The following is a 230,686-nucleotide window of genomic DNA, read 5'->3' as shown; positions in this document are numbered from 1 at the left end:
TCAAAATAGAAAATTTCTGAGGTCTAATAAAGGTTAAATAATTCTTAAAGTGAAAATAAAAAGACTTAACTACCTGCTGTGATTTTTATAGTCAAATTTTTAATTATATTCGCAATCCAAAAAAATAATAACCATGCGAAAAAAAATTACTTTCCTGCTCTTTGGAGTGCCGGTCTTTGGTTTCGCCCAGTCTGTGATCGGAAATATTAATTCCGGGGCAGTCTCTGATACCGGTTTCATACATTCTGTAGGAGAAATTTATGTCATTCCTGCAGATCCTGACCAGGCAAATTCAGGAACACTGGGAATGTTCTACCAATCCGTATTACAGGTTTTAGGCGTTAAAGAAATTGAAAAAGACAACGTTAAGATCTATCCCAATCCTACTGCTGATTTTGTTCACATCACACTTACTTCCCATTCAAAAATTGAGGAAGCTGAAGTGTATGATACTGCAGGAAGACTTGTTTTGAAAGCAAAACTGGACAGTGGGAAACTTGATCTGCGCAGTCTTAATTCCGGGATGTATATGATCTCTTTTAAAAATCCTGATGTAAAACCTATTAAAATTATCAAAAAACCTTAAAAACTCATCAACATGAAAAAACTTTACGCTACTATAGGATTATTTCTTGCAACACTTGTAAGTGCACAGATTCCGCAAGCTTTCAGCTACCAGACGATTGCTTTCAATGCTTCGGGAACACCTATTGCCAACGGAAATATCTCTTTAAAAGTAAGTATTCTGGAAAATACGGCTACAGGAAATGTTTTATATACTGAAACGCATACCAAAACGACCAATGCAAAAGGATTGGTTAATCTTAATATCGGTCAGGGAACCCCTTCTACAGGAAATTTTTCAGGAATCAACTGGGGAACAAATACTAAATTTGTAAAAGTGGAAATGGATCCTCAGGGAGGTTCAAACTATACCAATGTGGGGGTTAATCAGCTGATGAGTGTTCCTTATGCACAGGTGAGCAAAACAGTTGTGACAGGTGCAGGACAAGGTATTACGCTTGTGTCTCCAAATGGAACTTCTTATACTTTGGGAGTGAATGATGCAGGAACATTAAATTTACCGACCAATTCTACTTCATCTAACAATTTACCATCAAATCTATATATGTACGGATCGTACAATTCTTTCAATAACTCTACAGCTGAATTATTGAGAGGAAATGGTCTTCCAAAAATTGGTTATAAATACTTACAGGCAAATACTCAGATAAAATTTTTAGCTTCACCAAGTAACGGTGCACAAACTTATGGTTCAGATTCTTCGGGAGCAGTCGTTGCTAACGGAAGCAATTACAATGTTTCTTCCAATGGATATTACCAGGTATTAGTGGATAATTATATGGCAGGAATAAGAGTTAATTTTGCCAATTTTACTCCAAAAATCAAATTCACTGCGATAGGTGGTACACCGCCTACGACTTCTGTAGCCTACAGTACTTCTACAGGGAAGTTTACGGTAACTATTAATGGAGTTACAACCAGCAACGGTGGATCTTTCTATATACAACTCGCAACAGAAGGTCCTATTCCTGAGGATTTAGGAGATAATTTAAATGACGGATCTTTCGATATCGAAGGTTCCGCCATCACTTTTCCAAATCTTACTTCTACTCCTAAAAACTATAAACTTGAATTCAGTCTCAATTTTAACGGGACAGGAACCTATACAATTGTTCAGATCTAAAAATTTAAAGAGGCTCCGGCCTCTTTTTTTATGCAAAATACCTTCATAAAACAATCATATTTAGTAAATTTGTGATTCTTAAAAAGTCAAATAATAAATAACAGTATAATGTCAGACAAATCAAAAATCTATTACACATTAACGGATGAGGCTCCGATGCTGGCTACACACTCATTTTTACCGATTGTGAAAGCTTTTACAAAATCAGCAAATATTGAGATCGCAGTTCCGGATATTTCTTTAGCCGGAAGAATCTTAGCGAACTTTCCTGAATTTTTGAAAGAAGAGCAGAGGATCGGTGATGCATTGGCTGAATTAGGTCAATTGGCTACCCAGCCTGATGCCAACATTATCAAGTTACCGAATATTTCAGCTTCTGCTCCACAGTTGGATGAAGCTATCGCTGAATTACAGTCTAAAGGTTTTGCAGTTCCAAATTATCCTGCTGAGCCTAAAAATGACGAAGAAAAAGCAATTAAAGCTAAATATGCCAAAGTTTTAGGAAGTGCTGTAAACCCTGTGTTAAGAGAAGGAAATTCTGACAGACGTGCTCCAAAAGCGGTTAAAAACTATGCAAAAGCCAACCCTCACAGAATGGGTAACTGGGCTTCTGACAGCAAAACAGACGTTGCTCACATGGAAGGTGGAGATTTCTACGGAACTGAAACTTCAACGACTGTAGAAAACGCTGCCAAATTCAAAATTGTATTCAAAGGAAATGACGGTGCTGAAACGCTGTTAAAAGATTTCGCAGGTCTTCAGGCCGGAGAAGTAATCGATTCTTCTGTCATGAATTTAAACTCACTGAAAGCATTTGTTCAACAGGCTATCGATGAGACTAAAAACAAAAACGTCCTTCTTTCCGCTCACCTTAAAGCTACGATGATGAAAATCTCTGACCCTATTATTTTCGGGGCTATCGTAGAAACTTTCTTTAAAGAGGTATTCACAAAATACGCTGAGACATTCAAGTCTTTAGATGTGAATCCAAATAACGGTCTTGCCGATCTTTTTGAAAAAATCAAAGGAAACGCTCAGGAAGCTGATATCAAAGCTGACATTGAAGCTGCTTTAGCTAACGGACCAAGAGTGGCTATGGTAAATTCTGACAAAGGAATTACCAACTTCCACGTCCCTTCCGACATCATCGTTGATGCATCTATGGCTGCATTGGTAAGAGGTGGCGGTAAAATGTGGAACAAAGACGGAAACGAGGAAGATACCGTTTGTATCATTCCGGACCGTTCTTATGCAGGTTTCTATCAGTCGGTAATTGATGATATGAAAGCTCATGGAAAACTGGATCCTACGACGATGGGTTCTGTTCCAAACGTAGGTTTAATGGCTCAAAAAGCTGAAGAATACGGTTCTCACGACAAAACATTCCAGGCTTCTGCTGAAGGAACTATTGAAGTTCAGGACGAAGCAGGAAACGTTCTTCTTTCTCAAAAAGTAGAAGCAGGTGATATCTTCAGAATGTGTCAGACTAAAGATGCTCCTATCCAGGACTGGGTGAAATTAGCAGTAAACAGATCAAGACTTTCTGATACGCCGGCTATCTTCTGGTTAGACAAAGGAAGAGCACACGACAGAGAAATCATTAAAAAGGTAGAAAAATATCTTAAGGATCACGATACAACAGGTCTTGACATCAGAATTCTTGATGTAAAAGATGCGATGACTGAAACGCTTAAAAGAGCAAGAGAAGGAAAAGATACCATCTCTGTTTCAGGAAATGTATTGAGAGATTACTTAACTGACCTTTTCCCTATCCTTGAACTGGGTACTTCTGCAAAAATGCTTTCTATCGTTCCATTGATGAACGGAGGTGGTTTATTCGAAACAGGTGCCGGAGGTTCTGCTCCAAAACACGTTGAGCAGTTCCTGGAAGAAGGGTATTTAAGATGGGATTCTCTGGGTGAATTCTTAGCGCTTCAGGCTTCTTTAGAGCATTTGGCTCAGACACAGGGAAATACTAAATCTCAGGTTTTAGCAGATACTTTGGATGAAGCTAACGCAAAATTCTTAGCTACTGATAAATCTCCTGCAAGAAAAGTAGGTCAGATTGACAACAGAGGTTCTCACTTCTATTTAGCAATGTACTGGGCAGAAGCTTTGGCTAACCAGACTGCAGATGCTGAATTAGCGGCTCATTTTGCCCCAATTGCTGAAGCAATGAAGGAAAGCGAAGAAGTAATCAACGCAGAATTAATAAGTGCTCAGGGTAAGCCGCAAAACATTGACGGTTACTACAAAACTGACACATACAAAACGTATGCAGCGATGAGACCAAGCACTGTTTTAAATGAAATCATTGACGGAATCTAATTTCCAGTTTTGATAAATATAAAAAGCCCCTTAAAAAAGGGGCTTTTTTATTTTAAGGTTAAGGTTAAGGAAAAAGTTAAGATTATGATTACGTTGAATTTTATGTTTTGGCTGAAGCCAATTGGCTCTTTTATTGATGAAGACGGGCTAAAGCCTGTCCCTATTGAATTTTTAGACAAATACCACTTAAGAAACCCTCTAGTTCCTCGCTCCTAATCCCTAATCTCTTAATTTTTAATTCATAAAACTCTCCGGAATCCATTCATAAGCTGTATCTTTTTTCCTGGTAAAGCCAAGTCCCGGCCATGGAAGGTGATAGGCAAATGCTTTGGTTCTGGTCTCAGCCAGTTGTTGAAGTAGTTTTTTACGGGATTCGGTAGCGATATCCAGATCGGTATCTCCTGAAAATCCCCATTCAGGGTGTGGGAAAAGAATGACGTCAGAGTGAATCAGATCTGCCATATAGATGAGTTTTTCATTTCCGGAAGAAATCGTCGTGATGGTAAGTCCGGGTGTATGTCCTGGTGCCAGCTGAAAACTGAAATGATCAAATAAAGGCTTTTTAAAATCATAAAACTTTAGCTTTGGACGAATTGTTTTCAGGATATTCTGAATAGGCGGAATGATCTGGTTAAGAAATTCCGGCTCTGTTTTTAAAAAGCTGTTTTTAAAATCTTTAAGAGAAGCCTGGAGCCAAAAATCATGCTCTATCTTTGAAATATACAGGTCTGCATTGGGGAAAACCAGATTATTCTGTTTATCCACCACTCCACCAATGTGATCCGGATGGGCGTGGGAAATAAAAACATCGGTAATATCTTTGGGTGAAAATCCTGCTTTCTGAAGACTTTTCAAAAGGAAACCGGTTCTTTCATCGGCAAAGATCCCCATTCCGGCATCCAGTAAAATCAGTCTGTTTTTTGTTTTAACAAGCATCAGATTCATCGCCATATCGATATAATCATCGGGACGGAAATGATCTCTGAGGAGTTTCTTTAATTCCGAAACGTCTGCCCGTGGTGAAAAGGTATCAACGTTTTTCTCGTGAATATATCCATCGGTAAGAATAAAAAGCTCCAATTCTCCAAGTTTAATTTTTTTAAATGCTGAAAGATCATCTTCCAAATTGGGTAAAACAGTCTGCGTTTCAGCAAAAACATCAGAAAAAGGAACAAAGCTTAATGCTCCAGCGAGGAATCCGTTTCTTAAAAGTTCTCTTCTGTTCATGATTGAATAGGTAATTATTAATATTCCGGATTGCTGACAGTCATCAACAATCCGAAAATATTATATTTTAGTTATTGACTAATTTCATAGAACCTTCGGTATATCTTTCACCGACGTTAGGATATTTTTTAAGAAGCGAATCGATCGTTTCCAGATCAGATTTTGAAAGGTCAATATTCACCGCAGCAATATTTTCTTCCAGATATTTGATTCTCTTAGTTCCCGGAATTGGAATAATATCTTCTCCCTGGTTCAGTACCCATGCTAAGGCAAGCTGAGTTCCTTTTACGCCTTTAGATTCGGCAAATTCATTGATTTCTCTGGCCAGATTCTTATTATTCTCAAGGTATTCTTCCTGGTAACGTGGCAGCGTTTTTCTGAAATCTTCGTCACCAAAATTCTGTACTTCATTGATATTCGCGAAAAGACCTCTTGCCAATGGAGAATAAGGCACCAATGTGATTCCAAGTTCTCTGATCGTCGGCAATATATCATTTTCTACATCTTTGGTCAGGATAGAATATTCTGATTGTAAAGCTGTAATCGGATGAATTTTATTAGCCTTTCTGATCGATTCCGCAGAAGCTTCTGATAATCCAAGGTATTTTACTTTCCCTTCTTTCACCAGTTCTGCCATGGCTCCAACAGTTTCCTCTACCGGAATATTCGGGTCTACTCTGTGGGCATAATACAGGTCAATGGTGTCTATTTTAAGTCTCTGAAGGCTTAAATCAACCGCCTGTCTGATCCATTCCGGTGAACCATCAAAATAAGTTCCCGGTGCCCCGCTGTGGCTTGGTTTTCCATCTTTAAATCTGAATCCGAATTTGGTCGCGATAAAGATTTTGTCGCGGTTGGGAACCAAAACTTTTGAGATCAGTTTTTCATTTTCTCCAGCAGCATACATATCTGCCGTATCCCAAAAATTTACGCCAAAGTCTAAAGCTTTGTGTAATGTACTGATGCTTTCCTGCTCATCTGCAGGGCCATAAGCAAAGCTCATTCCCATACATCCTAAACCTACTGCAGATAACTGCTCTCCTGTGTTTCCTAATTTTCTGAATTTCATAATGGGTTGTGATTTTAAATTGATAAGACAAAATTAGAACAAGAATAAGTCCGGCACTCTATAGAATTCAAACCAAGAATTATAAAATTCAAACAACTTCGGTTCTGATGGCATTGGGAGCCATTCCAGTCTGTTTTTTAAAGAAATTGGTAAAATAAGCAGGCTCTTCAAATCCCAATCCGTAAGCAATTTCGGAGATGTTCCAATCTGTGTGTTTCAGCAGTGCGGTAGCTTCCTGAACAATCCTTGAAGCAATCTGCTGGCTGGTGGTCTTACCAGTCATTTCTTTCACGGAACGGTTTAACGAATTCACGTGAATAGAAAGACTCTGTGCATAATCATTGGGAGTCTTCAATTTCAGAAATGCTTCAGGACTGTCGATGGGAAACTGTCTCTCCAGCAGTTCCATAAATAACGAAGCAACACGCTGGGATGCGTTCTGGTAGGGCTCAAAGTTCTCAGCAGGATGCATTTTCATGGTTTCATGAATCATCAGATGGAGGCATGCACGGAGCATATCATATTTGTGCATATATTCGGATTCGATCTCCGTCATCATCTTGATAAAAAGGTCTGAGATGGTCTTCTGCTGTTCTTCATCAACAAAGAACATAGGCGTTCCGCCAATTTTAAACAGCTGGGAATCCTGAAGATTTCCCAAACGCATTCCGTTCTGGAGAAACTGGTCGGTAAAGAGACAAAACCATCCTGTCTGGTCCTCATCATCCGCTTCCCATGAGTAGGGAACTACAGGGTTTGAAAACAAAAGTGCCGGACGGTCTACATAAATCCATTTATCTGCATAATGAAGCTTTCCTTTTCCGATAATAAGTGATATTTTGTAATAATCCCTCCTACTGTATGGTGTTAGCAGTGAGCAGCTTTCACGTGTAAATACGTTAAAATGCCCTATCCCGGGAGTTCTGACAGCTTCCAGCCTCTCCACGGATGCATTCCGCAAATAAAATCCCTGTATTGTTTCTTTAGATTCCATAGCACTAAGTTATAAAATTCAAACAAATAAAACATTCCTGATCCTAATGATTGATAAAATAAAAGATGGCCGACAAAAATTGCCGGCCACCTAAAATTGAATATATAGTTGATACCTGGTCTAGTGATGATGGTCGTGTTTCTTTTCCATTTTGTAGGCTTTGTTCTTTTTGGCCTTACTCTTTTTGTAATTATTTTTGTTACGGTTATAAACGGCTACAGGGTTCTGCCCTTTGTAATAATTCTTTTTGAATTTGGTGTATTTTTCCCTTCCAAGTATTCTTTCAATTTCATAATACCGATCTTCTCTCCAGCGGTCTGGCTGACTTACATAAGCCCTGTTCCAGGAATCATAATCGCGGTATCTGTCATTTAAGGCATTCAGCTGGTTGGTCTGTGCCACAGAAAGCAGAAGATCTGCTGCTACGGATTGCCAGTTTACATCTGTAATACTTCTTCTGTAATCGTTATAATAATCTGACTGCGCATAGCTGAGGCCAAAAGTCCCTGCAAGCATTAATGCTATCATTATTTTTTTCATCTTTAGTACCTTTTTTGGTTAACTGTTTTAGCATAGTCAATTAAAATGCCAAGTCTGTAATACATCTTCACAATCTTTGTTAAAAATTACAAAAACGACCTTGTTTTTTATCTAAAACACACATTTAAAACACTCGATAATAAGCAATAAACGATTCATAAACAGATAAAAATTCCATACATCATCACATTCAAAAACTCTATAACTCTCGAACCCTCCGACTCTTTCATTCTACTAAAATTTCGTTAAGTTTCCCAGAAACTCATGTTTTGTATTATTTTAATTTGTAATTTTAAGAGTGAGAAGTATACATCCGTAAGGTTTGTAATGTCGCGGGACCATTAGATTGCTTTATCAATTCAATGAAGCCAATCATTTATTAACACAATCAAATTTTAATGATTATGGAAAATATAAAGTTTGAAATATCTCCTTATCAGGATGAACTACAACTGTTACTGGACGGAGAAAAAGCAGGATATATGTCGATAAAAATTGACGGAAGACTGCTGATCGTTTATTACACAAAAATCATTGAAGAACGTGAAGGCCACGGATATGCCAAAATGCTTCTGGATGAATTGGTCCGGTATTCTGAAGAAAAAGACCTTCTGGTAGATCCGGAATGTGATTTTGTCCGCCAGCAGTTTGAAAATCATCCAGCCCGGTACAAAGATATCTGGCATGCCTGAATCATTCTTCCCACCAGTTGCTGAACTGATGGTGAGTACGTTTCATATCCACTATTTCCCCGATCATTGGGGTGAGGATACTGAGCCCTTTTTCTTTTCCTAGACCTGTTACTTTCTGCAGCGGCTCATTCCACGGGTGAAGAGCTAACGCAAATTTTGAAGAGTGAACGGGAATACTATGCTGAGCTTTAAGATCAACAGCTGCCTGGATCACATCTTCAGGCAGCGCGTGGATGTAGCGCCATGCTTCGTCATACTGCCCGTTTTCAAGGATGGCATAATCAAAAGGCCCGAATTGTTCACCTATCGTTTTAAAGTGGGAATCGTAGCCGCTGTCACCACCCAAAAATATTTTTTTAGTTGGAGTTTCCAGAACATAGGAAGTCCACAGCGTATTATTCTGTTTTATTTTCCGCCCGGAAAAATGTCTGGCCGGTGTAAAAGTAATTTTCAGATTATTTTTTAAAAGTACTTCTGCTCCCCATTCCTCTTCAATGAGGTTGTCTTCAGCATAGCCCCATCTTTCAAGGTGAGCACCGGCTCCCAGTGGTATAATTGCCTTACCGGTTCTATTTTTAATTGATTTCACTGTGGGATAATCCAAATGGTCAAAATGATCATGCGTGATGACCAGATAATCCAGATCAGGAATATCTTCCGGTTTAAAAAGATCCGAACCTTTAAATGCCTTGTTAAAATATTTGAACGGTGAACCGTAAAGGCTTAGCACAGGATCTACCAAAAAAGAAACGCCATCCGTTTGCAGATAATAAGATGAATGTCCCAGCCAGATAAAGACATCCTGATCTTTTCCGATACTTTTTAAATCTGTATGAATGGTAGGAATATTTTTCAAAGGCTTCAAAAGCGGATGTTTTTTTCCTAAAACAAAATCGTATGTAACCTTCATCGTACTGTAACCTTCGGTAATGGAAGGTGTATGACTGATGTTCCGGAACTGTTTGTTTTTATAGAGTTTTGACTGTTTTATCCGCTCCAGTCTTTTGCCTTTGGGTGCTGCTCCGAAAGCGGGCAGGTTCATCACGAAAAAATAAATTGTCACTAAAAGAACGGCTGTTAAAATCAGGTATAGCATCTGCATCGAAATAAGCCTCAAAGGTATTGACTTTTGATCTCACATGGAAAATTCGGCGATTTTTTAACTTAATTTATAAAGCTTTCTGAATAATTTATTACTTATTTGAATCGTAATAATCTTAAACTTTTTAACTTAGCGGATTGAAAAAAAATTCAAAACAGATTGAAAAATTATTCGATAATACTGCTGGCAGCGGCACTCTCTTCATGTACGTCTATCAGAAGACACAATGAGCAAAGAGCTACATGTATTGGTCCCGACGAGCTTAAGGAAGACGTAGATTACGCCTACCTAAAGCTTCAGCAGATGCATCCCCAACTTTACTGGTATATTTCTAAACCGGAACTTGACCGTAAATTTGACAGTCTTAAAGGAACCATTGACGAATCTTTAACTCCGCTTCAGTTTTATTTTAAACTGCAGCCTGTGATCGCTGACATCCGTGAAGGTCACCTTGCCCTGAGAATTCCCCGAAAAAAATTCACGAAAAGACAAATCAAATCCCTTGAGCATAAAAAAGGGATGTTCAGCCGTTTTGAATATTATGTGAAAGATGATCGTTTATTTATTATTCAGAATAAAGATTCGATTGAACATATAAAACCGGGAACTGAAATCCTTTCGATTAATAAAGTTCCTGTTTCCGATTATGTGAAAAAATACCGCGAACTGATCAGCAGTGATGGTTACAACACTACGTTTCAATCTTATTTCCTGAAGGATGTTTTTTTTAATTTTTATACTGCAGAACACGGATTTAAAGACACGGCTTCTATAGAAACGTTGTATAATGGTGAAAAACAAACGTATACCCTGCACCGTGAATCCAAATCTAAAAACGATCTGGACAAAGACAAGGAACTGGAAAAAAGAACGCCTGAAAAGAAAGTTAATGATTATGTAGCTTCCAGTAATTCTTATAACCGAAATTTTAAGTTCCTGGATAAGGACAGCACGACTGCCTATATTAAAGTAAAGAGTTTTTCAAGAGATTATTCCGAGAAATTTTACAAAGAAACATTTGCAAAAATAAAAAATGCAGGATCCAAGTATCTTATTATCGATGTCCGAAACAATTACGGAGGATCTTTGCATGAAATCAATAACCTGTATTCTTATCTGGCTCCGGAACCCTATGTTTTGATAAAGCCTTCACAGCTTACTTCCAGAATCACTCCGTTAAAAACAAATTATTTCAGAAAAAGCACCCCTTTCCAATATGCTTTTAAGAGTCTGGCTTATCCTACTTATGTTTTTGCACAGACCTTCAGTACTTATAAAAAAGATGGAAAGGTGTATTATAAAATGAAAGCCGACAAGCCTACGAAACCCAATAAGGATGCATTTCAGGGGAAGGTTTTTGTATTGATCAACGGCGGAAGTTTTTCAGCTTCTTCTATCATTACGGCAAAACTGAAATATGATAAGCGGGCAATTCTCGTGGGTGAAGAAACCGGTGGTGCCAATGACGGAACGGTAGCAGGATTCTATTCTTATCAGAAACTGCCGCATTCAAAGATCAATCTTCCTATCGGCTTACTGCTGGTGCAGCCAAACATTGATTTTCTGAATACAAAAAAAGGTGTTGTTCCTGATATTACCATCACTGAATGTATGCAGGATATTATCGATAAAAAAGATCCGCAGCTGGATTGGGTGGAAAATGAAATTGCCAAAGAAAAAGGACTTCAATAGTTTTATAAATAGTTTCGGCGGGCTTTCAGCCCGCCGAAACTATTCTCATTTCTTCAATTCCTTCAACAAATCTTCAATATGTACGATATATCTTCCATAATACCGGTTGAACCAGAACTGTCCCATCAAATAGAGTGCAAAGAGTCCTACCGTCACTGAGCTGATCAGAATCACAGCAGCTTTTACTTCACTGATCGGTTCGGGCCAAGGAATAAATTCTATAACGATGATCATTTCGCAAACAATAAAAGGAACAAAGCTCAGATAATACGAAAGATAATACTGTTTATTGAGATTAAACTGCGCTACGAGATCCTTTAAAGAATCATAAGTTTTGAGCATTGGATTGCTGATATCATTGTAAAGTCTGAAAAATTTACTGAAAAAGAATATCGTCACCAGCAGCATTGACGCGATAAGAACCGTAATGTAAAACTGTAGTTTAAAGGGCTGGCAAAAGGCACATACGATAAATGAAAAAACAAAGATCGCAATGATGGACCAGAATTCCATGCGCATATTCTTGCGTACTTTTTCCAGCGGAAGGCTGATCTTGTTTCTCTGCTCAATACTTATTTCAGGGGTTTCTTCTGAAACCTCTTCATTCCACACATTTTTTAATTCATCTATATTCATTGGTATTGATTTAAAGTTATGATTGATTTAAGTTTAAGATATCTTTCAGTTTATTTTTAGCGCGGTTCATTCTTACCCGGACATTACCTTCGGAGATTCCCATTTGTTCTGCGATTTCTTTTCCTGAAAAGTCTTCCAGATAATAAAAGATAAACGCTTTATCGATGGAGTTCAGCTGGCGGATCGCTTCATACATATGAACCAGTTTTTCGTCTTTTCCGTAGTCGTATTCATCTTGAATGACCTTGTATCCTGTAAAGTCTTCATTAGAAATAAAACTTCTTCTTTTCTCAGATTTCAGAAAAATAATAGACGTGTTGAGGGCGATTCTGTAAAGCCAGGTAGAAAATTCGCTCTGTCCCTTGAAGCTGGGATAAGCCTTCCATATCTGGTAAGTGATTTCCTGAAAAAGATCATCCCGGTCGTCTTTTTCGGACATGTACATTTTGGAAATCTTAAAAATGATTCCTTTATGCTTTTCTATTCTGTCTAAAAATTCCTGCTCTAATGAGTTCATATTTTCGGGCTCTATAGAGTTAGTTATCATTGTAAAAAAATGTTACATGTATTTCTTAAAAATAAAAAAATCCGGCAGAAAATTTTCTACCGGATGTCATTCTATTCAAAAAAAAATTATTCTACAATTATTTTTTTCGCGGGAACAGCATTCCCTTCAGAAACAATTTTCAACAGATAAATACCTTTCTGAACATCATTGATATATACTTTATTGCTTCCTTTGTTCAGTTTTTGTACTGTTTTAATCAGTCTTCCTGAGCTGTCATAAAGCTCTGCAGACGTATTATTTTTATTACTTTCTATGGTAAAGACGCCGTCTTTTACAGGATTTGGATACACTGTAAATCCATCCTGAGGTCTGCCCGTTTCATTGGTTGCCAGTAATGCGCCATTTCCAATTCCAACAGCATACCATGCTTTTACATTTTGCAGCTGCTCGTTACTGGAAGTGCCATAAAGATCTGTTACAGCCTGCTTGGTAAAATTATAAGCATCCATATAAGTTGTATTGGGTGTCATATAATTGGTTAAAGCTCTGTAAATGATTTTTTCGGCTTTCTCAATGGTGATTCCGGTTACATTAAACGCATTCCCGATATCATTGGTTCCTGAACCTCCCTGCGAAAGAAGATAGAACCAGTAATTTCCTACCCCACTATTGGTATGCACCCCTCCATGATCGTTATCAACCGTAGGATTGGCTGTACTTGCCCAATAGGTTCCGTTATAGGTATCCGGCTGAGGACCGGGATTTACATTATTCGGGTCAGACATACTTCTCATGTATGGACTCGGAGATGGATTTAAAAATGATGCTGTAGGAATTCCCTCTCCGATAGTCCAGTTGGCAGTGGTTCCGGAGTAAAATTCTATCGCTGTTCCAAACATATCAGCAATAGATTCATTGATAGCACCGGATTCAGCTTCATAATTCAAACCGCCAAGGCCATTTCTCCCTATAATTAAATGGGAATATTCATGTCCGGCAACATCTATTCCCACGACAGGATTCATCAGGGTGAGCAATCCACCCAGAATTTTTCCATTCCCATAAAGCATACATACAATTCCCCCATACAAAGGAGTATCAAGCGCTGCTGCATTCGCACCTCCTGTAAGCCCTCCGAAATCGAAGTTGTAATAGTTATCAATTTTAGCTCCATTTCCATCGTAGCTGTTTCTGTTGTGTCTCGCCATATAATAATCGTAGGCATTTTTCATTCCCCAATGAACTTCCACTGCTGGTTTTGTATCTACAGCTGTATACTCTGCAACAGGATTAATGTATTCCTGAACATTGATAATTCCACCGTTTATGGTATCTACATCCAGCGTTGTCCCATTCATCGTATGGATATTTCTCGCATTGTCTTTAAGGCGAAACTGTCCATTGTATGAATCAACAGTAATCGGCTGGTTTCCTTTGTAATAAGTAGTACTTGTAGATGGTGTGTCCGCATCATGAATTCTTGAATTTTTCTTTACAACTGCTCCTGAAGCATTGTCTATATAATACGTATAGGCCTGTAAAGGGTTCATAGATAATGCTTCTACTTTAGAAGAATGGTACATAACAGCTTTTCTTCCGTTATTCACTTTTGTGATGACTTCTTCAATAGCTGAAATTGTAATTTTACCGCTGGCTTTAAGATCAGATGCAATGATTGACCGTACTTTCTGTAAGGTAGGCTGCTGTTTTGGGGAAAGATTAATATCAGTAATGATCTCACCGTTTACATATACTAATTTTCCATTTTTTTCATGCAACAAGATCATATCATCCATTACTTTAACTCCTTTATAATAATGATCGTACACAGCATGCTTAATTCCCAATTCATCTTTACTCTCTTTGAGAAGCCTGTAGGTATGATCGCTTCCCGTTCCCAGCCATTCACCTAAATGGTTGACTAAAAAGTCTGATGAAACATTCACCCCGCTAAAATCGGCATTAAAATTCCCCATCACAGAAGTTCCGGAAATTCTTGGAAGTTCTTTCACTGAAATTTCAGTTCTTCCTTTGTTTTGTGCATTCATTAAAGCTGCCGGAGCAAAACCTACCACCATGGCAAAAGCCAGTGTATGGGCGAAAGTAGTTATTCTTTTCATTTTACGTTGTTTTTTTGGTATTTCACAGTTAGTAGAAAAAACAACAAATTGTTACATACTTTTCAAAACTAACTTTATTTCATTATACATTTCATTGAAAAAATCGCTTAAATTAATCAGTAAGTATAGGATTTTTCGGAAATATTAAAGACTTGATTTATTTTATAAAAATCAGCTTCATCTTTACAAAAAATCAAAGGGGCTGATATTGGAATGAAGGTTTAATTTTGAATATTTTTTTTAAATACAAAGCTTCCTAATACTTCACTATTCTGCACAATATATTAGTGTCATTCGTGCAAAATATTTGTGAAATTTGTGTTTTAAAAACGTAAGGTCTTATCAGAACATCAGATAGTTTCAGTAACGAAAATAATTTTATCTGAACTTTACACAAACAAAAAACCCAACAGAAAATTTCCTGCAGGGCCCCATTGTGTGTTTTTTTAAGTTTTACTCCAACTATGTTTTAGAAAAACAAAGTCTTTGTACGAATTAATTTTAATCTATAAACCTACTCATGAATGGCTTATATCTTAAATTGAACAGTCAGTTAAAAATTTGAACAGTCAAAGTCCGAATTGGACACTAACATTTTATGTTTCTAATAGTTAGTAGAAAAAAAGCAAAAATGTTACACCATTTAGGGAAAAATTTTAATTAAAACCCCACAATATATTTTTTCAATTTTCAGTAAGTTTTGTAAACCCTTTGGTACTGCCCGTTTTCAATAATTGTATTTTTTATTTACTATTAAAAAAAATAAGTCCCGGTAGAAAAAATTCACCGGGACTGTATTTGTATTTTTAAAGTATCAGAAAGTTTTAAGATGGAAGATGTACAGAGAAAATTAATTTAGCCTGTCCAGCGCTTTCATAAGAATATGAAGATCAATAAAATCAAGTTTCACGCCGATGATAATGAAAATCAGAAGAACCAGTGTCAGAAATATAATGATAAAAATATACACTGAAACAAACCATATCACCGTATTCAGAATGTTCCCCTGAAGTCCAAACTTATTTATGAAAAACCTTTGAGAACGTTCAAACCATGAGTTTTTACGCGTTTTCTTAGGTTCTATTTCAAGGCCGTTCAGTTCGTCCACCAAACGGACAACATCTTCTATATATCGTCCATACATATAATAAATCCAATATCTGATGATAAACCACACCAGCATCAGCGTAATAAGGAAACTGATCCCGAAAATGGCAAGATTATACTTCATTTCAAAGTGAAAGCTGATCTTGATGAGAGACAACAGGAAGGCCAGCGGAATGTAGGAAATGTAATAGGAAATGTAGATTTCTTTCGATATTAAAAGTTGTGTTTTAAGGTTAAATAAATCATAGTTTGTATTGATACTGCTGTTGCATAGCATTTTGTAAAGCTTGAGAAAACGCGAGTAAAAATAAATAATGAAGGCAAGTGTGAGTGCGACGACAAATGCCGATATAATTACAATATTGGTGTCTCCGGAAGCAAACGGAAAACCCATTAAAAGCATAGGCAGGGTGACGACCATCAGCCAGAATTCTGTCTGCATATTAATCTTCAGCATCCGCATAGGCGAATGAATTTCACGCTGTTTCTCAAGAGAAATCTCAGGCAGATCCTGCCTGTTGTCTTTATCCCAAAGTTCTTTAAAATTTTCTAACTCCATTTGTTTTGCTTTAAATCTTGTTGCCCTTCTGCTTTTCTATGATCTCCTTCAGTTTTGTTTTTGCCCGGTTCATTTTTACACGGGCATTCACCTCAGTGATCCCCAACTGGCGGGCGATTTCCCTGCCGGGAAAATCTTCCAAAAAGAAAAAGATAAGCGCCTTGTCTATAGGGCTGAGCTGGTGGATTGCTTCATACATCAGCTTCATATTTCTGTCATCTGCATCATTATAGGATTCTTGCGGAACAACAAGATTTTCTATTCCCTGATTTTGTATAAAACTACGTTTTTTTTCGCTACGCAAAAATACGATCGCAGTATTAAGTGCAGTCCGGTAGAGCCACGTAGAGAAGTCACTCCTCCTCTGGAAATCGCCGTATGATTTCCAGGCCTGATAAATGATCTCCTGATAAAGATCATTCTGATCATCCTGATCGTCCATATACATTTTAGAGATCTTGAAAATAACACCTTTGTGTTTTTCAATTTTCTCTAAAAATTCTTTTTCCATTAAAGACATGCTCGAAACTCTACTCGTACAGCAGTATTTAAAGTAAATACCACAATTTTAACACAAAAACTAAAAACTCCACGTGTCAAAGTACAAAATCCTCAAAAAATAAAGAAATTTAATGAGGATTATTATTTTATGTTAACTAGATCCGAAAAATCTGTCTAGAAAATATAGTCTGTACTTAAAAAATTAGAATCGTGTTCTCTGACGATGGTATTTAATAGTTTCTTGTTGGAATCTGTCAGTTTTGCAGCTACCAGAGACCTTATGGAGAATGAACGGAGTGCATCAAAAACAGAAAGCGTTCCTTCCGCACTGTCTTTTCTTCCGGTAAACGGAAAAACGTCCGGACCACGCTGAGCCTGGCAATTGATATTCACACGGCTCACCAGATTCACAAACGGGTCAATTAATCTGGAAACTTCCTGAGGATCTTCACTAAAAATGCTTACCTGCATTCCGTGGGATGCATTCACCTGATAATCGATAGGTTCTTCGATGTCTTCAAACGGAACCACCGGAATGACCGGACCGAACTGCTCTTCGTGATACAGCTTCATATCACTGTTTACCGGATACACCACAGCAGGAAACACAAAAGATTCTTCTGTAAATCCTCCGTTTTCATTTAAAACTTTCGCACCTTTAGCCAAAGCATCTTCAATACATTCTTTCAGATACATTGGTTTATTCACTTCAGGAAGCGGTGTTACCTTTACATCTTTTTCCCACGGAAGTCCGGGTTTCAATGCGGAAATAGCAGCACTTAATTTTTGGGTAAATTCTTCCGCAATTTCTTTCTGAACAAAGATCAGTTTCAATGCGGTACAACGCTGTCCGTTGAATGACAATGCTCCCAGTATACATTCGCTCACTGCTACATTTAAATCTGCATTTTTAGTTACAATGGCTGCATTTTTAGCATCAAGACTCAGAATAGCGCGTAAACGGTTTACTTTAGGATGCAGTTTCTTCAATCCGTTGGCCACTTTGCTGGATCCGATAAAGGCCAGAACATTAACTTTTCCACTTTCCATAATGGGAGTAATGATCTCTGAACCTTTTCCGTAAAGCGTGTTGACAGTTCCTTTCGGGAAGGCTTCTTTGAAAGCATTCAGTAATGGATAATGAGCCAGAACTCCATGTTTTGGAAGTTTAAACAAAATCGTATTTCCCATGATCAGTGCGGGAATCAGTGTGGTGAAGATCTCATTTAAAGGATAATTGAACGGTCCCATACTCAGCACAACGCCCAGCGGCGCTCTTCTGATCTGTGCAATGGTTCCTTCAGCTTCCTGAAAACGGGAGGATTCTCTGTCCAAATCTTTCAGGGCATCAATGGTCTGGTTGATATAATCTACAGTCCTGTCGAATTCTTTAGTAGAATCTGCCAAAGTTTTTCCGATCTCCCACATGAGCAGTTTAATTATAAGGTCACGCTGCTGGATCATCAGATAAACAAATTTCTGCATACACTGAATACGCCCTTCTACAGACATCGTAGGCCATTCTCCGAGACCATTATCGTAGGCTTTAACCGAAGCTTCAAGAACTTCCATCGCTTCTTTCGGGCTGATATTTGGGATACTTCCCAGCAATTTTCTTTGGAGACCGTTTTCCGTAGGAATGCAGACCGGCGAATAGATATTCTGAACCTCTCCTTTCCATTCCACCAGTTCTCCATTGAGAAGATAGACTTTCTGATGAATCTCCTGTACTTTAAATTCTTCCGGAATTTCGTTTTCACTTTTAAAAATATTCTGAAACAACGGCTTATTGACTGAATCCATAAATTTTTATTTTTTGATAATTGCGTGTCATTCTAAAATTAACAGAATAAAGGTAGCCGTTAAAATCGGTTTTAAAAACAGCCGGTTGATAGATTTGCTCTATTTGGCGGGTGTTTGAATTAAAATTAATGTCAGGTACTGAAAAAATGAATAATTTTACTAAAAATAAAATTTCATGTTTTCAAAATTAGCTTTCAGCACCTTATTGTTTTTCTCAGCATTTATTTTTGCTCAAAACACCAAAACAGCGAATACTGTTCTGATGGGAGGAAAACCGGTACATACTTATGCGAAACTTCCTGCAGTGAATAAAGCAGCCCCGAAGTTTACCCTTACAGACGTTACGATGAAGGATCAGACACTTGATTCCTACAAAGGAAAATACATGATCCTGAACATTTTTCCAAGTGTGGATACAGGTGTTTGTTCAGCTTCTGTCCATCATTTCAATGAAGACGCAGCGAGTATTCCCAATACGGTTGTTCTCTGTATTTCTAAAGATCTTCCTTTTGCCCAAAAAAGATTTTGTGGTGCAGAAGGAATCAAAAATGTCGTAATGCTTTCAGATTTCCGTTCAGATTTCGGAAAAACGTATGGCGTGGAAATCACGGATTCTGTAATGAAAGGACTTTTAAGCAGAGCTGTTGTTGTGATCGATCCTTCTGGAAAAATCATTTATGAAGAACAGGTTGCTGATATTTCGCAGGAACCGAATTATGAAGCGGCGATTGCAGCTGTGAAAAAATAAGCTTTTGCTTTTGTAATAATTTAAACTGGGCTTCGGCGATCTTCGATCGCCGAAGCCCATTATTTTTTCAGTTTCTCCTTCTTTTTTGTGGTGATAACAATAACGCCGTTTTTGGCTTTTACACCATAAATAGCAGTTGTATCTTTCATTATATTAATCGATTTTATCATTTTAGGATCAACCATATTAAGTTCTTCCAAACTGCTTAGCTTCCCATTGATTATATATAAAGGTTTTTCATTATTCCTAATGGTTAATGAAGCTCCCCCAATTATTTTTTTATGATGAAAAGGACTCTCTATCTGTTTAGTAGAAACTACCTTACCAATCACACCACTCAACTGTACCGGTATATCATTCTGTTGAGTATTTACCAAAAGATTTCCTGGAATTACGGAAACAGCTCCCAACAATTTCCGGTCTCTCTGTTTATTAAATCCAGAAAATACAATTTCTCTGATCTCTTCCGTCTTTAAAGTATCCTTGACCGTATTTTGCTGAGCATTTACGGAAACAAACCCTCCTGTTGTTAATATAAAACCAACCGCAAACTTCGTAAAGAGCGAATTAATAAAAGAATAATTCAGATTTCTGTTCAGCTGTGATGCATTGAAATTTCCGCAAATATCCATTGAAGGATCAGAAAAAGCTTCTATAATTTCCTGATCAGAAGCAACGGTGAAATCTCTCACGGTCTTGGAACAAACAGAACAGAACCTTCCTTTTTCTTCGGGGGTCATGGTTTCCCAGTTCTCGTGACACGGTTTTGGTATGGTGATTTTCATAGTCTCTTTTTATATAGAGATGCGGGAATCATGAGAAAGGTTGGAAAGGTTATGTTGAAATAAATGATATTGTTGGAATAACTCAAAGATTTCCAAACAGAAAAATCTTTTTCGATAATTAATACCACCAAACCTTATAGGTTTTAAAAACCTATAAGGTTTAGATCAACGGCCAATAAAAAATCAGCACGATCTGCAAAATCTGCGCGATAAAACAAAAAAACTTCTCTCTTTATTGTTGGAATATCGCAAAGACGCAAATGATATGACAAAAACATGTTGTAAGGCGCAAAGATTTTATCTCCGATAAAATTGAGTACCGCCGTTATTGCGAGGAGCGCAGCGACAAAGCAATCTCACTCACCATCCCACTTGCTGAAAATCTTTGATTTCCTTGCGACTTAAATATTCACACAGCTTATAATGCCTTGCGACTTTGCGATTACCCAACAGAAAAATTCCTTCAATAATTATCACCCTCAAACCTTATAGGTTTTAAAAACCTATAAGGTTTAGATCAACGGCCAATAAAAAATCAGCACGATCTGCAAAATCTGCGCGATAAAATAAAAAAACTTCTCTCTTTTATTGTTGGAACATCGCAAAGACACAAATGATATGACAAAAACACGTTGTAAGGCGCAAAGATTTTATCTCCGATAAAATTGAGTACCGCCGTTATTGCGAGGAGCAAAGCGACGAAGCAATCTCACCATCGTCTCTGCTCAAAATTGTCGATCTTCTTGTATTTCACCCACTGGATAATCCTGTATGATAGAAATTTAAACAGCTCAAAATAATTATACTATTATTAAAATCTTCATCAATTTCTACAGTATAGATAGTTTTCAAAAACTTTTGTTTGTGATGAAGGCTTACCAATAACTGATCTTCCCAGTTGTATAAATTCAGTTTCTTAGATAGCCACCCTTTATGTTGATAGGTATAGATTTCAGTAGTTTCTCCATAATAAAATACCCTGCTTTTTGAAGCATCAAATTTTAAAACCAATCTTCCGGATGCATCAAAAATATTCGTGCCCATCCACAAAAAACCTGTGCCTTTAATCATATACACTTCATTCCCAATTTTTATTCTGTCATTGAGACCACCAATAAATCCAAATAAAAGTTCTCCCATCTGCTCTTGCTTTTCGTTGAGCAGTTGAAGAGAGCTGCTGGATTCGTTTGCTTTAAAAACCTTCATACATTTATAAACTATTTATCAGGCCTCTATTTAATCTGAATTCGGAACAAGGCCCAGCATTTTTAATTTTACCAGAAAATATGCCACTGGCGAAGAGCGTCGTTCAGAACCCAAAACAGAACTACAGTTTTCCTTATCGTTGTCAAGGTTTAAAACCTTCACAAGGATAACCCGAACCCAAGCTATTTAAGCATTGGAAATATATTCTTTCTGAAAACAAAAACAATTATGGCTGAGAAAAGCAATGAAAATACAGACAACCCTATTTTGATCATCTCTTCCGTGGATTCATCAACTGTATTGTATCGGGCTTCTTTACTGTTTGTCATTGATGACAAAGAAATCATCCTTTGTTGTACAATGGGATCTTTAAAACCATAATCTTTTGCCTTTTCATAATCCATGTAAGCTTCATCCTTAAATTTCATTAAAAAAGCCACATTTCCCAGATCAAACAATAACCGAGCAACAATTTCGTCTTCAGGTTCTACAAAAGATATCCGCTCATTTAACTGATAAAAAAGAGATTTGCGAAGTCTGTATAATTCCTCTTTGGGTAAATCCATTTCAGGGCGTTTTCTGCTTCCGAAATCAGTATGAATTAAGGATTCTGAATTATAGGGTCCACTTCCTTTAATTTTTGCTTTCAAAATATTAGCATGAATCCACTCCGAACCGGAATGGGATCCGGGATTGATTTTAATAGACTTTTCGATCCATTTTAAAGCCTCAACATTATTCCCTATCAGTTCATATGCTGTCCCCATATTGGAAGCTGTAGAATATCTGCCGGGAGCAATAGATTCAATACGTTTGTACAATTCTATGGCTTCTTTATATTTTTTAAGAATAATCAGGATATAGCCTTTATCCGACAAATAATCCAGATCTTTTGTTCTTTCGTATTCTTTCTCTAGTCCGACTAAAGTTTTTTCCAAGCCTTCAGAATTGTTAAAACTGTGACCTCTGGGAACAAATCCCTTAAAATCCGTATAAATTTCAGTTCCATCTTTGAGTTTTCTGGTCTCTCCGTTTAAACAGGCCAACACCGGAATTGAAAACAAAGAGCAAAACATTAAACTTAAAAATAGCTTTCTCATAAACAGTTATCTGAAATTTTACAATAAAAAATTCGAGGTTCGAAATCATGCTAAAAATAAAAAAACTTTGCCATAAACGATCAGTTGACAAAGTTTTTTACAGATTTATTTTTAACCTTTACTACAACTCCAGATTATTTTCAGATTCATCCAGAATACATCCGTCTTTCAGAATTATATATTCCTGTCCTATTTCCTCATAAAGTCTCTGCAGATCCTGCTGATCAAACTTTTTGGGAAGATAAAATTTCTCATGTTCGAATAAACCATAATGTATAGGAACCAGTTTTCCGGCGTGCAAAAGATGGGCTGCCGTAAAAGCTTCTTCCAGATCCATTGAAGCAGGAACCGGACTGTATTCCAAACCAATCACTTCAAAATTCACGACCACTCCATTCACCGGTAAAAATGCATAATCTATGTTTTCATTTTCCTTTCCCAGTTTCCAGAACTGATTATGCCAGATTGTATCTCCGCCGTGAAAAATTTTGGTCTGTTGGTCTTCTACAATCCACGAACTTTGAATTTCGCCCACCCCATCCATCGCAAACACGGGTTTGAATGTAATCTTATTTTCAGTAAACGTTTCATTTAAATCCAGAACAACCATTTCAACGTCTCCTACATATTTCCTTACGATCTCCTCCAATCCCGAATACACAATCAACTTACCCTCTTTTTTAAGGCATTTTTCTATCATCTTCTTATCAAAATGATCCAGATGCATATGCGTAAAAAGAATATAATCCGCCCGCAGATCCTCAGAAAAAGTCAGCAGCTTTTCAACCGCATCGCCTAAAACAGGTTTATAGTAAGAGAAATCTTCTACCGCGTCTATCAGTACCGTTTTTCCACCGGAAACAAGCTTTATTCCGGCCCAATTGAGTTTTTGTATTTCCATATTTTTTTTCAACAAAGGAAAAAATTGATGGAACGGCAAACAATAAACAAAAGATAATTAATGAGCTAGATTTCAGATGTCAGATGTCAGATGTCAGATTTCAGACATGAGACCTTTTGCAGTATTAAAGTTTCGGGATACGAACCAGCAACTGTCAACCAGCAACAAACTCTCCAGTCAACCTCAACTCCTCTTACACAAAAACTCTCCTACTCTCCTACTCTCAAACCCTAAAACCCTCAAACCCCAATCAAGAAATTCTCTTCCTGATTCTGCTTAAAGAAATAGGCGTAATTCCAATGTAAGACGCAAGATATTTCAAAGGAATATGCTTGATATAATGAGGTTTGCTCTTAAGAAGGTATTCGTAGAGATCCTGAGGGGTATTTTTGAGGAGCAGCATTTCTCTCTTCATCGCGGCATTCAGCTTTTTACTGAGGTAGTAATTCTGTACAAACCGGCAGTCGGGATTGACGGTAAACATTTCCTTCACCTCATCCAGTTCTATTTCCCAGGCCAAACCTTTATCGATGGATTCAAAAACAGCTTCGGAAGATCTTTCTTTAGGACTATCACCCACTACGAAGACATCTCCCGGAAAATAGAAGTCGACTGAGATTTCCTGATCCAGATCTGCGATCTCCTTGATGTAAAACTTCCGGACAATACCCTGCTCAACGAGATACACCTTATCCTCCTGAAATATTTTCTTTCTTGAAAATTCAAGCTTGCCAAATTTTTCCCAGGCAGGATCTTCTCCATCCATATTCAGATGCGAAAAAAGGTTTTTATTGATGGTGGCCAATGGTGATGGTTTTAAACTGATGTTGGACAGAGTAAAAATAAGGTTTTATTTGTGATTTTTACCTCCTAATAAAAAGGCCAATTATATTTTTTTGAGTAATATTTTGCATATTTGTACAAAATACGGTTATGCAAAAAGAAAAACTACGTGATGTAAGAAAAAGAAAAGGTCTAACGCAGCAGCAGATCGCGGATGTCCTTGCCACAGATGTTTCCAACTACAGTAGAAAAGAATCCGGAGATGTGGCCATCCGAAAAGAAGAATGGGAAAAGATCGCCCATTTCCTGGAAGTTCCCTTGGAGGAAATCTATCAGGAAGAGGAAGCGAAACAAATCAATCATTTTGATAATATTACTTCAAGCACTAGTTTTGGAAATAATATAAGCGGTAACTATTACTGTAATGTTCCGGAATTCCTCCTGGAAAGCCAGAGAGAGCTTATAGAGCTTCTGAAAAAAGAAAACCTAAGACTGGAAGAAGAACTTAAAAAGTATAAAAAATAAAGATTTCCTATGCTTTATTTGTTTTGAACCATTAAGAGAATTTAAGTGGTTAAGGTTCGTTAAGAAACATCAAAGATGTTTTATAAAGCAGGATGCTTACTATTCTGAACAGCTTAAATACCCTTAATGGTTCCCCACCGTCATTGCGAGGAGCAAAGCGACGAAGCAATCTCAATCACCATCCCCTTTGCTGAAAATCATCGATTTTCTTGCGCCTTAAATATTCACACAGCTTATAAAGCCTTGCGTCTCTGCGATTATCCAACAGAAAAAACCCTTCAATAATTATCACCCTCAAACCTTATAGGTTTTAAAAACCTATAAGGTTTAGATCAACAGCCAATAAAACATAAACATCAGCACCATCTGCAAAATCTGCGCGATAATGCATAAAACAAGCAAAAAAACTTATCTTTTTTATTGTTGGAACATCGCAAAGACACAAATTTTATGACAAAAACACGTTGTAAGACGCAAAGATTTTATCTCCGATAAAATTGAATATCGCCGTCATTGCGAGGAGCAAAGCGACGAAGCAATCTCATCATTCCCTCCTATCCAAAAATTCCTTTTCAACAATTATTACCCTCAAACCTTATAGGTTTAGATCAACAGCCAATAAAACATAAGCATCAGCACGATCTGCAAAATCTGCGCGATATTTCTTTAATTATTTTCACATTACCATTCGGAGAGATACCACAAGAGGCTGGTTGCTAATTACAGAATATTTCAGAATTGAAAACTGCCAATAATTCTCTGGGCTAAAATCACAAGATCTTTAGTACCCAGCTTAGTGAGTGAAATTTTCATTTGTTTGTGTTTTTGGTTTCGGATTTAAATATATAAAAAACTTATAATGTGACAAATAACCTTGAAATAAATATCAGGAGTTGGGCGGAGGCTTTCTACAAGTTGTGGGAGAGTTGGGGAGATGTTCGGAGGTGGCAAACAGGGTTGTTTTAACCAATGGAGAATTCAAGTGGTTTGCTTTCCTTGTGTTTTAAAGCTTCTGATAATTTCGGATATAAAAAGTGAACTTACGGTTTCACGTAATTGTGATTAAATTCATTTTTTTATATTTGGAAATTACATTTTTGATTGAAACTATGTATATCTTATTATCTCAATATTAATAGCATTTTATAAATGGAGGATTTAAAAAAAAAGATTTTAGATGATATTGAACTAACAGGTTTTGTTTCAGAGCTCCAAGTTAATTCCTTACTGATAAAAAAGGGCTGGTCTACACGTCATAGTGAAACATATGAAGATAAAGACTATAACAAAAGTAGAGAAATTGATATTATTGCAACAAAAACATATTATGATGAGGAATCAAAGTTACATGTAGAATTCCAATTAGTTATTGATGTCAAACGCATGAAGAAAAGACCTTGGGTCGTTTTTTCAGTTGAAAAAAGGAATAATACATCTCAAGGGTGGAGAATCCTATCAACAGGTCATAATAATACAACCAATAATGGAGGAAAATTTAAATCCGGATTATTTACAAAAGGAGAAGTTGATACTAATAATTTCAAAAAAAATATAAAAAACTATGGTATCGCTTTTCATGAAAGTTTCAAACCACCAAATGAAATTTCCAAAGTATATGAATCTTTAATTGGAGTTTGTAAAGCAGCTTGGCATAAAAAAGAAAAATATTCTTATGATAAAAAATTTGAAGAGTTTGATCTAAAAGAAGAAACAGAAATATATATTTTTATTCCTGTTGTTGTTCTTGATGGAAACCTTTTTGAAGTCAAACTAGATGAAAAAGGAGAAATAGAATTAAACGAAAAAGAATTAATTCAAGTTCAATTAAGTTATTCTTCTCCAAATTATAGTACATCTGATTTAATTTTTTTTCCTGATATAGTTACAACCGATAAATTGGCTGATTACTTAGAAAAATCTGAAAAATGGTTTAAAGGAATGACAAAGGAGTTCAAAAATACAATATTGAAAAAATATAGAAATTAAAACTGCAACTAATATTCTATTGACTATTTCATTTAAAGTATAAGCAGGAAATCTTCTTCTATTTTTCCATTTATACTTTTTGTAATAATTAATAAAAAACCTGCTTCACAGCAGGTTTTTTTTTGATTTTCAAATGATTAATTCTTAGTTCAAATTTATTAGAAATCAGACTTTATTTGTTCAGTCGAAATTATTCTACTTGTAAGTCTTTTAACTTGTTCCATTGGATATTTTCCTTTAATATTTTCCAGAGTTCTTATAATATCATTTCTTTCAGATTCATTTTTTATTATTATATAGTTAATATCTTCTGGCTCAAAATTTAATCTTTCGTTTTCTATCTCGTCATTAACTAATTGCTTAAAAATGCTAACATCTTCATGAATAACCTTTTTTAAATTAGCAAACATCAAAGCTTCCGATTCTAAATTTAAAACATATCTCCATTCTCTTTCATCTGAGAATCTATAGTTTTCAATTATTTTTTTACCTGATCTTTCTAATTTTCCTTGATAATTTTTAATATATCTAAAAATATCAAATACATATTTTTCTTCTAAAGTTAATTTCGAAATTTTTTTATCATCATCTCCATTTTTAATTTTAATTAATAGGTGGTCAAAAAAATTTTTTGAAAGATTCGAATTAATATCCGTATATAATACTGGATTTAGTCCATTCTTTTCTGCCCAAGATTTCTTCAATCCAATACCATAATTTCCATAACTCTGTATATGCTTCTCAATTTGTGAAAATGGTATGTCACAAAATGAAACCATTGGAACTAAGAAGTCATATCGTTTTGTATCGGATCTTATTATTTCTCTGCAATATCTTAGTTTGAAGTTATCTTTAAGAATACCTTTTAAATTAGCCAATTTATTTGTAAAATGGATTAGAGAATTAGAACTTAGTGCCATAGCAAGATATTTATCAATTATAAGAACAAACTCTCATCCACAAAATTCGGCAGTGTCACCTTCAAATTCGGTTCTGCTTCCATCGCTCTTTTAATGGCGAAAACAGCGCCTTCATTTCTAGCCCAGCTTCTTCTGGAAATTCCGTTGTTCACATCCCAGAACAGCATGGATTTTAATCTTCTGTCGGCCTCTGCACTTCCGTCCAGCAGCATTCCGAAACCTCCGTTGATTACTTCCCCCCAGCCTACTCCGCCACCGTTGTGGATAGAAACCCAGGTAGCACCACGGAAACTGTCACCGATTACGTTGTGAATCGCCATATCTGCGGTAAATCTTGAACCGTCGTAGATATTGGAAGTCTCTCTGTAAGGGGAATCCGTACCGGAAACATCATGATGATCTCTTCCCAGCACAACAGGTCCGATTTCTCCGTTTTTAATGGCATTGTTGAAGGCTTCAGCAATCTTCATTCTTCCTTCTGCATCGGCATAAAGGATTCTCGCCTGAGAACCTACGACCAGTTTATTTTCCTGAGCGCCTTTGATCCACTGGATATTATCTTTCATCTGCTGCTGAATCTCTTCCGGAGAATTTTTTACCATTTCTTCCAAAACAGCACATGCAATATCATCGGTTTTCTGCAAATCTTCCGGTTTTCCGCTTGCACATACCCAACGGAACGGCCCGAAACCGTAATCAAAGCACATAGGTCCCATAATATCCTGAACATAGCTCGGATATTTAAATTCTCTTCCTAAGGTTGGATTTTCGGCCATTACATCTGCTCCGGCTCTTGAAGCTTCCAGTAAAAAGGCATTTCCGTAGTCGAAGAAATAGGTTCCTTTCTGCGTATGTTTATTGATGGCTGCTGCGTGTCTTCTTAACGTTTCCCGAACTTTTTCTTTGAATAATTCAGGCTCCTCAGCCATCATTCTGTTTGATTCCTCAAAACTCTGTCCGGCAGGATAATAGCCACCCGCCCACGGATTGTGAAGCGACGTCTGATCTGACCCGATATCTATTGTTAAGTTTTTTTCGTCAAATTTCTCCCAAACCTCAACAATATTTCCAAGGTAAGCCAGAGAAACGGTTTCTTTATTTTCCTGAGCTTTTCTTACTCTATCGATCAGCTCCTCTATGTTCTCATAAATCTCGTTCACCCATTTCTGATCGTGACGGATCTTGGTGATCTTAGGATTCACTTCAGCACATACCGTGATACAACCGGCAATATTTCCGGCTTTTGGCTGTGCGCCGCTCATTCCTCCCAATCCTGAAGTAACGAAAAGTCCGCCCTTTGAGTCTTTTTTAATTTTTCTGAATGCATTCAATACAGTGATGGTTGTACCGTGAACAATTCCCTGCGGACCAATATACATATAGCTTCCCGCCGTCATTTGCCCATATTGCGTAACGCCTAAGGCATTAAATTTCTCCCAGTCATCCGGCTTGGAATAATTAGGAATCATCATTCCGTTCGTTACCACCACTCTCGGCGCATCTTTATGAGAAGGAAACAATCCCATCGGATGCCCTGAATACATCGTTAAAGTCTGCTCATCCGTCATTTCAGACAGATATTTCATCGTTAACAGATACTGAGCCCAGTTTGAGAATACGGCTCCGTTCCCTCCGTACGTAATCAGTTCGTGAGGGTGCTGTGCCACGGCATAATCCAGATTGTTCTGAATCATCAGCATAATGGCTTTTGCCTGCTCAGACTTTCCGGGATAATCAGCAATGGATCTTGCCTTCATTTCATAATCCGGACGGAAACGGTACATATAAATTCTCCCGTATTTTTCCAGTTCTTCCCTAAATTCAGGTAAAAGCTCCGCATGAAACTGAGGCTCGAAATAACGCAAAGCATTCTTCAGAGCAAGCTTTTTCTCTTCCTCCCCTAAGATTTCTTTACGCTTCGGCGCATGGTTGATATTGGTTTCGTATGGTTTAGGCTGTGGCAGCTGATTCGGGATCCCCTGCTGTATCTGTTCTTGAAATGTCATATTGCTATTTAGTTCAATGTTTAGAATTCAACTTTTTTAAGTTTTAAAGATATTCAAATTAGAAAATATAGGCAAGGGAATTTGATGCGGTGATTCGATGATATGTTAATGTGCTGATTTGATGATGTGATGATTCGGGTGTAGTTGAGATGGCGGGTGAAGATTCCCCTCCTCCGGAGAGGTGGATTTAAAATTCATGGAATTTTGGAAGACGGGGTGGTCCAAAATGCTCAATAATAAAATATTCCAGATCCTTCATTATGACATATAGATTATTCCTCACATCAAAATCAGTGATTCTGAAAACGACAAGCCCTAAAGACTCAAAATACTCCTGTCTGATTCCATCATCAACCTCTTTTTCATCATGACTTGAACCATCAATTTCAACGATTAACCCCAGAGCTTTTACATAGAAATCAACAATATAATTTCCGATAACCTTTTGTCTGTCAAAATCAATATGGTGGAATGTTCTTGCCCTTACCTTTTTCCAGAAAAGAACTTCGCCTAATATTCCTGCTTTTCGTTTTTCTTTTAATAACAGGATTAAATGAGGATTAAAGGGTAAGTGTTCTACAAAATTTCTGTAGATGGGAATGTTGTGAATGTGTGTTAAGATTTCTTTCATTGTTTGTGTTTTTATTTGACCACCCCGTCTTCTCCTTTCAGTCGAATCCACCCCTCCGGAGGAGGGGAATGTCTCCACATCAGAATTCTTGTATCCCAAAAATAAAAAACCTCACTGAAAATCAGTAAGGCTGTTATATTGTATGCATTCGGAGTTTAAGTTAAAACATCGTCATTTTCTTCTTCATGATCATCCGCATTATCACTGCGGCTCCAGTAATTGTTTTCTTCGTCCTCGGATCCTATTTCTTCCATATCATCGTCATCTTCAGTGCCGGGAATATCCAAGCCTTTATCTAATTTATCATCGTCCTCTTCACTGAGAATGGGGTTTCCATCACCGTCAAGCGGAATATGTTTTTCTTTATTGAATATATCTTCACTCGGACTGTAGTCCATCTCTTCGAGTTTTCTGTTCTGTTCGTTGGTATTGTTTTCTGGTGTCATAATATCAGTATTTAATGTGAATGGTATAGAACAAAAACGGTTCCAACCTTCCCGTTTGTTATAAGAGATTTATGTAAACAGATCATTTACTACTGCTGTTTCAATTCCTCATCCATTTTTACCATAAAAAATTGGAAAGATGTTCTTCCCAATTTTTTTTATTACTCATTACTTATTGCCCATTACTCATTCTTCATCCCGTATACACCTCAGGATTGGCACAATAAGGTAATTTCTCACCTTTAGAGAAGGCTATAATATTTTCAGCCGCGATTTTGGCCATTCCGGTTCTCGCTTCAATGGTGGCTGAACCGATATGCGGCAGTACACAGACATTCGAAAGTTCTAAAAGCGGGCTTTCTTTAGACATCGGTTCAGGATTCGTGACATCTAAACCGGCTCCCCAGATTTGTTTTGAAATCAATGCTTCATACAGGTCCTTTTCGTTCTGAAAACCGCCTCTTGCTGTATTGATAAAAATCGCATTGTCTTTCATTTTTGCGAAAACGGATGCATTGAATAGATCCTTCTGTTCAGGAGTGAAATTAGCATGAATACTAAGAACATCAGATTGTGCAATCAGTTCTTCGAAAGAAACATAAGAAGCATTCAGTTCTTTTTCAGCTTCTTCATTTTGATTACGGTTATGATAAATAATATTCATATCAAAAGCCGCTTTTGATTTTTTAGCCATTTCAACACCGATTCTACCTAACCCTAATATTCCCAAAGTTTTCCCGTACAATTCCTGCCCTAAAGCATGTAACGGATCAAAGTCGCCCCAGTTGCCATCTTTTACCTTCTGAAAATTGTAACTTGCTCTCCTCGCCACCGACTGCATCAACAGGAAAGCAACATCTGAAGTGGCTTTACTGAGTACATCCGGCGTATTTCCCACGGGAATATTTCTACGGTTCGCTTCGTTAATATCTACGTGATCGAAACCAACGGAATATAATGCGATTGTTTTTATATTGGGACATTGACTAAAAAAATCTTTGTCATATTTAAATTCTCCGCCCACGCTTAAAACAGCATCGTGATTCTGACAATAGATCAGCCATTCTTCACGAGACAGATTGTCGTGTTCCGGAATGAAAACTTCCAGCCCGGCTTCTTTCAGCATATGAATTCCTGCTTCCGGAATTCTTCTGTTTACAAATACTTTCATTATTTATTTCGATTTAGATTTCGTGTATTTCAACAAAAAACCTCACTCCTGTTACAAGTGAGGTTCTTTAACTTTTGTATTAAAAATTACTGATGTTTATCTTTATTTTTGTCCCAGGCTTCTGAAGCCATCTCCTGAATTTCATCCCAAACATCTTTTGCAGATTTCTGTGCATGAGCCATAAAGCCCTGTTTGGTTACTTCCTGATTCTTCATTTTCATATCATTCATATAATCCTTCACCTGCTGCCCATAGCTTTCTACATGATATCCGGGATTATTATGCAGGTTTTTCTGAATATTACTAAAATCGTGTGAGGATTTAAATCTATTCGTATCCATAATAATATAATTTAAGTGATTAGGTTCTGTACTGAATCCAATTACTATTCCGAAACGGTCTTAATGTTTATTAAAATGTGATTTTTTTTAACCACAAAAGACACAAAAGTTTTATAACACTTTAGTTTATTTGAAGTTTAATTCATACTGCAAGAAAGTACACTTAAGTTCTACAAAAAAAATCAAAGATTTTCATCCAGAATAATATTTGTAAAAATCTGCGCCATCTGTGAAATCCGCGGGAGATCTAAAATTTGAACCACTAAGAATAAATAAGTTTTTAAGAATATTAAGATGAGCTCCACTTTAAGCAGACTAACTTAAAAAATCATCAGATTTTCTTAACTTTTCTTATCATCTTCATTGACCTTAATGGTTTAAAAATCAAACATAGAATCCGTTTCATCCGAAAAATTTGATGGAGAAAAACATCAATCACAAAAGACACAAAAGCTCTATAACACTTTAGTTTATTTGAAGTTCAAATTCGAACTGCTTACAAGTGCACTTAAGTTTTTATGAAAATCTTTGATTTTCTACTGATGTGATCTTATTGTTTTCAAGACCATTATCTTTTGAAACTTTAGTGACCTGAAGTGTTTAGAATTAAAAAACTTTTGTGACTTTTGTGGTGAAAAAACTTCGTTAATGATTGGTATCTCCCAACATAGGAACAAATTTATAAGCCCCAAATTCTTCTTTTTCGAACTGCGTAGGAGCTGTTTTTGTAAACCTGTACAGAATCTGTTCATCAGTAGGACCTAATGGAATCACCATTGTTCCACCGATATTCAGTTGTTTCAGTAATTCTGTAGGCAGCACCGAAGCTCCACAGGTAACGATGATCTTGTCAAAAGGGGCAAACGTCGGAAGTCCGGCAAAACCATCCCCGAAACTTTGAAATTTCGGATTTAAATGCAACTCGCGGAACTTCTTTTTTGAAAAATCAAAAAGATCTTTCTGCCTTTCCACCGTGTATACCAAAGCTTTCATAGCAATCAGAACGGCAGTCTGGTATCCACAACCTGTTCCAATTTCAAGAACCTTCTCTCCTGGCTTCACCTGCAACAGCTCAGACTGCTCTGCTACGGTTGAAGGATGGGAAATAGTCTGGTGTGACAAAATGGGAAATGCCCGGTCTTCATAGGCGAAATCCTCAAAAATGCTCTCGATAAAAAGGTGTCTCGGAACTTCACTCATTGCCGAAAGTACATTCTCATCCGATATCCCGATCTTATGTCTTAAATATTCGACTAAGATTTTTCTTTTTCCTTTATGTACAAACGAATCATGCATCATTAGTAAGATAGTAGTTATTAGGTTGCGTGTAGTAGTTTCTACAAAAGTAAAAAAACTATCAATACTTATCAACCTAAATGCAACAAGGTATTTCCTAATACCTAAAATTCTTATCTTTACCAAAATAAAAAATCTATGTTAAAAGCAGGTTTGGTAGGTGCCGGACATCTGGGAAAGATCCATTTAAGACTTCTTAACCAATCAGATAAGTACGAGCTGGTAGGTTTCCACGATAAAGACACTGAAAACGGAAAAAAAATAGAAGCTGAATTCGGGTATAAATATTTTGAAAATTTTGATGACCTTCTTGAGCAGATTGATATGCTGGATATTGTGACACCTACAGTCTATCATTACGATTATGCTTTAAAAGCGATTGAGAAAAAGCTTCATTTTTTCATTGAAAAACCGGTAACCCAAACGCTTGAGCAGGCAGAAGAAATTCTTCACAAATGCCAGGAAAACGGCATCAAGGCGCAGGTAGGACATGTTGAAAGATATAATCCTGCTTTTATCGCTACAAAGGAATATATCAATAATCCGATGTTTATTGAAATCCACAGGCTGGCAGAATTCAACCCGAGAGGAACGGATGTTTCTGTGGTTTTGGATTTAATGATCCACGATCTGGATATTTTATTAAGCATGGCGAAATCAAAGGTTAAAAATATTCATGCAAGCGGTGTTTGTGTAGTAAGCAAAACTCCTGATATTGCCAATGCAAGAATAGAATTTGAAAACGGTTGTGTAGCAAACCTTACCACTTCCAGAATTTCAATGAAAGCAATGAGAAAAAGCCGTTTCTTCCAGAAAGACGCCTACATTTCTGTAGATTTCCTTGAGAAAAAAGCGGAAGTGATCAGAATGAAAGATGCACCTGAGAACCCTACTCCGTTTGATATGATCATTGAGAATGCTGACGGAGAAAAGAATCAGATTCTATTTGAATATCCTGATATTCAGCCAAATAATGCTATCCTTGATGAATTAAATTCTTTTGCAGACGCGATCACGGATGGTAAAAATGTAGAAGTTTCTCTTGAAGACGGAACTGAAGCTTTAAAAGTTGCCCTTGAAATTGTAAAACTGATTTCTTAAAAAGATCTCACGATCATATTTTAACAGGCTGTCGTGGTATCCATGACAGCCTGTTTTATTTAATTTCGATTTTACATGGATTAATTCTTACTTTCCCGATTCATTGAAAATAATCTGTTTTCGTTACACAATTTTAATCTTTATTCTGGATTTTTTAAATATATTTGTTTTTCTGAAAACAATTATTCTATAATTCTCTCCAATAATTTAAATACATAAATCCATATGAAAAGAGTCATCCTATTATCCGCCTTATTATTGTCTCAATTTGGGACATCACAATTATTAAAAACCGACGGACAGAAAATAATTAATGACAAAGGTGAAAACATTCAGCTGCGGGGTCTGGGTCTCGGCGGATGGATGCTTCAGGAAGGATATATGCTGAAAACCGCTGACTTTGCAGGGCCTCAGTACAAGATCAAAGAAAAGATTTCTGAGCTGATAGGTGAAAACGGAATGAAAGATTTCTATAAAGCATATCTTAAAAACGGCATTACCAAACAGGATATTAATTTTCTCGCTAAAGCAGGATTCAATTCTATAAGGCTGCCTATGCATTATGATCTGTATACCCTTCCCATTGAAAAAGAACCTGTAAAAGGGCAAAATACCTGGCTGGAAGAGGGTTTTAAAATGACAGATGATCTGCTGAAATGGTGTGCTTCAAATAAGATATATTTAATTCTCGATCTTCATGCAGCTCCGGGAGGACAGGGAAATGATGTCAATATTTCAGACAACGATAAAACAAAACCCTCACTTTGGGAAAGCACTGAAAATCAACAAAAAACAATTGCTCTCTGGAAAAAGCTTGCGGAACGGTATAAAGATGAACCGTGGATCGGTGGTTACGATCTGATCAATGAACCGAATATTAATTTTACAGGAAAAAATCCGAACGGTACCGATGAAATGTCCAATGCCCCACTCTGGAAACTTCAGAAAGAAATTACAGCAGCCATTCGCGAGACGGATAAAAAACATATGATATTTATTGAAGGAAACGGCTGGGGAAATAACTACAACGGCCTGATCCCACTGTGGGACAACAATATAGCATTCAGCTTTCATAAATACTGGAATTATAACAATGACGAAACCATACAGTCTATTCTTGAACTCAGAAAAAAACACAATATTCCGATCTGGCTTGGAGAAACCGGCGAGAATTCCAATGTGTGGTTTACGGAGCTGATTCAGCTTCTGGACAAACACAATATCGGCTATGCGTTCTGGCCTATGAAAAAGATCGATAATATTGCGGGAATTACCAATGTAAAAACCACTCCTGAATATGAAAAGCTGCTCAACTACTGGAAAAACGGTGGTGAAAAACCATCTAAAGATTTTGCAACGAAAGCATTGATGCAGATAGCAGAAAATTATAAATTCAGCAATGTGGAGATCAAAAATGATGTTATTGATGCCATGTTCAGACAGGTAACGGAGGATACGACCAAACCGTTTAAAAACCATCAGGTTCCGGGAAGAATATTTGCATCAGAATACGATCTGGGAAGAATCGGTTCAGCTTATGTTGATCATGATTTTGTCAATCTTTGGGTAAGTGATCCCAAGAAAAGGTCTGAGTGGAACTCGGGGCAGCAGATGAGAAATGACGGTGTAGACATTTATCGCTGCCATGACGGTATTACCAATCAATATTATGTAGGAAAAACAGAAAAGGGAGAATGGCTTCAGTATACTGTTACTGTAAAATCCGAGAAAAATTACACGTTCAATATCCGATATTCAGGCAGTAATGATACTGAGATTAAGCTTGAAGATGCTTCCGGAAAACAGCTGTCCAATATTTCGCTGCCATCCACCGGTGGAGAGCAGAACTGGAAAACAGTAGCCGTTAAAAATGTCCCGCTGAAGAAAGGAACAAATAAAATCAGGTTCCGCTTTGAAGGCAACGGTTCGAATCTGAATTATTTTGAAATACAATAATAAATATCTTAAATTGCAGATCCCTTTTACACGCTAAAAGGGATCTTTTTTAATCCGTAGTTTATGAAAAAAATAGGACTTTTCTTTCTTCTGATTTCATCTCTGGCAGTGGCTCAGAAATCTGTTTTGGAACAAAAAATAAATTCAATTACAGAAGGTAAAAAAGCAACGGTTGGAGTTTCGGTTCTTGGTTTTGAAAATAATTTTAAATACAGTAAAAACGGAGATCAACCTCTTCCGACTTTAAGTGTATTTAAATTTCATATTGCCTGTGTAGTACTGGATCTTGTGGATAAGGGAAAGCTGTCTCTGGATCAGAAACTTTTCTTCAAAAAAGAAGATATGCTGGAAAACACCTGGTCGCCGATCCGTGAAAAGTATCCTGATGCTAATGTTTCATTGCCATTAAGTGAAGTTCTAGACTACACCGTTGCATTAAGTGACAATAATGGCTGCGACGTTTTGTTAAGGCTTATCGGAGGAACACAGACTGTTCAAAAGTTTATGGATTCAAAAGGAGTAAAAGGCTTCCAGATCAAACACAACGAAGCTGAGATGCATAAAAGCTGGAAGGCTCTGTATGAAAATTACAGCACCCCCAATTCTGCGGTTCAGGTTCTGAAAAAATTCTATGATGGAAAACTGCTTTCCAAAAAATCTACCGATTATCTGATGCAGATCATGCTCAGAACCAAAACCGGTACGAATAAAATTGTTGAACAGCTTCCAAAAAATACACCCGTAGCCCACAAAACCGGTTCTTCCGGAAAAAATGACAACGGCCTTACTGTTGCTGAAAATGATATGGGGATCATCACCCTTCCGAACGGAAAACATTACGCAATTGCCGTATTTGTAAACGATTCCATGGAAACGGATGCTGTGAACTGTAAAATGGTTTCGGATATTTCAAAGGCGGTCTGGGACGATTTTAATAAGTAAAATATTAAGCTTATTTTTAAAGTTGAAAAACCGGTAGAATTTCATTTCTCCAACCCGGAAAACTATTGATATGAAAAAAATAGTATTAACAACATTCCTTTTCTGTTCTGCATTTCTTTTTTCGCAAAAGAGCATGAGCTATGTCCGTATAAGCTATGGCAGTATCTGTTGTGGAACACCTTCCACCAAGCCTGTGACAGATTATCTGAAAAAGTTTGAGAAAAGCAATCAATTGAGGGCTTTTGAAGTTTTAAAACAGGGCGGATTGGGAAGAGAAGGTGAATTTAATTTATACATCGGAATAGACGGATTGGGTAAAAAGCAGAAAACAACTTTCGAAAAAGGCCTTCAGTCCGTTATTACTTCACAAAACAAAACCAGAAAACAGGACAGTGACGGTACTGTGAATTTCGATCCGGCGGTGACTGTTTATGAATCCGATCTGGCGGACCTTAAAAATTTAACTATCTATAAAAAATAAAAGAAAAAATGATCAAAAACATTGTAGTTATTGGAGCTGGAACCATGGGGAATGGTATTGCGCACACTTTTGCACAAAGCGGATTCAAAGTAAATCTGGTAGATGTATCTCAGGATGCCCTGGACAGAGGACTGAAGACAATTACAACGAACCTTGACAGAATCATTGCAAAGGGAAACCTTACTGAAGAGCAAAAAGCTGAAACATTAGGAAACATTACCACTTTTACAGCCCTTCAAGATGCTGCCGGAAATGCAGACCTTATTGTAGAAGCAGCTACTGAAAATCAGGATCTGAAACTGAAGATCTTCGGACAAATGGATGAACTGGCACCTGCCAACTGTATTCTGGCGACCAATACCTCTTCTATTTCCATCACGAAAATCGCAGCGGCTACCAAAAGAGCTGACAAAGTGATCGGAATGCATTTTATGAACCCTGTTCCTATCATGAAACTGGTAGAAATCATCAAAGGATATTCTACGTCTAAAGAGACTTTCGATGCGATTTATAACATGAGTAAGACCTTAGGAAAAGTTCCTGTAGAAGTGAACGATTATCCTGGTTTCGTAGCGAACAGAATTCTTATGCCAATGATTAATGAATCTATTGAGACGCTTTACAACGGAGTGGCTGGTGTAGAAGAAATTGACACGGTAATGAAGCTTGGAATGGCGCATCCGATGGGACCTCTTCAGCTGGCAGATTTTATCGGTCTTGATATCTGTCTTGCGATTCTTAACGTGATGTATGACGGTTTCAAGAATCCTAAATATGCCCCGAACCCACTTCTTGTGAACATGGTGATGGCAGGAAAACTGGGGGTAAAGTCCGGTGAAGGTTTCTATGATTATTCAGAAAGTAAAAAAGCTGAAAAAGTTTCAAAAATGTTTTTGAAATAATTTTAAGTCAATAATTTTATTTATCTTTGATTAAAGTTAAAATATTTAAAAAATGAAATTACCAAAGTTTTTATTAGCAGACAATTCGGAATTTCCTGAAGATTTATTCGTAGTTCACACAGAATATCCAAGATTCATCTTAAACGTTGAGGAAGAAGAAGTTGAGTGGCTAGATGATTTGGAAGGTGACGATGAAGAAACTATGGCAGACGAGGCTACAAAAGTAGTAGAAGCTGCATTCAAATGGTGTGATGAAGAGTTGGCTAAGTACGACGAAGAAGAGGAAGAATAATAACGACCTAAACATAAAAAAAGGAACTCAAATTGAGTTCCTTTTTTATTTTATTCCGACTTGTTGAATTTTAACAGCAGAAGATTATCTTTATACAGTTCCAGTGTAGTTCCGGAAATCACATATTTATTAGCCTTCCCTACCATATCCATAAAGTTTTGCTCAACGCTCATATTGTTACACATCATTTTGGTAGATCCCATCTGTCCTGCAGAGAAATCACCGGTAGAAGGGTCTATTTTAGCAGTTCCGAAATAGTTGTTGCACCCTCCGTTTCCATTGATCTTTTCCCCTTCAATATTCAGGGTCGGAACCTTACCTTTCACGTTATCTGCCAATGTCCATTTTGTATTCGCCAATGAAGGCTGTGCCTTTCCTACTTTAGATGCAGAAGCGCTGGACATGGTACCGCACGACGCCAGAATAGCAGCCGCACCTATACTTAAAAAAAGATTTTTCATTTTTTTCTTTTTGAATTACTCAAATTTAAGGAAATTATATTATTTAAACGGGACGCGGGGGATTTTATTACTTTTTAAGAGTTCTATTTTCTAATTAATTTTACTGATATTTTTCTAATAGAATAGGTTGTATTTTATGTTTTGGCTAAAGCCGATTGATTGGGGTGGCTATTTTAAAACGGGCTAAAGCCCGTTTCTATTGAATATCTATCATCGGATTTTTAGTTTCGCGCGGATTTGGCTGATGAAAGCAGATTTTTTTCGTATAGAAGCTATGGAATTATTAACCGGAACTATGATCTGCGAAATCTGTGTGATCTGCGAGAAACAAAAAAACAGTTCTTTAATTTGGGCTAAAGCCCGCTCCTATTGAATGATTATGGGAATATTATTTTCTCGCGCGGATCTTGCTGATGAAGCAGATTCTCTTACGTAGAAAATTATATAATGAAATTAATATTCTCAATCTGCCTGATCTGATTAATCTGCGCGAAAAAGAAACAAAAAAACGGGCTAAAGCCCGTTTTAATGATATATTTTCTATCTGAATTAAGATCTTAATTCTGCGTTGTATTCTTTCTGGAAAGCTTTGATCAGAGAATCCATCACTTCGGAAATTTCTTTCTCTTCCAATGTTTTCTCTTCATTCAGAAGCTCAAAACTCATGGCATAAGACTTTTTCCCTTCTGGAAGGTTTTTCCCTTCATATACGTCGAATAGGTTGATCCCTTTAATGAAAGGAGACTTATTCTTTTTCGCCGTTTCATAAAGATCCTGATAGTTTACGTTTTTATCGATCAACAAGGCAAGGTCTCTTCTGATTTTGTTGAATTTAGGAATATCTTTAAACTTAAGTTCGTTTTTAGAACGTAATTCCTGTGCTAATTCAAGTTCGATTTCTGCGTAGAAACATTCCTGATCGATGTCAAAATCTTTCAGCATTGCAGGAGATACTTTCCCTATTCTTACTAGCGTTTTTCCGTCTGCTTCATAAGCTAATGAATCAGAGAATCTATCGTCAGTTAAAGCCACTTCTTTATAACTAACAGCCAGTCTTTCCAATAAAACTTTTACATAAGCTTTAAGGTTATAGAAACTTACTGCAGATTTAGGTTGTAACCAGTTTTCCGCAACATCTCTTCCTGTCACAAGGATTGCTAGTTGTTTTCTTTCCTCGTATTTATCTTTTTTGTGGTAAATTTTCCCGAATTCGAAGAACTTGATATCCTGATTCTTTCTGTTGATGTTGTACACCGCATTTTGAAGAAGACCTTCCAATAAAGATTTTCTCATGAATGCAAGATCACCACTTAACGGATTCAGTAATTTTACAGCATCGGTTTCATCTTTTACAGAAGTCAGTGAGTTGTTCATCACTTCATTGAATCCAATGCTCTGTAAAGTTCTTGCCCAGTTGTTTTCCAGCTCGTCCTGATCATTGGCGCTCAGCTTAACCGGTGTAAACGAAATTTTCTGTGGAGCATCGATCTTGTTGTATCCGTAGATTCTTAAGATTTCTTCAATTACATCAATTTCTCTGGTTACATCAGCTCTGTAAGCCGGCACTGAAATTTCAAGTCCGTTCTGGATCTCGTTTAAAACCTGGATTTCCAAAGCTTTTAAGATCTCCTTTACTTTTTCTCTGTGGATCTTTGTTCCTAAAATCTGTTCAATTTTTGAGAATCTGATGATCACATAATTGTCCTCGATTTTCTTTGGATATTCCTCCAACAGATCTCCCACTAATTTTCCATCAGCAATTTCCTGGATCATTTTGATCGCGTGAGTGATTGCTGTTCTGGTAATATTCGGGTCTACTCCTCTTTCGAATCTGAAAGAAGCGTCTGTATTTAAACCATGAAATTTAGCTCCTTTTCTTACGGCAACCGGGTTGAAGTAAGCACTTTCAAGGAAGATGGTTTTCGTTTCATCAGAAACCCCTGAATTGGCACCACCGAAAACTCCGGCAATACACATCGGATTATCTTTTCCGTCTTTGATCATCACCTCAGAACCATTTAAAGTTCTTTCAACGCCGTCTAAAGTCGTGAATTTTGTTCCTTCTTTTACCGTTCCCACTTTCACTTTACTTCCTGTGATCTTGTCTGCATCAAATGCATGAAGGGGCTGTCCGTATCCGTGAAGGATATAATTGGTAATATCTACAATATTGTTGATCGGGTTTAAACCAATCGCTTTTAATCTGTCTTTTAACCAGGCCGGAGATTCTGCTACTTTTACGTCTTCAATCACTGCTCCGATGTATCTTGGACACAGTTCAGCGTTTTCAACTTCCAGCGTGAAATTATGAGAACCTTCGTTATTCAGAGCTTCAGAAGAAACTTTTTCAAACGTTGATTTCTGCTGGTTGGTAGAAAGAAATGCGTGAAGATCTCTCGCCACACCATAATGTGACATCGCATCTGTTCTGTTCGGCGTCAAACCGATTTCGATCACTTCATCATTAGCCAGTTCAAAATAATCTGCAAAGTTTTTCCCTACTTCATATTTGGTTTCATCCAGCACCATGATTCCTCCGTGATCTTCGCTAAGGCCAAGTTCGTCTTCCGCACAAATCATTCCCTGAGAAACCTCGCTTCTGATCTTTGCTTCTTTGATCTCAAAAAAGTTTCCGGTTTTGTCATAGATTTTAGTTCCCACTACAGCTACAGGTACAGTCTGTCCTGCTTCTACGTTCGGAGCACCGCAAACAATATTCAATATTTTTCCGTTTCCTACGTCAACTGTTGTTTTCTTTAACTTGTCTGCATTCGGATGTTTTTCGCAGGTCAATACTTTTCCTACAACAATACCTTCCAGGCTGCCTCTTACACTTTCAAATTTTTCTATCCCCTCTACTTCAAGACCTATATCTGTAAGGAATTCTCCGATTCTTTCAGTTTTCAGTTCCGTTTTGATAAAGTCTTTCAGCCAGTTGTTTGATATTTTCATTTGCTCAATCTATTTTTAATTGATCACACCTCGGTTTTTAGCCTTTAATCTGATCATTTTTATACGTTTCCAAGGTTAAAAAACCTTTTCTTTTTTTGAAAATCCATTAAAATTTTCCGAGCTACAAATGTCGTGTTTTTTTGAGAAACGGCGAAATTTAGAGCTCACTTTAAGAGAATAAGTTTTAATTTTTTTCCACTCTATGGTTTAGTGAATTTAGCGTAGTTTTTTTACAGAAATTAAAACTATTTGTTACGATTATGTCATGATTGGTCTTTACAATCATGGACGAAACTTGTAAAGTATGTCATTTAATATTCTTTTCATTAAATTCAGGCCCATTAAAAAAGAGACTGGATTCCCCAGTCTCTTTTAATTGTATGTATAATTGATATTACAATCCGATTACCGGCATTGATAACATCAGGATGTTTTCGCTTTCTTCAAGACCATCAAGAGGTTCGATGATCCCCGGTCTATTCGGTTGAGACATTTTCATGGTGATATCATCAGAACCTAAAATCGTAAGCATTTCCGTTAAGAACTTAGAGCTGAAACCGATATTGATATCTTCTCCGTTATAGTCGCAAGGGATCTGCATATCTGCTTTGTTTGCATATTCCGTATCTTCTGCGTGAAGGTGAAGAATATTGGCAGACAGTTTAAATCTTACCTGGTTGGTAGATTTATTAGACATGATGGATGCTCTTTTGATCGCTCCTAAAAGAAGGTTTCTGTTGATCGTCAGTACGTTTGGATTTTCTTTCGGGATTACAGCTGTATAGTTAGGATATTTCCCGTCTATCAGTCTGCAGATCCAGATGTGTTTTCCAAAAGTAAATTTAGCCATATTCTCATTGAAGTCGATCTTAACGTCTTCGTTTGAGCTTGCCAGTATATTTTTGAAAATGTTCAAAGGTTTTTTAGGCATGATGAACTCCATGGGTTCGGCATTCATCAGGTCTGTTCTTTTATATACAACCAATCTGTGAGAATCGGTAGAAACAAAATTGGTTTCGTTCTCACCAAACTGGAACAATACGCCTGTCATTACAGGACGAAGAGAGTCATTACTGGTTGCAAAAAGCGTGTTCGTCAATGCTTCAGATAAAACTCCGGCAGGCATCGCTACACTCTGAGAAGCATCAAATTCCGGAAGTTCAGGATAATCATCTGCATTATCCAATGCTACTGCGAAATTGTCTTTTTCATCTAAAATCTCAAGCTGGCTCCCGGTTCCTTCTGCATTGTCTTTCACAACAAACGTCAAAGGCTGTTCACCATAAGTCTTGATAAAATCCTGAAAAATTTTAGCAGGAACGGCAAATTTACCCGAATCGTCAGACTTTACCTCCAAAGAAGTAACAAGAGTAGTCTCGCCATCAGAAGCTGTAATGGTAACGTTATTTCCGTCTAATTCAAAAAGATAGTTTTCTAAAATCGGTCTCGATTGAGAGCTTGATATTACGCCACTTACAGTTTGCAATGCTTTCTGCAGTTCACCACTTGAAATAATAAATTTCATAGATTTAAAAATAAGTTTCTACAAATATAATAAATAGAAACTATAATGAAAAAAATAATCACAGGGAGTTTTTCACAAATATCATTAATTGGTTTTCAGACTTGACATTAAGCCCGGATTTAATTTTTAAACGGAAGATTCCAGAAACTGCCTCTTTTTTGTGATAAGGGTCTGATAATTTTGAAAACAGAGATTCGACCTTCCCCTTTCATCAAAATACAAATACTATATTTGTGAAAAAGAATCCATGAAAAAACCGCCTGTTCACAGAAGTTTCGTCAACGCTTTCCGCGGTATTTTTCTAATGATAAAAACGGAAAGGAATTTCCAGATCGAACTCGCCGCCTTTTTCATTAATCTTTTTTTGATTTTTTATTTTAAACTTTCGGCCACAGATACGGTACTCATTCTGATAGCTTCCTTAGCTGTTTTAAGTGCCGAAATTTTCAATACCGCCATAGAAAGGATATGTGACATCATCCAGCCTGATTTTGACAAAAGGATTGGCTTTATCAAAGATATTGCTGCCGGAGCTGTTGTATTGATGGCTATTGCAGCGGTTATTGTCGGGATCTTTGTGTACTGGAAATATATTTAGGGATTAGGGATTAGGGATTAGGGATTAGGGATTAGGGATTAGGGATTAGGGATTAGGGATTAAAATTAAACATTGTCATTTGATTAATAATTAAATGTTGAATGGGCTGAAGCTCATCTCTATTGAATATTTTTGTATTCTAAAAATCTGTATCATCTGACAAATCTGCGGGAGAAAAAAATATTACTGCGGGAATTAATTTGATACATTGAAATAAAAAGCATGCTAAAGCCCGTTGATATTGATAAAAATCGTTTTAAAAATCCGTGGGAGAGTAATTATTTTGCTACATAAATAAACCCTTTCTTCCCCGATTTGAAAACCGTTTCAATCCTCTTGTAATCGTCCACTTCATATTCATCTGCCCGAAGAATCTCTTCTTCCGTTACTTCGAAAAGCATTCCTTCCACTTCATCACTGCTGTCTCCGGAAAGTTCCAGGATCGGATGGTATTTCTGATTGCTTTTGCGTAACACTTCGGGGTCGGTAATTTCTACCATTTTCATTGTATAACCTGTCAGAATATCTTTTTCTCCTTCCAAAAGTCTTCCAAATGTTTCAAGTTGCACCTGCTCTTTCTGCAGGGTTCCGTAAGAAAATAAATGCACCATTATAAATATTTTTCAATGATTGGTATTGCCGTTTCAGCCATTATGCCGTAACCTTTTTCATTAGGATGAACTCCGTCTGCAGAAAGCAGAATTTCTATATCTTCTGCCAACGCAGCATAGAAATCAATATAATGTAAAGCATTTTTAGCAACTGTATCTTTAAGAATCTGATTGTATATTAAAACGTCTCCGTTGATGCGTAATTTCCCGGTTGCAGACTCTACTCCATCTACTTTTTCGGAAAACGGAAGAATGCTGACAAGATAAATATCACTTGAATACTGTTTCGCATGCTGAACTGCTGTTTCGATATTATCCCTGAACTGTTCAGGAGATACCATCTGACTCCCATCCTTTACAGCAAGATCATTGGCTCCATAACCGATAAAAATAATATTTCCTTCTGCGGAATTTCTGGCAGCCAGTTCGTGAGGTATTCTTTTCAGTAAGCCTTCTGTGGTTTCACCGCCTATTCCAAGATTAAAAAGAATCAGTTCATTTTTACCTTCATGAAACTGCTGGAGGGCGTATCTTTTCAGAATATCTACCCATCCGCCAAATACTCCGTCGTATTCTCCATAAGTAATGCTGTCGCCGAAGAACAGCCCGTAAATCATTTTTTTCATTCTCTAATAGGACTTCATCCTATCTTTTGCTAAATCGTCACTTCGTGACTCTTTGGGTTATTATTCCTTTAATCACTCAAAAATTAATCCAAAATTAGGGTAATATTTTTGTGTGATTCTATAATTTCTATTAAAATTTCAAATAATGTCTGGCCTTTTCCAGAGAGTAATTCATCCAGTTTTTGCTGAATGAGTTCTATGTTATAAGGTTTTCCCTGTCTAATTTTGTTTTCGTAAAACATTCGGGTTGCTTCCAGACCGAGATCTTCTCTTGATTTCTGGGATGCTTTCCATTTGATCTCTACTTGATCTTTGTTTTCAAATACTCCGAAACCGCCGTACAGGATATCATCGAAGCCATCGAGTGTACCTACTTTCCAGTCTGCATCTTTCATGAATACTAAAGAAGCTTCATCATAAAATCTGGCTAGGTCCGAGAAGTGCCCGCCATCGATGATAATTTTTTTATTTTGGTCTGCGTTCAACATCGTTCTTGTAAGATTTTATTCCGTAAATATAAAAAAAGACTTTTTTTCGACTTAGTTATCCAATAAAAATTGATCTTAATTTTCTTAATTTCAATGAACTTTAGTTTATTTCTAAATCTTAAACATTAAGAATTTAAGCAATATGCTTATTGTTATGAATGAAGAAATCAATAAATTGATTTTTTTAAGTTATTTAAGCACCCCCCATCTTTTAAGATCTTAATGTCTTAATGTTTTAAAAAAGCATGTTTTCATGTTTTGAAATTGATCCAATAAAAATTCACATTTTTATCAATCATACATTAAGGATTTAACGCAAAGTTTTCATTCCAATACTGCAGAATCAATTGACATTGATTCGATTATGCAGCGTAACATCCACTCGTTCACCAGAATTCTGATATAAAAAATGACCGCCATTCAGTGGCGGTCATTGCTATTTTATTTGAAGTATTCTACTCCGTTTTTGAATATGTTGTGGTAATTCGCGGTCGGTATGTTTTTCATGAGGCCTTCTGCAAAACGCTCCGGGTGTCCCATTCTTCCGTAAATCTTTCCGCAAGGGCTGGTAACCCCTTCAATTCCGAATAATGAATTATTTGGGTTGAATGGCATTCCGTGGGCAATGTTTCCATCAAGATCGATGTACTGAGTGGCAATCTGTCCGTTTTCGTATAGTTTCTTGATTTCTTCTTCTGAAGCCATGAAACGTCCTTCACCGTGAGAGATTGGAATGGTGAATACCTGATCCTTCATTCCTTTTAACCAAGGGCTTTCGTCATTGATCACTTTTACATTCACCATCTGTGAGATATGTCTTCTGATGGCATTGTGAGCCAATGTCGGAGAGTTTTCATCCAGATCTTTAATTCTTCCGTAAGGTAACAGACCGGATTTAACCAAAGCCTGGAAACCATTACAGATTCCGATGATCATTCCATCTCTGTCCAATAGTTCATGAACAGCATTTCTCATCTTTTCGTTTTTAAGAACGTTAACGATGAATTTCGCTGAACCATCCGGCTCATCACCAGCTGAGAAACCTCCTGAGAAGGCAAGAATCTGAGAGGTTCTGATCTCTTCTACCCAAGCATCAATACTTTCATCCAATAACTGGTGACTGATGTTTTTCAATGGAAGACTGCTGATGACAGCTCCTTCTTTATGGAATGCATTCAGGGTTTCGTACTCGCAGTTTGTGCCCGGGAATACAGGAGCAAATACTTTCGGCTGAGCAATTCCGTGTTTTTTAATGATGATATTTCTTGGGTTGATAGAGTTTGATTTCTCATCGATTTCAACCGTTAATTTTTCTTTTTCCTGTGTTGGGAAAAGGTTTTCAAATGTTCCCGTGTAGGCAGATTCAAGCTCTGAGATTTGAGATTCAAGATTATTGATTTTTAAAATACCTGAATCTTTTACTTCACCAATATGTTGAAGAGAAGTATTGCTCAACTCTTCTTTTGATTCAATGATTAAGCTACCGATATTTTTAGCCAATAAAGCATTCTCCTCAATGGTGATCTCTGCTCCCAATCTGTTTCCAAAGCTCATTTTCGCTAAAGCTACTGCAGCACCGCCTTCTTTAACGGTTTTCACAGAAACAATTTTCCCAGCCTTTATATTGTCAAAAATAAATCCGAAGATTTCTTTTAAGCTTTCATAGTTAGGAAGTCCATTTTCCTGAGGAACATGATTAAAGAAATATAACTTATTTCCGGCGTTCTTTAATTCCGGTGAAATAACGTTTTTCTTCTCACCATTAGCACAGGCAAATGAAATCAATGTCGGTGGAACATTCAGATCCTGATACGTACCGCTCATTGAGTCTTTTCCTCCGATCGCTGCAAGACCAAGGTTGATCTGAGCATCGTAAGCTCCCAGAAGGGAAGCTAAAGGTTTCCCCCATTTCTCAGGATTCTGCCCAAGTTTTTCGAAATATTCCTGGAACGTTAATCTGATATTTTTGTAGTCACCTCCCATGGCAGCGATCTTAGCAACGCTTTCCACGACTGCATAAGAAGCTCCCAAGAGTGAATTTTGCTTTGAAATCGCGGTATCAAATCCCCAGCTTGCAAAAGAAACGGTTTCGATATCTTTTGCTCCTAAAACCGGCAGTGTCTGAGCACTTCCTTCCATTAGTGTCTGCTGGTATTTTCCTCCAAGCGGCATCGCAACCGTAGTTCCGCCTACAGAAGAGTCGAACATTTCCAACAGTCCTTTTTGGGAAGCTACATTTTTGTCGCTTAATATGGTCATGAAGTTCTCTTTTGTAAAAGCAGGTGTTTCTTCTTTTACTTCCCCAAGGTGGGTAATTTTCACCTCCTGAGTTTTGGAACATCCGTTGGTATCTAAGAATTCTCTTGAAAGGTCAACGATTTTATCGCCTTTCCAGAACATCTGCATTCTACCTGAATCAGTCACTTTTGCCACTTCTACGGCAACAATATTTTCGTCTTCACAGAATTTGATGAACTTTTCTTTATCCTGAGGATCCACGACAACGGCCATTCTTTCCTGAGATTCAGAAATAGCAAGCTCGGTTCCGTTCAATCCTTCATATTTCAAAGGTAAAACATCAAGATTCACTTCTAAGGAATCAGCAATCTCGCCGATAGCTACAGAAACACCTCCTGCTCCGAAGTCGTTTGATTTTTTGATCAGCTTCGTGACTTCAGGATTTCTGAACAGTCTCTGGATTTTACGCTCTTCAACGGCGTTTCCTTTCTGAACTTCAGTAGACATGGTGTGGATACTGTTTTCATCCTGCACCTTTGAACTTCCGCTCGCTCCACCTACTCCGTCACGGCCTGTTGCCCCTCCTAAAATAATGATAGAATCACCATTTTCAGGTTTATCGCGTCTTACCCAATCTACAGGAACAGCTCCGGTAACGAATCCTACTTCCATTCTTTTGGCTTTGTAGCCTTCGTCATAGATTTCAGAAACCATAGTAGTGGCTAAACCGATCTGGTTTCCGTAAGATGAATATCCGTTGGCAGCCTGTTTCGTAATGGTTTTCTGAGGTAGTTTTCCCGGTAACGTTTTATCAACCGGTTCTAAAACATCGGCAGCACCCGTTAATCTCATTGCCTGGAATACAAATGATCTTCCGGACAAAGGATCTCTGATGGCTCCTCCCAAACAGGTTGAAGCCCCTCCGAAAGGTTCAATTTCTGTAGGGTGATTATGGGTTTCATTTTTGAATAATAAATACCACGGCTCTTTTTTACCGTCGTATTCAGCTTCGATCTGGATGGTACACGCATTGATCTCGTCTGAGATGACAAGGTTCTCCAGATTCCCTGTTTTATGGAAATATTTACCACAAACTGTCGCAAGATCCATTAAAGAGATCGGCTTCAGCTCGCGGCCTAAGAATTTTCTTTTTTCGATATAGTCACTGAAAATAGTATCCAGTGTCTGTTTGAATGTTCCTTCAAACTGGATGTCTGACAATTCTGTTTCAAAAGTGGTATGACGGCAGTGGTCACTCCAGTAGGTATCTAAAACTTTCAGTTCCGTTTCAGTAGGATTTCTCTTTTCTGTTTTAAAGTATTCCTGAATAAATTTCAGGTCGTCCAATCCTAATGCAAAACCGTGATTGTTGTAAAAATTCTCAAGTTCAGCATCATCGAAACTGATGAAATTTTCGTGGATCAAAACTTTTGACGGCACTTCATCTGCAGGAATGTTCAGGATCGAAAGATCTTTTTCCTGAGATTCTACCTTATTGATCAGAAGGTCTTTGATTTTTACTAAATCTGCTTCAGAAACGCCTTCAAACTGGATCAGTTTTCCGCTTCTTACTTTAGATTGTTCATTCTCCGTGAGTAGAGCGATACACTGCTGCGCAGAATCTGCACGCTGATCGTACTGGCCGGGAAGAAACTCCATGGCAAACCCAATCTTTGCGGCAGGGTTTTCTGTATGTAAAATATCGGTCACCGGATCTACGAAAGTGCTGTTGACCACCTTTTCGAATTCTCCGTCATTCAGTCCGAAAATATCATACACATTAAACACTTTCACATTTTTGACCGCCGGAATGACTGCTTTTACTTCATCAAAAATTTTTGGACTTTCAACATCGAAAATTCCTCTTTTTTCTACGAAAATTCTTTTGTTATTAGACATTAGATGTCAGATTTTAAATATTAGATTTATTACTTTCTTTTTACTTTTTTCAGAACCATAATGGTCCTTTATATTTTACAGCTTCAACGTCAGATTATTGTCATCTGTTCCGTCTGTATTGGAAGCGTTTTTTGATGCATTGACCCAGTCGTCTCCGTTCAGAACCAGCTTAAAAGTATAGGTTTTCCCTTTTTCAAAACCGGATTTCGGAACTTCCAACTCGAAGCGGTTATCTTCTTTCTTCGTTAACTGATAGTTCTTGTTGTCTGTCTTCCAATCATTGAAAGATCCCGCGACAGAAGCGCTATTGATCAGTTTTGAATTTAAATTCTTTGGATGGGTATACGTAAATACAACGTTATCTCCTTTCAGATAATATCCTTCTGTTTCTTTCTTGCCCGGTTTTGCCGTCAGATCATTCATTAATCTGGCTGCTGAATTATAGAGCGCCGGGAATGTATCCGGACCGCTGACATTTACAATAAAGCAGATCCCTGTATTCAGTTCGGGATAAATTGCAAACCAAACTTGGTCTCCGAATGCACCTCCGTGCTTGTACCCCATTTTCCCATGTTCGCTAAGGCCATAACCATCCCAAAAATACCCATACCAGTCTCCTTTACTGTTACTCATGTTTCGTTGAGACTCTTGAACAATTGAGTTTTTTGAATCCAGTTCATATTGTAAGAACTTCACCAGATCTCCCATCGTCGATTTGGTTTTTGATCCGCCAGAACCCCATAAATGACTTATGGATTTTGGCATCAGGCGTCCGCTTGCATGATATCCATTTGCTAAGACTTCACCTTTACCCAATTCCAGTTTGGTGTGATCCATTCCTGCTTTTGACAAAATGTTTTCTTTCAGCAGCGTTTCATAGCTTTTCCCGTAGATATTTTCCAGCATCAGACCTGTCATTTCAAGACTTAGATTACTGTAATTGTATTTGACTCCGGGTATGGTATCCAGTTTTACTTTTTGAAGGTCCTGCTTAAAATGATCTTTTGTATAATTCTCTCCTAATGTATTGTATTGAAAAGGCGTTTCGTCTGACATTGTTTTCCGGATTTCGGCATCATCAGGCAGGTTACGCGGCAATGCGGTTCTGTAGGAAATCAGATCTTTAATTTTAATGGGAGTTCCGTTGTATTCTAAATTGGGATAAGATCCCTTCAGATACTTACGGACATCGTCTTCAAGATTAATTTTATTTTCCAAAACGGCCTGAGCCAATAATTGTCCGGTAAGAAGCTTGGTCACAGAAGCTATTTCAAAATAAGTATTGTCATCTGCTTTATTTCCTTTTCCTTTATCTATTTCCCCGAAGTGTTTTGTATACACTTTCCCGTCTTTCACGATTCCAACTGATACTGAATAAGCCCCTGATTTTTCTTTTAATTTCTGTGCATTGGTTTCCATGATGGAATACACGTCTTTCTGACTTTGTGAAAAGCTTTTCGCAGATACCAGAATTAATAAAAAAATCGACAGGTTTTTCATGGGCAATTGTTATTTTACGAATTTATTGGTATTATCAGGATGTTCTTTCTGGAATTGTTCCGCTTCTTTTATTTCATTGGTTAACCATTTTTCATAAGGAATCTTTTCATTATAATCCATGGTATATTTTTCTTTGCCATCATCCGAAACAAGGAATGTAAACCTTTCAGAAAGCATACCGTCCTTACTCAAAGCATAGGTATTGATCTGGTAATAAGGAAAATTATCTTTGGGCCTTTCTACTATTTCAAAAAGTAATTTCTTCTCTGCATCAGACATTTCGGGATATACACTGATATAATACAATCCTGAAAGTGTTGCATTCTGCTTATCAAAAAACTGAAGAATGTTCTTCTCTTTTTCGTTGTAGTGAAACGGATTCGGATAGTATTTCCCCAGGATTTCCTTGTCCTTATCAGATGATTTTGCAATGGGTTTAACGGTTTCTCCTTTGTTATTCAAAACACCCCAGGTACCACCAACAATTGACTTGTGCCCTTCCCCTGTTTTCTGCCATTCACAGCCGTCACAAAATACAGCATATCCATAGTCAAAGTAGGAAACAAAGTCATGTTGGGCTTCTATGACCAACTTTCCGTTCCGGTCAGCAAAACCGACTTTTCCATTCTTAACGAATCTTCTGACTCCTTCTTTGAAATAATCTGCTCCATTGTCATAAAAGAAAGGTCTGTACAGAAAGTTACCTTTTTTATCATATACATATCCCCAGGCATTTTTCTCTATGGCTTCTCCTTTTTTGGAACCGTCGAAATAAATGGTTTCCTCTTTTACAAGATCTCCATCTTCAAGATCCGAATATATTTTAAACTGCGCAGGAACGATGATTTTTCCGTCCTGATCTTTCACTCCCGCCAAGGTATCTTTTGAGAAAAAATACTTTAAAACCTCTTTCTTCTGGGAAAAAGAAAGAATGGGGATCATGGCAATGAGTAAAAGCGTTTTTTTCATGTTAGCCGAGTACTAAAAAAACCATAACTAATCATTTCTAAATGATTAGTTATTTAAATTGATTGTCTGCAAAAGATTACAGTTAAGATCATTTTTTAATTATTTTTTTGAAAGTTTTAATATTATTTGAATCAATAATTTCAATAAAATAATTACCAATCATTAAACTGCTAGCATCTATAAGCTTTATATTATCTTCATGATGCTGTGACACTAATTTCCCATCAGCGGCATAAATATTCACGGTAGAAATTCTCTTATCGCTCTTAATATTAATAATATTTTTAACAGGATTTGGATAAATCTTAAATCCTCCACTTTTAGATATTTCCTTTGTATCTAATGTTAATACATCAGATAGTTTAAATAAAACCATGTCTGTATTTCCTTTATTAGACAAAGTCATTAAAACCTGAATTTGGGGTGGAAAAAAACTGATAATATTCCTTAAAGAGCCAGACGCTGAAGACCCAAGTACAGTAAATTGGTTATTACCTTCTTCAATAATTTCATTGGCATAATCATAATTACTATTCCCTCTTATTACTTGTTGGCTAATTACATTTCCATTAATATCAAATTTACCAAACCAGAAATCGCTAATGTCATTTGGATAATGGTCTGCTTTTGTTCCACTAAGTATATATTCGTTATTCTGACTTATAATAGAAGATGTAATGGTGAAGTGCGAATCTTCAGAACCAGGAAATTCTTTTTGCCAAACCGTATTCCCCAGTGCGTCAAGCTTTAATAGTAATCCTTTATACACGCTGCTGTACGTCATTCCAATAACTGCTGTAATAAGAAGCGTTCCATCAGGATTAACCATTACAGTCTTGGGCGAATTTTTCGTGTAATTTTGATACACATAATTTTTTTCCCAAATAACACCACCATTCATATCTACGTTGATCACCCTTAGTTCACAATCGGGTGTTCCAGATGAAGATTGAGCAGTATCTTTAGTGCCAATTAAAATAAATCCGGAATTATATAACTGTACATCAGAAACCTCTGTATAATAAGGAACAGAATAGCTTTTTTGCCAAAGTATATTTCCTGTCAGATCTAATTTTGCCAATCTAAAGTTATTTGGTGAAAAACCAGATCCTGCAATTATATAACCTTCGTTAGGAATTACTTTGACTGCTGATGCTCCTGAAGTTACAGGAAGTGAATTCTGCCACTGAATATTCCCCTGAGAGTCAACTTTCACAATCCAAATGCTTGCTTCAGCACTTGACTGTCTTACAACATCCCCGTCATTTGAATTAGTAGTGGAAGCAAAAATAAAACCACCATCTTCTGTAATTTGCAAAGTTTTTGACGTCTGCAACCATTCTCTTTTGCTACCCCCGTAAGATTTTTGCCAAACTATATTTTTATTTTGATCCAGCTTTATTAATACAATATCATCCTGACCGTGGTTATTTGTTATATCATTATTATTCGAATTCGATGCCCCTAATATAATGTAACCATTATCTGGTGTCTTTTTTATTGAGTAACCATAATCTTCCCCTGTCCCTCCATAATTTTTGAACCATGCCAAATTATTAATACTCTGTGCAGAGAATGAACACATTATTAAATTTGCAAGTAGTAAAAATATTTTTTTCATATTAAATAAATATTTACAGATGTATCATATAATGCCAGTCAAAAATTAAATGAAGTAATATGTGGAACTATTTTATTTCTTGGTGCTTTTATTTAATCACACCAAGAAACAAAATATGTAAATTATACTTTAAGATCAGCCTCCAATCCTATCAGGTCTTTATTCTCATCCAGAATCGGCTGAACTTCATTCGCGATGAATTCTTCCGTTTGGATAGGTGCAAATCCGATAAAGTTTTTAGGATCTAAAACTTCTTTTAATTTTGATTTATCTAATTTTAATGAATCGTCATTTAAGATTCTTTCAATAAGGTCATTTTCTTTTCCTTCTTCTTTCACTTTCTTGGAAGCTTCCATAGAATGCACTCTGATCACTTCGTGAATTTCCTGACGGTCACCACCAGCTTTCACTTCTTCCATGATGATATATTCCGTTGCCATGAAAGGAAGTTCTTCCATGATGTGCTTGTTGATTCTGTTCGGATATACAACGATACCGTTCATGATGTTGTTCCAGATCAATAGAATCGCATCAACAGCAAGGAAAGCCTGAGGAATTGTTAATCTCTTGTTTGCAGAATCATCTAACGTTCTTTCAAACCATTGAGTTGAAGCTACCATAGCTGAACTTGTTGTCAGAGACATTACATATTTTGCCAAAGCCCCGATTCTTTCACTTCTCATTGGATTACGTTTGTAAGCCATTGCTGATGAACCGATCTGGTTTTTCTCGAAAGGCTCCTCAATTTCTTTAAGATTTTGAAGAAGACGTAAATCGTTGGTGAATTTATGAGCAGACTGAGCAATATTTCCTAATAAAGCCACTACTTTAGCATCAATTTTTCTGTCATAAGTCTGACCGGAAACTCCGAATACTTTCTCAAAACCAAATCTTTTTGAAAGTTCTTTATCTAAGTGTTTTACTTTGGAATAATCACCGTTGAACAGTTCTAAGAAACTTGCAGCAGTACCGGTAGTTCCTTTTACACCTCTGAAACGAAGTGTTTCTAAGAAGAAATCAAGCTCTTCAATGTCAAGAACCAAACTCTGTAACCAAAGGGTTGCTCTTTTTCCAACGGTCGTTAGCTGAGCCGGCTGGAAATGGGTGAATCCTAAAGTAGGAAGATCTTTATACTGAATAGAGAAATCAGCTAAGTTTTTCATTACGTTAACCAGCTTTTTCTTTAAGATTAAAAGCCCGTCACGGATCTGAATAAGGTCTGTATTATCTCCTACAAAAGCTGAAGTAGCTCCCAAATGGATGATTCCTTTTGCTGAAGGCGCCACATCACCATACGTGTGAACGTGAGCCATTACATCATGACGGAATTTTTTTTCATACTCAGCCGCTTTATCGTAATCGATGTTTTCGGCGTTCGCTTTAAGCTCGGCAATCTGTCCGTCTGTAATATCAAGACCTAAGTCTTTTTCTATTTCAGCCAAAGCTATCCAAAGCTTTCTCCAGGTACGGAATTTGTTATTATGTGAGAAATTAAACAACATTTCTTCACTGGAATAGCGCTCTTCCAATGGATTTTTGTAGGAATTCATTCTTTCTTTTACTTTTAGATGCACAAAAATAAGGATTTTCGGTGAGAGATGAAAATTAGAATGGTGCTTTTGAATGGATTAAATTAAATAAATACCGTTCCCACTTTAAGCCATCATTGTGTTAGCGTAGCTATTTGGCTGGAAGCTGGAAGAGGGAGGCTGGAAGTTACTGTTGAAGACTCATTTTAACACGGTCAGGCTTCTGAACTCAGCCTATAAAGTATTTTTTAATTCTTTCCTCTTTTTCCAGTCAAACTTACTTTTATTGTCATCATTTTTTTTGGCTAAATCCGAAAGCATTTTATCCATTTTCTTTTTGGAAACCCATTGACCATTGAAGAAAACATCGGAAATTTTTCTCGTATTCCGGATATCGTCTAAAGGGTTCGCATCCAGTAGAACAAGATCAGCTAATTTTCCAACTTCTACCGTTCCTATTTTATCATCAATTCCAAGCCACGTGGCAGAAAGCTTTGTGGAAGAATTGAGCGCTTCCTCGGGAGTGAGTCCGGCTTTTACTAAAAGTTCAATTTCATCATGAAGAGAATATCCCCAGACAACTCCGGAACATCCCGAATCCGTCCCGGCAACAATAGGGATTCCTGCTTCTTTAAAAGCTTTTACCAGGCGGTTATTGAATGCTATCATTTTATCCAGATAAGCGATAAACTCAGGACTTGATTTGTCGTGATACTGGTTTGAAGTCATCCATTTATTTTGCATCAGCGGATGGATATACCGGAATCCCTCAAGTTTAGGAATAATATCCAATGAACGGGCCTGTTCTTCAATCCGTTTAATAACAATCAAAGTAGGTGAAAGCCAGGTTCCGTTGTCTTTTACAAGCCTGACAAATTTCTGTATATCTTCATCACTGTAATTCTCCGACTGCTTGGCAAGTTCCTCTGCGTGCGCTACCATATCAAAACCTGGAACAAATGCCTCTTCAGTTCTGCCTTTAAATGCATCCGGAATGTGTCCTACTACCTTCATTCCCTGTTTTTTTGCTTCATCAACGATTGCTTTAAAGGTCTCAACATTCAGTTCTGAATATACTTTGATGAATTCATATCCTTCTGCTTTCGCTATACGGACGGTTTGCCGCCCATCAGAAGGTGTGTTGGCTATTCTGCCCGAGCCGTTTCCCCCATTAATCAATGCGGCCAAAGCCATCCGGGGTCCAATAATTTTTCCTTTGATAATTTCATTTCTCTGGGCAAAATTTTCCACTCTTGAATTGAGATCAAATATAGTGGTAACACCATTAACTACGTATGGCATCATCATATCCTGATTATCGACCAGAAATGTATCTCCTTCAGTAGGATATGATGCTCCAAAGTTTATGTCTGCCACTCCGTGAACATGTATATCAATCAGTCCCGGAATAAGCCACTTCCCTTTTCCATCAATCATTTTCGCTGATTGAGGAATGACTCCGTTGATGGAAAATATTTTATTGTCTTTGATAACCAATGTCGCATTTTTAATGATCTTTTTGTCTGAAGACATTGTAATGATGTTGACATTCTTTATGGCCATAACAGCCTGCTTATTATTTTTCTGTGCCTTCAATATGATTGTAAACAGCAATAAAGCTGTAAGCAGGTATTTAAAATATTTCCTATTCATATTCTGTCTGTATTAAAATTATAGGTAGAATTCTGATTCTGAATGATAAACAACCTCTCTGTTAAGAACGTTATTTAGGATCAAATATTTAACCATTCCAAAGAAAAATAGTTAATTTAATACAGAAAACCACCCAATTTAACTCCTATTTTCTTAATTTTTCAACGTATGGTGATTTTATTTCAATTTATTTTTTAATTTAGTCATTATAAAAGCTCGAAAAATTTTACAGAGCAACTTAACTAAAACCAAACTTATTATGAAAAATCTAAAAAAACTATCAAAGAGTACTTTAAAAATGATTTCAGGAGGATGGGTTCCTCAACCGGGACAAAGCTGTCCGTCCGGAACATGCCAATACAGAGAAAATGGCCCTTGCAGAAGATATGATGAAGCATTGTGCATCTAAAAAAATAAAGCCTGGTTCATCCGGGCTTCTTCTTACCAATTATTTACAGCTAAGAAACAAAAAAGCCATTCATACGAATGGCTTTTATATTTTTTAATTCTGATTTACTGATAAATCACAACATCATCTTTTTTAATCTGGTAACCTGCTTTTTTGTAAGGAACTAAAACATATGTTTCTTTTATATAGCTTCCACTTTTCCACATTTTGCTTTTTCCTTCTCTGTCAAGAATAATGCTTTTTGCATTTCCTTCCGGAATGAAAACTTCAGCCCTCTTCATATCTTTACTGAAAATAACAGCAGTCATTGAAGTGGAGCTATTATCTGATCCTACTTCCTTTAGTTTGATTTTTTGTGCAAAAACCTTTATACATACATTTTTGATTTGTGAATATGTATAACCTGCCGAGCCTATACAGCCGTGAACATCTCTATCACCTCCTAAAACAGGAGTTTTTTGTTGGGCAAAGGCTAAAGAACTGAGGAACATAGCACCCAATAAAATAGTTTTTCTCATATTGAAATATTAATAGTTTGAGTTTTAAAAAAATAACAACAGTAACAAGGTATTAGTCAACCCAAGATACAAAAAATCTCTCATTCGGGAGACTTATAGTATATTTTTTTTAGTTCTGGTGATTTTTAAGGATACTATATCCCCGAAGTTGGGACAATTTCAAAACTTGGGGTCTAGCTCTCGCAGATTTAGCTGATGGAACAGATTCTCATTTCATGCTTTTCAAAACATTAAGATCAATGAAGGAAGTAAGGTTAGTTAAGAAAAAATCATTTGATTTTTTAAGCCATACGTCTTAAAGCAAAGCTAAAACTTAATACTCTTAAAAGCTTAACAGAAATCTTAACGGTTTGAATTTTTCTCTCGCAGATAATACGAATAAAGTAAATTAGCAAAGGTAAAAATCTGCATCATCTGATTAATTTGCGTGAAATTTTATTTACCTGCTCAAGTTTTGAGGCTGAGCCCGAAATTGACTCTGCTTAACCCGTTAAAAAAAGAGACCGCCTTAACAGACAGTCTCTTACTATATTTTATACATCCGGATTTACTGGTAAATCACAACATTGTCTTTTTTAAGCTGGTATCCGTTTTTCTTAAAAGGAACAAGTATATACCCGTCTTTCTTCCAAGCTTTCCCTTTTCCCAATCTTGTCAGGATAAGGCTTTCGCCATCTGTATCCGGAACGAAAACTTCCGCTTTTTTCATGTCTTTGCTGAAAATTACAGCGGCCATTGAAGTAGAGCTTCCTTTTGGAGCAACTTCCGTTAATTTAATCTTCTGCTCAAAAACTCTTACACAGTCTTTTTTAATCTGAGAATACGTATACCCTGCAGAACCGATGCATCCGTGAGCATCTCTGTCAGCACCTGCTGTTTGTGCAAATGTAAAAGCTCCCAGAAACATAGCGCCAAGTAAAATCGTTTTTTTCATAATATTATTTTAAGATTACAAATGTGCGATTAAAAATCATGCCAAAACAGGAAAAAGCCGCTTTTTTAAGCGGCTTTGATTATTATTATTATTTAGTCCAGTTGATTTTTGAATGTTTTACCTCATCAGAATTGGTTCCGATCATGATATCAAATTCTCCCGGTTCCCAGTCAAATTTCAATTCTCCATTGTAGAATTTAAGGGTTTCCGGCGTAATATCGAAGGTTACTTTCTTAGATTCTCCTTTTTTCAGGAATATTTTCTGGAATCCTTTCAGCTCTTTTACCGGTCTGGTAATACTTCCTACCATATCTCTGATGTAAAGCTGCACCACTTCAGCACCGTCATAGTTTCCGGAGTTCGTTACCGTTACCGTAGCCTGAACCGTTTGATTTCCTTTCGGGTTTGAATTGGAAACTGACAGATCAGAATAACTGAATTTAGAATAGCTCAAGCCATATCCAAATGGGTACAATGGTGTATTACACTCATCCATATAGTTGGAACGGAATCTTTCGTAGACACACTTATCCACTTTATCCTGACTTAATGGGCGGCCTGTATTTTTTGCGTTATAATAGATAGGCACTTGTCCTAAGCTTCTCGGGAATGTCATCGGAAGTTTCCCTGAAGGATTTACTTTTCCGAATAAAACATCTGAAATAGCATTTCCGGCTTCTGAACCTGCAAACCATGCATTAACGATTGCATCAGGCGTATCTTTTACATTAGTCAAAGCTAACGGGCGACCTGTGTAAAGAACCATTGCGATTGGTTTTCCTGTCTTTTTCAATTCGTTTAACAAATCAACCTGAGACTGAGGAATGGTAATTTCTGTTCTTGAAGAAGATTCTCCGCTCATTTCTGCAGATTCTCCGATGGCAAGAACGATCACGTCTGCTTTGTTGGCTACGTCGACAGCTTCTTTTAATAATTCTTCTTTAGAGCGGTTGTCGCGGTCTGTCTTTTTACCGTGAGCTGCGTAAATATCTTCTAATTTAGCATCATAATCAATGTTGGCCCCTTTTGCAGAAAGGAATTTCACTTCTTTCCCATAATTCGCCTGAAGACCCTGCATCAATGAAACTGAAGCTGCATGTTTTGTAGCCACACTCCAAGTTCCTGCCATGTTCAGTGAGTTGTTCACCAATGGTCCGATTACCGCTACTGTACCGGATTTCTTCAATGGAAGAACCTGGTTTTCGTTTTTCAACAGAACCATAGACTGAGCTGCTGCGCTTCTTGCGATGTTACGGTTTTCCATATTGTAAACCTCTTTTGCGGCCAGTTTTGCATCGCCGTAACGGTAAGGATCATCGAATAATCCAAGATCATACTTCGCTTCCAGAATTCTTCTGGCTGCCATATCGATTTCTGCCTGTGTTACTTTTCCTTCATCAAGCGATTTTTTAAGGGTGGTTAGGAATCCTTCTCCCACCATATCCATATCTACTCCGGCTTTCAGGGCTAAAGCAGATACCTGCTGAAGATCTCCCATTCCGTGTTCGATCATTTCATTGATTCCGGTATAATCGGTGACAACGAAACCTTTGAAGTTCCACATTTTTCTAAGAACATCGGTCTGAAGCCACTTGCTTCCAGTTGCCGGAACTCCGTCCACTTCATTGAAAGAAGCCATTACAGAAGCGACTCCAGCATCTACAGCGGCTTTATAAGGTGGGAAATATTCATTAAACATTCTCACGTGGCTCATGTCTACCGTGTTATAATCACGTCCGGCTTCTCCTGCTCCGTACAATGCAAAGTGCTTTACACAGGCCAAGATTGTGTTGCCAACGGAAAGATCTTTCCCCTGATACCCATACACCATATTTTTAGAAATTTCGCTTCCTAAGTACGGATCTTCTCCTGAACCTTCAGATACTCTTCCCCATCGAGGTTCGCGGGAAATATCTACCATTGGAGAGAACGTCCAGTTGATTCCATCTGAAGAAGCTTCTTTAGCTGCTACTCTCGCAGACTGCTGTACCAGATTCATGTCCCAGGAAGCCGCTAATCCCAATGGAATAGGAAAAGTGGTTTCGTAACCATGGATCACGTCCATTCCGAAGATCAAAGGGATTTTCAGACGGCTTTTTTCCATCGCCACTTTCTGAACGGCTTTGATTTTTTCAGCTCCTTTTATATTGAATAATCCTCCTACTAGTCCCTGCTCTACTTTTTTTCCGATATCTGAACTTTGAGCCTGTCCAGTGGTAAAATCTCCGGAGGTCGGCAGATTGAGCTGGCCAATCTTTTCATCTAAAGTCATTTTAGACAAAAGATTTTCTACGAAAGCTTTTCTTTTCGCCTGATACTGGGCTGTCTGGTAAGACTGCACGGGCTTGGTTACCATTTCCTGTGCGGAAAACACGGGCGAAAGTGCTAAAGCTGCGAGTACAATTAACTTTTTCATAAATCTATCTTCTTAAATTATAGTTCTGATTTTATTGTTTATCTTGGGTGTTTTTGGTTGAAAAACGCAATGGCGCTATTTTTTTTTCAAGCTTTATGTTTTAAGGCGCAAAGTTTTTATCAGAGATAAAATTGATGGTGTTATAGCTCGCGTCTTTATTCTTTATTCTTTATTCTTACTCAATTATAGTTCCGGTTTTATTGTTTACTCTTTGAGTTATTTTTGTTGGAAAACGCAAGGGCGCAAGTTTTTTTTCCAATTTTATGTTTTTAAGGCGCAAAGATTTTATCAGAGATAAAATTGATGGTGTTATAGCTCGCGTCTTTATTCTTTATTCTTACTCAATTATAGTTCCGGTTTTATTGTTTACTCTTTGAGTTATTTTTGTTGGAAAACGCAAGGGCGCAAGTTTTTTTTCCAATTTTATGTTTTTAAGGCGCAAAGATTTTATCAGAGATAAAATTGATGGTGTTATAGCTCGCGTCTTTATTCTTTATTCTCATTAAACTTATTCTCCTTTCTTCTTAGAGAACATCCATTCATACAGTTTTGGGTCTGAATAGGTGGAGTCCCATGAGTTGTGGTTGTCATTGGGGAAGATGACCAATTCTGCGGAAGGATTTACCGGATGTAATCTCTGGTAAAAATTTAAAGCATTTTCCGGCAAGACAATATCATCCATTCCTCCGTGAAAAATTTTCATATTCAGGTCTTTGTATTGATTGATATTGGAGTACATAATTAAATCTGTAGGTGCACAAACCGGCACTACTGCTGCAAACATTTCAGGATGCTCCATAGCCAGCTTTAAAGTTCCCCACCCTCCCAGTGAAAGCCCCGTAAGATAAATTCTGGAGGCATCAATTTTATATTTTTTCTGAATTTCTTTAATCAGATTATAAACCGTTACGGTATCCCACCATGAATCTGCAGGACATTGCGGTGCTAAAATCGCTACAGGCTCCTTCATCAGGCTTTTATATGTAAACGGACTGTGAGCCTTAACTGCCTCAAGATTATTTCCTCTTTCTCCTGAACCGTGCAGAAACACGATCAAAGGAACATTTCCTTTTGCCTTCTGAGGGTAATCCAGAATGTAGGATATTTTCTCTATTCTTTTAATTTCTTTATTTAATTCTCCTTTTATTTCCTGGGCATTGATCTGTAGTGACAATGGCAGGAGTAAAAGGGAAAGGTGTTTCAGTTTTAATTTCATATTAATATATAAGTTTTGGCTAAAGCCGTTTGGTGTGTAGTTTTTATTTAAACGGGCGAAAGCCCGTTTCTATTGAATGAAAATCCTGTTGAAAATTATATAAATTCATATTATTTTATCCCGTATTTCTCAGATTGGAAGCTTAATTTTTTAAGTCCCTGCTGAATTTCGGGGGCATTCATAAATAATTTCCACAGGAATCCTGTTCTGTAGTTTTCGATCATCGGAGCGATGGTTCCCTGGTCGATGGCTAAATATCTTGGTGTAAACCAGTTGTTGTAATTCACGGAAGTGGCATCATAAGGCCCAGCTGATCCTATGAATTCCAGTTTTTGTGTGTACAGGAATCTCAGGAAATCCATAGATTCTTTTGGCGTGTACGGAAAGCTGCTCAATGCTGCTGTCGGTGTGATTACACCATTGTCATTGGTTGGCATATGAGCGGTGTAGCCTGTGCTTCCGTCTTCATTTCTTGTATATCCGGCTGTCAGTCCCCAGTAGTTCGGGCCGTAGCCTTTCCACTGTTTTGGATTTTCAACGCAGTATTTATAGTCGATCAGGACTTGATTTTTGTTTAAGTCAAAATAGTTTTTCACCAGTTTATCAGAAAGTCCGGTAGGATCCAGACCGATATAGGAATATTGCGACCAGAAAAGCGGTCCGCCGTATTCTTCGGCATAGTTGTGTTTTACGTACAGAGGAAGTCCGTATTTTGTTTTATCTGAAAGGTAATTTCCGTTTCTCGCCCAGCCTTTGTAATAGGTTTTCGTATCGATAGGATGTGTAGGTGATGAAGCGGCTAAAATGTAAGTGATCAAACATTCATTGTAACCTTCCAAAGGAAAATTCATTTCCCATTGGTATTCTGGTGACCAGTGCCAGTAGAGTACTTTCTCGCCTCCTTTTGTATACCAGTTCCATTGAATTCCTTTCCAAAGCTCGTCGCATTTCGAAGCGAGGGCTTTTTCTTCGGCATTTCCGTTTTTAAAGTATTCGCGTACCATCAGGATTCCTGAAGTAAGGAATGCAGTCTCCACAAGGTCGCCCCCGTTATCTTTTTTCCCGAAAGGAACTGTTTTTCCTGTTTCTCCATTGATCCAGTGAGACCAGGCGCCTTTATGGCGGTCTGCTTTTGCGAGAAAATTCATCATGTGAGTCAGTCTTTTTACGGCTTCTTTTCTTGGAACAAATCCTCTTTCCACACCTACCAGAAGGGTCGCCAATCCGAATCCTGATCCGCCTGTTGTGATGACGTGTTTGTCGTTGTCAGGATAGATATCGTCTTCGTGATAACGCTCTCTTCCCAACATCGATTTGGGTTCGGCATAATCCCAGAAATACTTCAGGGCATCTTTCTGCACTCTGTCCATGAGCTGCTCATCGGTAATGTTGCTTTTTACAGCTTCATTTTGAGCAGTTTCAGTATTTTTGATCTGAGCATTTTTGCAGGAAAACAGTAAGGATACTGTAAGAATAGAAATAAGACCTAACTTCATAAGATATACATTTTCATATGGATAATAAAAAAACAGCCAAAGTAAACTTTGGCCATTTTATAATATGTTAGATTAATAACCAGGATTTTGCGTGAAAGCTCCGTGGCTTTGATCCATTGCATCTAAAGGAATAGGGAATACTTCATTCTTCCCTGCTTTAAATCCGTAAGGAGCAAGTACTGTCGCTGCCTGACCTGTTCTTACTAAATCAACAAATCTGTCACCTTCAAGGGCCAACTCTACTCTTCTTTCGTGCCATATTGCGTTACGCATTGCAATCTGGGTAGTAGCGGTTGTTGGTAAAAGATTAGCTCTGTTTCTCACTTTATCCAGATTTAATTTTGCTGTAGAGGTATTACCCAATTCATTAGCTGCTTCTGCATTGATCAAAAGGATTTCTGCAAAACGCAGTATTCTGATGTTCTGGATAGATCCATAACCACAAGCACTGTTATTCAAAGCTTTCGGAACATATACTTTCTGGTTGTAGGTCGTTACAGAGTTGGCATCTCCCATAGCAATCAGGTCTCCTTCCGGTGTAGTTTCTCCGTTTCTAAGGATCGTCAGTTCTTTTCTGATATCCCCTGTCTCAAATGCATTTTCAAGTGCATTGGAAGGTGTGAAAAAGCCCCATCCGAACTGATCTCTTACTCCCTGAACTTCCGCATACTGACTTCCTTTATATGGTGGTTCGCATCCACAGTTCACTTCAAAAACAGATTCTCTGCCGAACTCACCTGCCGGTCTGAATAAATGGTTAAAATCAGGATCTAAATCATATCCCATTCCAATTAACTGGTTAGAAGTATCATATGCCTTCTGCCAGTCTTTTTTATAAAGGTATACTTTAGAAAGCAGTCCCAATGCAGCTCCTTTTGTTACTCTCCCAAGATCTGAGGCCGGATATGTCTGAGGTAAAACTTCTGCTGCTGCCGTAAGGTCAGCAATGATGAAATTGTATACTTCTTCCACTGAGTTTCTCGGTTTATCATAAACAGCCTCCACTTTATCATAAATGGGAACACCTCCATAAATTCTTACTAAATTGAAATAGAAGTACGCTCTTAACATTCTGGATTCAGCGATCAGTCTGTTCTTTAAAGTAGTATCCATATCTATTGCCGGAACATTGGTGATCACCTGATTCGTTCTGTTCACAGCCTGCCACTGCCCGATCCAATATCCTCTTACTCCTTCGTCACTCACTGTATAAGTGAAATTATCATATACATTAATGAAAGACGAATCTCCCGGGTTAGAGCCTTTTACCACATCATCTGCCGGAACCCCGAAAACGAACTGGTAAGGAAAAGCCGAGTTCTCCCAGCTTCTCAGAAAGCTATAGATAGCACTGGTAGCCTGTAAAGCATCTTCCTGGGTCTTGAAAAATGATGCAGCCTCTGTCTGACCTTCCTGCTTTATGTCTAAATAATCGTCTTTACAGCTTAGTACAAGCGAAAATAAAGCGACTGATAAAAATATCTTTTTCATAACTCTTTCTTAATTAAAATGTTAAGTTCATACCGATAGTGTAGATCGCTGAAATCGGATAAATGTTATTATCAACACCCATCTGCACTCTGTCTGTATTCAAAATTTCGGGTGAGAATCCATTGTATTTGAAGCTTGTCCAAGGATTCTGAGCACTTACATACAATCTTAATTTAGTGATAGACATCGCATTGGCAAATGATTTAGGTAAATTATAACCTACCTGGATATTTCTGATTCTGATGTAACTTCCATCTTCTACGTAGAAACTGTTAGGTAAGATAATTGACTGGTCATTGGTAGCCATCGGATAAGCATTTGAGGTACCTGCACCATGCCATCTGTTATTATAGAAATCCAAATCCCAGCTTTCATTTCCGTAGCGTTGCTCTCTGTTGAAATTGTAGATCTTATTTCCAAATACACCCTGGAAGTCGATTGCAAAATCAAAATCATATACATTCAGATTAATACCAAATCCGTAAGTCCCTTTAGGAATAGGACTTCCTAAGAAAGTTTTATCTCTCGCATCAATGACTCCGTTTCCGTCGATATCTGCAAATCTAAATCCTCCCGGTGTCGCTCCATTCTGTGTAGGTGCCCCTGCTACTTCCGAAGCATTCTGGAAAACACCTTCCACCTGATATCCGTAGTAAGAACCTACAGCCTGTCCTTCCTGTAATCTTATGATTGAATTACCATATAAGCTCGCTCCGGTCTGCAAATAAGATCCATTAAATACGGAGGTAATTTTATTTTTCAGGGTGGTCATGTTTCCATAAACACCAAGCTTTACATTCTCGCTAATATTAGTGTCATAGTTGATAGAAAATTCAAATCCTTTGTTGTTAAAAGAATAGGCATTAGTAATGTAATTGTTCCAGTTACCCGCACCAGAAACAGTTCCCTGTACAATACCATAAACAACATCCTTCGTATCTTTATCAAAATACGTAGCGTCAACTTTCAGCTTATTATTAAATAAAGCCATTTCCAACCCAAAATCTCTACCGGTTGTCGTTTCCCAGCCAATATTAGGATCTATAATTTTATCAATGGTTTGTGCCGGTGCACCATTTCCCCCATAGTATGCCCCTTCAATAATTTTTGTTGTATTAAGCGTATACGCTCTCTGTACATCCGGGTTTCCTAATTTACCCCAGCTTGCTCTCAGTTTTAAAAGGCTGAAAACATTCTGCTCGCTCATGAAATTTTCTTTTGAAATCACCCATCCCGCGCTTACAGCTGGAAATACACGGTATCTGTCATTCGATGAATACTTTGAGGTTCCATCTCTACGAATGGATGCATTTACTAAATATTTCCCTCCATAATCATAATTCAGCCTTCCGAAAAATGATTCAATTCTGTCCTGATATGGAATAACATTTCTTTCTCCTTCTTCAAAACTGGTTATATAAATATCAGTTCCGTTAGATATGCCCAATGAAGAATTACTTCCATCATACTTTACATTTAATGCTTCTGCATAAGTCTGAGCGTAAGAATTTCTTGTTCTGGAGAAACCGGCTAACAATTCGATGTTATGTTTCCCTAAACTTTTCTTCCAGCTCAATGTATTGTCCCAAATGTAATTTCTGGTTCTGGAGTCTCTTGTGATTAATTTAGTCGGCTTTTGGTCTGCTGAAGGAAAATAACCAAACGTCGGAGTAAATTCATACTTGCTCGAATTGATATTATCAGAGCTATAGCTTACTCTTAAAGTAAAATCTTTCAGGAATTTATATTCTCCCCAGATATTATTCAACAGTCTTTCTTCTCTGGTCTGAGATCTGAATAAATCTAATTTCGCTCTTGAATTGGGCACTTTAGCCAATGTGAAATACTGGTAATCTCCCGTAGCCGGATTCATCGTAGAATAAAGCGGTGGTGATGAATAGGCATCCAGTAAAGTATTCTGCGCATGATCTGTACGCATTTTTGAAAACGTGAAATTGTTTCCGATGGTAATATTATCAGTCACTTTATAACTAAGATTCACCTTAGTCGCAAATCTGTTAAAACCACTTCCAGAATTGATTCCTCTCCCTGCAGCTAAGTTTCCTTCATCCTGAAGATTTCCCACACTTAAGTAATAGTTCAGCTTTCCAAGATTTCCGGATGCAGAAATATCATTGGAATTAATGATACTCGTTCTGAAAATCTCTTTGAACCAGTCTGTATCTGCCGGATAAGCAGACCTGTTTAAGAAGGTAGGATTGTTTACTTTATCATTGATCAGTTTCTCATTATACAATTCTACATATTGATCTGCATTAACCATTTTAGGAATATTGGTCACTGTTTTTATCCCTAAGTACGAGTTAAAATTAAAAACAGGTTTCTTTCCTTTCCCGGTTTTCGTTTTAATGATCACAGCTCCGTTAGAGGCTCTTGCTCCGTAGATCGCTAAACTTGAAGGATCTTTCAGAACACTCATAGATTCTATATCCTGAGGGCTTAAGAAAGAAATATCATCAGTGATCATTCCGTCTACGATAAAAACCGTCTTACCTGTCAGTGAGCTTACCCCTCTGATATCTACTCTTGGCGAACCTCCCGGTGCACCTGAATTTAAAACCTGTACCCCGGATAACCTTCCCTGAATAGAACTGATTGGGTTAGCGTTAGGTCTGTTGGCCAGGTCTTTGGCAGAAACTACCCCGATACTTCCGGTCACATTTTCTTTTTTCTGAGATCCATATCCTATCAGAACTACCTCCTCGATCTTCTGCTCTTTGGCAGTAGTATCTTTGGGAGCAGTCTGCGCATTGACGTTCATACCGAAGTATAAAACAGCAATGAGACATGAATACTTTAAATCACGTTGTTTCATATAGTTCAATTTTATTCGTACAATCAAATTTTAATTAATGTCCTTCCTGGTGGAGTTATTTAAATTCTCAAAAAAAGACATTAGTCAAAAATAGAAAAAAAAACGAACATTGTTAACATATCTTAAAAATTTAAAAAAACCATACAAATATTAAACACAAACTCTAATAATAACTATTTAACTGAATTAAATCCCATTATAACTTTGAATTTATGATAAAATACCCAATTAAAACTATTGCATTTTCAGCAGAAAATTCACCAAATACGCAACAGGAATTTAATATTTTGTTAATACGGGAATAGTATTTACCTTTGGCGCAATATTTGAGAAAATAAGAAAAAGATCAATGAAAAAATACATTATAACGGCAGCTTTGTTAATCGGAACCGGAACACTGGTTTTAACAACGGTACAATCCTGCCAAACCATGGCTACCACAGACCTGGGTCTATCGATCATTAAAAAACTTTTACTGAACGGTATTGATAAAGGTATGGGGATCTACAGCAATAAAGAAGCCTTCCTTCAAAACAATATGGTGGATAAGGCACTTCCAAAAGAGCTTAGAGATATCAATTCCACTCTTGAAAAGATCGCTCCGTCCTTAGTTGCTAAAGAGAGAGATTTTATCGCTCAGGCAGCTGCATATACAGTTAATCTTTCAAAACCGATTCTACAGGATGCAGTCAACAGCCTGAATGCACAGGATGTCACAAGAATCATTCAGGGAACTACGGCAACGCAAATCTTAAAGGAAAAAACCTCTCAGCAACTTATAGCAGCTATCGCTCCTAAAGTAGATGAGAAACTGAACGAATACGGCATTGCAAAAACCATCAATACGGCTCTTTCCGGGAACAATCTTCTGGGAAGCCTTCTTGGAGGAAGCAGCAGCAATGTAAACACCGGAGGATTGAGCAAACTGGCCTCAGAACAATTGGTCAACGGGCTGTTCAACATCATTGAAGATTACGAACATCAGAATTCAAAAGCCCTGCTCGGGCCTCTTGGAAAATAGAAAAAATTTCGCTATATTTATATATAATTTAACAAGGCAGATGGACATATTACAAGGAAACCAACACGCAAACCAGGAGGATTTTTACAGTTCTCTAAAGGAAAAACTGGAAGGTCACCATGACTTTCCGGAAGATTATTTATTTAAATTTATCATTCCTACAGACCAGGCGAAACTTACAGAAATTTACAGAGTTTTCGATGGGATTAAATTCACATTAGGAAACCGCGAAAGCAAAAATGGAAAGTACACAGCCTGCAATATCAACGCGTTCGTTCTGGATGCAGATCAGGTAGTGAATATTTATAAAGACGTTGCTAAAATAGAAGGCGTTATTCTATTGTAGAAAATAAAAAAGTCAGCTTCCGCTGACTTTTTTTATGCTTATTATTTTTCAATAAAGAATTTCACATTTTCAATAGGTCTTCCCAGCATGGCCACAGATCCTTTGATCAGGATAGGCCTTTGGATCAGGGAAGGATTTTCAGACAGGATTTTAATCCATTCTTCTTCAGAATAATTTTTGTCGGCATATTGTTCCGTATACAGCTTATCTGTTTTGCGGATCATATGAAACACGCTCTGATTTAGCTTTTTCAGTACTGTTTTAATCTCCAGGACGCTTAATGGATCTTCTACGATGTTGATGATCTCAAAAGGCACCCCATTCTCGTCCAGATACTCCAGAACAGCATTGGATTTCGAGCAACTTCCGTTATGTAAAACCTTAACCATCATATTATAATCATTTAAAAAATTAAACTTTCTTCTCAAATTTAGGAAGAAATGACTGGAAAGCCGTCTTAAATTCTGATAAAAATTTGTTAAAACAGACCGTTCAGCTCTGCTTCGATCTTTTCAAGGATAAATCCGAAATCCTCAGGTTTTTCTACGAAATCAAGGTCATCTACTTCAATCACAAGAAGCTTGCCTTCTGTATAATCGGAGATCCATTTTTCGTATTTCTGGTTCAGTTTGGAAAGGTATTCGATACTGATGGATGCTTCGTATTCTCTTCCTCTTTTGTAAATCTTTTTCACAAGGTTCGGAACATCAGATTTTAAATAAATTAAAAGATCCGGTGCAGAAACAAATGATTTCATCAGGCCAAAAACAGAGATATAGTTCTTGAAATCCCTGTCGGAAAGAAGTTTCATATCGTTCAGGTTTTCTGCGAAAATATGGGCATCTTCATAGATGGTACGGTCCTGAATAATATTTTTTCCACTTTCTCTGATCTCCTTTACCTGGCGGAATCTGCTTCCTAAAAAGTAGATCTGCAGCGCAAAGCTCCATTTGCTCATGTCCGCATAAAAATCTTCCAGATAAGGGTTATGGTCTACATCTTCAAACTGTGCATCCCATCCGTAATGCTTGGCAAGCATCGTGGTCAAAGTGGTTTTTCCTGCTCCAATATTTCCTGTAACTGCAATATGCATTCTTCTAAGTATTTTTTAATTTAATTTGACTAAACTCCAACGGCCTGAACTTCGGAAGTATCTTCTATCAGCTTCTGCAAATTATGGTCTGTAGCTTTCTCTTCAGATTCCTTCTTTTCATCGTCAGCTTTCTGCCCTTCTTCCCCAGCCTGTTTTTCAGTGACTGGCGACGTTACCGGCTTGGTTTCTGGCTCTGTCTGCAGTTTAGTTTCCTTTATTTTTTCTAAGTTGTAAAGATAGAGTTTGTTCGCTTTGATTTCAAAATAAGAAAGGATGTTTTTATCCACAATTTGTGCGTCCTTGTCTTCAAAAATCTTCACCATTCCTTTTTCGGGATCGTATTTCAAAATCGAGTTGTCTGCAACGACCAAAATAACATCATTCTCCCTTCTGAAACGTTTTCCGTTTTCCAGTGGCGCTTCAAAGAGTTTTTCAAACTTCAGCGAGAAGACTCTGATATGTTTCCTGGTTAAAATATAAACTTTCGTTTCAAAGACCAGCAGATCCATCATGTCATCAAAACTGACGTCAAAAGGATAGGAATTGATGGTGGTGTCGTTCCTGAAATTGTACTGGATAAGACGTTTAGTGCTGTCATCCAGAAGCCAGAGCTGCTGAAGATCTTCCGCATACGCCATTCTGATAAATCCGAATTTCTGTTTGAAATCAATCTTTTGAATCTCATTCATATTCTGATCCACAAATTTCATTTCCTGGGCATTTTCTGAAAATAAGGCCAGGCTCAGAGGATTCTGTACCGACTGTACTTTGTAAGGAACCGTAAGCATCATTTTCCCGAGCTGTTTTCCCAGAGAATCATATTTCGTAAAGCTGAAATCTTTGTTTTTGTAGATGTACAGGTTTCCGTAATCGTCTGCCAGCATATCTTTGGCTTCCTTCAGTTTCAGGGTGTCTAAAGGAAGGGCCTTCTGCGCATTTACTGTACAGAAAAAGAAGATGAATATGATATAAAGTAGTCTCAAAATCTATTTTGGCAAAGATAACTTTCCTGTGCGGAACGTCAGCAATTTACATCCTTTTATTTGAATTTTAAACAATAAACTTTTTTGTTGGAAAAGCGCAAAGACCGCAAAGAAATTTGAAAAAATGGTGCTTTAAGGCGGAAGGATTTTATCTGCGATAAAATTGTCGACCGTTCAGTAACGCCAATCAATTATTTAACGGAAATTTCATAAATTTTTGCCCAGTTTTTTCCTGTTATCAGCATATTATTTCCTTTAAAAGCAATTCCGTTTAAAACATGTTCGCTGTTCCCCTGATCATTCTCAGCCGTCAGTTTTGTAAAATCAAACTTACCCACCGCTTCTCCAGTCGCAGGATTGATCTTTAAAATAATAGGGTTATGCCACACATTAGAATATATAAAACCGTCATGGTATTCCAGCTCATTCAATTTGTCGTATGTTTCGGTATGTCCGGCAACGGCAAGTGTTCTGACTACTTTTGACGGATCGTTGACATCCAGAAAGTAAATATTTTTCGAGCCATCGGTAGCGACAAGATTTTTACCGTCATAAGTTAATCCCCAGCCTTCACCAATGACATTGGGTAATGGGAACTGTGAGATTTTTTTCAATGAGTTTTTATCGTAAATAAACCCTATTTTATTTTTATATGTCAGCTGATATATTTTATCCCCTACAATCGCACAGCCTTCGGAAAAAACGTCTGCCGGCTGTTTTTCAGTAATCGAGGGAGTCGCTGAACCTAGAGTATATTTTATTAGTTGGGAAGAACCGTCCAGCCCGTCGCTTTCGTAAACGGTATTGCCTTCCATAAGAAATCCTTCCACAAAATTATTCGGATCGTGAGGATAGTCTGCAATGATATTATAGGAAATATTCTGCTCAGGGTTTTTCGCGAAAACATTGATGGTTGCATCCTGGTTTAAAGTTTCTCCACTTTTGGTCTTAATGATCAGCGTCACTTCATTATCTCCTAATGTGAAAAATTTAGGATCTACCGTCAGATTGGAAGTTTCATTATCGCCAAAACTGATGGTAATGGTTTCTGCATTGTCCGTTACTTCTTTCGGAAAATTAAGCTGATCTCCGAAATGATAGCCTTTTGTTTCTTTTGAATTATTGTAATCAGCCAGAGTATTCAGCATTTTCTTATTGTTATCGCATGATGACAGCAGGAAAATGACCGCTAAACCGGCTATGATATTTCTTTTCAGTGGATTCTTAATCATCCGTCAAAAATAGTAAATTTTTAGTCCAAACATGAAAATAGCGCTCCTGAGGAACGCTATATTTATAGAAAAATCTTTATTTAGATTATTTGATTTGAACTTCGTAGATCTTCGGCCAGTTTTTACCTGTTACGAGCATATTGTCGCCTTTGAAAGTAATTCCGTTCAGTACATCATCACTTCCTTTGGTATTCTGTTTTGCGATATCTGTAAAGTCAAATGTACCTACTACTTCTCCCGTTGCCGGATTGATTTTTAACACCACAGGTTTCTGCCATACATTGGCATAGATAAACCCATTGTGGTATTCCAGTTCATTCAGCTGGTCGTAGATCTGAGAACTTCCTGCTACAGCTACGTATTTGATCAGTTTTGAAGGATTATTAGCATCCAGGAAATATAAAAGCTTGCTTCCGTCTGATGCGATCAGGTTTTTCCCGTCATAAGTCAGTCCCCAACCTTCACCTAAAACATTCGGATAAGCGAATTCTGAAAGCAGCTTCAAAGAGCTTTTGTCATAGATATACCCTTTTTTGCTCTGCCATGTCAGCTGATACACTTTATCACCAACGATAGTGCTTCCTTCAGAGAAATCTTCCTGAGCCTGTTTGGTAGAAGCAAGAGGAGTCGTAGTTCCCAATGTATATTTCAGGATCTGGGAAGAACCGTTCTGCCCGTCACTTTCATAGATGGTATTGCCTTCGATCTGGAAACCCTGTACGAAATTCTTTGGATCGTGAGGATATTCTGCAATAATCTGGTAGGCGATATTTTTTTCAGGATTTTTTGCAAATACGTTGATGGTTGCATCCTGATTAAGCACTTTCCCGCCTTTTGTTTTGATGTTAAAAGTAACGGCATTATCACCTAATGTAAAGAATTTAGGATCCACTGTCAAACTTGAAGTTTCTTTGTCTCCAAAGCTGATGCTGATGCTTTCTGCATTCTCCGTTACCTCTTTCGGAAGTTCAAGTTTATCACCGAAGTGATACCCTTTTTCTACCATTGTATTATTATATTCATTCAGGGTGTTCAGGATCTTCTCATCTTTGTTACAAGACGCCAACATCAAAACCACCGCTAAACCTACTATTATATTCTTTTTCATTGAATTTCTAAATATTTCCCCAAAAATAGCAAAATTTATTCCGTATTGCCAATATTATCCACAGGCTGGCCAAATTGTAACAGATAGCCGTTGTTATCATAGATGGCAAACTCCCTCATTTCCCACTCAAAAGTCTCGATTTCATAGCAGACTTTCGCCTTTGTTTTAAGATCTTCCCAAAGATCATCTACATCATCTACGTTAAAATAAAATGAGCCTGTAAAGCCTATTCCATTGGGTTTTTCATAATCATTCTGAGAAAGCATGATCTGTACATCATCTTTTTTAAGTGAAGCCCACTGCCATTCATCATTTCTTCCCATCAAAGTAAAACCAAGGATCTGGGTATAAAATCCTATTGTTTCATCTATATTATCGGTCCAGAGTATAGGACGGAGTGCTGAGTAGGTCATATGTTGCCGGATTTAAAAGTGTTTTTACTGATTTTCATATTAATGGAAAGCCACAGCTCGTTATCGATACTGACTTCGCTCATCACGTCCGGATCAATTTCAAAGCCTACTTTTTTATAGCATTCAATGGCTCCGATGTTCCAGTCGTATACATTAAGTTCAGCCGTTTCCCGATCAAAGTGACGAAAACCATATTGCAGAAGTTCCTGTACAATTTTCTTTCCGTATCCCTTTCCTCTGTTGTTCTCGTCCCATAACAGGATTCTTCCGAGAAGAAAAGTTTCATCTTTTAAAAAGATCTGGGCGTGGCCAATTGCTTTCTGTTCTGCTGTATCAACAACTCTAAATATAAACCGCTTTTCATTCTCCAAGTCACTTTCCAGCTGTTCTTTCGTCAACGGAAAATGATAGGCAGGGCCGGCAAACTGTAGAAGCTCTCTTTTGTCTTTTATGGTAGAGATCAATTCAGAAGCATCTTCTGCTTTAAAAATCTGCAGCTCGATCATATCTTTTATTTTTCTAAATATTCTTTCAAACCCTGCCCGATAATAGACTTCCACCCTTCTGTAAAACTTGCTCTGGAAAAAGTTTCTCCCAGACCATCGAAACCTTCAATATTATCGTGAATCAGTGTGACCAGCGTTCCATCTTCTTCCGGCTGAAGTTCCCAGGTCACTGTGGTCACAGCATCAGAAAGTTCAGGATAGGCCCAACTGTGTTTTAGCTTTCTGTTGGGAATGATTTCTAAAATACGGCCGCGGTGAAGGTATTTTCCTCCATCACAGGATTCATAGAAGTCAAACTCTTTTCCCAATTCCAAGTCGAAATCCCGGATCGTAAAGTACCAGGATTTCATTTCGCTTTTATCCGTCAATGCTTTCCATATTTTGTCTGTCGGTGCATTGAATTTGTACTGAACAGTGATCGGTGTATTCATAGTTTCAGGTTTAATTAAGACTTAACTGTGCGAAAATCCTGTGATCTTTGCTTCATCAAAATCCAGCTGCATTTCTATAGATCTCATCACATGATCATCAAATATTTTCTCCCTTTTCATCCGGTGCAGTTCATTCCTCTGAGCCTGGATGATCTGGCGGAGCACATCTTTATTTTCGTTGATTGCATTCACATAATCTCCTGTGGAAGCCATACACTGGGCCTTATCTGCCATAAGCATCATTTCGGTTTCCAGTTTGTGTTTCTGATGGCGTACCAGCGTATTCGTAACGGCAAGCTCGGAAAAATCATTTTCCATTTTGTGCAGTGCTGTTTCTTTAAGTTTACGCATCAGGATCACTTCCTGTTTTTCTTCAGGCAATTCGCTTCCCGCATCATCTATTTTCAACCATTTTAAGATCGGAGTCAAAAGAAGTCCCTGCCCTACCAGCGTGATTAAAATGATAACGAAAGTTACGAATAAAATGATATTTCGGTGCGGAAAAGCGTCTCCATTCGGTAAAAATGCAGGAATGGAAAGTGCAGCAGCCAGTGAAACCACTCCTCTCATCGCGGCAAAACTGATGATAAAAGGTTCCCGCCAGTCCGGTTTCGGAATTTTTAATCTTAATTCTTTCGAGCAGAGTCTCGGGAAATACATCACGGCATAACTGTACAGTAATCTGGTGAGAATAATCGCACCCCCGATCACTACACTGTAAAAAATCCCTTCTGAAATGGTATAATCTTTCATCGCAGCAACCACTACCGGAAGTTCAAGACCAATAAGAATAAAGATGATAGTATTCATCAGGAATATGAGCACGCTCCACACATTTCCGGACTGTATCCTCGAGGTATGACTCAAATAGCAATGCGAATTGTAAGACATCAAAAGTCCTCCCGCAACGACCGCCAGTACTCCCGAAAAATGGAAATGCTCAGCACCCACATACATGATGTAAGGAACAATTAATGTAATCACGGTGTCAATATTCGAGTTGGAAGGAATAATTCTTAGCAAAGCTCCAAATAAAAGTCCTGTAGCAACACCGATCACTACTCCACCTACAGCCATCATAAAGAAATCCTGAATAGCATCTCTCCAGATAAACTGACCTGAAATAACAGCCGCTAAAGCAAATTTAAATACAATTAAACTGGAAGCATCATTAATCAAACTTTCACCTTCAAGGATGCTGGTGATCTTTTTAGGGATCTTCATATGTTTCAACACTGAAGTAGCTGCCACTGCATCCGGTGGTGAATTGACGCCACCCAGCAGGAATCCCATTGCTACCGTAAGTCCCGGAATAATGGAAGATGAAAGGTAGGCTACGACAATCGAAGTCAGAAAGACCAGCCCGAAAGCCATGGAAAAGATCTGCTTTCTCCATTTATGAAAATCCTGCCACGACGTAAACCATGCGGCTTCGAACAAAATCGGAGGAAGGAAAATTAGAAATACGAGATCAGGCTCTATTTCAATATGCGGCATTCCCGGAATAAGGCTGATCGCGAGACCGGCAATCACCAGGAAGATGGGATAAGCTACTTTCAGCTTTTGCCCTATCATCACCAATATCATCACAGACAACAGGACTGCAATGGATATTATAACATAACTGTGAATCATTTTGAGTTGTTTTTTTAAGTTGTTTTTTGAGTTTGAAATTGGCTAAACGCAGAGTTCTAAAGTGCTACTACGTTCCAGTTGTTTTCTTTTGTTGGATTATCGCAATGGCGCAAAGGTTTTTAAACTTTATGAATATTTAAGGCGCAAGAAAATCGAAGATTTTCAGCTATGATTTTTTGTTTTTTTATTCTTTTATCTTTTTTAAACCTTATAGGTTTTTGGAAACCTATAAGGTTTGGATTTCCGCACAAAAATGCGGCCTTTACCTTTACCTTTACCTTTACCTTTACCTTTACCTTTACCTTTACCTTTACCTTTACCTTTACCTTTACCTTAAAGCACAATATTATTCTTTGGAGTTATGGCCGGCGGAAGATCGGATTCATCCAGCATATCTCTCATATCAATCTCTATGGTACGGCTGATCTGGGTGATCGGTACGTCATTCGGGCTGCCTTCAAAAGGGTTTACAGATGCTTCACCTACACTGTCGAGGGTATGGAAACACCAGGTAACCATTAGTGAAAACGGAATATTGAACCATAATGTCCAACCTTCAAGAACGGTTCCTTCTCCTAGTTTATCCAGCTCTTTCAATAATCCGAAAGGGACAAAAAGAATGAACAGCAACAATAAATACGTGGTGATCGATGAAAAGTTTCTCGGGTATGGAAAGTTCTTGATTCTTTCCGCTTTCCCCTGATCATCTGTAAATTTGACCAGCTGCTGATTGATCTGTGTCCATTGAAAATCATTAATATCTCCTCTGGCATAGGCTTCAGACAATTCTTTGCTCTGGCTTGCCATCAGCTGAGTTGCTCTGTTTTTTTTGCTTAAAATGTATTGAAGTTCTGTTTCGGAAAGATATTTTTTCAGTTCATCATCCAGTTTGGTCAGTCTTTCCGGAATATCGTATTTCTTAGAATATTCGTCATATTGCGCTGTTCCCATATTCTCCCAGGTTCTCGGCTCACGAAGCTGAAAACGAAGGGCGGTAAGCCATGCATAATGACGGTGAAACATTTCTTTTACCTTTTTCGGATCCTTGTTGGAAAGGGCATCTCTTAAAACGTATCCAAAACTACGGCTGTCATTGATAATGGCTCCGTAAATCTGTCTGGCTTCCCAAAGTCTGCTGTAACTCGCATTGTTTTTAAAACCTACGATAAAAGCGACTGCTGTCCCCAGAATAGCGATCGGCTGCCACGGAACGGAAACAAATTTCCATCCTAAAAAATATAAAACCGTAGGTATGGCCGATAATACCGTGAGTACATAAATACTGCGTCTCGTCCAAACGGCGAACTCTACCGCTCCAAATCTCTTCCCTGAATGCATATGTGTTTATTTATTTTGTGATCTGTTGATTATCTTGTCTAAACTAACAGTTTTTTTTTATCATCATCGCATCGGCAAAGGCTGTCAGTATTAATTTTTATTAAAAGGAATATTATTATAGAACCCGATCTGGATCTGCCCGCGGTTCTTGTTTTCCTGAATCTGATTCATATAACCCGCTTCTATTCTCATGTTTTTATTGATAACATATCCTAAAGCTCCGTAGACTCTGTTCCTGTCAAAAACAGGACTGTCAAAACTTAAGAACATTTCGTTATACACCGAAGCATAGAGTGATTTCGGGAGCATTTCTTTTTGGGTGATCGGAATATTCAGCCCGATCATATACCGGAATCTCATCCTGAAATCATCCTGCAGAAAACGTTCTTCCAGACGATATCTATGCTGCAGATTAAAACGTCCGAATTTCTGTTTGGTGATAAACTGCTGGAAGATCCTGTGCTCTATATTCTCCTTTTTTTCGCCGTTTACATAAGGCTGGCTTAAAATAAAACCATACCCCAACAAAACATTGTTGTTATTTTCAGTCAGGTCATACCCGATTCCTGTACGGATCAATAATTGTTCAAGGTCTCCTACTGCATCAAAGTTACGGTACTGGATTTCATTGTGGAGATTCAGCTTTTTGCTGATCTTATTATTTCCGAAATACATATACCACGCTCCCAAATCATTTTTCTGCGCATAGGCTGCTATTGACCCCAGACTCAATACTGTAAACGCCAGCTTCGTAAAGACCTTTCTCATAATTACCAATTACTATTATCTATCGTGCAAAACAAAATTAATAATTTAAATCAATAATTGCAAACTTTAAGTGAGCTGCTGGCTAATGGCTACTGGCTGTTGGCTGTTGGCGGTAAGCAGTAGGCTGAAAGCGTAGGCTTTGTGTATTAGCCGGGGATTTGTTCTACCAGGATTTCATTGCCGTCTGTATCAAAATAGGTACAGGTCATTTCATTAAGATCCATTTTCCAGCCTTCTACACCGTTTTCTGCGCAGTCGTTGCAGAATGTGAGATAATCTGTTCCGCCTTGTTGGTGAAGTTTTAGTCTTGTTTTAAACTGATCCAGATTTACATTTTTTGAAACGGTAAGATGATCGTACTTTCTTCCTGTTTGCGCCGTTTCATTTTCCGTATCAAAATACTGGGTATTCCCATCCGCCACAGAAACCGTATAATCTGAAACGCCAAGATTCTTTATGGTCTGGATGTATGCGGGAAAATCTGCTCCGCTTTTTACTTTCTGATGTTCTGCTTTAATTTGTTCAATAGTAAATTTCATGTTTTTTCTTTAAGTTATATGTTGTAGGCAGTAAGCTATAGGCAGTAAGCTCTATAACTACGCCCTAATCCCTAATCCCTAATTCCTCTCACCTGCTACCTCTCCCCAAATTTAAAAATTTTCGGAATGCAAATGTATCATAAAATAAAAACCGACAGATCTATCCGCCGGTTTGTTTTAACTATATTTCGTATACAAAATATACCTCTTAAGGATGCTGCTGCATTTTGGCAGGATCATCGTAATTAACCATCCAGTTGATTCCGAATTTATCCGTAAACATTCCGAAATAAGCGCCCCAGAAAGTATCTGCCAATGCCATGGTTACCTGTCCTCCCGCAGAAAGCCCATTGAATAACTGATTGGCTTCTTCTTTAGATTCTGCATTGATGGAAATAGCAAAATTATTCCCTTCTTTCAACTGAGATGACCATTCTCCGGCAGTATCGCTACCCATTAAGATGGTTTCTTTTGAAATAGGAAGAGAAACGTGCATGATTTTGTTTTTGTCTTCTTCCGAAGTTTCTTTGCCTTCCATTGGAGGCATTTCCCCGAAAGTTCCGATGTAAGGATATTCTCCTCCGAAAACTGATTTGTAGAAATCGAATGCTTCTCTGCAGTTTCCATTAAATGTTAAATAAACGTTTACTGATGCCATGATTGTTTTTTTATAAGTTAAGTTTTAATGAGTTTCTTTTAAGATTTCTCAGATAATTCTTTTAATCCGGAAAGTCCTTTCTGGTAATCTTTTCCAATAGCATCTTCCATATTCATAAACAATTTCATTACCGTGAACGGATAAGGTATTTTTGATGTAAATCCCCAAGTGGCCTTGCTTCCGTTTCCTTCCGGAACAATTTTCACAAAGGCATTCGCTTCACTTTTATAAGGAGTTAAAAACAGGAGTTCCGTATCAATTCTTTTGCCTGCGGCATCTATTTTTTTTACTTCCTGACAGCCTTTTCCGGCCGCATCTTTCTGACTGTCCCAACATACTTTTTCACCAGGCTGTCCGGTGGTTCCAGTCCAGTCTTTTTTCATGGCAGGATCCAGATCGTTCCATGGGCTCCACTGATCCATTGCTTTTAATGTATTGGTCTGCTGCCACACTTTTTCAACCGGAGCATTGATGGTGATTGATTTCTCATACACACAGTCTCCAGAGATAAAAGCAGCAACAACCATCCATAAAATCAGGATAGAAGCCAAAACGAGAATAATTTTCTTTAATATTTTCATGAGTTAGGATTATCTGTGTTGGTCTATTAAAATCATGTTTCCGTCCGGATCTTTCAGGAAGATATGTTCCGGTCCAGAAGTGCTTTCGTCTGCCGCTTTTTCAAGCTCCACTCCGTTTTCCTTTAAATGTTTCTGAATATCGCGTACATCATCAAAAGATTCCAGATTCTGGGCATTTTCGTCCCATCCCGGATTGAATGTCAGCATATTTCCGTCGAACATCGCCTGAAATAAACCTACCAGCGTACTTCCGTTTTTCATGACCAGATAATTCTGCTCCATTTTACCGGCCATCACTGAGAAACCTAGTTTTTCATAGAAATCTTTAGACTTCTGAAGATCTTTGACACTTAGACTGATTGAAAATGCTCCTAATTTCATATGTATTTTTGATTTTTTTTAATGGTCATATGGAATCGCATACTATCATGACTATTTAATGTACCCAATGACAGCGATTTCATATGTAGTTTTTATTTTTTTAAAGCCAGTTTACTTCCCACAAACACCAATCCCCATACAACGATTCCCAATACCCAGAACCAGATCGGCGTAGGCAAAGAAAACATCATATAAATGGTTATGAACAGAAAGATAACTCCACAAACTGCTGCAGAGGTATGTTTTCCATTGTTGACCACTTTGGAAGCTGTAAATCCTGAAACGAACGCAGCCAGTGCATAACCAATGATCACGAAAAACAACGCCATAAAAGGAGCCGTCGCGACATATTCTTTCATCGCAGTCATATCACCACTCCCCGCTGCTGCCGGAGGCGGATACACCTGATGCCCTATTTTCTCAACGATGGTAATGCAGATAATCCCTGCAATAAGTCCCGCCGGGACAGCCAATATTCTTCTTAACATGGTTATTGATTTTTTAAACGGGTTTTAAAGTCCAGTGTTCCGTCATAACTTTTCCAATCTCCAATAAATTCTATATACTGTCCTTCTATTTTTTCAGTTTTTTTATTCCACTTGAAGGTATAAATAAATTTACCTTTAAAAATACCGGAATGTTTTCCTTTTGCTTCTTCCGCCAGTTCATAATCCCCGAAAACTACTCCTTTTCGTTTCGCATCTCTATATTTAGAAATGGTAATCTTCCCTTCATATTTCGCGTAGCTGTCATCCACAAGAGAATATCCGGAAATAAAGTATTCCTGGTCATTTTTCTTATTTTGTTCGGAAATATTGACTTTCAGTTTCAGTTGTTGCCCTTTGTTGCCAATGGTTCCGATATAAGGCTTGCTGTTGTTCAGCCAGACATTTGAAATATCAGGCATTTGCCCCCATGCAAAATTGCAGGCAAGAATGAGGATCCATAAAAGTTTTTTCATATCGTGGTTTTATACTCCAAACTGAGAAAGGTGGTGGTTCAGATGTTTTGCAAACATATTATTCCACTCTGCAGAATTTAATTTTCCAAAAGAAAATGACTCTTTACCATCAAAAGCTTCAGGACCCAGCTGCTGTGTTTTCTGGATAAAACCGATCAGTCTTTTCTTCTCTTCATCAAAATTTTTTCTTCCGGTAATCAAAAACTGGGGTGCTGTAGGGGAATCTCTCGAATACGCTTTTTCTCCAACCACTTTCGGTTTTACAAACGTCTTCAAAATAAACTTGGCAATAGATCCCGGTTTTTTATGCTTTTCAGGCTCGTAAACCATTTCATAAGATACGCTGCAGTGCGCAAGCATCTGGTCAACCGTCATTTTTCCCCATAAACCGTGAGTATCCTCTACCAGATTATTTATCCTATCAATATAGTTTTGAGCGTCTTTTGCGTCAAATACATTTTCCATATACTTTCTAATTATCTGAAAGCAAATATATCAGTTTTTTCTTTTGATTTTTACAAGGGAATGAAAAAAACGGTGACGTGTTTGGGGTTGCGAGTTCCGGGTTGTGGGTTATTAGTTGCTAGTTGTCAGTTGCTAGTTGCGGGTTTTCGGGATGTGAAGTTAATTATGGGTAAGTTTGCCGGTTTTGAACACTCGAAACTAGTATCACGTATCACGTATCTCGTATCCCTAAAACTCATAACTACTCTACAACATCCTCTACTTCTTTAGAATCGGTATTTCTAAAAATAAACCACAGTTTGATCTTTAAAGCAATCCAGCCCAGGATGGCATAGATGACCAATAGGATGCTCAAATGTTTTAAGAAGGGAAATGTAAGTTCGACGGAACCTTTCTGGATCAGTAAAATTTTAAAAGCCTGCAGGAAAGGAGTCAGAGGAATGATATTGGCAATAAACTGAACAAATGCAGGCATTGCGCTCAACGGCCATGTGAACCCACTGATAATAAATGCAGGGGATGCAATGACCATCAGAATCTGAGTGGCTTTCAAAGCATCCGGAATCAATATGCTGATGAGTACTCCCAAAAATGAAGCGGAACCGACAAAGACTGCCGTTAGAAGAATAAAATTGAGTATTCCTTCCGGCATCGGTACCCGGAAAATCATATGCATAAAGTAGTAGACTCCGACAATGAGAATGGAAAATACCCAGATCGGAATTACTTTGATCAGCATGGTCGGGAAAGCCCATTTTTTCATCTTTACATACTCTTTGACAAAAGATCCCCTTTCAAATTCGGCAGCAAAACTTACGGCCATAGCCAGAAGAATAACCTGCTGAAGAACGACAGCCAGCATCGCCGGCCACATGAAGATCAGATAGTTTCCTGTGGTATTGAAAAGTGTGATATAATTGGCTTTGAAAGGCTCGTATTGGGTAGCTGCTTTCGTAGCGGGCATTCCTGCCTTTTGCAAAGCTTTGATCGAGGCGCCAGCAGAGAAAGTTCCTATTGTAAGCTGGAGTGCTTTGGAAGCAAAATTGGCGGTAAGGACGTTTCCGGTATTGACGTAGACATTCAGTTCGGGATATTTTTTCTGGAGCATATCGGCTTCAAACCTTGACGGAATAATCACGACAGCGGCCGCTTCATGCCTGATCACTTCATCCTTTATACTGAGCGGTTCCTGAGCATATTTAATGATGCTGATGCTTTTATTGTCATCCAGCATATCGGTCAGCTGACTTGACAACGGCGTATTATCCCGGTCAACAACAAGTACTGGTGTATGTTCCACTTTTCCGCTTTTATACACGAAACCTAAGAGCGTGGCATAGAATACCGGGGCCAGAAAAAACACGGTCCTTAGGGTAGAATTGCCTATAAAAAGCCTGAACTCTCGTTTTAAAAGACGGAAAAATTCTTTCATAATTATTTCAGGATAACGTTAGCATTCACCAATATACCTTTAGCCTTATTCATGTCTGTGGGTTTCACTTTGATCTCATAAACCGCGTCCTGCAGCTGATAGTCTGGATAAGCAGTGGTAATATCCGCATATCTTGTCAGCTGTTTGATGTAAACAATTGTCCCTTTCAAAGTTTCTTTATTGTAAACCACCTGCATATTAACCTCCTGCCCTTTTTTGTATTTTGAAATGGCACTTTCAGGAACTGTGAATCTGAAATAGGTACTTTCAGGAATATATCCGTTGAATAAAGCAAAACCAGCCGTAGCCAATTCTCCAGCATTCAAGCTGATGGTTTCTATTTCCATATCATTGGTTGCGATAATGTATCTCTCGGAATAGGCTACATTGGCCTCCTGAAGCGCACCTTTAGCCTGGGAAGCCTGTCCGGCTGCCATTTCTACTTTTTCAACACGTGTTCCTCTCTGTACATCGTCCAGTTCAGCTACTACGGCATCATACTGGGCTTTTGCGCCCTGAAGTTTTGCATACACCTCATCATGAGCCTGTGGTGACATCAAGCTGTCGCGGAACATATTATTGGCTCTTTTATATGATTTCTGGGCAAATTCATACTGTTCTTTCAAGCCTTTATATTTAGCCTGAAGCTGTCTTAACTGATCTCCCGTTGCTCCGTTTTTTGCCATCTGCTCCTGAGCTGTTGCCGCGCTAACTGCACCCTGAGCCTGAGCAATTTTTGCAGAAACTTCCGGAACATCCAATAAGGCAAGTGTGTCACCTTTTTTCACGGTTTGGCCTTCCGTTACGTATATTTTCAGAATTCTTCCGGTGACTTTAGGGGCAAAAGAGACAACATCTTTTTTGGTCTTCCCCGCGGAATCGTTCAGGTTTTCTTTTTTTTCACTGCAGCTCCCCAATAGAAAAAGAGCAGCAAAGAGGGTGAGTATATTTTTATGCATCATTTTAATAGTAAGGGATTAATAAAGTTTGGTGATATCAAGCTCCTGAGTCGATCTCATGAGCTCTATTCCGGCTCTTCTCTGGTTGAAAAGGGCATTCTGATATTCAAGCTCTACGACTTCAAGATCATTTTCCGCATCGATGAGTTGTGAAGATTTACTCATCCCATATCGGAATTCTTTTTCAGCCTGAACCAAAGCATTTTTAGCGAGTTCTTTTTCTTTGGCTTTTAAAGTGATCTGAGCGGTTGCTATATCGTAATTGGTTTGATTATTCGCCTGATTCAGCGTTAATTTTTTTAAAGCATCTTCTTTTTTATTCTGAAGGACTTCTTTTCCGACTTTTGCGGTTTCTTCTGCGTGTTTTCCTTCTTTTCCGTCAAAGATTTCCCATTTAAAGCCGACACCAGCCGTTAATAAAGGAAGTATATTAACATTCGTAGGTCTCCAATCCAGTTTTGCACCTTCATAGCCCAGGGCCGGAACTGCAGGAATTACATTTTCCGAGGTTTTGATACGGCTTCCGTAAAGTCCAATATAATAGGCAGATGCCATCAGCTGTACTTTAGGAATCATCCAGGTTCTTTCGGCTTTTATTTTATAGTCTGCCGCTGTTATACCATGTTCCAGAGCGCGGACCTCAGCTCTTTCCTCAATACCTTTCTGTGCGGAAAGCAATTCCAACGGAGCAAGTACAGGATCAATCATTCTGAGGCGTTCTTTACTGATGCCGCTCAGGATATAAAGCTGGGTAAGCAGAAGTTCTTTTTTGCCTTCGTACTCTACCATTTTGGCATCCAGTGTCGCCTGCGCGAGTTCTATTTTTTTGTGATCGTATGGAGTGATCAGTCCATAACCTAAAGCTTTGTCTGCAGTTTTTCGATTGATGTCGAGTCTTTTTTTACTTTCATCCAGCACTTTTTTAGACTGATGGATAAGAGCAAGCTGATCGTACGCCTTGGAAATAGCGGCGACTACATCATCTTTTGTTTTTTCAAGGAGAATATCTTCGGAGATTTTCTTTTCTTCGATGGCCTTTTTTAGGTACTTTACCTTTCCTCCTGAATAGAGAAGCATTTTGGCGTCTGCTTTTGCAATCCCTGAGAATCCGGAAACATTGAGGTTATTATTGAAACTTCCTTCCGGAATATTGATAAATGGCGCCAGATTAATTTCCGGCGATGTAAGTCTTGCGGTTGCATTTAGATATCCGACCTGTCCGCTCACTTCAAGTGTGGGAAGAAAGATGTCTTTCAGTTTGTGTCCGTCAAGGTCTGTGAGTTTGTTCTGGGTAATCTGCATTTTGAGATCAGAATCACGGACCATAGCACTGTCTAAAAGTTCTTTAAAATCCGGCGCAGACTGTGCCCGGCAGAAAGCAGGGAAAGCCAAAAAACTAAACGTAAAAATCAATAAATTGTTTTTCATGGTTTATGTTTATAACAAATATAATGCAAAAAAATGTTAAATCCCCGAAGATAATTCGTCAATATGGTGAATTTAAACTAAGTTTAAAATGTGTTTAGTTTTAATCTTCTATTTGTGATGATTATAGAAGATCCGTTTAACTTTAATTTGAGGGATGTTTTAATTGGAAAAAAGTTGAATTTTCTTTTATTCATGGGGATATTTCTAGTTTTAATTTTATGTAATCCTATTTTTTGAAACATTAAGATGAGTGAAGGATGTAAGAATCGTTAAGAGAAAATCTAAAGATTTTTTTAAGTGTTGTTCTTAAAGCAGAGCTATTCTTAATATTCTTAAAAACTTAATGTCGCCTTAATGGTTCAATTTTTAGTTCCCGCAGATTTCTCAGATCACACAGATCAAAAAGTGTATGAAATTTATCATTCAAAACTTTGAAATTTTATAATTGTGCTATCTGTAGTACTTCAAGATTTATCTGAGAAATTTGTGTAATCTGTGGGAGAAATATTAACCACGGATTTCACGGATAGACACAGATGATTGTGTATATATTTTCGCGCAGATTTCTCAGATTGGGCAGATTTTTTATTATAACAAATAAAAATTTTAATTTTTATAAAACTTAGGTGCTCTTCTTTGTTTTATTAATTAAACTTCAAATAAACTAAAATGCTAAGAAAAACTTTTGTGACTTTTGTGGTTAATCATTTTTTCAAGGCATAATAAAGGTTAAATCTGCCTAATCAAAATGATCTGCGAGAGAAAATATAACGTATACTCAAAAAGGCCGATTTAGGGCAAATAAAAACTCCCCACAAAATGTGAGGAGTTTATATGTAAAGATATGGGTTTATCTCTGTACTGCGGATTTCATTTTCGCATCAGGACGTAAAACTCTGTAACGAACTTCAAGGTCTTTCGGTACATAGAATACCAAAGGAAGCTTGCTGTTGTATCTTACAATCTCCGGCTGAAGGGTCACAAATTTCTTTGTCTTTTTCTGATCCGGGCAAGCCATTAAGGTTCCTCCCGTTTCACCGTTGGATTCTACTTCATAATAGTTGTAGCCCCATCCCTGAAGATCCTGAGTCTTCACATTTCCCATTAAAAAATGTTTGTTGCAATCCAGCAATTTTTCAGCACCTACAAAAAATTCTACTTTTAAATCGCTTTCATTTTTTGCAACAGGCAACTGAATATATACCTGCTTGAATCCGTCTTTCGCTTTCGGGAACATTTCAATTTCCAGCTTCTCAAACTTTTCTGCTTTCTTTTGTGCGAAAGCATTTACACCTGCAAACATAATCAGTCCCGTCATTAAAGTTTTTGAAAATCTCATCTTATTTTTGTTTTAAAATTTTTACTCCTTCCCTATAGCCAAAAATCATTCCAAAATCTGAACGTTGGTTCCTTTTGTATGGGCATTCATCTGCGGTGCATAGTAATTCTGCATCGTGGTGATTCCATTGGAGAACTTACCTGCGGCATTGGAGATAAGATCATATTCGAAGACATATTTTCCTTTCGGCATATACTGAATGTAGAAGTTTGTGGAAGCATCTTTTGTAGACTGGTAATAGCCTAAGCTGTTTTTCCACTGATAACCGGACAGTACATCCGTAGGTTCAAATCCTGCGGCACGCATATCTTTAATGTGAATGAATTCCATTGCTCTGTCTGTATTCAGGATCATTCTTACGGTTACTTTATCCCCTACTTTTAAAGGTGTATCCGCCGAAATTTTCTGAAGTTCTTCACCATTTACCGTTTTCACTTTTTTGTAAAGTTCTTTGGTGATCGAGATATAGTTTTCAGAAGATTTTATTTTATCAAGATCTTCATAATACTGCCAGAACAAGCCTCCCTGTACAATTCCAGGACCTGGTTTTGTAACGGTAACGGTTCCTAAGTTTTTGTCTACTACATCCGTTTTCACGGTTGATTTCACATAGCCTGTCGCCTGCGTTTGCGGAGCTAATTCTTTTCCGCCCCAAACGATTGTAGCCTTATCACTTTCAGCGCTGGTCCATGATTTACCTGAGTTTAGGATCGTAAAGATTACTTCTGAGGTTCCTCTTGAGCTTCCCCATGAATTCACTTCTTTCTGTGTGATCAGCCAGATCTTCATATCTTCAATGAATTTCTGATCATTAGATTTCAACTTATTGAATGCTTCCAAAGCACCTGCATGATTCACTACTTTAGATCCGAACCAGCCCCAGTCGTTAAGGTTCTGTTTCCAGTAAACGCCCTGAGTTTTTGTATCGGTAGAAGTTTCCTTCAGGTAATTCATTAATTTATCTGAAACGTCTTTTAAGCCGTAATCATTCATCAGTAAGGCAGCACGGTGAAGTCCGAAGAACGTGAAATCTGTGATCTTCGCTGTTTTTGCTTTCTGTTTTACCAACGATTTCAATGAAGCTCCTTTTCCTTTTAACGGATACTGTTTTTCCCAATAGTTTCGGGTATCAAGATAATCCATGGTCCAGTTGTTCCAGATATTATCTTTTTTCGCATCCCAGTATTTATCGATCTCGTTGTCTACGTACTGAACCAGTTTCGCTTCCAGTTCTTTCTGATCAGCTCCCTGATAGTCTTTCGCATTATCTTTTAACCAGGTATTGATCTTACCTAAGTTTTTAAGGATGTACAACGATGTTCCGTAAGAACTCGGATATCCCGGATACCAAGAGAAACCTCCATCCGGATTCTGCAGTTTCTTAAGATCACTCCAATCCTGATTGATTGAATTTCTCATGGTGTTGGCATCAAATAATAGAGCCAGTTTCTGCATCTGCTCGCCTTCATTTTTACTTTCCAACACCCAAGGTGTTTCTTCCAATAGAAGCTGCTTCAGTTCCTGATTTTTTTCAAGATTTGAATTCAGCAATCCTTTACTTTGGTACTCTTCAAAAACGGTCTTCATTTTCGGATTTGCTTTGAACACTTCAGAAGCCAGTACATCCGCGAACCATTTGTTGAAGATCACATCGGCAGAATTGTTCTGATCATTTTTCAAACTTGGTAAGGCAAACATGATTTCCCAGATCGGATTCGTCGTCAGTTCTAATGTATTTGAAACATTAGTGATCGTTGTAGAACTTGAATTTTTAAGGTTATCCAAAACAAATGTTTTCGTTTCGCCTTCTTTCACAAATACCGGTACGGCATCTGTTACAAGCATTCTGTTCGGAAGTACAGCGATCGCCTGCTGTTCTCCGTCTGAGTAAGCCCCTGCTTTGGCTACTACTTTCAATATAATGGAAGATACATTATTCGGAACTTTCAGTTTCCAAGTCAATGCGCTGTTTCCTTTTTCGTTTAAGCTAAAATTCTGCGTTCCTGCGTTGATCCCGAACTGAGAAGAAATATTTTCATTCGTAAAGGCATCCAGGATCTGAAGCTCTGCTGAACCGCTTAATTTTTTATCGGTAAGATTGGACAGTTTCGACTGAAGATTCAGTTCGTCTCCTTCTCTCAGGAATCTTGGATAATTTGGAGTCACTGAGAATTCTTTCTGCGTCACCACCTGTTTTTCCAATACTGCTGCTCTGGCATCTTTCGTGTGAGCCAGGAACATCAGCTTCCATTTTGTCAATGCTTCCGGAGAAGTGAATTCGAAGCTTACATTTCCTTCTGCATCTGTTTTCAGATCAGGATAGAAGAATGCCGTTTCGTTCAGGTTTTGACGTACTGGAACTTTTTCCAGATCTTCTTTTTCAACTGCCATTTCATTTAAAGACACTGCTGCATCAGCCTGAGCTTCCGCTGCTCCTAAAGCCACGTTCATTTTTCTGGCCATCTTAGCCTGTCCTGCAATAGGTGAATTGGGAGGAGCTGGAGCATAAGCCGGACTCTTCACACCCTCTACCATTGCATCAGTGGTATATATTGCGTTACTCATCTCATATATTCCACCATCAAACCAGTTAAAATTTGGAATATCTACATATTTTCCATTGTAATATTTCAATCTTTTCTGATAGTATTGCTGAAGCAAATACTGTCTGATGTCGTAAGAAGTCACAATAGAATAAGGCGAATATAAATTCTGCCAGCTAAAAGTATTCGCGGCAAACTGATCCAATGACATATCATACATATTGGCCAGCACTTCAGCATTTACTTTTTCTTTATCGCTTCCTGAAACTTTTACCGTCCATTTTTCTTTTGAATTCGGTTCCAGTTTATCTCTGAAAGTAACGGTTTCAATTTTTACAGGCTGTTCGGTATTTTTTATTTTTAAAGTCACAGACTGGGTCTGCACATCGTTGAATGCTGCAATCTGGAACTGAATGTTCAATGCTGCTACACTTTTGTCTTTAGGAATATCTGTGGTGTATTCCAGAACTCCTTTTTTCATCTGATGTACATCAGAAACTGTTTTCCCGGAACCGTCCTGAATAAATACATTCACGAGGGCATCCGGAACCGCAGAATACACATACACCTTAGCCTTCTCCCCTCTTGAAAATTCATTCTTAGGTTCAATAACGGTCAGGAATGTTTTTTGCGAAGGTTTTAAAGATCCTTTATCCCAGATACTGAAATTCTGAGAAGATTTTATGGTGTCTTTTCCTTCCATATTATACAGCTCAAGCTGATAATCGCCGGCTTCCAGTTTTCCTAAATCCAGTTCTGCAGATGGTTGCTGAAGTTTTTCTGCAATCAGTTTTTCTGCTTTCCAGTTTTTTGTTTCATCGTCTTTATCGAAAAGATCATGCGGGAATTTGCTGATGAATTCATCTCTGGAATATTTAGGCTGATTCTGAACTTCCTGTGCGAAATTATCTCTGAAAATTCTGTTCGGAGTATTCAGTTTTGATAATTTTACGTGGTATGATTTTTTAAGATCCTGTTCGTTGTAGTTCAGCGTTTCTACCTTCAGTTTTACATTTTCGTCACTGAATGTATTCTTGATTCCGTCCGCTTTAATATAGTGAGAAACCGAAGCTACTTTCAATTGCGTATTCGCAGACTGTGTTTCTCCGTTGATATCCGTTACCGAAGCATTGATCTCATAGTTATCGATCTGGATTCCTTCCAGCTTTTCATCTTTTTTAAGATCAAGACGGATGACAAATTCTCCTTTCTCATTGGTTTTAGCCTCGCCAAGGATTGAATTTTCGTTGTCATTACCACGCGGATACCACCAGAAATATCTCCATCTGATGTTGTGCTTTTTGATCTCGTAATTGACAGTTGTATTGCTCAACGCGACTCCGGAGAACATCATTGCTTTTCCTTTCAGCTCGATGGTCTGTCCGTATTTGTATTCCTCTTTTACAGGATCAAAAGTCACTTCAAATTTAGGTCTCTTGTATTCCTCAACCCGGATGTCTTTGTAACCCTGAGTCCCTTCATCTGTTCTTAAGTAGAAAACGCCGTTCAGCTGACCTTTAGGAAGGATAAAACTTCCATGGTAAGATCCAAACTCATTGGTTGTAAAATTCTGTGAAGACACTTCCTGGCTGTTGGCATCCAGAAGGGTAATTTTTTGTTTTAAACCTGAAGTTACCGCTTCTACTTCCTTATCAATTTTTGTATTGATCACTTTGAAATAAACGGTCTGTCCCGGTCTGTAGATCGCTCTGTCTGTAAAAATCTGAGCAAGACTGCGGTTTTGTTTATTAGGATTGTAGTTTTCTACATTTCCGCTATTACCATATACTTGCATGATTTGGAAATCATTGGTTTTTGGCTGGCGGATCAGGAAAGTCCTGTAATATTCGTTGCTGGCTGTGGATGGGAATTTAAAAACACCGTTCGCATCCGTTTTTCCATCAATTTTATTTAATGTTTTATTGGCCACAAATTCATAAAACGTAAGGCTTTCATTCGCTGCCGGTTTTCCGTTTTCACTGTTGACCAATTTCAGTGTATTAGAAAGTTGATTCCTGTCAGTTTTGGTCTGATAGATCACTCTGTTTCCTGAAACCAGGAAGTAGAAATTCTGTCTGGAATCTGAGTCTTTTGCTTCAGATCCTGCCACAGCATATTCAATAACATACACTCCGGAAGGAAGCGGTTTAATTTCCAGTGAGGTCTTATGGATCTGGTAGTCTTTGGAATCACCAAGCTGGAATATTTCTTTTCTTACCAGATTTTTTTTAACCTTACTAAAAGTATTATTGTATGAATTCTGTACATACTGCATCAATGTTGTAAAATCTTCTTTTACTTCATAAATGTTCAGTGAAAAATCCGTCACGTTCTTATGTTCCGCTACGAAATGGATAGGCAGATTGTTTTGGGTCTGCTGTTCGTATTTAATCGTAAGAAACGGATTGGTGATCTGATTTTCTTTGTTTTTTATATTTTCAATGAATGGAGATTTCGGATACTGTTTTTTCGCCTGGTCAGCAATAGCCAGAGCTTCTTTCTCCTTCTTTTTCGCGATCAGCTCATTCATGATATCTTCCATGATGATCACTTTGTAATCTCCTTCCGTATCGGATTTCAAAAGAGTTTGGAGTTGTTCCAGTTTATCTTTACACTGACTGTAATTACAGTTTTCCGTCAGTTTTTCCTTTGAGAAATACAGTTTAGGATTTCCAGTGTTCTGCGCAATCAGTTCATCAAAAGTTGCATTGATCTGTGTTCTGTTCTCCGTTAATTCATTTTTTGTGAAAAGACTGCCTTCAGAAAGAAAACTGATCTTCTTCATAGAATACCATTCAAAGAGGGTTGGGAAAAAAGCAACATCCTTGATTTCTGTAAAAATATCTTTGTATTTCTCCAATGGTATTTTTTTCATCTCCTGCTTCTGCTGATCGAATTCCTGATAGCTTTTTTTCAGGTAGTTTTTAAAATCAAGCTTACTCCAGGTTTCGATCTGAGCCAGATCCTGTGAATTGATATTGGTTCTGCTTTCTATTTCCCACGAATTCTGGTTGTAATAATCCATAAAAAATCCGTTCAGAAGAACTGTATACACCAGTTTCTCTTCGCCTTTCAATTTGCTGTCCGCCTCTTTCAGCTTGACAAAAAATTTCGAGGCTGCATCATTCTTATCGTCGTCTACGGTAAGATTCACAACACTGAATTCCGCTTTCAGGGAACGGATGAGCTGGATGGCATTATTTTCTTTCATTGCGTGGTTTTGTATGTCTAAAATGATGGGAAGATTAGATTTATAGGCACCTTTCGCACTGTTTTCAGTCACTTTCTTCCACTGGTCGTCGTAGTATTTCTGCGCATGCATTTGGCTAAAAAAGCCGAAACACAGAAATATCAGTATGAGTTTTACATTTTTCATATATTGTTATTTTCTTATTTCTATTTTGTCTCCTTTGGTTCTGGCATTCATCTGAGGGGCATAATAATTCTGAAGAACCGCAAAACCACTGGAGAAGTTTCCTGAAGCATTACATACCAGGTCATACTCAAATACATATTTCCCTTTTGGCATATAATAGATAAAGAAGTTGGTAGAGGCATCTTTTGTCACCTGGTAATAGCCCAGATTATTTTCATACTGATACCCGGACAGTACATCTACAGGCTCCAGGCCGGCTGCTCTCATATCTTTCAGGTGTACGTACTGCATAGGGCGGTCTGTATTCAGAATCATTCTTACAGTGAGCCTGTCTCCTACCTTCAGCGGGCTGTTTTCAGTAATCTTCAGCAGCTGCTCTCCGTTTTCTGTTTTTATCTTTTTATAGTATTCTCTGTTCATTGAAAGATAGGTTTCTGTAGATTTTACATTCTCCAGATCTTCATAATACTGCCAGAATAATCCACCTTGTGCAATTCCCGGACCAGATTTAGCAATGGTAACTTCCCCGAGGCTCGGATTGATCTTATCTGATTTAATGATCTGTTTCAGATAACCTGTCGTTTTAGTCTGTGGTGAAACGTTCTTTCCGCCCCAGGTCACAGTGGCTTTGTCCGCTTCAGGTGTTGTCCATGATTTTCCTGAATTCATCATAATATAAATAATCTCCGCTGTGGTTCTGGAATTCCCCCATGAATTTACTTCTTTTTGGGTAGCCAGCCATACTTTAGATTCTTCAATGAAATTAATATCGTTTGGAGCTACTTTATTTAAAGCTTCTATGGCTCCTGCATGATTCACCGCTTTGCTTTCATACCAGCCCCAGTCGTTCAGGTTTTTTTTCCAGTAAGCGCCCTGAGTTTCTGATGACACAGACGTTTCTTTCAGATAGTTGACCAGCTTTTTAGAGGTATTATGAAGTCCGTAGCTGTCATAAATAAGTGCCGCCCTGTGAACTCCGAAGAACGTAAGATCCGTTACTTTGAATTTATCCGCACGGCTGATGATCATACTTTTCAATGCCGCTCCCTTTCCTTCAATAGGATATTCTTTTTCCCAATATCGTCTGGCATCGAGATAATCCAAAGCGAAATTACTCCACGGATTGTCTTCTTCCCCGTTCCAGTATCTTTCCAGCTGCCCGTCTACAAAACTGATCAGTGAGGAAACCATGGCTTTCTGGCCGGACTGGTATTCAGAGATTCCTTCTTTAAGCCATTCATTCATTTTGCCCAGATTTTTCAGGATGTACAATGAGCAGGTATAGGAACTGTCATAACCCGGAAGCCAAGGAAATCCACCATTCCGGTTCTGATATTCTTTAAGAAGATTCCAATCTGTACTGATGGAATTTTTCATCGCATTTACTTCGAAAAGCCTTGAGATATTGTTCATGGTTTCCGTTTCGGATTTGGCCTGCAGGACCCATGGGGTTTCTTCCAGCAGAACCTGTTTCAGTTCCTGATTTTTTTCAAGATTGCTTTTCAGGAGACCGGCAGTTTTGTATTCATCAAAAACCGCTTTCATTCTTGGGTTCGCTTTGAAAATTTCAGTTCCCACCACATCTGAAAACCATGTATTGAATATTTCATCAGAGGTTATATTTAAATTCTGGCTCAGATCAGGAAGCGCGAAAATAATTTCCCAGATCGGATTGGTTTTCAGCTCCAACGTATTACTGAAATTAGAAGCTGTTCTGGATGTATTGTTTTTTAAATTATCCAATGTAAATGTTTTGGTCTGTCCTTCCTTTACAAAAAGGGGCACAGCATCGGTAACCAGCATCCTGTTTGAAAGTACGGCAACGGGAATCTGTTCACCATCGGAATAGTTCCCTGCTTTTGCCACCACTTTAATGATGATTGAATATACCCTGTTGAAAGGTGTTTTAATGTTCCAGCTTACTGTAGCATTTCCCGTTCCTCCCACATTAAAGTTCTGCACAGATGTAACCCCAAATAATGATGAAATATCTTCATTGGTCTCTGCATTCAGGATCTGTAAGGATGCAGCACCGGCCATAGCTTCGTCGGTAAGATTGGATATTCTGGTCTGGAAATTAAGCTCATCACCTTCTCTTAAAAATCTTGGATAGTTTGGATTGACGGAAAGTTTTTTCTGCGTAACAATATCTTTTTCCAAAACGGCAGATCTCGCATCTTTGGTGTGTGCCAGGAACATCAGTTTCCATTTGGTGAGGGCTTCAGGGGTTGTGAATTCAAAGCTCACGCGGCCTTCCTGATCTGTTCTCAGCTGAGGATAGAAAAAAGCTGTTTCATTGAGGTTTTTACGAACCTGTACATCACTCAGATCTTCTTTTTTATCTTCAGACTGCTTATCTTTTTTGTTATCTGTAAGTCTAAGGTCTTCCTCATTTTCAAAGCGGCCTTTTTTTCTGCTTATACTACTTACTTCCATGGCTACTGACTGTTTGGGACTCGGGCAGCCATTGTAGGACTCCAATCCCGGAACTGTAGGGCATGCATCATGTGCATCATCAACTCCATCACCATCGGTATCTGTGGTAAGACCATATTTAACCAGCAGGTTATAAAAGACATTATCATCAAACCATTTGAACTGCGGGAAGTATACGTTTTTAGTTTCAACATAGTTGATTTTTCTGTACCAGTATAAAGATTCAAAGAAGTTACGTACATTATAATCTTCAATAACACTGTATGGAATGTAGTATTTGTTGAATGTATAGGAATTCGCTATAAATTTATCAAGAGATTTGTCATACATGGCAGCCAGTACTTCTGCCACTACTTTTTCTTTGTTTTTCCCCAATACTTTAATGCTCCATTTTTCTTTTGAATTGGGTTCTACTTTATCCCTGAAAGTCGTCAGTTCAATTTTTAAAGGCTCTTCTTCTTTTTTAACATAAATATTGGCAAATTCATTCTGAACATCATTGTAATGAGCCAGTACAAACTGTATATTATATTTAACGATTTTTTTATCCTGAGAAACCGGGAAAGTATAAGCTAGTACACCGTTGGTCAGCTTCTTTTCTTCACGTTTTCTCTGTCCCTGTCCGTCCTGCCAGTATACATTCACCACAGCATCCGGAATGGCAGAATAGGCATATAAAGTCACCTGTGAACCTCTTTTCACTTCCTCTTTGGGAGCGGTGATTTTCAGGAACGGGAACTGATCCGGTCCCAATCCGTTTTTATCCCAGATACTGAAATCCTGCTGGGTTTTTATGGTATCTTTTCCTTCGATATTGTACACCAGTAATCTGTAATCTCCGGCTTCCAGCGTTCCAAGATTCAGTTCCTTACTATTCTGAGAAAGCTCTGTAACCGTTTTCAGAATTTCCCCGTTTTTACGGTCTTCCGACTTATCGTATCTGTCATGCGGGAATTTTGACAGGAACTCTTCTCTCGACATGTTCGGAAGATCCTGAATATTATTCTTAAAATTGTTTCTGAGAATCCGTTTCGGCTGTCTGAGCTGAACAAGTTTTACCTTATAATTTTTCTCTAAAGGAATATCATTGTAATTGAAAGATTTTACTTTGATCTTAAGTTCTTCATTCGCAGAAGCTTCGTTTATTTCATCCGCAGTGAGATAATGTGAAACTGAAGCTACCTTTATATTGGTTTCTGCAAATTGAGTTTCTCCGTTAATGTCTGTGGCAGACGTTTTTACTTTATAGTTGTGAACCTGTATTCCTTCCGTATTCTCATCTTTTTTCAAATCGATTTTAATGATAAATTCTCCTTTTTCATTGGTTTCTGCTTTTCCTAAAATTGAATTTTCATTGCTGTACTGTTCCACTGGATACCACCAGAAATACCGCTGGCGTATGTTTTCTTTTTTAAGTTCAAAACTGATATTGGTATTACTTAAAGGAATTCCTGAAAATGTACGCACTTTACCCTTCAGCTCTATGGTCTCCCCATATTTGTAGTCTTTTTTGATGGTATCAAAGGTGATTTCAAATTTCGGACGTTTATATTCCTCCACAGAAAAATATTTTGAGTCATTGATGTGATGACTGTTATACCTGGCAGAAACCTCCATTCTGAATCTCCCGTTCAGTTTATCTTTCGGCAGTACAAAATTTCCATTGTACGACCCGAAGGCATTGGTTTTAAATTTTTGAGTACTTATCACTTGGTTATTGGCATCATACAGCGTCACTTCCTGCTCGTTATTGATAATGATATTGTCCCTTCTTTTTTCAAAATCCGGAGTGGTGGACACAGCTTTAAAATAAACCGTCTGCCCTGGCCTGAATATTTCCCTGTCCAGAAAAAACTGGGTGTGAGGATACGGATAAGCTCTGGAACGGGCTTCATTGGCACCTTCCATCATATTGAAATCATTATGTACAGGATCATAAATCAGATAAGGAGGTATCGAATGATATTCTACTTTTTCAGACGGAAATCTGGCAAAATTATCAGTCTGAATAAGCAACTGGGTTTCATTCACCGTTGAATAATCTCCAAAACCGTATCTCAGCAGTCTTGTATTGGGCATAGGCGTTCCATTTTCCCTTGAAACCAGGATATGGTCTTTATGTTCGTTGTAAATAACTCTTGAAGAAGTCACAATAAACAGAAATTTGGATACATCTTCCCCATTGATATATTCACCGATATATAAACCTTTGGGAAGTGCCTTCATTTCCAGTGCTGTGGTATGGTTATTAAAATCTTTTTTAGTGGGAAGTGTGAAAACATCCGTTCTGAAAAGAGTTTTATCTATTTTTTTGTAGTATTCAGCGTAATCAAGATGTTGCAGATACTGGAGCTGCTTTTTGAAATCATTGAGCGTGTAGATCTTGATGGTAAACTGATCTGTATTTTTGTGCTGTGCTACAATCTGTATAGGTTTTTCAGGCTCATTGTGTACCTCATAAAAAAGCTGTACAACGGGAGTTTTGATCTGGTTTTCCAGGTAAGTGATGTTGCTCAGAAATTTCGACCCGGGATATTCTGTTTTTACTTTATCAATTAGGGCAATTGCTTTTTCAGGCTTTGATCTGAAAAGATTGTCTGCAAAGTTATTGACAATTAATATTTTATAATCCCCTTCTATTGGAGAATTGACCAGAGCAATCTGTTTTTCGGTAAACTGATCGTCTTTCTTTATTTTATTCTCGTAAATCAGCTTCTGATGCTGAAAATAAAGTTTGGGATTTTTGAGATTAAAATCAATCAGATTCTGGTACAATGACAGAACAGCAGGTTGATTTTCTGTCAGTTCATTTTTTGTAAATATATCGCTGTTGTTAAGGAAATCTATGTTTTTTTTAACTTTCCAGTCGTAGAGTGTAGGAAAGAAATCAAAGTCACTTTTTTTATCAAAAGCATCTTTATATTTTTCAAGATGTATTTTTTTAAGCTTTTTATCCAGGGCTGAAAGCTCTCCAAACTTCTTCAGGTAGTAGTTCTTGAAATCAAGTTTCGTCCAGGATTCAATCTCGGCAACATCTCCTTTTTCAACATCGGTCCGTTTCTGGATCTCCCATTTCTTCATTTCATAATAGCCTTCGAAAAACTCGATCTCCAAAACTTTAAATAAAAGCAGGTCATTTTTTTTCAGCTCCTTTTCCATACTGCTGATCTTTGAAAAGAAGACCGATGCATAATCATTTTTAGAATCATCATGGGTTTCTTTATAGATCACGAATTCAGCTTTTAAAGATTTGATAATCTCGGCAGCGTTCTTATCTTGAATGGCTTTTTTCTGAATATCCATGATAATGGGAAGATTTGATTTGAATTCGCCATTGCGATAGCCTTCTGCCACTTTGTGCCACTGCTCCTCATAGAAGTTCTGAGCTGAGAAAAATATGCTGAAAAAAGTAAAAAATAACAGAACATATTTGGAGATGTTTTTCATAGGTATTATTTTTGATCAATGAATTTCTTAAAAATACTGAAAAAAACTGTTATCGACAGTCAAATTTATGTCTCCATTATGGGAACTTTGTTTGCTGTATTTTTTATGGAAGAACAAAACACTTTCCGGTACCCTACTGTACTGCTTATTTTCATTACTTATTTCAGCGGTTATCTTTACACTAAATACCAGTATACCAGACACTTTTTCAAAATACTTGCTCTGAACGCAGCAGCCGGCGTTATCTGTGCATTTCTGATCATTCACAACCATAATGAAGTACGACTTTTGAAATGGGTTGTGATTGTGGTTCTGGGACTTCTGTACAACAGTTTTTTCCTCGATGTGTATATCCGGAAGATTCCGTTGCTTAAAGTTTTTTATGTTGGATTGGTATGGGCACTGGTCAACTGCTGGCTTACCCTTCCGGAGTTCAGTCTTCCTATTTTTCTAATCAGCTTCTTTTTTATAACCGCTTTGGTTCTTCCTTTTGATATCAGGGATATGAAAAGTGATACGGTAGAGACTTTTCCCAAGATGATAGGTGTTCAGAACACCAAATACATTGCTTATGTGCTGGTCTTTATCAGTTTGATTCTGGCGATTTTTAACCTTAAGCTGATTTATGCTGTCGCTTTTTTTCTAACAGGAATCATCACCTTTATTCTGATCTATTTCTCTGAAAATAAAAGAGATGATACTTATTTTTCTTTCTGGATCGAAACCTGTTCTGCACTTCCTTTTTTATTTTTACTAATAATGGAGTATTTTTGACGAATGATTATCAAAAAGCTTTCCCTTTACAATTTCAAAAACCATTCGGAGCAGAAATTCGAATTCTCTCCTCAAATCAACTGTTTTGTGGGAAACAACGGTGCCGGAAAGACCAATATTCTTGATGCGCTGCACTATTTATCCGTAGGAAAAAGTTTTTTAGGAAACACGGACACTAACAATATCAAAAGGGAGGAAGATTTTTTCACCATCGATGCTGAAATCCAGAATGAAGACAGTGAGGATATCATTAAGATTTCCCAGCCCAAAGAAGCTAAAAAGATCATTAAAAAGAACGATAAGAGCTATGACCGCCTTGCAGACCACATCGGGTATCTGCCAAGCGTAATGATCTCTCCTTATGATTCGAACTTAATTTCAGATTCCGGGGAAAGCCGCAGAAGGTTTCTGGATTCTATGATTTCTCAGACCGATTCTGAATATCTTTTTGATCTGATTCAATATCAAAAAACAGTACAGCAAAGAAATGCCCTGTTAAAATATTTCGCTAAAAACAGAACCTGGGATAGAGATTCACTGGAGATTTATGATGATCCGATCAGTAAATTTGGAACCAGTATTTTCGTCAAAAGAAGAAATTTTGTAGAGAAACTTGATCCTATCGTTCAGAATTTTTACAGCATTATTTCCGGAGGAAAAGAAACGGTTTCCGTTCAGTACCAGTCTGATTTAAGTGAAGGCTTCAACTCCGCTCAGCCTGACAAAGTTTTCAGGACCCTTTTAACGGAAAGTCTTGAAAGAGACCGGATGCTGACGTACACTTCAAAAGGAATCCACAAAGATGACCTTCTTTTTGAAATGGATCATGTTCTGATCAAAAAAATAGGTTCACAGGGACAACAGAAATCTTTCCTGATTTCGTTAAAGCTCGCACAGATGAGCCTTGTGAAGGAATTGACCAAAAAGACCCCGATTCTTCTTTTGGATGATATTTTTGATAAGCTTGATGACACCCGGGTTTCGCAACTTATTGAACTTGTAAATCAGGAGAATTTCGGCCAGATATTTATCACGGACACGCATAGAGAACGTACGGAAAGCGTGGTGAAGAAGATTAACGAGGAAAGCATCATTTTTGAGGTATGATTTATAAGGTCCACCTATTATTATGCTCTCTTTTTTTAAGTTTTTCTTTCGCCCAGAACAAGCAAAAACTCACGAAATCGCCTATGACTGAGCATATTGAAATTAACAAAAATTTTAAACCCATTTCACTCAATAATAGAATTTCTAAATTTCCATTCAGCAAGGCGGCCCAGATTAAAATTATTTCTTACAATCTTAGCTTTAGAGGATATCATATTCCTGATCCTCCCAAATTAGATTCTGCAAATCTAAAAAAATATAATGAAAATATTAAAAAGCCAATTGTATTATCTAATCTAATGGAAAACAATGATAATAAAGGAGTACAGCAATCAAAAGTATTGACTCTAACCGAAATTTCGGAACTTTCCCATATTTTATATAATACATGTGGAAAGTATTATTTTAAGAATCGAATGGGAAACAAATGTTTTTTCCCAAGAAATGCAATTCTGTTTTACGATGAAAATAATCAAATTTTTGCTTATCTTGATATTTGCTTTGAATGTTCTGGAATAAAATTCTTTCCAGAGAATATTTCTCAATCAATTGACGCATGTGAATTCATCTATCCGGAATTAAAGAATTTCTTTAAAAACAAAGACTTAATGACTGAATATATACTGGAGAAATGATATGAAGAAAAATAAAAAACGTGAATTTCAATCGTCAGAACTTGTGAAATCTTTTGCAAGGATTCATGGTTTTGAACATAAACTGATTGCTTTTGAAATTAAAGATTTTCTAGAGGATTATCTCGATGAAAGTCTGTTCAATGAGATCAGAAGTGTGAATATTGAGGATCAATGCATTATGATCAAGATTGATTCTCCTCTGCTTAAACACGATTTTCAGATGCGAAAAAGCTTTTATCTTAAAAAGTTTCAGGACAAATTTGGAGAGGACAAATTCAATGATATCCGCATTTTATAAAGATATTTTTCATAAAATTTATAGGCAATATTAAATTTAGTATTATATTTGAGAACAATATTAAATCACCTAACCATGAAAAAATCAATTAAAAAATTAAGCAGAGAAAATTTAAGCCAAATTATGGGTGCCGGAGTAAGAATATGCTGTGAAGCTAATTGCGACACTGGGGAGTGTTTATCCTATGTTACCCTTCCCAACAGATGTCCATCACCGGATATTTGTTGGTAATTTACATTTGACCTATCTGTAAAAAATAAAAATGCTCCTCTAAGGGAGCATTTTCTGTATATAGCTGATATTATATTTAATGTCAGTTAGTGTTCTTCCTGTTTATTGGTAAGCGTACTGCTCATCAGGTCATCTGCTTTTTTATCCAGTCCTGAACTTAATGGAAAGAAAAACTTGAACGGATTTTTTACAAAATATTTGAAAATCTCCCTGTAAATTTCGCTCACCTGTCCAAAGTTCATTTTCCTTGATCTAAACGCAAGAAACATCGATAGACTGAAACTTACCAGAAAGTTGAAGAATCCAATAAGGAAAACCGTAACAAAAGATATCCAGAAGGTATAGGAATCTACGGAGAAATCCTTTCCATAAAGGCCTAATGCGAAGTTTCCGGCGGCAAAAGTAATGTGTCTGATATCAAGGTCTAATCCGAAGAAGAGACCAATCGGAGCGGTGGCACCCAGAAATACCCCAAACCAGAAATTGGAAACAATTCCCGGCCAGTTTTTAGCATAATATTTAGATAATCTTTTTGCAACTTTTTTACCCAAAAAACTTCTGATAGAAAGGTTTTTTGCGATCCTCTCCGGAATCTGATAAAATACTGAGTTGTTTCCTATATTTCCAGAAATAATCCCGGAAATAAAAAGATAGAACCCTGCAATACTGGCATGCAGTATTGCTTTTGACTTAAACGGATCGAGGTCTTTTAATAATTTATCTGATCTTTCTACCGCTAAATTCTGGGAGAAAAAGATGTCCAGACCATAGATGATCGCTAATGCTATCGGAAAGGAAAGAAGCACATTTCCTACGAATGCAATGAACTGGCTTCTGAAAAGCTTTGACACAAGATGGGCAAATTCGGTGTTGTTCCGTTTGCTGTTTCCTTCTTCTGAAAGGACTTTGGTCATGGTAGCTGCGGTCATGGCAGGCTGTTTTGTGGCCAGCGTAAAGCCCATCAGATATATCATGATGAACCCCATCGCATAATTCATCGAATATAAAAATGCATGTGAAAAATCACTTCCGGGAATGTATCCGTAGAGCATTTTCAGAACGCAGAGTGCTCCTACAATAATTCCACCACCGCTGGCTTTATAGAACATCGTCATATACTCTTTCCGGGTAGATGTGATGTAATGGGTGCCGGTTTCTGCCGTGTGGTTGGTAATAAGGTGCGAGATCAGACGTGTACTGTCGTTGATCAGATCTGCAATATTATTTTTATGAGATTTATAGTTTAAGATATTAAAAATCAGCTGTTTTGATTTTATCGTAATATCTTCTTCATTATCAATAACCAGAAGCTGTACAATTTCATAGATCCTTTCGGTCTGCTGACGGATCTTCAGCAGTGACTGGTTGATTTTTCCGGAGATCCCATATTTCGCAGAATTTTTAAACGCAATATTCACGAATTCATGGCAGTGTTCCGTATAGATCTTGATCTGTTTGTAGCGGCTGTCTTTGGAATGCAGCTGAAGTTCAGGATCATTTTTAAGATCTTCGGTAAGCGCTTCAAGCTCGTTCTGCAGGGCCAGGAACGGGTTGTCCAGATTTCTGTACTGCGGAGCCATTCTTACCACTTCTACTTCCATCGCCATTCCCGTTACACGCCAGGAAAGAATACTCATCGAGAAGATCAGTTCTTTTTTGACATTGGGTTGGGTAATAAAATTGGAAGCGTCGAGAAGGTCTAAAAACTCATCAATTTCATTTTCGGGAAGATTATGTAAGTACTGCAGATCTTTTTTAGGTCTGAGACTGACATTATCAATCATGTACCACACCGTTTTCTCATTCTCTACGGGCGGCAGTATTTTATTCAGTATTCTCTTTTTAAGCTCCGGAAAGAAGGCATTTTCTGAGAGAATATTGGCTTCGGTCAGGGAAAGGTTGAATGGTCTTCCTTTAAAAACATTATGGATGTAATGTTTAAAATTTTCAGCAAAATCCGGATTACTTTTAAGGAAATTGAGAACGTCCGTGAAATCTGCCCTTTTAATGCTCTCTAAAAACTCTGCAAAAGGCTCTAAAGAAAGGGTTTCATTCTTAAAAGAGAAGTATTTTTTAAGAACTGATTCAAAACTTGTGCTGGAATTAAAAAATTTCATTAGGACAAAGATACTATTTCAAACTCACATTCCTCATCTGTCTCATGATCCAATTGTGTTTCTTTCTTAAATACGGTGATGGATTTTTAGGGTCATATTTCTTCGGATTAGGCAATACAGCCGCAATCCATGCAGCATCTGAAGCGCTCAGATCTTTGGATGATTTCCCGAAATAATACTGAGCTGCAGCCTCCACCCCGAATACACCCTGCCCCATTTCGATGGAATTCAGGTATCTTTCCAGAATAATATCCTTGCTCCAAACCTTCTCAATGATAAAGGTATACATGGCTTCCAGTCCTTTTCTGAACCAGCTTCTGCCCTGCCACAGAAAGACATTTTTTGCGGTCTGCTGCGAAATGGTACTTCCACCACGGATCTTTTTTCCTTTCTCGTTATTCTTCATTGCCTTCTCAATCGCCGTATAATCGAAACCGTTGTGGACAAAGAATTTCTGGTCCTCAGAAGCGATCACTGCTTTTTTAACGTTGTTTCCCATTTCGTCATAGGAAATATAATCCCTGTGCAGCTTTCCGAATTCGAAAATACCTCCGATCTGAGTAATGGTAATAGGCGGATTAAAAAATCTGCCCCAGATAATGAACACCACATTCAGAACAAGAACGATGAAAATAAGCTGTTTAATTTTTTTCCACATAATTTTTTGTAAAAAGGAACTGCAAAAATAAACAATTCGTCCGAGTTATTGAAGCTCTTTCATGTAGGTAAGCTGATATTCCGGAAGAAGTTCAGGGTGGAAGATCTTGATATAATCTTTCAGGATCAGATCAGCTCTTACGGCTCCGCTTTCGAAAAAGTCGTTGGCTTTGTTTTTTTCTTTCCCGGCAATGGTGTAGATCTTTCCTTTATTGAATACTTCCAGTTTTCCGTAAAAAGGATTGGTTCCCAGCATTTCTTTTTTAGAGGTATGACTTCCTGCGTTTACCCAATACTGTACCCCCGGTGATTTAGCATATACTTCTTCGAAGCTCATCGTCAGGGACTTTTCTTCTTTATTGTCTTTCATAATGTAAGAAGCGTTGGCATCACCAATATAATTCGCTACCGATGTTTTTCCGCCCGGCAGATACCAAACATCACCGTACATTTCATTGGCAAGCACCACAGGTTTATCCTTTGCTTTTAATGCCAGCTGCTTCAGCTCACTGTAATTTTTTTCAATTTCCTTATATTTTGCTTCAGCTTCTTTCTCTTTTCCGAAAAACTCTCCGAAAAGTTTGATGTAAGCGGTTTTCTGCAACGGAAGCTGTTCCATATACTCATCCAGAAAAACAACCTGAATTCCATTATTTTTCAACAGCTGATAGGCATTATCAAAGCTTGCAATATAGTTCGTGAAAATAGCATCCGGCTTCATGGAAATGATCTTTTCTACATCATACTTCTGCTCACTTCCCACATTCTGGATCTTCCCTTGCTTTAAAAGATTCTGAATTTTATCCGAATAGATGTACTCCGGACTTGAAACCCCGATGATCAGATCTTCAGCTCCTAATTCAGAAATATACCCGGCCATACTCGCATTCAAAAGGATGATTTTCTTAAATGGAGTTTGATTTTGCTTAAAATTATAGGTGAAATTTCCCGACTTCAGCTCCAAAAGACCGTCATGCTCCTTAAATTGGGTACGGTTTGAGATTTGAGTCCAGTCTGAGGACGAAATTTTTTGTTCTCTTTTACAGGAGATTAGCGCTATAACTGTAAATAAAAGTAAAATTCTCTGTTTCATCTTTCAAAGAAAAGAAAAAAGTGCTATATTTGCAAACCCTTAAACAACAAGGTAACAACGGCCTCGTGGCGCAACTGAATAGCGCATCTGATTACGGCTCAGAAGGTTACAGGTTTGAATCCTGTCGAGGTCACTAAATTTTAAAAGAGAATTTTGTAAAATATTGAAATCCAATTTATTACAAATTCTCTTTTTTCTTTTTGTATCCTTTTTTCTAAAGTCATTATATTATTATTTTAAGCTAATTCTTCAACTCTTTCTGCACTAGAAAATACCTAAGATGCTGCCTCAGTACATAATCATACATCCCACTCTTCTACAAGTCTTTACCGTTGTACTTATATTTATATGCACGATTTCCATATAAAACATCATACCCTTCATGCTTCAATCCAAACGGATAATAATTACTTTCCTCAATGATCTCTGCTCCTGAGCCGTTTTTAAATTAGCTCAAACGAGTATTCCCAAGATGATCGGCATAATTATACACATATTTACCAGTTTCAAAATAAAAATAACCTTCTGCGGTAGGGAAGAATTTCAATATGTCGTTTTCATACTGGAAAATTTGTTGTCTCTGTACCAAAGATCCTTGTATTTAATTTAGGCTAAAATAATAAAACCACTGTAGAAAACAGTGGTTTATTTTTATTGCTGGCAGGGAGGTATGCTCACACCAGCGGGGCTTACTTAAATTTAACAATACACTGTTCAATAAATTGTGTTGATGTGAAGATTACTTTTTTTTCATTTGTAAACATAAATAACGAATCGTTTTTAACTGTATCGGATTTTCTATCATGAACCTTTAAAAGAAAGATTGCTTGATAGTTGCCTGTTTTAATATTTTTTGGTTTCAAATACTCCACACTTTTTATAATTTTTATTTCGTGTTTCATACTGTCCTCTACTTTTGTATATTTTGATTTGATTCGTTCCAAATCCTTTATTGTTTTAACATTTTCAAGTTCTTTTGTTAACTGTTGCTGTTGTTTATTTAATATTATCAATCTCTGAGTAGAATAGTTAGATACAAAATCAGCTTCCTGCCATTCTTTTAAAGTATCAAATTTTACAAGCTGAATGGATTCTAAAGAAGAACCATCTTGCTTAAGCTCTTGTGTAATTTTTTTCTGAATAGATTGAGTTAATTCTTTTTTAAAACTTTTAGTTTCATCTTTTTTACAAGAAAAAATAATGAATAAAATTAGTGTGCAAATTATTTTAGTTCTCATATTATCTTGGTGTTATTCTTTTTAATATAGAATCAGCTTGTCTACCAAACTTCACCCCATCAGTATTAAATCTATTAATCATTGAATCCTTTTTGACTTCTTGACATATTAGTCTTATAAACATCCTGAGTTTTAACACCAACACCGGTTATTCCGCCTCCGTCTCCTCTATATATATTAATACCAACCGCTTGAGGACCAGAATGACTAAATGTATCCGGTTCTTTCGTTAAAGAAGACTTATTCATATCTACAAGAGACATTACATCTACCATAGTATTCATCAAAATACTCTTTACATTTGTTGCACTTTTATCTCCTCTGCTCAAACCATTGTGTATCCCTCCAAAATAACCTTCAACATCAACTACTTTGTCTATATCTGGTCTAAAGAAAGGATTTGTACCACCGCCTATACCTAAACCTCCCGGATTTGAATAAAAATCTCCTCCTTAATTTCCTAAATGGGAAAGGCTTTTTTCCAACTGAAGACCGCTGGTTACTGTTCCTCCAAGAGTTTCATTTGAAAAATTCACCATTGCTGTTGATAGATTATCCGGCATATACTCTGCTGTTCCGCCTGCATTAAGCCTTACATAACCAGCTTCTCCGTCACTTCCAATCTTAGCATCTGAAACTACCGAACCATTTTTAGCAAATGTATCTGCTCCGGCAGCTTTTGCCTGAGCTGCTGTCGTAATATTCGCATCATATGTCCATTGATTATCTTTCTTGATCCAATCAGTCCCTTGTCTTCCATCAGGGTCTATGAAACTAATTGGGTTGTTGTAAGCGTAGTTGTAAGCATTCCAACGTCTAGAATTTTCCGCCAGCGGGTCCACAACACCCCATCTTCCAATCTCCGGCATATAAAATCTCGCACCATAATCATACATCCCACTCTCCTGAAGTTCCTTTCCATTGTACTTATATTTATACGCAGGATTCCCAGACAAGACATTATATCCTTCATGCTTCAATCCAAACGGGTAATAATTACTCTCTTCAATGATCTCTGCTCCTGAGCCATTTTTAAAGTAGCTCAAACGTGTATTTCCAAGATGATCGGTATAATTATACACATATTTTCCGGTTTCAAAATTAAAATAACCTTCTGCGGTAGGGAAGAATTTCAACGTGCCATTTTCATACTGGAAACCATCTACCCAATCTGTCGTATCTGTACCGTCTATTTTGTATTTAGTTTAGGCTAAAATAATAAAACCACTGTAAAAAACAGTGGTTTATTTTTATTGATGGACATGAGTAGTACGCTTGTAATTTCTGTAATATTACGAAAATACTTCATTCGTAAACGTATAAATTCGCATCTTAAATTTCAATGCTTTTAATTACTTTTTATCATAGATTGTACCAGCAAGGATATTTATTAATTTTACTAAAATAATACTATTTTTCATTTTTATCAGGTCTAATTAATTTTAAAGAAATAGAAAAACTTACAAGAATACTTATTAAAAATATGATGGTAACATAATTAGCATCTAAACCAAAAGTAAATAACTCTAGTATTATATTCTTATGTGTAAGTATGTATACGGTTATTAAGAATACAGTTATAGAAATCAAAATAAATAAAATCCATTTTAATCTAATTATTTCAAAATAATTTAAAATAGCTATTATTAGACCATCTAAAACAAATCCAATACAAAAATACATGATGCAAAAATAAAAAGTATAAGCAAACATTTCAGTACCATATCCTTCAAAAATAAAAACTATTATTAGTGGTAATAGAAATAATAGAATATGATATAATAAATTAAATAATATTATTCTTTTCATTATTGATTATTGTGTAAAAGTTACAAAAGTTCTATCTTCTGTTGTTTTTTCCCATTCTCCCTTTTTATTCCGCTTATACATGTCAACATCAGTATTTACAACATTTCCTTTAGCCTGTCCATTAAAATGTCCATTTCTTGCTCTTAAATAATTATTAATTGTACCAACTTGGTTACCTGCGACAGAAAACATCTGAGCACCTTCTCTTATTCTTACTTCTGTCTCAAAAACAGCACTATTTTGTTCTGTAGTGCCTCCACTATTCGCAACGTAATTAAATGTAAACATATCAATTTTTCCTGCTCCTAATTTCGAACCCAAATTATCTGCCAAACTATTTGCATATTCTAAATACAGGTCTGGTCGATTGGCAATTTTATCCGGTTCATGACCAGAAAATAAATGTCCTTGGCCGTTGGGATACATTGTATCTCCATCAGACATCATTGTATGTGCATAACTATCTCCAAAATAATGCAAAGCCCTTCCTACTTCTGCCATAGATCCTGCACTATGTAGCATATTTCTTGCAATATTTCTTGCAGTTCCTGAACGTCCTCCATTTAGAGCATGTATACTTCTTTGTAATCCTGGATCCATCCAAGTACTTGGTGACGACATAACTTCACCATTTCTCGCCATTATATTGTCCGGAGCTTCTGTATAATAAGCTAACGAATATGCATCTTTTCTTCCCATCATCGTAGCCATTAAATAGACAGTCCAAAAATGGCCATCCGTTTCATATGCACCATTGGGATCTAAAAACCTTACTGGATTATTGTAAGCATACCTAAAGGGTGATAGATTTGGAGCTTTCTCCGCCAGCGGGTCCACAACACCCCATCTTCCAATCTCCGGCATATAGAATCTCGCTCCATAATCATACATCCCACTCTCCTGAAGCTCCTTTCCATTGTACTTGTATTTATACGCAGGATTTCCTGATAAAACATTATATCCTTCATGCTTCAATCCAAACGGATAATAATTACTCTCCTCAATGATTTCTGCTCCTGAGCCGTTTTTAAAATAGCTCAAACGGGTATTTCCAAGATGATCGGTATAATTATACACATATTTTCCGGTTTCAAAATTAAAATAACCTTCTGCGGTTGGGAAGAATTTCAATGTGCCATTTTCATACTGGAAATCTATGGTTTTTCTACCGAAGATTTTTCCTACTTTATTTTAAGCTAAAATAATAAAACCACTGTAGAAAACAGTGGTTTATTTTTATTGATGGACGCGAGCAAAATGCTCGCGTCAGCTGTTGGCAGTACTTATAAAAGATCCAATTTATAGAACATATATGCTATTACAATTAATAATAAACAAAATACAATCAGGCCTATAAAAGAATTATAAAATCCTTGTTCTAAACTTTTCGAGCTGGTTACAATATCTTGTTTTTTTAAATTCTTGTCAAAAATTTTCAAAAAATAATATCTAACATTTAATCCTAAATATTGAGTAATTATTCTTCCAAATATTATTTCAAATAAAGCTTCCATAATTTATTTTCTAAAATTATTTAATATTAATCAAATTGTGGTCTATAACCAACATTTTTTCTAAACCAATTTTGAAAGCCACCGTTCGGATTAGCTAAATTTCCGACAGCTTTAGCAGCTGGCAATGCTTTCGTTCCACTTCCCAAACTGCTATTTACATAATCCACTCCTTTGTTCAAAATATTATATACAGCTCCTTTTGTTCCTGATCCTGTTGCAAATCTACTTAACAGCGAGATACCTTCAGGCATTAAAGATTTTATAGCAGTTACCCCTCTTCCAATGGGCACTAATGTAGCTGTAGTATTAAAAGCAGCATCAGCTTGTTGGTAATTAGAAGTTCCATCCAAATTTCCATAATTTCCTCCTAAAGGATTTTTCCATTCTGGGCGCTCTAATAATCCACCGTCAAAAATTTGAGCAGTAACATAAGCATTGTTTACTACACCATAAGAAAATTTTGCAGCAAAATTATCAGAACTTGACCATGTGCCAAAAAAACCTTTATTACTATTGCCATCCCATTGGCTCAGATATGAACCAGTTGAGATATTTGTTCCTGCTCCAGTTGTAAAACTCCCACCTATGGTACTTCCATCTTGGGATGTAACAGAACCATTTGTATTTAAAGAGTATGAATAACTTCCATCTGTAGCAGAAATTGTGGCAGATGAATAAACACCTTCTACATTTTCATAATTTGCTGCCGTAGCTTCTGATGTTGTTTTTATGTTGGGATCATAGGTCCACGTTGACGCCCCATTAGAAGTTTGTTTAATCCAATCTGATTCTGACCTTCCGTCTGGGTCAATAAAACGGATAGGATTATTAATAGCATAATTATAAGGTGTAAACCTTCTTGACTTCTCCGCAAGCGGATCCACCACTCCCCATCTTCCAATCTCCGGCATATAAAATCTCGCCCCATAATCATACATCCCACTTTCCTGAAGCTCCTTCCCATTGTACATATATTTATACGCAGGATTCCCAGATAAAACATTATATCCTTCATGCTTCAATCCAAAAGGATAATAATTACTCTCTTCAATGATCTCTGCTCCTGAGCCATTTTTAAAGTAGCTCAAACGTGTATTTCCAAGATGATCAGTGTAATTATAGACATATTTCCCTGTTTCAAAATTAAAATAACCCCCTGCGGTAGGGAAGAATTTCAATGTGCCGTTTTCATACTGGAAACCGTCTACATAATCTTTGGTGTCTGTACCAAAGATCTTTCTTACTTTATTTTAAGCTAAAATAATAAAACCACTGTAAAAACAGTGGTTTATTTTTATTGATGAATACGATCGAGTGAGAATTATTTCATTTAAGCGCTTTTTCCTTTCTTGCTATCTCAAATAAATTATTCTGAATAATACTATCTCCTCTAAAAATATACTCTATGGAATCTCCCTTATTTTTTGAAATAGAATCACCTATTTGATAAGAAGTTTCCATAATCTTCTCAGACCCGTTTGAGAATTTTACATATAAAAAATTATGCTCATTTTTATTAACGTATACATCAATAACTTTTGTATGTCTATTAATTTTTAAAAGCTGTTCTTTGGTTAAATTATCTGAATTATAATTCAAATAAAAAACAATGAGAAATACAATTGACCCGAACATTAACAAAAAAATAATCAGTGATTTTTTATTAGACTTATCTATTTCGGGATTAAAATAATTATTGTCCATATACATGTGTGTTAGATTTTGTCCACATTACGGGTAAGGATTGTGCTGATGCTTTAAAAACACCCACACCGGCAGTACTGTAGCCAGTATTAGCAGCTTCAGAGTTTTGTCCGAAATGAGAAGGTATAAAGTTATCAATATTTCTATATCCATCATATTTATCATTAAATGTTCCTCCATATGAAAAGTTAAGAGGACCATCTCCACCAGAATAAGAAACGCCCGTTCCTGCAAAATCTGATGTAACAAATTTATGATTTGGATCTGTAGGCATTATAATTCCTTTTTCAAATCCTGCTGATGCACCAAAACCAATATTTGCATTAAATGAAGAAAACCAATTTGTTTCTCCCTTACTACCAGTTACCTGACCAACACTAAATCCAAAACCACCTCCTATTGCATAATTTGCACTAAAACTCCAATAACTTCCTGTATTAGAAGCTCCGGCTTCAAAATTTGTACCATCTGGAGTTGTTAAGATTTGTCCTCTATTTGCTGTGATACCTGGATTATTATAGTCTGAAACTGTTCCGTCTGGATGCAAAACAGCTCCCAAAACTTCGCTTTCAGAGCCTCCTTGCGTTAAAATACTAACATCACTAGTTCCACTATTATCAACATAGGCATATCCTTCGTGTTGATCTTTTCCGTCAAACCATTTATAATCTCCGGTCACATTATTTATATACCAATCCGTTCCTTCTCTTCCATCCGGATCAATAAACCTAATAGGATTATTAAACGCATAATTGTAAGGACTATGACGAGTCATTTTCTCCGCCAGCGGATCCACAACGCCCCATCTAACCAAATCCGGCATATAAAATCTTGCCCCATAATCATACATCCCACTCTCCTGAAGTTCCTTTCCATTGTACTTATATTTATACACAGGATTTCCAGATAAAACATTATACCCTTCATGCTTCAATCCAAAAGGATAATAATTACTCTCATCAATGATTTCTGCTCCTGAGCCGTTTTTAAAATAGCTCAAACGGGTATTACCAAGATGATCGGTATAGTTGTACACATATTTCCCGTTTTCAAAATTAAAATAACCTTCTGCGGTAGGGAAAAATTTCAATGTCCCATTTTCATACTGGAAACCGTCTAAATAATCTGTGGTGTCTGTTCCAAAGAGCTTTCTTACTTTTACTCCATCTGCTCTATACGTATAATCTGTTACTTTGGCATTCTGGATAACCTTTCCCGGTAAATTTAAATAATTATATTGAATAGAGATCCCTTTATCCTGCTGAACTGTCATATTTCCGTTCAGGTCATAGCTGATTGTACTTCCGGTACTTCCTGATGAAAGCGGATAACCGCTTAAAGCATTACCCGTTCCCACTTCTTTAAGATAGGCTAACTTATTACTCTGTTCACCATTTTCATAGTGGTATTCCAGGTCATCCATCACTTCAGGAGCGGTATAGCCGGGAAGCTGTCTTCCTCTTCTGAGCAGGGATTTAATATTTCCGTTCAGGTCATAGGTAAGCTGCTCATGGTATTCTCCTCTGTCTAAATTCATGGCATCCCAGAAACGTCCTTCCTTAAGACGGTTGAGACCATCATATTCATAGGAGTAATTTCTGAGTACAGCATCGCTTTGAGTAATCCATGACATCTGTGAGATATTTCCGTTGTACCTTGCAGAACCTGAAAACTGGCTGTCCGGTTTGCTGTACCTCAGCTCGTAAGCAAAGAGTTTATTCTGCAGATTGGAAGGTTCATTAAGTTTTGTAAGCCATCCTCTGATATTGTATGCATATTTGACACTCTGCAAAGGGCTGCCTGTTGTATTTCCAACATTTTTGGTCTGAACCTGTCCGAGATCATTGTATAGATTTTCAGCAAGAAGTTCCTTCACTCCACCATTTACTTCATTCCAATGTCTTACCAGCCTTTCCTGATGATCGTACTCAAAAGTTTCTTTGATGTTGACTTTAGTGGCATCTGCAGATCTTTTATGCTCAGTAAGCGTATATTCCGGCACCCCTGAAAATTTCAGGAAGCTTTCTGTTTTGGTGTATCCTCCGAGATGATTCACAGAATAAGTGGATATTGCCCGCCCTTTCTTATCGTAATAAGTATATGCCTTCGTCCAATTGTCATTGTCAATGTTTTTCACATAAGAAGCTGTAGGCAGACTTTTGGTACTCACATTCGAATACTGGGTAGACTGAGGCAGTACTTCCTGACCTAAAATGGTTGCAGAAATAGCAGGTGCCCCCTGAGGATAGGTATCATAATAACTGACTGTAAGGATTTTATCAATACTCGTAGGATAGGAAACATTTCCGTATTCTATATTCATTCCACTCAAGGCAAAACTGCCTCCACGGGCTTCGTAAGAAACATTTGCAGCCTGATTATCGACATAATTCTGGATGTTCTGTCTCGGAGTACCATCCCTTGAAATCCCGGTGTAGGTAACTCTTCCAAACTGATCATATTTGGTAAAAGTCCATGACTGGTCAGCGGTAAAATTGGTGATTCCATTTTTCAGAACGGTATCCCGATACAGAATCACCTGATCCTTCTTATTGTATACCATCTGTTCCCAGCCTTTTCCGGGAAGTTTCTTTTCTACCAATCTGCTTCTGCCATCATATTTATACTGATAACACAGTTGTTCCAGAGCCGAAGCAGATACTGACGCGGAAGCAGAAGCCAACGGCGGAACCACAACCGCCAACTGGTCATACTCATTGTACACATAATAGGTATCTGCATTTTCTGAAGCACTGATGACTTTTCTGACCAATAGAGTCTGTCCCTTACCATTCTTGAATTCTATGGTTTTATTGTTATCTTCATCCGTAACGGTATTTTTATACAGTTGCGCTTCCCCGTAGGTCCCGGATAGAAGTAATTCGGAAGAAGTCACTCCATCCGCCCAATTCGTGGCTGTTGTGGTATATTTTTTCACCTCGCCTGCTGTATTGGTATCATAGCCGAAAACAACAGGTTTGTTCTGCCAGTCGGCACCCGGATTTTTCTGACTCAGAATCCTGTCAAGCGGAGAGTTCTCTAAATTTTTATGGCTGAAAGGAAAAGAATCATTAATCCCGTTGGACTGATAATACGCATTGACTGCCCCTTCCACTCCGGTCTGGATATTTCCACTCTGGGATGCCATCGGAACCGGAAGCCAGCTGTCTACCTGCCGTCCAAATCCATCATAAGGAATATGCGTTACCATATCTTTCCCGGTAGGAGTAGATTTAATGCTCACCGACTGCTTAGGTCTTCCAAGGCCGTCAAAAAACTGAACACTCTGTATCTGTTGCAAAGATCCGTTTGAAACTTCGGTAGGCACTAAATACTGTCTGGTATACACATAATTTTCAGTATTTGGGATATTCGCCGAATAATCAACAGTGATGGGTGTATAGGTATTTCCCGGATTATTGGGTGAAGTTCCTCCGATATAGGCCCGAAATGTTCCATTGACAGAATTAAATTTGAATCCCGGGAGCATGCGTATACTTTGGGGATCTGCTACTTCCGTATTGGGAGCAGGAGGAGAAGTTAACACCACCTGTCCGTAATGATGCATCCCCCATAGCAATCCGATGCTTATATATAATTTTTTATACATAGCTTTTTAATTAATGGGTGATACTGGATTTCATCTTAATAAGCTCTTCTTTCAGTTGCTTAATCTCTAAAACGGCTTTTCCTAAATCCGTATTTTCTGTTTCTAATTTCTGAATTTTTTTCTGCTGATCTTTTAACTGTTTGTTTTGTTCAATCACATACAAAGTAAGCTCTTCGATCTTTTGCAAAAGTTTAATCTGAAATTCACCAACATTGACCCCTTCTTTTTCCATGACTTTAGCTGAAGCTATTTCCGGTAAATGTTTTTTCTCTTTAATATGCTTGGCCACTTCCTCCAGCTTTGGAAGGTCATAGCTTTCTTCAAATACGAAATCGGCTGTCGGAGTCAGGGTCACTTTGAGTTCTTTAGCTTCCAGTTTTCCTTGCAGTAAAGCGTTTCCATTGGGAGTAATTTTCATAACTTCGCTCATTGTCACAGGTGTGTTCAAAGCAATCTGTTGAGGAGTCTTCATTAAGAAAATTATCCCCTCATTATCCAGTGTGATCGCTGTTTTTGCTAAACTAAGTGAACCATTACTGGATAGCCATCCCAAGCCAGTACCATTAGCCTTAACCCCAAAACTCATGTAGGTTGAAGCAGAACTTCTTAAAGCTCCCCAGTTACTGAGGGAACCATCCTCATATCTTATTGCAAAAGCATTAATTCCTTCTGATGAACTACTGGATCCAGCTAAGATATTACCCAAAACGTCTAATTTTTCTTTGGGCTGTGTTTTACTTATTCCAATATTTCCATTCTCGAGGATTGAAAATCTTTCAACTAAGTTTACACTATTTGTGTTATCCTGAAGTAAAATAGAAAATTTTGACCCAACTGTATTTCCTGATTCTTCAGTAGCTCTTATTCTTGCTTTAGGATTACCTAAGTATCCCGCGAATTCCAAAGTAGGATATTTTGGATTGGCAGAAGAGGCACTCCAACCACCGGTCGAAATCGTTATTTTCCCTCCGTTTTGATCACCAACTTCTAAATTGGAGTGAGGGTCATGAACCCCGATTCCCACATTGGTTGATGTTGGAGTTGATGTTGGATTAACACCACTTCCAGAGGTATATAATTGTGCTGAAGCAAATTGAGCGGCAAAAAGGCCTGCAATGAATATTGTTTTTTTCATAATTTGAGTTTTTATTGTTTGTAATTGTATTTGAATTCTTTAAGGATTTTGTACACAGGATTTCCGGAGGCATCTTTATCAAGCTGTTTCACTTCTTTCAGTCTATTGGCTGTGTCATAAATATAGATCTCTCGGATTCCTGAAGGAGGAGTAATACTGGTCACACCAATTAATGGATTGTAAGTATACGTACTGATCTGACAACTAGATAAAGCAGAATTATTTCTGAACAGATCTAAAGCTATCATTAAATCTTGTTCGGAAGCCTGTGTACCCAACTGGGCATCGTTGTTTGAAGCGTTTACAATATTGTCAATCAATGACTGACTGATATCTGAAAGTTTTGCCCCTTCTATTTTAGCGATAGGCTGGGTTTTGTTATAGCCCCAAATGATTGAGATTGGAATACCATCTTTTGAAGTATACTGTTGAAGATTCCCTTTAGAATCATACCTATCATAATTTATTTCTGTTGACAAAACATTACTCCGAATATCATAACTTTGTGTTAAATAAGGCTGTGGAAATCCTGATGTCTTAACATCTGCATCAGATTGATTTACCGGATATTTGGATTCAGTTTTAGATATAATCTTATTATTCCGTTTTACTTCTGTTTCCATTGGAACTCCGACCATATTTTTATCAACTAAAAATTGATTTGCCTTATTATGAGCATATTGATAAGATACTTCGGAAATTGTCATGTCAGTTGAAGTTGAAATTTCGTTGATCAATAAATTTCGATTTTTATCATAATTATAAATTTTATTGATAATTAAATTTCCATTAGAAAGGAATTCGGAAATAGAGGTTCTTTTAAGAAAAATTTGATGAATTGGAATATTATTTTTAGAATTTAATGAATAAACTAGGTTACTATAAGGATCCGGATTTAAAATATTATCGTATTTAGAAAATACCTTTGATACTTTGAGAGAATCTTTTAAAAAATAATCATAGGTATTCATAGTCTCTTTTAATTTATTCCCATTACCGTCAAAATACGCTTCTCTGGTTAAATTCCCTCTCCTTATACTTAAATTTAATGTATTTTGATAAGGAAATTTAAAATGTTTAATGAATCTTTTATCATATGCTGATACTGTAGGAGGCTGAATAACATTTCCATTGAGAACTGTAAAATCTGTTTTACTAACTATATTAGGGCATTCAGAGAAATTTGAATATTCTCTTACAATGCTGCCTCTACCAAGTTTTTCCTCTTTCACCCTTGAATAAAGAACAATTGTAGATGTATTAAATTCCAGCCCTACGTTATTTGAGCTGAAGTTTAAATTTGAGGGTGGAGTAAAGAATGAAACCTGCCCAGAGGATGTTCCATCTATGTTAGTGTAAAAATAATTGGATTCATTCAATATACTATTTTCATCAACATACTTTAATTTTTTTATTCTGGCTGTCCCGAGTATATATTCAGCACCTAAATATTGAAATCTATCATTTTCATACTCAATATTTAAACTTGCACCAGTGGGATATTGAAGTTTAGATAATAAACCTATCAGAGATAATGAGTTAGGTGTTCTATTAACAACTCCATCATCGTAATTAGTTGAGAAATTAGTTAATTGAAATGGTAAAAAATTATCTCTTTCCAAATTTGGATAATAAAAAATTCGATCATCAGGATAAGCATTAGCATTATTTGCCTGAGCATAATCTGGCAATTGAAAATCACTATTGTTATCATTGAAATAGCCAAGAAAATCAACTTTTGAAGAGGATCTTTTAGGAAAAATGTTATTAGAATTGTTGTTGCCGTAATTAAAAGAATATTCTCCTGTAGTTGAATCTTTTACTTTATCAAGTCTTAACCTTAGACAGTCATATTGATCAGTACAGTTTGGGGTGCTCGATAAAAAATAACTATAATTTAGATTAACAGTTTTTATAATCTTATTTGCTATATTATCCTTGATTATTATTGATGTTAGAGCATTATTAGGATAATCCTGTCTTGCTTGGTCATAATTAAAAATAATTTCTATCTGATCTGATTTTATGTTTTTGAGTCTTTTAGGCTCCATAAAATAAGAGTATAATATTTTGTTATAAGCAGGGTTCTGTGGATAGGAAAAAGAGGGTGCCGTAGATTCAGAAAAAACATTTCTTACAGTATAAAATGGGCTGTCAAAATTAAGCTCCAGTCTCCTATTTCGTGACAAAGTCTTATGGTTATATGAATTTTCATATTTCTCATAGCTAAATACAACCTTCTTACTGGAAGATGGAGATTTAACTGATTCTAAATACCAAGTATTAGGACTTTCTTTTTCTATTGGAAATTGCTCAAAAAAAGAACTCGCTGGCCAAAAATCATTAAAAACTCCTTGGAGTTGGCCAAAGTTATACTCATAACCTTTTTCATTTTTAAAAGTAAATTTTTCAAAACTAGTAATCGAAGTATTATATGGAATATTATTTGGCGAAAAAGTGAATGTGATACTTTTGTATTGAAGAGGAGCAACTGATTTATAATTACTATTCTTCATAAAACGCGGGATATATAAATAATTAATATCACAATTATTTAATGGACAATTTGTGAAATCTTTTTCTAGAAAGAATACATCACTTAGTCCTGGAGCATTAATATGATAGAAATCAGGTGATGAATCAATTTCATAATCTAAAAAACCTCCAAATGGATATGATCCTTCATCTATATCTGTACTGTGATAACCTTTTTTTGTTCTCCACCATTTTTGGCTGTGTATAGGTTCAAAATCATGGCTGTATGGATCAAAATAATTTTGTATACTAGTAATATCTTTAAAATCCTTTACTTCATAAGTAATAGTTCCACCAGCATTCAAAGTCCAACCCAAACCTGTATTTGAAGCTGTTTCTGAAACTTTTATACCTTTAGTAGTATAATTTAATGATATTGGGATCTCCATATCATCAACCTGTAATGTATAAATTGGAATAGTAATATTTGTTCCCCCAATTGCTTCTATATTAGGAAAGTCTTCATACTTTAACAGTTTGTTCGTTTCTGGAGTAGAGATATTGGGTATCCCGTCTTTCCTTTGTGCATAAAAGGACTGGGACAATATTAATTTTATAAAAATTAAATAAGTAAGAATCTTTTTCATTTTAGGTTATTATTTCTTAATTAATTTCGCACTCGCTGTCTTATTCGTATCTGTCTTTATCGTGACCAGATAAGCCCCCTGAATCAGATTCTGCGTATTAATCTTGGTTACTTTATTCTTGGTTTTCAAATTTTGAAGCTGTCTTCCACCCATATCATACAGGATAATATCCGCTTCTTTGAAATCAAACCCTATTTCAACATAAGCATAATCTGAAACTGGATTTGGATAGATTTTGATGTCTTGTTTTTCTACCAAGTGATCAAGTTGCTTATCTCCAAGTTTCACAATCTTCCAGTTCTCTTTTCCAAGTTCTTCCGCACTGGTTCCTGCAATGATAATACTGCCATCTCTGTTTAGTTTTATATCTGAAAGCCGTTCTTCACGTTTTCTGGACTCACCTTTTACATGTTTTCTCCACTGCTCATTTCCGTCTCCATCCAAATACAGCATCCAGAAGGTTTCATCATCTGTTTGTATTTTTCCTTCTGCCTGAGTGTAACCACCCAATAGAAATTCCTTTAGAAGATTTATCATCTGCTGAATGAAGTACACTTGTTCCCATCAGAATATCTCGATTCCCAAAATTGTAAGATTTTTGCCAGATCTCTTCACCTCTTTCATTAAGTGAGATGAGCCACAAATCTGTTCCCTCTTCAATCCCTACAGTTTTATTTCCTGATCTTTCGGATCTGGATTCTCCACCGATAATATATCCATTTGAAGTCAGTGCCAACGTTCTTAAATGATCATCAGCTTTTCCTCCAAAATTCTTTTCCCATTCTACTTTTCCAGATTTATCGAGTTTAATTACCCAATAATCTCCTTCTCCAAAGTTTTCCGTTTTCTTTGAACCGCCCAAGTTGCTTCTGGAATACATCCCTACCAAAACACCTCCATCTCTAGTTGGAATCATTTTTTCAACCTCGTCAAGACCTTTCCCACCAAATATAGATTGTGACAATTCTTTCCCGTTTTTGTCAAGTTTTACAACTAAAACATCTTTTGAACCGTAACCTTTTGAAGAGTTCTGTACATTTCCAGCTGCAAAAAATCCTAGATCTGTAGTTTGAATGACTGATCTTGCTTCTTCATCAGATGATGATCCCAATGTTTTTTGCCAAATTTCATCTCCGAATTCGTTAAGCCTGATCAACCAAATATCTGAGCCTCCTTTGGATTCTTCTTTTTTATCCAATCCTTTACCTGAATAAGAAGTTCCTGCTGCTAAAAATCCACCGTCTTGTGTAGATACTGAAGCTGACAGGTAATCATGATTGTTTCCAGAAAAGTATTTTTCCCAGACCTCTTGCCCCTGTTGATTCAGTTTGACCAAGTGAAAATCGTAACCATTATTCTGTTTATTATTTTGCTGTAATTTGTTGCTCTGAATTGAGCTACCTGTAATCAAATACTGCTGATCAATAGTAGTAGTCACTTGGCTTAAAAAATCTTGGGTACTGGACTTAATGTCTTTTTGCCAAACAACTTCCTGAGCATAGCTCAAGATTGTGCACATTGTAAATGCACTCATGTAGAGTTTTTTCATATTTGTGTTGTACTTAATTTTTTGCGAATATAATATAATTTTCAATGCACGTTGAATTATTTCACTTTTTTCTTATCATATCTGATTGGTTTATTGTTATGTATCAAAGGTATCTCTACAAAGCGGCAAAACATGTCGTATTATATGGCTGTATATTTATTTTATAGCTTTGTTTAAACGAATTGGACAAGCAAATAGTTTTGATTTTCTCTATCCTTTATTTCTAGTATTCGATCTGTAGTAGTAATTGGTATGTGCTTTTTATAATTTTTTCGACTTCAGTCTCTGGGATATTAACTGATCTGGAATATTCTCCTGCTTGATCAAATAAAATTAAACCATTCATTATCAGACATCATAACAGCTTCTAATTCCGAAAGCTGTTTAGGACTCATAAAAACAATATCAATAAAAAAACATTCATTATGCTAAAAAAAATGATTTACAAAACAAGGTTGTATTAATTGCCGGACATGCAAAAAATTTAGGAGGACTTCTAAGCAGAAACTTTGCTGCAAAGGGCGCAAAATTGGCTATCCATTACAATAGCAATGTAGCTTATTTCTTTATTCAGGAAGCAGGTAAAAAACTGAATGATAAAGGAAAAATCTGTACCGTCGTGATATCTTTGCTTGCAGAATCATAAAAGTGATTGAAAACACGCTCGTCTTGGTCACTTTAAGATATAGCTATCAAATAGTTATATCTTTTTTTCATAAATATCTCTTTATCAAATTTAATTTACAAGAGTTATCTTTGATGTAATATCAAACTTTTAAACAAAAAAAATCCCGCATTAACGGGATTTTAATTTCTTATATTCAAATTTATTTGATCTCTACAGGAACTGAGATTTTATCCCAATCCATTGTGAATCCATTACTGTTTATTTTATATACTAAAGTTTCCTGTGTTGCTGGTAAAGCTTTTGTTTTTACATCTACACGCAAAGCATCTTTAGATTCTTCGTATTTGTAAGCGCCCCACTGTTTTGGCTCTTTGTTAAAAATCGCAGTCCAGGTTCCGGTTTTTTTAGGGATTAAGAAAAAGCTGTATTTACCTGCAGGCAGCGGTTTACCCTGAACGGTAATATTTTTATCCGTTTCGAAAGTAGTGGCCTCATTGGCACCCGCACGCCAAACTTTATCATAAGCTTCTAAACCACCCCAGATTTCACGTCCTTTTACAGAAGGACTGCTATAGGCTATGGTAATGGTTGCATCTTTAATTTTTCCTGTAGCGGTAGCCGGAGGGCTGGCAGGTTTTTTAGTATCCTGTGCAAAGGCATTCATGGAGATTGTCATTGTCGCAACAAGGACGACAGCAGATTTAATGATAGTTTTCATAATATTTTTGTTTGTATGTTTACTTTGTTCGTTTACGAATTTACTGCTTTCTGCTTATAAAACAATAACCCGATTGCCGAAAATATAATGACTGCCGCCGCCCCAATGACATTAAGCCAAAGGAATGAAATGATATCGAATTTATAAACGGCAATCACCGTAATTTCTGATAAAATAGCAGCAATAAATACAATCGGACCGGTGATTTTTTTATAGTAAAAGGCGACCAGAAAAATCCCCAATATCGGACCGTAGAAAAGAGAACCCAATACATTCACCGCTTCAATCAGAGAACCCATTTGAGTCGCAAACATAGCTACGCCGATTGAGAAGATACCCCAGGCTAAAGTGTGCAGTCGGCTGTACTTCAATTCGGTGGCATCATCAGGAATTTCTTTTTTAAATATCAAATGAACGTCTTTTAATGAGCAGGCGGCAAGGGAATTCAGTGCTGCGGAAATTGAACCCCAGCTCGCCAGAAAAATGACGGCAAACAGTAAACCGATCATTCCTACAGGCAAGGTGTTTTTTACGAAATACAGGAAAATATAATTGGTATCCGTTTTCTCGGCATTATAGTTTGATTGATTGATCGCTTCTTCTACCCTTCCGTGTAGCGCTTTTACCTGGGTTTGTGTATTTTTAAAATCCTGAACCGTTTTATTAAGTTGGGGAGAATGAGCTTCTTTCAACTTTAGAATTTCTTTCGATTCTGCATTAAATTTTATCTGTAAATCCTGATGTTCTTTTTCAAAAACCGCAGCCTGTTCAGGTTGTGTTTCCTTTAAATGTTGATAAGAGCGTTCGTTAAAATAAATCGGAGCCGGTTTTAAAGAAAAGAAAGCAAAAAGCAAGGCACCGATGAGGAGAATAGCAAACTGCATCGGAATTTTAACCAATCCGTTCAACAGCAAGCCCATTTTTGCATTGGTATTGTCCTTCGCAGTAATATACCTCCCAACCTGACTCTGGTCCGTACCGAAGTAAGAAAGGGCCAGAAAAAAACCTCCAATCAGTCCGCTCCAAATATTGTATTTATCCTTCCAGTCGAATTCTGTGGTGATGACATTGAGCTTTCCGGATTTCCCCGCCAGATAAAGTGCATCCTTGAAACCAATTCCATTCGGCATATTCTGAATAAGCAAATAACCTGCAAAAGCCATTGTTCCCAGAATAATGAGAAACTGTAATTTTTGAGTGTGAGCGATCGCTTTTGCACCGCCAACATAGGTATAAATCAAAAGAATACCACCCGTTAATACATTGGTTAAATAAATATTCCAGTTTAAAACGCTTGATAAGATGATACTCGGAGCGTAGATACTGATTCCCGTTGATAAGCCTCTGGAAAAAAGAAAAAGCAGTGAAGTAAGCACCCTTGTTTTTTTATCAAAACGGTTTTCCAAATATTCATAAGCCGTGTACACATTTAAGCGCTGAAAAATCGGGATGAACGTGATACAGATAACAATCATCGCCAAAGGCAAACCAAAGTAATACTGCACGAAACGCATACCGTCTGTATAAGCCTGTCCCGGTGCTGAAAGAAAAGTAATGGCACTTGCCTGCGTCGCCATAATCCCGATCAACACAATGTACCAGGGCATTTTATTATCTGCTTTCAGGTAGGATTCGTTGCTTTTTTGGCCACGACCGATGAATACGCCGTAAACCACCACTGCAACCAGTGTAACAATAAGAACTGTCCAATCTATAGTACTCATGCCCAGAATTTAGTAAACAAATAATAAAATGCGATCTGCAATACCAATGCAACCGCCAAAAGTATGTACCAGGTATTCCAATTTTTAAGTTGATTGTTCATCAGTTTTTCTGTGCAGATAAAAAGTTAAAAAATAAACGTGCCGCCCCAACATTTCCCGCAGGCAGCTGTCTGAAAAATGCCAACGGTGTATAGATAAAATTACCCTTCCCGTATTGGGCAGATAAAGTTGATCCCTGTAGAGGCTCTTCATCTGTATCGTGCATTTCAAAAAGTGGTTCATACGCTGCATCCCATTGAGCAGGGAAATAGGCGCCACGCTCCTGTACCCAACCTTTAAAATCATCCGCAGTAATTTTGTTCGGAAAGTTCAGTAATTTATGATTGGGATTTAAAAATGTAACTACAGCATTTTCTTCGGTAACCCGCTTATTGGCAATACTGAAATTGTACATTCCCAATTGGTCAACGGTTGTATCCTGGTTGGTGTTATACTGCATCACCAAATTACCTCCGCCTTTTACATAAGACCATAAAAAAGGCATCCAGCGGCCCAGCTTTTTCTCTGTGTTGTTGGCACGAACACCCAATACGATGGCATCATATTGCGACAGCTTGTTTTGACTACCGTTTCCGCCGGTTTCATCTATTTTACCATAAAAATCTTCGTCTTTCAAAACATCTACCTGAATACCTGCAATACGCAGGAACTCAGGAATGAAATCGCCTGCACCTTCTATGTAACCCACTTTTTTAACCTTCGCCTGAATATCGCCTTTCATTACGGTAACAGTGGCAGGCGTAAAATATTGTAAGGAGGGTAAATGAGGATACTGAATTAATACCTGTTTTTTATTATAAGTGACTCCATCTGCAACAAAATTGGCATCCAATTGTAAGCGGGATGAATGTATTGTGGCAAGCTTTGTTTTTGGAATAATATAATCGATGGTCGTATCTTTTCCATTGAGCGAACTTACATCAGCGCCGCCTAACCGTTCTCCGTTATACATCAGGTTTACTTTACCATTACTGAACTTTTTGCTGGAGTTAGCCTTAACATTTAAACTCAAATGTAGATCTTCATTTTCTTTGACCACATAAAGCGGTTGTGTAAATTTCAGTTCCAATGCAGGAACAATACGCAAGGCTTCGACCACATCACCACGCACCGGATCTAATTTCTTGAACGATAAAGGAAGTTTAACCTGAAAATTTTCCGAACCTATTTTTAAACCAACCCAAACATTCAGTGGTGATTCTGCCTCAGGTAAACCGACTAAAGTATCATTCGGAACAGAGAAAGTGGCTGCGTTCGTGGGAGGTTTTGCCAACCAGTAAGGTTCTGTAAGTGCTGCATCCGCAGGAATCTGAATATCATGCTGAATGGTAATTAAAGAATCTTTTGACAGTGTTCTGTTGAAGCTTTCTGATTGACCTAACCATTTTACATTGTCTAAAACAACAGGATTTGCAGCTCTTGAAATCAAATTTAACCTGAAATTATAATGATCCCCGGCAACAGCTTCAGCTTGGTTGGTAACCACTTCACCCATAAACCCGGCACAGCTTAAAATAATATGATCAAGGGATTTAAGTTTATCATTTTTTAGCTCTACATTTTTTAGCGCCATGACCTTCTTTCGCAAAGCAAGCAAAGCTGGTAAGCTGAGGTCAGGATTATTGAAATTGAAAGTGGAAATAATTTGATCTAATGATTGGTCTATATCGGTGTTTCCTTTTGCGGTCCAGATTTTAGCTACTCCGTCAAAAAGTGTTGCTTTTGCAGGCTCGCCAGTAACGTGGGCAAAATATTCAGTTCTGATGCCGGCTACAGACTGTGTTCCCGCACCCTGGCTCTTATGTAAACTTCTGCTTAATCCTGCCAATTCGCCATAGCCCATTCCCAGTTGCGCATCATATTGCCCAACGGTAACTTTGAGTTGATTTTCAGCTGTTGTATTGACCCCACCAAAGCGGAACGTATTCCACAATACACGTTTTGGTTGCCATACATTCACATATTTTAGTTGTTCTGGGAAAGCCGTTTTATCACCTGCCAGCTTAAAAGCTTTTTCCGCCACCACAGCCGAAGCCGCATGTTGTCCGTGCCCTGCCGCAGCAGTAGGAGGAAAACGACAAATGATCACATCAGGACGGAATTGACGGATGACCCAAACGACATCCGCAGTAATGCTGTCTGCATCCCATTGTTTAAAGGTATCGGTCGTATTTTTAGAGAACCCGAAATCAATCGCACGGGTAAAAAACTGTTGGGCACCGTCTAACTTTCTGGCCTCTAAAAGCTCATGCGTTCTGATTAAACCCAATGCAGCACCCTGTTCTGTGCCTAATAAATTCTGACCACCATCACCTCTGGTTAAAGACAAGTAGCCCGTTTCAACATTTTGATCGTTGATTAACCAGGAAAGTAATCCTGTATTTTCATCATCGGGATGAGCCGCAAGGTATAAAACTTTAGGCAGCTGTTTAAGGGTTTTGAGTTCACGGTAAATTTCAGATGATTTTGAAGGCCGAACCTGCTGGGCCGAACAAAAAACCGTATAAAATCCTAGGATACATACAGTGCTTACTTTTTTAAACATTTAATTTTACTTTGCTGGGCAAATATAAGTAAATCATCTTTCTTTCAGACGTAAAAGAATCAGACTGTGAATTTCACAAAAAACTGGTTGTTTTTTTTATTAAACCACAAAAGTCACAAAAGTTTTTATTTTTTAAACACTTTAGTACATTTTAGAAAGTTTAAAGGAATACCGCACAATTAAGTTCACATAAGATGAAAATCTTTGATTTTCAAAAAACTTTAGTGTACTTCTTATTCACAAAGTATATAACTTAAATAGCTTAAGTGTTTAAAAATCTTTTGTGACTTTTGTGGTTAAGTTTAAACAGACTTTATCTATGAATTAGAGTTTCAAAGAGAACAAAAACTACTTATGTTTTTCTAATGGCATTCCGCGTAAGATAGATATAATTAAACATGCAAAATGTGGCTACCGCCCCAAACGTATGCCATAAAAAGTGTGTTCCGAAACTCAACCATTCCCGTTTATCAATGATCCGGAAAGTGAGCGCAAGCGCAAACGACAATAAAGCAAAGCCTACCCATTGGCCGGCTTTCCATTGGGTATAGATCAAATAACGTAATACCGAGAAAAGCACAAATGAAGCCATGATTGCATAATTTAGGTTGATAAAAAGAGAAGTGTTATCTGTCAAAATCCAATTTCTTAAAGCCAACATCAATATCAGATATACAAGAACCATTACAACAGCATAGTACCATCTGGTGCTCTGAGCTACAAAATAAAATCCGGCAGATAAACAGAGCAGCATAATGGGCATCCAATCCATCATGATAAATACCGGCCATTGTCTGAATGCATGGTAAACAGTTCCCCCTATGGCACCAATATATAATAACATTAAGCAGTAGGTTAAAAAAGGATATTCTTTAAAATTACCCTTTATTTTAAGGGTCCAAAAGATAGCTATGGCTAAAAATAACAGAGCAGTTATTGCATTGAATGGCTCAGGGAAAAACCGGGCCATATCTGTTTCTTTATATAACATGCCTCCGTCCGGAGGTATTTGGTTTATTGGCATTATCTTTTTTTATATTATATTTATATACCTGTTCTAAATATAGAAAAATTATGCTATTAAATAGACTGGCAAACTCTATACCATGGACGCTCAAAAAACTGGCACGAAAATCCCTTACCAGACTTTTGGATTATAATATAAACTGAAATATGAGAATTGCAATAATCGGTGCTCACAAAGTCGGCAAAACCACATTGGCAGAAGAACTTCTGGAGAACCTTCCCGGGTACACCCTTGAAATAGAACCCTATTACCAGATGGAGTCTTCAGGGTATGAATTTTCAGAAGAACCTCATCCTGACGATTTTCTTGAACAATTTAATTATTCAGCCAACCTGGTCTTAAAAAGCGGAGATGATGTCATATTTGACAGATGTGTCATTGATATCTTAGCTTATCTTCATGTTCTTGATTCAGGTCGAAATATCCAGTTTCTCTTTGAAAAAGTTCAAACCATCATTGCTGAAATTGATCTTTTTGTTTTTGTCCCTATTGAAGAACCTGATCTGATATCCAATCATCAGATAGAGCTCCCAAAACTCAGGTATAAGGTTAATGATTTACTTTATGACTGGATTGAAGATCTTGGAATAAAAGTCATTAAAGTAAGCGGAACTTTATCGAACCGAAAAGATCAGGTGCTGGCCGGAATTTTATCCTAGGATCTGTGACGGTAGCTTCTGTAAGGCTTTAAAAAGGTTGCAGGTTTGAATCCTGTAGAGGTTACTTTAAGAGAATCATTGACAGCTGTCAACCCTTAAAAAAATCAGAGCAGAAATAATCTACTCTGATTGATATTTGAATAACAATAATAAAAAGCGGGAAAACTTATAGACTCTGTTGAAACATTTTTCAAAATGTGTGAAGCGAAAAGAATTAGTTTATCTGATTTTTTTTTAACTTATAAATGAATAAATCCTGACGAGAGTTGGGATTTTTTTAGTGACGAAATTTTCGAAATCTTTAAGAAATTCCGTGAAAATACGGATTCAAAATTTTAACCTCATCTTTATTTTTTTGTTTACGGAAAACAGTAAAACTTTATTTTACGAGTTTTATATATTTACAAACTACAATATTTATAAAAAAACAACTAAGTTAAATATTTAGAAAAGTCCCAAAACATTCAAAAAACCACCATGAAAATTGATTTTGTAAAAATTAAAAACTTTAGAAAACTTCAGAATTGCAAAATAGAGTTTTCAGATGAGGAAACAATACTAGTTGGAGCTAATAATAGTGGCAAAACAACAGCTATAGAAGCTCTGATGGCTTTCTTGAAAGAAAAGAAATTTGAAATACAAGATTTTACCATAACGAACTGGAATGTATTAAATAAGCTTGCAGAAGTTTGGATAACTAAATCTAACTTAGCTGAAGAAGATAAAAGCCTTAACTTATTAGACCCATATTTACCAGCGCTAGATTTGTGGATAAATGTAAATATTTCAGAATTAAGATATATAAGTCATTTAATCCCTACTCTAGATTGGACTGGAGGCCTTTTGGGAATCAGGCTCATACTACAACCTAAAAATATGGAAACTCTAGTTGAAGAATACACTATTGCTAGGCAAAGAATTATTAAATTGAAGGCTGATTCTGGAAAATCTATAGATCTTTGGCCCAAAAATTTTTGGCAATTTTGTGAAAGGAGGTTAGACTCTTACTTTGAAATTAAGACTTATATACTCGATCCAGAAAGACCCAATGACGAACAAATAATTACAGAAAACAATTTTGAGCTAGATGGAAATCCTCTTAAAGGCTTAATTAAGGTGGATGTAATAAATGCTCAAAGAGGATTTGGTGATCCTAAATCACCCGAATATCAAAACACCCCAACTCTATCCTCTCAATTACGTTCTTATTATGAAAAGCATCTTAATCCTAACATAAATCCTACAGAGAATGATTTAAATGCATTAGAGTCTTTAAATGATGCTCAAAAAATTTTTGATAGTAATTTACAAACCAATTTCAAAAAAGCTATTGATGAACTTCATGATTTAAATTATCCCGGGTTTGGAAATCCTGAAATTACATTATCTTCTCTCATTAAAGCAACTGATGGATTAAATCATGAGTCTGCTGTTATATATAATATTGATAAAGCATTATCTCTCCCAGAAAAGTACAATGGATTAGGTTATCAAAACTTAATTTCGATGGCTTTTAAGTTAATTAGCTACCGTGATGAATGGATGAAGAAAGGGAAGAAGGCTGATGAAAATAATGATATAATTGAACCATTACATTTAGTTTTGATAGAAGAACCAGAGGCTCATTTACATGCTCAGGTACAACAAGTTTTTATTAAAGAGGCTTATAAAATCTTAAGAAAACATGATGAATTGGGTAAAAAGAATGAATTTACTACTCAAGTAGTAATCAGTACCCACTCTAGTTACATTGCTCATCAGAAATTTGAAAGTTTAAGATACTTTAAAAGAAATATAGCATCAATTCCTATTTCTGAAGTTCTTAGTATAAAATCAGTTTTTGACTCAGCAAAACCCAAAGAGAAAGAAACAGAAAAGTTTGTAATTAGATATCTAAATACAACTCATAATGATCTGTTTTTCGCTGATGCTGCAATATTAGTAGAAGGGCCAGCAGAAAGAATTCTTCTCCCTCACTTCATAAAAAATAATCATGTAACACTTGACAAATGTTATATAACTATTTTAGAAATTGGAGGAAGCCACGCTCATAGACTAAAACCTCTAATAGAAAAATTAGGTTTAACTACATTAATTATTACTGATTTAGATTCTAAAGAAAAATATTCTGATATTTCAAAAATTCCTCCAAAAAATAGTTATAAAAAATGCATGCCTCAAAAAGGAGCAGATCAAATTACAGATAATGAAACTTTAAAAAGCTGGAATCCAAAAATAAAAGAAATTGACAATTTATTAGAATTAACTTTTGAAAATAAACTTTTAGCTGATTATCCGATAAGAATAGCTTATCAAACGGAGATTGACATATCTGGTACAAAAGTTTATCCTTATACCTTTGAAGATGCACTAGTTTTGGAAAATATTGAAACATTCAAGACAATAACAGAAACAACAGGATTATTGAAAAAAATGGTGAAAGCGGCTAATGAAGGTGATCCAAATGCCTCTGCACAACAAGCATATTTAGCAATTAATGGTGAAGGAGTAAAAAAAGCGGAATTTGCACTTGATGTGTTATATTTTGAGGATCCTACATCTCTTAAAACACCAACTTATATCAGGGAAGGGTTGAACTGGCTACAAAGTATATTAGAAATTGAAAAAAAGATTGAAACTGAAACAAGCACATTATGATAACTGAGAATAATGATATTGACAAACACATCGATGATGAAATTTTCGAATGCATCAATCCTTCAAATCTTAAAAGTTTTTTTCTCTTTGCAGGTGCGGGATCTGGAAAAACAGGTACGTTAGTAAATGTTTTGAAAAAGTTCAAAAAAGAATATGGCAATGATTTTAAATTAAAAAATAAAAAAATTGCAATCATTACTTATACAAATGCAGCAGCAGATGAAATTAATCATAGACTAAAATTTGATTCAATTTTCACGGTTAGTACAATACACAGCTTTTGTTGGGAATTAATTAAAAACTTCACTACTGACATAAAAAAATGGTTAACCATAGATTTAAATGATTCTATAGTAGATTTGGAAGAAAAAATTTCGAGAGCTAGAGACCCTAATAATAAAACAGCTATTTCGAACCAAAGAAGAAAAGAATCTAAAACAAAAAGACTAGATTCATTAACTACTATTTCAAAATTTGTTTATAATCCTAATGGGGATAATATAACAAAATCTTCCTTAAATCATTCCGAAGTAATAGCTATAGTATCCAATTTTATAACATCAAAAGATTTGTTTAAGCAATTAATTATAAATAAGTTTCCAATAGTCTTAATTGATGAAAGTCAGGATACTAAAAAAGAATTAATTCAAGCCTTATTTTCACTTCAATCACAAAATAAAACAAAATTCTCATTAGGTTTATTTGGAGATACAATGCAACGAATTTACAGCGATGGTAAGGAAAAACTAGGAGCAGATTTGCCTGAAGATTGGTTAAAACTCACAAAAGTAATGAATCATCGTTCCCTTCTAAGAATTGTTGAGCTTAACAATAAAATTAGGCAAGAAATTGATGGTCAAATACAATTCGCAAGAATTGAAAATACAGGTGGTGTGGTTAGATTTTTTATCATACCAAGAGATGCAGATAAAGAAAAGGAAGAAAAATTTATTAAAGAAAAAATGTCACTATTAACCAGTGATAGAAAATGGATAGATAAAAATTCAGCTAAAAGTAAATTGGATATTTCTGTAAAAACGTTGACTTTAGAACATCATATGGCAGCTACAAGGATGGGATTTGGATCTTTTTTTAACCCTCTTTATAATGTAGATAAATTGAAGACAACTATGCTTGATGGCAGCTCTTCTTCAATTAATTTTTTCACAAATATAATTCTGCCTTTATATCTTGCTCATATATCAAATAACAAATTTGAAATTGCAAATATTGTCAAAGGACAATCACCATTATTTGATAAAAAAAATATTATTAATGAAAGCGATAAGCTCACAATAATACAATACTCAAAAACAAGTATTGATAAACTTTTAAAGCTATGGGAAAACAATAATATCCCAAGCTTAATAGATATTCTTAAAGAGGTTGATGAGACAAAAATTTTCAATATTCCATCAGAATTAAAATTAGCTATAGAACGTTCATCCTTTACTGATTCAGAAGAAGAAGAAGATGATGATGATGCACTATTATTAGCTTGGGACTTAGCATTGAGAGCCAAATTTGATCAAATTGTGAAATATCAGTCGTATATTTCTGAAAACTCTCCATTTGGTACACATCAAGGTGTTAAAGGGTTAGAATTCGAAAGGGTTATGGCTATAATTGATGACGTTGAAGCTAGAGGCAATATATTTAGTTACGATAAGCTATTTGGTACAAAAGCTTTAACAAAAAATGATAATGATAGTATATCGGAAGGTAAAGAAACTGGCATAGACAGGACATCAAGACTTTTTTATGTTGCATGTAGTAGGGCAAAAAAAAGTCTAGCACTTGCCGCTTACACTGATGAACCAGAAACATTAAAGGCAAAACTAATAGAATTAGATTGGTTTACAGACGAAGAAATTGAAATTCTAAAATAAAAAGATATTGTTTTATCTTTCTTTTAATAAACTAATACCATAAGAGAACCTTAACAATTATTACAAATAATTATCAAAAAAAACAAAAAAATCCCAACTCTCGTTGGGATTTTTTAAGCAAACAACCTACAATTATCTATTCTCGTAGGGTTTACATTATTTTTTCACCACCTCTACTCTACGGTTTTGCGCCTTACCTTCTTCAGATTTTTACTACGAAGCCTTCTGCTGAAAGTCTTAATTTATCGATACCCTAGCTCTACGAAGTCTCTGACTTTGGAGCAAGCTACCTCATTTTCAAGTAAACGAAAGTTAATAAGCAAACCCAAGTCTATTTTTAACATACTTACTTTCTTCATCTCTTAATTTTTGATTGGTCATGATCTCATGTTCTTTATCTTTTTGAACAACCTTAAACCAACTTATGGCAGGAATCATCCCGTTGGAATGTAACTCAAGTCTAATGATGAACTCATCGGTCGGCTTTCGGTGATTATTGATATATTGGCTAAGTACAGCTGGCTTTACATCTACCTCAGCAGCAAAGTCCTTATCTTTTTTATCCTGTCTGCTAACATACTCATTTAAAAAAAATCCAAAACTAAGAGCTTCCACATATTGGCTGCTATCTATATAATCTTCCAATTGAAACTTTAGCTGTAACAATCCTGAATACATTTTTTGTCTGTGGGTACGATTTTCAAATTGGTTTCGGCGTGCTTTCCAAAAGTCATCCTCCTCTTTTTTCTCCTTCTCGCTCAAAACCTTATCAGCAGGGAAGACAAAAGCATTCGCAAGTTCTTCACCTGTAAACTCTGAAAAATTGGTTTCCTTAATTTCTTTCCTGTTCGTTTTCATAATATTCCTGAATTAATTTTAATGAATTTTCGCCTTCAGTAATCAAATATATTCCAGTTGACTGTAGTCCATATTGTTGTATATAATGTAGCTCAAGCTTTGTTTTTGGCTTTAAGCATACATATCCTTCAAAACCTCTTTTAAATGATTCTTTACAGACAAATGCAATAAGGCAACCCGCAATTCGGCCAAACTTCTGCGATTGGCCAATATTTTCTTTGGACACCGCCAAAAGCCTGATTTCCAAAGCATAGTCTTTTGTCCGTTCCTCCATTGATAACAGACCTATTGGTTCTTCTTTATCCTCTACCGTTAATTTATAAACATGAAAAGCTTTTTCTCTGTTCCAATTAAAATCAAACCGTTTGGTTTTATTAATTTGCGAAATTTCAGCAGCATCAATTTTGGTTATCGTTGCTGCCTGTTTCTCATCCGTAATTTTATTTAATACGTACATCGCCTAACAAATATACAAAAAAAAGTTTACATTATACGTAAACTTTTATCACAAATCACTTCTTTTCAGTGGCTTGCCCGGTTTCCGTGACGTTGCATTACTGGTTTCTTTTTGTTGTTTCTCTGGCGTTTGCCCAGATACCTTTAAGTTTGTCAGATAATTCCTGTTTATGACAAGCTTATAATTTCTTACACAGCAGACTTTCCATACCAGAGCACAATATTTTGTCTTATTTTTGTAAAAAAACTAATGGACAAATTAAGTTTTCTGGAAGTTATTGCTGCGATGGCTGTTTTTGTATCGCTGCTGCTTGCCGTATTTTTATTAACGGTAAAAACAGAAAGAAAACTGGAAAACAGATTATTTGCAGCTTTTCTTATCATTAATGCCATTGATATCAGCGGGCTTTTTATGCACCTTTTTGTGGATAGTTATAATCTGAAAGCTTTCAAAATATCTGCTTACTTATTGGTCATGCCGCTTTTCTATCTGTATGTGAATGCCGTCTGTTATTCTGATTTTACCTTAAAAAGAAAGCATTTACTGCATCTTATTCCTTTTATTGTTGTCAACTTAATTTTAGTTCCAAGGCTTTATCTGGCAGAAGGTTTAGCAAAAGAACAGTTCTTTACAACGATGTGGAACTCTCCTGAAATGTTGGTTTATCAACTCATTGGGGAATTGCAGTTTTTCTTTTATATCGTTGGTGTATTCCTGGTCCTTAAAAAATACAGGGAGATTTATCTTGAAAACTATACCAATCCCAATACATTGCTATACAAATGGCTATCTCAGCTTACCGTGATTTTCTTAGTGATCCATGTATGTATTATTTTTAAAAACATCGTAAGATACACCCAGCATAGAGATCTGTTTATCTGGTTGAATATTGTGGCGGGAACGGTGTTTTTACTGGCTGCCTGCTGGTTTATCTTAAAGGCATTAAATTATCCTGAGCTTTTCCGAAGAATTGATTCTACCTTACAGCCGGCAAAAGATTTTGCTGAAACGCTGGAAACTGAAAATAGAACCGTCGAAACCAAAAGCTTTCAGATTGAACAGCTTAAAAAATTTATGGTTGAAAAAGAACCTTTCTTAGAGCCTTCATTAACTATTCAGGAACTGGCAGATCAGGTGAATATTCCGGTTCGTGAACTGTCTGTATTAATTAACCATCACCTCAATCAGCATTTTTTTGATTTTGTGAATGAATACCGCGTTAAAAAAGCAATGACCCTTCTGAAAGATCCCACAAAAAAAGAATATACGGTGCTGGAAATTTTATATGAAGTGGGTTTCAATTCAAAATCGTCTTTTCACACTTCATTTAAGAAATATACAAACCAAACGCCAACAGCATTTAGAAACAGTTGATAATTAATTCATTGTAAATAATCGGACTCAGGATTGCAGATAATCGGACTCATTATATTCATTAAAATGAGTCCTACTTTTTTATGCGGACTTTTTTCAGGATTCTCTACAGCATATTTGTATCAGATTATGAATATCAAATTAAAATTCTGACTATGAAATATGTGACCCTTATTTTATTTTTTGCCTTACTTGGGTGTAAAAGTGTTCAGCCCATCAATCAACAAAATGTTGAACATGCGATTACAAAAAATGCGCTTCAGTTATTAGAAGACAAAAGATTTCATTCTGTTTCCATTGCCGTGCTTAAAGATGGACAATCCACCATAAAACATTTTGGAGAATTAACGATTGGAAAAGGAAATAAACCTGATGATTCTACCCTTTATGAATTGGCTTCCGTCACTAAAACTTTTACAGGTTATATAGCCGCTAAAGCCGTACTTGATCAAAAACTCAATTTAGAGGATGATATCAGAATCTATCTTGACGAACCTTATCCCAATTTAGCATTTAAAGGTGAACCTATCAAAATAAAACACCTCATCACCCATACCAGTGGATTTCCTAATTTCCCGATAAAGAGTGAAAATAAAAAGGCCTTTTTTGAAGGATTAAAACTCATCAATATTGAAACAAAACCCGGAGAAGTCTATTCCTATTCAAACACGGCTCCGGAGCTGACCGCCTATATCCTCGAAAAAGTGTATCAGAAATCTTTTGAAGAACTGGTCATTGAATTGGTTTTGAAACCCAATAATATGAATCAAACTAAGTTTACACTCAATGAAAATGACAGAACAAGACTGGTAAAAGGGTATAACGATAAAAACGAGTTAATGCCTAACTTCAACAGAACTTTATGGGGTGGAATTTCAGGATTGCATTCTACCACTACGGATTTGGTGAAGTATATGAAACTCCAACTTGACCAGTCAAATCCTATTGTCAACGAATCTCATAAAAAACTATACAAGGAAGGTTCTGATTTTTGGGAAGGGTATCACTGGTACATCATAGAAAATGATAATGGATTAATGTACAGACATCACGGAGGTATCTACGGAATGCAGAACTGGTTTGTGATTTATCCTAAAGAAAATATAGGGATATCCATATTGACCAACACCAGCTTTAATGAAACGGGTGAAATTTTAGAAAAAGTAGTGGATAATCTGTATAAAGACATCAATATAAACTAAAAAAATGCTCTTTTTCTTAAATAAGAAACCAAATATCAATTCTCCAAATCATTAAATGACTACATTAGCACTGAATTAAAATGCGCTAAGATTTCTATGAAAAATATATTCTTTGTATTGCTTATTTCAACGGTACAACCAGTACTGGCACAGACTAAATTAGAAAAAGCAATTACCAGTCTTGAGAATAATTACGACCAGGAAAAAGTATACTTACTTACCGATAAATCACAATATGCAGCGGGTGACAAAATTTGGTTTAAAAGCTTTGTCTTTGATGGATATAACCGTTCTGCATTATCCACTACCCTATTTGTAGAGCTGTACAGTGCTGATAAAAAATTAATAGACTGGAAAACGATACTTCTGACCAATGGTGAAGGCAGCGGAGATTTCCAGCTGAAAGAAAGCCTTCCTGAACAAGTGTATTTTGTAAGAGCCTATACGCCTTACATGACGAATTTTAACGAAGATTTTCAAATTGTTAAAACGATTCCTGTTTACAACCCTGACTCCCCTGAATCATTAGTAATAGCTAAGAATTCTGACTGGACTGCAAAAGCCTTTCCGGAAAGCGGAAATTTCATAAACGGTATGCCTACGAAATTTGCCGTAAGATTATCAAGCGCGACTTCCCTGCCGGAAAACTGGACCGGAAAAGTAATCGATACACAAAATCCCAACGTCCCTATCACTACATTTAAATCTTTTGATAAAAATGTCGCCTCTTTTAAAATAACTCCCGCTTCAGGAAAAAAATACCAGGCTGTCATTCAGGACAATACCGGAAAAAGTCAGACGATAGATTTGCCACAGGTCGCAGAAAGCGGTCTCAGTTTGGAAGTTTACAGTTCTAAAGAGGGCGTAAAATATACCTTAAAAGGTGTCAATTTAAAACAACAGCTTCAAAATTATAAAGTTGTAGGAACAATCAATAACCATCTTGCCTACAAAGCCAATATCAACAATTTAACCAATGAAGCTACGAGTCTTATCCCTACAAAAATCAGCAATGGAGCTAACTGTATTCTACAATTAGCTATTTTTGACGAGCAGGACAACCTGGTGGCCCAAAGACTTTGCTTTATAAAACCGGGCCAATTAAAGATTGAAAAAGCAGAAATTGTAGCCCAGAGTATAAAACAAACCCCAAGATCTTTCAACAGCATTGATCTTTCTCCTGAGTCCTATTTTAAAAATTATACCGTTTTGGTCAGTGAGGATAATGGTACTCAGAATCCGGAAGAAGAAAATTTACTGAGCGGACTTTGGCTAACGGGAGATTTTACCGCAAAAATAGACAGTCCGGCACAGTATTTTTCTAAAAATGCCAATACGGAAGCTTTGGACGCGCTCCTTATTTCTGAAAAGTGGCAAAGATTTGACTGGAATTCTGTGCTTAGCGGATCTGTACCCAATATTAAAAACAAATCTCAGCAATATCTTTCTTATAAGGTAAAACCTATTCAAAATGGTTCAATGCTGATCAACTCTACGATAAGCTTAATGCTGAAATTAGGCAACCAGGAAGCAGCCCTTAATCAGTTTCAGACGGATCAAAACGGATATGCTTACCTCAATAATCTTAACTATGATGAACCTTTGAATGTTTCATTATTTGTGAATTCAGAAAATAATAAAGAATCAAATACCGATAATTTATTCGTTACCATAGAACCGTTAGTAAATCCCACATCATTTACAGGCAATTTCCCGGGTACCAAATATAAACTGGTAAAATCCTCTGGAAATAAAACCATTTCTGCTACGATTTCCAGAGCCATCAATACGCAGAAAAACAGTAAAAAAACAGCAAATGTTGATGTACAAATTGAAGAAGTAAAACTGGTAGGAAAAAAGACAGATCCAAAAGAAGACTTAGACAAAGAACTATCTACCGGAATGTTTAGTTCAATGAATTCTACTATATTCGACTTCGTGAATGAAGACCAACATGTTGCCGGATCAAATAACATATTAGACTGGCTACAGGGAAGAGCTGCCGGTTTGACATTTCAAAGAAATAATTCAGGGGTTAATGTACCCTACATCCGGGGCCAGCAAGCTAAGCTATATTTAAATGAAACCCTTAGTGATGCTTCAATGATCGCCAACATCCCTCCAAGCAATATTGCTATGGTAAAAATTATTAAAGGATCAGGATTAGTAGGTGATGCAGTAGCCGTCTATACGATGAGAGGCAATATGAAACCTAAAAGTAATGAAAAAGAAACGCCGAAGAACAATTCATCTGTCATAAAAGGATATGACAAACCTTCGGAATTTCCTATTGAAATGCTGGATAATGATGATCCTGCAAAGAAAATTGAAAATGATACCCGCGAAACGCTTTACTGGAATCCTAATTTATTTGACAGCGATTATGTTCCTCCAAGAATTAAATTCTTTAATAACGACAGCGCCAAACAATATAAAGTATTGATCATCAGTTTTGATGAAGATGACAATCTTTTGTATGATCAACAGATCTTTAAATAATATTTTTATATATTAAACAGCCTTTCAGTTTTCTTGGAAGGCTTTTTAATTTATCCAATCTTTTAAATCCATATCCAGTTACCGCACGAATCCTTTCGTGTGGTTCTAATATTTAAGTAATATCAATCAAACATTCCAAAAACAACAATATCATCTAAAAGTCCTTTTCCATCAGAATAATCTATTGCACTGCTATATCTATAATCTTCCGCGCGAAAAACTAAACCCGCTTTTACAGGATTTTGATGTACATAATTAATCTTCTGGCTAATTACCTTGTTGCTCCATAACTCAATTGGGTGATTATCATGTCTCCAAAACTGATATTGAGTTACATTTGAAGTTTTTGAACCTTCTTTAAGGAAGAAATCTAATAAAAACTCTTTTCTGCTTTCTGTAGAATTTTCCTTGATTGCTGCCACAATTGCTTTACTTGTAAATCTTTTTAAATCACCAATCAGACTTTCAGGTTTTTGCCCATTTATACTTCTGAAAACTAAGTGTACATGGTTTGACATGATGCACCACGCATATATTTCCATTCCTTTATTTTTTTGGCAAAATCTTAAACTTTCTAAAAAAATTTCTTTGTATTCATCTCTGGTAAAAACATACAGCCAGCCTACAACAGCAAAGCTTATGAAATACAAACCTTCAGGATTGTGGAATTTGTAATTACGACTCATCAATTATGTTTTTTTAAAGATAAAATGTTTTATAAAACCACAAAATGTAATTGTAAGAAATAAAACCACACGAAAAGATTCGTGCGGTAACGGTGTACTTGCTAAACTAAAATTCCCTCAAAATCTTAAACTTTCTAAAAAAATATTTTTTTTAAATCATCACTCTAAAGCAATTTAAGCCTGATTTTCAGTCAGTCGTAGTTTTACTACAATTTAAAAGATTTAATGAGAATTTAAATTGTATAGTCTATTTTTTATCTAACTTAGGTGACATAATACCAAATAAAACGCACCAAATATTATGAAAAACACCTCAAATTCTGAGAAAGTTTCAGAAAACCATATTTCGGGGATCAACCGTGTGGTAAAACTGGAAATTGTGGTTGAGGGCAAGACTGTCAATCACTTTAAACACTTTCGTTTACAGCAGAGTGCAAGAAAGCACCATGATTTCGAACTGGTATTGGCTCATGATTCTTTAGGTGAAGCACAAAATCACAACCTTGAACAGGCCCAAAAGTTTTTAGGAAAAAGAATCACCGTTGTTTTTAAATATAAAGATTACGAAAATGAAAGCCCCGAAAGAACATTTGTGGGCCTCATTACCAAAGTGGCATTCAGTCAGGAAAAAATGAGTCTGGGAAATATTGTCTTAAAAGGAAAAAGTCCCACTATTCTGATGGATTCTGCTCCGCATACCCAAAGTTTCGGAGGAGGTCAGGAGGTGAATACCAATATCATTGCCACCCGGATTATCAATGAAACATTAGGCTCAAACAAATTTGATTTCAGGATAGATACCCAAAACAAAAGTTATATCAGTTACACTTCACAATACAACGAAACCCATTACAATTACCTTACGCGAATTGCGGAAGCCTACGGAGAACAGTTTTATTATGATGGTGAAATTCTTCATTTCGGAAAACTCCCCACTTCTGAAAAACCTATCCTGCTGGTGTATGGAAGTAATGTCAATGATGTAAATGTGGAGCTAAAGGCCGTTCACACCAAGCCGGAATACTTTGGCTATAACAGCAGCAGCCATACTAAAATGGTGGGCGTGGATGATTCTGTAAAACATTTAGGAGAATTATCTTCCAAAGCTTATGAACTGAATGACAGTATTTTCACCACCCGGTCATTAACCCCCACTCCTATCAACGCCAATATGTTCCGTGATGTGGATGATTCCCAAAAAAGCGCAAGAGGAAGTAAAGCGGTAGAAGTTTTTACCGTTTCAGGACATACAACGGTTCCGTTCCTGTACATTGGCTGTGTGGCAGATTTGGCCATGAGAAAGACGGACAGCAATGATACCTCCCATTTTACAACGCTTATGATCACAGAGGTGAGCCACGAGGTGGATGCAAGAGGATATTATACCGGAAGCTTTGAAGCTATCGCTGAAGGGACCGGTTTTATGCCAAAACCTGATTTTGAAATGCCCAAAGCAGAACCGCAGGTAGCCACCGTGATATCCAATGTAGATCCATTGAATCAGGGAAGAATACAGGTCCGGTTTGACTGGCAGTTAAATGACACCACCCACTTTATCAGAATGATGAGCCCCGATGCAGGTGGAACCGATGCCATAACACAAAACAGAGGTTTTGTAGCGGTTCCCGAAATTGGCGACCAGGTTATGGTGGGATTTGAATACCACAACCCTGATTTTCCATTTGCCATGGGTGGAATGTTTCATGGGCAGGTAGGTCTGGGCGGAGGTATAAACAATCATTTGAAATCTATACAGACGAGAAGCGGCATTAAAGTTTTAATGAATGATGCAGATAAAAGTGTAACGATTAAAGATCCAAGCGGAAATACTTATTTTATGGACGGCCAGGGAAATATTAATGTTACTGCGCCAAAAAATATGACTTTTACGGCAGGAGAAGACATGCACATTGCAGTGGGAAGGAATATGACCACCAAGATTGGACAGGACAGCACCATGCAGGTTGGAAATGATCATACAGAGGCCATTACAAAGAGGTACACCCAGACCTCTGAAAACAAAAGTGTTATCGTCAAAAAAGATCAAACTCAAAGTACAGGTAATGCATTTAAAAGTACTTCCGGGGAAGCAGATATACAAACCTCTAAGGGAGATTTAAAACTAAGAGGATCATCATTGGCCGTATTCCAGGGAGGAAAGGACGTGAAAGTAAGTAAAGGCTAAATGTATCCGGGATGATGAACGAAAATTTCATTTGTTGTCAAAGAATATAATTCCGGGCCCAACTATTGAACCCAATCCTAAACATTAACACATGGAAGATCAAAAGACTTCAGCGCATGATCGTAAGCTTTCTGAAAAAAGAGCAGAAAAGCAAAAAAAAGCTAGCGGAGATTCTCCTACAGAAAAAAGAGAAGTGGTCATGCATGGAGCAAAGTTAAAATGTCCTCATGCTAAGGTACTTGGAGACCTGAAAGTTACGTCTAACGAAATCAATCTTCAGGATCAGTTATGGGCCACAGAGGGTGATGGAAACAACATGGTCAACCTTCAGTTTAAAGGAACTTGCGGGCATCCGAAATGGCCTGCCCAAAATATGTCTCCTCCTCCCTGTATGAGCGTTATAAAATTAAGTCCATGGGAAAATCTGGGCAGTACTAAAGTTCAGAAACAAACGGTACTGGTGAAAGAATCCTTTATTTTTTGTGACCCTACTCCCAATACTGCTTTTGCAAAACCTATTCCACTGGAGGATAGGATTTTAGCAGCACTTGATGATACCTATACCGTTTCTGTTTTTTATAATGATGTGAAAATAGAACCGGAATCTTTTACTTTTATTTCACCGGAACCTGCGATGCCTAAAATCAGAATTGAAGTCTATATAGGAAAGGACTGTATCCATAAAAGTTTGCGGTTCAGATTAAAGACAGAATTTAAGTTTAAGGCGAGTGCAACGCTCTACGACAGAAACGATGTTGATTATTTTCCTGCAAAGTCTGATGGCGGAAATGCTTTCATGATTGCCAATACAGGGAAAACGAAATGGGATGTTGATTTTCGTGGTTTATTCAGAGGAGGCACTGCAACTGTAGAAGTATGGAATGAAGCCAAAACTTCTATTCTGAGTAGCTTTCAGTTTTATATAAGAGGAAAGAATCCTACAAAAGAAGTCGTAAAAAAATATATGAATGATAAAGGATATTTAAAATATTGGCCAGTCTATAGAATGATTCTTCACGAATCAGGTAGCGAATTTCATCCAGTCGTAAGACAGTTTTGGGATCCCGAGTTTGTAGGAAAAGGAAAAAATCGAAAAGAGGCAATATATGGGCCTTCCGGTAGAGTATTTGAAAGTAAAGGAATCCCAAACTATGGAGAACCGGATGGATGGGGAATATGCCAAATAGATTTTACGTATGAAAAAAGAGAAAAAACGGATCAAGATTACATTACAAGAATAAATAAAAATCCTAATTACATATGGAACTGGAAGGAAAATCTATCTATAAAGATGGATAAAAAGATTTCAGATAAATTAGATGCAGCTAAAAAGTATTTGGAAAAATTACTAAAAAAATGCAATTATTCCGTAAAGCCGACGGATCAAAAAGAAGGAAATCTCACCTATAAATGGTGTCCGACAACCATTCCAGAACTTTCCCATTTAAATAAATATATGCCACAGAAAGCTGATAATTCTTCTGTTAAATCTTTGTTGGATGCTGAATTTATAAAACTATATAATGGAGGACATTATCTATCGAATATTGATAGTAATGGAAATGCAACTTTCAAAAACCATGAAGAATATAAAGGGATAAAAATTTATTATGTTGAAAAGATTAGCAATATAACTGAATGAAAAATTATTTTGTAATACTACTACTGGTGATTTCCTGTGCGAGAAATCAACCTAAAAAAATATCAAACGATGAGAGTATCAATATAGCGAAAATTGATTCTACGGAGATTGATGGTAAAATACCTACACCTTCCAAGAAGCCAAGTGCGCCAAAACATATAGATACATTGAATATTCCTTCGCAATATATAGTAACAGTTCCGTTAGAGGTTAATAAAAAAAAGATAGACATTCGATTGAAACTCTCTAAGTCTGAAGATTTGTCAGGAAGAAAAAATTATACAATTGCTGAAATACAAGAAGACACAAATAACCTTTTACCTAAGTCTGCATACGAATGTATAGAAGGAACTATTGAGCTTCAGCATTGGCAAGCTATAAATAAGAATTCATATGATGATACGTATGATTATTATAAAAATAAAGATTTTAAAGAAAATGATTTTGCCAACAGGAAAAAAATGATTTTTCGTAATTCAGATTATAACTTTATAACGATAACAGATATGGATAATGATGGGTATGAAGATCTTCTTATTCTGGATCTTGCAAGCTCTATGAGGGACAATGATATGTATCAATTTTACAAATGGTCTGAAAAAGAAAGCAAATTTATATTTGTACCAGATTTTTTTGATAAAGCAGCATTCTATGGATGGGACAAAACAGGAAAATACGTAATAACCGGAGTGAGTGATACCAAAGAAAGAAAACTCTATAAAAATAAAATTGTCGGGGGCAAACTGAAGACTGTTGATCAATGTACAGAATATGCAGTATCAGATCAACTTTGTTGGTAGATAAATATCCTTGAGTGTTCAGGAAAAACAGAAAACAGCACGGGTAAAAATGGTGAATTACTTATTGAGTATACAAAAAATGAAAAGCTTAGTTACAAGTCTCATATTATTTTTCTTTGTTCCTGCTTGCGGGCAAAAGGCTGTTCATGACAGCCTGAAAGTGTATTATCAGGATTCATTGACTGTACATAAAAATTTTAAAGACGGAACCGTACCCAATACACTTAACGTAAAAGTCATTAATCCCTGTAATGCTGAAAAAGAAAGATTTGACGGAGTGGTAACCATTATCAGTGCCACCGTTAAAAATAAAAATTACAGCGACACTGTAGTTTACAGTTATCCTGATGCACAATCAGGTTTAATCAATTTAAAAACAAATAATATATCAGATCATAATATCAATAAGCATCAGGCGGTCTTAATACCTTTTACCTATTGCGGAAATTGGGATAATGATACAAAAGTCTCCTGCATTATATTTTACAACCATAAAAAATACCTGTATCATATAAAATACCATTGCGGAGAAGATGGGAAATGTAAAATTAATGATAACCTGGATACTACATTAAAAAATTTACCCGAAAAGTTAAAATTAAAAGTGATTAAAGACCTGAAAACAAAATATAATAAGTCAAATGATTTCCAATAATCAGCTCAAAATAAAACGTCATGAGTGAAGAACAAGAACAGGGAAAAGATAATTACTCCGCAAATCCCAATCAAAAGGTTTATGATACGCCGCACCAGGTGGATCATGAAGTGAATGTGGTGAAAATATATTTTGCAAAACAAGTTCCTAAAATGACCTGGGAAACTAAAGAAGACACGTACACGGTAAAAAATGGAGGGTCCGTATCTGATGTAAAAAAGAAATATGAGAAAAAAGGAAGAAGGAGCATTCAGGCAGATAAAGAAGATTCTGTAAAATTAAAAGCAAAGGAGTCGGTAAAAATTACCTGGGAAGAAGAAGTACAAGCGAAAAAAGCGGATGGCAGTCCCGATTTTGATTTTGAGAAAATAAACAGCACCACTATTAAAAAGAAAGTATGGGTTGTGGCCCATTGTGAAGGAGCAAGCGGAAAGCTCTCTGTGGAAATTCATGAAAATAAACAGACCAATGCGGAAAATGTCTATGAAAATCCTGTCAAATTTTTGGATAGTGAGGAGGAGAAAAGCAAGATTGAATTCACCATCAATGGAACACTGGTGTATTCGAAAGAAATAACGATGCGCCCGAAAAGCGATGAAGATTTAAAAAAACTGATCGATAAACTGAATAAAAGGGATGATACAAATGCGTTCTTATATTTCAAAGCTGAAGTAACAGGAACAGAAGATGAGGTGAAGTTTCCGGATGAAACGCATGAATTTTTAAATAAAGACAATGAAAGGTTTGAGATCAGATACTGCAATTGTGGAAACAAATATGATATTACCTGTACCCGGTACAGCAAAAGATATGGACCCGCCTACTGGGGATCGAAAAAACTTGAAAACTATTCCGATTGGGATACATTAATTGAAGACAAGAAAATTACGGCTGAAGAAAAGGCTATTCTGGTGGGAATGTCTGAAAATGAAGGGAAACTGGATTCTGTTCAGTCTTATGACTGGGACCTTTCGGGTGAACAGATGATACTAACCGCAGGTGCCATGCAGAAAACAGTAGATCATACCGGAAAAGGTGAGTTTACGACGCAGGTTGAAGAATTTAAAGCCCAGCATCCTGAAAAGTATGACGAATTATTTGTATCATGCGGATGGACGGTGGATGCAGGGATTCTGTATTATAAAGATCCGGCAGATCCTAAAGCAGAGAAAATCACAGGAAATACTTTGTCCAATAAAATCAGAGAAAACTGTAAAGAATCTTTATTTGGAAAAACAGTGGAATGTAAGCCTCTGCAACCGATTGTGAATGCCGTTATTGATAAGGTATTTCAGGAAAAGCAAGTGGTGGATTTTATCAAAAGGTTAAAAGAGGTAGTGCTTCCTTTGACACCTACAGGTTATTCATATAAACTGTCAGATTATCTACTGTCAAAATTAGGAAAAGCAACTGCATTGGATCATCACATTAACAGGCCTGGGTATGTAGAAGACGATTTCGGTGCTGCATTAGGCCGGTTTTTTGCCAAAAAAGATGCCAACACAGCCAAAGAAAACAAAACCAAAAAAGAAGGTGAAAAATTAGAAAAACTATCAAGAAACCCTGCCGATTGGGGAGATATGCACGGGAAATATGAAAAGGAAATCCTTGATGATTACGGGAATGCAAGAAGAGGTACCGATATGGACAAACGTTATGAAAAAATGGAAAAAAACTCAAACTTATCATCATGAAAAAAATAACATCCATCTTAATGATTTTAATCATTTTTATTACCTGTGGAAACACGATGTCCCAGCGAAATCATGATGTACAACAGAATAAAACGATAAAGAAAGACACGATCATTAAGCTGAACGATAATATATCCCTTTATTATGCGTCCTATAACAGCCCTATGAAACTATGGTATAATCTTCATATCATTCATCATAAAAAGAAGATAAAAGTAGGTAAAGGCAGTGATTTTAAAGGTACCGGAAGTGAACTCTTTTCTTCCCTGTCCCCTAATGCAAAATATGTAGTAGTAGACGGTATTATCAAAGAATATGTGCATGAAAGTGTGAAGGACAGTACCCTGCACGAAAACTATACATGTGCCATTATCGACATCAATAAAGCTAAAATAATTAAACAGCTGCAACAGGACTGTGATGGATCATGGAACAAAAAAAGCCAGTGGATTTCCTCCGGAGGGAAAGTGGTTTTTACATCAAAATAATGGTTGAATCAGCAGTAATAAGTTATAAAAGGAGTTAATTATGGAGCCCGTATTTCCGATAAATGTCAGATTAAACCTTGTAAAAGGAAAGAAGTTTTATCGCTATACCTATAATGAATATACTACCATCAATGGGGAAACGCATAGAAGTGAGCTCAACAAAAATTTTCATGTCACGCTGAAGCTTTTAGAAGAAGACAAATTTGAATATCATATCGAAATTTTTGACCGGGTTCACAGGGATAAGGAACTGTCACTGTCCGAAAAAGATTTTTTAAACAGAATTGCAGAGATCAATGATGATGTCGTGCTCATAACGGACGGATATGGCCGTTTAAAAAACGTACAGGCACTGCCCATTCTCCAAGACAGAGTGGAAAAAACAGTAGAAAAGCTCTCCCGATCTTATGTAGGCAAAAAGGCGGAGGATTTTTATATGTTTTTAAAAGACTTTTACCAAAAGGAACATTTAGTGGGTACGGATTTTTTAAAATATAATCATTTTGGAATGATCCTGCATCCGTTTTATGGAAGATATGAAAAGGAAAATCAGGTAAAGCATAGGGTGCGCTACCGTAATTTTATGGCCAATACCATAATAGATATAGACGAGCGTGTAGAGCCCGAGGCCATGCGTTGTGATGATGAATTATTACTGGTACAGTATACCGGAAGCATCCCTTCGGATAAAAATTGGGAAATGTTTTATGGGGAAATGAAGAGAAAGGAAATCACTTATAACAGTGAAACCGATTTTCCAAAACTGGAAAAATATAAAGGGCAGATTTTATTAGATTTTAAAACTAAAGAAGTGTTGGAACATAAACTGACCATAGAATTTTCCCTGGGAGACAACTACCAAAAGAAAATCATCTATCATGTAAAGGAAATAAGCCATGAAGAATTATAAAAAATAAGATGGATTGAAGAAAAGCAAGACTAGCTGAATGAAAAATTTGGTGGCTTAAGCCTTCTCATGTAATAAAAATAAAATCACAGATCATCCTCATCAGGAAATATTAAAAAAGAAAAATCTTAAAATGGCGACACGTATTACCATAACAGACACAGGGCAGACGCAAACCTTAAATGGTCCATTGGCTCCGGATACTCCCGATGATTCATTGCAGCGTATCAGTGCCGTTTATTTTGCCAGAAAAGTAACAACCGACAATGGAACAAGAGTCAGTTTTACAAAAATTGATTCTGCTCACGTGCAACAGGATCATCAAAATCAAAATATTCCATACGATTCCATATTGGGAAAAACGGTGTATCTGATCATGGAGACCAGCAATATGCAGACCTTGAGTATAGATGCAGTGATAAGACCTTCAGCCAATACTATGACAGAAAATACAGATACATTGCAGCTTATGCGTTTTGTATCTCCTGACCGGTATGAAGTACAGAGGCTGTTCACGGTACAGGTAGGAAATTTTGATGCTCTTAACAACAGAGACGGCAGCCATGCTCATTACACCAATTTACAGGCTGACCATATTAACAAAGCTATTATTAAGCTGCAGCTCAGACCGGATGGAAGAGCTACTTTTGATGACTGGACCAGAAGGCTCGCAAATGGAAGTATTAATCTGGAAGTGGCCGTAGAAAGAACGGATAATAATGCCTGTGCTTATAAAGACGGACAGGAAGAAGTAAACGGAGCCGGTATTTTCTTAAATGATGATACAGGAAGATTCAGAGTCGTTAATAAAAATATATACAACATTCATCATGGCAGCAATACGTACAATACGCTGCCGGAGATCAGTACAAATCCATCGAGAAGAAGACGGATACAGAAAGTTGTGAATGCCCACTCTACTGAAGTGATCTTCTTTTACTACGACCAAAACGATAATGAACACAGGATCTGTGCCCGAACGAAAGAAAGTGTAACCCGAAAAAGAAGAGTCAATACCATTCCGCCGCTGGCCCAAAGAGGAGCTCTTTCACAAACCATAGATTTTACCGCGAACAGAGCCGCCGGAGAACAGATTGACGCTCATCAGTTACTGGTGTATGCTAACGGAACCCTGGGCGATGGAGCCACCGATAAATGGTACGCCAATCAGCCGGGAAATGTAGACTTAGTCGATATGGATATTTTAGCGAATGCAGGTGTGGGACCCCAGATATTTGAAGCGTTCAATTATAATCAGAATGGAGTTATCATCCGGTATGGATTTCAGCATACGAGAAGAAGAAGTATTCAGCCGGATCTATTTGCAGGTTTCTTAGGGTCATTGGCGCAATTCAGACAGGAAGGGCACAATCATTATATTGTATCTCAGGGGTTTTCTTATTCTGATGCGTCGTGCTATCCCAGCGCAGAACACGTGAACGGAGAAGCGGGAGATCTGAATTTATTAACGACTCAGGAAAATGGGACCAATACCATCCTTTCTGCAGCCAATTTTGATTATGATAATGCGGTGATTCTCCGGAATATTCTCTATGATTTTGGATTTATATTAGGCCGGTCAGAAAACTTCTCTAACACCGCAAATGCCAGTACGGCAGACAATGCTAATACACGGTTGCCTCACACGATCCACACCGCTACACCAAGACATAATAATCATTTACATATTCATGGTTTTGCTCAAATATCAGATATCTATGTTTAAAATTAATATCGCTTTTTTTCAGCAGTTTGTTTTTCCTTTTCTCCTGTTATAGCAAAGCACAGACAGAAAATAAGGTGATAGAAACAGAAGTACATTCAACGGATAAAGGATCGTTTTCTTTTAACACCAATAAGGCTGACTGTATCACGTTGCCATTTGGATATTCGGATATTTCAAAACGATTAACCGTGGACTCCATTCTGTCTGCCATAGAAGATAAAAATAAGCTGAAAGAATTCAATGCATTACAATTTGAAAAAGTAATAAAAAAAGATCTTGTATCACTTCCTGAAGAATATGATGTCTTCCTGCCATTCAGCAGTACTGTCAATGAAAAGTATGACCACATTAAAATATCCTCTCATTTTCTGTGTTACAAAGATTTCTCAGTGTACTTTATGGCCGTCTATAATACCGTGCGTTACACCGATCCGTTCATTGAAAAAATGTATTTAGTTTCAACCAAAGACGGTAAGCTGATTGATATGAAGAGAATCTATCTGAATCATCAGGGTGAAATGGGATTTGCCAACTATACCCTATTTAATATCGATAAAAATTACATCATTTCTCTACAGGATTATGAGTTGACCGAAAATCCTTTTCAATTAAAACCTTTACATCAATACCAGATTCTTCCCTCCGGAAAATTTGCCAGATACTTTGATAAAGATGGTCCTTTTAAAAATGATGAAGAACAGGGTCTGGTGAAAAATCATCAAAAAGAAGGAAAATGGATAGAATCGAAATCAAACGGGTCTATGGATTTACAAAAACATCCGGAATTTACAGATCCATACACTTATCTGGAAGCCGAATATAAAAATGGTTTACCCGCCGGAACATGGAAATTTTACAAATTACTGCAAAAATACAGTGAAGAAACCGGAGAACCTCTGTTCAATACAAGGAAGAAAGGATCATTGATCTATACTGAAATGTATAAAGAAGGGATGTTAGAAAAACGGGAAGTTCATTAACGAATGTCTGGTTTTTTTACTGCTTTCGGTTTCTTATCCTTTCTACGTTCCTATTCATGATATGTCTAACAATATTCCGGAAAATAAAGCGTTTGAAAGCGTTGAGCTTTTGCTGATGTTTTGAATACAATTCATCGGGCGTATCAAATACCCCAAAATCCTGATTGATCCCTTTATCCTGAATAAACGTATTGTTGTTATTCCATTCGATGGGGGGATTTTCAAAATTGTCTGTATAAACTCCGAAACCGCAAAAAGTAGTTTTACAATCATTATTCTGTTCCTGTAATTTTGTGAGATAAGGTTTGTCTAAAATCACACCCTCTAAGAAATACCATTGTTCATTGATCCATACTTCAACCCAGCTGTGTAAGATATTTTTTGGTGAAAATCTATACCAAATACCCGTAATTGCTCCTTTCTGTAATGCCTTATCAATGGTAAAACCGTGAATACGGTTGGGCACTCCTGCTGCTCTTAATAAAGTCATGAGTAAAGTTGCTTTTGTATTGCATTGTCCGTAACCGTCTTTCAGTATTTGCGATGCGGGAATATCATCAGAAATGTTATAGCCAAATTTTATTTCATCCCTTACAAAATTATAAATGGCTTTCACTTTGGAAACAGGGTCTAAATTTCCCCACCTTCTTTGCTCCAACAGCTTTTGTATGGAAGGATTTGAGTAGTCAAGGATATCTGTTTCTTTAAGATAATTTTTCATAGCGCTTTTGTTTCAGAACAAAGCTAGATAAAGAGCGTATGCAATGCTATTGCAAACCCTCTCCGTTGGCACGAGCGTCAAGCTTGCTGCCCACTATTACATTAAACCATTGCGTTATTGAAACTTCTATTCATGAGTTGTACTTCTTCCCTCTCCTTTCCACAATTAGATGTGCAGCATCCAGCATTTTAGTCAGATGAATGTATGGACTAATGATATTCCTTTCCGGCAGATTATCGTAGACTCCCAGTGAAAAGTACACCATTCCGGACATAAAATAATCAAATTCCTGTACGCTGTATTCTCTGAATGCTTTTTTAAAGACCAACAGAGGATTTTGGTATTCCTTCTCTGAAAGCAATCCAAGAGCCAATGGAGAGACATCTTCTAACTGATTATTGGCTGTCCATTTCTTTTCCTTCAGTGTGATGAGATACCCTGCCCGGATAAACGACTGGATAGCCTGCCGAAACTGAAAGATCACTGACGGATCTTCTTTGATCCGGCTATCCCTTTTTACCGCGTAATGCATAATACTGATTAATCTCTTTTTAGAGGCAGCCAGATCATTGAACTGAAAAAAGGTCTCCATGAGCTGTACTCCGGAATGCTTTCTGCGAACTGCCCAAAACCGGGTATCAAAGTATGTTCTGTTCTTATTCATGAGTTTGTATTTTATGTAAGTGATAAAAATAAATGTGATTTTTTTACCATTAAGGCTTTTTAAGTGGTTAAGAATCATTAAGATCATAGCTGAAGCTATTTATTTAGCGAGCTGCTTCATCCATCTTGATGGAACTTGACGTATCTTAAAACCTTCATGCTTCTTAATGGTTTATATTTTAATGGGTTGTATAGATAAAACACAGCTCCAACTTTCAATATACGGCTGTACGCTGAGATGTATGTTAATTCTTCTATAGCTAAATACTAAATGTCCCTCTTATACTGTTTTTTGTTGGCTGTAAAGGAGGAAGTCCCGATCATTTGCCGGAACTTCCTGCCCAAACAAACCAAAAATGAATATGATAGAATTTGTGTTTTTCTGAAAGCCCTAAAGCCGCAATGGATTGTACACCCCATTGTAACGTATCATGATACTTTGTAAAGCGGGCTTAGAAAAAGTGATTGTAGACAAGCAGAACAGCATGAAAATAAAAACGGCATGGGACTCTACAATATCCGCTTTTGAGGTACTGGTATACCCTGCACACAGATAAGAGAGCCCACGCCTAGGTCGTGAGCCAACTTACTTATCCTCTTGCGTGCATAAAAATTACCAGTTTTCAAAAGCAAGGTTCTAAGCAATAGCTTCTATATTTCTTTGAAGTATCGCAAAATTACTTTAATAAGTAATGTTTTCCAAATATATACAAAAATCACAATGTAAACCAAATGGATTACAAATGTTTTTATCAAATATTTTAAAATTGTTACATGAGTAGCCTTAGCAAAGACGATATTGAACTTAGAAATAAAATAACTCAAAGATTAGTTGATCTGAGAGCATCTACCGGATTGAATCAAAGTGATTTTGCCAAACTCCATGATATTGACAGACAACAAGTAAACCGATGGGAAAGTTTTGAAAGTGAAAGAGGGGTGACCATTTACACCATCAAAAGATTTTGTACACTTTTAAAAATTACATTACAAGAATTTTTTAATGATCCTTTATTTAAATAGCTAGTAAAATTGGAAGACTACGATGATTAGAAAAAAAATACATCCACGGATTACAAAATCTTTTCTTCGCACTTAAAGAAAAGAATTAACTATTTTCAAATAGCTACGGATTCCCCTAATTATTGTATGTAAGAATTTGCTTCCTTTGAGTAGAATTAAATACATGAAAAAACTAATATTAACATTTGTTCTTGCTTTGACTTACTCATGTGAAGATAAATATGAAGGAGAAATCGTTTATAAGACAACAATTCCTCCAAATATGATTGGAAGTATTTCAAAAACAAATGTAGACATTAATGCAGACTCCGATCGGCAGGCCAAAATACAGTTTGTTACAAGCGCAATCATTTACAATAATGTTTCTCCCCATATTCTTACCGAATTTATTTCGGGTAATTTAATGAAAAATGGAAAATCTATAAGTTATGAATTGGAACAAACAACAATTGATAGCATAAACAATTCAATTAAGAAATTAACATCTTATAGAAATGGATATTTCAATCCTTACGTACAAAAGAATAGTCCCAATTAAGGGTTATTTATGGTAAGTAAAATGCTGTCTTATCGTATTCTGATTGTAATATTGTATTTGGCATTAAGGTGAAGTCTAAGCCTTTTAAAAGTCCATATTGATTTATTAGTGGTCGGAATTTTCTCAATCCCCTTGGAGAAACACCATTGTAAAAGAATAATACTAATTCAATGCTAGAAAGTTGTGATCTTGCAATTGAAATATAAAATTTTTTATCAATATCTTCTGTTACATGAATAAATTTGACGATATGATAAAAACTTCTAAAATAATGAGCAATGAACTCTTTGTGAAGATTGTAAAAATCAATATAAGCAGTCATTATTGCATTTTTATCAAGATTCTTCACAGCTTCTTTTAAAATCTTTTCAGACATAATTTTATCACCATAAGCCATTTTTTCAATGATTAAATTTAGAGTATTATTCATTTCAATAATCGCTCTTCTACCTTTGTAAACTTCATCCCCATAATTGACCTCCATCGTGTTAGTTATAGAATTAAACATTGAAAGAAGTTGGAAAAATGTACTTTCAAAATTTTGCTTATGAATTGAATCAGTTTGTTTTTGGAGCTCCATTCGTTGAATATTCAAGTCTTTTCGTTGTAAGAGAATTGTAACGATAAGGCCCACGAAAGACAATCCTGTAAATAAAGCGTTAGCTCCTCCAAACATATCTCCGAAAGTTCCACGATCCTTACTGTCATTTGCAAAGTAAAAAGTTGATCCCATTACAGATACAATCAAAACAACAGCTAGTGTTGCAAATAACCATATATAATCCCTTTGCTGTTTAATTTTTTTCATGTAACATTAGTTTCACAGCAAATATAACAAAAAGCCTTTTCCAAAAGCAAATCTACAATGCTACCAAATATTTTCTAAAACTTACATTATGCACTAAAGCAGGATCTTGTAATATCTGGTTTCCCTCGCTGGCGCGAGCGTCACGCTCGTTGCCCATTCCTACATTATAAATTTAAATGAAAATTTTGAGCGCTTTTCTTCTCAACTTGTATATTCGGGAAAAACATTCAAAGATTAACAAACCCCCAATACAAAGCCTGTAGACCCCTTTCAAAGGGTCCGGGGTACTTCCCCAACCCTCCGGAGACTCTTCTCAACGACCGAGAGCCCCTTACCCAACCGGTTCTACCCCCTTGGGTAAGGGGGTAGAACCAGTTATAGAACAGGGGCCCGGATGCTTATAAAACGGGCTTTAGACCGTTATTTACAGGGTTATTGTCCCTTATCATACTCCCCTAAGGAGGTTATGAAACGGGGTGCAGGAATATTTCGCGCTCTACGGTTTCGTTCTTCCAACGACAACAAAGTCTGCCGTACCAGTCAACCGTACATCTAACAGCCCAAACAATACGATAAAAAGATTCATATATTTTTTTTACAATCATAATTTTCTCTAACATTGCAAAAAAAACCATGAAAAACTCAAAACTAGTTTTAGCAGCAGCTTTAATGCTGTTCTCCGCAGTGAATGTAATGGCACAAAAAAAGAAATCAGCAACTCCGTCAAAACGCGGGCCGATGGAAATGCCTAAAGATGCTGAAGTTCAGGTGATGGCCGGAGGCGAGAAAGCCATAAGCTATTATTATAAGACCAACGATCGGGTTACCTTTACCTATGATGCCAGCTATAAAAATGCAGATGTATACATTACGGAAGACGGTACCAAAAAATTAATGTACAAAGCCAAACTGGATGGTACAGGTGTTGATACCCAGCTAAAAGCACGAATCTATCATTATAAAATATACAGTTTAGACCGTAAAACCCTTTTATTCACCTACGAAACTGAAACAGCAGTTACCAGCTTAGTAAAAATGATTGCTGTATCTCCGGCAAAAACCTCTACCATTCTGGATTTCTCCCAGGCATTCGGCCCTGATGAATATACGATAGGTAAAACAGAAACGTTTGAGAAGTTTCCCATCTTTTTATATTATTCAATATTTAATGCGCCTAAAAAGTAGCTGAATTATTTAAAAAACATACATACAATCTCTGAATTCTCCTGACTTTGGAGATTGTCTTTTTTATCCTTGGCAAGAATAACAGTACAGAAGCAAGGGCCCACACGGGGATGGAATACATAATCATTCAATTCTTATTACCTCCAGGAATTCATTTCATAGTTTGAAAAGTTCACCTTCATATCTTCTATCCTGTCTTCAAGGGCTTTGATGCCAGTATGCCTGTATTTTTCCTTCTCAGATTCGTTCAGGGTATATACGATATCGAATCCTGGGGCTGGTTTGGCAATAGGGACAGACAGTACAATACGGCTGTCCTCTTCATAAATATAATATTGCCATTCTTTTTGTTCGAGTAATTTCTTTTCGTTCATACTTTTAGTTGATTTTGAATACATCATTTGGTATTGGTTCAGGATAACTACTCTTTTGACACAGCATAATAACAGATCCCTTCTAAAAACAGCAGATATCTTCCCGGCTGATACTCTCCGTAGGAAAACAGATAGATGTTCTCATTTTTCTTTACATAATGGATTTCCAGTCCGTCTTCAGAGAGATACTTTTCAATAAAGCTGTTAACCACACTGAACGTGTTTTCTTTCATGATGATATTAAAACTTCTCTCCCCTATTTCTTTTTTTAATTCCCGTAATGGATGGTTGTAAAAATCCATCAGTTTGAACGTTTGATTTTCAATTGCAAAAACATGTTTGAGCGCTTTTTCTTCCTCTCCGTCAAATAATTTCCGCCTGATCATTTCAATGTTTTCCATCATAACAGGATATAATGCTATACCCCAAACGATATCCTGCAGCATTTTCGCATAGTCTGTATTGGCTTCTTCACCAAGAAAATTCCTTACAACCATAATGGCCATTGGATATTTCTGATACGCTTCATCTTCCGTATAAATTGTATGTTCATCAATCACTGTTTTTTTTATATCCATCAATTGACGGTAAAAAGAAATATTCATGGAATTATCGGGAAATTGTTCGTATTCTTCTTTGGCCTGCGCTAAAGCTTTTTCAACGATTTCACGGTAGTATTTTTTCGTTAACCGATCTTCCAAATCTATATAAATTGAGGTGTTCTTATCCATTGAAGCTTTGTTTTAGATAGATACATTGGGATTATTTTTCTCTGCTTCATCCATATTATAGGCAATTCTGTTATCCTTGCTTATTAATGGCCTAAAAATATCCCTATATACATTGAATCTGCTTTTGTCATAATGAACCAGCACCGGAAACAACTGACTGGCCTGGTAATACCTTTTGTTTTCTAAAGCAGTTCGCATGGCCTGTTCTATTTCTGTTAAAAGGGGCCCGCAATCTTTCTTTAATAGAAAATCCTTCAGGTTAGATTCAAAAAACTGCTCACCATACAGAAGTAAAAACTGTTTGATATAAGGAAATAATTCCTGTTCATTTTTTCCATTGAACGTTGAAACATACAATGCGTTGGTAATGATATCATAAACATTATCCTGATTATGGAGTCTGTGGGGTTCAAAACTTTCTTTGTCGTCCCATTTTTCAACAATGAAACGGTCAAGGAGTTCAAATCCTTCCGGAATGGACCACGCCAGTAGAATAAGCATAGCCTGATAAGCCATATACCGGTCTTCATGGTGAAGAAGATGCTTTAATTTTTTAATCCTGTCAAAATCTTTTTTTTCAAGGAGTTGTACTTCGCTTAAATCGTATCTTTCGTATCCTTCCTCATTATAGTAATAAAGGATTTCATGGAGTTCATTATTCATTTAATCATTTTTTATGAGTGGATTGAACAGTACAGGGAATGTTCAATTCAATATTTTAAAAATACAAACTTTCTTTTTGATATGGAATTTGTTTACAGATTTCTAAATTTTTCAAACACAATAAAATTGATAATAGAAAAGACAAAATGACGATACCGGTATGTCTACGATTTGCTTTTGTCAATTATTTTCACTATCTTGTAGTATGAAAAAAAGTGAAAATCAAGGGAGTATAACCCATGCAGGTAGAATGAATGAACGAACAAAAGCATTGGAAGTTCTTGAAAAAGCCAAGCAAACACAAGGGAAAATTACCTTTCTAAGAAAAGGTGCCGGGAAAAATTTCAAGCCAAAAACTGAGGAGTCGTAAATCGAAACTGATTGAATTGATATCTTCAAAGAGTAGTATATTGTCGAAGAATTCGAAATTAAGATACTGGAGCTCGTAAAATAAAAACAGATCCGCACCGGCGGGCATAACGCAAATAAGCGGGATGGATGTTGATAGGATCCTGAATAGGTCAATTGACACTCGTAACGTATTTCTTCAGCGTATGATTATGCTGCCAAAATAAAACCCCTGCGTTAACAGGGGTTATTTTTATCTATAGGTGGCGCAATAATAAACTTCATCTGAACTGTCGTAATTATGCATCTTTCGTATTAAGACTGTTTCTGCCTCTGAGTCGCAATCATATTCTCTATGCCATTCTTTACCTTAGTATTTATAATCTCAATAGAGGTTTTAAAGCGGTGCTTTAATCTAATTTAAAAAAGAAATACACGACCGCTGCCCACTCTTTTTTAATTCCTCTGGCATAGCCAATCGTGCTTCGGCTGCTGTTTTCTACCGTCCCATCGTCTTTGATATACCCAATGGTTGAACGGCTGCTGTTCTCTATAGTCCCGTCTTTTTTAACGTAACCTACGGTAGAACGGCTTTTGTTTTCAATCGTCCCATCGCTTTTGATATAACCGATGGTTGAGCGGCTTTTATTCTCGATGGTTCCGTCCGACTTGATGTATCCTACTGTGGAACGGCTGCTGTTTTCAATGGTTCCGTCCGATTTGATGTAGCCCGTTGTACTGCGGCTCCCCGATTCGATGGTTTGTGCACTTGCCATAAAAAGGCTGAAGAGAAGAAAACCAATGACTCCTGTTTTTTTCATGATTTTAAAATGTAATGGGTTATTATTTTGTTTTTTTGATATCTTAAAAATAACGATTCGTTTTAAAAAAACAGCGTCACTTAAAAGATAAGTGACGCTATTTTTTATAGATCATTCTTCCGCACTTTCATTGATCATGCTTATCGCTTGATCACTTTCACCGTTTTTACGAAGTTATTCACTGCATTTACTTTCATCTGATACACTCCTGATGGGAAAGCAGAAACATCAATGGTTCCTTTAGTGTCATTGATCGCTTTAGTAAGCACCTGCTGACCCGCCATATTGTAAACCGTAACGGAAAGTATCTTCTGATCAAAAGAAACCGTCAGAATATCACTTACCGGATTCGGGAATACTTTCAGCTGATCTTTCTGCGTTATAACTTCATCAGTTCTTAAAACAGCACCTGATGTGCAACCGATAGGAGAAAAAATTCTTTTTCGAATAAGGGTACCATCTCCGAGCTGGTTCTTTCTATTATCGCCGCTACCTGACAAAAATCCGCTGTTACTGATAACGAATAAATTATTACTTCCTGCTGCTACCGTTTTTCTGTCGGTAGCTGTCCCAATAAGCACGGGGGATAGTCTCGAGATGCCTGTACCGTCTCCTATTTCTCCCACCTCATTACTTCCCCAAGACCATAGCGTTCCGTCTGTTTTGATAGCTACCCCATTAAAGCGCCCAATATCAAAACTTTTCCAATCGGTGGCTGTTCCTACCTGACCCGGTGATGTTCTGGAACTTTTGGATCCGTTCCCCAGTTGCCCGGATAAATTATCTCCCCAGGTCCAAATAGTTCCATCTGTTTTCATAGCCATAGAGTGATCTCCGGCAGCATCAATACTTTTCCAGTTTGTCGCCGTTGTTATTCTTACCGGCGTTGTTTTACTGGTTGTATTTTCGTTTCCTAACTGTCCGTCATAATTCTTACCCCAGGCCCACAGGGTTCCGTCTGTTTTTATTCCCAAAGCATGATCGCTTCCGGCAGCAATACTTCGCCAGTCTGCGGCAGTTCCTACCTGTGTGGGTATAGTTCTGCTGTAGGTAGTTCCGTCTCCGTAATTACCATAGGTATTATGTCCCCATGCCCATAATGTTCCATTGGCTTTTATGGCTAATGTATAATTATTTCCAATGGTAACACCTACCCAGTCGTTTGCCGATCCTATTTTCAACGGAGTTGTTCTGTTGTTGGTAGTTCCGTCTCCCAACTGTCCAAATTGGTTACTACCCCACGCCCATAGCGTTCCGTCTGTTTTAATAACCACTGTATGATTATATGCGGTAGCTATTTTCCAGACCCCTGAAATGGCTATAGGTGTTGGAGTTGCTCTATTGGTCGTAGTCCCATCTCCCAATTGTCCGTCTTCATTAATTCCCCATGCCCATAATGTTCCGTCTGTTTTCGTTGCTAAAGTATAGTCATTTCCTGAACTTACAATGTTCCAGCAGCCTGTACCGCCGGAAAGTGTGGTAAAGGTACCACCCGGAATCCAACTGGTCTGGCTGGTTGCACAATGAGCTGCGACCCAGTAATAGTAAGTAGTCCCTGGCAACAGATTATTCAAATTGACGGTTGTAGAAGTCGTGGTTTCATCGATACCTCCAACAATTGGGTTGGTGCTGTATGCATACAGATATCCATTAGCTGGCGCCGGTGTTGGTGCAGTCCAGTTAAGGGTAGCCGACCCCGAAGTAATATTAGTGGCAGAAAGCTGCGTTGGAACAGCACAGTTTGAAGGACAAGCTATAGATGTAAGTGTGTTTTTTTCAACAAAGGTACCATCACCCAGCTGGCCATTGGTGTTAGATCCGGCAACTCTTAAAGATCCGGAAAAAGTGAGGTTAAGAAAATGCGAGGATCCGCTGGAAATCATCATATTGTCTGTAGTGGAGCCCAATTGTGTTGGTGATATAATGTCCGTTGGCCCGCTTCCAAACATTCCAGAGGAATTGCTCCCCCATCCCCAGAGTGTTCCCCCTGCTCTTATTCCCTCAGAATGTCCCCATCCTGCAGAGATACGGATCCAATTGCTTCCTGTTCCGATTTGGGTTGGAACTCTTTTAGCAACTGTGGTTCCGTCTCCCACCTGGCCTGATTCGTTGGATCCCCAGCCCCAAAGAGTTCCGGTAGATTTTAGAGCTAATGTATGGGTACCTGCTGCAACTACCTTCAGCCAGTTCGTAGCAGTTCCTACCTGTTTTGGAGAAACATCATAGATCGTAGTTGTGGTAGTTCCGTTCCCTAATTCTCCGTTGGCATTTCTCCCCCAGCTCCATAGGGTTCCGTCTGTTTTGATACCTACGGAATAATAGTCTCCGGCAGATATTTTATCCCAATTGATACCGTTTCCTACTTTGAACGGAATATGCCGATCTATTTTGGATCCATCTCCTAACTGCCCGTATAAATTCCTCCCCCAAGACCAGAGGGTTCCGTCTGTTTTAAGGGCTAATGTATGGGAATCTCCGGCACTAAGAGTTTTCCAATTGGTTGCTGTTCCTATTTTGACCGGAGTAGTCCTGATGATCGTCGTATTATCTCCCAACTGTCCATATCGGTTCGCTCCCCAGGCCCATAAAGTTCCATCGGTTTTAATGGCCACTGTATGGTCATATCCGGTACTTACTGTTTTCCAGTCGCTTGCTGTTCCCACCTGCATCGGAGCATTTCTTCGAATAACTCCTGCGTCTCCAAGCTGGCTGGAAGAATTACTCCCCCATACCCATAGGGTACCGTCTGTTTTGATACCTGTGGAATAATTTTGTCCGGCACTGATCATTTGCCAGCAGCCTGTTGCGTTTTGAGGAACCGCTTTCACGAGTCCCTGCTGTGTATATCCTATCCAGATCGTATTGTTGTTCTGGGTTTTCACAACGTTGAGTGTATTATTGGGAAGGCCGGCACCGTTCGCGGTGTAGGTAACGCAATCACTGAAGTTTTGCAATCCGCTTCCTCCATAGCCAATCCATACTTCATTGTTGCTATCTACATCAAGGGTATTTATTGAAGTATTGGCCACGCAAGAACTTCCTATAGAATACGTGTTGAGTAAAGTTCCCGCAGTAGAGTATGTAAGCATACCGCTGTTGGTATCAACATACACGATATTATTATCAATTTTCACTACTTTTTCGGCATCCTGTACGATGAAATTAAAATTGGTTCCATTATATTTATACAAAGCTCCATTATTGGTCACCCAAACTCCATTGTTGCTGTCCATCTTTAGTGAGTTGATATTGGGGAATGAAGAATCCGTAGTCCATGTGGTTCCATTAAATTTAGTAAGCCCGTCTGTTGTGATCACCCACAAATTATTGGCTGTGTCTACAGCAATATTTTTAATTGCATTGCTGGGAAGTCCGGAATTGGCGGTGGTGTAGTTCGTCCATGTCGTTCCGTTAAATAAGATAATCCCATTGTTCTGGGTGGCCATCCATTTTCTCCCTAAACCATCAATTTCTATTTCTTTGACAGCATTGGATGCAATGCCGGAATTACCTGTGTTGTAATTGGTAAAAGCAGTTCCGTTGAATGTTGAAATTCCATTGTTGGTGGCTATCCACAGCAAGCCGGTATTATCAATCTTAATATCACTGATGTTGTTGCTGCTTATTCCCGAATTTGAAGTATTGTACACTGTATACGTAAATTGTGCAGAGACTATACCGGAAAGGAAAATGAGCCATAAAAAGTACATTCTTCTCATCTTAATTTTTTCTTTTAGTAGTTTTTTTGAATTGTAGTGTTTATTTTTTAAGATCAATGACAAGCCCACTAAGGTTTAACCGATTTCTTTCTAATTTTTCAGTGAATAAAACCATCACCAAACCTTAGCGGTTGTCATCAAATTTTAAGGTTTATCTTTTAATTATTTTTACTGTTTTCGTAAAGTCATTAGCTGCACTTACTTTCAACAGGTAAACTCCTGAAGGGAAAGCAGATACATCAATGGTTCCTTTAGTATCGTTGATCGCTTTAGTAAGTACCTGTTGTCCCGCCGCACTGTAAACCGTAACGGAAAGAATCTTTTGATCAAAAGAAACCGTCAGGATATCACGTACAGGATTCGGGTAAACTTTCAGCTGATCCGTCTGTGTTGAAACCTCATCAGTCCTTAAAACAATACCTGTAGGACAGCTAATAGGAACCAATATTTTCCTTTGAATATTGGTACCGTCTCCAACCTGACCATAGTTATTAATTCCACAGCTTGATAAGAACCCACTGCTATTGATAACAAGCGTATTAGCTGATCCTGCTGCAATAGTTTGCCTATCAGCAGATGATCCTATAAGTGTAGGTGCATATTTATTGGTTAATGTTCCGTCTCCTAACTGTCCATAATTATTATTCCCCCATGTCCAAAGCGTTCCATCAGTTTTGATGGCAGTAGAAGAACTATTACGGCCAGCATCTATACTGCGCCAATTTGTTGCTGTCCCGATTTGTGTCGGAATGTTGGTTGAACCTGTAGATGTAGCTCCATTTCCAAGCTCCCCAATGAAATTGCTTCCCCAGGTCCACAGTGTTCCATCAGTTTTTATCCCTACCGAATGACTATGTCCTCCATCAACATTTCTCCAATTCGTAGCCATTCCAATTTTAACAGGCACAGTTTTATTGGTCCCGGTTCCATCACCTAGCTGGCCATATCCGTTATATCCCCAACCCCAGAGTGTTCCGTTTGTTTGTATGGCGAAACTATATTCTGCTCCTGCTGCGACACTTTGCCAGTCCGTTAATGTTCCAATCTGTATAGGCACAGTTTTATTGGTAGTTGTACCATCACCTAATTGTCCCCAAATATTACGTCCCCAAGCCCAAAGTGTTCCATTTGATTTTAGAGCTATCGTATGATTGGAACCAGAGGCAATACTAACCCAATCCGTTGATGTTCCTATTTGCGTTGGGGTAAGTCGTCGTACTGTTGTTCCATCGCCTATTTGTCCATAATCATTATTACCCCATGCCCATAATGTACCGTCTGTTTTTATTCCTACTGAATGGTGAAATCCGACAGCAGTTTTACTCCAATTATTTGCGGTTCCAACTTGTGTTGGGGTATTTTTGCCAAAAATAGTCCCGTTTCCTAATTCTCCACCGAAATTATCTCCCCACGCCCATAATGTTCCGTCTGTCTTTATTCCTAACGAATGATTATCACCAGCAACAACATTTTTCCAACAGCCAGCTACAGCTGTAGGAAGTGTATTGAAGGAACCTCCTGCCGTCCAGCTACTCTGGCTGGATACGCAATTAGATGCCACCCACCAATAGTAAGTGGTATTAGGTAATAAATTGGTAAGATTGGCCGTAGTGGAAGTACTTGTTTCGTCTATCCCTCCAATAATCGAATTGGTACTGTAAAGATACTGGTAGCCTCCATTGGGAGCTGATACTGATGCTGTCCAGTTAAGGGTGGCTGTTGCAGATGTGATATTGGAAGTATACAACTGAGACGGAGGGGCACAGTTTGTAATACATGCAATAGAAACAAATGCATTCTTTTTAACAAGAGTTCCATCTCCTAACTGGCCTACTTCATTGGCGCCTGCTGCTTTCAGGAAGCCATCCGTATTTAAAGCTAATGTATAATATCCTCCTGCAGAGATTACGCTAAAATCGTTATCATTTGAAATAGAAAACGTGTTTGAATTATTGTTGGTAGTGCTATTAGCCAGCTGACCAAAATAATTATACCCACAGGCAAACATATTTCCGGTTGTCATTATTCCTACGGTATGATGTCCTCCTGCATCAACGCTTTGAACTCCATCAGAGACAAGTGTAGGTACTAATCTGTTGACATAGGTATTGTCACCAAGCTGTCCCTGGCTATTATCTCCCCATGTATACAGTATTCCATTCGCTGTTTTCGCCGCAGCATGCATAAATCCGGCAGAAACATCAGCCCAGTCAGTATTGGTTCCGATTTGCTTAGGTAAGGTTCTTTGTGTTGTTGTCCCGTCGCCCAGCTGACCATTGTTATTATATCCCCATGCCCAAAGTGTACCTCCGGTTTTTACTGCCAGAGAGAAATCAGTCCCTGCTGCAATACTTCTCCAGTCGGTTGCAGTACCTATTTGTGTAGGTACATTCTTATCTGCAGAGGTTCCATCACCTAACTGACCATACTGGTTATTTCCCCAGGCCCAAAGTGTTCCATCTGTTTTTACAGCTAGTGTTTGTCTTTTTCCAGCCGCAGCATCTGCCCAGTCGGCAGCTGTTCCGATTTGTGTTGGTGTCGTTTTATTCACAGTGGTTCCGTTTCCTAGTTGTCCCACAGAGTTATACCCCCAAGACCAAAGCGTTCCATCTGTTTTAAGTGCCACTGAATACTGAGAACCTGCAACAATTTTCTTCCAGTTGTTTGCTGTCCCTATCTGCATAGGAACATTTCTATCAGCGGTTGTTCCATCACCTAACTGGCCATACTGGTTGCTTCCCCATGCCCAAAGTGTTCCATCTGATTTGATTCCTAATGAATGCGTTTCACCGGCCATGATTTTTTGCCAGCAACCTGCCGGAGGGAGCGTAGTGAAAGATCCTCCCTGTACCCAGCTGCTTTGGCTGGATCCGCAATTGGATGCCATCCACCAATAATAGGTCGTATTAGGCATTAGATTGGTAATATCAGCTGTTGTAGCAATCGTATTTCCGTTAGGACTTCCCATTGTTGAAGAAGTTCCATAAGCATAGATATATCCTCCGGTAGGCGCTGTTGCCAGTGGTGACCAGTTAAGCGTAGCCGTTGTAGAAGTGATATTGGACGTAGATAACTGGCTTGGAGGATTACATGGAATACAAGTAATAGAAACGAATGTGTTTCTCTGAATTGTAGTACCATCACCTAATCGTCCTCCCTCGTTATTTCCAACTGCTTTTAAGTATCGATCTGTATTTAAAGCTAAAGTATGGAATGCTCCTGCAGAAACCACACTATAATCGCTGTCGTTTCCAATGGCAAGCCAGTTCGGGTTATTAGTCGTTGTGTTATTCCCCAACTGACCATAATTATTGGCTCCGCAGGCATATAGTTTTCCGTATGTAGTTACGGCTACTGTATGATATGCTCCTGCAGCAATACTTTTGATTTCACCAACTATACCTATCGGTGTCAAACTGTTTGTATAGGTACTATTACCAAGCTGCCCTTTGTCATTTCGTCCCCAGGTATAAATTGCTCCACCTGTGCTGAGTGCTGCAGAATGGGTATATCCTGCTACAACAGTTGTCCAGTTAGTTGTTGTTGCTATTTGTGTAGGCAGAATTCTATCGGTGGTTGTACCATCACCCAGCTGTCCGTAATTGTTCAAGCCCCATGCCCAAAGTGTATTGTTGGTTCTTATTCCCAGAGAAAAGTTATCTCCTCCTGCAATACTTTTCCAGTTCGTTGCTGTTCCTATTTGCGTAGGTAATGTTTTATTTAAAATAGTCCCGTCACCTAATTGTCCGTTTCCATTATTTCCCCAGCCCCAAAGGGTACCATTATTTTTTACGGCTAAAGTATGGTTCACCCCGCTGCCAATATCTGCCCAGTCGGTAGCTGTTCCTATCTGCGTAGGTACATTGGTATTAGCGGTAGTTCCGTTTCCTAACTGACCTACTGAGTTGTAACCCCATGCCCATAGCGTTCCATTAGTTCTCAATCCAATTGAATACTGAGCACCTATCACAATTTTTTTCCAGTTCGTTGCTGTTCCTATTTGCGTTGGAGCGTGTCTGTCGGTATTTGTTCCATCACCTAACTGTCCATCGCTATTAGTTCCCCAGGCCCAAAGTGTTCCATCTGACTTTATCCCGGCAGAATGCGTACTGCCTGAAGCAATACTTTGCCAGCAGCCCGTAGGAGGAAGTGTCGTAAACGTTCCTCCCGGTACCCAATCACTTTGAGTGGATCCGCAATGAGACGCTACCCACCAATAATACGTGGTACTTGGCAATAAATTTATTGCATTGGCTGTTGTAGAAATAGTTGTATTATTAGTATGACTGGCACTTCCAACATATGATGAAGTACCATATTTGTACATATATCCTCCGGCAGGTACTGTTGCTGGTGCAGACCAGTTAAGCGTAGCCGTTATAGAAGTAATATTGGAAGTAGACAACTGGCTTGGAACAGGACAGTTTACAGGGCAAGCAATGCTTATCGGTGTGGAAGAACCAGCCTGAAATCCATTTGTACCATTACCCAACTGACCATGACTATTGTAGCCCCATGCATACACAGACCCGTCCGTTTTTAAAGCCAGTGAATGGTAACTTCCTGCTGAGATACTATACCAGTTACTATCTGCTCCGATACGTTTTGGTGCAGTCCTATTCGTGGTAGTTCCGTCCCCTAATTGTTCGTAATCATTTTTACCCCAAGCCCAAAGTGAACCATCGGTTTTAATAGCCAATGAGTGTTCTGTATAGCCATCGATACTTTTCCAATTGGTATCTGTACCAATTTGTGTAGGTACATTTTTATTAGTGGTAGTTCCATCACCTAACTGTCCGTAAACATTACTTCCCCAGGTCCACAAAGTTCCATCCGTCTTTATTGCTATAGAATACTGTAAACCTGCAACAGCTGCTTTCCAGTTGGTATCTGTCCCTATTTGTGTAGGTACGAGCCCATTGGTCGTATTCCCGTTACCTAACTGCCCACTATCATTATTACCCCAGGTCCATAGCGTGCCATCTGTTTTCAAAGCTATGATATGCTGACCTGTTGCTGATATCGTGGCCCAGTCTGTTGCTGTACCAATTTGTACAGGAGCCGATTTACTGATTACAGTTCCGTCTCCTAAAGACCCTTTGCTGTTACCACCCCATGCCCATAGTGTACCATCGGTTTTCAGAGCTAGTGTCGTTTCAAATCCTGCTGCTATAGTCTTCCAGTCTGTAGCTGTACCCACTTGTTTAGGGATAAAGATAGCCGTAGTATTGCCATACCCCAATTGACCGGAATTATTGAATCCCCATGTCCAGATCGTACCATCTTTTCTTAAAGCAGCCGCATGCTGTCCCGCTGAGATGATATTTTTCCAGTTGCTGACGCTTCCGATTCTTTTTGGCATATTATAATCCACATTTACATCTTCGCCAAGAGTTCCTCCTGCTCCCCAGGCCCAAAGGGTGCCATCGGGTTTAATGGAAAAACTACGGAAACCTCCGGCCTGTATTTCATCAAAACAGCCTGAGAAAGGAAGTGTCGTAAATGATCCTCCCGGTACCCAACTGCTTTGGCTGGATCCGCACTTAGATGCAACCCACCAATAATATGTAGTGGAAGGCGATAAGTTGGTTAAACTTGCTATGTTAGAAACTACAGTACCATTGGAACTACCCACAGTTGAAGCAGTACCATAGGCATATACATACCCTCCACCAGGTGCCGGTGTTGCCGGGAACCAATTAAGAGTAGCTGCCGTGGAAGTGATATTGGAAGTATACAACTGGCTGGGAGGCGTACAGTTTGAAGTACACGCAATAGAAGTGATGGTAAATTTTGAAGAGGTAGTCCCATCACCTAATTGACCATTATAATTACTTCCGGATGCTTTCAGGAAACCATCATTATCCAAAGCAAAAGTATAGTACCCTGACATAGATGTACTCACCTGTTTATAATTGGTAGCAGATCCTACCGTAATCCAGTTCTTTTTATCAATACCGGTACCATCACCAAGCTGACCATACTCATTGGCACCGGAAGCAATTAAAGTTCCGGTTGTTGTTACCGCTAAGGTTTGATAATATCCTGCAGAAACACTTTGAATGCCACTTCGTACAAGGGTTAATGTTGATCGGTCTGTAATGGTATTATCCCCAAGTTGTCCTTTGTGATTTCTTCCCCAGGTATAAAGTTGCCCATTAGTATTTACTACTGCAGCGTGGGTGTATCCGGCTGAAATACTTGCCCAGTTTGTAGCTGTTCCTATTTGTGTAGGTACCATTATGAATGATGCAGTACCGCTACTCAGCATTCCATAAACATTTACACCCCAGCCCCAAAGCGTACCGTCAGTTTTTAATCCAAGAGAAAAATCCTCTCCTAATGATATACTTTTCCAATTGGTTGCTGTTCCGATTTGTGTGGGTGTATTCCTGTTGGTATAGGTTCCATCACCTAGATGAGCGCCCGTATTACGGCCCCAGCCCCAAAGTGTTCCGTTTGCTTTTATAGCCATTGTATGACTAATTCCGGCAGCAATATCTGCCCAGTCGCTATCTGTTCCTATTTTTGTAGGTGTGTTTCTAGAGATTGTGGTTCCATCTCCCAGCTGGCCTACCGGGTTCTCCCCCCAGGTCCATAGCGTTCCGTCGGTCTTTATAGCCACTGTATAGCTTAATCCGGTAACCACTTTTTTCCAATTATTGGCTGTACCTATCTGGACTGAAACATTTCGTTGAATATTAGTTCCATCACCCAGTTGTCCATAACCATTTTGACCCCAGGTCCAAAGTGTGCCATCTGTTTTTACTCCAACAGAATGACTTCCTCCTGCAGTGACGCTCTTCCAACAACCTGCCGGACCTGCGGATTGTACCTCAATAACGTTTTTGAAAACAGGTCCCCAGGTCCCGTTAGTATCTTTCACACGGATATTAAATGTATGCAATCCAATGGATGGTAGGGTAATTCCTGTCTTTACGATTTGCTCATAAGCCCTGTCAAAATTACCATCTGCAGCCAGAACTGCTGTTCCGTTTCCTGCTCCCGGATCGGTATCCCAGAAATATTCGGCTTGTGAAAGAGCCAGTAAGGGAGAGGTCTGAGTTTGCTGAACATTAATGACATTGGTAAAAACAGGTCCCCAAACTCCAGTATTGTCTTTAATACGGATATTAAGTTTATGCAAACCATTACCTGGTGTAGCAATCCCCGTTTTGGTCAGTTGTTCAAAAGCACTGTTGAAATTCCCATCCGCAGCTAAAACGGCAGTTCCGTTTCCTGTACCCGGATCGGTATCCCAAAAATACTCAGCCTGACTTACGTACATCTGTGCCGGGCACAACATGATCATAAGCAAAGCGATGATACTATAGATATATTTATTCATATTGTTCTATCATTAAGAATTATTTGGAAAAACCTGAACCGGTGATGTTCAAAGTTCCACTGCTGATGGTTCTTGGAGTTACCAGATAGTTCACCTGAGGCTTTCCTCCGCTGTCTGCAGGCCAGTAATTAGCCCAGCTGTTGGAACCTCCATAATGCCCGGCATCGTTTCTGGTTAAGTCTAAATCGGTATAGCTTACGTCAGGATTTCCAGCATCTGCATTCATTCCACTTATGGTGTAATCTGTATTGTTGAAGTTCATATTGACAGATCCTGAATTGTTACTTTGGCTCATATTTCCTTCTGTTACAAATGAGTTGGTAAATACATTATAAGAAGCTGTCACAGTAGCATTATTATTGTTTTTAATACAAACATTGGTTGTTCCTACCACAAAAGAAGCCGCATTGTTCATGATGGCAATATTTCCGGTGTTTCCATTATTTAAGTTGATGAAAAATGGTGCTACATCACCGCCATTAGGATCATAGATGGTATTGTTAATGATTTCGTTGCTGCTACCTGTTTTAATAGCATACACAAATACCCCGCGACAAAAATTATTGTAGAATTTAAAATTATAATTAGACTGTGAGTGCGTTAATCCAAAATCAGATTTATTTCCAAACACTTCTATATCTGTGGTTGCAGGAACTGTATCTGTTGTGGTAGAGTTGGCAGAAATCGACTGTGCTTTATTAGCTGTAATTCTTCCATGGGAAAAACTAATCCCTCCCGACACTGTAGAACCCGAAATATTCGTGGTGGTATTGGCTTGGTTGGTATTTACATTATTTAAATAACAGTTATAAAGGTTTATCGTAGTTCTTCCACCAGTTGACGGTCCACTTGCCACAACGTTGTAGATGGTAAAGTTCCCTGAACTCAAACTACTGATATTCACCACTCTTCCTGCTGCCGGATTGATGGTGATGGTTCCCTGAATGAAATATTTATTATAACTGGTTTCAGAGACAAAAGTCAGTGATTTGTTGATCGTCAGATTTTCTACATAGGCAGTCCCGTTTGTTTTGGGCTGAATGATGATACGGTCTCCGTCTGAAGCGGCTGTAATGGCTGCACTTACGGTAGAATAAGCTCCGCCGGCTCCACCGTTTCTAACATACAGATCGGCTGCAAAAGCCATGGTCCCGGATAAACCTGTCATGGCCATGATAAGTAGTTTTTTTGTCATAATAGTAAAAAGAATAATTGGTTTAATATTAAATGGATACTTTGATTTTTAAAATACTTCAGCTGACTTATCTATTAAAAATTCTTACAAAATCAAATGAATTTATAGACAAATACAAGCTTAATCAATGAATTAACATTGATCGTGAAAATATTTTGTGGATCGGATCATACAGCATCATCACTGATACAACAGCAAACTTCCTCAAGCATCCCTAGAATTGATGCAGAATACCTGTAATGCTTTCATTACATAATATAATCTCCAGCTGACGAATGGAAATACCCGATCAGCCGTATGGGTTCAATACGACCGTGTGCTCTAGAGAAATTTAGAGGATTTACTGTGTTTTAAATTGTTGGAAACAATGAGTGGTGATGAATGAGTAAAATGAAATGCAGTGAAGTTGTGTTCATTTTCATGATAATTAGTTTTCAATGTTAGTTTTTGGTTTTTAGTTTTTTTTGAAACAACCATTATCCAGCAGGATTTTATGTTGTTGAGTGCAAAAATATATTTTTATTGTGGATCTTCAAACAGTTTATAAAAAAATAATCGCAATAATTTCATCTCTTAACGTGTATGGTACCACACTTTTAAGGATAAATTTTATATTTTTATTAATATTATTCATTCAAATAGTCCATTTATATTTAAAATAATTTTTCACTTTTAATTGTTTTTTTTTGCATTTCTCTATTTCCCATATACGATGATCGAATTGTATTTTTTACAAATTTTCAGTCTTTAAAACTATTAATCTCTAATTTGAATATAAAGAGCCTCATTCTTATAGGCGCAGTGTATACCCAATGATAATACATTGGTTACAAACAGATTAAATCCTTACGTATAAATACGCAATTCGTAATTCCGGTATTTTCACTTATCAGGGGATTATTTTATTTTCTTTACTTTGAATAGTTCTTTAATGAAGCTTGGCATCTATAAACAAAGGCGAATTTGAAAAGTCCGATGATAAAATATAACAGAGAAAGAGAGAAGACCATATAGGTTTCAGATAAGATAAAATTGAGGTTAAAAATGAAGGAGAGCTATCATGACTATAATTTAAAAATTAAGTTCTTTATCCCACACTAACATTACATTTTTTCAAAAATATTTTTTATAACCTTAAAACTAATAATTATGGCATCACAAAATCCAGTAATCAATCAAAGTGGAAACGCTAGTATTAAATCAGGTCAGTTTTGTACCTGGAACACAGCAAACGGAACAAACTCCACTATTACTATTGCTAACTCCAGCAGAAGCAACGTACTGAAATTCGCTATTTCAGGAGCACCAGGAAGCGGTATTTCTGTAGAAGACGCAGGCAATCCAAGACAAATGCTTGATGGAATCTACTCTTTAAAGCCTAACTCCCCCAACATTGTATTGACTGCTTTTGGTGATTTTGTAGGCTCTACAGTCACTATCACAAACATCACTAATGCTCAAAATGATGCTGAGGCAACTATTCAGTGCCAAACCAGCTAAGTGCAGCTATAAACTTCACTTTCAGATCCTTTTACTATTTATTCTTGGCCATACCCTGGCAATGGGTCAGGGGCTGGCCAGGTCTAAAGCTGATACCGTATCGCTTTCCCGTTTTGAATATGCACAAAAACTCACCAATAACGGAAGCGATTGTATCTGTTCGATCACCAATACCAGTCAGGCTAATATAGCGATGACCGTTTTGACCGGTGCCCCTGATACCATTCAAATGGACAATGCGGAAACTTTCAATGGTATTCATTCTTTAAGGCCCGGCCAGCAGCTCATTACTGTAGGCAACTTTGAAGGCAAGAAAATCACCGTATTAAATCTGTCACTGATGGATGTTGTGATTCTTGTTATGCTATTCTGCCCTGGTTAAGTATTCACATTATTCCATTTTGAGAACCAATACCTATTCTTATGGCACCATCCGAAACAGAGACCCTATTCAGCAATGAAAATTCAGGAAATCCTGCGCTCTATATATGTAATCAGATAGGACAGCACTGGACCGCTTTATTGCTTCCTGATGGATCTGCTTATACCGACCCTACCATCAGCCTGAAAGTGGCTGCACAGCAGCAAGTGTACTTCCTGTTCGCCAAAATAGTCCCCGCTGATGCAAAAAACTTTATTGACACCTACCGGCCTTACCTTTTTAAGTTCCGGCAGAATGTGACGGCCAATCTCACAACAGCATGGCTAACCGACCCTAACAAAACACCCTCTACCCAAAATACAACGGTCCTCAACTTCGCACAATTTGGCCCCACCGCGCCTTTTGTGGTAGGGCAACCATTTACTGTAACCATCGGCAGCGGCTTTGGTACGCTCTCCATCCAGAACAATACTGTGATGCAACTTCAACCGGACGAAGACTCTAATGCCTTACGCCTCACCTGGACACCCGGCAACCCCAATATGACCTTTGCCAACAAAGTATTCGGTACCAGCTCTCTGTTCAGAAGCGATATTACCATTCCTTTCAGCGGCCCGGGTACGGGCTCCTTCCGTTTTTTGCTGGGTCTGAATATGAACCTTGACTTTAAAGGATACGGTTTGCAAAACAACTACTACTATGGCGACAGCACAGCACCTTCTTACTTTGCTTATCCTATTCTGCAGACAGGCGTTACCAATGATTATCTCATTACCCAAACCGAAATCGATCTGCTTGATGTAGCCAATAATGACGGGCTGAATACCTATTTCGCCATCACCGGCCAAATCTACAATGTGAGTACCGGTAAGACAAGAGCAGCCAGCCTGCCCAGTTATTATGCGATTAATACCGGCTACCCTATTACCTTATGGCCCGCAGTGAACATGGTGGATTCAGGAGCACCTGTCAATAATCTTTTTCCGACAGACACTAGCGCACGCTTTGTCATATCCCCGCAGGATGCTGCAGGGATCAAATCATTTTACCTGTCGCCCGAGGGAGATTTTTACCTCGACCCAGGCGCATCACAGGCTGCTTTTGCCGATGAAAACGGACAGTACAGTTTACTGCCCGGCCTTTCCGGTACAGAAGTGGTTTCATTTACTCCCTATAAAAACAACGCCGGTACTATAACCGGTGACACGATACGTTTTACCTCAAAACAGGCTGCCTTTGCTGCCAACTTTCCCGGTCAGGAAGTATCCCTGGCCAACCCCGGCACTGATAAACCCGTACTCGACAGCATTTATCTGACAGCATGGGCCAATATCGTAGCTGCCACACCCGGCAATGTGCAGTATGCCTCACAACCTCAGGGCGCTTCTTTATACGCTAAAGATCATGGGGTGGCATCGCCTGGTAACAATATCACAGGATTTCTCGGTTTTTACGAGCCATCGGTAGATATGCCGCAAACCAATGGCTTTGCAGTACCTATGGCACCTTATCTTGGTGTAAATCCCGTACCTCCACCCAGTGCTGATGGTATTGGCACGTTTGAATCCAAAGTACTCAGTGCCGAAAGAAAAACATTGATATCTGCTGCTTTCAGTACGCCACACAGCAGTAAAAGCAAGGCCAAAAGAGCCATGGCCAAAACTGCAGCTACAGACTATACAGCCTCAACCACTCCACAGGGTCTGGTCGCTAATGTAAGCAACGATGGTAACTGGAGTTTACTGAACCTGGCACAAAATACCGTTAACAGCGGTTCGTCTGAATACCTTAACCCGGAGGGACAAACTCCGGCAACACCTCCGCAATACCAGCTCAGCCTCATTAACCTGATGCCTGAAATGCAAAGTGCTTTCCTCACCAACCAGCAATTTCTGGTAGTGACCAATAATCAGTATCTGGGCGATTTGTTTTCAACCATGAATACACCCGGCGGTGGTTCAAGCAGCCAACCTGTGTTCAACAATAAAATGTCCATTGAAGACTGGCCGTTTGATCTGAACGTAGGGACCAGTAATACCTACGCCGATTACAATAATGTATTAATTTTTAAATTCTGCAAAGGCTCCATCATCGACCGGGTAAAAAATCCCAAAGAATGGACCCAAGCTAATGCATTTAACATAGATAAAACCAACACCGATTCCGCCGCTGCTTATAACCAGTTGGTTGCAGTGTCATCCTGGCTCCAAACTTATCTGGAGGCAGCCGAAGATTCTTACAATGCAGCACTGGCCGATCCTGCTTCCGGTCAGCTGGAATATTATCAGAAGTTCCACGCCATTATCAATGATCCCAATTGGAATGGGATTCTGGCTTTAAAAGCAACAATCGATTTACAGGAATTCCCGCAACAGTTAAAAGGATTGATCAGCGGTATCAACCTTAAAAACTTCTACGCACATCATTTTGGCATAGAAGTGAACCGGGTAGATGCCAGTGGCGTGATTACCATGGATCCCGTCAGTTCGCTGTTTGGGCTGATCAATTATGTTGATCCCGCTTATGCACAGCAGATATCACAAGGACTGAACCCCAATAAACCGGTACAGCCTGCCGCCGGAGCTACTTACGATTTTAAAGTACTGTTCCTGCAAGTATTATTTGAAAATACCGCCATCAAGGACTTTGCCAGTAAGTTACAGCTCACCATGAACAATTTGTTCTCCGATAAAGTGACTGGCACCAACAATCCGTATGGTTCGAACAGTCTGAACACAGTAGTATTGAACGGTACTTATCAGGATCACAATGGTACTCCGGTCTATGTTTTCGACAATAAAGACGATAATTTGTTCTACTTTGACAGTAATCTGCTGACCAATGTAGAGATCACTAAAATACAGTTCAACACCCTCACGACAGATCCTGCAGCACTGGACATACAATCAAGATTTACGATGTGGGGCTACCTCAACTTCGATACGATGATCGCTCAGGCAACCACTGAAGATGGTTCAGACTATCCTTTGGATGCTTTTTCCTTTGGTATCGCATCGAATGATGGCACCCTGCAACGCGGACTCAATTACAGTAATCTGTATGTGAACATGGCCTTTAATCTCAATACCCCAACGGTGAGCACTTATGCTTTTGATGCTTCGCAAATCGCGTTTAACTCATCACAAAGCAATGCCAGGCTTAATAGTCTTTATCCCAATTTCGCTTTACAAATCAATAAACTGCTGAGTGGTAATGACGATTCGGCGCCATCGGGTCAGGGGTATTTAAAACTCTCCTTACCCGGCATCAATGCTACAGGAATTACTGGCGATTGGTATGGTCTGCAGATGACCCTTAATATGGGCTCACCCGGCGAGTTGGCCAGCAGCATGGGTTTTAATGCCAGTCTCCTTATCGCATGGAGTCCAGGTTCTAAAATTGCAGCTCCCGGCTATAATGCTTTTGTGGGAATAAAACTGCCCGGTACTGCCAGCAATGCCAAGCTGCTGAGTATACAGGGTGTATTGAAGCTCGCTATTGATAAACTGAGCCTGCAATATGTGGTAGACCAGCAGTCCTACCTGCTTACTCTGTCCAATATTGCTTTGAAACTGCTGGGTATCCTGAAACTGCCACCGGGCGGTAATACCGATTTCCTTTTGTTCGGTAATCCCAATCCCGGAGCTACAGCCAAAAGTCTGGGCTGGTATGCTGCCTATAACAAGAATGTATAAACCTGTTGCTATAAACCTAAAATCGATGTCTTATGGCCCGTATCTTATATTGGAACATTGAAAAGTTCGGAATCAACAAAATAAATGAACCCAGAGCCAAGCGGAAACGGGATGGAACGCTTACGATCCCTCCACCGCAGGCCGGCTACAGAAGAGAAGTGATCCGTACAACCCTTATCCAGAATACCCCCGATATTTTTGTGGTAGTAGAAACATCTACGGGCACAGGCGCTCCCGGCACGCTGATCACAGCAGGTGGGGAGACGGGTAGCCTGTTCCTGCTTCAACAGTTAAGAGCCTGGTTTCCGGCACCCAACGACTGGCGGCTTGTTCCTCCACTCAGACTGGGACAGGGTAATGTACAGGAAGGTATTTCCGTTTTTTATAACCATGCCAGTGTACAGTTTACAGGTCCTTGGGGCTGGCAGGGCGGAGCTAATCCCTCTGATTCAGTGGCTAATATCGGGGCTGGAAATCTTGTCAATTATGGAATCAACTGGACAGGCGCTCTCCCTCTGGGTAATGCACCCGGCGGGAATAACCCGATCAATCCGGGAATACCCTACCGTCACCTGGCGGGTCAATGGCAGTTCCACGGACCTGCTGTCGGAGGTATAGCCCCTGTACTGGATTTTCCGAATGCTTTTAACAGAACTCCTTTTTTAACAACATTCTGGGAACCTGCAAATGGAGGAAGAACGATCAAATTGCTTTCCTTTCATGCTTCTCCCAAAAAACAACAGTCAGCAGACGGTACCAACCAGCTTTCCTATATTCAGGAAATGACGACCAACCTTGCCGTCAATGAAGTGGGCGTGATCGTCGGAGACTTTAATGTTGATATTTTTAACACCCATTTCGAGCCTATTGCTTATGATCGGTTACTTAATAACCTTCCTGGAGGTGTAGGCTATACACGCCAGATCAACCCAACACCCAATGTCTGGCCGGACAAAGGCTACGTATGTACCATGATCAGATCACACAACAGTGCAAGACCGTGGCAGACCAACGGATATCCCGGTTACGAGTATGTGATCCAGGATACTTTCTCGAGTGTGGATAATATACTGACCCGATATGGCGGAGGAACAGCTGTTGGACCCGCCGCGAACATCACCATTGTGAACCGGGTGACCGGTACGACGTATAACCGGGATGCACCGCCGATAGTGGGCGCACCACCGGGAAGTCTGGTATACAATTCTGCTATGGCTTTGAATGCAGGAATGCCTGCGGCAGGATTACCTTCCGCTTTAGCACTTCCACCGGCAGGTCCCGGAGGACATGGCGGTTATGTTAGAGGCAACATAGGGGCTATGACCACTTTTGTTGGCTGGAACAATTACCGAAGGGTCAGAAGTACAAGTGACCATATGGGATTAATTGTAGACGTTTAACCGAATAACATTTTATTATGAGCTTATCCAAATTAGCTGCTACCTTCAGGAGCCAGGCCGCTGCCAATAATAACAACATTACTATTAACGCAGCATCTTTTACCGATTCGGACCTGATCCCTCAGGCTGGGCTGGACGATCTTTTGTCCAAAAGCTACAAGCTGCCTGCTGATTCGTTTCTGCTGATAGACATCTCCGGTACTTCTATCCCTGAGCCTGGAGAAACATTAACGATTACCAACGCAACGGCGGCCATACTTAATGTAGAAAAAACTAATACTTCCGTCACCCTGATCGTTACAGCGAATGATGCGGATGAAGTTCAGTTTACCATACAGATCAATCTCTCCAACTGGACATTTGCCACAAGCTGGCAGTATATGACCGGTGGTGTATTTGACAATCTTCCTTACACTTCGCCTTCCTTTATTTTCAGTACAGATGAAGTAGCTGCTTTTAAATGGCAGCAGAAAAATATTTCATTAACGGAAGGACAGAACTTTGCAGCACTTATTACTCTGACCAAATGGCTGCAGCCTGTTGTGAATTTCTTTACTTCCTGGACCTCGTCTACACAGCTGGCTCTTGTGGGAAGTATAGATCCTTCACAGGTTAACAATGAAGATATCGTTTATCCTGATCTGGATCTTTTTGTCAATGTAGATGCCACTCTGATATCCCTGGGATTTCTGAAAGTCAGCAACCCCGGTATTGGGTTTCAGATTAAAACCGAAGAAGAGACCATTCCCACCGAACCGGAAGATGAAGGGGATGCACTGCGCCTTGAATACGAAACGGATGATGGGTTGATGCCAACCGCAGGTGAGACGGAAAAAGTACAGACGCCTATACTCTACTTCCGCCTGTTACTGGCAGCTGGCGATGCGATTGTATTGAATTTTAGTGCAGCCGTTGAATCAGGATCTTCTTCTTTCCTGCTGAATGTAGCTTCCGAACCGGATAAACCCCTTACCCCGCTCAGTTTATTTGGACTGATGGCCGGGCAGAATTGGTTTCAGACAATCCCGCCCACTTTACAGCAGTACCTCAACAGTATTGCATTCAAAGGATTTAATACCTCTCTGGATTTCAGCAACGGGCTGAGTATAACCAGCGTATCAGCATATATAGGATCGAATGGCGCATGGACGCTTTTCGATAATTTTGTTATTGAGCAATTTGATGTAAACTGGGTCATCATTGGTCCGGGTACCACGAATGCACAAAGTTTATATTTCAGCGCAAGAGTCAACTTCTTCCCCACTATATTTGTGGGAGGTTTCGATGTAGAAATCACTTCAGATCTTACGCTTTCTGCTGCTTTTACGGGATCGGTTACATTTAACAATTTATTATCAGCCATTACGGGAGGAGCTATTAACATCCCTGAAAATTTATTGCTGGTTGAGTTTACTGCTTTCGGTATCAATATGGATATCAACAGCAAATATTATGAGTTTTATGCCAATGCCAATATTGACATCAATTTCATCACCAATGTTTCGGTAACTGATGGTACCCTGCGGCTTACTTCTTCCTCACCCGCAAGCGGTTCCGGCCCAAGTATATTTACAGCCCAGGTATCGGGATTATTTGCCATTGGCAGCCTGCAGCTCAATACGGATGTGAATTACAATTCATCTGACGGATGGGACTTAAGCCTCGCAATGCCTGAAGGCAGTAATTTAAATCTGGGCGAACTCATTAAGCAATTATTCCAGACCATTAGCCTGCCTACCAGCTTCCTTCCTGACAGCTTAAATATTACACAATTCTCGCTGAATGCCACCATTCCAAGCGGAACAGGAAAAAGCAGTTATGAAGTAAAAGGAGGCCTGCAATGGATCTTTAATTTCCCGATTATCGATCAGAAGATCAATATCATCGCCAATCTTTGGCTGAAATATGAAGCTGCAAGCAATGATTCTGCCACCGGAAAATACTCCGGCGGTGTATTAGGCAGTGTCACTCTGGATTACTTCAATGCCACTGTCGGCATCAGCTATAATTTCTCCGAAAACAACCAGCAGCTCGCGATTACCTGGGAAGGTTTTACTGCCATGTATGACGTAAGCGGGCAAAGCCGTACCATTGTTTTCTCCATTAAAAACTGGACCTTAGGCGGATTGATCACTTCTTTCATGAAGATGCTGTTCAACCCTACATTTGAACTCGATGCTCCATGGGATATACTGAACAAAATAAGTCTGGACGGATTCTCGGTGACTTACAACCTCGACACCAAAGACATCAAGGTTACCTACAAACTGCCTAAAACGCTTAACCTTGTATTCATCAATATTAACGGCATCAACCTTACCAAAACCGAGAAAGGAGTATTCATCACCTTCGATGGTAATTCCGTGGTGCCTTCTATCAACGACAGTAACCTGTTCAAACCTTCCACCGGCGGACAGGACATTCAGAAAATGCCGGAAGTACCGGGACAGGGTAACCAGTATTTCGACCTGCGTCTGCTGGCCATGGGTCAGCATGTAGAACTGGTCAATCCAGCCCAATACAATTCTATCAAAGATGTAACCAAGGCCATGCAGGAAGCCTTTACGGAACCTAAACCGGGCACTGTGCCTATAGGACCGGGTTCTGGCAATACCCTGCTGCAGTTCAATGAGGACAGCAACTGGCTGATCGCTACCAATTTTGGGATACTGAATGCAGGCACCAAGGATAAACCGGTATGGACGCTGGATATGCAGGTTGTGTTTAATGATCCTAATCTGTACGGTCTGCGTATCGCCATGGCAGGCGGAAAAGCCAAGATATTCGAAGGGCTCGATTTTGAGATCATGTATAAAAAAATCTCTGACTCTATCGGGGTCTATCAAATAGATCTGACGCTGCCTAATGCCCTGCGCTATCTGCAGTTTGGAGCAGTCAATATCACGCTGCCTTCCATCGGTATTGAAATTTATACCAATGGTGATTTCATGGTGGATATTGGTTTCCCATATAATATGGACTTCTCCCGTTCGTTCACCCTGCAGGCCATTGTGCCGCCGGGTATCCCTGCTATGGGTTCAGGAGGAATATATTTCGGTAAGTTAAGCAGTGCTACGACTAATAAAGTCCCTAAAACCAATTACGGAAACTTTAATCCGGTGATCGTATTTGGAATCGGTTTGCAGGTAGGTGTCGGCTATAGCGTGAATTACGGTATACTCGATGCCGGTTTCAGCATTACCATGTTTGGTATTATTGAAGGGGTGATCGCCGCTTACTATCCGTACAGCGGAGCTTTACAGGAAAGCAATAAGGAACAGGTAGAAACCTCCTATTATTATTACCTGCAGGGTACCATCGGAATTATTGGTAAATTATACGGTTCCATAGACTTCGGGATCATATCGGCCAGTGTCAATATTACCGTCATGGTGTATGCACAGGCTACTTTTGAAGCCTATAACAAAATACCACTGGCTATTGTAGCTTCAGTGGATGTCAGGGTTTCGGCTAAACTGAATCTGGGGATCTTCTCCATTACCATTCACTTTACGTTTACGGCCAAAATCCGCTTTGACCTTACCATTGGTACAGATCAGACTGCCAAAGCACCTTGGAACAACAATCTTGGAGCACCACATGCTGCTGCCCGGTTGTCTGCACCTGCGGCTACTGTACGAATTGCACCAGCCCGCAGAGCAACGCCGCTTGATGGTGCTTTGCCTGTTGAATTTGCAACCCTTGATGCATTCGAAGGAACAGGGGAAATCTGGCCTGATCAAATGGTGATACGCCGTTCACCGCATATGCCTATCAACTACAGTTCTGTATTAGCAGCAACTTCTGCGGACAGTCTGCCTACACTGAATCTGTATTTTGTCCCTCACTTGACTGTGGCAGGACCTGAAAACGGCAACCTGAAAAATCAGACCGCACAATATGTAGCGACCCTGTTCACCGACGCACCTGATCCATCGGGTGATGGCAGTGGAACTACGACTTCTTTTGAATATCTATGCGCCGACTTCTTCCGTTGGCTGGTGCTGAACTATATTGATCATACCCCATCACAATCTGCCCGTGCAGAAGTAGATACGGAAGGTATTTCAAAAGCGGATCTTGATGCTTTGATCGCCTTCCTGTCCAGCGAAAGCAATCCTTTCCCTATACCAACCCATGATCTGCTCAGCTTCCTGCAAAACAGCTTCCAGGCCGTGAACGTTCAACTGTTGGAAAACAATCTGACTGCAGCAGCCATCTTCCCTATGTTCTTTGATCTTGAACTGAAGGTGCCTGATATCTCATTAGACATCCAGTTCAATAATTATAATATGGCTACGCAGGAATACCTGTCGGCAGTGAAAGAATGGTTCAATGAACTGGCTGTGAAAGTACAGGAAGAAACAGCAACCGCTGCCCGATTTGCAGTATCCGATCCGCAGCAATGGAGTATGTCTACTTTTGTTTTTGAAGATTATTTTGTACTGCTAGGCAAGCAGTTGGCTGGTTATGCATCCGATGCAATGGATAACTTTACCTATCGCCTAAGCAATGGCAACAGCCTATCTGCTATGGTCAACTGGGCTAATGGCATTACTGTAGACGGAACAAGCAATAAGGTCAATGTACAGGACATCGCTACCGTTAATCAGACTCATCCGCTTACCGGCAATACTCCGGTAGTCATAACAGGGATTATGTATGATATTGCAGATGGTGACACCTTCACTTCTGTGGCTGCCATTTATGCCATTACAGCAACCATGCTGATCACAGAGAATGCAGCTGTGCCTGGATTATTGGCACCTCAAACGCTTACTTATAAAGGAAATTCCTATACTGTACAGGCTACTGATACGATCAATGCAGTAGCGGCCGGATTAAAAACAACGGTAAGTGATCTTGCCGCTGATACCAGCTTCCAGAATACGGCAGTCCTTATGACGGGCAGCTGGCTGATCATTGGAGCTGCAATTTATACTGCTAAGAACGAAGACACCTTTAATGGCATCTGCACTGACGTCTACAAAAAACTCGACGTAAGTGCTTTACTGATGCAAAACCAGATAACCCCAGGATTATTCATTGCAGGTAACAGCTTTGAATACAATACCATTCCATATACTATTGTACCGGGTGATACGCTGACCAGCATGGCCGCTGCTATTTCCATATTAGCAAATGCTACGGTTACCCCTCAGGACCTTGCGGGTAATCTACAGGTACAGGCCCTGCAAGTCCAGCCGCTGGGTCAGGTATTAGTGCAACCGTTTATCCATACGACCGTTTCCTTCGGCGATGCAGCTGAGGCCGATACGCTGGATACATTAGCACAACAATATAATACTACGGCAGCCCTGCTGGCTACCAATTATGCCAACCAGCAGCAGGACAAATTATTCTATGACGGCGAAGGATATACCAACGCCAATATTCCGGGTCTGCAATACCTTACCGTAGGCAGTATTCTGGAATACTTTACCGATAATAATTCTTACGGACAGCTGTCTGGTATGGTATCGCGCTATCAATTACATGGCATGCGCCTGCCTACCACTCTTCCGGGACTTACCCTTTCAGCTGGCTCACCTTGTACCGGTTCCAATTGTGCCCTGTATTCATTGACTGGCCAGGAATTTGCCCTGCCTGCTACGATACCTGCAGACTTCTCGATACAGCTGATCAACAATTCATTAAGCTGGCTCCAGTTCAACGGAAAAACAATGAAGGAAGAAGGTGGCAATACCCTCGATATCACCTTAACCTCTGAAGATCTTAACCAGATCAGCACCCTGCTTACCTATGCACAGGAAACGGGTGTACAGCCGGATGTACTGGAACTTGCGCCTATGCAGCCTTTCAATCTGCAGGCGGTACAGTATACCTTCCAGACTACTACGAAATGGCAGACATCCGGAGCGTTGAATTTACCTTACGGATCTCCGGGAGACCAAAGCAATGTATCGCCACTGATCTGGCAGTTCCCTTCCGGTCTGCTCAACCAGCTGGCACTGCCTAAAGAACAAGGCTCAGCGTTCAGTGTTCAGATAGGACAGTACGATGCCGCCAAAGGGGTGATGGATTACTGGCCATCTTCTTACTACGGATGGAGTACGATGGTAGATATAGAGCTTAAACTTCTGGATACTGATTCTACCGCTTCGGTAAATGCTTACAGCTATGAACTTCTGGGGGCAAGTGAGGCTGATGCAACTATTCTGCAAAGACTGTTGCTGGCATTAGATCCAAAATCAGCCAACAATAACACGGATAAGATCGTTGATATACAATGGCTGTATGAAGGCTCAGACGGATTGTTATCTGTCGGCATGGAGCATATGAAAACATTTATTGTACAGGCCAATCTCTCAACCGAAACCAATCCGGATACCTCTGCTCTGAAAATGGCAGCAAGAGAGGAAGCTGACGCAGCGCCTACTACAGGTGTACTGAACAGTATCTACGATTTCATCCGTCTGCTTTGGGAGTGCAGCATTACCCGTTCAGGAGGTTATTACCTGATGTATAACGAAACTGAGGGCAACACAGGTTTCCCTTCCAGTGTATTCGGTAAAGGGGATACAGCTAATGTACGTCTCCTGGTCACTTACAGCAGCCAGTACAACAACAAACCAACTGATTATATGACCTGCGCCGTAACAGGCGATAAGATCGATGCGAACTCCTGCGTGGTCTATGCACAAAGTGAAATGCAGAAAGGATTGTCATACCATGTTAACACTCCTGATGATACGATCGATAGCATTACGGCCCGCTTCAATATACTGCCTGCCGAACTGGTAGAGCTGAATAAAAAAGTAACCCTCAATACTAAAGCAGATGCAACAAACCCTGCACAATATCCTGTACCTGTTATCACTTTTAACGGATTGGTAGCCGAAGTAGGAACAAACGGTCCCGGCAACTCATTGAGCTCTATTGCGGCCTATTATGAAGTAGATGCAACGGCTATTCAACAGCTCAATCCGGGTATCAGCGACTGGAACAACCTTCCGCTTTGGCAACTCATATTGTTACCTCAGGTACAATATACCATCGGCGGTAAAGCAGGTGCAACCTTCGAAACCATTACTGCCTATTACTTTATAGACATGGCTGCTATGGCCTGGGCTGCAAGGGATGTCGTGAACATCTTTGTGAATCCTACCACGCTTAACATCAACGATCAAATCCTGCATAAGGTAACTGCTGTACAGCAAGGTACTGCCGGATTTGACCTGAACCGCACGAATCCTAATCCTGATCCGGATAAACAACCTAAAGTAACGGATCCTGATTATGCCGAAGTATACCTCAACAATATGTACAACCTTCTGAGTTATCAGGTGGTGGAGAACAGTTGGTTTACGGAAAGTATTGTAGGCTTACCTGCAGGACCTGCCAAGCCACAGACACAGGACGATGTACTGGGTAAAACAGACAACATCAACAGTGACGACGATCTGATATGGTATTACAACCAGGTGGTGCCTATTGCCAAGTTCGCTAAGCCAAATGCTTTTATGAGCTATCCGGCCGGCTATCCGCAGGAAGATGGAAACCCTTACCGTGGTATCGGTCATCCGGTGCAGGTGCATTTTGACTGGGTAGATTATTATGGTAATCAAACGGTTACTCCGTTCAGTGATCCGCAGCTGGATCCTGCCACACCAATCAATAATCCTCCTATCCAGACAGGTTATGTGGATGAGTTGAAAGGGCTTAGTAAATGGCCAAGTGTGGAACTGAGTTATTTGTTTGACCTCGGTACCAATAATGAACCGGAACTGAAGCTGGAATTCAACTTCAATACGCAACGCTATAACGAGCTTCCGGATGTACCGGCAGACCAGCAGCAAGACTGGAAACAGAATGCCGCCAATGATTTACTGACCTACACGAATGCATATTATCAACTGACCCAACTCAATCCGGTAGATGGTAAGAATACTTTGACTGCGACCCTCAGTACATCGCTTACTCCTGGTAAAGCCACCAATCTGTCCGGAGACCAGTTTAACCAGTTATTACAATTTGTAAAAGATATTTATACCTATTTATCAGCACGCAGCCAGGGGAATCAGGGCACAGCTCCGGCTATGAACCCGCTCACCAGCCCGGTTAATGCAGCAGATATCGATACCCATTCCATCTTGCAGCTCACTGTGAATCTTGATTTTTACCGAGACCTGAATTATGTGAACACGGACTTTAAAGACAGTACTTTGGTCACCCAGGCTCTTACGCAGGTGAAACCGAAAACGATGTCTACAACAGCACAGGACGGCACTGATCCGCAGTACAGTCTGAATGAGTTTGCTGCCCTGTTTGAAGCCGCCTTCTTAAGTGTTGGTAATTACGAACTGAAGATTGCCATCGGTACGAATGCTGCAACAGCAGGCGGTGCCAATAACCAGGCTGTGTTTGTAGTCCGCATGGGCTTAAGATCCGGTCAGGGTATTTACTGGCAGGTCAACCAGGCAGGTACTTATCAGCTGACGGCTGACTCTATTACCCAGCTGACAGCAGACGGCGTACCGGGCGATGTGACCACTGCGATCAATACGTTGGTTGATACTCTGTATGACAGCAGAGATCTGTTTGACACTGCTTTGCAGCAACAATTGACAGCTGAACAGTTTAATCAGTACAGAATCAACATCTATACGTACAGTTTGCTGAATGCCGTATTCTATGCTCCTAAGCCATTGGCCACAAGCCTTGTTTCCAAAGCTGGTGTACCAATATGTGATTATCTGACAGGCCAGGGTCTGGATTGCAGCAAAGGTGAAGTGCAGACGTTTACAGGGATAGATATGGATAACTGGGGCTCACAATCCCTCAATGCCATTGATGTGTTCCTGAGCGCTGATTATGCTATACCAGCTTTCCTTGTGGATCAGTTGAAATCAAATGAAGAAATAACATGGCTGGATGCGCAGGGCATTGATGCCACGACTTACCTGCAGGCGATCACCAATGCTAAAACTAAACTGGCCGGAGCCATTGCTTCAGAAGTGGAGCCTGTGCTAACAGCGCCTTATGTTTCAACTGCATCGGGTGATCATACCAGCCTTGGCAATGCGAAAGATAAATTTGAACAGCAATTGCTCAACCAGCTTGGTAATGCCTACACTGTCAATGCTCTGGTACAATTTGAAGTAACAGCTGAATCAGACTTTGTGGCATCCGGCAGTTATCAAACACCGCCACGCCTGTATGGTACCCCGGTGATCGGTAACAAAACAGATGGTGAAGCAAAAGAATACAGCATCTCCACCTCCAAAATCCAGCTGAATGAAAAGGATGCCACCGATACGGATTCCTTCCTTACTTTCAGCTTTACGACTAAAAATGCGAAGGAATTTACCAGCGTAGATCTGGATATGACCTATGTAGTGACCCATGTGGAATGCGACATCAGGGATGTGGCAGGGATCAACGGCTATCAGGGCTCTAACTGGCTTACCTTTATTATTCCTGCTGATGTTAGCAGTAACAGCAATACGCTTAAAGCAGCGTCTGTTGCCTCATCTCTACAGCAAAGTTTAGGCAATGTAGATATTCCTGTAGTATTACGTAACTATCCTACACCGCCTACATTGACCACACAAACAGGCAAAAGCGTATCTGTAGAAGGTGACACGACCAAAACACGTCTGGCCAAAGCATCCGAATGGGACTTTACGTATTCGTATACCGAAGATCAGGCTGCGCAGGACAAAATATTCTCTGATATTGAGTTCAATATGATTCCGAATCCTTCCGCAAAAATGTTCGGAGCACCTTCCCGCGACCTCTTCAGTGACCTGGCACAGTTCGTCACCGTATGGCCGCAGGTACTGGACGATTTCAACCGTTATCTGAAACTGATTAATGCTCAATCAGACAGCAGTGATACTAATCTGGCTAATGCTTATTATGCATTACAAACCATGGTTACTTTATCCAATAACCTTGCTATTGCCTGGAGCGAATTCAACAGTCTGCTTTTCGGTAACCCTAACAGCAATGGTACTGCCCGAGCCTACGATTTCATCATCCGTCAGACAGATGATACTGATTTCGACAACCGCCTGCTGGTGACCATTGTACCTTCTGTGGATATGTCTGCCAGTGATCTGTTGTTATATCGTGGTACTAAAGCTGTACTGGAAGCAGAACTGCCGCAAACCCCTTACGTAACGATTGACAACTATACAAAAGTGAATGCCACCGATAAGAAAGGCGTGCCTATTCCTAATGCGTATTGGTATCAGGCCGCAGATAAAACTTATCTGTCATGGGAAGAATCCTTCAACATACCATCGCGTAATGTCAATGTAGATGCACTGAATGTTTTACAGTTTCAGTATGCCTGGGCAGGTCTGTCTATTATACGTAACGAGGACCTCGTGCCTTATAATCCTACAGTGAACGACTTTATTTACCGCACCCCGCTGGTAAGGTTCTCCAATAAGCTGATCCCACTGCTTAGCAGCGACGATACGTTTGATATTGCAAGGATTAATAATGATACAGGACTGAACCTACCGCTTGCCCAGCAATTGGCCAACTTCTTCAGTACATTATTTACGTACGATGAACTGGCAGAGCAATTGGTGAAACTCAGCGTATCATGGAATTATCCTCTGCTGGCCTCATCAGGAGATCTGCTCCCTGCGATAGAACTGCCTGTGTTGCTTGCAGCACCGTTCACTTTCGAGATCCCAACGGATTATGAGATTCCTGCCGTAGGATGTCAGCCATCCTTCAGCGACTCCGACCCGTTTGTGTGCCGTCTGGCCAATACGCTTAAAACATGGTATAGTCAGCATCAGCCTGTCAACAACGGGGCCTGGTTGCAGATCGATATAGCCGTTTTCTCATCGCTCAGCGAAAGCAAGCTGCCGCTGATAGAACTTAAAGACGTTATCCTCTATTATAAGAATATTACAGATATGAATGCTTAACAAAGCTTTAATTTCAACATATGAAGTATACCAAAAACCCTTGCTATTGTGAGGGTTTTGGTTTTTATTTGCTGATTTAATATTGAGTAAAAGAGTATAGAATGCTTATTTTGTTTGTAGTTATGTTATTTTATTCGAAGTAAAAATTTTAAAGATGAAACGCTTTTAAACACGAATTTCACAAATAATTTCACAAATAACACTATTATCATACTATGTGAAGAAATCTGTGTAATCTGTTAAATCTGTGGGAAAATAAATAGTTTATTGTTAAAGTAATCTCCCGCAGATTACACAGATGCGGCAGATGTTTGCGTTTTATTAATCTGTGTATTCTGTGGGATTTGTGGGAGATTTACCACGCAAAGATCTATTATAACTCTTATGATTGTAAGGGGAGTAAAGGGAGCGATTTCATCGCTGATTAAGCGGACGGATAAGATATTCGCTTCATTGAACTAATTAAGGATTGATGATTTCATTCCCTCTCAGATTATGTTTCTGGGCAAAAACAACGATGCTTGTGCTAGTGGAGGGATTTTTTTAACAGGATCTTACAAAAGAAAATGCCAAATATTCCGTTTAATTCTTAAATTTGGTCCATGCGAAAGAATTTTTATCTCATCATCATATCATTTTGTCTTAGCAGCTGCTATACGTACCAGGTTAAAAAACCAGCGGATCCGGCGACCGATAATAAGCAGGACTCTAAAAGGAATGCAGCTCTTTCTAATAATGCTTCTTCTGAGCAAATGAAAAGTTCGATAGCGGAATCCCAAAGCCAGAGTTCACAACCAGCACCTGTTCCAATCAATGTTCAGGAGAAACTTGCTCCTAATAAAAAATTTAAAATTGACGTTGATGGCAAGAGCTATAAAATAATCGTTGACAAGTGGGAAAGCGACAGTCTGGTGGCCCACCCGATTAGCAATCCTAAGAAAATTCTGAAATTCCATAAGAACCAGATCAATAGTGAGAAAATTGCGGAAAAGCGCTTTTCACAGCCCATCGCTGATATTATTACGGTGACTGCTTATGCGGGAATTGGGGTTTTAATATGGTCACTTCTTAAATAGATTTCAAAAACAATATATATAATAAATCCTGACGAGAGTTGGGATTTTTTGTTATCTCTCAAACACTGATGTGAGCCTTTGGCTCATACCGTATGATAGTCCTTGGACACAAGCGGGACGCTTGAGCCAGCTGAGGGCTTTTTGCTTTATGGAAAACCTTAGCATATGTAATATCTTGTTTAGTATATTTGAGTTATAATAAAATTCCATGATAATCTATCTTGATTTAAATATTTTTGACAGAATAGAAAAAATTGATTTTCTTGAAGAAAACGAGAAATATGAATATCTACAATTATTAGATTTAATTTCTAATAAAAATATTGAGTTGCCTTATTCAAATGCACATTTAAATGATCTATTGAGAGGTTGGAAGAAAAACCCCAATTATATTGAGGGACATCTTAAAAATATACAGAGATTAACAAAAGATTTATGCATTTGTCAATATTGGGGAGAAAAGAAGGTTTGGTGGCACAAAAGAGATATCTATGAATTCTTCAATTCAAAAAAAGATGAAGTAGATATATTCGATGAAACTTTAGATGAATTGTTTGATTTTGACTTAGGTGAAAAAAGCCCAATCCATTTAACAAAAAAAGTTCCACTTCCATATGAATGGATCTCACAAATTAAAAAAGATAAATTTGCTCAATTGATGTTTCCAACAACTATCCAAAAAAGCACATTATATAGCTTATTTTCAGACTTATATAGTTTTCAAATTAAACTCAAATCAGACTATAGCTTTTATAAATCTTTTAAAGCTCAATTATCAAAAAATATTTCCTCACTAAAAGGCAATAAAGATGTTGTAAATTATATAAGAAAAAATGATGAAGTTCCGAATCACTTAAAATTGGATTTTTTTTCAATCGCTGATGCTTATAAGCCTAAATTTGAAATTAAAAAAAATGACAATGAATCTTATTATAAGGTAATTGAAATATTTTACCAATTTGATTTACAAGGATATAAAACCGACGCCAATTTTAACAATATGTTTGATGATGGATTACACACTTTTTATGCTTCACACTGTGATGTCTTTATAACAAATGATGAGAGATGCAAGTATAAGGCGGAAAAAACATTCGAAAAATTGAACATTAACACCTTAGTAATAAAATCAAACGAAATTGATAAAATAAGAGACTTTTAGTAACCTCAAGCTAGTGCAAAACTCTGTCTTCCTATCCGATTATAATTCTTGGACATAAGCGGTGAGGTGATCGGTGAGAGAATCTATCTGTTAAAATCCCCTCTCTAATGAGGGGATTTAGTTATAATAATTCGATTTCTTTATACTCAAAATCATCATCATTTATATCAAAATCTTTTAAAATTGTTTCTTTTCCTTTATTTTTCGAAGCCCTTTTACGCTCCTGCTCTTCATCGTTTTCCAACATCTGCTTTTGAACATATAAAGTTTGTGCTATCGAAGCCTCACTTGCATGGACGGGCTTTTGATTCTTAAATAAATCCTGCGCAAGAAAAAATGCAGTATTTAGGTTTCCTACTGTCTCGGATGTTACCCATGTTTTTTCCGTTAGATGGATTAGCCAATCCCATAAAAGAACCCCTTTAAATTCTCTTGTTTCCCAGAGTCTGGAAGCATCCATTCTGTAATTTCCATTTACTAAAATTCCATCTTTATCTACAACGAAATTTCCAAATTTTATATTCATATTTTTTTATGTAAGCATTTGAGCTTGTGACTATAATATAGATAAAATATTTTTAATTACAAAATGAAAATTTAGGTTTTATTCTTTTACAGGTTTAATAAATATATATGATATTTTACCTAGAGATACACTATCATCTTCGTAAGCATCATGAACTAAGTATTTTCCAATCTTCAAATTATGTTTATCAAAATTTCTCTTATATCTTTCAGGCAATCGACTATAGTAATTTTCATCAAAATTAAATTCTTCCCCTTCTTGTGAAGTGAAATAGTCTTCAAATTCATAATTAAATACTGCTCTATCACTTGTATCTGAATATATGTGTACACTTGTCATAAATAAATTTTTGCGTAAGATAATAATTTAATTTGCTTCACAAACTTTTTATTTTCCTCTAAGAAATAAAGCTAACTTTTCTATTTATCCAAAGTCTCACAATTTTCTAAGACTTATAAATTAATCATAAAAAGTATCGTTCTTCAAAATCCTATAACTTTAGAGATTGTATTTCAATTTAGCCATAGAAAACAATATCTGAAGAAACATTTCCAACATCCCAAATCTAATACACCATACCAAAACCACAATTCCAAAATTTCCTGTATCTTGGTACTACCCAACACCTATTTATGAAAATCATCAATTACACCAAAATTTTCAGAGAAGATTGTATTCAAATCTTTAAGAGTAATCAACCTAAATTTTTTGCGAGCGAAGAGTTGCCGCTCTTTGAAAGCTTTCTGGATGATGATACTGAAGAGAATTACTTCGTCGTAAAAATCGATGGTCAGGTAGTAGGGTGTGGTGGATTTTTCCTGGATACAAGGGATCATCTTGGAGGATTATCCTGGGGAATGGTTCACGCCGATTACCATGGAAAAGGAATTGGAAAAGCATTTACCCAGTACAGGATCGATTTGTTGAAAAAAACTTACCCTTCTATCCCCTACAAAATTGAAACCTCTCAGCATACCGCTGAGTTTTATAAAAAGAATGGATTTAGAACGGTAGAAATTGTCCCGGACGGATTTAGTAGAGGAATTGATAAATACACGATGATCATGGATGTCATTTAGTCTTACTGTATTACAACCACTCGTCAAATGTGATTAATAGTTTTACTCTGCAAAAACAAAAATCCCTCAAACCATTGAGGGATTCTAAATATATCAATTACTAAATCCTTTACTTCAATTTCAGAAAGTAAACTCTTACTACTTCTTTACTTCATCAGCTTATCTGATCTTTTGTGCCAAAATTTCCCTATCAGAAAACCAATCGACGGAAATAGAAAAGAACTGGACATTCCAATCAATAAGAAGGTAAAATCATCATCGAACAATGGAAGATTTAAAAAGCCTAAATAAGTCCAATGCATATTTAGCCAATAGTGCATCAGAAAAAATCCTAATGTCCAATTGTTGCCACCGAATATAGAAGCATTTCCAGTGCCTCCATTTGAAATGATATACCCCAATATTAAAAGCAGATTGACGAAAAATATCCAAAGAACAGACCGGTATTTCATTTGATGTTTCGCATTAAGAAATCCTCCATAAATGGTCATCAATAAGGCTATCATGAAACATACGGTCCGTGAAGCAGACAAATTTTCAACACCAGACAAGGCAAAATTCCATCCTAAAGGAATGCATAAAAGATACAGCACCATTGAGTAATTGATTCTCATCGTTTTTATTTGGCTTTAAGTTCTTTACAATAGGAATTTGGTTTTGGATACCTACTCTTACTTCTTTCAATAATACTTAAAAGTTTTTAAATTTTCGGATTTCCGATGAACACTTATTAAAACTTGTATACATCCGGCTATTCTACTCCTGCTGTATCCATTCAAATTTTCCGTCTTTCAAATAGATGATTCCGCCACCACAGGCTTCTTCCTGATGGATAAAAATTCCGTCATTGGGCAGTTTGATTTTATCGGATTCCTTTACTTCTTCGTCGCTCATGATGTCTCCATTTTCATTGACGTTATTCCAGTAGATTTCACCTTTGGGCGCTTTTTCAAACACACCGACCCAGTCGATATCATCAAATCCCTGACCCAAAATCTCTTTTCCCATGCCCAAATATTCCACTTTTTTGTTGCCAAACATAATTTCCAGGCCGTATTTTTTATTGTCTGTGTTTTGAACAATTTTCACCGTGTCCGGTAATTGATCTCCATCCAAATCGCAGGAAATTGTATTTGGACTGTGTTTTTGTGATAAAACCACGTTGTCCTTTATATTGGGATTTGATTTTGGTGAATGATTTTCCTGCGGTTGGCTGGATGGTTTATGATTGGTGGGTTTTCGGGTTATTTCGTTTTTGGGTTGTTCTTTTTTATCGTTCTGACAGCTTATAATGGTCAGGGCGGTAAAAAGGGATAGGGTTAAAAGTTTGTTATTGATCATGGTATGTGGTTGATGGCGTGGTTTCAAAAAGGTAACTTAATATGAGTTCGGGTTAAGATTTTTTTTAGATCTCAGATTTCAGACATCAGATTTCAGATATGAAAGTAGAGATTTGGGATTTTTTTTTGAATTTTAGCAGTTCATTATGTTTCGGGATGCAGGGTTTAAACCGGGAACGGCCTTTCAAATCCGTATACTGGATCAACTTCAAAACCCGTGAAACTAATAATCTTTTTTTGACGCAAAGAAACTGATGATCCTGTTAATAAAGGGAAGCAAAGGCGGAATCAATTTCATTGATTCGATTAAGCGGATGTTGTATACCGATAGCTTCATCAGTGACGCAGTCACATTCTTTGCCTTACTCAAAACTAAACGTTAAGAAGATGAAGCTTTGCGTTTAAAAAAGCTTATCGGCTCACCAGTTTTGCAATTGATCCCAAATTCCTTACCTCTTGCCTCTGAAACTCATCACTCATCCTTTACAACTCATAACTCTTTCAAAATCAGGTTACTTTATAAAGATTCATAAAATTCATACTGAAGATCAGCTTCTGTAATCAATGTGTTGAGCGGGCTGTAAAGATCTGTCTCTTCCATTTCTGCCAGGACTTTAGACTCCTGAATTAATTTCCCTTCAGGGTTAGAAATTTTGATCAGAACCCACTTTCCGCTGCGCTCCAGTTCTTTAAAACCGTATTCAGATTTGTATTTGATTTTTCCGCTTTGAAGGATACCATCTTTTACCACGGATTTATTGGCCGCTTTTCCTTTCACATACTGTACAATCTGCCCTGTGAAACCATCTTCCTGTTCCAGCGGTTGGCTGTAGGTGTAAGTAATAGCACCGTTTTCATCATAAACCGTGGAATTGTATCCGCTCTGATCTGCATTAATCTTTGTTTCCACTTTTAATTTTTCCTCGTCCCTGAAAGATTTGGAATGTATTAAAAGACCATCCTTATACTTCTGTTCAATAAGTCCTTCGTACAGCGTCCCGTCATAAGGCATCCCGTCTTTATAAGCTAATGCGCCTCTTTGTTTTCCGTCCGGATGATAATATCTGATCTCCTGGGTCATCTCCTCTTTTATGAACTGCTCGGAAGATAATTTTCCATTTTCATCAAAATACTTATTCAGGATTAAAGAGCCATTTTTATAAACATCGATAGCTGAGAAGCCGGAAAAATCATAATTAAACTGATAATCCTCGCCGTCCTGTGGCTTGTAATACTCAGTTTCCTTATCATAAATGTAAGTAAGATTACCGATCTGCTTACCCGTTTCATCATAGGTTTTCTGATAGCCGCCTTTTTTGTTTTTCCTGTCTTCCTGAAGAATTCCACCGCTTTTGGAGTAGATGGTAATTTCTGTTACGATTCCGTCTTTGTTCTGTTTTTCAATTTTGGAAACCTTCATCGGGTCCTGATAATACTCTACCAACACCTTATCGCTGGAACTTCCGGAGCTGTTTGATCCGATATATTTCCCTTTATTGCCATAGTATTTAGTTTCAAAAAGTTCTTCTTTGCTGTTGCTGATAGTTTCATAACGGATTCCTTTAATATCTTCATCATATACAACCGATTTGAAACTGTCTGGAGTATCATACGTGGTAACAGTATTGTTATAAGACATTTCTTCCGGGTTTTTATAGTTGTAGATGGTCCCTGTAAAAGTACCGTCTGCTTTATAAACCAAATCCTCCTGCACTCTTCCCTGCTGATCAAAAGTCTTTGCCGGTCCTACCTGGTTGCCTCCTGAGAACGTCCCTGTACTCAATACTTTGCCTTCCGCAGTGTACCAGGTGATTTTGCCTTCATAGACTTCATTTCCGGGTGTAGCATCAGAAACAAGACCTTCCATCTGAAGTGTTCCGTTCTTATAAAAGTCTCTGATTAAAGTAAGTTTTCCTTTACGCTCTGTTTCCCGGTAATACTCCATTTTGCTCTGAGTGGTTTTCTCCCAGTTTTCATCAAAGTACATTTTCTCCTGTGCACTGGCGTGAATGCTTATGATCAGGGCAAAAACCGCTGATGTAAATAATTTTTTCATATTTTTTAAATGGTTTAGACAGGGAATTTCACCTCCTCTCATTATAGTTCTGCATCATCTTTTCCGGACCCATAGAAAAATTTCATCATTGTGTTTTTGGGTCCGAAATAATTATAAACAAAGATCTGTAAAAGCATCACCGTATAAAATCCCTGCTTTCAGCTAATTTGTGCCCTTACCCGTTTCGAAATAAAATAATAAAAGAGGAATGGATGGATGAGTTTTACAGATCTTATTTGTTTTCATGGTTTATTTTTTCCGCTTTTCAAATTTACCGGTTTCCCTGATGAGGTATGACGAGTTTATGGTTTCTGATCGTCTCGATGCCCTATAAACGTTATGCACCGAGATATTAGAACTGGAAATCGAGCTTGTGGTCGAATTCGAAAACCTGGGACTTCCATCATAAGCAACCAGCAGTTCGTCAATTTTTTTATAGTTTCTATCAAACGTTACCATAAGGGTTTTAAGTTCACTGTCCCTGTCCAGATAAGTCAATACAAAAGTTTTGAAGTTTCCGGGAAAGGACAGCTGGTAATTTACTGTAACGTTTTTACCGGATTTCAACCACTTCTGCAAACCCAGCTTTTCTACCTGTTCATTGGACAATTTAGCATACACTCTTTCTGAAGGATGTTTTTTTCTGTACGCTTCGTCAAAAGTCTCAAACCTGTTGGTTTCCGATACCGGTAATTCTTCCATAGGAACGTTCATAAAAGAAAACTGAGCATTTACTGAATCATTACGGGCAGCCTGAGCTTCATTGATGTATTGATTTTCTTTGTTCTCTGAATTATGTATTTTTTCCTGGCAGGAAATCACTGTTCCTAATAACAAAAAATTAAAAACGGTCTTTCTCATTGTTTTACTGTTTTCTCTTGCGATGGTTTTAACAATCAAACTGAATGGCTATTTCTGCTGCTTTTTTAATGAGTTTTCCTTTTTTCGCTTGAGAAGAAAGATAGAGAATCACCCGTTCTTCCTCATAATCTCTGTTGGCCCCGAAAATAAAATCTGGTTTTCCATCCTTGTCAATATCTCCTATGAAAAGCAGTTCAACAAAAGTATCATTGAATGATTCTTCCTGTAAAAACAAGGTTTCCGGAGCATTATTGGCTGACAGATAAAGCTTATAATCCTTTACATTCTGATAGAGCTCCTCACCTTCATCCGTGTGTACTTTTTCTGATGACAGTACCTTTCCTTCTGCCCGCAATGTATATTCTTCATTTCCAAAGCGGAATTTCAGTTTTTCTGTTGGCCAAATTTTATTTTTTGTAATTTTCACTGTCTTTATTTCACCCAATGTCAATCGTGAATGGCCTATGAGTAAAAGACTGTTATTTTTAGAATGAATGATTTTCGTAGAATCTCCTGAACATTCAGAATATCCGCTTGAAATGGTATAATCTGCTTTACTCAAATAAAATTTTCCGTCCTTTTGATATAAGTCCAGCCAATCCTTTGCAAGTCCGTTGACTTCATTGTCTTTTCCAAAGTCCCGGTATTCTTTAGGGAGAAGAATACTGATAGCTTCCGTTGGTTCTTCAACCGGATTCTGTTTCAGATCCGCTGAATCTTTACTAAGCTGAACCTGTGCCTGAGGCGGCACTGTTTTATTTTTTGTTTCCTGCTTTTTATCTTTACAGGAAATCGTCATTAGTAAGGGTAAAAAAATCAAAATTGTTTTCTTCATTGTTTTGCTCTTTATTGATGATAGGCTTCCGACGATGGGACACCTTCTGAATCAAAATTACATTTATTCATCTCCATTTTGATTATACTATTTGTCTTCACAAATTCTAAAGGCAAATTTGTGCAAAAAAATCATGATAAAACATCCCTGTTTTCAGCCAATTTGTTCAGTTCGGTCTCATCCTTAAAATTAGCTGAAAACAGGGATTGAAAAAACGCACAAGAATAACGAGTTTTGGTTTTATCTATGAAGGGGCTCATCTATGACGGTATTCACTGTCATTTTGTTTAAATTGAATATGAAATATAACCCGTGAGAAACCGCAAAGTAATAACTTTGCCTTCTCTATATCCTGAACAATGCTGATTAATTTTTTTTCCTTTTTACGCTTCCCCATTCTCTTTCTATGTCTTGTCTTAGCGGGTCATGCTGCATCAGCTCAGGAACTTTCCAACAGCCCGGAACAGCTGTACAAAAAGTACAAACCGGGAAGTACCCAGCGAATGATGATGACCGGAAAATATGCACAGGCTCTATTTTTCAATAAACAGGAAGATAAAGCGATTGCCATTTTAAATGAAAATATTGCTTATGCTAAAAAGGAACCGGATGGAAAATATGCGGCTTATTTATACATTATTTCAGCAATCAACTACAGGCTGCTGGACAATGTTAAAGCCTATGAAAATGCATCCAGACTCGCCCAGTTCTACGAAACAAAAACAAAAGATCAGGAAACAAAAGGCTATGTAGCCTATGGAATTGGGTGGATCCGTGCCCGCAATAATAAAGAAGCTGAAGCAGTTCGCTATTTTTTAAAAGCCCTCTCGCTGTATGAAAAAGCACCCAATTCTGAAAGTTTAAATAATAGAAAAGCCTCGGTATACCGGGAATTGAACAGTATTTATGCTGACTGGAATGAATATCAGCTGCAGGAAAAATACAGTAAGCTATCCCTGGAAATTGCCTTACAGCAGAAAGATCCCATGAATTTGTTCGATTCTTATATGGCGATGGGCTATATGTATGAAAAACGCTATGAATCTACCGATAATAAAGCTTTTATCACCCTGGCAGAATCGTATTATCTCAAAGCAATAGAGACTTATAAAGCCAATAAGGCGCGTATGCCTATTCCTTCCACACTTTCTTTTGTAGCGATCAATCTGGCTAATCTGTATTTAAATTATTTCCCTGAATCCTACAGAGACAAGGTGCTGTATTATGCCAATCTCGCTAAAACTCAGGGTACCGCAACAGGAAATCATGACCATGCAGCGTCCGCAAACGGTATTCTGGCAGAATTAGCTTTGCAGAATGGTCATCAGGAAGACGCGAAAAACTATCTGATGACGGCATTGGCAGAATCGGAGTATAACAATATTGAAGATCCGCAGGTCAAGCTTTCTATTTTTGAAAATCTTTCCCAACTTTTTCAAAATGAAAACAATTTTAAAGAAGCCATATTTTACCAAAAGAAATATATAGAAACCTTTAAGCAGATTTATGATCAGAAAAATACAGCCTTGGGTAAAAGATTGGAAATCCAGTATGAAAGGGAAAAGCAAAAGCAACAGTTGCTCCGTCTGCAATTAGCCTCTGAAAAGCAGGAACAGCGTCTTAAGGAAATGAGCTGGCACAGTCTGCAACAGGCTCAGAAACTGGAAAATCTGGAATTAACGAAAGAAAATCAGTTTAGAAAACTGGAATTAACTGAAATAGAAAACAGTAAAAAAGCTCAGGAACTCCGTTTATCACAGCTGGAATCTTCTAATAGAAAACGGGAAGTAGATCTGTATAAAGCCCGGGTGGATTATAAGGAGAAGATCAATACCTTTTATATCGGGTTGATTGCTTCTGTTTCTTTACTGCTCATTTTGCTGCTGTATGCTTATTTTCAGAGGACAAAAGGCATTAAGCAAAAAGAAAAATTACATCTTCTTGAAATGGATAAGGTGATACAAGACTCAAAAATATCCAATCTTACGCTGATGCTTGAAGGTCAGGAACAGGAAAGAGGAAGAATAGCCCGGGATCTGCACGACGGCCTCGGAAGTTTATTGTCCGGAACCAAAATGAATCTGTTTTTACTAAAAGATAAATCCAGTGATCAACATCAGCCGCAAATAGAGCGATCCATGGCGCAGATCGATATTGCAGTAGACGAACTTCGCCGTGTTGCACATAATCTGATGCCGGATCTGTTACTGAAGTATGGCCTTCAGGAAACTTTGATGGAATATGTTTCCCGAATGGCGACTCCGACGCTGGATGTAGATGTCCAGTTTCTACATTATTCAAATCAGCTGCCATTGGAAAGTCAGTTGCTGGTCTACAGAATTGTTCAGGAATTGGTCAATAATGCAGTCAAACATGCCGCTGCAGAGCAGATCATTATTCAGTTTATCGAAAATGAATCCGATTATGTGATTATCGTGGAAGATGATGGAGAAGGCTTTGACATCAAGATCCTGAATCACGCTCATTCCGCAGGATTTCACAATATCCGTTCACGCGTTGAGTTCCTGAAAGGCACTCTGCAGATCGATTCCCAGATCCATATAGGAACCAATATTGAAATTAAATTTCCAAAATAAAAACAAACCATGATTAAAATTGCTATAACCGATGATCACCCATTATTGCTGGAAGGCTTAAAAAATATTCTCTCCCAACAGGAGAACTTTACGATTGTCGGCTGCTACTCCTCTTCAAATGAACTTCTTACAGGACTGGAAAACCAGATTATAGATGTTTTATTACTGGACATTAACCTTGCCGATGGAAACAGTATAGATTTGATTAAACCTATATTAAAAAAACATCCGGCTACCCAGATCATGATGCTGAGTGTGCATAATGAATTTGCCGTCATCAACAGTACCCTGGAAGAAGGCGCTATGGGCTACATTCAGAAGAATGCTCTGGTCACGGAAATCATTTTGGGCATACAAACGATCCTTAAGGGTGAGAAATTCCTGTGCAATCAGACCCAAAAAATTGTAGAGATGAAAACGAATTCAGGATTGAATGCAGTCCCCAAATTAACCCGCCGAGAAAAGGAAATTTTACTGGAGGCATCTTTAGGTCTTACCACCATTCAGATAGCCGATAAGCTGTTTATAAGCCCGCACACAGTGGAAAGTCACCGCAAAAACCTGATTGTAAAATTCAAAACCACTAATTTAAGCACGGCTATCAAATTAGCCATGGAATACGGATTGGTTCGGGAGTGAAGAAACTGATCACTTCTTATCGGTTTCTTTATTTTACCGTGAGTTCGAAGAAAATCCTGGCGTCTAAGTTTTGGCTAAAGCCTTTTGCAACAGGTATATCCTGTAGGCGGGCTGAAGCCCGCCCCTATTGAATATACAGGAAACAATCAGAAATACTTGTCAGTCTATCAGGATGTTAAGCATTATCACAAGGAAAAAAGTAATTTCAATCTGTCTTTTTTCAGTTTTATCATCTCAATGTTATTATCCCAAACTTAGTTTATTTTAATCTGGATTAATTAAAAATAACTTTCCGATATGACCTTTTTTGACTATTTTTACCTGATAATATGTAAACAATATATGAGAAGAATCGTATTTGCAGGAATAGTGACTTTAGGAGGATTTCTAACAGCAAAAGCACAGTGTACCACCGTATCCACCATTACAGAAAATTTTGATACATGGAAAGAAATGAACAAATGCTGGACGGCTCAACAGGGAAAAGCAATGCTCTACGCCGGTGATAAAAAAATCATATTTTATTCGATGACCAACCCGGGAGAAAATATGTATTTAGTCACTCCAAAAATTAAGGGAGGAACCTATACACTGACTCTTGATGTTTCAGATAACGGAGGAGAAACTACCCTGGAACTTTTCTCCATAAGCAATGCATCCGATGCAAAATCGTTTGTTTCAATAGCTAAGCCATCCAAGATAACAGGTGATAAAAAAACATTTGAGATCACTTTACAAAAAGACACTCATTTGGGTCTGAAAGTAATGTTGAATGGTATACATCAGGCCGTTTATGTAGACAATTTCTCTTTGAAACCTAAAAAATAACTCACTAAGGATTCATCTTTAGAGATACATAAAAGGCTGCCTCACTTTTGGGACAGCCTCTTTTTATTTTATTAACTGCATTGGATTTCAATTCCACTAACCTTCCAAATAAACCGAAGTCTCTTTATTAATCTTTTTTTGCCTGAAGTACTGATAAACAGACCCGCCGATAAAAAGGATGAAAAGAAACAGAAGCGTTTTACCAATAATCGGATCTGTGATATCTTTTGCTAAAGGATGTCCAACCGGTACACGGGTAAAAGTTTCATTCACTGTTGGTACCAGCGAAAGAAAAAAGCTTAAGGAAAGGAGGAAATTCTCAAAATAACGGGCTCTTTTGCTGCTCTCCTTTTTTGAAAACAGGAAATACGCAACAGCTATTAACAGAATGATAAATACCGAAAAAACATGTCCCGCATTAAAGCCTCCGTGTTTTGAGATTCCCAATGCGGTGACTGAAGTAATCAGTGTTCCGTAAAAGTAAATCTTCCCTGATGATTCCTTTAAACTGATTTTCCCGTATCTCGTAAAACCTACTAATGCTCCTGCAATAGAAGCAACGCCAATGACCGTATGGAAAATTCCTAAATCTGATAGTCCCATTTTTATAATTTTTTAAATATTAATTCCTTTATTTTCCCCTCATATTACAGCAGCTCAAGGGAACATTGCAAAATTGCGACAGAAAAAAGAAAAGGGTTTTGTGATTCCGTTCAATTATTTGGCATTTTAGTCCATAAAAAAAGCAATCTCAAATTAACTTTAAGATTGCTTTTTTTATAGCCTTTGAAAAACCTATACTGTCTTCTTTTTATCTGTTTTCCTGGCGGTAATTGGATGGACTGGTATTGTATTTATCGCTAAAGCTTTTGGTGAAATTTGCGAGATCATTGAACCCGCAATCAAACGCAATATCAGTGATTCGCTGGTCAGAAACCACAAGGAGTTCTGCTGCTTTTTCCAGTTTTTTATTTTTAATGTAGCTCGCAGGGGTGTCATTATAAAGTTTCGCGAATTCCCTTTTGAAAGAAGATACACTCAGGTTATTTCGCTCGGCCAGTTCTTCTATGGTGAGTTGCGAAAACAAATTGGCTTCAATAATCTGCTTAAAAGTATACGTCGCAGGAGAAAATAACTGTGATAATATCAGCTGCACGGCTTCAGCATTTTTTGTCTGTGACAGCAGCAGAATAATTTCCTTTAATTTCAAAACAAGAATATCTTCATTGACCAGAGACGGGTTTTCAAAATAAAACAGTAATCCTTCCACATATTTCTGGATCAGAAAATCATTATTTATTTTTTCATTGGATTGGTTAGAAACCCTGTTTTTCGGAGGTTGCAGCAGTAAGGGTAATTCTCTGTCATAAATTTTCTTCAGGATGTCAGGATAGAATGTCACAATGACAATTTCACAGTTTTCTTGAATGGCCGGATTATGGATCTGCTTTCCTGAAGTGATGCAGTTTAAAAACAAAGAATAACTGGCAGGGAAATTAATTTCCTCGCTATCAACTTTGTATTGAAATTCTCCCTGTAAAACATAGAGAAAACAGGCCTGTTCGTTCACAGGAAAATCAAAATGGAAGGGTGAAGTCAATGCCACCTTTTGCATGAAAGTCTTCCCAAAAAGGTCGTACTTTTTATAGTCATTTACCATAAGTGTACCTATTCTAAAAGTTTAGAGGAGAACATTTTGATGCATTAGTTGAGTTTCTGATTTGTTTTTTGAACAAAATCACCCCATTGTTGAGTCAGATGCGTCAGTGCTTTCTTTTTTTCGCTTTCATTCAGCGAAGAATAGTTGATTGAGTTGAAAACGAGTTTTTTCAGCGCTTTTACATCAAGTTCCCAATACACAAATGCCATCCAGAAATCATAGCCAAGACCTTCATATCCATAAACACTCGGGTCATCGCTGTTGATGGAGCACTGGATTCCGTTACTTAGCAACACTCTTGCAGGATGATTTCTCATATCACTTACGTATCCTAAAACCTGGTTACTGATCGGGCTTACCTCAACCAGTTTGTTTTGCTTTTTAATCAACTCCATCGTTTTGGGAAAATAGATCAGGTTTAAGCCATGTCCAATCCTTGGGTTGTTCAATACAGACATATCCAGGATATTTTTATTAAAGACCGAATTGCTTTCGCCTGCATGAAGGAAAAGAGGCATTTTAACGCCATACTTTTTACTCAGTTCATCCAGTTTCACCCAGTTTTCTCTGAAAGAATAAACACTGTTTCCAGCCGCTTCATCCGCCACAAGGTCAAAGCCGGAAATCATATCCGGAAATTCCTTTTTAAGTTCAAAGGCTGTCTCAAGCTGTTTTTCAATGCTTTTCGGATCTAAAAATTTAAAACTTGAATAAATTAATTTTAAACTGAACTCCGGATGTACTTTCTGTATTTCTTTAACGATATCCTGTAAATCCGTAGTAGAAGTTTTCAGCGGGTATTTTCCTTTCTGAAAATCATAAAGCTCTTCAAAAATATACCTGATTTCTACGTGCTGGACATTGTTTTGCACCAAATCCATAAAGCCTTTTTTATAGTATTCCCTGAAAAAAGGACGGTAAGGGAGCAGCAGGCTGATCCGTTTAAAACGTTTCTCAAATTCAATCCAGTAATCGGTATACGTACATAGCTGATCCCGCTTCAGGATAAGGAGTTCCGCCAGTTTCTTTTCAAAATCAGGATCTGAAGTCAGTTTTTTATGAAGACTCACAAATCCTTCCGGAACTTTCCCCTCAAAAAAACCTAATTGACCGAAGATAAACTGGTCATTATCCGCCTGATCATACACATACGCTTCTTTATACTTTCTGGCCGTTGCAATCACCCATTTCACATCGGTGAACCCTCCGCTGTGCGTATGCAGCAGACCTCCTTTGGGCATTGACTGGAAGATTTCGAATAATGTACTGCCTTCTATCAATGGCTTTAGCTCCTCAAAGGAACTGTTAAACAAAGATCTCTTCTGTTTATTTGTATCGGTAAGAAGCTGTTTTCTCAGCTGAAATAATTTTTTATCCAATGCGGTTTCAGCATCAGACAGGTGTATATCGGCATCAAAGGCTAATGCTTCATTTTGCTGTTTCAATGCCATCCATTCCTGCTGGTAAGTGGATTGTCCGTTCACTTTATTCTGGCATCCAAACAAGGGAAATCCAAAAAGTAAAATATAAGTGAGATACCTTCTCTTCATAATATTGTGGTTTGCTGTGCACGTTTGATTGTGCTTAACAATTAAAAAAAATAGAGGTCTGATAAAACTCTAATCAAAAATATAATAAATTTTTCGAGTACGGGAAGTTCAATCCGGCCGTATACAGATTAATCTTAAGTATTTTGTTTTTTACTTAAAAATCTTTTGGGTAAACTGATACAGGGATCTTCTCCATGTGAGCCATTCATGATAGGTTTCGGGAGATTCATAAAAGGAATAGGGATACTTATTCTTATTTAAAAAAGTGGTCAGTTCCTTATTAAACTGAAAAAACCGCTTATCTTCCTTCTCCCCGATTCCGATAAAGAAATAAGGTTTTTTCCTGGACTTCAACACATTACCAATAGGAAGTTCTTTGAAAGGTTCACTCTCTGTCCCTTCATAAATAACCGGACTGAACACCCCAATCGCAGAAAACATTTCCGGATGACTGCTTCCGATCAGCATAGCCTGATAACTTCCGCGGGAGAGCCCGGCGATTGCTTTTTGAGCATTCGTTTTGTATTTTTTTTCGATGTATGGAATCAGTTCCCCGACAACGATTTTGTCTAAGTTTTTGGAAGAAAGAACCGTTCTGGGAAAATCATCAGGCATTTTTTCCTGTTCCGGATTCAGTGCCACTCCATAATCCATCACCACGATCATTTCCTGCGCCTTTTTCTCCGCAAAAAGATTGTCCAGAATGTTTATGATATAACCTTGTTTTTCCCATCCCGAAATATCTTCGCCGGTTCCGTGATACAGGTATAAAACGGGTAATTTCTTAGACCCGTAGCCGGCAGGAAGATATACTTTAAAATTCCTGTTGCCCTGTGTAATTTTCGAATGTAAACTGTCATTAACGATTTTTCCGTGCTTTACATTTTTCTCAAAGAAAAAATCTTCTCCGGAAGGCACTTCAATTCCGCTGGTTGGCTGGCCGTATCCAAAATACAGTTGCGTATTCGGGTCATTTGTGCGCTGTCCATCCACATTAAACCAATAATAATGAAATCCGATGTCCATAACCGAAGTGGAAACATTCCAAAAGCCGTTTTTCCCTTTTGAAACTGATGACTGTATACTTTGCATTCCGTCACCACCCTCTAAAGTTACAGATTTAGCATCCGGAAAATACACCTGAAATTCTGCTTTTCTCTGTGCATCTATTTTCGGGAATTCTTTCCCCGGTAAAGCTGTTAAAGAGGTTTTATAGGTCTGGGAAAAAGCGACAGAAGAAAATAAAATGAGAAGTAATGATATTTTTGGATGCTGCATTATTTTAGTTTTAAGAGATCAGAAAAACGGGCATCTTTCGTGGATGGAAAGGGTCTTTGACTGGGAAGGACCTCTCCTATTGCCGATGTAATCTCTGTTGTCTGATTCAATTTAAGAAAAATATTTATTCTTTGTAGCATAATTTGTAAAAATTCTTCTGTTTCCCGATGTAAAAGGTTGATCAGTTCCTTACTTGTGGAGGTAAAAAATATATCCTATTTTCCCATTGCATTAAGGATGAACAAATTGCAGGCTTACGATTGTTTATTCCAACGCTGCAACTATGATCAACAGGAATAATTTAAATTGATTTGAGATGAGTTTAAAAATATGTTTGGCAAAAAAGGTCCTGATCTTTTATGCAGTTCTTTCTCCGTTCATTATGATCGGATCACTGTATAATTTAATCGAAGGCATTATTTTACAGAAAACTCCAACCTATCGTATTGGTCTGTTCAGCGTATTCGGGTTTGTTATCATGCCGTTTCTGCTGATCGTGACTTACCTCAAAAACAAGTGTGAGATTTCAGGAAATGGTGTAAAGATTGGTAAAATTGACTATCCATTTTCCGACTATCATTTCAGCATCAGAGAAAAGGAACTCGCTTTTAAGGACAGACCACTTACTTCCCTATTTAAAAAAAAGTATGATGAACTGGTCATACAAAAAAAGGGAACCCAAGAAATAATCTTGGAAAAAGACCTTGATGTTTTCCAGAAGGATATTGAGAACATTAGAAATGCTTTGCCTAGATAATCTGAGGTTCGGCTTTCGAGTTTGAGCATTGGAGAGTTTAGAGTTTTGGAGTTGGGTAGCTTTGCTAGTTGCTAGTTTCTGGTTGCTAGTTATTAGTTGCTGGTTTATAGTAATTAAGTTAATGAATCATAGTCTGATGTCTGAAATCTGATGTCTAGCATCTTGATTCTTAATTCTTAAATCTCCTTGCTTTGTTTTTCACCTTCCTTATTCAGACATACACGCTTAAGCTTTGATGACGGCTTTTCAATGGCAAATCTATACAAAAGTCCTCCGGCGATGCATCCTGCCAGACAGATGAGAAGACTGACATTGTCAGAGGTTTCCAACCCTAATTTTTCAAGCGCATACTGAATCATATGAATAATACCTTTATGGGAAAGATAGATGGCATAAGACAATCCCGCCAATTCTGCTGTGATGTACGATTTAGTTTTGAATATAAAAGAAGATTTGGAAATGGCTGACATTAAAATAATTCCATAGCTGAGTGCTACCAACGCAAATCCGAAGACAGAAGCCTCCTTAGAAACCTGATCATTGCAAATCCAGAATGCCAACCCGATCAGGATAATTCCAAAAATAAAAAGTCTGTTCCCGTTGTTATGAACTAAATTTTTAAAACGATCACAATACTGCATCAAAAAACCGATTATCACTCCAACGGCAAGACCATCCAGACGCGTGTGGGTCGGATAATAAATTTTCATATACCATATCTTCCAAAAATTATCAGTGTCCAAAATAGGAACGATAGAATTTTCCCAAATGAACCATCTGGCTGTTAAGGAAAAGATAATGAGTGCACCTGCAAAAATAGCTGTATATCGGAAAACTTTTGTCTTTATCGCTGTCAGAAGCAGCAAGGGAAGAAAAAGATAGAACTGCTCTTCAATACATAAGGACCATGCATGCGAAAACGTTCCTTTATTAATTACATCCAACCCATAATTTTGGGTAAATGTGATAAATTTCCATAATGAACCCAGCGACTCCCGTTCCCTGAAAAAAGGAAATGTAAAATACAGGAAAAGCGTAAAAGCATAAGGCGGAATAATTCTGAAAAACCGCTTGGTGAAGAAGGTTTTTAAACTGATCCCACCACTCTTTTCAATTTCTTTAAACAACTGTCCTGAAATTAAAAAACCACTCAGCACAAAGAATAAGTCCACTCCGGTCCATCCGAATCTGCCTATCGTATCAATCCAGACAGGATGTTGAAATGCGCGGTAGTGATACATTAAAACCAATACAATAGCTAAAGCTCGTAAGTGATCCAGTCCGTAAAGTCTTTCGGAGGAGTGAAGGTCTGCAGGCATTATTTTTTTCTGCAAATATTGTCAACCACACTACCATTTTTAACCAATAATGACAGAAAACACTGATCCGGATGCCAACTGTACGATTTGCCGTCTGAACTGCAATTACAACTTTCCGTCATCAATTCTACTCATTTTATCAAATAATCAGCACTTGTAGCGCTGGATTTTATATTTTTGAAGGCTATGAAATTCGGACAGCAACATCACCTAAGGCAGAATGTCTATTTTCAGCTGTTCTTTTGGACGGCTTTATTCTTATTCGGAACTGTGAGAGATTACGGAGAATATGACGGCAGTATGTCTTCAACAACTCTTATTTACAATTTCTGCCACTGGATATTTCAGATCGCCGGAGCCAATTTCATCTATTACGTTCTGATCAGAAACTTTTTTGACCGGAAAAAATACGTTACCTTTTTTCTGTATCTGATTCTCAGTTTATACCTTATTTCGGTGATGAACAGGATCTTTATTGTCTATGGGGCAGAACCTTTTTTCATTGATGAACCTCAGGACAGTTTCTACAGCATTTTCACGGATATCAGGTATCTTCTGACGCATTATACTTTTTCCCTCATTAGCGCGGCCTTTATTTTTATTTCGGTGATGTTTATGATCCGATACAGAGATGAAAAAGAAAACACTACACAGCTGCTGAAAGAAAAGGCAGAACTCGAATTAAAATCACTGAAATCCCAGCTGAATCCACACTTTCTATTTAATACTCTGAACAATATTTATGCGCTGTCACTCATCAATTCGGAGAAAACTTCGGAATCGATCAGCAGACTTTCGGACATTCTGGATTATATCCTGTACAAAGGTCCTAAAAATGAAATCTCTGTATCTGAAGAGCTCGCTGTTATTGATCATTATATCGTGCTGGAAAGTCTCAGATACAATCAAGAAAGGCTGAAGATCAGTAAAGAAATCAATCTCAATTCTGCAGCCACAATTCCTCCGCTTTTGTATCTGACATTGGTTGAAAATGCTTTTAAACATGGGGCAGGAAAAAGTAAGGATCAGACGGAGATTAAAATTGATATCTCCTCAGATGAATCGTATCTAATCTTTAAAATTGAAAACACCTGCGGAGACGATGAAACCAGTGATCCAGAAGGAATCGGGCTGAAAAATATTGAAAAACAGCTCAGCCTTCATTATCCGGATCATTTTGTATTCAATGTTTCGAGAGAAAATCATATTTTTAAAGTAGAAATAAAAACACCGGCAGCCTTATGATCAACTGTATTATTGTAGACGACGAACCTCTGGCAGCCACATTGCTGGAGAAACACATTTCCAGGATCGACCATTTAAAACTGGTGGGAACAGCTGAAAATGCCATGGATGCCTATCAACTTCTGCAGACCAAATCTGTAGGCCTTATGTTTCTGGATATTCAAATGCCTCATTTAACCGGAATTGATTTTTTGAGATCGCTGTCTCAGAAGCCGCCTACTATTTTCACGACGGCTTACCGGGATTTTGCTATTGAAGGTTTCGAACTGGAAGCCGTGGATTATCTTTTGAAACCCATTACTTTTGAACGTTTCTTTAAATCGGTGGAACGGGTTTTAAGGCACAAAACTGATACTCAGGAAGATTTCATCATGCTTAAAACCGATGGCATGACCCGGAAAGTCCCCATTCGTGATATTGTCTATTTTGAAAGTCAGGGCAATGATATTAAAACGGTTCTGGTGAACAGTGAAAATATTATTTCAAAGGCTACAATGACCGATATGGAATCTGTTTTATCGGGAAAGGGACTGGTAAGAATTCACCGTTCATTTATGATCAACACTCAGTTCGTTACTGCTTTTAACACGAATGAAATTGTCCTCGGCACGTATCATATTCCCGTTGGCAGAAGCTATAAAAATGAATTTGATGCTTTTATAACTGCTATTTCTAAGGGTTCTGTTAATCAGTAAGAGATTTCATGAACTTAATTGCGCTGAATGACGTAGTAAGCCAGTTCACCATCCGGCCTTTTCAGATTATCTATGCGGCTGAAACCCGCTTTTTCCAATACTTTTTGTGAACCTATATTGTCCAGATCAGTCACGGCTACGATATCGCCTCCTTCAGTATTTAAAAGAGAATATTTGACTAAAGCACAGCTCACTTCCGTTGCGATACCTTTTCCCCAGTATTTTTTTCCTAACGTATATCCAATTTCAATCTGTCCGGAGACATCTGCAAAGTTTCTCACCAGGCACATTCCGATAAAATCATGGTCCTCAGAACCGAAGATTCCAAAACGTCCAAACGGGCCTTTGGTATAGTCTTCCAATGCTATATCAAACATTTCCGCGTACTGCTCAGGTGAACGATAAGGAAGATACCGGGTCACCTCTTCATCTTCAAAAAGATCACAAAAAAGGTTTTGTTCTTCCGGTAAAAACTGACGGATCGTAAAATTCTGATCCTGATGTAGAATAGTCATATTCAAAAATTATAATCAGGATAAAAGTACAAATTATACCCCATCAATACCAATGGAGCCGTAATGTTTTTCAGCGAAAACTCTGCAATCTTATCTTTTTTCAACCATCGATTCTTAATTGGTTATCTTTGATCAGATGGAGGAAACCATACGAGCGGATTTCCAAAATTAATCATAAAACCTAATCCCATGAAGAAAATACTCTTGGTTAAACTCTTTTCAATATGCCTTTGCTGTTCGGTCTGGACAGCGTTTTTCTCTCAGTCAAAAGCCTATACTCCAGTTTCAAAGGAGCTCTACGATACCATTAAAAAAAAAGACAGCCTCCTTTTTGGTGCTGCGAACTCCGGAAATATCGATCAACTGAAGACATTTTTCACTGAAGATCTTGAATTTTTTCATGACGTGGGAGGTCTGGCCAATTATCAGGAAACCGTTGACAATTTCAGCAGAGTGGCAAAAAATTACAGCTATACCCGAAGAGTTTTAGTTCCTGGGTCTGTTGAAGTCTATCCTATTAAAGATTACGGAGCTGTACAAACCGGAATTCATCAGTTTTGCCGTCTGGAAAATGGCTCCCTGATCAACTGCGGAACATTCAAATTTGTTCACGTCTGGAAAAAAACATCCGGTGGCTGGAAAATTTCAAGAGTGGTCAGCTACGGACATTAGATCATTCATTAGTATTCAAAATATTTCCCGAACCATTGTTCAAATTGTTCTTTGTACTTCTCCTGAGCAGCTTTGATCAGCTCATCCGGTTCTTCAATCTGAGCTAAACCGTAATCTCCAGCCATCCATTTCAGGTATTCACTGAGGTCTTCGCTTTCCTCATCATCATCTTCATCCCTGTAAAAATAAGCACTGTCAAAATCAACGGTTATTTCGGTATCGTAAGTCAGCAAATGAAGCAGTTGCAGGATATTTTCGGCAACAATATGCACACCGCCTTCATCTCCAAAAACCACAACGGGCATTTGGTTTAAAGCCTTATCTGTTCCGTCGTTCCAAATCGTATAAAATGAACCGGAGCCATTCGCCTGGGCAACAGGAAATAGGCGGGCTAAAAAATGTTCATCTTCGCTCCAGCTTTTCAGACCGGATTTATCATCGATGGTAACACCAAAACCCTGGCTGTAATACTCTCCGGAAGATATATGGTTTTGGAAGTAGATCAGTTTTTCGAGTTCAACGGGGATTTCTTTTAATCCTAAGTTTTCTTTAAATTCTGCGATATCGATCATGGTGAATGAATATTAATGATGAAACAAAAATAATGGTAATTTCATTCTATTTCGTAGCCGTATAAAAAATATTTTCTGCTCCGTCAAATATCCAAAGACTTATTCCGTATTCATTATCAGGACAATATGGGGTATTTCTCTTTCTCAAATTGATTTTAAACCCATATAATTTGATTTATTCCAATACAATAAATCAATTACAAAACATTTAATATTATTCTTGTAAATCATATCCATTACCTTAAATTTTATATTTATATCTGAACAAAAACACCTTTATGACATGCATAATATGGAAAAGAGATCACACCATGATATTAAAAAAAAGTATTACTTTTGCTTAAGAAATAAATGTTTTTAGCATTTTTATTATTAGTTTTAATCCACCAATTTATAAAACATTAAAATCCCTCCACATGAGAAAAATAATTCTACTCATTACATGTATGTTCGGCGTTTCAGTTTTCTCACAGATCAAAGTGTTGAAAAACGAAAGCCTGGTGGAAATTGGCAAAGATAATTCCGTAGGTTTATATAAAAAAGAGGATAAATTTACCATCAACTATCAGGATCTCAACACCAGTAACCTGAACACCATCAGATCTTTTTCATTCCAGAACCTTGACGGTGACGTATCCGGTCTTTATAAACTGATCATGGATGGCTTTATCACTACTCCGGACGAAAACATTATCCTGGAACTTCCCAATGACATCATTGAACTGCATTACGAAAAAAACTATGGCCAGCCGACCGTTCAGTTTATCCAGTATATCAATAAAAACCGTAAATACGTTGGAAAATCCCAGTTTTTAAATAAAAAACAGGTGGAAAAAGTATTCGGAAGAGTCAATGGAAAATCTGCCATGTACGAGAAGCCTGGCACCATCAATGGTACAAAGACAGGTTCCAATCAGGCATCTACTGCTGCTCCGTCTTCAAATGGCAACAGCAAGAACAAAAAATCAAAGAAATAAACGTATTTTTTTCAATATTACTGAACTCATTCATCCGAATGAGTTTTTTATTTTTACTTTTGCAGAAAGACATTAAGAATTATGCCGCTTCAGATAATCAATTTAACCAAAAAGTTTGGAGAACAGACTGCACTAGACAATATCAATATTTCTATTGATCAAAATGAGATCATCGGTCTTCTGGGTCCAAACGGAGCCGGGAAGTCCACGCTGATGAAATCCATTGTCGGGGCACTGAAAATTGATCAGGGCGAAATCATCTTTAACGGAATGAATATTTCTGAACACGAGATTGAAAGCAAGAAGAAAATAGGCTTCCTTCCCGAAAACAATCCACTGTATCTGGAAATGTACGTCAGAGAATATCTTCAGTTTGTGGCCAACATTCATAAAATATCCGCAGCCAGAGTAGATGAAGTGATTGAACTGGTGGGAATCACGCCTGAAAAATCAAAAAAAATCGGTCAACTGTCGAAAGGATACAAACAAAGAGTTGGTCTTGCACAGGCCATCATTCATCAACCTGACCTCTTAATTCTGGACGAACCTACCAACGGACTGGATCCGAACCAGATCATTGAGATCAGAAATGTTGTGAAAGAGATTGGTCAGCAAAAGACGGTTCTTCTGTCTACGCACATCATGCAGGAAGTGGAAGCACTCTGCTCCCGCGTTATTCTGATTCATAAGGGAAACATTCTTCAGGACTGCCCGATTGATGAATTTAAAGGCCGATTCAACAGCCTGGAAGAAGCTTTTGCCAGCTACACCGCCGTTTCTTAATTCATTCCATGGAAATACTCATCACTCACGGACAGGGCATTATCAAGGCTCTGTACGATGGCTTTGCCAGCTGCTTAATCATACGACGTCCTGTGGCCGTCAACTGGCCGGACTCCCGTGGAAGTGTGGGTGAATACTATGCGGTGTCTGAACTTTCTGAAAAGGAAAAGATAACCTTTGCTGATGGTCTTAATCAGGCACTTGTTGATGGAACAGAAGCTGAAATCATGACGGGTATTGAAGATTTTCTTAAACTTTTTGAAAATGGTACCTATCAGGTCAATCTGGGTAAAATTCCAGCTGACAATTCCAATTTTTATATGAGCAGAACTTCAGCTGCTGATGAGAATACCAATGACCGAAAATTTTCTGGCTGGTTCTACCCTTTTGATGATTTTAACTATCTGTATACTCTGGAAAGTAAAAGCATTGATCCTGAAAGAACGGAATACTACATCGATCTGATCAGAAAAGGAGGCCGCCCGAAACCGGTTATATTTTACAGCCTCTATCATCTGGATCCGATGCTGAGCTGTGCTTTTGTACTGGACGGCCATCATAAAATTGAAGCTTATACCCGTCTGAAAATGGACATCCCGGCTGTTTTTATTGTAAAAGATAATAATGACTACAGCTCTGTCTCGGAAATCATGCATGGTGCACACGATTTGCTTCAGGACAATGAATTTGAACATCTTTTTCAGAACAATGATGAAAATCTGCAGCATATCAATTTCCTTAACGATGAAGTGTTAACCAATGCTCTGGATAAAATATTGAGAGAGTCGGAAAGAATTGACATCCCTGTCATTGAAGTGCTGATCAGGCATCATACATCCGGTCTGCCGGAGGATAAGATATGGCTTTACCAACGTCTTGAGTCTTTAGCAGAAAATATACACCTCAGCTTTTTTAATTTCAGAAAAGGCCTCAACGTCTATTTCCCTCAGTACATCGAAGACTACAAAGCCAATACATGGTTTCTGAAAACCCTAAGAAACACCATGGAACTGAATACATGGATCAATGAAACCATCTTACGATAACCAAAGTGGGCTGCTGGTTATAACCACGAACTCAGCATCAAATGGCTTCATATTTGATGGGTTTTAAACTTAACCAATAACCCACCATCCAATGATCAAACCGATTTTATTAGGAGCCTTCTGCATTACTCAGTTTTCTTTAGCTTATGCAGCAGAAAAACCAGCGATAACCACTCAACCTGTTCATCTTTCCAATGAGGTAAAGCCTTTCCAGAAAGTACCCAAAACAGTGATCATCAAAACGAAAAAGTTCAAGATCAGAATTGATAAACAACCCAACGGAAAATACCTTTACCAGTCATGGGCAGCAAATGCCAAAATCACGTCAAAGCCAAGTATGATCATCAGCGACGGAGAATTGATTCCTGACGGTTCAGGAGGAAATTACTATTTCAGCTTTGTGAATGAAGGTTACAGTTATCAGGTCTGGAGGAATTATCTTACCGATTCACCTTCCAAAGCACCTTATACTTTGGTTGTAAGTGACGAAAATGACCGTGAAGTGGTACGTCAGGATGCGATTGTTGTTAAGCAGTAATTAGTGAGTCTGTAAATATCAAATCCTAAATAAAGCATCGTAGTTTTACTACAATTTTTCAAATTTATACCCAAATATTTTCTCAGAGGTTGTAATATTTCTATATTTATTGAAATAACACCAATGAAAAAAAGTACTTCAAACTCTGAGAAGATTTCAGAAAACGATATTTCAGGCATCAACCGTGTCGTACGTTTGGATATTGTGATAGAAGGCCAGATCATCAAGCATTTTAAGCACTTCCGGTTACAGCAGAGTGCAAAAAAACACCATGAATTTGAACTGACTCTGGCTCATGATTCTTTAGGCAAAGCTCAGAATCACAACCTTTTAGATAGTCAAAAATTCTTAGGCCAGCGTCTGACCGTAACATTCAGGTATAAAGATTCGGAAAATGAAAGTCCGGAACGAAGCTTTGTAGGCCTTATTACAACAGTAGCTTTCAGCCAGGACAAAATGAGCCTTGGAAATATTATTTTAAAAGGTAAAAGTCCTACCATCTTAATGGATGCTGCACCCCATACACAGAGTTTTGGGGGAAGCCAGTCTGTTAATACGGGGATTATTGCTGAACGTGTCATCAAAGAAACACTGGGTTCCGGCAAATTTGATTTTAAAGTAAACAGCCAGAATAAAAGCTATATCAACTACAGCGCCCAGTATAATGAAACCCATTATAACTATCTGGCACGAATAGCTGAATCCTATGGAGAACAGTTCTATTACGATGGATATGTTCTCCATTTTGGAAGCTTACCTCCCGCTGAGCAACCTATACCTCTCGTTTACGGAAGTAATGTAACGAACGTACAGGTTGAGATGAATGCAGTACACACCAAGCCTCAGTTTTTCGGATATGACAGCAGCAGCCACGCTAAGATGTTAAGTACTTCAGCAAGTGTCAAGCATCTCGGCGAACTTGCTTCGAAAGCTTACCAGTTAAACGACGGTATCTTTACCAGCCAGTCTTTAACTCCCGTTCCTATCAATGCCAACATTTCTATTGACGTAGACCAGTCTCAGAAAGGTGCAGCCGGCAATGCCGCTGTAGAAGTATTTACCGTTTCCGGTGATACTACGGTTCCCTTTTTATACCCGGGATGTACTGCGGATATTCAAATGAGAAAGCCGGATACCAACGAGACTTCACACTTCACCAAATTAATGATCACAGAAACGATTCATGAAGTGGATGCAAGAGGTTATTACACAGGTTCATTTGAAGCTATAGCGGAAGGAACAGGTTTTATGCCTCGTCATGAATTTAAAATACCAAATGCCGAACCTCAGATTGCAACCGTAATTTCAAATACAGACCCGCTGAATCAGGGGCGTATACAGGTACAGTTTGATTGGCAGCAAAATAATACCACCCATTTCATCCGAATGATGAGTCCCGATGCCGGAGGTACAGATCAAATTACTCAAAACAGAGGATTTGTAGCTGTTCCCGAAGTGGGTGACCAGGTTATGGTAGGTTTTGAATACCACCACCCTGATTTTCCTTTCGCTATGGGAGGAATGTTTCATGGTAAAGTAGGCTTAGGCGGCGGGATCGACAATCATGTTAAATCTATTCAGACCCGGAGCGGAAATAAAGTGATCTTCAATGATACGGAAGGCAGCATCTTTATCGAGGATCCAAGCGGCAATTCCTATCTTATGGATGGCAAAGGCAATATTACGGTAACTGCACCGAAAAATATGACTTTCATCGCCGGAGAAAATCTGATGATCAGTGTAGGTCAGAATATGAGTACCACTGTAGGCGCCGACCAAAGCAATATAGTCGGTATGAACAAATCAGAATCCGTGACGATGAATGACACCCAAAGTGTGGGTGCTATGAAAATAACCTCTGTAATTGGGGATGCAAGTATGATGATCACCGGAAAACTGACGGAAATTATAGATGGAGATGTGCACAGTGAAACGAAGAAAGAAAGAAATGAAGTAAGTGAAGGGAAAATTGTAACGCAGAGTGCCGGAACCAACGAACAGCATTCCGATAAAATAGTGAAGAATAACAGCTCAGAGAAAAGTAATAATTATTAAATCATTACACTATGAGCAGAACAAGGATTGTAAAAGGGAATATCACCAAAGTTGTTGGAGGAAATTATAAAAGATATTCCAAGGATGAGATTGAAAACTCAGGCAGCAAAGTTATACAGATAGGAAAAGAAGGCGGCGTTATTTACGGAGAACCGGAAAAATTCGTTCCGCCTCCCATGGATGTTCAGGAAAGTGAATATAAACTTGAAAGCACCTATGCCCATGATCAGCTGATGAGTCTTGCCAAGGAACTTGGGGAGATCACTTTCATGCTTTTTATGACCCAGATCTTTGGCTACGAAATCGAAGCAGAAGCATTAAGCAAACTTTACAGAGATTTAAGCGATAACAAAATCAAAGCTCCGGAAATTATTGTTTCCAAAGGTTTGGTAGGAAGAAGAGGCGGCCCTGCCGGCTACAGCAACAAAAGAAAAAAAATTATTGTTAATCAAAAGTTTGTTGAAGAAGCCGCAAAAGACAACGACAAGAGAGCAGAACTGATGGCAGCCCTGGTTGAAGAATATGGCCATCACATTGATAATCTTCTCCGAACCGAATTAGCGTCCAATGGAATTCCTGATACAGATGTAATTGATGAAGGCGCTAAATTTGCCTATTCTCTGTTCCGGTTTGATATTTTCCATGAATCTCAGCTGAATTTTGCCAAAGCAGAACTTCCAACTTTTAAAGGTGATCTTATCATTGATTTTTCCACCCTGCACTCCAAAGTAACAGAATATGTGGGAGAAGACCGGCAGTATGATGAAGATCCTACAGACGATATCTCAAATTACGGAGCAGGAAGAAACCGTAAACACAATAAGAATGCAGCTTTCGCTCATGGTGATATTGAGTTTGAAGCTTTAGCCAATCCGCAGTCCAGAATCTACTCGGAGCAGGATGTTCGTAAAATTTATTATGGAAACTGGCTCAGGGATTTCTCGCAGGTTATTGTAAAAATTACGGTGAGAGGAACCAATGCAGCCATCAAAGCGCAGAAAAACAAAGTTATTAAAGAATTGACTCCTATGCAGCTATCCCATGAGGGCTGGGTGCAGTTGATTAAGATTCTGGCGATTAAAGAATTTACTTTTGATCCCTTAAAAGAAGGAGGAAAGAACCCGGCAGATGACTATACAACACTGGAAGCAAAATTTAATACTGAGTATGGTGCGCTTAACAAAGATATTCTTGGGCTCTACCGCCCGGAAGAACATATTGACAACCCCTATGGACTGCAAGATGAATCTGATGCTAAAGATGACAAAGGGAATATGATCTCCTACACCTACGAGGGAACAAACAGTGTAAAAAAGCTTTATTCGGGAGATAACCATCAATCGTGGAAAATAGATCCTGCTAAAAATATGTCTTATTTCTTTTGGAAAGATTTTCCGGGAGACCGTCCTTCTTCGGTTACTTATATGAAGCAACAGCTGGTTCTTGCCGTATCTAAAAGAGGATCTTCACAGGGGTTGAGGCATTTGGGAGCCGCTCTGCACGTTTTGGAAGACTACTTCTCCCATACCAATTTTGTAGAAGTATCATTGAGAAGACTTGGAGTGGATGCTTATCCGTGGGTGTCTTATTACAAAGGAAAACAACCGACCCAGATTCCGGTGGTAAGTGGCAGATTCCTGACCGATGATACAATGGCGAGTGTAGGTCCCAAAATGGGTGATTTATTATTTGACCCTACAATTAAAGAATACAAAAGACGGATTCCGGGGCAGAGATCTCTGGCTGAGAAATTTATCATTAGTGTGCTTGAAGATCTTTCAAAAGCACAAAAATCTGATAAGGCGCAGAAGAGCTCAAATTATTTAGGAATAGAATATGCAACATGGTTGTCGTGGTTCAATCAATTCCTTACTTTTCAGGATTTTCTGGCCAAAGAATATCAGAAAACAGATAAGCAGGAATGGATGTCCAGAGATTTTTTTGAGAAATTAGGCTCAAAATCAGCTGAAACCCTTCAGAAAGGCATGGGATACACGGGTAAGATTATGGCCTTTTTTCCAAAACTTGTTTTCAATCTCGTATTGGGTTCTTTTGATGAAATTATTCCGGAAGCCCAATCTCATCTGAATACCAATTATGGAGACTGCCCGTCCCACTCCCAACTGGCAAAAGACAGCTATAGCCATCCTCTGAATAAGATCAGTGCCGAATTGGCAAAAATAGCAGTACAGGATGTGGGAACACAATATAAAAATGGAATAAGCGGAACTGCTTTAGCAGATTATGTAGCCAGCAAATATTTTGTACATCCCTCTTCTCCAAACGCCAGGTGGAGTGATATTATAATCAATAGTTGGGTCAAAGGCCAGAAAAAAGCCGATATTGACAAGCTAAAATATGCCACCATATATGAACATGCAGAACATGAAGTTCAGGAAATAAGTGATAAAAGTGTTAAGAAAATAAAAGAAATTATGGAGTTTTTCGATAAGAAAACTAAATAATAAAGAGTAATAAATAGAAATGAAAAATAAAATAAAGACCATCTTTTCACTATTGTTATTTACAATATTAAATTTTCAATGTCAAAATATGAAAAAAGAATCTGTTGATGTATCCCAAGCTCTTGTAAAAGTAGATTCTTGTGGTATGTCTTATAAAGGAAGTGAATTACAATTAGGAACTCCTGTTGAAGACTGGATAAAGGTATTGGGAAAACCGGACCGAACGTTTATGGCTTATATGGAAAAAGATAAGGGAACTTATGTATGGGATAAACTGGGCATTGCAGTTGACAATTTTGAGAACGGAGACGGTACTGTAGCCTGGGTTTACATTTTCTTTCTGAACCTGGATAGCCCTGAAGCAAAAGAACAGATGCTCAATCATGCCAGAGGATGGGTTCCTCATCCAAAAGAATATATTGAAAAAGAAAAAAAATCCACGGAAGATATGCTGAAGTCACCTGTATATTCTGATGACCTTTCTCAAAAAACAATTAAAGAAACATTTCAAAAACTGCTAAAGGAAAGTTACATCTACCCTTTCAAAGTTTATCAGGGTGCAGTAGACCTTAATGGCTTCCCGGTACAGGCAGGAATGAAGGTGGAGGAAATCAATTCCTACCGTGCAGACCTTCCCTATTCCGGTAAATTCGGATATGTGGATGATGATATCGATGGGGTAAATGATTCAGGAACAACCACTGAAACTTTCGGTGGTGATTACCGCGCACCGGGAGCAGAATGTAAAGATGGAAGACTACAATATTATGAGCTAACCTACACAGCGACAAAGAAGTTGGAATATCTTAAAATAGGCTATGAATCCAAATCAGATTTTGATAGCCGAAAAGTAACAGAAGCTTCATTTGAGGAAAGAAAAAAGAGCAGCAAGTAATTAGTTTTTAAAACATAAGAATGAACAAAATCACCAATCAAATAAAATATTTTTCAAAGCTGTCCGCAGTTTTTATCCTCAGCTTATTAAAAATTTATGGAATAGGAATTCTTTCAACGGTGATTACGCTTATACTGGGACTTTATATTTTGTCCAACAGTTTTGGAAGTTCATTAGGACATAGTGGTGCTTATCTGTTCATCGTGGCTGCCGTGACCGTGAAGCCTGTTTCGGGTTCTATTTTTCTTTTACTGATGATAGCAGCTCCGTTTGTGATAGGTATTTTTTCTACGAAATATGCCATGGCCAATATCATAAGCAGGTTGGTAAAGGACCATTCGGAGACACTTTTGATTCCTGCTATCGATAAGATATTAAGCAAATTCAGAAGCGGACAGCCGGCGGTTGTCAGAACCAGCGCAGATTATGCACTGATGAAAATCAAGCTGATGAATGAGTTTAAAAATAGCTCGGAGAATAAGATTTTAAAACGGATTTTAAGTTATGGTTTGAAAAAACTGAGTTTTGACGAATTGGATTTGAAAAATGGAAATGCCAATTTTTATGATATCATTAAAACCAAGCTGATTGAAAAACTTCACGAACTGGCCGAGCCTTCTGCTATGATTTTTTACATCTATATCGGTTTGCAGTGGCTAAGTTTGGGATTGATGTACTTTTTGAAAGTATAAAAAGTAATTTAATTTGGGAACCGTACTAAACATGAAAGATTCTGCCACAAAAGAATACATCAAATTAAAAACAGAAGGCATCCTTAATCTGGAAGCCCTCTGTGATGAATATGGTATGACGGCAGAAGAACTGGTCGGTTTTCATAACAGGCATTGCAGTATTTCAGAGCTATTGAATGTTTCACTGCCTAAGTATGTGGAATACATTTATATTCCCTCAGACAAATTCAAAATCAGGGACAGCAGACTGTTGAAAAATACAGTATTGGAAATCCCAACAGGATCCGGTAAGAAAGACTATGGTGTGATCATCAAATTCCTTCCTAAAAATCTGCAGATTCATTATAAAATCAACGTCAGGAGAACTCCTTCCTATATCGAACTGAATAAGGAAAAAACTTACGTCAACAATCAGGGAATCGATAAAATAATAGAACAGCTTTTTGAAAAGGCAGAACAGGTTTTATATCCGCTGCAAATTGCTACTAACAGTAATGGCTCCATTCAAAAGCTCCTGAATAAAGAAGATATTGCCCAACGCTGGAAAACTAAATGCCTTCCGGAGCTGAAAGAGTATTATCAGTCGGAAACTACGGACCGCATACTCGGACAATTAGATCAGGCGTATACTGATATCGACTTAAAGAAAGATCTGTTTAGCAGAAATATTTTTTATAAACTCTTCTTTCTCCCTGTCTATAAAGGATATCCGCATTTTTTCAGAAAAGATTTTTTACAGATCTATTTTTCAGGTCTGTCCCGGAATGCCGGATATAATATTGAATATTCATTAAACAAAGAATATACAAGAGGAAATAAAATAGCCCTCAAAATAACAGGAACTGAAGAAGAAGATGGGTTCAATAAAAACACATCCAAAGGCAGAATCGATCTCCTGTATAAATTTGAAAGGGAAACCAGAGAAATATTTTCAGTCAACGGCACTCTCTCCACTTTTGAAAAAGGGGAAGAGTATATTATTGAATTTCAAGCCTATGAGCAGAAAAATTCTCAGTCAATTTAAAAAACACTAAAAGAACACACAATGAGCGGAAAACATTTAGTCTGTCAAGGTGCTACCTGTATGTGTAACTTCGGAACAGCTCCGGATAAACTTAAGGTAAAGACACAAAGTAAACGCTACATCAATGATAATGCCGGCAGCAAAAAACTGATGGCTACCCATATGGATATCGGTAAAACTTTCGAGAAAAATACTTTCGGAAGCTGTGCGAAAATGAATAATAATCCCTGTCAGGTCGTGGTGACCCAATGGAGCGGTTTCTATGATAAAATAACACTGCAGGACAACAGTGGAAAAGCCTTACTGGAAGACAGCAAAGCAACATGTCCTATTGGTGGACCTGACTGTATCAAGATCATCAATCACGGACAGACAGCCGAAGCTTCTGCACAAAATGTGAAGAATGCAGATGACGAAGTTTTAGCAGAGCTCCTCCCCTTTGTGAATATAAAAGGCGGTGCCAAAAAATACATTCCTATCAATCAATAAATAAAGTCCTATGGATAAGAAGAGCCCATTACATATATATGTTGAATCCAAACCCGGACAGACTTTTCACAAAGATATTGGCTGGCTGGAATTGAAACAAGCTGAAAGCTTCAATATTTACATCAAAGAATTCAAAGACCGGAAAGACGTATTGGACCAGAAGCAAAAAAAAGATCTGGAAAAAGAGAATAAAGAGTATACGAAAAAGAGTGATTCCTTAGAAAAAGAGGAACAGCAGAGCTATGATTTCCTTGTTAAGAATTATAATGATTACAAAGCCGGTAAGACAAAAAAAGAAACCTATGATGCCAACTTTAAAAAACGTGAAGAAGGAATAGCAGCACGGAAGAAGAAATATGCTGAGCTCGGTAGTGCACACAATAAGAACGTTGAAGGGATCAATAAGCAATATGAGACTGATCTGAAGGCTATTCAGGATGATTACAAATCTGTCCGCTGGGTACATCAGCTTGTAGGTGACAGACGCCCGGAACTTACTGCGGAAAGCTTTAATGAAGCTATGTCAACCGGTACATCCAGCTTTAAATTTTCCTTTGGAGAGTTTTTGGAAGGCGGCGGCGCAGTATATCTTGAACCCTTTTGGGAAGGGACAACGCCTCAGGGGAAATATCCGCACGGGATTCTTATTAATGCTAAAGGTCTGCAACCTTCAGTTATTACAGGAGAATGGACCGACGCAGACAACATCAAAATTTCAAAAACTTTAAAATTCGGTTCATCCGTTTATCTGAATATTTATACGGATGCTTTATACGGAAACAATATAAAGGTTCAGCTCAAAGATAAAGATCAGGTCATCAGACTGGTAACTTTAGGGATTACTGATGCTGATGATAAACTTTTTGCGACAGAATATCTCAATAACGAGACCGAAGAAAGAACAAAAGAAGACATCTCAAAACAGAAAGAATTTTTTGAAAGACCTGTCTCCGTACATCAGGAAAAAACAGTTCCTTCTACTGCTAAAAGAGGGTACCTCGTAGAAGAAGATGGTAATAAATACGATGGTGATGCCAAAGGAAAACCTAATGTGCAAAAGTCAAAATTTGCAGTATTTATAGATCCTTTATGGCAAACTATGGGCGGAGATTATCTGGAAATCTATCCTGTTATCTATCATGACCGCATTCCCGGAAAGAAAAAAATCCTTCAGGACTGTATTTTAAAAATTGATAAAAATGCAGTAGAGGAAGTAAAGGTCAATGATTCCAATTCCAATCAGGTTGTTATTCTGAGTCAGGTAGAAACTGATATAGCTTTCTTTCATCCGTGCCAGTACACTGAAATCACCGGGGAATACAACTCGAAGAAATCCACGCTGTTTCAGCGCCTTAAAGACAAATATAAAAACGAGCTCCATTACAGAATTGTTTCTGACGAAAAAGAAAAGCCTGTTAAGATTACCATTACCGATCTGAAAACAGATGACTGTATGTTCGAGGACAAACCGGAACAATGGCATGAGAAAAAGGCAGTCACTGTAAAAGATCCGGTCAAATACAAAGGTTTAGCTATCGGACGAAATGATATCAGTTTCTCCGTTGCTTATCCCAAACCTTCCCGTGAAGAAGTTATTGATATGATGAGCCTGGAAAAAGTCAAAAAACAGGTATATCCGGTCCAGTTCGATTCCTGCGCCATCAGCAAACCGCTGAATGTGGAAGTATATCCTGCTGTCTATTATGAGGTAGGCTTTAAACTGGCTGCAGAAAACCCTTTTTTCACCGGACAGACTAAATCTTACACCCAGAGAAAATATCTGGGAAAAGGAGGCTTTTTTAACAAGAAAAACAATAAGAAAATCCGAAAAGCACAAAGTGATGCACGGGATGAAAACTATAAAAACAAAAAACAGGAAGTAAGCGAAGGACGCTTGAGCTACAGCCAGTTTGAAGTCGCCCTGGAATGGGGATACAACGACATTAAACAGGAAGCCATTACATTTTCCGGCGAACATCCCGTTTTTAATATTATCGACAGTGCGATGTGGGTTATTAATACCATCAGTTTATTAACCTTTAACAAAGAAGCAGATGAAGCCATCGCCGAAAACAAAAATAAACGGCCTGAACAGGTAAAAAAAAGAAATAAACAACGTAATGCGTATCTTGGCGGTAAAAATAAGAAAGTAAGCAAGATTCCGTTCAAAGTAGAGATCAGTCAGCCTGCTTTTGCCGGAGCCGTTAAATGGAGCTATGTGGCAAGTGAGAAAGAAGGGGGCGAAATTGGCACTTTATATGAAGTAAAATTTAAGGCAGATCCGCTTATTGAAATAAAGGGAAGCCTGGATCTTCTTTTTGTAGCCACCAAAATTCCTTATGTAGGACAGGCTATACAGGGAATTACAGCAGTGGCTGATACTGTGGGATCTTCAGATGATTTCTGGAATAAAATTGTTGACTTTTTTGGTGGTGGAGATGAATATAAAATCCAGCTTGATATAGATTATTATCTGGATCTGTTTGTTTCCGGAGCATTTAAAATAGAAGCTACAGCTACGAAATATCATACCGTAGACGGATTTATGGAGAATGATATAACCCCATCAGTGGAAATTAAATTTGGTGTGGAATGTGGTGGAAGCTTAACTGCAAAATTTGGAAACATCTACTCTCTGGAAGCTGAATTCCAGGGAAGTGCCTATGCCGTGCTGAATATCGCTAAAAATGCCGAGACCAAAGTACTGGAATGCAAATACCAGGGACTGTATGCCACCATAAAGGCAAGCGTTAAAACAGACAGTGATAATTTAAATAATAATACAGAAGATAATGATGCTGATCCTTCGGAAAAAAAGTATCTTTTACATGATGGATTTTCGTATGAATTTAAACTTGATTAAAATGAAAAACTTAGTATTTCTATTCATTGTTTTCCTGATGAATATGAACTGTAATGACCCGAAAAATAAAGCAACAGATAAAACAGGTGAAGAAATGATACAGCAGACCGCAAAAGAAAAACAAATCACATATACCATCAACGCTAATGCAACAATACCGGTTGCTATCTATTTCAACGACATAAAGATATCAGAAGAAAATACGCCGCTTAATTCATCGGTGGATGTGAACGGGTATGCATTAAAGAACGGAAAATATAAAATCAAAATACAAATCTTTCCCGTATTCAGACGTGGAGATACAACAGTAAGCCCGGAAGACATAAAATCCTGTCAGTTCACTTTTGGAAGCTATGTAAGAGACAGAGGAACCGGAGATATTTTAAATCCTAAAACGTATACCCAGCTGTCGATCAAGGCTCCCGACTCTCCTGTCCCTTATTTTGAGCAGGAATGGGAAGTTGAAATCAAAGACCTTCCTTATGATTTAGAAGGTTGGAGCAAAGGTCAGGATTTATCTAAAATGGATAAAAAAGAACTGGAAAAGAAAGTGGTCAGCTTCCATGAAAATGTAAGAGAAATACTGAATAAAGGCAATGGAAACACATGGGCGGATTTAACAAAGAAAAGAGCTGCGGAAACAGCTGTCTTTTATTACAGCACTCCTGAGCAGCAGGCCATGTCCGTTAGTGAAAACAAAACCAATGTTGAAAAATACTGCACCAATATGATGATTCCGCTGGAAGATTATGAATTGAAATTATATGCAGGCGGTAAGTTGGCAACGTTGGAAAGAAAGAATCATACGATGGAATTTAACCATAAATCTCCATTAGATATAAAAGGCTGGGGAGCACTAATCCGGAAAGGTCAAAAGTCCGGAGCGGCTGATTATCGTATATTACTCTATCTTCCGGAAGGCAGCAACGACTTCGTAATTATCCGTAAATAAAGTACTTATTGTTTATCAAACTATGTTCGGAGTTCATATTCAGGAATATCATTCTATCTATTTAACAGTTGCCGTTGTTTTGGTCATCTTATTCCTTTCCTTTCAGTGGTGGAGAAAAGACAAACGGATAAAAAGCGTTACCAAAGTCATCCTCATTGCAGCCGTAGGATTTATCTTTTATAAACTGGTATTTTTTACCACAACGATGGTATTATTTCTTGGATCTACTGCTAAAGACCATTTCTTCGCCAATGTCACAGAAGCACAGATTATAGATTTTAAAATTCAAAAAAGCAGACCTTCCAAAGGAACGCTTGCTTATCCAATTGTCCAGTATCAGGATCATAACGGACTTCAGCAGAAAATGAGGGTTGATACCGGCTTTGGCAGTTCTGATGCTCCAAAACTTCATGAAACAGTAAAAATCGTTGTAGACGAAAAAGCGCATCAGGCCAGACTTGTCACGGATTTAAAGGTGATGACGGGTATCGGTGCTTTGATTTTTATTTTCTTTGGTCTGATTATCCTAAGTGGAATTACTGAATATGCATTGACCTCAAAACTTGAAAAGGTTCAGAGCAGTGTTGTATTCGGGAGTTTTTATGTTTTAATTCCTCTTCTTATTACGGGAGCAGCTTATTTCTTTGGAAAATCTGCCTGGGATCATTTCATCAAGGATCACTTTTCACGAAGATTCTGGATTCACAGCTGCATTACGGTAGGCTGCTTACTGTTTATGGTGGGCTATATTAATATATTATGGAAAAAGTAGAGCATTTTGGGCTGTAAGAGACAAGAATCAAGAACCAAGATGCTTGTACGTCCCTGAAATAAGTTGACCAAAAAAAGATCAATTTATTATGAAAGCTAACATCAGACTTATTAAAAAGAACAGGATTTATTCTGCAGATTTTAAACGTGAAATTGTTTCTCTCTTTGAAAAAGGCAGCTACAGTGTTCCTCAGTTGGAAAAACTTTATGGAATTTGTAACAGCATTATTTATCAATGGATTTATAAATTTTCTACCTTTAACGAACAAGGACAAAGAGTTATTGAAATGAAAATAAGCAGTACACAAAAAGTCAAAGAACTAGAGGATCGTGTCCGTGAGTTAGAACGTAGTGTAGGGCAAAAGCAGATCAAAATAGATTATTTGGAGAAGATGATAGATTTAGCCAAAACTGAATTACACATTGATATCAAAAAAAACTCCATCACTCCACAATCCAATGGTTTAGATCAAACAAAGAAAAAGTAAACTATTCCATGAATATGTTTTACCGCTCTATTGGCATCAGTAAACAGGCTGTACATCAGCAGGCAAAAAGGCAGGAAAAATTTGATACAAAACTTGCAGCTTTGATTCTGGATGCTGATGAACTAAGGCGGGAACATCCGGGTTGTGGAGTTGAAAAAATGTACTATACATTAAAACCTGACTTCATTGGTAGAG

General features: G+C 37.9%; 181 protein-coding genes, 1 tRNA gene and 4 pseudogenes. 73 read left to right on the top strand and 113 right to left on the bottom strand.

From position 1 onward, the window contains the following. Nucleotides 1-133 precede the first annotated feature (133 nt). The 3 genes from IW22_RS23570 (at nucleotide 134) to IW22_RS06135 (ending at nucleotide 4,036) form a co-directional block, all read left to right on the top strand. Nucleotides 134-586 carry a T9SS type A sorting domain-containing protein gene (locus IW22_RS23570; protein WP_051891126.1) on the top strand — a complete coding sequence of 151 codons (453 nt, stop codon included), beginning with the start codon at nucleotides 134-136 and terminating at the stop codon, nucleotides 584-586. Nucleotides 587-598: 12 nt separating this feature from the next. Continuing rightward, entirely contained in the window at nucleotides 599-1,708 is a 1,110-nt protein-coding gene (locus tag IW22_RS23565; RefSeq protein ID WP_051891125.1) for a hypothetical protein, read from the top strand. 108 nt (nucleotides 1,709-1,816) lie between these two features. Then, nucleotides 1,817-4,036 (top strand): NADP-dependent isocitrate dehydrogenase, encoded by a 2,220-nt coding sequence (locus IW22_RS06135; protein WP_034725042.1) that lies wholly within the window; start codon nucleotides 1,817-1,819, stop codon nucleotides 4,034-4,036. Between the two features lie 234 nt (nucleotides 4,037-4,270). Here the strand turns inward: IW22_RS06135 and IW22_RS06125 are convergent, their stop codons facing one another. The 4 genes from IW22_RS06125 to IW22_RS06110 form a co-directional block, all read right to left on the bottom strand. Continuing rightward, a complete protein-coding gene (locus tag IW22_RS06125) occupies nucleotides 4,271-5,263 on the bottom strand; it encodes an MBL fold metallo-hydrolase (RefSeq protein WP_034725039.1) in 993 nt (330 codons plus the stop codon). Nucleotides 5,264-5,330: 67 nt separating this feature from the next. Further along, complete coding sequence (locus IW22_RS06120; RefSeq protein WP_034725038.1) at nucleotides 5,331-6,332, bottom strand: aldo/keto reductase; 1,002 nt, start codon at nucleotides 6,330-6,332, stop codon at nucleotides 5,331-5,333. Between the two features lie 88 nt (nucleotides 6,333-6,420). After that, nucleotides 6,421-7,326 (bottom strand): helix-turn-helix domain-containing protein, encoded by a 906-nt coding sequence (locus IW22_RS06115; RefSeq protein ID WP_034725037.1) that lies wholly within the window; start codon nucleotides 7,324-7,326, stop codon nucleotides 6,421-6,423. A gap of 120 nt (nucleotides 7,327-7,446) precedes the next feature. Further along, nucleotides 7,447-7,866, bottom strand: coding sequence for a hypothetical protein (locus IW22_RS06110; protein WP_051891124.1), 420 nt, complete (start codon nucleotides 7,864-7,866; stop codon nucleotides 7,447-7,449). Nucleotides 7,867-8,270: 404 nt separating this feature from the next. Here IW22_RS06110 and IW22_RS06105 point away from each other — a divergent pair, with 404 nt between their 5' ends. Further along, nucleotides 8,271-8,558, top strand: a complete 288-nt coding sequence (locus IW22_RS06105; RefSeq protein WP_034725627.1) for a GNAT family N-acetyltransferase — start codon at nucleotides 8,271-8,273, stop codon at nucleotides 8,556-8,558. 1 nt (nucleotide 8,559) lies between these two features. Here IW22_RS06105 and IW22_RS06100 read toward each other — a convergent pair whose 3' ends face one another. Next, nucleotides 8,560-9,600: an MBL fold metallo-hydrolase gene (locus IW22_RS06100; protein WP_228384019.1), complete on the bottom strand. Its 1,041-nt coding sequence runs from the start codon at nucleotides 9,598-9,600 to the stop codon at nucleotides 8,560-8,562. A gap of 219 nt (nucleotides 9,601-9,819) precedes the next feature. Here IW22_RS06100 and IW22_RS06095 point away from each other — a divergent pair, with 219 nt between their 5' ends. Continuing rightward, nucleotides 9,820-11,352, top strand: a complete 1,533-nt coding sequence (locus IW22_RS06095) for a S41 family peptidase (protein ID WP_034725036.1) — start codon at nucleotides 9,820-9,822, stop codon at nucleotides 11,350-11,352. Between the two features lie 45 nt (nucleotides 11,353-11,397). Here IW22_RS06095 and IW22_RS06090 read toward each other — a convergent pair whose 3' ends face one another. The 6 genes from IW22_RS06090 to IW22_RS06065 form a co-directional block, all read right to left on the bottom strand. Then, nucleotides 11,398-11,988, bottom strand: a complete 591-nt coding sequence (locus IW22_RS06090) for a hypothetical protein (protein ID WP_034725035.1) — start codon at nucleotides 11,986-11,988, stop codon at nucleotides 11,398-11,400. A gap of 16 nt (nucleotides 11,989-12,004) precedes the next feature. Next, nucleotides 12,005-12,505 (bottom strand): RNA polymerase sigma factor, encoded by a 501-nt coding sequence (locus IW22_RS06085; protein ID WP_034725034.1) that lies wholly within the window; start codon nucleotides 12,503-12,505, stop codon nucleotides 12,005-12,007. Nucleotides 12,506-12,621: 116 nt separating this feature from the next. After that, nucleotides 12,622-14,616, bottom strand: coding sequence for a M4 family metallopeptidase (locus IW22_RS06080; protein WP_034725033.1), 1,995 nt, complete (start codon nucleotides 14,614-14,616; stop codon nucleotides 12,622-12,624). Nucleotides 14,617-15,466: 850 nt separating this feature from the next. Beyond that, the gene (locus IW22_RS06075) at nucleotides 15,467-16,282 is read right to left on the bottom strand and encodes a hypothetical protein (RefSeq protein WP_034725032.1); all 816 of its coding nucleotides are present in this window, start codon (nucleotides 16,280-16,282) and stop codon (nucleotides 15,467-15,469) included. Between the two features lie 10 nt (nucleotides 16,283-16,292). Continuing rightward, complete coding sequence (locus IW22_RS06070) at nucleotides 16,293-16,802, bottom strand: RNA polymerase sigma factor (RefSeq protein WP_034725030.1); 510 nt, start codon at nucleotides 16,800-16,802, stop codon at nucleotides 16,293-16,295. A 155-nt stretch (nucleotides 16,803-16,957) separates the two neighbouring features. Then, on the bottom strand, nucleotides 16,958-18,586 hold the full coding sequence (locus IW22_RS06065) for an NADP-dependent glyceraldehyde-3-phosphate dehydrogenase (protein ID WP_034725029.1): 1,629 nt from the start codon (nucleotides 18,584-18,586) through the stop codon (nucleotides 16,958-16,960). 175 nt (nucleotides 18,587-18,761) lie between these two features. Between IW22_RS06065 and tpx the strand changes: the two genes are divergently transcribed. Then, nucleotides 18,762-19,334: a thiol peroxidase gene (tpx, locus tag IW22_RS06060; protein ID WP_185113574.1), complete on the top strand. Its 573-nt coding sequence runs from the start codon at nucleotides 18,762-18,764 to the stop codon at nucleotides 19,332-19,334. 59 nt (nucleotides 19,335-19,393) lie between these two features. Here tpx and IW22_RS06055 read toward each other — a convergent pair whose 3' ends face one another. From IW22_RS06055 to IW22_RS23555, 5 genes are all read right to left on the bottom strand, one after another. Beyond that, complete coding sequence (locus IW22_RS06055; protein ID WP_034725028.1) at nucleotides 19,394-20,119, bottom strand: TonB-dependent receptor plug domain-containing protein; 726 nt, start codon at nucleotides 20,117-20,119, stop codon at nucleotides 19,394-19,396. A gap of 750 nt (nucleotides 20,120-20,869) precedes the next feature. Then, complete coding sequence (locus IW22_RS06050; protein WP_034725027.1) at nucleotides 20,870-21,325, bottom strand: hypothetical protein; 456 nt, start codon at nucleotides 21,323-21,325, stop codon at nucleotides 20,870-20,872. 182 nt (nucleotides 21,326-21,507) lie between these two features. Next, the gene (locus IW22_RS06045) at nucleotides 21,508-22,425 is read right to left on the bottom strand and encodes a tetratricopeptide repeat protein (RefSeq protein WP_117616565.1); all 918 of its coding nucleotides are present in this window, start codon (nucleotides 22,423-22,425) and stop codon (nucleotides 21,508-21,510) included. A gap of 121 nt (nucleotides 22,426-22,546) precedes the next feature. Continuing rightward, entirely contained in the window at nucleotides 22,547-23,326 is a 780-nt protein-coding gene (locus IW22_RS23560; RefSeq protein WP_051891122.1) for an MBL fold metallo-hydrolase, read from the bottom strand. Between the two features lie 250 nt (nucleotides 23,327-23,576). After that, the gene (locus tag IW22_RS23555; RefSeq protein ID WP_051891121.1) at nucleotides 23,577-24,131 is read right to left on the bottom strand and encodes a Crp/Fnr family transcriptional regulator; all 555 of its coding nucleotides are present in this window, start codon (nucleotides 24,129-24,131) and stop codon (nucleotides 23,577-23,579) included. Between the two features lie 128 nt (nucleotides 24,132-24,259). On the opposite strand from IW22_RS23555, the gene IW22_RS06030 reads away from it, so the two are divergent. Continuing rightward, on the top strand, nucleotides 24,260-24,634 hold the full coding sequence (locus tag IW22_RS06030; RefSeq protein ID WP_034725025.1) for a helix-turn-helix transcriptional regulator: 375 nt from the start codon (nucleotides 24,260-24,262) through the stop codon (nucleotides 24,632-24,634). 1,149 nt (nucleotides 24,635-25,783) lie between these two features. Continuing rightward, the gene (locus IW22_RS06025; protein ID WP_034725022.1) at nucleotides 25,784-26,620 is read left to right on the top strand and encodes a hypothetical protein; all 837 of its coding nucleotides are present in this window, start codon (nucleotides 25,784-25,786) and stop codon (nucleotides 26,618-26,620) included. A gap of 158 nt (nucleotides 26,621-26,778) precedes the next feature. Here IW22_RS06025 and IW22_RS06020 read toward each other — a convergent pair whose 3' ends face one another. The 7 genes from IW22_RS06020 to IW22_RS05990 all read right to left on the bottom strand — a co-directional run bounded on the left by IW22_RS06020 (nucleotide 26,779) and on the right by IW22_RS05990 (nucleotide 33,431). Then, nucleotides 26,779-27,540, bottom strand: coding sequence for an abortive infection system antitoxin AbiGi family protein (locus tag IW22_RS06020; RefSeq protein ID WP_051891120.1), 762 nt, complete (start codon nucleotides 27,538-27,540; stop codon nucleotides 26,779-26,781). A 17-nt stretch (nucleotides 27,541-27,557) separates the two neighbouring features. Continuing rightward, nucleotides 27,558-29,546: a urocanate hydratase gene (locus IW22_RS06015; RefSeq protein WP_034725020.1), complete on the bottom strand. Its 1,989-nt coding sequence runs from the start codon at nucleotides 29,544-29,546 to the stop codon at nucleotides 27,558-27,560. Between the two features lie 187 nt (nucleotides 29,547-29,733). Next, nucleotides 29,734-30,177 carry an endonuclease domain-containing protein gene (locus tag IW22_RS06010; RefSeq protein WP_051891159.1) on the bottom strand — a complete coding sequence of 148 codons (444 nt, stop codon included), beginning with the start codon at nucleotides 30,175-30,177 and terminating at the stop codon, nucleotides 29,734-29,736. A gap of 155 nt (nucleotides 30,178-30,332) precedes the next feature. Further along, nucleotides 30,333-30,623 (bottom strand): hypothetical protein, encoded by a 291-nt coding sequence (locus IW22_RS06005; RefSeq protein WP_034725019.1) that lies wholly within the window; start codon nucleotides 30,621-30,623, stop codon nucleotides 30,333-30,335. Nucleotides 30,624-30,816: 193 nt separating this feature from the next. Then, nucleotides 30,817-31,794, bottom strand: coding sequence for a 2-hydroxyacid dehydrogenase (locus IW22_RS06000; RefSeq protein ID WP_034725017.1), 978 nt, complete (start codon nucleotides 31,792-31,794; stop codon nucleotides 30,817-30,819). Nucleotides 31,795-31,880: 86 nt separating this feature from the next. After that, entirely contained in the window at nucleotides 31,881-32,135 is a 255-nt protein-coding gene (locus IW22_RS05995) for a hypothetical protein (RefSeq protein WP_034725016.1), read from the bottom strand. Between the two features lie 645 nt (nucleotides 32,136-32,780). After that, nucleotides 32,781-33,431, bottom strand: a complete 651-nt coding sequence (locus tag IW22_RS05990; protein ID WP_034725013.1) for a protein-L-isoaspartate(D-aspartate) O-methyltransferase — start codon at nucleotides 33,429-33,431, stop codon at nucleotides 32,781-32,783. A 138-nt stretch (nucleotides 33,432-33,569) separates the two neighbouring features. Between IW22_RS05990 and IW22_RS05985 the strand changes: the two genes are divergently transcribed. From IW22_RS05985 to IW22_RS05960, 6 genes are all read left to right on the top strand, one after another. Continuing rightward, entirely contained in the window at nucleotides 33,570-34,532 is a 963-nt protein-coding gene (locus tag IW22_RS05985) for a Gfo/Idh/MocA family protein (protein ID WP_034725011.1), read from the top strand. 225 nt (nucleotides 34,533-34,757) lie between these two features. After that, on the top strand, nucleotides 34,758-36,488 hold the full coding sequence (locus IW22_RS05980; protein ID WP_034725009.1) for a cellulase family glycosylhydrolase: 1,731 nt from the start codon (nucleotides 34,758-34,760) through the stop codon (nucleotides 36,486-36,488). A gap of 63 nt (nucleotides 36,489-36,551) precedes the next feature. Next, entirely contained in the window at nucleotides 36,552-37,430 is an 879-nt protein-coding gene (gene bla-A, locus IW22_RS05975; RefSeq protein ID WP_034725008.1) for a CGA/CIA family class A beta-lactamase, read from the top strand. Between the two features lie 70 nt (nucleotides 37,431-37,500). After that, nucleotides 37,501-37,911 (top strand): hypothetical protein, encoded by a 411-nt coding sequence (locus tag IW22_RS05970; protein WP_034725007.1) that lies wholly within the window; start codon nucleotides 37,501-37,503, stop codon nucleotides 37,909-37,911. Between the two features lie 11 nt (nucleotides 37,912-37,922). Further along, nucleotides 37,923-38,813, top strand: a complete 891-nt coding sequence (locus tag IW22_RS05965) for a 3-hydroxybutyryl-CoA dehydrogenase (protein ID WP_185113575.1) — start codon at nucleotides 37,923-37,925, stop codon at nucleotides 38,811-38,813. Nucleotides 38,814-38,865: 52 nt separating this feature from the next. Beyond that, nucleotides 38,866-39,105, top strand: coding sequence for a hypothetical protein (locus IW22_RS05960; protein ID WP_007845674.1), 240 nt, complete (start codon nucleotides 38,866-38,868; stop codon nucleotides 39,103-39,105). 50 nt (nucleotides 39,106-39,155) lie between these two features. Here the strand turns inward: IW22_RS05960 and IW22_RS05955 are convergent, their stop codons facing one another. The 3 genes from IW22_RS05955 to dnaN all read right to left on the bottom strand — a co-directional run bounded on the left by IW22_RS05955 (nucleotide 39,156) and on the right by dnaN (nucleotide 44,043). Then, nucleotides 39,156-39,566: an META domain-containing protein gene (locus IW22_RS05955; protein WP_034725005.1), complete on the bottom strand. Its 411-nt coding sequence runs from the start codon at nucleotides 39,564-39,566 to the stop codon at nucleotides 39,156-39,158. Between the two features lie 549 nt (nucleotides 39,567-40,115). After that, a complete protein-coding gene (gene pheT / locus IW22_RS05950) occupies nucleotides 40,116-42,518 on the bottom strand; it encodes a phenylalanine--tRNA ligase subunit beta (protein WP_034725004.1) in 2,403 nt (800 codons plus the stop codon). Between the two features lie 394 nt (nucleotides 42,519-42,912). Then, nucleotides 42,913-44,043 carry a DNA polymerase III subunit beta gene (gene dnaN / locus IW22_RS05945; protein ID WP_034725003.1) on the bottom strand — a complete coding sequence of 377 codons (1,131 nt, stop codon included), beginning with the start codon at nucleotides 44,041-44,043 and terminating at the stop codon, nucleotides 42,913-42,915. A gap of 247 nt (nucleotides 44,044-44,290) precedes the next feature. Here dnaN and IW22_RS05940 point away from each other — a divergent pair, with 247 nt between their 5' ends. Next, nucleotides 44,291-44,641, top strand: coding sequence for a diacylglycerol kinase family protein (locus IW22_RS05940; RefSeq protein WP_034725001.1), 351 nt, complete (start codon nucleotides 44,291-44,293; stop codon nucleotides 44,639-44,641). Nucleotides 44,642-44,919: 278 nt separating this feature from the next. On the opposite strand, the gene IW22_RS05935 is transcribed toward IW22_RS05940, so the two are convergent. The 9 genes from IW22_RS05935 to IW22_RS05895 form a co-directional block, all read right to left on the bottom strand. Beyond that, nucleotides 44,920-45,252, bottom strand: coding sequence for a gamma-glutamylcyclotransferase family protein (locus IW22_RS05935; protein ID WP_034724998.1), 333 nt, complete (start codon nucleotides 45,250-45,252; stop codon nucleotides 44,920-44,922). Beyond that, on the bottom strand, nucleotides 45,252-45,878 hold the full coding sequence (locus IW22_RS05930; protein ID WP_081873896.1) for an SGNH/GDSL hydrolase family protein: 627 nt from the start codon (nucleotides 45,876-45,878) through the stop codon (nucleotides 45,252-45,254). Before IW22_RS05930 ends, IW22_RS05935 begins: the two co-directional genes overlap by 1 nt. Nucleotides 45,879-45,961: 83 nt before the next feature. Further along, nucleotides 45,962-46,366: a ribonuclease inhibitor gene (locus IW22_RS05925; protein WP_034724996.1), complete on the bottom strand. Its 405-nt coding sequence runs from the start codon at nucleotides 46,364-46,366 to the stop codon at nucleotides 45,962-45,964. A gap of 441 nt (nucleotides 46,367-46,807) precedes the next feature. Then, entirely contained in the window at nucleotides 46,808-50,503 is a 3,696-nt protein-coding gene (locus IW22_RS05920; protein ID WP_034724994.1) for a phosphoribosylformylglycinamidine synthase, read from the bottom strand. 75 nt (nucleotides 50,504-50,578) lie between these two features. Further along, the gene (locus IW22_RS05915; protein WP_051891119.1) at nucleotides 50,579-52,003 is read right to left on the bottom strand and encodes a serine hydrolase; all 1,425 of its coding nucleotides are present in this window, start codon (nucleotides 52,001-52,003) and stop codon (nucleotides 50,579-50,581) included. Between the two features lie 9 nt (nucleotides 52,004-52,012). Beyond that, nucleotides 52,013-52,972, bottom strand: coding sequence for a WG repeat-containing protein (locus tag IW22_RS05910; RefSeq protein WP_034724993.1), 960 nt, complete (start codon nucleotides 52,970-52,972; stop codon nucleotides 52,013-52,015). Nucleotides 52,973-53,060: 88 nt separating this feature from the next. Beyond that, on the bottom strand, nucleotides 53,061-54,593 hold the full coding sequence (locus tag IW22_RS05905; protein ID WP_034724992.1) for a T9SS type A sorting domain-containing protein: 1,533 nt from the start codon (nucleotides 54,591-54,593) through the stop codon (nucleotides 53,061-53,063). 122 nt (nucleotides 54,594-54,715) lie between these two features. Further along, nucleotides 54,716-56,143 carry an adenylosuccinate lyase gene (gene purB, locus IW22_RS05900; protein ID WP_034724991.1) on the bottom strand — a complete coding sequence of 476 codons (1,428 nt, stop codon included), beginning with the start codon at nucleotides 56,141-56,143 and terminating at the stop codon, nucleotides 54,716-54,718. Nucleotides 56,144-56,356: 213 nt separating this feature from the next. Continuing rightward, entirely contained in the window at nucleotides 56,357-57,775 is a 1,419-nt protein-coding gene (locus tag IW22_RS05895; RefSeq protein ID WP_034724989.1) for an amidohydrolase family protein, read from the bottom strand. Between the two features lie 259 nt (nucleotides 57,776-58,034). On the opposite strand from IW22_RS05895, the gene IW22_RS24330 reads away from it, so the two are divergent. After that, a complete protein-coding gene (locus tag IW22_RS24330; RefSeq protein WP_156122729.1) occupies nucleotides 58,035-58,184 on the top strand; it encodes a hypothetical protein in 150 nt (49 codons plus the stop codon). A gap of 104 nt (nucleotides 58,185-58,288) precedes the next feature. On the opposite strand, the gene IW22_RS05890 is transcribed toward IW22_RS24330, so the two are convergent. The 7 genes from IW22_RS05890 to IW22_RS05860 all read right to left on the bottom strand — a co-directional run bounded on the left by IW22_RS05890 (nucleotide 58,289) and on the right by IW22_RS05860 (nucleotide 69,091). Further along, entirely contained in the window at nucleotides 58,289-58,702 is a 414-nt protein-coding gene (locus IW22_RS05890; RefSeq protein WP_034724987.1) for a hypothetical protein, read from the bottom strand. A 547-nt stretch (nucleotides 58,703-59,249) separates the two neighbouring features. Continuing rightward, nucleotides 59,250-59,636, bottom strand: coding sequence for a hypothetical protein (locus IW22_RS05885; protein WP_034724986.1), 387 nt, complete (start codon nucleotides 59,634-59,636; stop codon nucleotides 59,250-59,252). An 88-nt stretch (nucleotides 59,637-59,724) separates the two neighbouring features. Further along, nucleotides 59,725-62,052: a beta-glucosidase BglX gene (bglX, locus tag IW22_RS05880; RefSeq protein ID WP_034724985.1), complete on the bottom strand. Its 2,328-nt coding sequence runs from the start codon at nucleotides 62,050-62,052 to the stop codon at nucleotides 59,725-59,727. A 508-nt stretch (nucleotides 62,053-62,560) separates the two neighbouring features. Then, nucleotides 62,561-63,268: a prolyl oligopeptidase family serine peptidase gene (locus IW22_RS05875; protein ID WP_051891118.1), complete on the bottom strand. Its 708-nt coding sequence runs from the start codon at nucleotides 63,266-63,268 to the stop codon at nucleotides 62,561-62,563. 110 nt (nucleotides 63,269-63,378) lie between these two features. Beyond that, nucleotides 63,379-64,764, bottom strand: a complete 1,386-nt coding sequence (locus IW22_RS05870) for a glucoamylase family protein (RefSeq protein ID WP_034724984.1) — start codon at nucleotides 64,762-64,764, stop codon at nucleotides 63,379-63,381. A gap of 72 nt (nucleotides 64,765-64,836) precedes the next feature. Beyond that, nucleotides 64,837-66,255 carry a RagB/SusD family nutrient uptake outer membrane protein gene (locus tag IW22_RS05865; RefSeq protein WP_051891117.1) on the bottom strand — a complete coding sequence of 473 codons (1,419 nt, stop codon included), beginning with the start codon at nucleotides 66,253-66,255 and terminating at the stop codon, nucleotides 64,837-64,839. Between the two features lie 13 nt (nucleotides 66,256-66,268). Then, nucleotides 66,269-69,091, bottom strand: coding sequence for a SusC/RagA family TonB-linked outer membrane protein (locus IW22_RS05860; protein ID WP_034724983.1), 2,823 nt, complete (start codon nucleotides 69,089-69,091; stop codon nucleotides 66,269-66,271). A 349-nt stretch (nucleotides 69,092-69,440) separates the two neighbouring features. Here IW22_RS05860 and IW22_RS05855 point away from each other — a divergent pair, with 349 nt between their 5' ends. Both IW22_RS05855 and IW22_RS05850 read left to right on the top strand, forming a co-directional pair. Continuing rightward, entirely contained in the window at nucleotides 69,441-70,112 is a 672-nt protein-coding gene (locus IW22_RS05855) for a DUF4197 family protein (RefSeq protein ID WP_034724981.1), read from the top strand. A 40-nt stretch (nucleotides 70,113-70,152) separates the two neighbouring features. Then, on the top strand, nucleotides 70,153-70,458 hold the full coding sequence (locus IW22_RS05850; protein ID WP_034724979.1) for a DUF493 family protein: 306 nt from the start codon (nucleotides 70,153-70,155) through the stop codon (nucleotides 70,456-70,458). Nucleotides 70,459-70,499: 41 nt separating this feature from the next. Here the strand turns inward: IW22_RS05850 and IW22_RS05845 are convergent, their stop codons facing one another. The 24 genes from IW22_RS05845 to IW22_RS05725 all read right to left on the bottom strand — a co-directional run bounded on the left by IW22_RS05845 (nucleotide 70,500) and on the right by IW22_RS05725 (nucleotide 100,510). Then, nucleotides 70,500-70,850, bottom strand: coding sequence for an ArsC/Spx/MgsR family protein (locus tag IW22_RS05845; RefSeq protein ID WP_034724977.1), 351 nt, complete (start codon nucleotides 70,848-70,850; stop codon nucleotides 70,500-70,502). Between the two features lie 86 nt (nucleotides 70,851-70,936). Beyond that, entirely contained in the window at nucleotides 70,937-71,551 is a 615-nt protein-coding gene (locus tag IW22_RS05840) for a deoxynucleoside kinase (protein ID WP_034724975.1), read from the bottom strand. A 29-nt stretch (nucleotides 71,552-71,580) separates the two neighbouring features. Beyond that, nucleotides 71,581-72,534, bottom strand: a complete 954-nt coding sequence (locus tag IW22_RS05835) for a hypothetical protein (protein WP_034724973.1) — start codon at nucleotides 72,532-72,534, stop codon at nucleotides 71,581-71,583. A 191-nt stretch (nucleotides 72,535-72,725) separates the two neighbouring features. After that, on the bottom strand, nucleotides 72,726-73,751 hold the full coding sequence (locus IW22_RS05830; RefSeq protein WP_034725613.1) for a glutaminyl-peptide cyclotransferase: 1,026 nt from the start codon (nucleotides 73,749-73,751) through the stop codon (nucleotides 72,726-72,728). A gap of 100 nt (nucleotides 73,752-73,851) precedes the next feature. Next, nucleotides 73,852-74,874: a glutaminyl-peptide cyclotransferase gene (locus IW22_RS05825; RefSeq protein ID WP_034724972.1), complete on the bottom strand. Its 1,023-nt coding sequence runs from the start codon at nucleotides 74,872-74,874 to the stop codon at nucleotides 73,852-73,854. A gap of 35 nt (nucleotides 74,875-74,909) precedes the next feature. Next, entirely contained in the window at nucleotides 74,910-75,287 is a 378-nt protein-coding gene (locus IW22_RS05820) for a bleomycin resistance protein (RefSeq protein WP_034724970.1), read from the bottom strand. Beyond that, complete coding sequence (locus IW22_RS05815) at nucleotides 75,284-75,793, bottom strand: GNAT family N-acetyltransferase (RefSeq protein ID WP_034724969.1); 510 nt, start codon at nucleotides 75,791-75,793, stop codon at nucleotides 75,284-75,286. The genes IW22_RS05820 and IW22_RS05815 overlap by 4 nt, the downstream gene beginning before the upstream one ends. Nucleotides 75,794-75,798: 5 nt before the next feature. Further along, nucleotides 75,799-76,224, bottom strand: a complete 426-nt coding sequence (locus IW22_RS05810) for an SRPBCC domain-containing protein (RefSeq protein WP_034724968.1) — start codon at nucleotides 76,222-76,224, stop codon at nucleotides 75,799-75,801. Nucleotides 76,225-76,245: 21 nt separating this feature from the next. Continuing rightward, nucleotides 76,246-77,859, bottom strand: a complete 1,614-nt coding sequence (locus IW22_RS05805) for a Na+/H+ antiporter (protein WP_034724967.1) — start codon at nucleotides 77,857-77,859, stop codon at nucleotides 76,246-76,248. 333 nt (nucleotides 77,860-78,192) lie between these two features. Next, nucleotides 78,193-79,197, bottom strand: coding sequence for a bestrophin family protein (locus tag IW22_RS05795; RefSeq protein WP_034724964.1), 1,005 nt, complete (start codon nucleotides 79,195-79,197; stop codon nucleotides 78,193-78,195). A gap of 90 nt (nucleotides 79,198-79,287) precedes the next feature. Then, a complete protein-coding gene (locus tag IW22_RS05790) occupies nucleotides 79,288-79,965 on the bottom strand; it encodes a DUF2490 domain-containing protein (protein WP_051891114.1) in 678 nt (225 codons plus the stop codon). A 146-nt stretch (nucleotides 79,966-80,111) separates the two neighbouring features. Then, on the bottom strand, nucleotides 80,112-80,504 hold the full coding sequence (locus tag IW22_RS05785; RefSeq protein WP_034724963.1) for a DUF1398 domain-containing protein: 393 nt from the start codon (nucleotides 80,502-80,504) through the stop codon (nucleotides 80,112-80,114). A gap of 208 nt (nucleotides 80,505-80,712) precedes the next feature. Further along, nucleotides 80,713-81,162 (bottom strand): VOC family protein, encoded by a 450-nt coding sequence (locus IW22_RS05780; protein WP_034724962.1) that lies wholly within the window; start codon nucleotides 81,160-81,162, stop codon nucleotides 80,713-80,715. A 38-nt stretch (nucleotides 81,163-81,200) separates the two neighbouring features. Beyond that, nucleotides 81,201-81,743 carry an SRPBCC family protein gene (locus tag IW22_RS05775; RefSeq protein ID WP_034724960.1) on the bottom strand — a complete coding sequence of 181 codons (543 nt, stop codon included), beginning with the start codon at nucleotides 81,741-81,743 and terminating at the stop codon, nucleotides 81,201-81,203. A gap of 9 nt (nucleotides 81,744-81,752) precedes the next feature. Next, the gene (locus IW22_RS05770) at nucleotides 81,753-82,124 is read right to left on the bottom strand and encodes a VOC family protein (RefSeq protein WP_034724958.1); all 372 of its coding nucleotides are present in this window, start codon (nucleotides 82,122-82,124) and stop codon (nucleotides 81,753-81,755) included. 92 nt (nucleotides 82,125-82,216) lie between these two features. After that, a complete protein-coding gene (locus tag IW22_RS23550; protein ID WP_051891111.1) occupies nucleotides 82,217-82,612 on the bottom strand; it encodes a hypothetical protein in 396 nt (131 codons plus the stop codon). A gap of 2 nt (nucleotides 82,613-82,614) precedes the next feature. Continuing rightward, nucleotides 82,615-83,085: a hypothetical protein gene (locus tag IW22_RS05760; protein WP_034724956.1), complete on the bottom strand. Its 471-nt coding sequence runs from the start codon at nucleotides 83,083-83,085 to the stop codon at nucleotides 82,615-82,617. A gap of 9 nt (nucleotides 83,086-83,094) precedes the next feature. Beyond that, on the bottom strand, nucleotides 83,095-83,550 hold the full coding sequence (locus IW22_RS05755; protein ID WP_034724955.1) for a DUF1569 domain-containing protein: 456 nt from the start codon (nucleotides 83,548-83,550) through the stop codon (nucleotides 83,095-83,097). Between the two features lie 241 nt (nucleotides 83,551-83,791). Next, on the bottom strand, nucleotides 83,792-84,982 hold the full coding sequence (locus IW22_RS05750; protein WP_034724954.1) for an ABC transporter permease: 1,191 nt from the start codon (nucleotides 84,980-84,982) through the stop codon (nucleotides 83,792-83,794). A 2-nt stretch (nucleotides 84,983-84,984) separates the two neighbouring features. After that, nucleotides 84,985-85,941, bottom strand: a complete 957-nt coding sequence (locus tag IW22_RS05745; protein WP_034725610.1) for an HlyD family secretion protein — start codon at nucleotides 85,939-85,941, stop codon at nucleotides 84,985-84,987. A gap of 18 nt (nucleotides 85,942-85,959) precedes the next feature. Beyond that, nucleotides 85,960-87,369 carry a TolC family protein gene (locus IW22_RS05740; RefSeq protein ID WP_034724953.1) on the bottom strand — a complete coding sequence of 470 codons (1,410 nt, stop codon included), beginning with the start codon at nucleotides 87,367-87,369 and terminating at the stop codon, nucleotides 85,960-85,962. An 850-nt stretch (nucleotides 87,370-88,219) separates the two neighbouring features. Then, nucleotides 88,220-88,708, bottom strand: a complete 489-nt coding sequence (gene eco, locus IW22_RS05735; protein ID WP_034724951.1) for a serine protease inhibitor ecotin — start codon at nucleotides 88,706-88,708, stop codon at nucleotides 88,220-88,222. A gap of 45 nt (nucleotides 88,709-88,753) precedes the next feature. Next, entirely contained in the window at nucleotides 88,754-94,627 is a 5,874-nt protein-coding gene (locus IW22_RS05730; protein ID WP_051891109.1) for an alpha-2-macroglobulin family protein, read from the bottom strand. A 6-nt stretch (nucleotides 94,628-94,633) separates the two neighbouring features. After that, on the bottom strand, nucleotides 94,634-100,510 hold the full coding sequence (locus IW22_RS05725; protein ID WP_034724949.1) for an alpha-2-macroglobulin family protein: 5,877 nt from the start codon (nucleotides 100,508-100,510) through the stop codon (nucleotides 94,634-94,636). A gap of 18 nt (nucleotides 100,511-100,528) precedes the next feature. On the opposite strand from IW22_RS05725, the gene IW22_RS05720 reads away from it, so the two are divergent. The 4 genes from IW22_RS05720 (at nucleotide 100,529) to IW22_RS05705 (ending at nucleotide 103,324) form a co-directional block, all read left to right on the top strand. Beyond that, on the top strand, nucleotides 100,529-101,284 hold the full coding sequence (locus IW22_RS05720) for a hypothetical protein (RefSeq protein ID WP_034724948.1): 756 nt from the start codon (nucleotides 100,529-100,531) through the stop codon (nucleotides 101,282-101,284). A gap of 3 nt (nucleotides 101,285-101,287) precedes the next feature. Next, nucleotides 101,288-102,391: a DNA replication/repair protein RecF gene (gene recF, locus IW22_RS05715; RefSeq protein ID WP_034724947.1), complete on the top strand. Its 1,104-nt coding sequence runs from the start codon at nucleotides 101,288-101,290 to the stop codon at nucleotides 102,389-102,391. Nucleotides 102,392-102,474: 83 nt separating this feature from the next. After that, complete coding sequence (locus IW22_RS05710) at nucleotides 102,475-103,026, top strand: hypothetical protein (protein ID WP_131401698.1); 552 nt, start codon at nucleotides 102,475-102,477, stop codon at nucleotides 103,024-103,026. A 1-nt stretch (nucleotide 103,027) separates the two neighbouring features. Further along, nucleotides 103,028-103,324, top strand: a complete 297-nt coding sequence (locus IW22_RS05705; RefSeq protein ID WP_034724943.1) for a DciA family protein — start codon at nucleotides 103,028-103,030, stop codon at nucleotides 103,322-103,324. A 317-nt stretch (nucleotides 103,325-103,641) separates the two neighbouring features. Here IW22_RS05705 and IW22_RS05700 read toward each other — a convergent pair whose 3' ends face one another. Genes IW22_RS05700 through IW22_RS05690 form a run of 3 tightly spaced genes read right to left on the bottom strand, consistent with a single transcriptional unit; the run spans nucleotide 103,642 to nucleotide 107,422 of the window. Then, entirely contained in the window at nucleotides 103,642-105,672 is a 2,031-nt protein-coding gene (locus IW22_RS05700) for a recombinase (RefSeq protein WP_034724941.1), read from the bottom strand. 13 nt (nucleotides 105,673-105,685) lie between these two features. Further along, a complete protein-coding gene (gene mtgA / locus IW22_RS05695) occupies nucleotides 105,686-106,330 on the bottom strand; it encodes a monofunctional biosynthetic peptidoglycan transglycosylase (protein WP_034724940.1) in 645 nt (214 codons plus the stop codon). A gap of 45 nt (nucleotides 106,331-106,375) precedes the next feature. Beyond that, nucleotides 106,376-107,422, bottom strand: coding sequence for an ABC transporter substrate-binding protein (locus IW22_RS05690; protein WP_034724938.1), 1,047 nt, complete (start codon nucleotides 107,420-107,422; stop codon nucleotides 106,376-106,378). A 59-nt stretch (nucleotides 107,423-107,481) separates the two neighbouring features. Here IW22_RS05690 and IW22_RS05685 point away from each other — a divergent pair. After that, a tRNA-Arg gene (locus tag IW22_RS05685) sits at nucleotides 107,482-107,555 on the top strand. A gap of 186 nt (nucleotides 107,556-107,741) precedes the next feature. Here IW22_RS05685 and IW22_RS24810 read toward each other — a convergent pair. The 13 genes and pseudogenes from IW22_RS24810 to IW22_RS05625 form a co-directional block, all read right to left on the bottom strand. After that, nucleotides 107,742-107,990: pseudogene (locus tag IW22_RS24810) on the bottom strand (hypothetical protein); the annotation flags it as partial. A gap of 121 nt (nucleotides 107,991-108,111) precedes the next feature. Beyond that, a complete protein-coding gene (locus IW22_RS05680; protein WP_034724935.1) occupies nucleotides 108,112-108,660 on the bottom strand; it encodes a hypothetical protein in 549 nt (182 codons plus the stop codon). 74 nt (nucleotides 108,661-108,734) lie between these two features. Then, nucleotides 108,735-108,989 carry a hypothetical protein gene (locus tag IW22_RS05675; RefSeq protein ID WP_034724933.1) on the bottom strand — a complete coding sequence of 85 codons (255 nt, stop codon included), beginning with the start codon at nucleotides 108,987-108,989 and terminating at the stop codon, nucleotides 108,735-108,737. 411 nt (nucleotides 108,990-109,400) lie between these two features. Beyond that, a pseudogene (locus IW22_RS24615) lies at nucleotides 109,401-109,856 on the bottom strand (RHS repeat-associated core domain-containing protein); the annotation flags it as partial. A 214-nt stretch (nucleotides 109,857-110,070) separates the two neighbouring features. Further along, nucleotides 110,071-110,469 carry a hypothetical protein gene (locus IW22_RS05665; RefSeq protein WP_034724929.1) on the bottom strand — a complete coding sequence of 133 codons (399 nt, stop codon included), beginning with the start codon at nucleotides 110,467-110,469 and terminating at the stop codon, nucleotides 110,071-110,073. A 750-nt stretch (nucleotides 110,470-111,219) separates the two neighbouring features. After that, nucleotides 111,220-111,657 (bottom strand): annotated as a pseudogene (locus tag IW22_RS24610) (RHS repeat domain-containing protein); the annotation flags it as partial. Nucleotides 111,658-112,009: 352 nt separating this feature from the next. After that, nucleotides 112,010-113,161, bottom strand: coding sequence for an RHS repeat-associated core domain-containing protein (locus tag IW22_RS24805; protein ID WP_034724923.1), 1,152 nt, complete (start codon nucleotides 113,159-113,161; stop codon nucleotides 112,010-112,012). 148 nt (nucleotides 113,162-113,309) lie between these two features. Beyond that, nucleotides 113,310-113,687: a hypothetical protein gene (locus tag IW22_RS05645; protein ID WP_131401697.1), complete on the bottom strand. Its 378-nt coding sequence runs from the start codon at nucleotides 113,685-113,687 to the stop codon at nucleotides 113,310-113,312. Continuing rightward, nucleotides 113,677-117,297: a DUF6443 domain-containing protein gene (locus tag IW22_RS05640; RefSeq protein ID WP_081873892.1), complete on the bottom strand. Its 3,621-nt coding sequence runs from the start codon at nucleotides 117,295-117,297 to the stop codon at nucleotides 113,677-113,679. The genes IW22_RS05645 and IW22_RS05640 overlap by 11 nt, the downstream gene beginning before the upstream one ends. Before the next feature lie 10 nt (nucleotides 117,298-117,307). Next, entirely contained in the window at nucleotides 117,308-118,432 is a 1,125-nt protein-coding gene (locus tag IW22_RS24600; RefSeq protein ID WP_228384003.1) for a hypothetical protein, read from the bottom strand. Nucleotides 118,433-118,443: 11 nt separating this feature from the next. Then, complete coding sequence (locus IW22_RS05630; RefSeq protein WP_034724920.1) at nucleotides 118,444-121,554, bottom strand: hypothetical protein; 3,111 nt, start codon at nucleotides 121,552-121,554, stop codon at nucleotides 118,444-118,446. 9 nt (nucleotides 121,555-121,563) lie between these two features. Beyond that, entirely contained in the window at nucleotides 121,564-122,091 is a 528-nt protein-coding gene (locus tag IW22_RS24595; protein WP_228384002.1) for a T9SS type A sorting domain-containing protein, read from the bottom strand. Then, on the bottom strand, nucleotides 122,021-123,148 hold the full coding sequence (locus tag IW22_RS05625) for a hypothetical protein (RefSeq protein ID WP_228384001.1): 1,128 nt from the start codon (nucleotides 123,146-123,148) through the stop codon (nucleotides 122,021-122,023). Before IW22_RS05625 ends, IW22_RS24595 begins: the two co-directional genes overlap by 71 nt. Nucleotides 123,149-123,521: 373 nt before the next feature. Here IW22_RS05625 and IW22_RS24590 point away from each other — a divergent pair. Continuing rightward, nucleotides 123,522-123,740, top strand: a pseudogene (locus IW22_RS24590) (short-chain dehydrogenase); the annotation flags it as partial. Between the two features lie 190 nt (nucleotides 123,741-123,930). Here IW22_RS24590 and IW22_RS05620 read toward each other — a convergent pair. The 4 genes from IW22_RS05620 to IW22_RS05605 all read right to left on the bottom strand — a co-directional run bounded on the left by IW22_RS05620 (nucleotide 123,931) and on the right by IW22_RS05605 (nucleotide 129,622). Beyond that, nucleotides 123,931-124,449: a DUF2911 domain-containing protein gene (locus IW22_RS05620; RefSeq protein ID WP_034724919.1), complete on the bottom strand. Its 519-nt coding sequence runs from the start codon at nucleotides 124,447-124,449 to the stop codon at nucleotides 123,931-123,933. 32 nt (nucleotides 124,450-124,481) lie between these two features. Further along, nucleotides 124,482-126,173, bottom strand: coding sequence for a sodium:solute symporter (locus tag IW22_RS05615; RefSeq protein WP_034724918.1), 1,692 nt, complete (start codon nucleotides 126,171-126,173; stop codon nucleotides 124,482-124,484). A gap of 100 nt (nucleotides 126,174-126,273) precedes the next feature. Continuing rightward, nucleotides 126,274-128,778, bottom strand: a complete 2,505-nt coding sequence (locus tag IW22_RS05610; RefSeq protein WP_034724917.1) for a PIG-L family deacetylase — start codon at nucleotides 128,776-128,778, stop codon at nucleotides 126,274-126,276. A gap of 352 nt (nucleotides 128,779-129,130) precedes the next feature. Beyond that, nucleotides 129,131-129,622 carry a hypothetical protein gene (locus IW22_RS05605; RefSeq protein WP_228384000.1) on the bottom strand — a complete coding sequence of 164 codons (492 nt, stop codon included), beginning with the start codon at nucleotides 129,620-129,622 and terminating at the stop codon, nucleotides 129,131-129,133. A 329-nt stretch (nucleotides 129,623-129,951) separates the two neighbouring features. Between IW22_RS05605 and IW22_RS05600 the strand changes: the two genes are divergently transcribed. From IW22_RS05600 to IW22_RS05590, 3 genes are all read left to right on the top strand, one after another. Beyond that, nucleotides 129,952-130,464, top strand: coding sequence for an ATP-binding protein (locus IW22_RS05600; protein WP_034724914.1), 513 nt, complete (start codon nucleotides 129,952-129,954; stop codon nucleotides 130,462-130,464). Between the two features lie 477 nt (nucleotides 130,465-130,941). Then, entirely contained in the window at nucleotides 130,942-133,122 is a 2,181-nt protein-coding gene (locus IW22_RS05595) for an ATP-dependent nuclease (RefSeq protein WP_034724911.1), read from the top strand. Further along, on the top strand, nucleotides 133,119-135,011 hold the full coding sequence (locus tag IW22_RS05590) for a UvrD-helicase domain-containing protein (RefSeq protein ID WP_034724910.1): 1,893 nt from the start codon (nucleotides 133,119-133,121) through the stop codon (nucleotides 135,009-135,011). Before IW22_RS05595 ends, IW22_RS05590 begins: the two co-directional genes overlap by 4 nt. A gap of 312 nt (nucleotides 135,012-135,323) precedes the next feature. On the opposite strand, the gene IW22_RS05585 is transcribed toward IW22_RS05590, so the two are convergent. Together IW22_RS05585 and IW22_RS05580 are read right to left on the bottom strand one after the other, a co-directional pair. Continuing rightward, nucleotides 135,324-135,869, bottom strand: coding sequence for a helix-turn-helix domain-containing protein (locus IW22_RS05585; RefSeq protein ID WP_034724908.1), 546 nt, complete (start codon nucleotides 135,867-135,869; stop codon nucleotides 135,324-135,326). Then, nucleotides 135,844-136,326 (bottom strand): hypothetical protein, encoded by a 483-nt coding sequence (locus IW22_RS05580; RefSeq protein ID WP_034724906.1) that lies wholly within the window; start codon nucleotides 136,324-136,326, stop codon nucleotides 135,844-135,846. The genes IW22_RS05585 and IW22_RS05580 overlap by 26 nt, the downstream gene beginning before the upstream one ends. A gap of 249 nt (nucleotides 136,327-136,575) precedes the next feature. Between IW22_RS05580 and IW22_RS05575 the strand changes: the two genes are divergently transcribed. The 3 genes from IW22_RS05575 (at nucleotide 136,576) to IW22_RS05565 (ending at nucleotide 141,401) form a co-directional block, all read left to right on the top strand. Further along, a complete protein-coding gene (locus tag IW22_RS05575; protein WP_034724905.1) occupies nucleotides 136,576-137,700 on the top strand; it encodes a helix-turn-helix domain-containing protein in 1,125 nt (374 codons plus the stop codon). 155 nt (nucleotides 137,701-137,855) lie between these two features. After that, nucleotides 137,856-138,902 (top strand): serine hydrolase domain-containing protein, encoded by a 1,047-nt coding sequence (locus IW22_RS05570; protein ID WP_034724904.1) that lies wholly within the window; start codon nucleotides 137,856-137,858, stop codon nucleotides 138,900-138,902. A gap of 96 nt (nucleotides 138,903-138,998) precedes the next feature. Then, nucleotides 138,999-141,401, top strand: coding sequence for a hypothetical protein (locus tag IW22_RS05565; RefSeq protein WP_034724902.1), 2,403 nt, complete (start codon nucleotides 138,999-139,001; stop codon nucleotides 141,399-141,401). Between the two features lie 122 nt (nucleotides 141,402-141,523). Here IW22_RS05565 and IW22_RS05560 read toward each other — a convergent pair whose 3' ends face one another. Continuing rightward, nucleotides 141,524-142,087 (bottom strand): REP-associated tyrosine transposase, encoded by a 564-nt coding sequence (locus IW22_RS05560; protein ID WP_034724900.1) that lies wholly within the window; start codon nucleotides 142,085-142,087, stop codon nucleotides 141,524-141,526. 301 nt (nucleotides 142,088-142,388) lie between these two features. On the opposite strand from IW22_RS05560, the gene IW22_RS05555 reads away from it, so the two are divergent. The 9 genes from IW22_RS05555 (at nucleotide 142,389) to IW22_RS05515 (ending at nucleotide 153,164) form a co-directional block, all read left to right on the top strand. Next, entirely contained in the window at nucleotides 142,389-144,272 is a 1,884-nt protein-coding gene (locus tag IW22_RS05555) for a type VI secretion system Vgr family protein (RefSeq protein ID WP_051891105.1), read from the top strand. A 91-nt stretch (nucleotides 144,273-144,363) separates the two neighbouring features. Beyond that, nucleotides 144,364-145,914: a PAAR-like protein gene (locus tag IW22_RS05550; protein WP_034724898.1), complete on the top strand. Its 1,551-nt coding sequence runs from the start codon at nucleotides 144,364-144,366 to the stop codon at nucleotides 145,912-145,914. Next, nucleotides 145,911-146,714 carry a hypothetical protein gene (locus tag IW22_RS05545; RefSeq protein WP_034724897.1) on the top strand — a complete coding sequence of 268 codons (804 nt, stop codon included), beginning with the start codon at nucleotides 145,911-145,913 and terminating at the stop codon, nucleotides 146,712-146,714. The genes IW22_RS05550 and IW22_RS05545 overlap by 4 nt, the downstream gene beginning before the upstream one ends. A 79-nt stretch (nucleotides 146,715-146,793) precedes the next feature. Next, on the top strand, nucleotides 146,794-147,369 hold the full coding sequence (locus IW22_RS05540) for a hypothetical protein (RefSeq protein ID WP_131401696.1): 576 nt from the start codon (nucleotides 146,794-146,796) through the stop codon (nucleotides 147,367-147,369). A 20-nt stretch (nucleotides 147,370-147,389) separates the two neighbouring features. Continuing rightward, nucleotides 147,390-149,063 (top strand): hypothetical protein, encoded by a 1,674-nt coding sequence (locus IW22_RS23545; protein ID WP_051891103.1) that lies wholly within the window; start codon nucleotides 147,390-147,392, stop codon nucleotides 149,061-149,063. Continuing rightward, a complete protein-coding gene (locus tag IW22_RS05530) occupies nucleotides 149,060-149,551 on the top strand; it encodes a hypothetical protein (RefSeq protein WP_034724893.1) in 492 nt (163 codons plus the stop codon). The genes IW22_RS23545 and IW22_RS05530 overlap by 4 nt, the downstream gene beginning before the upstream one ends. A 40-nt stretch (nucleotides 149,552-149,591) precedes the next feature. Then, nucleotides 149,592-150,461 (top strand): hypothetical protein, encoded by an 870-nt coding sequence (locus IW22_RS05525; protein ID WP_034724892.1) that lies wholly within the window; start codon nucleotides 149,592-149,594, stop codon nucleotides 150,459-150,461. Between the two features lie 130 nt (nucleotides 150,462-150,591). Beyond that, entirely contained in the window at nucleotides 150,592-152,184 is a 1,593-nt protein-coding gene (locus IW22_RS05520; RefSeq protein WP_034724891.1) for a hypothetical protein, read from the top strand. Between the two features lie 74 nt (nucleotides 152,185-152,258). Then, the gene (locus tag IW22_RS05515; RefSeq protein WP_131401695.1) at nucleotides 152,259-153,164 is read left to right on the top strand and encodes a hypothetical protein; all 906 of its coding nucleotides are present in this window, start codon (nucleotides 152,259-152,261) and stop codon (nucleotides 153,162-153,164) included. A gap of 16 nt (nucleotides 153,165-153,180) precedes the next feature. On the opposite strand, the gene IW22_RS05510 is transcribed toward IW22_RS05515, so the two are convergent. Then, nucleotides 153,181-153,885, bottom strand: coding sequence for a transglutaminase-like domain-containing protein (locus IW22_RS05510; protein WP_034724887.1), 705 nt, complete (start codon nucleotides 153,883-153,885; stop codon nucleotides 153,181-153,183). A gap of 130 nt (nucleotides 153,886-154,015) precedes the next feature. Then, complete coding sequence (locus IW22_RS05505; protein ID WP_034724886.1) at nucleotides 154,016-154,549, bottom strand: hypothetical protein; 534 nt, start codon at nucleotides 154,547-154,549, stop codon at nucleotides 154,016-154,018. Between the two features lie 773 nt (nucleotides 154,550-155,322). Here IW22_RS05505 and IW22_RS05500 point away from each other — a divergent pair. Continuing rightward, a complete protein-coding gene (locus IW22_RS05500) occupies nucleotides 155,323-155,571 on the top strand; it encodes a helix-turn-helix transcriptional regulator (RefSeq protein ID WP_034724884.1) in 249 nt (82 codons plus the stop codon). 163 nt (nucleotides 155,572-155,734) lie between these two features. Further along, nucleotides 155,735-156,109, top strand: a complete 375-nt coding sequence (locus tag IW22_RS05495) for a hypothetical protein (RefSeq protein WP_034724882.1) — start codon at nucleotides 155,735-155,737, stop codon at nucleotides 156,107-156,109. Between the two features lie 7 nt (nucleotides 156,110-156,116). On the opposite strand, the gene IW22_RS05490 is transcribed toward IW22_RS05495, so the two are convergent. Beyond that, entirely contained in the window at nucleotides 156,117-156,917 is an 801-nt protein-coding gene (locus IW22_RS05490) for a putative phage abortive infection protein (RefSeq protein WP_034724880.1), read from the bottom strand. Nucleotides 156,918-157,550: 633 nt separating this feature from the next. Here IW22_RS05490 and IW22_RS05485 point away from each other — a divergent pair. After that, a complete protein-coding gene (locus IW22_RS05485) occupies nucleotides 157,551-158,102 on the top strand; it encodes a hypothetical protein (RefSeq protein WP_034724879.1) in 552 nt (183 codons plus the stop codon). 137 nt (nucleotides 158,103-158,239) lie between these two features. Here the strand turns inward: IW22_RS05485 and IW22_RS05480 are convergent, their stop codons facing one another. The 3 genes from IW22_RS05480 to IW22_RS05470 are packed head-to-tail and all read right to left on the bottom strand — an operon-like array spanning nucleotide 158,240 to nucleotide 159,870. After that, nucleotides 158,240-158,476: a hypothetical protein gene (locus IW22_RS05480; protein WP_034724877.1), complete on the bottom strand. Its 237-nt coding sequence runs from the start codon at nucleotides 158,474-158,476 to the stop codon at nucleotides 158,240-158,242. A 47-nt stretch (nucleotides 158,477-158,523) separates the two neighbouring features. Then, nucleotides 158,524-159,207 carry a hypothetical protein gene (locus IW22_RS05475; protein WP_034724874.1) on the bottom strand — a complete coding sequence of 228 codons (684 nt, stop codon included), beginning with the start codon at nucleotides 159,205-159,207 and terminating at the stop codon, nucleotides 158,524-158,526. A 12-nt stretch (nucleotides 159,208-159,219) separates the two neighbouring features. Continuing rightward, on the bottom strand, nucleotides 159,220-159,870 hold the full coding sequence (locus tag IW22_RS05470) for a hypothetical protein (RefSeq protein ID WP_034724872.1): 651 nt from the start codon (nucleotides 159,868-159,870) through the stop codon (nucleotides 159,220-159,222). A gap of 205 nt (nucleotides 159,871-160,075) precedes the next feature. Between IW22_RS05470 and IW22_RS24325 the strand changes: the two genes are divergently transcribed. Next, nucleotides 160,076-160,240 carry a hypothetical protein gene (locus IW22_RS24325; RefSeq protein WP_165571866.1) on the top strand — a complete coding sequence of 55 codons (165 nt, stop codon included), beginning with the start codon at nucleotides 160,076-160,078 and terminating at the stop codon, nucleotides 160,238-160,240. A gap of 388 nt (nucleotides 160,241-160,628) precedes the next feature. Here the strand turns inward: IW22_RS24325 and IW22_RS05465 are convergent, their stop codons facing one another. From IW22_RS05465 to IW22_RS05450, 4 genes are all read right to left on the bottom strand, one after another. Further along, nucleotides 160,629-161,039, bottom strand: coding sequence for a 5-fold beta-flower protein (locus tag IW22_RS05465; RefSeq protein ID WP_034724870.1), 411 nt, complete (start codon nucleotides 161,037-161,039; stop codon nucleotides 160,629-160,631). A 140-nt stretch (nucleotides 161,040-161,179) separates the two neighbouring features. Next, nucleotides 161,180-164,758 carry a T9SS type A sorting domain-containing protein gene (locus tag IW22_RS05460; RefSeq protein WP_034724868.1) on the bottom strand — a complete coding sequence of 1,193 codons (3,579 nt, stop codon included), beginning with the start codon at nucleotides 164,756-164,758 and terminating at the stop codon, nucleotides 161,180-161,182. Nucleotides 164,759-164,909: 151 nt separating this feature from the next. Next, entirely contained in the window at nucleotides 164,910-172,106 is a 7,197-nt protein-coding gene (locus IW22_RS05455; protein ID WP_034724866.1) for a fibronectin type III domain-containing protein, read from the bottom strand. 19 nt (nucleotides 172,107-172,125) lie between these two features. Then, on the bottom strand, nucleotides 172,126-173,301 hold the full coding sequence (locus IW22_RS05450) for a hypothetical protein (protein ID WP_034724864.1): 1,176 nt from the start codon (nucleotides 173,299-173,301) through the stop codon (nucleotides 172,126-172,128). 1,149 nt (nucleotides 173,302-174,450) lie between these two features. On the opposite strand from IW22_RS05450, the gene IW22_RS05445 reads away from it, so the two are divergent. From IW22_RS05445 to IW22_RS05415, 7 genes are all read left to right on the top strand, one after another. Beyond that, nucleotides 174,451-174,801: a hypothetical protein gene (locus tag IW22_RS05445; RefSeq protein WP_034724863.1), complete on the top strand. Its 351-nt coding sequence runs from the start codon at nucleotides 174,451-174,453 to the stop codon at nucleotides 174,799-174,801. Next, nucleotides 174,767-175,183 (top strand): hypothetical protein, encoded by a 417-nt coding sequence (locus IW22_RS05440; protein ID WP_131401694.1) that lies wholly within the window; start codon nucleotides 174,767-174,769, stop codon nucleotides 175,181-175,183. Before IW22_RS05445 ends, IW22_RS05440 begins: the two co-directional genes overlap by 35 nt. A 41-nt stretch (nucleotides 175,184-175,224) precedes the next feature. After that, a complete protein-coding gene (locus IW22_RS05435) occupies nucleotides 175,225-178,878 on the top strand; it encodes a hypothetical protein (protein ID WP_034724859.1) in 3,654 nt (1,217 codons plus the stop codon). Nucleotides 178,879-178,910: 32 nt separating this feature from the next. After that, a complete protein-coding gene (locus tag IW22_RS05430) occupies nucleotides 178,911-180,278 on the top strand; it encodes a hypothetical protein (protein ID WP_034724858.1) in 1,368 nt (455 codons plus the stop codon). 17 nt (nucleotides 180,279-180,295) lie between these two features. Beyond that, a complete protein-coding gene (locus IW22_RS05425; protein WP_034724857.1) occupies nucleotides 180,296-191,191 on the top strand; it encodes a LysM peptidoglycan-binding domain-containing protein in 10,896 nt (3,631 codons plus the stop codon). A gap of 602 nt (nucleotides 191,192-191,793) precedes the next feature. Then, nucleotides 191,794-192,267 carry a hypothetical protein gene (locus IW22_RS05420; protein ID WP_034724856.1) on the top strand — a complete coding sequence of 158 codons (474 nt, stop codon included), beginning with the start codon at nucleotides 191,794-191,796 and terminating at the stop codon, nucleotides 192,265-192,267. Nucleotides 192,268-192,475: 208 nt separating this feature from the next. Continuing rightward, nucleotides 192,476-193,429, top strand: coding sequence for a hypothetical protein (locus tag IW22_RS05415; protein WP_034724854.1), 954 nt, complete (start codon nucleotides 192,476-192,478; stop codon nucleotides 193,427-193,429). 121 nt (nucleotides 193,430-193,550) lie between these two features. On the opposite strand, the gene IW22_RS05410 is transcribed toward IW22_RS05415, so the two are convergent. Further along, nucleotides 193,551-193,955, bottom strand: coding sequence for a hypothetical protein (locus IW22_RS05410; protein WP_034724851.1), 405 nt, complete (start codon nucleotides 193,953-193,955; stop codon nucleotides 193,551-193,553). 78 nt (nucleotides 193,956-194,033) lie between these two features. After that, the gene (locus IW22_RS05405) at nucleotides 194,034-194,294 is read right to left on the bottom strand and encodes a hypothetical protein (protein WP_034724849.1); all 261 of its coding nucleotides are present in this window, start codon (nucleotides 194,292-194,294) and stop codon (nucleotides 194,034-194,036) included. A 293-nt stretch (nucleotides 194,295-194,587) separates the two neighbouring features. On the opposite strand from IW22_RS05405, the gene IW22_RS05400 reads away from it, so the two are divergent. After that, complete coding sequence (locus IW22_RS05400; protein ID WP_034724846.1) at nucleotides 194,588-195,034, top strand: GNAT family N-acetyltransferase; 447 nt, start codon at nucleotides 194,588-194,590, stop codon at nucleotides 195,032-195,034. Nucleotides 195,035-195,180: 146 nt separating this feature from the next. Here IW22_RS05400 and IW22_RS05395 read toward each other — a convergent pair whose 3' ends face one another. The 5 genes from IW22_RS05395 to IW22_RS05375 form a co-directional block, all read right to left on the bottom strand. After that, nucleotides 195,181-195,648, bottom strand: coding sequence for a hypothetical protein (locus tag IW22_RS05395; RefSeq protein ID WP_131401693.1), 468 nt, complete (start codon nucleotides 195,646-195,648; stop codon nucleotides 195,181-195,183). Between the two features lie 142 nt (nucleotides 195,649-195,790). After that, entirely contained in the window at nucleotides 195,791-196,375 is a 585-nt protein-coding gene (locus IW22_RS05390) for a hypothetical protein (RefSeq protein WP_034724844.1), read from the bottom strand. A gap of 516 nt (nucleotides 196,376-196,891) precedes the next feature. After that, a complete protein-coding gene (locus IW22_RS05385) occupies nucleotides 196,892-198,430 on the bottom strand; it encodes a membrane-binding protein (RefSeq protein ID WP_131401692.1) in 1,539 nt (512 codons plus the stop codon). Nucleotides 198,431-198,679: 249 nt separating this feature from the next. Beyond that, nucleotides 198,680-199,291 carry a hypothetical protein gene (locus tag IW22_RS05380; RefSeq protein ID WP_131401691.1) on the bottom strand — a complete coding sequence of 204 codons (612 nt, stop codon included), beginning with the start codon at nucleotides 199,289-199,291 and terminating at the stop codon, nucleotides 198,680-198,682. 28 nt (nucleotides 199,292-199,319) lie between these two features. Then, complete coding sequence (locus IW22_RS05375; RefSeq protein WP_131401690.1) at nucleotides 199,320-200,126, bottom strand: hypothetical protein; 807 nt, start codon at nucleotides 200,124-200,126, stop codon at nucleotides 199,320-199,322. A 359-nt stretch (nucleotides 200,127-200,485) separates the two neighbouring features. On the opposite strand from IW22_RS05375, the gene IW22_RS05370 reads away from it, so the two are divergent. From IW22_RS05370 to IW22_RS05360, 3 genes are all read left to right on the top strand, one after another. Continuing rightward, nucleotides 200,486-202,723 (top strand): sensor histidine kinase, encoded by a 2,238-nt coding sequence (locus IW22_RS05370; RefSeq protein ID WP_034724840.1) that lies wholly within the window; start codon nucleotides 200,486-200,488, stop codon nucleotides 202,721-202,723. 9 nt (nucleotides 202,724-202,732) lie between these two features. Further along, nucleotides 202,733-203,362, top strand: a complete 630-nt coding sequence (locus tag IW22_RS05365) for a response regulator transcription factor (protein WP_034724838.1) — start codon at nucleotides 202,733-202,735, stop codon at nucleotides 203,360-203,362. 342 nt (nucleotides 203,363-203,704) lie between these two features. Then, nucleotides 203,705-204,190 (top strand): hypothetical protein, encoded by a 486-nt coding sequence (locus IW22_RS05360; RefSeq protein ID WP_034724836.1) that lies wholly within the window; start codon nucleotides 203,705-203,707, stop codon nucleotides 204,188-204,190. A gap of 96 nt (nucleotides 204,191-204,286) precedes the next feature. Here the strand turns inward: IW22_RS05360 and IW22_RS05355 are convergent, their stop codons facing one another. From IW22_RS05355 to IW22_RS05340, 4 genes are all read right to left on the bottom strand, one after another. Continuing rightward, nucleotides 204,287-204,793, bottom strand: coding sequence for a hypothetical protein (locus tag IW22_RS05355; RefSeq protein WP_034724835.1), 507 nt, complete (start codon nucleotides 204,791-204,793; stop codon nucleotides 204,287-204,289). 208 nt (nucleotides 204,794-205,001) lie between these two features. Next, the gene (locus IW22_RS05350; RefSeq protein ID WP_034724834.1) at nucleotides 205,002-205,850 is read right to left on the bottom strand and encodes a helix-turn-helix domain-containing protein; all 849 of its coding nucleotides are present in this window, start codon (nucleotides 205,848-205,850) and stop codon (nucleotides 205,002-205,004) included. A gap of 44 nt (nucleotides 205,851-205,894) precedes the next feature. Further along, nucleotides 205,895-207,400: an adenosine kinase gene (locus tag IW22_RS05345; protein ID WP_034724832.1), complete on the bottom strand. Its 1,506-nt coding sequence runs from the start codon at nucleotides 207,398-207,400 to the stop codon at nucleotides 205,895-205,897. A gap of 150 nt (nucleotides 207,401-207,550) precedes the next feature. Continuing rightward, on the bottom strand, nucleotides 207,551-208,678 hold the full coding sequence (locus IW22_RS05340; RefSeq protein ID WP_034724824.1) for an alpha/beta hydrolase-fold protein: 1,128 nt from the start codon (nucleotides 208,676-208,678) through the stop codon (nucleotides 207,551-207,553). A gap of 334 nt (nucleotides 208,679-209,012) precedes the next feature. Here IW22_RS05340 and IW22_RS05335 point away from each other — a divergent pair, with 334 nt between their 5' ends. Then, complete coding sequence (locus tag IW22_RS05335) at nucleotides 209,013-209,435, top strand: hypothetical protein (protein ID WP_131401689.1); 423 nt, start codon at nucleotides 209,013-209,015, stop codon at nucleotides 209,433-209,435. A 176-nt stretch (nucleotides 209,436-209,611) separates the two neighbouring features. Here IW22_RS05335 and IW22_RS05330 read toward each other — a convergent pair whose 3' ends face one another. Further along, nucleotides 209,612-210,754: an acyltransferase family protein gene (locus tag IW22_RS05330; protein WP_034724813.1), complete on the bottom strand. Its 1,143-nt coding sequence runs from the start codon at nucleotides 210,752-210,754 to the stop codon at nucleotides 209,612-209,614. Between the two features lie 186 nt (nucleotides 210,755-210,940). Between IW22_RS05330 and IW22_RS05325 the strand changes: the two genes are divergently transcribed. Continuing rightward, a complete protein-coding gene (locus tag IW22_RS05325) occupies nucleotides 210,941-211,999 on the top strand; it encodes a sensor histidine kinase (RefSeq protein WP_034724807.1) in 1,059 nt (352 codons plus the stop codon). Further along, nucleotides 211,996-212,694, top strand: a complete 699-nt coding sequence (locus IW22_RS05320; RefSeq protein WP_034724800.1) for a LytR/AlgR family response regulator transcription factor — start codon at nucleotides 211,996-211,998, stop codon at nucleotides 212,692-212,694. Before IW22_RS05325 ends, IW22_RS05320 begins: the two co-directional genes overlap by 4 nt. A 14-nt stretch (nucleotides 212,695-212,708) precedes the next feature. Here the strand turns inward: IW22_RS05320 and IW22_RS05315 are convergent, their stop codons facing one another. Further along, nucleotides 212,709-213,209, bottom strand: a complete 501-nt coding sequence (locus IW22_RS05315) for a GNAT family N-acetyltransferase (RefSeq protein ID WP_034724799.1) — start codon at nucleotides 213,207-213,209, stop codon at nucleotides 212,709-212,711. Nucleotides 213,210-213,398: 189 nt separating this feature from the next. On the opposite strand from IW22_RS05315, the gene IW22_RS05310 reads away from it, so the two are divergent. Beyond that, entirely contained in the window at nucleotides 213,399-213,881 is a 483-nt protein-coding gene (locus IW22_RS05310) for a nuclear transport factor 2 family protein (protein WP_034724798.1), read from the top strand. An 8-nt stretch (nucleotides 213,882-213,889) separates the two neighbouring features. Here IW22_RS05310 and IW22_RS05305 read toward each other — a convergent pair whose 3' ends face one another. After that, entirely contained in the window at nucleotides 213,890-214,453 is a 564-nt protein-coding gene (locus IW22_RS05305) for a hypothetical protein (RefSeq protein ID WP_051891094.1), read from the bottom strand. A 416-nt stretch (nucleotides 214,454-214,869) separates the two neighbouring features. Between IW22_RS05305 and IW22_RS05300 the strand changes: the two genes are divergently transcribed. The 15 genes from IW22_RS05300 to IW22_RS05230 all read left to right on the top strand — a co-directional run. Beyond that, nucleotides 214,870-215,430, top strand: coding sequence for a hypothetical protein (locus IW22_RS05300; protein ID WP_034724797.1), 561 nt, complete (start codon nucleotides 214,870-214,872; stop codon nucleotides 215,428-215,430). A gap of 81 nt (nucleotides 215,431-215,511) precedes the next feature. Then, nucleotides 215,512-216,213, top strand: coding sequence for an ABC transporter ATP-binding protein (locus IW22_RS05295; RefSeq protein ID WP_034724796.1), 702 nt, complete (start codon nucleotides 215,512-215,514; stop codon nucleotides 216,211-216,213). 8 nt (nucleotides 216,214-216,221) lie between these two features. Further along, a complete protein-coding gene (locus IW22_RS05290; RefSeq protein ID WP_034724793.1) occupies nucleotides 216,222-217,259 on the top strand; it encodes a hypothetical protein in 1,038 nt (345 codons plus the stop codon). Nucleotides 217,260-217,350: 91 nt separating this feature from the next. Further along, on the top strand, nucleotides 217,351-217,797 hold the full coding sequence (locus IW22_RS23540) for a hypothetical protein (protein WP_051891092.1): 447 nt from the start codon (nucleotides 217,351-217,353) through the stop codon (nucleotides 217,795-217,797). Nucleotides 217,798-217,920: 123 nt separating this feature from the next. Beyond that, nucleotides 217,921-219,852 (top strand): type VI secretion system Vgr family protein, encoded by a 1,932-nt coding sequence (locus IW22_RS05280; RefSeq protein ID WP_051891090.1) that lies wholly within the window; start codon nucleotides 217,921-217,923, stop codon nucleotides 219,850-219,852. An 11-nt stretch (nucleotides 219,853-219,863) separates the two neighbouring features. Then, nucleotides 219,864-222,317, top strand: a complete 2,454-nt coding sequence (locus IW22_RS05275; RefSeq protein ID WP_034724789.1) for an HET-C-related protein — start codon at nucleotides 219,864-219,866, stop codon at nucleotides 222,315-222,317. An 88-nt stretch (nucleotides 222,318-222,405) separates the two neighbouring features. Then, nucleotides 222,406-223,212 carry a hypothetical protein gene (locus IW22_RS05270; RefSeq protein ID WP_034724787.1) on the top strand — a complete coding sequence of 269 codons (807 nt, stop codon included), beginning with the start codon at nucleotides 222,406-222,408 and terminating at the stop codon, nucleotides 223,210-223,212. Between the two features lie 20 nt (nucleotides 223,213-223,232). Then, nucleotides 223,233-223,904 carry a hypothetical protein gene (locus IW22_RS05265; protein WP_034724786.1) on the top strand — a complete coding sequence of 224 codons (672 nt, stop codon included), beginning with the start codon at nucleotides 223,233-223,235 and terminating at the stop codon, nucleotides 223,902-223,904. 13 nt (nucleotides 223,905-223,917) lie between these two features. Next, nucleotides 223,918-224,928, top strand: coding sequence for a hypothetical protein (locus IW22_RS05260; protein WP_228383999.1), 1,011 nt, complete (start codon nucleotides 223,918-223,920; stop codon nucleotides 224,926-224,928). Between the two features lie 21 nt (nucleotides 224,929-224,949). Then, nucleotides 224,950-225,417 (top strand): DUF4280 domain-containing protein, encoded by a 468-nt coding sequence (locus IW22_RS05255; protein ID WP_034724782.1) that lies wholly within the window; start codon nucleotides 224,950-224,952, stop codon nucleotides 225,415-225,417. A 10-nt stretch (nucleotides 225,418-225,427) separates the two neighbouring features. Next, the gene (locus IW22_RS05250; protein ID WP_034724781.1) at nucleotides 225,428-228,280 is read left to right on the top strand and encodes a hypothetical protein; all 2,853 of its coding nucleotides are present in this window, start codon (nucleotides 225,428-225,430) and stop codon (nucleotides 228,278-228,280) included. Between the two features lies 1 nt (nucleotide 228,281). Beyond that, on the top strand, nucleotides 228,282-229,232 hold the full coding sequence (locus IW22_RS05245; RefSeq protein WP_228383998.1) for a hypothetical protein: 951 nt from the start codon (nucleotides 228,282-228,284) through the stop codon (nucleotides 229,230-229,232). Nucleotides 229,233-229,254: 22 nt separating this feature from the next. Continuing rightward, entirely contained in the window at nucleotides 229,255-230,004 is a 750-nt protein-coding gene (locus IW22_RS05240; RefSeq protein WP_034724780.1) for a DUF3592 domain-containing protein, read from the top strand. Nucleotides 230,005-230,092: 88 nt separating this feature from the next. After that, a complete protein-coding gene (locus IW22_RS05235) occupies nucleotides 230,093-230,491 on the top strand; it encodes a transposase (protein ID WP_034724779.1) in 399 nt (132 codons plus the stop codon). Between the two features lie 8 nt (nucleotides 230,492-230,499). Then, nucleotides 230,500-230,686 (top strand): hypothetical protein (locus IW22_RS05230; RefSeq protein WP_034724776.1); only part of this gene is annotated, 187 nt, incomplete at its 3' end.

Origin of the sequence: Chryseobacterium sp. JM1 (genome assembly GCF_000737715.1) — a bacterium.
Taxonomy (GTDB): Bacteria; Bacteroidota; Bacteroidia; order Flavobacteriales; family Weeksellaceae; genus Chryseobacterium.
The sequence above is the reverse complement of the archived record's forward strand: the minus strand, read 5'-3'. Positions and strand labels throughout refer to the sequence as shown.

Bases quoted from the DNA above. Each gene is read 5' to 3' on its own strand.
- IW22_RS06075 (WP_034725032.1), bottom strand. From the start codon at position 16,282: ATGGAGTTAGAAAATTTTAAAGAACTTTGGGATAAAGACAACAGGCAG.
- bglX (WP_034724985.1), bottom strand. From the start codon at position 62,052: ATGAAAAAGTTAATTGTACTCGCAGCTTTAGCACTTTCGCCCGTGTTT.
- IW22_RS23550 (WP_051891111.1), bottom strand. From the start codon at position 82,612: ATGTTAAGAAGAATATTGGCTGTCCCGGCGGGACTTATTGCAGGGATT.
- IW22_RS24325 (WP_165571866.1), top strand. From the start codon at position 160,076: ATGAAAAAAAGTGAAAATCAAGGGAGTATAACCCATGCAGGTAGAATG.
- IW22_RS05755 (WP_034724955.1), bottom strand. From the start codon at position 83,550: ATGGAAAATGTATTTGACGCAAAAGACGCTCAAAACTATATTGATAGG.
- IW22_RS05440 (WP_131401694.1), top strand. From the start codon at position 174,767: ATGCTGAGGCAACTATTCAGTGCCAAACCAGCTAAGTGCAGCTATAAA.
- IW22_RS05400 (WP_034724846.1), top strand. From the start codon at position 194,588: ATGAAAATCATCAATTACACCAAAATTTTCAGAGAAGATTGTATTCAA.
- IW22_RS05875 (WP_051891118.1), bottom strand. From the start codon at position 63,268: ATGAAATTAAAACTGAAACACCTTTCCCTTTTACTCCTGCCATTGTCA.
- IW22_RS05940 (WP_034725001.1), top strand. From the start codon at position 44,291: ATGAAAAAACCGCCTGTTCACAGAAGTTTCGTCAACGCTTTCCGCGGT.
- IW22_RS06080 (WP_034725033.1), bottom strand. From the start codon at position 14,616: ATGAAAAGAATAACTACTTTCGCCCATACACTGGCTTTTGCCATGGTG.
- IW22_RS05885 (WP_034724986.1), bottom strand. From the start codon at position 59,636: ATGAAAAAAACGATTTTACTTGGCGCTATGTTTCTGGGAGCTTTTACA.
- IW22_RS05510 (WP_034724887.1), bottom strand. From the start codon at position 153,885: ATGAAAAATTATCTTAAAGAAACAGATATCCTTGACTACTCAAATCCT.
- IW22_RS05760 (WP_034724956.1), bottom strand. From the start codon at position 83,085: ATGAAAAAACTTTTATGGATCCTCATTCTTGCCTGCAATTTTGCATGG.
- IW22_RS05280 (WP_051891090.1), top strand. From the start codon at position 217,921: ATGAAAAAAAGTACTTCAAACTCTGAGAAGATTTCAGAAAACGATATT.
- bla-A (WP_034725008.1), top strand. From the start codon at position 36,552: ATGAAAAAAATAGGACTTTTCTTTCTTCTGATTTCATCTCTGGCAGTG.
- IW22_RS06070 (WP_034725030.1), bottom strand. From the start codon at position 16,802: ATGTCTTTAATGGAAAAAGAATTTTTAGAGAAAATTGAAAAACACAAA.
- IW22_RS05700 (WP_034724941.1), bottom strand. From the start codon at position 105,672: ATGAAATTTTTTAATTCCAGCACAAGTTTTGAATCAGTTCTTAAAAAA.
- mtgA (WP_034724940.1), bottom strand. From the start codon at position 106,330: ATGTGGAAAAAAATTAAACAGCTTATTTTCATCGTTCTTGTTCTGAAT.
- IW22_RS05630 (WP_034724920.1), bottom strand. From the start codon at position 121,554: ATGAAAAAGATTCTTACTTATTTAATTTTTATAAAATTAATATTGTCC.
- IW22_RS05595 (WP_034724911.1), top strand. From the start codon at position 130,942: ATGAAAATTGATTTTGTAAAAATTAAAAACTTTAGAAAACTTCAGAAT.
- IW22_RS05780 (WP_034724962.1), bottom strand. From the start codon at position 81,162: ATGGCATCAGTAAACGTTTATTTAACATTTAATGGAAACTGCAGAGAA.
- IW22_RS05550 (WP_034724898.1), top strand. From the start codon at position 144,364: ATGGAAGATCAAAAGACTTCAGCGCATGATCGTAAGCTTTCTGAAAAA.
- IW22_RS05555 (WP_051891105.1), top strand. From the start codon at position 142,389: ATGAAAAACACCTCAAATTCTGAGAAAGTTTCAGAAAACCATATTTCG.
- IW22_RS06115 (WP_034725037.1), bottom strand. From the start codon at position 7,326: ATGGAATCTAAAGAAACAATACAGGGATTTTATTTGCGGAATGCATCC.
- IW22_RS05540 (WP_131401696.1), top strand. From the start codon at position 146,794: ATGAAAAGCTTAGTTACAAGTCTCATATTATTTTTCTTTGTTCCTGCT.
- IW22_RS05390 (WP_034724844.1), bottom strand. From the start codon at position 196,375: ATGATCAATAACAAACTTTTAACCCTATCCCTTTTTACCGCCCTGACC.
- IW22_RS06065 (WP_034725029.1), bottom strand. From the start codon at position 18,586: ATGGATTCAGTCAATAAGCCGTTGTTTCAGAATATTTTTAAAAGTGAA.
- IW22_RS05340 (WP_034724824.1), bottom strand. From the start codon at position 208,678: ATGCAGCATCCAAAAATATCATTACTTCTCATTTTATTTTCTTCTGTC.
- IW22_RS06105 (WP_034725627.1), top strand. From the start codon at position 8,271: ATGGAAAATATAAAGTTTGAAATATCTCCTTATCAGGATGAACTACAA.
- IW22_RS05605 (WP_228384000.1), bottom strand. From the start codon at position 129,622: ATGTTATTATATATTGGTGCCATAGGGGGAACTGTTTACCATGCATTC.
- recF (WP_034724947.1), top strand. From the start codon at position 101,288: ATGATTATCAAAAAGCTTTCCCTTTACAATTTCAAAAACCATTCGGAG.
- IW22_RS06010 (WP_051891159.1), bottom strand. From the start codon at position 30,177: ATGAAAGAAATCTTAACACACATTCACAACATTCCCATCTACAGAAAT.
- IW22_RS05920 (WP_034724994.1), bottom strand. From the start codon at position 50,503: ATGTCTAATAACAAAAGAATTTTCGTAGAAAAAAGAGGAATTTTCGAT.
- IW22_RS05825 (WP_034724972.1), bottom strand. From the start codon at position 74,874: ATGAAAAAGAATATAATAGTAGGTTTAGCGGTGGTTTTGATGTTGGCG.
- IW22_RS06005 (WP_034725019.1), bottom strand. From the start codon at position 30,623: ATGACACCAGAAAACAATACCAACGAACAGAACAGAAAACTCGAAGAG.
- IW22_RS05250 (WP_034724781.1), top strand. From the start codon at position 225,428: ATGGATAAGAAGAGCCCATTACATATATATGTTGAATCCAAACCCGGA.
- IW22_RS05915 (WP_051891119.1), bottom strand. From the start codon at position 52,003: ATGAAAAACCTGTCGATTTTTTTATTAATTCTGGTATCTGCGAAAAGC.
- IW22_RS05970 (WP_034725007.1), top strand. From the start codon at position 37,501: ATGAAAAAAATAGTATTAACAACATTCCTTTTCTGTTCTGCATTTCTT.
- IW22_RS05855 (WP_034724981.1), top strand. From the start codon at position 69,441: ATGAAAAAATACATTATAACGGCAGCTTTGTTAATCGGAACCGGAACA.
- IW22_RS05840 (WP_034724975.1), bottom strand. From the start codon at position 71,551: ATGCATATTGCAGTTACAGGAAATATTGGAGCAGGAAAAACCACTTTG.
- IW22_RS23545 (WP_051891103.1), top strand. From the start codon at position 147,390: ATGAGTGAAGAACAAGAACAGGGAAAAGATAATTACTCCGCAAATCCC.
- IW22_RS05295 (WP_034724796.1), top strand. From the start codon at position 215,512: ATGCCGCTTCAGATAATCAATTTAACCAAAAAGTTTGGAGAACAGACT.
- IW22_RS23565 (WP_051891125.1), top strand. From the start codon at position 599: ATGAAAAAACTTTACGCTACTATAGGATTATTTCTTGCAACACTTGTA.
- IW22_RS05500 (WP_034724884.1), top strand. From the start codon at position 155,323: ATGAGTAGCCTTAGCAAAGACGATATTGAACTTAGAAATAAAATAACT.
- IW22_RS05590 (WP_034724910.1), top strand. From the start codon at position 133,119: ATGATAACTGAGAATAATGATATTGACAAACACATCGATGATGAAATT.
- IW22_RS05565 (WP_034724902.1), top strand. From the start codon at position 138,999: ATGAAAAATATATTCTTTGTATTGCTTATTTCAACGGTACAACCAGTA.
- IW22_RS05850 (WP_034724979.1), top strand. From the start codon at position 70,153: ATGGACATATTACAAGGAAACCAACACGCAAACCAGGAGGATTTTTAC.
- IW22_RS05845 (WP_034724977.1), bottom strand. From the start codon at position 70,850: ATGATGGTTAAGGTTTTACATAACGGAAGTTGCTCGAAATCCAATGCT.
- IW22_RS05395 (WP_131401693.1), bottom strand. From the start codon at position 195,648: ATGAGAATCAATTACTCAATGGTGCTGTATCTTTTATGCATTCCTTTA.
- IW22_RS05235 (WP_034724779.1), top strand. From the start codon at position 230,093: ATGAAAGCTAACATCAGACTTATTAAAAAGAACAGGATTTATTCTGCA.
- tpx (WP_185113574.1), top strand. From the start codon at position 18,762: ATGTTTTCAAAATTAGCTTTCAGCACCTTATTGTTTTTCTCAGCATTT.
- IW22_RS06020 (WP_051891120.1), bottom strand. From the start codon at position 27,540: ATGGCACTAAGTTCTAATTCTCTAATCCATTTTACAAATAAATTGGCT.
- IW22_RS05995 (WP_034725016.1), bottom strand. From the start codon at position 32,135: ATGGATACGAATAGATTTAAATCCTCACACGATTTTAGTAATATTCAG.
- IW22_RS05905 (WP_034724992.1), bottom strand. From the start codon at position 54,593: ATGAAAAAAATATTTTTACTACTTGCAAATTTAATAATGTGTTCATTC.
- IW22_RS05985 (WP_034725011.1), top strand. From the start codon at position 33,570: ATGTTAAAAGCAGGTTTGGTAGGTGCCGGACATCTGGGAAAGATCCAT.
- IW22_RS23570 (WP_051891126.1), top strand. From the start codon at position 134: ATGCGAAAAAAAATTACTTTCCTGCTCTTTGGAGTGCCGGTCTTTGGT.
- IW22_RS05290 (WP_034724793.1), top strand. From the start codon at position 216,222: ATGGAAATACTCATCACTCACGGACAGGGCATTATCAAGGCTCTGTAC.
- IW22_RS05455 (WP_034724866.1), bottom strand. From the start codon at position 172,106: ATGAATAAATATATCTATAGTATCATCGCTTTGCTTATGATCATGTTG.
- IW22_RS05730 (WP_051891109.1), bottom strand. From the start codon at position 94,627: ATGAAAAATGTAAAACTCATACTGATATTTCTGTGTTTCGGCTTTTTT.
- IW22_RS05420 (WP_034724856.1), top strand. From the start codon at position 191,794: ATGCGAAAGAATTTTTATCTCATCATCATATCATTTTGTCTTAGCAGC.
- IW22_RS05465 (WP_034724870.1), bottom strand. From the start codon at position 161,039: ATGAAAAAAACAGGAGTCATTGGTTTTCTTCTCTTCAGCCTTTTTATG.
- IW22_RS05690 (WP_034724938.1), bottom strand. From the start codon at position 107,422: ATGAAACAGAGAATTTTACTTTTATTTACAGTTATAGCGCTAATCTCC.
- IW22_RS05955 (WP_034725005.1), bottom strand. From the start codon at position 39,566: ATGAAAAATCTTTTTTTAAGTATAGGTGCGGCTGCTATTCTGGCGTCG.
- IW22_RS05575 (WP_034724905.1), top strand. From the start codon at position 136,576: ATGGACAAATTAAGTTTTCTGGAAGTTATTGCTGCGATGGCTGTTTTT.
- IW22_RS23560 (WP_051891122.1), bottom strand. From the start codon at position 23,326: ATGGAAATACAAAAACTCAATTGGGCCGGAATAAAGCTTGTTTCCGGT.
- IW22_RS06030 (WP_034725025.1), top strand. From the start codon at position 24,260: ATGCAAAAAGAAAAACTACGTGATGTAAGAAAAAGAAAAGGTCTAACG.
- IW22_RS05620 (WP_034724919.1), bottom strand. From the start codon at position 124,449: ATGAAAACTATCATTAAATCTGCTGTCGTCCTTGTTGCGACAATGACA.
- IW22_RS05930 (WP_081873896.1), bottom strand. From the start codon at position 45,878: ATGAAAAAAATGATTTACGGGCTGTTCTTCGGCGACAGCATTACTTAT.
- IW22_RS05525 (WP_034724892.1), top strand. From the start codon at position 149,592: ATGGAGCCCGTATTTCCGATAAATGTCAGATTAAACCTTGTAAAAGGA.
- IW22_RS23540 (WP_051891092.1), top strand. From the start codon at position 217,351: ATGATCAAACCGATTTTATTAGGAGCCTTCTGCATTACTCAGTTTTCT.
- IW22_RS05750 (WP_034724954.1), bottom strand. From the start codon at position 84,982: ATGAAAGAATTTTTCCGTCTTTTAAAACGAGAGTTCAGGCTTTTTATA.
- IW22_RS05570 (WP_034724904.1), top strand. From the start codon at position 137,856: ATGAAATATGTGACCCTTATTTTATTTTTTGCCTTACTTGGGTGTAAA.
- purB (WP_034724991.1), bottom strand. From the start codon at position 56,143: ATGAATTCCTACAAAAATCCATTGGAAGAGCGCTATTCCAGTGAAGAA.
- IW22_RS05645 (WP_131401697.1), bottom strand. From the start codon at position 113,687: ATGGACAATAATTATTTTAATCCCGAAATAGATAAGTCTAATAAAAAA.
- IW22_RS05415 (WP_034724854.1), top strand. From the start codon at position 192,476: ATGATAATCTATCTTGATTTAAATATTTTTGACAGAATAGAAAAAATT.
- IW22_RS05325 (WP_034724807.1), top strand. From the start codon at position 210,941: ATGAAATTCGGACAGCAACATCACCTAAGGCAGAATGTCTATTTTCAG.
- IW22_RS05865 (WP_051891117.1), bottom strand. From the start codon at position 66,255: ATGAAAAAGATATTTTTATCAGTCGCTTTATTTTCGCTTGTACTAAGC.
- IW22_RS06015 (WP_034725020.1), bottom strand. From the start codon at position 29,546: ATGACATTTCAAGAACAGATACAGCAGGGGATCCCGAATCAGCTGCCA.
- IW22_RS05935 (WP_034724998.1), bottom strand. From the start codon at position 45,252: ATGGTGCATTTATTTTCTTACGGAACCCTGCAGAAAGAGCAGGTGCAA.
- IW22_RS24600 (WP_228384003.1), bottom strand. From the start codon at position 118,432: ATGAAAAAAACAATATTCATTGCAGGCCTTTTTGCCGCTCAATTTGCT.
- IW22_RS05425 (WP_034724857.1), top strand. From the start codon at position 180,296: ATGAGCTTATCCAAATTAGCTGCTACCTTCAGGAGCCAGGCCGCTGCC.
- IW22_RS05585 (WP_034724908.1), bottom strand. From the start codon at position 135,869: ATGAAAACGAACAGGAAAGAAATTAAGGAAACCAATTTTTCAGAGTTT.
- IW22_RS05365 (WP_034724838.1), top strand. From the start codon at position 202,733: ATGATTAAAATTGCTATAACCGATGATCACCCATTATTGCTGGAAGGC.
- IW22_RS05485 (WP_034724879.1), top strand. From the start codon at position 157,551: ATGAAAAACTCAAAACTAGTTTTAGCAGCAGCTTTAATGCTGTTCTCC.
- IW22_RS24330 (WP_156122729.1), top strand. From the start codon at position 58,035: ATGAAAAATCTAAAAAAACTATCAAAGAGTACTTTAAAAATGATTTCA.
- IW22_RS06025 (WP_034725022.1), top strand. From the start codon at position 25,784: ATGGAGGATTTAAAAAAAAAGATTTTAGATGATATTGAACTAACAGGT.
- IW22_RS05710 (WP_131401698.1), top strand. From the start codon at position 102,475: ATGACTGAGCATATTGAAATTAACAAAAATTTTAAACCCATTTCACTC.
- dnaN (WP_034725003.1), bottom strand. From the start codon at position 44,043: ATGAAATTTATTATTTCAAGTGGTGAACTGCAGAAAGCATTGCAAACT.
- IW22_RS05895 (WP_034724989.1), bottom strand. From the start codon at position 57,775: ATGAATAGGAAATATTTTAAATACCTGCTTACAGCTTTATTGCTGTTT.
- IW22_RS05445 (WP_034724863.1), top strand. From the start codon at position 174,451: ATGGCATCACAAAATCCAGTAATCAATCAAAGTGGAAACGCTAGTATT.
- IW22_RS05245 (WP_228383998.1), top strand. From the start codon at position 228,282: ATGAAAAACTTAGTATTTCTATTCATTGTTTTCCTGATGAATATGAAC.
- IW22_RS05860 (WP_034724983.1), bottom strand. From the start codon at position 69,091: ATGAAACAACGTGATTTAAAGTATTCATGTCTCATTGCTGTTTTATAC.
- IW22_RS05435 (WP_034724859.1), top strand. From the start codon at position 175,225: ATGGCACCATCCGAAACAGAGACCCTATTCAGCAATGAAAATTCAGGA.
- IW22_RS05990 (WP_034725013.1), bottom strand. From the start codon at position 33,431: ATGCATGATTCGTTTGTACATAAAGGAAAAAGAAAAATCTTAGTCGAA.
- IW22_RS05495 (WP_034724882.1), top strand. From the start codon at position 155,735: ATGAAAAAACTAATATTAACATTTGTTCTTGCTTTGACTTACTCATGT.
- IW22_RS05255 (WP_034724782.1), top strand. From the start codon at position 224,950: ATGAGCGGAAAACATTTAGTCTGTCAAGGTGCTACCTGTATGTGTAAC.
- IW22_RS05925 (WP_034724996.1), bottom strand. From the start codon at position 46,366: ATGTTGAACGCAGACCAAAATAAAAAAATTATCATCGATGGCGGGCAC.
- IW22_RS05775 (WP_034724960.1), bottom strand. From the start codon at position 81,743: ATGAAAATATTAAAGAAAATTATTCTCGTTTTGGCTTCTATCCTGATT.
- IW22_RS05665 (WP_034724929.1), bottom strand. From the start codon at position 110,469: ATGAAAAGAATAATATTATTTAATTTATTATATCATATTCTATTATTT.
- IW22_RS05480 (WP_034724877.1), bottom strand. From the start codon at position 158,476: ATGAACGAAAAGAAATTACTCGAACAAAAAGAATGGCAATATTATATT.
- IW22_RS05300 (WP_034724797.1), top strand. From the start codon at position 214,870: ATGAGAAAAATAATTCTACTCATTACATGTATGTTCGGCGTTTCAGTT.
- IW22_RS05460 (WP_034724868.1), bottom strand. From the start codon at position 164,758: ATGAGAAGAATGTACTTTTTATGGCTCATTTTCCTTTCCGGTATAGTC.
- IW22_RS05350 (WP_034724834.1), bottom strand. From the start codon at position 205,850: ATGGTAAATGACTATAAAAAGTACGACCTTTTTGGGAAGACTTTCATG.
- IW22_RS05345 (WP_034724832.1), bottom strand. From the start codon at position 207,400: ATGAAGAGAAGGTATCTCACTTATATTTTACTTTTTGGATTTCCCTTG.
- IW22_RS05640 (WP_081873892.1), bottom strand. From the start codon at position 117,297: ATGTATAAAAAATTATATATAAGCATCGGATTGCTATGGGGGATGCAT.
- IW22_RS06120 (WP_034725038.1), bottom strand. From the start codon at position 6,332: ATGAAATTCAGAAAATTAGGAAACACAGGAGAGCAGTTATCTGCAGTA.
- IW22_RS06050 (WP_034725027.1), bottom strand. From the start codon at position 21,325: ATGAAGGTTTTTAAAGCAAACGAATCCAGCAGCTCTCTTCAACTGCTC.
- IW22_RS05275 (WP_034724789.1), top strand. From the start codon at position 219,864: ATGAGCAGAACAAGGATTGTAAAAGGGAATATCACCAAAGTTGTTGGA.
- IW22_RS05820 (WP_034724970.1), bottom strand. From the start codon at position 75,287: ATGACCTACTCAGCACTCCGTCCTATACTCTGGACCGATAATATAGAT.
- IW22_RS05330 (WP_034724813.1), bottom strand. From the start codon at position 210,754: ATGCCTGCAGACCTTCACTCCTCCGAAAGACTTTACGGACTGGATCAC.
- IW22_RS05790 (WP_051891114.1), bottom strand. From the start codon at position 79,965: ATGAGAAAGGTCTTTACGAAGCTGGCGTTTACAGTATTGAGTCTGGGG.
- IW22_RS05375 (WP_131401690.1), bottom strand. From the start codon at position 200,126: ATGAAGAAAACAATTTTGATTTTTTTACCCTTACTAATGACGATTTCC.
- IW22_RS05545 (WP_034724897.1), top strand. From the start codon at position 145,911: ATGAAAAATTATTTTGTAATACTACTACTGGTGATTTCCTGTGCGAGA.
- IW22_RS05530 (WP_034724893.1), top strand. From the start codon at position 149,060: ATGAAAAAAATAACATCCATCTTAATGATTTTAATCATTTTTATTACC.
- IW22_RS06055 (WP_034725028.1), bottom strand. From the start codon at position 20,119: ATGAAAATCACCATACCAAAACCGTGTCACGAGAACTGGGAAACCATG.
- IW22_RS05795 (WP_034724964.1), bottom strand. From the start codon at position 79,197: ATGCATTCAGGGAAGAGATTTGGAGCGGTAGAGTTCGCCGTTTGGACG.
- IW22_RS05705 (WP_034724943.1), top strand. From the start codon at position 103,028: ATGAAGAAAAATAAAAAACGTGAATTTCAATCGTCAGAACTTGTGAAA.
- IW22_RS05305 (WP_051891094.1), bottom strand. From the start codon at position 214,453: ATGATCGATATCGCAGAATTTAAAGAAAACTTAGGATTAAAAGAAATC.
- IW22_RS05785 (WP_034724963.1), bottom strand. From the start codon at position 80,504: ATGAAATTTACTATTGAACAAATTAAAGCAGAACATCAGAAAGTAAAA.
- IW22_RS05370 (WP_034724840.1), top strand. From the start codon at position 200,486: ATGCTGATTAATTTTTTTTCCTTTTTACGCTTCCCCATTCTCTTTCTA.
- IW22_RS05680 (WP_034724935.1), bottom strand. From the start codon at position 108,660: ATGAGAACTAAAATAATTTGCACACTAATTTTATTCATTATTTTTTCT.
- IW22_RS06125 (WP_034725039.1), bottom strand. From the start codon at position 5,263: ATGAACAGAAGAGAACTTTTAAGAAACGGATTCCTCGCTGGAGCATTA.
- IW22_RS05870 (WP_034724984.1), bottom strand. From the start codon at position 64,764: ATGAAGTTAGGTCTTATTTCTATTCTTACAGTATCCTTACTGTTTTCC.
- IW22_RS05960 (WP_007845674.1), top strand. From the start codon at position 38,866: ATGAAATTACCAAAGTTTTTATTAGCAGACAATTCGGAATTTCCTGAA.
- IW22_RS05910 (WP_034724993.1), bottom strand. From the start codon at position 52,972: ATGAAAAAAACGCTTTTACTCATTGCCATGATCCCCATTCTTTCTTTT.
- IW22_RS05580 (WP_034724906.1), bottom strand. From the start codon at position 136,326: ATGTACGTATTAAATAAAATTACGGATGAGAAACAGGCAGCAACGATA.
- IW22_RS05520 (WP_034724891.1), top strand. From the start codon at position 150,592: ATGGCGACACGTATTACCATAACAGACACAGGGCAGACGCAAACCTTA.
- IW22_RS05315 (WP_034724799.1), bottom strand. From the start codon at position 213,209: ATGACTATTCTACATCAGGATCAGAATTTTACGATCCGTCAGTTTTTA.
- IW22_RS05745 (WP_034725610.1), bottom strand. From the start codon at position 85,941: ATGCATAAAAATATACTCACCCTCTTTGCTGCTCTTTTTCTATTGGGG.
- IW22_RS05980 (WP_034725009.1), top strand. From the start codon at position 34,758: ATGAAAAGAGTCATCCTATTATCCGCCTTATTATTGTCTCAATTTGGG.
- IW22_RS06110 (WP_051891124.1), bottom strand. From the start codon at position 7,866: ATGAAAAAAATAATGATAGCATTAATGCTTGCAGGGACTTTTGGCCTC.
- IW22_RS05890 (WP_034724987.1), bottom strand. From the start codon at position 58,702: ATGAGAAAAACTATTTTATTGGGTGCTATGTTCCTCAGTTCTTTAGCC.
- IW22_RS05410 (WP_034724851.1), bottom strand. From the start codon at position 193,955: ATGAATATAAAATTTGGAAATTTCGTTGTAGATAAAGATGGAATTTTA.
- IW22_RS06045 (WP_117616565.1), bottom strand. From the start codon at position 22,425: ATGAGAAAGCTATTTTTAAGTTTAATGTTTTGCTCTTTGTTTTCAATT.
- IW22_RS06085 (WP_034725034.1), bottom strand. From the start codon at position 12,505: ATGAACTCATTAGAGCAGGAATTTTTAGACAGAATAGAAAAGCATAAA.
- IW22_RS06090 (WP_034725035.1), bottom strand. From the start codon at position 11,988: ATGAATATAGATGAATTAAAAAATGTGTGGAATGAAGAGGTTTCAGAA.
- IW22_RS06135 (WP_034725042.1), top strand. From the start codon at position 1,817: ATGTCAGACAAATCAAAAATCTATTACACATTAACGGATGAGGCTCCG.
- IW22_RS05270 (WP_034724787.1), top strand. From the start codon at position 222,406: ATGAAAAAAGAATCTGTTGATGTATCCCAAGCTCTTGTAAAAGTAGAT.
- eco (WP_034724951.1), bottom strand. From the start codon at position 88,708: ATGAGATTTTCAAAAACTTTAATGACGGGACTGATTATGTTTGCAGGT.
- IW22_RS05380 (WP_131401691.1), bottom strand. From the start codon at position 199,291: ATGAGAAAGACCGTTTTTAATTTTTTGTTATTAGGAACAGTGATTTCC.
- IW22_RS05450 (WP_034724864.1), bottom strand. From the start codon at position 173,301: ATGACAAAAAAACTACTTATCATGGCCATGACAGGTTTATCCGGGACC.
- IW22_RS06100 (WP_228384019.1), bottom strand. From the start codon at position 9,600: ATGAACCTGCCCGCTTTCGGAGCAGCACCCAAAGGCAAAAGACTGGAG.
- IW22_RS05385 (WP_131401692.1), bottom strand. From the start codon at position 198,430: ATGAAAAAATTATTTACATCAGCGGTTTTTGCCCTGATCATAAGCATT.
- IW22_RS05310 (WP_034724798.1), top strand. From the start codon at position 213,399: ATGAAGAAAATACTCTTGGTTAAACTCTTTTCAATATGCCTTTGCTGT.
- IW22_RS05815 (WP_034724969.1), bottom strand. From the start codon at position 75,793: ATGATCGAGCTGCAGATTTTTAAAGCAGAAGATGCTTCTGAATTGATC.
- IW22_RS05430 (WP_034724858.1), top strand. From the start codon at position 178,911: ATGGCCCGTATCTTATATTGGAACATTGAAAAGTTCGGAATCAACAAA.
- IW22_RS05405 (WP_034724849.1), bottom strand. From the start codon at position 194,294: ATGACAAGTGTACACATATATTCAGATACAAGTGATAGAGCAGTATTT.
- IW22_RS05505 (WP_034724886.1), bottom strand. From the start codon at position 154,549: ATGAATAAGAACAGAACATACTTTGATACCCGGTTTTGGGCAGTTCGC.
- IW22_RS05360 (WP_034724836.1), top strand. From the start codon at position 203,705: ATGAGAAGAATCGTATTTGCAGGAATAGTGACTTTAGGAGGATTTCTA.
- IW22_RS05355 (WP_034724835.1), bottom strand. From the start codon at position 204,793: ATGGGACTATCAGATTTAGGAATTTTCCATACGGTCATTGGCGTTGCT.
- IW22_RS05490 (WP_034724880.1), bottom strand. From the start codon at position 156,917: ATGAAAAAAATTAAACAGCAAAGGGATTATATATGGTTATTTGCAACA.
- IW22_RS05265 (WP_034724786.1), top strand. From the start codon at position 223,233: ATGAACAAAATCACCAATCAAATAAAATATTTTTCAAAGCTGTCCGCA.
- IW22_RS05810 (WP_034724968.1), bottom strand. From the start codon at position 76,224: ATGAATACACCGATCACTGTTCAGTACAAATTCAATGCACCGACAGAC.
- IW22_RS05805 (WP_034724967.1), bottom strand. From the start codon at position 77,859: ATGATTCACAGTTATGTTATAATATCCATTGCAGTCCTGTTGTCTGTG.
- IW22_RS05720 (WP_034724948.1), top strand. From the start codon at position 100,529: ATGAATTTCTTAAAAATACTGAAAAAAACTGTTATCGACAGTCAAATT.
- IW22_RS05740 (WP_034724953.1), bottom strand. From the start codon at position 87,369: ATGAAAAACAATTTATTGATTTTTACGTTTAGTTTTTTGGCTTTCCCT.
- IW22_RS05770 (WP_034724958.1), bottom strand. From the start codon at position 82,124: ATGAAATTAGGAGCATTTTCAATCAGTCTAAGTGTCAAAGATCTTCAG.
- IW22_RS05560 (WP_034724900.1), bottom strand. From the start codon at position 142,087: ATGAGTCGTAATTACAAATTCCACAATCCTGAAGGTTTGTATTTCATA.
- IW22_RS05475 (WP_034724874.1), bottom strand. From the start codon at position 159,207: ATGGATAAGAACACCTCAATTTATATAGATTTGGAAGATCGGTTAACG.
- IW22_RS05320 (WP_034724800.1), top strand. From the start codon at position 211,996: ATGATCAACTGTATTATTGTAGACGACGAACCTCTGGCAGCCACATTG.
- IW22_RS05725 (WP_034724949.1), bottom strand. From the start codon at position 100,510: ATGAAAAACATCTCCAAATATGTTCTGTTATTTTTTACTTTTTTCAGC.
- IW22_RS24595 (WP_228384002.1), bottom strand. From the start codon at position 122,091: ATGATAAATCTTCTAAAGGAATTTCTATTGGGTGGTTACACTCAGGCA.
- pheT (WP_034725004.1), bottom strand. From the start codon at position 42,518: ATGAAAATATCAAACAACTGGCTGAAAGACTTTATCAAAACGGAACTG.
- IW22_RS05615 (WP_034724918.1), bottom strand. From the start codon at position 126,173: ATGAGTACTATAGATTGGACAGTTCTTATTGTTACACTGGTTGCAGTG.
- IW22_RS05600 (WP_034724914.1), top strand. From the start codon at position 129,952: ATGAGAATTGCAATAATCGGTGCTCACAAAGTCGGCAAAACCACATTG.
- IW22_RS05470 (WP_034724872.1), bottom strand. From the start codon at position 159,870: ATGAATAATGAACTCCATGAAATCCTTTATTACTATAATGAGGAAGGA.
- IW22_RS06000 (WP_034725017.1), bottom strand. From the start codon at position 31,794: ATGAAAGTATTTGTAAACAGAAGAATTCCGGAAGCAGGAATTCATATG.
- IW22_RS05240 (WP_034724780.1), top strand. From the start codon at position 229,255: ATGTTCGGAGTTCATATTCAGGAATATCATTCTATCTATTTAACAGTT.
- IW22_RS05610 (WP_034724917.1), bottom strand. From the start codon at position 128,778: ATGTTTAAAAAAGTAAGCACTGTATGTATCCTAGGATTTTATACGGTT.